Origin of the sequence: Pseudobacteroides sp. (assembly GCF_036567765.1) — a bacterium.
Classification (GTDB): Bacteria; Bacillota; Clostridia; order Acetivibrionales; family DSM-2933; genus Pseudobacteroides.
This window is the reverse complement of record NZ_DATCTU010000081.1, coordinates 1-206,359: the sequence shown is the minus strand read 5'-3', so window position 1 is coordinate 206,359 and position 206,359 is coordinate 1. Positions and strand designations below refer to the sequence as shown.

Annotated in this window: 166 protein-coding genes and 1 other annotated feature; of the genes, 141 read left to right on the top strand and 25 right to left on the bottom strand. The window is 36.9% G+C overall.

The features are described 5' to 3' along the window. Positions 1-1,910 (top strand): S-layer homology domain-containing protein (locus VIO64_RS12590; protein ID WP_331918692.1); only part of this gene is annotated, 1,910 nt, incomplete at its 5' end. 239 nt (positions 1,911-2,149) lie between these two features. Next, positions 2,150-3,157, top strand: coding sequence for a sodium:calcium antiporter (locus VIO64_RS12585; RefSeq protein WP_331918690.1), 1,008 nt, complete (start codon positions 2,150-2,152; stop codon positions 3,155-3,157). 124 nt (positions 3,158-3,281) lie between these two features. Here VIO64_RS12585 and VIO64_RS12580 read toward each other — a convergent pair whose 3' ends face one another. After that, the gene (locus tag VIO64_RS12580; protein ID WP_331918688.1) at positions 3,282-3,671 is read right to left on the bottom strand and encodes a DUF4363 family protein; all 390 of its coding nucleotides are present in this window, start codon (positions 3,669-3,671) and stop codon (positions 3,282-3,284) included. Positions 3,672-3,685: 14 nt separating this feature from the next. Next, positions 3,686-4,363 (bottom strand): DUF421 domain-containing protein, encoded by a 678-nt coding sequence (locus VIO64_RS12575; RefSeq protein ID WP_331918686.1) that lies wholly within the window; start codon positions 4,361-4,363, stop codon positions 3,686-3,688. Positions 4,364-4,635: 272 nt separating this feature from the next. Between VIO64_RS12575 and VIO64_RS12570 the strand changes: the two genes are divergently transcribed. Then, positions 4,636-4,833 carry a hypothetical protein gene (locus VIO64_RS12570; protein WP_331918684.1) on the top strand — a complete coding sequence of 66 codons (198 nt, stop codon included), beginning with the start codon at positions 4,636-4,638 and terminating at the stop codon, positions 4,831-4,833. Positions 4,834-4,845: 12 nt separating this feature from the next. Beyond that, positions 4,846-5,106 (top strand): spore coat protein, encoded by a 261-nt coding sequence (locus VIO64_RS12565; protein ID WP_331918682.1) that lies wholly within the window; start codon positions 4,846-4,848, stop codon positions 5,104-5,106. A 382-nt stretch (positions 5,107-5,488) separates the two neighbouring features. Here VIO64_RS12565 and VIO64_RS12560 read toward each other — a convergent pair whose 3' ends face one another. Beyond that, a complete protein-coding gene (locus VIO64_RS12560) occupies positions 5,489-5,701 on the bottom strand; it encodes an alpha/beta-type small acid-soluble spore protein (RefSeq protein ID WP_036946950.1) in 213 nt (70 codons plus the stop codon). 309 nt (positions 5,702-6,010) lie between these two features. Here VIO64_RS12560 and VIO64_RS12555 point away from each other — a divergent pair, with 309 nt between their 5' ends. From VIO64_RS12555 to spo0A, 20 genes are all read left to right on the top strand, one after another. Next, a complete protein-coding gene (locus VIO64_RS12555; protein WP_331918677.1) occupies positions 6,011-7,231 on the top strand; it encodes a D-alanyl-D-alanine carboxypeptidase family protein in 1,221 nt (406 codons plus the stop codon). Positions 7,232-7,369: 138 nt separating this feature from the next. Further along, on the top strand, positions 7,370-8,599 hold the full coding sequence (gene spoIIIAE / locus VIO64_RS12550) for a stage III sporulation protein AE (RefSeq protein WP_331918675.1): 1,230 nt from the start codon (positions 7,370-7,372) through the stop codon (positions 8,597-8,599). Between the two features lie 15 nt (positions 8,600-8,614). Beyond that, positions 8,615-9,343 carry a stage III sporulation protein AF gene (gene spoIIIAF, locus VIO64_RS12545; RefSeq protein WP_331918673.1) on the top strand — a complete coding sequence of 243 codons (729 nt, stop codon included), beginning with the start codon at positions 8,615-8,617 and terminating at the stop codon, positions 9,341-9,343. Between the two features lie 28 nt (positions 9,344-9,371). Then, on the top strand, positions 9,372-9,986 hold the full coding sequence (locus VIO64_RS12540; protein WP_331918671.1) for a stage III sporulation protein AG: 615 nt from the start codon (positions 9,372-9,374) through the stop codon (positions 9,984-9,986). Between the two features lie 128 nt (positions 9,987-10,114). Next, a complete protein-coding gene (locus VIO64_RS12535; protein WP_331918669.1) occupies positions 10,115-10,795 on the top strand; it encodes a SpoIIIAH-like family protein in 681 nt (226 codons plus the stop codon). A gap of 103 nt (positions 10,796-10,898) precedes the next feature. Then, positions 10,899-11,294, top strand: coding sequence for an Asp23/Gls24 family envelope stress response protein (locus VIO64_RS12530; RefSeq protein WP_331918667.1), 396 nt, complete (start codon positions 10,899-10,901; stop codon positions 11,292-11,294). 117 nt (positions 11,295-11,411) lie between these two features. Further along, positions 11,412-11,966: an alkaline shock response membrane anchor protein AmaP gene (gene amaP, locus VIO64_RS12525; RefSeq protein WP_331918665.1), complete on the top strand. Its 555-nt coding sequence runs from the start codon at positions 11,412-11,414 to the stop codon at positions 11,964-11,966. A gap of 17 nt (positions 11,967-11,983) precedes the next feature. Next, the gene (locus VIO64_RS12520; RefSeq protein ID WP_331918663.1) at positions 11,984-12,214 is read left to right on the top strand and encodes a DUF2273 domain-containing protein; all 231 of its coding nucleotides are present in this window, start codon (positions 11,984-11,986) and stop codon (positions 12,212-12,214) included. Positions 12,215-12,311: 97 nt separating this feature from the next. After that, positions 12,312-12,737 (top strand): transcription antitermination factor NusB, encoded by a 426-nt coding sequence (gene nusB / locus VIO64_RS12515; protein ID WP_331918661.1) that lies wholly within the window; start codon positions 12,312-12,314, stop codon positions 12,735-12,737. A 71-nt stretch (positions 12,738-12,808) separates the two neighbouring features. After that, complete coding sequence (gene xseA, locus VIO64_RS12510; RefSeq protein WP_331918659.1) at positions 12,809-13,999, top strand: exodeoxyribonuclease VII large subunit; 1,191 nt, start codon at positions 12,809-12,811, stop codon at positions 13,997-13,999. Positions 14,000-14,064: 65 nt separating this feature from the next. Continuing rightward, positions 14,065-14,289 carry an exodeoxyribonuclease VII small subunit gene (gene xseB / locus VIO64_RS12505; RefSeq protein ID WP_331918657.1) on the top strand — a complete coding sequence of 75 codons (225 nt, stop codon included), beginning with the start codon at positions 14,065-14,067 and terminating at the stop codon, positions 14,287-14,289. 19 nt (positions 14,290-14,308) lie between these two features. Beyond that, positions 14,309-15,199, top strand: coding sequence for a farnesyl diphosphate synthase (locus VIO64_RS12500; protein WP_331918655.1), 891 nt, complete (start codon positions 14,309-14,311; stop codon positions 15,197-15,199). Positions 15,200-15,331: 132 nt separating this feature from the next. Beyond that, entirely contained in the window at positions 15,332-17,200 is a 1,869-nt protein-coding gene (dxs, locus tag VIO64_RS12495; RefSeq protein ID WP_331918653.1) for a 1-deoxy-D-xylulose-5-phosphate synthase, read from the top strand. Between the two features lie 45 nt (positions 17,201-17,245). Beyond that, entirely contained in the window at positions 17,246-17,914 is a 669-nt protein-coding gene (locus VIO64_RS12490; protein WP_331918651.1) for a PilZ domain-containing protein, read from the top strand. A gap of 19 nt (positions 17,915-17,933) precedes the next feature. Then, positions 17,934-18,734, top strand: coding sequence for a TlyA family RNA methyltransferase (locus VIO64_RS12485; protein WP_331918649.1), 801 nt, complete (start codon positions 17,934-17,936; stop codon positions 18,732-18,734). A gap of 162 nt (positions 18,735-18,896) precedes the next feature. Next, positions 18,897-19,778 carry an NAD(+)/NADH kinase gene (locus VIO64_RS12480; RefSeq protein WP_331918647.1) on the top strand — a complete coding sequence of 294 codons (882 nt, stop codon included), beginning with the start codon at positions 18,897-18,899 and terminating at the stop codon, positions 19,776-19,778. Further along, positions 19,765-20,223, top strand: coding sequence for an arginine repressor (locus VIO64_RS12475; RefSeq protein WP_331918645.1), 459 nt, complete (start codon positions 19,765-19,767; stop codon positions 20,221-20,223). Before VIO64_RS12480 ends, VIO64_RS12475 begins: the two co-directional genes overlap by 14 nt. A 22-nt stretch (positions 20,224-20,245) precedes the next feature. Beyond that, complete coding sequence (gene recN / locus VIO64_RS12470) at positions 20,246-21,973, top strand: DNA repair protein RecN (protein WP_331918643.1); 1,728 nt, start codon at positions 20,246-20,248, stop codon at positions 21,971-21,973. A 307-nt stretch (positions 21,974-22,280) separates the two neighbouring features. Continuing rightward, positions 22,281-23,609 (top strand): SpoIVB peptidase, encoded by a 1,329-nt coding sequence (spoIVB, locus tag VIO64_RS12465; RefSeq protein ID WP_331918641.1) that lies wholly within the window; start codon positions 22,281-22,283, stop codon positions 23,607-23,609. 174 nt (positions 23,610-23,783) lie between these two features. Continuing rightward, on the top strand, positions 23,784-24,584 hold the full coding sequence (gene spo0A / locus VIO64_RS12460) for a sporulation transcription factor Spo0A (protein ID WP_331918639.1): 801 nt from the start codon (positions 23,784-23,786) through the stop codon (positions 24,582-24,584). A gap of 142 nt (positions 24,585-24,726) precedes the next feature. Here the strand turns inward: spo0A and VIO64_RS12455 are convergent, their stop codons facing one another. Beyond that, on the bottom strand, positions 24,727-24,912 hold the full coding sequence (locus VIO64_RS12455) for a PspC domain-containing protein (protein ID WP_331918637.1): 186 nt from the start codon (positions 24,910-24,912) through the stop codon (positions 24,727-24,729). Between the two features lie 278 nt (positions 24,913-25,190). Between VIO64_RS12455 and VIO64_RS12450 the strand changes: the two genes are divergently transcribed. The 12 genes from VIO64_RS12450 to VIO64_RS12395 all read left to right on the top strand — a co-directional run bounded on the left by VIO64_RS12450 (position 25,191) and on the right by VIO64_RS12395 (position 42,767). Beyond that, positions 25,191-26,885, top strand: a complete 1,695-nt coding sequence (locus VIO64_RS12450; RefSeq protein ID WP_331918635.1) for a methyl-accepting chemotaxis protein — start codon at positions 25,191-25,193, stop codon at positions 26,883-26,885. 274 nt (positions 26,886-27,159) lie between these two features. Beyond that, positions 27,160-29,235, top strand: a complete 2,076-nt coding sequence (locus VIO64_RS12445) for a methyl-accepting chemotaxis protein (RefSeq protein WP_331918633.1) — start codon at positions 27,160-27,162, stop codon at positions 29,233-29,235. A 176-nt stretch (positions 29,236-29,411) separates the two neighbouring features. Continuing rightward, complete coding sequence (locus tag VIO64_RS12440; protein WP_331918631.1) at positions 29,412-29,900, top strand: DUF6803 family protein; 489 nt, start codon at positions 29,412-29,414, stop codon at positions 29,898-29,900. A 204-nt stretch (positions 29,901-30,104) separates the two neighbouring features. Next, entirely contained in the window at positions 30,105-31,046 is a 942-nt protein-coding gene (gene metA / locus VIO64_RS12435) for a homoserine O-acetyltransferase MetA (protein ID WP_331918629.1), read from the top strand. 62 nt (positions 31,047-31,108) lie between these two features. Then, positions 31,109-31,558, top strand: a complete 450-nt coding sequence (locus tag VIO64_RS12430; RefSeq protein ID WP_331918627.1) for an Rrf2 family transcriptional regulator — start codon at positions 31,109-31,111, stop codon at positions 31,556-31,558. A 75-nt stretch (positions 31,559-31,633) separates the two neighbouring features. Then, positions 31,634-32,917, top strand: coding sequence for a homocysteine synthase (locus VIO64_RS12425; protein ID WP_331918625.1), 1,284 nt, complete (start codon positions 31,634-31,636; stop codon positions 32,915-32,917). Positions 32,918-32,968: 51 nt separating this feature from the next. Then, positions 32,969-34,126, top strand: a complete 1,158-nt coding sequence (locus VIO64_RS12420) for a PLP-dependent aspartate aminotransferase family protein (protein ID WP_331918623.1) — start codon at positions 32,969-32,971, stop codon at positions 34,124-34,126. A gap of 5 nt (positions 34,127-34,131) precedes the next feature. Then, a complete protein-coding gene (locus VIO64_RS12415) occupies positions 34,132-35,268 on the top strand; it encodes a trans-sulfuration enzyme family protein (RefSeq protein ID WP_331918704.1) in 1,137 nt (378 codons plus the stop codon). Positions 35,269-35,391: 123 nt separating this feature from the next. Beyond that, a complete protein-coding gene (gene pdxS, locus VIO64_RS12410) occupies positions 35,392-36,270 on the top strand; it encodes a pyridoxal 5'-phosphate synthase lyase subunit PdxS (RefSeq protein WP_331918621.1) in 879 nt (292 codons plus the stop codon). Continuing rightward, the gene (gene pdxT / locus VIO64_RS12405; protein WP_414705276.1) at positions 36,267-36,839 is read left to right on the top strand and encodes a pyridoxal 5'-phosphate synthase glutaminase subunit PdxT; all 573 of its coding nucleotides are present in this window, start codon (positions 36,267-36,269) and stop codon (positions 36,837-36,839) included. The genes pdxS and pdxT overlap by 4 nt, the downstream gene beginning before the upstream one ends. 5 nt (positions 36,840-36,844) lie before the next feature. Then, complete coding sequence (locus VIO64_RS12400; RefSeq protein ID WP_331918702.1) at positions 36,845-37,537, top strand: HAD family hydrolase; 693 nt, start codon at positions 36,845-36,847, stop codon at positions 37,535-37,537. A 355-nt stretch (positions 37,538-37,892) separates the two neighbouring features. Further along, positions 37,893-42,767, top strand: coding sequence for an S-layer homology domain-containing protein (locus VIO64_RS12395; protein WP_331918617.1), 4,875 nt, complete (start codon positions 37,893-37,895; stop codon positions 42,765-42,767). Here VIO64_RS12395 and VIO64_RS12390 read toward each other — a convergent pair. After that, entirely contained in the window at positions 42,692-43,234 is a 543-nt protein-coding gene (locus tag VIO64_RS12390) for an FMN-dependent NADH-azoreductase (protein ID WP_333783863.1), read from the bottom strand. The genes VIO64_RS12395 and VIO64_RS12390 overlap by 76 nt on opposite strands. A 181-nt stretch (positions 43,235-43,415) precedes the next feature. On the opposite strand from VIO64_RS12390, the gene VIO64_RS12385 reads away from it, so the two are divergent. The 4 genes from VIO64_RS12385 (at position 43,416) to VIO64_RS12370 (ending at position 51,025) form a co-directional block, all read left to right on the top strand. Next, on the top strand, positions 43,416-45,239 hold the full coding sequence (locus VIO64_RS12385) for a glycerophosphodiester phosphodiesterase (protein ID WP_331918615.1): 1,824 nt from the start codon (positions 43,416-43,418) through the stop codon (positions 45,237-45,239). Positions 45,240-45,382: 143 nt separating this feature from the next. Further along, complete coding sequence (locus tag VIO64_RS12380) at positions 45,383-47,515, top strand: substrate-binding domain-containing protein (protein ID WP_331918613.1); 2,133 nt, start codon at positions 45,383-45,385, stop codon at positions 47,513-47,515. A gap of 33 nt (positions 47,516-47,548) precedes the next feature. Beyond that, positions 47,549-49,366, top strand: coding sequence for an HD-GYP domain-containing protein (locus VIO64_RS12375; RefSeq protein ID WP_331918611.1), 1,818 nt, complete (start codon positions 47,549-47,551; stop codon positions 49,364-49,366). A gap of 84 nt (positions 49,367-49,450) precedes the next feature. Then, positions 49,451-51,025: a dockerin type I domain-containing protein gene (locus VIO64_RS12370; RefSeq protein ID WP_331918609.1), complete on the top strand. Its 1,575-nt coding sequence runs from the start codon at positions 49,451-49,453 to the stop codon at positions 51,023-51,025. Between the two features lie 182 nt (positions 51,026-51,207). Here VIO64_RS12370 and VIO64_RS12365 read toward each other — a convergent pair whose 3' ends face one another. Continuing rightward, positions 51,208-52,680, bottom strand: coding sequence for a cellulase family glycosylhydrolase (locus VIO64_RS12365; protein ID WP_331918607.1), 1,473 nt, complete (start codon positions 52,678-52,680; stop codon positions 51,208-51,210). Positions 52,681-52,961: 281 nt separating this feature from the next. On the opposite strand from VIO64_RS12365, the gene VIO64_RS12360 reads away from it, so the two are divergent. Then, a complete protein-coding gene (locus VIO64_RS12360) occupies positions 52,962-53,753 on the top strand; it encodes an SEC-C metal-binding domain-containing protein (RefSeq protein WP_331918605.1) in 792 nt (263 codons plus the stop codon). A 359-nt stretch (positions 53,754-54,112) separates the two neighbouring features. Then, the gene (gene cysK / locus VIO64_RS12355; RefSeq protein WP_331918603.1) at positions 54,113-55,048 is read left to right on the top strand and encodes a cysteine synthase A; all 936 of its coding nucleotides are present in this window, start codon (positions 54,113-54,115) and stop codon (positions 55,046-55,048) included. A gap of 118 nt (positions 55,049-55,166) precedes the next feature. On the opposite strand, the gene VIO64_RS12350 is transcribed toward cysK, so the two are convergent. Then, positions 55,167-57,932, bottom strand: a complete 2,766-nt coding sequence (locus VIO64_RS12350; RefSeq protein ID WP_331918601.1) for a family 10 glycosylhydrolase — start codon at positions 57,930-57,932, stop codon at positions 55,167-55,169. On the opposite strand from VIO64_RS12350, the gene VIO64_RS12345 reads away from it, so the two are divergent. The 9 genes from VIO64_RS12345 to VIO64_RS12305 all read left to right on the top strand — a co-directional run bounded on the left by VIO64_RS12345 (position 57,925) and on the right by VIO64_RS12305 (position 69,567). Then, positions 57,925-58,113, top strand: a complete 189-nt coding sequence (locus VIO64_RS12345; protein WP_331918599.1) for a hypothetical protein — start codon at positions 57,925-57,927, stop codon at positions 58,111-58,113. The genes VIO64_RS12350 and VIO64_RS12345 overlap by 8 nt on opposite strands. A gap of 296 nt (positions 58,114-58,409) precedes the next feature. Further along, positions 58,410-59,171 carry a ClpP family protease gene (locus tag VIO64_RS12340; RefSeq protein WP_331918597.1) on the top strand — a complete coding sequence of 254 codons (762 nt, stop codon included), beginning with the start codon at positions 58,410-58,412 and terminating at the stop codon, positions 59,169-59,171. Further along, the gene (locus VIO64_RS12335; RefSeq protein ID WP_331918595.1) at positions 59,168-59,407 is read left to right on the top strand and encodes a YlzJ-like family protein; all 240 of its coding nucleotides are present in this window, start codon (positions 59,168-59,170) and stop codon (positions 59,405-59,407) included. The genes VIO64_RS12340 and VIO64_RS12335 overlap by 4 nt, the downstream gene beginning before the upstream one ends. Positions 59,408-59,653: 246 nt before the next feature. Continuing rightward, a complete protein-coding gene (locus VIO64_RS12330; protein ID WP_331918593.1) occupies positions 59,654-62,062 on the top strand; it encodes a DNA translocase FtsK in 2,409 nt (802 codons plus the stop codon). A gap of 464 nt (positions 62,063-62,526) precedes the next feature. Then, a complete protein-coding gene (locus VIO64_RS12325; RefSeq protein ID WP_331918591.1) occupies positions 62,527-63,906 on the top strand; it encodes an ABC transporter substrate-binding protein in 1,380 nt (459 codons plus the stop codon). 62 nt (positions 63,907-63,968) lie between these two features. Further along, a complete protein-coding gene (locus VIO64_RS12320; RefSeq protein WP_331918589.1) occupies positions 63,969-64,880 on the top strand; it encodes a sugar ABC transporter permease in 912 nt (303 codons plus the stop codon). A 12-nt stretch (positions 64,881-64,892) separates the two neighbouring features. Further along, complete coding sequence (locus VIO64_RS12315) at positions 64,893-65,789, top strand: carbohydrate ABC transporter permease (protein ID WP_331918587.1); 897 nt, start codon at positions 64,893-64,895, stop codon at positions 65,787-65,789. A gap of 228 nt (positions 65,790-66,017) precedes the next feature. Continuing rightward, on the top strand, positions 66,018-68,453 hold the full coding sequence (locus VIO64_RS12310; protein WP_331918585.1) for a GH36-type glycosyl hydrolase domain-containing protein: 2,436 nt from the start codon (positions 66,018-66,020) through the stop codon (positions 68,451-68,453). A 205-nt stretch (positions 68,454-68,658) separates the two neighbouring features. Continuing rightward, entirely contained in the window at positions 68,659-69,567 is a 909-nt protein-coding gene (locus VIO64_RS12305) for a hypothetical protein (protein ID WP_331918583.1), read from the top strand. Positions 69,568-69,636: 69 nt separating this feature from the next. Here VIO64_RS12305 and VIO64_RS12300 read toward each other — a convergent pair whose 3' ends face one another. Next, complete coding sequence (locus VIO64_RS12300) at positions 69,637-69,843, bottom strand: PspC domain-containing protein (protein WP_331918581.1); 207 nt, start codon at positions 69,841-69,843, stop codon at positions 69,637-69,639. 327 nt (positions 69,844-70,170) lie between these two features. Between VIO64_RS12300 and VIO64_RS12295 the strand changes: the two genes are divergently transcribed. Genes VIO64_RS12295 through VIO64_RS12285 form a run of 3 tightly spaced genes read left to right on the top strand, consistent with a single transcriptional unit; the run spans position 70,171 to position 74,850 of the window. Further along, a complete protein-coding gene (locus VIO64_RS12295; RefSeq protein ID WP_414705275.1) occupies positions 70,171-72,096 on the top strand; it encodes a glycoside hydrolase family 9 protein in 1,926 nt (641 codons plus the stop codon). Positions 72,097-72,132: 36 nt separating this feature from the next. Beyond that, positions 72,133-72,549 carry a hypothetical protein gene (locus VIO64_RS12290; protein WP_331918579.1) on the top strand — a complete coding sequence of 139 codons (417 nt, stop codon included), beginning with the start codon at positions 72,133-72,135 and terminating at the stop codon, positions 72,547-72,549. Between the two features lie 54 nt (positions 72,550-72,603). Continuing rightward, positions 72,604-74,850, top strand: coding sequence for a tetratricopeptide repeat protein (locus tag VIO64_RS12285; protein ID WP_331918577.1), 2,247 nt, complete (start codon positions 72,604-72,606; stop codon positions 74,848-74,850). A gap of 10 nt (positions 74,851-74,860) precedes the next feature. On the opposite strand, the gene VIO64_RS12280 is transcribed toward VIO64_RS12285, so the two are convergent. Further along, positions 74,861-75,799: a hypothetical protein gene (locus VIO64_RS12280; protein ID WP_331918575.1), complete on the bottom strand. Its 939-nt coding sequence runs from the start codon at positions 75,797-75,799 to the stop codon at positions 74,861-74,863. Between the two features lie 422 nt (positions 75,800-76,221). Between VIO64_RS12280 and VIO64_RS12275 the strand changes: the two genes are divergently transcribed. The 16 genes from VIO64_RS12275 (at position 76,222) to VIO64_RS12200 (ending at position 103,991) form a co-directional block, all read left to right on the top strand. Then, a complete protein-coding gene (locus tag VIO64_RS12275) occupies positions 76,222-77,883 on the top strand; it encodes a serine/threonine-protein kinase (protein ID WP_331918573.1) in 1,662 nt (553 codons plus the stop codon). A 178-nt stretch (positions 77,884-78,061) separates the two neighbouring features. Next, on the top strand, positions 78,062-78,949 hold the full coding sequence (locus tag VIO64_RS12270; RefSeq protein ID WP_331918571.1) for a hypothetical protein: 888 nt from the start codon (positions 78,062-78,064) through the stop codon (positions 78,947-78,949). A 12-nt stretch (positions 78,950-78,961) separates the two neighbouring features. Next, complete coding sequence (locus VIO64_RS12265; RefSeq protein WP_331918569.1) at positions 78,962-79,765, top strand: hypothetical protein; 804 nt, start codon at positions 78,962-78,964, stop codon at positions 79,763-79,765. 128 nt (positions 79,766-79,893) lie between these two features. After that, positions 79,894-81,534 carry an ATPase, T2SS/T4P/T4SS family gene (locus tag VIO64_RS12260; protein WP_331918567.1) on the top strand — a complete coding sequence of 547 codons (1,641 nt, stop codon included), beginning with the start codon at positions 79,894-79,896 and terminating at the stop codon, positions 81,532-81,534. A 74-nt stretch (positions 81,535-81,608) separates the two neighbouring features. Then, entirely contained in the window at positions 81,609-82,628 is a 1,020-nt protein-coding gene (locus VIO64_RS12255) for a hypothetical protein (protein WP_331918565.1), read from the top strand. 11 nt (positions 82,629-82,639) lie between these two features. After that, entirely contained in the window at positions 82,640-83,788 is a 1,149-nt protein-coding gene (locus tag VIO64_RS12250; protein WP_331918563.1) for a hypothetical protein, read from the top strand. A 46-nt stretch (positions 83,789-83,834) separates the two neighbouring features. Beyond that, positions 83,835-84,221 carry a hypothetical protein gene (locus tag VIO64_RS12245; protein WP_331918561.1) on the top strand — a complete coding sequence of 129 codons (387 nt, stop codon included), beginning with the start codon at positions 83,835-83,837 and terminating at the stop codon, positions 84,219-84,221. Between the two features lie 30 nt (positions 84,222-84,251). Further along, positions 84,252-84,617, top strand: a complete 366-nt coding sequence (locus tag VIO64_RS12240) for a hypothetical protein (RefSeq protein WP_331918559.1) — start codon at positions 84,252-84,254, stop codon at positions 84,615-84,617. A 15-nt stretch (positions 84,618-84,632) separates the two neighbouring features. Next, on the top strand, positions 84,633-85,394 hold the full coding sequence (locus tag VIO64_RS12235) for a hypothetical protein (protein ID WP_331918557.1): 762 nt from the start codon (positions 84,633-84,635) through the stop codon (positions 85,392-85,394). Positions 85,395-85,433: 39 nt separating this feature from the next. Next, complete coding sequence (locus tag VIO64_RS12230) at positions 85,434-86,249, top strand: hypothetical protein (protein ID WP_331918555.1); 816 nt, start codon at positions 85,434-85,436, stop codon at positions 86,247-86,249. A gap of 105 nt (positions 86,250-86,354) precedes the next feature. Beyond that, complete coding sequence (locus VIO64_RS12225) at positions 86,355-87,413, top strand: metallophosphatase (protein ID WP_331918553.1); 1,059 nt, start codon at positions 86,355-86,357, stop codon at positions 87,411-87,413. A gap of 579 nt (positions 87,414-87,992) precedes the next feature. Continuing rightward, positions 87,993-101,402: an S-layer homology domain-containing protein gene (locus tag VIO64_RS12220; protein WP_331918551.1), complete on the top strand. Its 13,410-nt coding sequence runs from the start codon at positions 87,993-87,995 to the stop codon at positions 101,400-101,402. Between the two features lie 180 nt (positions 101,403-101,582). Beyond that, positions 101,583-101,882, top strand: a complete 300-nt coding sequence (locus VIO64_RS12215) for a hypothetical protein (RefSeq protein WP_331918549.1) — start codon at positions 101,583-101,585, stop codon at positions 101,880-101,882. Beyond that, positions 101,883-102,095, top strand: coding sequence for a hypothetical protein (locus tag VIO64_RS12210; protein ID WP_331918547.1), 213 nt, complete (start codon positions 101,883-101,885; stop codon positions 102,093-102,095). Positions 102,096-102,186: 91 nt separating this feature from the next. Beyond that, a complete protein-coding gene (locus VIO64_RS12205; RefSeq protein ID WP_331918698.1) occupies positions 102,187-103,089 on the top strand; it encodes a hypothetical protein in 903 nt (300 codons plus the stop codon). Between the two features lie 155 nt (positions 103,090-103,244). Then, a complete protein-coding gene (locus VIO64_RS12200; RefSeq protein ID WP_331918545.1) occupies positions 103,245-103,991 on the top strand; it encodes a PilZ domain-containing protein in 747 nt (248 codons plus the stop codon). A 112-nt stretch (positions 103,992-104,103) separates the two neighbouring features. Here the strand turns inward: VIO64_RS12200 and VIO64_RS12195 are convergent, their stop codons facing one another. Continuing rightward, a complete protein-coding gene (locus tag VIO64_RS12195) occupies positions 104,104-105,174 on the bottom strand; it encodes a branched-chain amino acid aminotransferase (protein WP_331918543.1) in 1,071 nt (356 codons plus the stop codon). A gap of 320 nt (positions 105,175-105,494) precedes the next feature. Between VIO64_RS12195 and VIO64_RS12190 the strand changes: the two genes are divergently transcribed. The 23 genes from VIO64_RS12190 to VIO64_RS12080 all read left to right on the top strand — a co-directional run bounded on the left by VIO64_RS12190 (position 105,495) and on the right by VIO64_RS12080 (position 127,812). After that, complete coding sequence (locus VIO64_RS12190) at positions 105,495-106,082, top strand: YqeG family HAD IIIA-type phosphatase (RefSeq protein WP_331918541.1); 588 nt, start codon at positions 105,495-105,497, stop codon at positions 106,080-106,082. Positions 106,083-106,141: 59 nt separating this feature from the next. After that, positions 106,142-107,020, top strand: a complete 879-nt coding sequence (aroE, locus tag VIO64_RS12185; protein ID WP_331918539.1) for a shikimate dehydrogenase — start codon at positions 106,142-106,144, stop codon at positions 107,018-107,020. 250 nt (positions 107,021-107,270) lie between these two features. Continuing rightward, positions 107,271-108,962 carry a GspE/PulE family protein gene (locus VIO64_RS12180; RefSeq protein ID WP_331918537.1) on the top strand — a complete coding sequence of 564 codons (1,692 nt, stop codon included), beginning with the start codon at positions 107,271-107,273 and terminating at the stop codon, positions 108,960-108,962. A gap of 64 nt (positions 108,963-109,026) precedes the next feature. Beyond that, the gene (locus tag VIO64_RS12175) at positions 109,027-110,085 is read left to right on the top strand and encodes a type IV pilus twitching motility protein PilT (protein ID WP_331918696.1); all 1,059 of its coding nucleotides are present in this window, start codon (positions 109,027-109,029) and stop codon (positions 110,083-110,085) included. Between the two features lie 202 nt (positions 110,086-110,287). Next, positions 110,288-111,502 (top strand): type II secretion system F family protein, encoded by a 1,215-nt coding sequence (locus VIO64_RS12170; protein WP_331918535.1) that lies wholly within the window; start codon positions 110,288-110,290, stop codon positions 111,500-111,502. Between the two features lie 84 nt (positions 111,503-111,586). After that, positions 111,587-111,982: a type II secretion system protein gene (locus VIO64_RS12165; RefSeq protein ID WP_331918533.1), complete on the top strand. Its 396-nt coding sequence runs from the start codon at positions 111,587-111,589 to the stop codon at positions 111,980-111,982. Positions 111,983-112,052: 70 nt separating this feature from the next. Beyond that, complete coding sequence (locus VIO64_RS12160; RefSeq protein WP_331918531.1) at positions 112,053-112,844, top strand: prepilin peptidase; 792 nt, start codon at positions 112,053-112,055, stop codon at positions 112,842-112,844. Positions 112,845-112,876: 32 nt separating this feature from the next. Next, positions 112,877-113,962 (top strand): type IV pilus assembly protein PilM, encoded by a 1,086-nt coding sequence (gene pilM, locus VIO64_RS12155; RefSeq protein ID WP_331918529.1) that lies wholly within the window; start codon positions 112,877-112,879, stop codon positions 113,960-113,962. 28 nt (positions 113,963-113,990) lie between these two features. Further along, positions 113,991-114,482 (top strand): PilW family protein, encoded by a 492-nt coding sequence (locus VIO64_RS12150; RefSeq protein WP_331918527.1) that lies wholly within the window; start codon positions 113,991-113,993, stop codon positions 114,480-114,482. 15 nt (positions 114,483-114,497) lie between these two features. Continuing rightward, positions 114,498-115,181, top strand: coding sequence for a PilN domain-containing protein (locus VIO64_RS12145; protein ID WP_331918525.1), 684 nt, complete (start codon positions 114,498-114,500; stop codon positions 115,179-115,181). Between the two features lie 71 nt (positions 115,182-115,252). Further along, positions 115,253-116,584: a hypothetical protein gene (locus tag VIO64_RS12140; RefSeq protein ID WP_331918523.1), complete on the top strand. Its 1,332-nt coding sequence runs from the start codon at positions 115,253-115,255 to the stop codon at positions 116,582-116,584. A gap of 12 nt (positions 116,585-116,596) precedes the next feature. Continuing rightward, positions 116,597-117,421 carry a prepilin-type N-terminal cleavage/methylation domain-containing protein gene (locus VIO64_RS12135; protein WP_331918521.1) on the top strand — a complete coding sequence of 275 codons (825 nt, stop codon included), beginning with the start codon at positions 116,597-116,599 and terminating at the stop codon, positions 117,419-117,421. A gap of 9 nt (positions 117,422-117,430) precedes the next feature. After that, positions 117,431-119,782: a pilus assembly PilX N-terminal domain-containing protein gene (locus VIO64_RS12130; protein WP_331918519.1), complete on the top strand. Its 2,352-nt coding sequence runs from the start codon at positions 117,431-117,433 to the stop codon at positions 119,780-119,782. Positions 119,783-119,871: 89 nt separating this feature from the next. Next, the gene (locus VIO64_RS12125) at positions 119,872-120,726 is read left to right on the top strand and encodes a TIM barrel protein (RefSeq protein ID WP_331918517.1); all 855 of its coding nucleotides are present in this window, start codon (positions 119,872-119,874) and stop codon (positions 120,724-120,726) included. Between the two features lie 3 nt (positions 120,727-120,729). Then, positions 120,730-121,164 (top strand): type II 3-dehydroquinate dehydratase, encoded by a 435-nt coding sequence (gene aroQ, locus VIO64_RS12120; RefSeq protein WP_331918515.1) that lies wholly within the window; start codon positions 120,730-120,732, stop codon positions 121,162-121,164. Positions 121,165-121,216: 52 nt separating this feature from the next. Next, positions 121,217-122,305, top strand: coding sequence for an aminopeptidase P family protein (locus VIO64_RS12115; protein ID WP_331918513.1), 1,089 nt, complete (start codon positions 121,217-121,219; stop codon positions 122,303-122,305). A gap of 174 nt (positions 122,306-122,479) precedes the next feature. After that, positions 122,480-123,037 carry an elongation factor P gene (gene efp / locus VIO64_RS12110; RefSeq protein WP_331918511.1) on the top strand — a complete coding sequence of 186 codons (558 nt, stop codon included), beginning with the start codon at positions 122,480-122,482 and terminating at the stop codon, positions 123,035-123,037. 37 nt (positions 123,038-123,074) lie between these two features. Continuing rightward, positions 123,075-123,488 carry a CD1247 N-terminal domain-containing protein gene (locus tag VIO64_RS12105; protein WP_331918509.1) on the top strand — a complete coding sequence of 138 codons (414 nt, stop codon included), beginning with the start codon at positions 123,075-123,077 and terminating at the stop codon, positions 123,486-123,488. Positions 123,489-123,752: 264 nt separating this feature from the next. Beyond that, positions 123,753-124,772 (top strand): stage III sporulation protein AA, encoded by a 1,020-nt coding sequence (spoIIIAA, locus tag VIO64_RS12100; RefSeq protein WP_331918507.1) that lies wholly within the window; start codon positions 123,753-123,755, stop codon positions 124,770-124,772. A 20-nt stretch (positions 124,773-124,792) separates the two neighbouring features. Continuing rightward, complete coding sequence (spoIIIAB, locus tag VIO64_RS12095; protein WP_331918505.1) at positions 124,793-125,314, top strand: stage III sporulation protein SpoIIIAB; 522 nt, start codon at positions 124,793-124,795, stop codon at positions 125,312-125,314. Positions 125,315-125,329: 15 nt separating this feature from the next. Further along, the gene (gene spoIIIAC, locus VIO64_RS12090; RefSeq protein ID WP_036938202.1) at positions 125,330-125,524 is read left to right on the top strand and encodes a stage III sporulation protein AC; all 195 of its coding nucleotides are present in this window, start codon (positions 125,330-125,332) and stop codon (positions 125,522-125,524) included. An 85-nt stretch (positions 125,525-125,609) separates the two neighbouring features. Beyond that, entirely contained in the window at positions 125,610-125,996 is a 387-nt protein-coding gene (spoIIIAD, locus tag VIO64_RS12085) for a stage III sporulation protein AD (protein ID WP_331918500.1), read from the top strand. A 55-nt stretch (positions 125,997-126,051) separates the two neighbouring features. Further along, positions 126,052-127,812 carry a B12-binding domain-containing radical SAM protein gene (locus tag VIO64_RS12080; protein WP_331918498.1) on the top strand — a complete coding sequence of 587 codons (1,761 nt, stop codon included), beginning with the start codon at positions 126,052-126,054 and terminating at the stop codon, positions 127,810-127,812. Here VIO64_RS12080 and VIO64_RS12075 read toward each other — a convergent pair. The 4 genes from VIO64_RS12075 to VIO64_RS12060 form a co-directional block, all read right to left on the bottom strand. After that, positions 127,809-128,063, bottom strand: coding sequence for a hypothetical protein (locus tag VIO64_RS12075; RefSeq protein ID WP_331918496.1), 255 nt, complete (start codon positions 128,061-128,063; stop codon positions 127,809-127,811). The genes VIO64_RS12080 and VIO64_RS12075 overlap by 4 nt on opposite strands. Before the next feature lie 48 nt (positions 128,064-128,111). Next, positions 128,112-128,492, bottom strand: a complete 381-nt coding sequence (locus tag VIO64_RS12070) for a hypothetical protein (protein WP_331918494.1) — start codon at positions 128,490-128,492, stop codon at positions 128,112-128,114. 107 nt (positions 128,493-128,599) lie between these two features. Beyond that, positions 128,600-129,388 (bottom strand): nucleotidyltransferase domain-containing protein, encoded by a 789-nt coding sequence (locus VIO64_RS12065; RefSeq protein ID WP_331918492.1) that lies wholly within the window; start codon positions 129,386-129,388, stop codon positions 128,600-128,602. A 233-nt stretch (positions 129,389-129,621) separates the two neighbouring features. After that, the gene (locus tag VIO64_RS12060; RefSeq protein WP_331918490.1) at positions 129,622-132,162 is read right to left on the bottom strand and encodes a glycoside hydrolase family 9 protein; all 2,541 of its coding nucleotides are present in this window, start codon (positions 132,160-132,162) and stop codon (positions 129,622-129,624) included. A 216-nt stretch (positions 132,163-132,378) separates the two neighbouring features. Here VIO64_RS12060 and VIO64_RS12055 point away from each other — a divergent pair, with 216 nt between their 5' ends. Next, the gene (locus tag VIO64_RS12055) at positions 132,379-133,209 is read left to right on the top strand and encodes an HAD family hydrolase (protein WP_331918488.1); all 831 of its coding nucleotides are present in this window, start codon (positions 132,379-132,381) and stop codon (positions 133,207-133,209) included. 37 nt (positions 133,210-133,246) lie between these two features. On the opposite strand, the gene VIO64_RS12050 is transcribed toward VIO64_RS12055, so the two are convergent. Continuing rightward, positions 133,247-134,002: a protein-glutamine gamma-glutamyltransferase gene (locus VIO64_RS12050; RefSeq protein WP_331918486.1), complete on the bottom strand. Its 756-nt coding sequence runs from the start codon at positions 134,000-134,002 to the stop codon at positions 133,247-133,249. 56 nt (positions 134,003-134,058) lie between these two features. Then, positions 134,059-135,063 carry a hypothetical protein gene (locus VIO64_RS12045; protein WP_331918484.1) on the bottom strand — a complete coding sequence of 335 codons (1,005 nt, stop codon included), beginning with the start codon at positions 135,061-135,063 and terminating at the stop codon, positions 134,059-134,061. A 290-nt stretch (positions 135,064-135,353) separates the two neighbouring features. On the opposite strand from VIO64_RS12045, the gene VIO64_RS12040 reads away from it, so the two are divergent. The 8 genes from VIO64_RS12040 (at position 135,354) to VIO64_RS12005 (ending at position 147,973) form a co-directional block, all read left to right on the top strand. Then, positions 135,354-136,553, top strand: coding sequence for a saccharopine dehydrogenase family protein (locus VIO64_RS12040; protein ID WP_331918482.1), 1,200 nt, complete (start codon positions 135,354-135,356; stop codon positions 136,551-136,553). 9 nt (positions 136,554-136,562) lie between these two features. After that, positions 136,563-137,705: a carboxynorspermidine decarboxylase gene (gene nspC / locus VIO64_RS12035; RefSeq protein WP_331918480.1), complete on the top strand. Its 1,143-nt coding sequence runs from the start codon at positions 136,563-136,565 to the stop codon at positions 137,703-137,705. A 240-nt stretch (positions 137,706-137,945) separates the two neighbouring features. Beyond that, entirely contained in the window at positions 137,946-138,524 is a 579-nt protein-coding gene (locus tag VIO64_RS12030; protein WP_331918478.1) for an aminodeoxychorismate/anthranilate synthase component II, read from the top strand. 37 nt (positions 138,525-138,561) lie between these two features. Continuing rightward, the gene (gene pabB / locus VIO64_RS12025) at positions 138,562-139,947 is read left to right on the top strand and encodes an aminodeoxychorismate synthase component I (protein ID WP_331918476.1); all 1,386 of its coding nucleotides are present in this window, start codon (positions 138,562-138,564) and stop codon (positions 139,945-139,947) included. Positions 139,948-140,095: 148 nt separating this feature from the next. After that, positions 140,096-141,463 (top strand): TrpB-like pyridoxal phosphate-dependent enzyme, encoded by a 1,368-nt coding sequence (locus VIO64_RS12020; protein ID WP_331918474.1) that lies wholly within the window; start codon positions 140,096-140,098, stop codon positions 141,461-141,463. 387 nt (positions 141,464-141,850) lie between these two features. Next, positions 141,851-144,805: a CotH kinase family protein gene (locus tag VIO64_RS12015; RefSeq protein WP_331918472.1), complete on the top strand. Its 2,955-nt coding sequence runs from the start codon at positions 141,851-141,853 to the stop codon at positions 144,803-144,805. A gap of 81 nt (positions 144,806-144,886) precedes the next feature. Then, positions 144,887-145,570, top strand: a complete 684-nt coding sequence (locus VIO64_RS12010) for a DUF4956 domain-containing protein (protein WP_331918470.1) — start codon at positions 144,887-144,889, stop codon at positions 145,568-145,570. 249 nt (positions 145,571-145,819) lie between these two features. Next, positions 145,820-147,973, top strand: a complete 2,154-nt coding sequence (locus tag VIO64_RS12005) for a copper amine oxidase N-terminal domain-containing protein (protein WP_331918468.1) — start codon at positions 145,820-145,822, stop codon at positions 147,971-147,973. A 96-nt stretch (positions 147,974-148,069) separates the two neighbouring features. Here VIO64_RS12005 and VIO64_RS12000 read toward each other — a convergent pair whose 3' ends face one another. Then, entirely contained in the window at positions 148,070-148,651 is a 582-nt protein-coding gene (locus VIO64_RS12000; RefSeq protein WP_331918466.1) for a MerR family transcriptional regulator, read from the bottom strand. 214 nt (positions 148,652-148,865) lie between these two features. Then, positions 148,866-149,759, bottom strand: a complete 894-nt coding sequence (locus VIO64_RS11995) for an RluA family pseudouridine synthase (protein ID WP_331918464.1) — start codon at positions 149,757-149,759, stop codon at positions 148,866-148,868. Positions 149,760-149,973: 214 nt separating this feature from the next. Between VIO64_RS11995 and VIO64_RS11990 the strand changes: the two genes are divergently transcribed. From VIO64_RS11990 to VIO64_RS11945, 10 genes are all read left to right on the top strand, one after another. After that, complete coding sequence (locus VIO64_RS11990) at positions 149,974-151,266, top strand: aminotransferase class I/II-fold pyridoxal phosphate-dependent enzyme (RefSeq protein WP_331918462.1); 1,293 nt, start codon at positions 149,974-149,976, stop codon at positions 151,264-151,266. Between the two features lie 39 nt (positions 151,267-151,305). Next, a complete protein-coding gene (locus VIO64_RS11985) occupies positions 151,306-152,568 on the top strand; it encodes an HlyD family efflux transporter periplasmic adaptor subunit (protein ID WP_331918460.1) in 1,263 nt (420 codons plus the stop codon). Further along, positions 152,565-153,263, top strand: a complete 699-nt coding sequence (locus tag VIO64_RS11980; RefSeq protein ID WP_331918458.1) for a YggS family pyridoxal phosphate-dependent enzyme — start codon at positions 152,565-152,567, stop codon at positions 153,261-153,263. The genes VIO64_RS11985 and VIO64_RS11980 overlap by 4 nt, the downstream gene beginning before the upstream one ends. A 56-nt stretch (positions 153,264-153,319) precedes the next feature. Further along, on the top strand, positions 153,320-153,778 hold the full coding sequence (locus VIO64_RS11975) for a cell division protein SepF (RefSeq protein WP_331918456.1): 459 nt from the start codon (positions 153,320-153,322) through the stop codon (positions 153,776-153,778). A 12-nt stretch (positions 153,779-153,790) separates the two neighbouring features. Further along, entirely contained in the window at positions 153,791-154,093 is a 303-nt protein-coding gene (locus VIO64_RS11970) for a YggT family protein (RefSeq protein ID WP_331918454.1), read from the top strand. Between the two features lie 3 nt (positions 154,094-154,096). After that, positions 154,097-154,891 carry an RNA-binding protein gene (locus tag VIO64_RS11965; protein ID WP_331918452.1) on the top strand — a complete coding sequence of 265 codons (795 nt, stop codon included), beginning with the start codon at positions 154,097-154,099 and terminating at the stop codon, positions 154,889-154,891. A 14-nt stretch (positions 154,892-154,905) separates the two neighbouring features. Next, complete coding sequence (locus VIO64_RS11960; protein WP_331918450.1) at positions 154,906-155,373, top strand: DivIVA domain-containing protein; 468 nt, start codon at positions 154,906-154,908, stop codon at positions 155,371-155,373. A gap of 41 nt (positions 155,374-155,414) precedes the next feature. Continuing rightward, positions 155,415-155,713: a binding site (T-box leader), on the top strand. 71 nt (positions 155,714-155,784) lie between these two features. Next, the gene (gene ileS / locus VIO64_RS11955; RefSeq protein WP_331918448.1) at positions 155,785-158,574 is read left to right on the top strand and encodes an isoleucine--tRNA ligase; all 2,790 of its coding nucleotides are present in this window, start codon (positions 155,785-155,787) and stop codon (positions 158,572-158,574) included. A 28-nt stretch (positions 158,575-158,602) separates the two neighbouring features. Beyond that, on the top strand, positions 158,603-159,682 hold the full coding sequence (gene aroB, locus VIO64_RS11950) for a 3-dehydroquinate synthase (RefSeq protein ID WP_331918446.1): 1,080 nt from the start codon (positions 158,603-158,605) through the stop codon (positions 159,680-159,682). 209 nt (positions 159,683-159,891) lie between these two features. After that, complete coding sequence (locus tag VIO64_RS11945) at positions 159,892-162,468, top strand: leucine-rich repeat domain-containing protein (RefSeq protein WP_331918444.1); 2,577 nt, start codon at positions 159,892-159,894, stop codon at positions 162,466-162,468. Here the strand turns inward: VIO64_RS11945 and mtnA are convergent. Next, a complete protein-coding gene (mtnA, locus tag VIO64_RS11940; RefSeq protein ID WP_331918442.1) occupies positions 162,465-163,505 on the bottom strand; it encodes an S-methyl-5-thioribose-1-phosphate isomerase in 1,041 nt (346 codons plus the stop codon). The two genes, VIO64_RS11945 and mtnA, sit on opposite strands and share 4 nt — an antisense overlap. A 73-nt stretch (positions 163,506-163,578) precedes the next feature. After that, a complete protein-coding gene (locus tag VIO64_RS11935) occupies positions 163,579-164,364 on the bottom strand; it encodes an S-methyl-5'-thioadenosine phosphorylase (protein ID WP_331918440.1) in 786 nt (261 codons plus the stop codon). 201 nt (positions 164,365-164,565) lie between these two features. On the opposite strand from VIO64_RS11935, the gene VIO64_RS11930 reads away from it, so the two are divergent. From VIO64_RS11930 to VIO64_RS11905, 6 genes are all read left to right on the top strand, one after another. Beyond that, entirely contained in the window at positions 164,566-164,832 is a 267-nt protein-coding gene (locus VIO64_RS11930; RefSeq protein WP_331918438.1) for a hypothetical protein, read from the top strand. Then, positions 164,816-165,133, top strand: a complete 318-nt coding sequence (locus VIO64_RS11925; protein ID WP_331918436.1) for a DUF5665 domain-containing protein — start codon at positions 164,816-164,818, stop codon at positions 165,131-165,133. The genes VIO64_RS11930 and VIO64_RS11925 overlap by 17 nt, the downstream gene beginning before the upstream one ends. Next, positions 165,126-165,767, top strand: a complete 642-nt coding sequence (locus VIO64_RS11920; protein ID WP_331918434.1) for a TraR/DksA C4-type zinc finger protein — start codon at positions 165,126-165,128, stop codon at positions 165,765-165,767. Before VIO64_RS11925 ends, VIO64_RS11920 begins: the two co-directional genes overlap by 8 nt. A 221-nt stretch (positions 165,768-165,988) precedes the next feature. Continuing rightward, a complete protein-coding gene (locus VIO64_RS11915) occupies positions 165,989-166,930 on the top strand; it encodes a stalk domain-containing protein (protein ID WP_331918432.1) in 942 nt (313 codons plus the stop codon). A gap of 206 nt (positions 166,931-167,136) precedes the next feature. After that, the gene (locus VIO64_RS11910) at positions 167,137-167,838 is read left to right on the top strand and encodes a response regulator transcription factor (RefSeq protein ID WP_331918430.1); all 702 of its coding nucleotides are present in this window, start codon (positions 167,137-167,139) and stop codon (positions 167,836-167,838) included. 16 nt (positions 167,839-167,854) lie between these two features. Then, complete coding sequence (locus tag VIO64_RS11905) at positions 167,855-169,579, top strand: sensor histidine kinase (RefSeq protein ID WP_331918428.1); 1,725 nt, start codon at positions 167,855-167,857, stop codon at positions 169,577-169,579. A gap of 46 nt (positions 169,580-169,625) precedes the next feature. Here VIO64_RS11905 and VIO64_RS11900 read toward each other — a convergent pair whose 3' ends face one another. Next, positions 169,626-169,820 (bottom strand): putative motility protein, encoded by a 195-nt coding sequence (locus tag VIO64_RS11900; protein WP_331918426.1) that lies wholly within the window; start codon positions 169,818-169,820, stop codon positions 169,626-169,628. A 493-nt stretch (positions 169,821-170,313) separates the two neighbouring features. Between VIO64_RS11900 and VIO64_RS11895 the strand changes: the two genes are divergently transcribed. From VIO64_RS11895 to VIO64_RS11835, 13 genes are all read left to right on the top strand, one after another. Then, on the top strand, positions 170,314-172,920 hold the full coding sequence (locus VIO64_RS11895; protein WP_331918424.1) for a sugar-binding protein: 2,607 nt from the start codon (positions 170,314-170,316) through the stop codon (positions 172,918-172,920). Between the two features lie 310 nt (positions 172,921-173,230). Then, positions 173,231-174,493, top strand: coding sequence for a hypothetical protein (locus VIO64_RS11890; protein WP_331918422.1), 1,263 nt, complete (start codon positions 173,231-173,233; stop codon positions 174,491-174,493). Then, positions 174,462-175,097 carry a YdcF family protein gene (locus tag VIO64_RS11885; RefSeq protein WP_331918420.1) on the top strand — a complete coding sequence of 212 codons (636 nt, stop codon included), beginning with the start codon at positions 174,462-174,464 and terminating at the stop codon, positions 175,095-175,097. Before VIO64_RS11890 ends, VIO64_RS11885 begins: the two co-directional genes overlap by 32 nt. An 8-nt stretch (positions 175,098-175,105) precedes the next feature. After that, positions 175,106-175,843 (top strand): L,D-transpeptidase, encoded by a 738-nt coding sequence (locus tag VIO64_RS11880; protein ID WP_331918418.1) that lies wholly within the window; start codon positions 175,106-175,108, stop codon positions 175,841-175,843. 96 nt (positions 175,844-175,939) lie between these two features. After that, positions 175,940-176,623, top strand: a complete 684-nt coding sequence (locus tag VIO64_RS11875; RefSeq protein ID WP_331918416.1) for an ABC transporter ATP-binding protein — start codon at positions 175,940-175,942, stop codon at positions 176,621-176,623. Further along, positions 176,620-179,115, top strand: coding sequence for an ABC transporter permease (locus tag VIO64_RS11870; protein WP_331918414.1), 2,496 nt, complete (start codon positions 176,620-176,622; stop codon positions 179,113-179,115). The genes VIO64_RS11875 and VIO64_RS11870 overlap by 4 nt, the downstream gene beginning before the upstream one ends. Positions 179,116-179,140: 25 nt before the next feature. After that, positions 179,141-179,821, top strand: coding sequence for a response regulator transcription factor (locus tag VIO64_RS11865; protein ID WP_331918412.1), 681 nt, complete (start codon positions 179,141-179,143; stop codon positions 179,819-179,821). A gap of 9 nt (positions 179,822-179,830) precedes the next feature. Next, positions 179,831-181,078, top strand: a complete 1,248-nt coding sequence (locus VIO64_RS11860; RefSeq protein ID WP_331918694.1) for a HAMP domain-containing sensor histidine kinase — start codon at positions 179,831-179,833, stop codon at positions 181,076-181,078. An 81-nt stretch (positions 181,079-181,159) separates the two neighbouring features. Continuing rightward, on the top strand, positions 181,160-183,511 hold the full coding sequence (locus tag VIO64_RS11855) for a S9 family peptidase (protein WP_331918410.1): 2,352 nt from the start codon (positions 181,160-181,162) through the stop codon (positions 183,509-183,511). Positions 183,512-183,742: 231 nt separating this feature from the next. After that, the gene (locus VIO64_RS11850) at positions 183,743-185,998 is read left to right on the top strand and encodes an ATP-dependent helicase (protein ID WP_331918408.1); all 2,256 of its coding nucleotides are present in this window, start codon (positions 183,743-183,745) and stop codon (positions 185,996-185,998) included. After that, on the top strand, positions 185,995-186,816 hold the full coding sequence (locus VIO64_RS11845; RefSeq protein WP_331918406.1) for a PD-(D/E)XK nuclease family protein: 822 nt from the start codon (positions 185,995-185,997) through the stop codon (positions 186,814-186,816). The genes VIO64_RS11850 and VIO64_RS11845 overlap by 4 nt, the downstream gene beginning before the upstream one ends. Positions 186,817-186,823: 7 nt before the next feature. After that, positions 186,824-189,115 carry a single-stranded-DNA-specific exonuclease RecJ gene (gene recJ / locus VIO64_RS11840; protein ID WP_331918404.1) on the top strand — a complete coding sequence of 764 codons (2,292 nt, stop codon included), beginning with the start codon at positions 186,824-186,826 and terminating at the stop codon, positions 189,113-189,115. 98 nt (positions 189,116-189,213) lie between these two features. Then, positions 189,214-190,098: a YegS/Rv2252/BmrU family lipid kinase gene (locus tag VIO64_RS11835; RefSeq protein WP_331918402.1), complete on the top strand. Its 885-nt coding sequence runs from the start codon at positions 189,214-189,216 to the stop codon at positions 190,096-190,098. 62 nt (positions 190,099-190,160) lie between these two features. Here the strand turns inward: VIO64_RS11835 and VIO64_RS11830 are convergent, their stop codons facing one another. Further along, the gene (locus tag VIO64_RS11830) at positions 190,161-190,466 is read right to left on the bottom strand and encodes a hypothetical protein (RefSeq protein ID WP_331918400.1); all 306 of its coding nucleotides are present in this window, start codon (positions 190,464-190,466) and stop codon (positions 190,161-190,163) included. Positions 190,467-190,529: 63 nt separating this feature from the next. Next, the gene (mgrA, locus tag VIO64_RS11825) at positions 190,530-191,519 is read right to left on the bottom strand and encodes an L-glyceraldehyde 3-phosphate reductase (RefSeq protein WP_331918398.1); all 990 of its coding nucleotides are present in this window, start codon (positions 191,517-191,519) and stop codon (positions 190,530-190,532) included. A 208-nt stretch (positions 191,520-191,727) separates the two neighbouring features. Between mgrA and VIO64_RS11820 the strand changes: the two genes are divergently transcribed. Both VIO64_RS11820 and VIO64_RS11815 read left to right on the top strand, forming a co-directional pair. Continuing rightward, on the top strand, positions 191,728-192,267 hold the full coding sequence (locus tag VIO64_RS11820) for an ECF transporter S component (protein WP_331918396.1): 540 nt from the start codon (positions 191,728-191,730) through the stop codon (positions 192,265-192,267). Between the two features lie 255 nt (positions 192,268-192,522). Next, the gene (locus VIO64_RS11815) at positions 192,523-194,145 is read left to right on the top strand and encodes a glycoside hydrolase family 9 protein (RefSeq protein WP_331918394.1); all 1,623 of its coding nucleotides are present in this window, start codon (positions 192,523-192,525) and stop codon (positions 194,143-194,145) included. A 112-nt stretch (positions 194,146-194,257) separates the two neighbouring features. Here the strand turns inward: VIO64_RS11815 and VIO64_RS11810 are convergent, their stop codons facing one another. Further along, complete coding sequence (locus VIO64_RS11810; protein ID WP_331918392.1) at positions 194,258-195,517, bottom strand: methyl-accepting chemotaxis protein; 1,260 nt, start codon at positions 195,515-195,517, stop codon at positions 194,258-194,260. A gap of 454 nt (positions 195,518-195,971) precedes the next feature. Here VIO64_RS11810 and VIO64_RS11805 point away from each other — a divergent pair, with 454 nt between their 5' ends. Together VIO64_RS11805 and VIO64_RS11800 are read left to right on the top strand one after the other, a co-directional pair. Continuing rightward, complete coding sequence (locus VIO64_RS11805; protein ID WP_331918390.1) at positions 195,972-197,351, top strand: 2-isopropylmalate synthase; 1,380 nt, start codon at positions 195,972-195,974, stop codon at positions 197,349-197,351. A 111-nt stretch (positions 197,352-197,462) separates the two neighbouring features. Then, positions 197,463-198,146 carry a GntR family transcriptional regulator gene (locus VIO64_RS11800; RefSeq protein WP_331918388.1) on the top strand — a complete coding sequence of 228 codons (684 nt, stop codon included), beginning with the start codon at positions 197,463-197,465 and terminating at the stop codon, positions 198,144-198,146. 87 nt (positions 198,147-198,233) lie between these two features. On the opposite strand, the gene VIO64_RS11795 is transcribed toward VIO64_RS11800, so the two are convergent. Then, entirely contained in the window at positions 198,234-198,863 is a 630-nt protein-coding gene (locus VIO64_RS11795) for a copper amine oxidase N-terminal domain-containing protein (protein ID WP_331918386.1), read from the bottom strand. A gap of 223 nt (positions 198,864-199,086) precedes the next feature. Between VIO64_RS11795 and VIO64_RS11790 the strand changes: the two genes are divergently transcribed. The 6 genes from VIO64_RS11790 to VIO64_RS11765 all read left to right on the top strand — a co-directional run bounded on the left by VIO64_RS11790 (position 199,087) and on the right by VIO64_RS11765 (position 205,924). After that, positions 199,087-200,475 carry an RsmB/NOP family class I SAM-dependent RNA methyltransferase gene (locus VIO64_RS11790; RefSeq protein WP_331918384.1) on the top strand — a complete coding sequence of 463 codons (1,389 nt, stop codon included), beginning with the start codon at positions 199,087-199,089 and terminating at the stop codon, positions 200,473-200,475. A gap of 55 nt (positions 200,476-200,530) precedes the next feature. Beyond that, positions 200,531-201,274: a pseudouridine synthase gene (locus tag VIO64_RS11785; RefSeq protein WP_331918382.1), complete on the top strand. Its 744-nt coding sequence runs from the start codon at positions 200,531-200,533 to the stop codon at positions 201,272-201,274. Positions 201,275-201,295: 21 nt separating this feature from the next. Beyond that, positions 201,296-202,486, top strand: a complete 1,191-nt coding sequence (locus VIO64_RS11780; protein ID WP_331918380.1) for an SAM-dependent methyltransferase — start codon at positions 201,296-201,298, stop codon at positions 202,484-202,486. A gap of 328 nt (positions 202,487-202,814) precedes the next feature. Then, positions 202,815-203,375, top strand: coding sequence for a carbohydrate-binding protein (locus tag VIO64_RS11775; protein WP_331918378.1), 561 nt, complete (start codon positions 202,815-202,817; stop codon positions 203,373-203,375). Positions 203,376-203,684: 309 nt separating this feature from the next. Next, complete coding sequence (locus VIO64_RS11770) at positions 203,685-204,974, top strand: glycoside hydrolase family 18 protein (RefSeq protein WP_331918376.1); 1,290 nt, start codon at positions 203,685-203,687, stop codon at positions 204,972-204,974. Between the two features lie 155 nt (positions 204,975-205,129). Further along, complete coding sequence (locus VIO64_RS11765) at positions 205,130-205,924, top strand: cysteine peptidase family C39 domain-containing protein (protein ID WP_331918374.1); 795 nt, start codon at positions 205,130-205,132, stop codon at positions 205,922-205,924. Positions 205,925-206,359: the final 435 nt, after the last annotated feature.

The following is a 206,359-nucleotide window of genomic DNA, read 5'->3' as shown; positions in this document are numbered from 1 at the left end:
GAATAAACAACTGCAACTTTATAGTTGGATATGATGCCAATGTATTGGAATATAAGAGTGTAGCAGCAGGAGATATAGTACCACTTGCAGTAGCTAACTTTGTAAGCAATAAATCATCAGAAGGCAAGATAAACTTCCTGTTTAATGATGCAACACAAAAAGATATGCAAATAGTAAACAGCGGAGTGTTTGCAAGTATAACATTTAAAGTAAAGAGTACTGCAGCAAATGGTATATACAGTGTAAGCAAGGATTCAGTAGGATCATTCTCAGGATTGATAGATGGAATAATGACACCCATTGGAGCGAGTTTTACAGATGGTAGTGTGACAATAGAAACTGTGCCATCTTCAACAGTAACATCAACACCTGCAACAACACCAGCTACAGCTACAGTAACCCCAACTGCAACATCGGCAACACCAACAACAGCGACTGTAACTCCAACTGCAACACCGGAAACAACACCAACAACAGCGACAGTAACTCCAACTGCAACACCGGAAGCAACACCAACAACAGCCACAGTAACTTCAACTGCAACACCGGAAACAACACCAACAACAGCCACAGTAACTTCAACTGCAACACCGGAAACAACACCAACAACAGCGACTGTAACTCCAACTGCAACACCGGAAACAACACCAACAACAGCAACAGTAACTCCAACATCAACATCGGTAACAACACCAACAACAGCAACACCGTCCGCGACACAAGCACCTGTAACTCAGCAACCACCTGTATCACAAATACCAGGGGGGAATCCAAGTGTTGCTGCAAGTGCAACACCGACTACAACAACACCGACACAGACATCACTGGCTACTCCTACACCTACTGCGACTCCTATTATTGTTGTGGAGCCAACTACAGTAAAACCTGGTTACAATAAGGATGCAGACATAGCTGTATTTATAAGTTCAGACAAGAGTAGATACGAAGAGTCAAGTGAAATAACTTACTCAATTGAATACAAGAACATAGGTAAAGTTGATGTTACAAATGTTAAGTTAACAGCACAGATACCTAAGTTTACCGAAGTTCTTGATACAGCAAAGGGCACAGTTAACGGAAGCCAGATTGAATGGAATATAGGCAACCTTGCTGTTGGTGAATCATACATAAAAGAATATAAGGTTAAAGTTAATTTGTTGACAAAAGCTGAGGAGTATACAGATAATACAGCTGTGATTAGCAGCAATCAAACTATTAACATACCTGAAAACAATACTTCTGGAAATGATGACAAATCAACAATCAGAGTAATGTTATATTCTAACAGGTTTGCCCCAGGCAGCCACAGTGCTTACATTTTAGGTTATAAGGATAAAACGTTCAAGCCTAAACAAAATGTAACAAGAGCTGAAGTAGCTGCAATGTTTGCTCGTATTATGGGCCTTGATGTAAAGAGTGGTGTAAAGAGCAGCTATGTGGATGTTTCTAGCAAGCACTGGGCAGTAGGTTATATCGAAGCAGTGACAAAGAGCGGTATATTTAAGGGTTATATGGATTCAACATTCCATCCTAATGCACCTATAACAAGAGCAGAGTTGGCGACAGTAATATTCAATTATCTGCATCTTAAGAATATTGCTCCATCAAAGTTACATTTCACTGATCTGAAAAAGCACTGGGCGGTAAACTATATTGAAGAAATTTACAGGTTTAAGTTGATTCAGGGCTACAGTGATGGAACATTTAGACCAAACAACAACATAATACGTGCAGAAGTTGTTACAATGATCAATAGAACGCTTTATAGGGGACCTCTTAAAGTAACAAAAGCTTCATTCCCGGACGTAGCATCAAACTATTGGGCTTTTGGAGATATCGAGGAAGCTTCTAGAGACCATAAATACATTAGAGATGAAAAAGATGGAAGTGAATTACTGCTTGAAAAATAAGATTTACAATTAATTGATGGGCATTTTTAATTAAGTTCACCGCATAAATCGCAGGGAGAGTTGTAATACTGCTTAGGACAGCAGAATTCAACCTCCCTTTTTGCATGCATGGGTAATAATTGAGATGCTGAAATAGTAATATTTGCATTTTTTTAGAATATATTAAAAGTGATTTATTATCTTACATCTTGAATATTTGTTGAGATATAACAGGTATAACAAAAAAGGATGGCAGTTAAATGCAAATATATATAATGTTATTAGTTTTAGGGCTTGTAATAATTCTTTTGAGCTGTGAGCTATTTACTAACGCAATTGAATGGTTTGGAAAGAAGCTTAAAATGGGAGATGGAGTCATTGGGAGCATTTTTTCGGCAGTGGGTACTTGCCTGCCTGAAACATTGATACCTATAATAGCAATAATAAAATCGACGGGTGAAGGGGAAGCTGGTTCTAGTGATGTAGGGATAGGTGCAATACTAGGTGCACCGTTTATGCTAAGTACACTGGCATTCTTTATCACTGGATTAAGTGTCATAATATTTAGTAAAAAACGAAAAAGCGAAACTAACATTAAGATAAACAAAAAGATTTTAAGCAGAGATATATCATTCTTTTTGATAATGTACCTAATTGCAATAGTAATGTCTATTACGGATAATTTTAGAACCAAAACTATTGTTTCTGCCGTGTTAATTTTAATGTATGTATACTATATTATTCTAACTGTAAAATCTGATAAAACATCAGTTGACAGGCTTGAAAAACTATATTTACTGAAGTTTTTTGATGTTAAAGTAAGTTTGACTGCTATTTTGTTTCAACTTGTAATAGCTTTAACAGGAATTATTGCCGGTTCATACATTTTTGTATCTAATATAGAAGGAATAGCTGAATTTTTGAATGTTTCCCCTATGATCCTCGCTTTAATAATCACTCCTATTGCTACTGAACTGCCTGAGAAATTTAACAGTATTATATGGATACGGAAAGGGAAAGATTCTCTTGCACTTGGGAATATCAGCGGTGCCATGGTGTTTCAAAGCTGCATACCTGTTGCTATTGGTATTATGTTTACTTCGTGGAAGCTTAATCATACTGCATTAGTAAGTTGTTTGCTATCTCTAGTGGCAGCATCTATTGTATTATTATGGATAAAGCTAAAAAAAGTGTTGACACCTACACCTTTTATATTGTGCGGAATAGAATATATCATATTTATTTTGTATCTTTTAACAAAAAATTAAACAGGAACAGAGTAAACTAAAATATAACATATAGTTTAACAAAGAAAATCTATAAATACAAATGATCTGAATATAAAAACTGACCTTTTATTGACAAGGTCAGTTTAACAATCAGTTTATCAATTTAAAAGATATTATTAAAGTTAAAAGATTCCTTTTGCGGAATGTGGTTTACATACTGCTTTAAGTTTGCAAGCTCTCCTAGAGATAAGACACTATTTTTTGCTTTGATATATTCTTTCATACGGGTAAGTGAGTTGTCTATATTATCAATTTCTACATGATCAATTAGTAAAGCCCAAGTTCTTGATGACTTTTCCCACTCTTTTTCCAGGTTGGTAAGTTCATTATTTGCGTTTGTCCAATTATCAGCTCTTGAATTTGCCTCTACGTTTCTTATGTGGGTATCTATTTTGCTGGCTGAATGGCTTAAATAGTATGAACTGGCAATACTGAAAGCCAGCATGGCAGATACTAAAAGGATAGTTCCAACAATTACTTTCGTATAATGCAATTTAATATCCCTCCTTAGTTCTGGGCTTTTTTCTGAAAGTAGACTTTTCCGCTAGAGTCCAAGCTGACAAATAAAGCATCTTTTGTATTGTTGATACCGCAATTATTTAATTCATTCATCAGCCACTTTTCATCGAGCTTAGCCTTTTTAAGATTATTATAGTTAACATCACCGTCAATTACCAAGTCTAGTGGTATGCCTTCATAGTTAGTTTCTATTTTTATGTCTTCAGGGGTAAGGGGCCTCTTTTGAGATTTTGGAATAATGCTAAGCTGGCCATTTGTCTCGAGAATAGCATACTCAACGTCTGAAATATTGCTTGTGCCCTTAATTCTAAGCTGTTCTAGCAGGTCGTTCATTGTGTATAGCTCCTTTCTTAAATTAACTTCATTAATCTTGCCGTTTTCTATAAGAATATTGGGTCTTCCACATATGATACTGCGTGCTTTGATACTTTTTAGGGATATTAGCGATAAGGTAATCTGTGCAACCAGCAAGGTAATAATTGGAATAATACCATTTACTAGAGGGATTCCGGTGTTTTGCATTGGGACGGCTGCCAATTCGGATATCATAATGGCAACTGCCAGTTCAAACGGCTGCAGCTGACCGATTTGACGTTTTCCCATTGCACGCATGACAATAACGACTATTAAAAAGAGTATGAGAGTTCTTATGAAAACTACTAACACAAAATCATCCTTTCAATTCATATTTAAATTAAACCTATAAAGCCCTTAAGGAACAAAATCCCAAAGGAATTTTGCAACCTTGGTTGTTATCGTGAGAAAATGTACTGTAGAATAAATCTATTGCTATTATTTATATTTTTACCTTGATTACCTCGGTTATGTATTAAAAATGATTTTTACATAATCAAATATATAAATGAATATATCAGGAAAAAATGCAAATCATATTTACTGATATGATAAAACTATTAATAATTTAAGGAGGGTAGCATATGTCACTTACTTCAAAAGAGCTTATGTTGGTGCAGGATAACATTGAGATGACACAAAACAGTATTAAAATTATGGAAAGCTGTGCAGAACTCTGTAACGATGCACAAATAAAAACTTTATGCCAGCAAATGGTGAAAGATCACAGAAATGATTTACAAACCCTTATAAAACATATTAACTCAGCCACTATACAGTAAGGAGGATAAGAAATGAGAAGTATATCTGATCAGGAAGTTATGTCCATTTTATTAAATGAACACAAGCTTGCAGCATCTTCTTTGACAAATCTTGTGCTTGAAAGCACAAATCAGTTTTTAAGAAATGATGCAACTGTTATTCTTACAAGTACATTCAATCATCAAAAGCAAATCTTTGATATGATGAACCAAAAAGGATGGTATAAAACTTCACTTGCAAGTCAGCAGGATATAAGTAAGGCTCAGCAGGAAGTAGCAAGAATTAACGTATAAAACTGTACATGAATCAATAAAAGTATAGAAAGATCAGGTAGACAGCAGTAGATGTCTGCCTGATTCTTTTTTTGTATGGGAAATTATTGTATGTTTCCACCATAATTCCTCATGACAGTAACCAAGCTCATTAAATAAATAATTAAAACAAAATAAAACGTTGAAAAAGCCCTCAAATATTTTATCTGAGGGCCCTCTAAATGCTAAACTACGAAGTGAAATTTAGCAATGAAGATTTAACTCTATTCACAGAATTTATTAATTATAAATCTTATGAATTATTATTAGTATTCAATTATGTGCTTTTTAACATTATGGAATAACTATTTTAGAGTTGTAATGTTAAAAAGCACCAGATACTATGCCAGAGTATTAATTACAATTATCTGGAAGTGTCGTTTAATTTTTCAGTAGGATAGCTGTTACCAGTGTATGACTGGAAAACCTTCTTAACTATATTACCGCCAACCTTTCCTGCTTCTCTTGCAGTCAAGTCGCCGTTATATCCCTGCTTTAAGTTTACACCGATTTCTTTAGCTATTTCATACTTCATGTTATCAAACTGAGTTTTGCTGTTGTTATTGTTGTTTGCCATTTCGTATCACCTCCCTTGTATACTCTTATTGTGTCTAAAAAACATTAGATTATAAGTAGTAAGTTTTGGTCGAGATTAAAAACAATTCCTTAACGTATTATGGTAATAATTTGATACAAAAGTTCGATAATTAATAACTTTATATATTAAAAGTGTGAATAATCTTACATTTGGTTTTTAATTATAGTATTATTTTTTGATTATTTTTATAGAGCATACTCTCTAAATAATAATTAAGCAAATTTATTATATTAGGCTGATTCAATTCATATATTTTGATATAAATATTTTAAATTTGAGGTGGATTGAGTGATTGGTCTAAAATGCAAAGCTTGTGTAATGATAATTTTCATAATGATTGTAAATATATGTGCTTATTCCTATTCAGATGATTTGAATGAAGGACAGCCGGTTATAAATGCATTTGTGTCCAAGCAGAAGGACCCTGATGCCACCGTTCCGGTAATTAATGCTCATGCAGCTATTGTAATGGATGCTAACAGCGGACGAATTTTATATTCTAAAAATGCCGATCAAAGGAAATACATTGCCAGCACTACAAAGATAATGACAGCTATAGTGACTTTAGAAAATGGAAATGTTGATGATGTTGTCACAATAAGCAAAAGGGCGGCAAGCATTCAAGGCTCAAGTATCAATTTAAGAGAGGGAGAAAAGCTGAAACTAAAGGAGCTTTTGTACGGATTAATGCTCAACTCGGGTAATGACGCTGCTATAGCAATTGCAGAGCATATTGGTGGAGATGTAGAAACATTTGTAGGCATGATGAATGAAAAAGCAAAGGAACTTAATCTTACAAATACTTCCTTTAAAACGCCCCATGGACTGGATCGTGACGGCCATTATTCCACAGCTAACGAGCTTGCTCAAATGACAAGATATGCACTGCGTAATCCCGAGTTTGCTAAGATATGCAAAACTGTTTCAGCAAGTATTACTGGCAGGAGCTTGTATAATACTAATGAAATGCTGGGCTTTTATCCGGGAGCAGATGGAGTAAAGACAGGATACACTGGTCAGGCAGGAAGGTGCCTTGTATGTTCGGCTACCAGAGATGGTTGGAAGCTGATATCTGTTGTTCTTGGATGTCCAACAAGGACTATCAGGGCTGACAGCAGCAGAAAAATACTGGATTATTCTTTTAAAAATTACAAACAGCAGACAATATTGAAGGCAGATGAAGAGCTTAAAAAAATATCCGTCATTAAAGGAAAAAAGAAGTTTGTTTCATTAACGGTCAATGAGGAAATTAAGTACCCCTTGAAGGATGAGGAGTTAAATAAGCTAAAACGGGTGGAGGATATACCGGATTCACTTGAAGCACCTATTGGTCAAGGAGTAGGGATTGGAAATATAAGCTTTTCTTTAAATGGAAATATTATCGCAAAGGTGCAGGTAAAAACAAAGCATGAAGTACCTCGCAAGGGGTTTTGGGATTATATGATTGATATGATAGCAAGCTGGTTCTCATATATGAATCCTTCTGCAGATAGTCAGCTTGCTATATGAAAAGTGATTAATCTTTCTAAGATACTCTTTAAAATACAAGGGGATAAAATTTATTATTATTGTAATAAAATGGGACATAGCTAAATATTTATATATATATAATATTAAAATTATGGAAGATACCAAAGAGGACTAATTATGAAGAGAACATTATGCGTTTATCCGAAAAAACTTAGGAAATTATTAATTCTGATTTATATCATCATTATTAGCATATCTATGGTGCAATCATTCTTTACATTTAATTCATATGCGGAGAGTGGAGGCACAGAAGAAGACAAACTTATTGAAGAGCAGGCAAAGTCGGAGGAAGCCAACCTTATTGAGGATCAGATGCAAACGCATTCAAACAGCGACATAAGGGAGCTATTTCCGGAATATGATCCTGAAGGATTTATAAGCAATGCGGCAAAAGGCAAATTTGACCTCAATATTAAAAGCCTTTTAAATGCCATACTGCGTTATTTTTTTAAAGAAATATACGTTAATGTTGATATTTTAATAAAGCTAGTTGTACTCATAGTTTTGTGTGCTATTCTTAAAAACCTTCAATCATCATTTTTAAGCGAGAGTGTCGGGGAGTTAGCCTTTTTTATATGCTATATAGTTATTGTTTCGGTATTGATTGTTAGCTTAAATTCGGTATTAACTATGGGAAGAGATATAATAGATGACATGGTTGATTTTATGCAGGCAACAATACCGATTCTTATTACATTGCTTGTCTCAAGCGGAAATATTACATCCGGAGGCATATTTCAGCCCCTTCTTGTTATGATAGTTGAAATTGCTGCAGCAATCATGAAGAATGTCTTTATACCGCTTGTTTTAATTTCTACTATATTATCATTAGTAAACAATGTTTCAGATAAGGTTCAGATTTCAAAGCTGGCCGCATTTTTAAAGCAAACAGGGACTGTTATTTTAGGGTTAATACTCACTGTTTTTATAGCAATTATCAGCATACAGGGATCCGTTGGTGCTGTGGTAGATGGTGTCTCAAGCAAAACGGCCAAGTTTGCAATTGGTGCATTTATACCAGTCGCCGGAAAATACCTTGCAGATGCTGCGGATACTGTCTTAGGCTGTACCCTGCTTATAAAAAACGCTTCAGGTATAGCTGTAATGATAGGAATAATAGCGATATGCCTTGTGCCATTGATAAAAATCTTTGCTTTAATTTCATTATATAAAATAACTGCTGTTTTGGTTGAACCTATAGCAGAGAAAAGAATTGTCAAATGTATCAATGATATTGCAGGATCTCTTACTTTTGTTTTGGGTGTTGTAGCTTGTGTGGCATTTATGTTTTTGATAGCAGTGACTGCAATAATTGCATCGAGCAGTATTTCAACAGCAATAAGATGAGTTTTGGAGGAGTATATGATTGAATTTTTAAGAGGATGGACTATTAATATAGTAACTTTGGTTATATTTATTGTTCTATTGGAGATACTCGTTCCTTCAGGCAAAATGAAGAAGTACATAAATCTCATTTCGGGTTTTCTTATCATGATCACCCTTATAACTCCTTTTTTGAAGTTTATCCAAAAGGAACAAGACTTAAAAGGTCTGGAGTTTTCGGAGACTGTAAACATTAACAAGATAGATATTGATCAAAAGAGTAAATTACTTAGTAAAAATCAATCAAAGCAAATAATTGAGGTGTATAGACAAAAAATTATAACCCAGTTGGAGAGTTATATAAAACAAAATGAAGAGATAGAATCTGTCAAGGCAGATGTGACAGTTGATGAAGACTCGAGCTCGGAAAAATATGGAGAGATTAAAAGAGTATACATGAGTCTCAATTTAAAAAAAAGCCGAGAGGAAAGCAATACTGAAATAAAGATGATACCAAAGGTAGAAAAAATCCAAGTTGGCCCTGGAAGTGGGATTTGGATAAGCAATGCCCATCAGATTAGCAAGAGCAAAACAGAATATGAAAACAATGTGGAAAGCCAGAGTGTAGACAGCAAGAATATTGAAGGCAGTAAAATAGACAATAGGCTTAATGCCCAATTGAAAAAGAAAATAAATGAGCTTTTGGGGGTGGAAGAAGAAAACATTATAATAACATGTGGCAGCGAAGGAACAAAAGCCCAAAGATAATTTACAAAAGGATGAATGGGAGAAGAGTATGATAGGGATTAAAGAATTATTGGAAAAGCTGTTTCAAAATAAAAACAAAAAGAAAATAATAGAAAACTCAGTAATAGTTATTATAATAGGAATAATTGCCATAGTGGCAGGAGGATCACTGTTCAAAAAGAGTGAAACTAAAAAAGAATCGCTAAATGAGACCACTATTAAAACCCAGGCGGCATCTGCAAAGGTAGAGCCATCAGAAAATGACTTTAATGAAAAGAAGCTTGAAGAGCTGCTAATGAAGGTAAAGGGAGCAGGAAAGGTGCATGTGATGGTGACATATGTATCAGGAAAAGAGATCGTACCAGCATATGACAAAAAGAGGAATGAAAGTGACACCCAGGAAAAAGATTCAGGTGGAGGGGTAAGAAGCATAAAGCAAAACGACAATGAAGACAAATTGGCTTATGAAGAAAGCCAGGGTAACAGTAAAAAACCTATAGTTTTAAAGGAATTGCTTCCTGAAGTCAAAGGTGTAGTGGTGATTGCAGATGGTGCCTCAGACCCGGAGGTTAAGGAAAGACTTGTAAGAGCAGTACAGGTTCTTTTGGATGTTCCTGTTCACAGGGTTGAGGTGCTAGAAAGCGGAGCTGGTTATGCTAAGTAATGATTGAAAAAAATAATGATTAAATAATTTTTTATTATAAATTTGTTCGTATATGAATATAAATTAGATGACAAGTATAAATGAGACATGAATATGTTAATTAAAAATATTTAAAAGGGGGATTTAGTATGATGGTATTTAAAAGAAAACAAATTGTTGTACTATCTTTAGTTTTAATGTTGGTGGTTGCAGGATATCTTCAGTACAGTTATAAAAAAGGCAGTACCTCGGTAAATAACGATAATTCAAGACTTGGCGAAGCTGTTTACGTCGATAGCGATTATACTGTTTCAGCTGATGATAAAGAAGCAGATAACAATAAGGATAAAAAAGAAGACAGCAAGGATGTAAAAAACAAAGATGAGAGCAAAGATAAATTAAACGATAAGGATAAAACAAAAGGTAGTGATACATCTGACAGAAAGACAAGTGAAAATTTGGATGCTTCAAAAGAGGCAAATGACTTTTTTGCACAGGCAAAGCTTGATAAGGAAGTGAGCAGGGGCAAAAGTGATGAAACATTAAAAGCTATAGCGCAAGATCCTGCATCATCAAAAGATGTTAGAAATAAAGCTTTAGAGAAAGCAACCAGGATGGCGGAAAATTCCGATAGAGAAATGAGAATTGAAAATCTGATAAAGAAAAATGGAATTAGTGATGCAATAGCTTTCTTTGCAGATGACGGCAGTGTAGACATTGTGGTCAAAGCACCAAACCTTTCATCAGCTCAGACAGCACAGATATATGATGTTGTGTCAAGACAAGCAAACTTGGAAATAGATAAAATAAGAATAAAAAATATATTTTAGGCATTGATCCTCCTAATATTGCTAATACTTATATATAATGATATAATTAACTCCTGACAAAGAGTGTTTAAGTGTTACATTCTCCGGACGGGGAGGGTTTTTAATGGAGGAAATCAATCATGAGCTTTTAAGTGATCTAGGTACAGTCAAGGTCACTGATGAGGTTGTTGCCATAATTGCAGGGATTGCAGCTATGGAAGTACCGGGTGTTGCGGGGATGAGCGGCGGCATTGCGGGAGAAATTGTTGAAATGTTAGGAAGAAAGAGCCTCTCGAAGGGTGTCAAGGTTGAAGTTGGAGAAAAACAGGCAGCAATAGATCTATATATAATTATTGACTACGGCTGCAGGATACCTGATGTGTCATGGGATATACAAGAAAGAGTAAAGAAAACAGTAGAGACAATGACAGGGTTAAATGTAGTTGAAGTTAATATTCATATACAGGGTGTCAATTTTGATACCGAAAATAAAAATGGCACCATAAATGAAACAAAATAACTCAGATGTAATAATAACCCCATTTAGGGTTTATTTTTTTAAAGATTTAAACTATAATGAAATATATATAAAAACTACCATTGTCATAATACCCATAACAAAAGAGGAGGCAAAAGTATGAACAGTACATTAAAACGGGCTATATTAGGTGTGTATTTTGTATTTATTATTATTTTTACAATGGCAATTATGCTATTAATAGTTATGCCTGACTCCTTTGAAAGCATTTCAACATATATATCCTCCAACCTTCTTGGTAATAATATATTCCAGTTTGTTGTGTTTTTCGGAGGGTTGGCCATCCTTGCAATAACCGTTATACTGTTGTTATCAGGCACAAGCGATGATACAGATAAAAGAACTGTTAGCAAGAAAACCGAAATAGGGGAGATTAAGGTTTCATTAAATTCTATCGAAAGTATTGCACTTGCTGCCACAAAAAGGCTTTCCGGTATCAAGGAAGCTAAGGCTCATGTATATAAAGGCGTGGAAGGTGTTACTGTCATAATAAAAGCTATTGTATTGGCTGATGTTAACATACCCATCCTCTCTGAGGATATACAGGTCAAGGTTAAAAAAACCATAGAAGACACATCCGGCATAAGGGTACTTGAGGTAAAGGTGGTAGTTGACAATATATTTGTTGGATATAATAAAAATAGGGTGGAATAACCTTGGAGGCTGACTATATGAATAAGGACACAATATACAGTTTTTATAAATCTCACAAAGGTGAAGTAAATGGGGCAATAATAGGGCTTTTAATTGCAATTTCTGTTCTTATGATTGGGTTGTTAAAGTTTATTTTTATTGTAATTTGTATGGCAGTGGGGTATTATATTGGTAAGGTTATTAGTGTTGACAAAGATTATTTGAGAAAGCTCCTGGACAAGATTTTTCCACCAGGGACTATAAGATGATGATTTGGCTAAACTATTTAACGAATTTAAATAAAAAGCTTATCTACTTAAGGTTAATAATTTGGCATACGTAAAGCTTGTTTGGAGGTAATATTTAATGGGACGTAGAGCAGCCCGCGAAACTGCAATGAAGCTCTTATACCAGTTGGAAATACAGAGGGATGATAAAGAGCAGCAGATACAGTACGTTTTGGAAGAAGAGAAATTAACTGATAATGACAAGGTATATGTTAACCAAGTCCTAGATGGTGTCCATAGTAAGATTCAGGAGATTGACGAGCTTATAGAAAAGCATGCTAAGGGCTGGAAAATTAATAGAATTTCAAAGGTTGACTTATCAATATTAAGGCTAAGTATTTACGAAGTATGCTTTAGGGAAGATATACCCTTTAATGTTTCCATAAATGAAGCTGTAGAATTGGCAAAGAAATACAGCACAGAGGATGCAGGCTCATTTGTTAACGGTATCCTAGGCAAAGTATCCAAGACATTTCCTGTACCCGTAGATGGATCTAATGAATAGTATATTTTAAAGTATATTAACACACATACCATATTCTTAGGTAGTGTGTTAATTTGCAGTATGGAGGTTTTATGCGTCAGATTCTCACGGTTTCTGAGATTAATAGGTATTTAAAAAATATAATAACTAAAGACATATTACTCTCCGGATTTTTGGTCAGGGGGGAGATTTCCAACTATAAGAACCACTATTCAGGGCATATGTATTTCACATTAAAGGATGAAACCAGCCTTATAAAGTGTGTTATGTTCAGAACCTACAACAGTGAATTGAAATTTAATCCCGAAAATGGTATGAGGGTAATCATAGGAGGCTATATTTCGGTTTTTGAAAGAGATGGGCAGTACCAGCTCTATGTTGAGTCCATGCAGCCTGATGGAATCGGAGCCCTTCATCTTGCCTTTGAACAGCTAAAGCAAAAGCTTGAGAGGGAAGGCCTTTTTGATCACATATATAAAAAGCCGCTGCCGCTTTTGCCGAGGGCTGTTGGGGTTGTTACATCATCAACAGGTGCAGTGCTGCGGGATATAATAAACATAATAGGCAGAAGATACCCGAATATTAATATAAAGGTATGCCCTGTTGCGGTCCAGGGGGAAGGTGCGGCAAAACAAATTTCCAGGGCAATTGACAGGTTTAATAAGCTTTGCTGTGTGGATGTTTTAATATTGGCCCGCGGCGGCGGATCTCTAGAGGAATTATGGGCATTTAACGAGGAAATTGTTGCAAGAAGCATATTCAAATCTGAAATACCTGTTGTTTCCGCTATTGGGCACGAAACAGATTATACCATATCGGACTTTGTTGCAGATTTGAGGGCCCCTACACCTTCAGCTGCTGCAGAAATAGTAGTTCCTGAAAAGGTTGCACTGAAAAACGGTTTGAATAATCTGATATACAGGTTGGCAAGCTCATTAAACAAGAATCTTGTTGTTCAAAAAAGCAGGCTTCTGCGTCTTACTGAAAGTGCTGCATTTAAGCAGCCATTTGACAGGGTATATCAGGAAAGAATGAGATTGGATATTCTTCAAAAGAGTCTTATAAGAGCCTTACAAATGAACTTCTCAACATATAAAACCAGATTTGCGGTATTAGCTGGAAAGCTTGATGCATTAAGTCCACTTACAATTATGGCAAGAGGCTACAGCATTGTTAAGGACAAAGAAAGTGGAAAAGTAATACAGTCGGTAAATGATGTTTACAATGGGACAGAATTGGAAATAAACTTAAGAGATGGTACAGTGGGTTGTATTGTAAAATAAGGGATTGATCAAGATTATAGGAAGTTATTTTCTAGTCATTATTGAGGAAGGGGATTAATCGGAGTATGGAAGGTAAGAGCTATGAAGAAGCCATATTAGAGCTGGAGGCAATAGTAAGAATGCTTGAAAGGGGAGAGCTTTCTCTTGAAGAATCCCTTGAAGCTTTTCAGAATGGTATAGAGTTAACCAAACATTGTAATAAAAAGCTGGATGAGATGGAAAAGAAGATAACTATTCTTTTGGAGAATGAAAAGGGCGAAATAACAGAAAAAGACTTTTTGGTTGAATAAATTTTGGAGGAGCAGGACAATGGAGTTTAATAAAAGGTATGAGCTTTATCTTGATTATATAAATGAAGCACTAGAGAAGGTTTTAGTAGTAATGAATACACCGGAAAAAACGTGTTATGAAGCTATGAGGTACAGCTTAATGGCTGGGGGAAAAAGAATTAGGCCAGTACTGTCATTAGCAGTGTGCGATCTCTTCAAAAAAGACTTCAGTGAAGTAATTTCATTTGCCTGTGCCATTGAAATGATTCATACATACTCACTTATTCATGATGATCTTCCTTCCATGGATAACGACGATTACAGAAGGGGAATGCTTACAAACCATAAGGTATATGGCGAAGGTTTGGCAATTCTTGCAGGAGATGCCCTTCTTAATTATGCCTTTGAGGTGATGATAGAAGATATCTTAAAAAGTACTCATAACATGCTTATGAGGGTAAAGGCCATGGGGTTTATTGCAAAATCATCAGGTGTTAAAGGAATGATCGGTGGACAGGTAGTGGATCTCCAGTCTGAAGGTAAAAAGGTTCCGCTGGAAACCCTTTCTTATATGCATAAATGCAAGACCGGTGCCATGATAAAGGCTCCTGTTGTTTCATCTGCAATTATTTGCGGAGCTGACGATTCTCAAATATCAAGCCTTTCAACCTTTGCAGAAAAAATTGGTATGGCTTTCCAGATCAAGGATGATATCCTTGATGTTGAAGGTGATCTGTCTACTTTAGGTAAAAACAGCGGTAGTGATGTTTCCAATGACAAAACTACCTATACTACTGCATATGGTTTGGACGGTGCAAAGAAAATTCTGGAAGATGTAACAAATGAAGCTGTAGGTGCGATTGATTGTTTCGGTACAGAGGCTGAATTCCTCAAGGACATTGCTCTTTACATTGCAAAAAGGATTAATTAAACCTAATAGTTTTCTTAATCATTAATGAGCATAATGCCGATAATTTATTGAGCGATGAATACTTTTGTGCTATAATTTTTACTTAATGGTAATTTATATAGAAAAGATAAACCGAAAGAGAGATGAAGGTTTTTGGGTGGTATTTTAAATGATATATGCTCACCGGATGACATAAAGAAGCTTTCAATAAATGAGCTTGAAGAACTTGCCGCAGAAATCAGGGCGTTTCTAATAGATAATGTGTCAAAAACAGGAGGACATCTGGCTTCAAACCTTGGGGTTGTAGAGTTGACACTAGCTCTCCACAGTGTGTTTAACACTCCTGATGACAAAATAATATGGGACGTAGGTCACCAATCATACGTACATAAGATTATTACGGGCAGAAAGGACAAGTTTGGCACATTAAGACAGTTGGACGGCATATCGGGCTTTCCTAAAGTCGATGAATCCGAACATGACAGCTTTAATACAGGACACAGCAGTACCTCTATTTCAGCAGCTTTAGGCATAGCAAAGGCCAGGGACATCAAGAAGGAGAAGTATTCGGTTATAGCAGTTATCGGTGATGGTGCATTGACCGGAGGGATGGCATTTGAAGCATTAAATGATGCCGGAAGGTCTCCCAATAATCTTATTGTTATACTCAATGACAATGAGATGTCCATATCAAAGAATGTAGGAGGACTTTCAAAGTATTTAAGTAAAATTAGAACAGAACCCTTTTATTTTAAGGTAAAAGAGGATTTGGATATCATATTAAGCAAAATCCCTGCTATAGGCAAAAGTGCTGCCAAGGCTTTAGGCCGGGTTAAGGGATCTGTAAAATACATGATTATGCCGGGCATATTCTTTGAGGAGCTAGGCTTTAAGTATTTTGGCCCTATAGATGGCCATGACCTTGCGGAGCTTAATAAGGTACTGTCACGGGCTAAAACTATGAAAGGTCCTATTTTGCTCCATGTGTGCACCCAGAAAGGAAAGGGTTATACCTTTGCAGAAGAAAGTCCGCATCTTTATCATGGAATATCACCATTTGAAATTGAAACAGGAGAAGTGCTTTCAACCGGAGGTCCTTCATATTCTAATATATTCGGAAATGAGCTTATAAACCTTGCTCAAAATGATGAGAAGATTGTCGCCATAACTGCAGCCATGCCTAACGGTACCGGACTTGAACAGTTCTCTAAGAAATTCAATGACAGGTTCTTTGATGTGGGAATAGCTGAGCAGCATGCGGTTACTTTTGCAGCAGGTCTGGCAAGGAACGGCCTCAAACCTGTTTTTGCGGTGTATTCTTCTTTTTTACAGCGTTCATATGATCAGTTGCTTCATGATGTTGCCCTGCAGAATCTTCATGTTGTTTTTGGAGTAGACAGGGCAGGAATTGTAGGCGACGACGGAGAAACTCACCAGGGATTGTATGATCTGTCATTTTTAAGCCATATCCCCAATTTTACGGTGATGGCACCATGTGATTATGAAGAAATGAGAAAAATGCTTAAGTTTGCATTTTGTGAGCATAATGGCCCTGTTGCCATAAGGTATCCAAGGGGTAAAGGACAGGAGTGTCTCTTGGAGGGTGATGAAGTCAAGCTAGGCCAAGGCCTTCTCTGTAAGGAAGGAAATGATCTGACCTTCCTATCCATAGGGACAATGTTTGAAACAGCACTAAAAGTTACAGAGGAGCTTACAAAGCTTGGAGTTTCTGTTGAGCTTATTAATGCCAGGTTTGTGAAGCCTTTGGATGTTAAGCTTATTGTCAATTCAGTCATGAAAACAAAAAGAATGATTACATTAGAAGACAACACAATAACCGGAGGGTTTGGCAGCAGCGTCCTGGAGATGATAAATCAAAGAGGAATCAATGTCAAATCAAGGCTCTTTGGTTTTCCGGATCAACCTATCATCCATGGCTCTAAAAACGAGCTTTTTAAAAAATACAAACTTGATGCAGACTCCTTGGTTGGAGAAGTTCTTAAAATGTTTAAAAAGAAGTAAATTCACCACAATATAAGGATAACAGTATAAAAAGGAGGAGCTATCTTGGATGTATCACAGGTAATGGCTTTATTACGACCAGGACTTTTTGTAAGGGTGCAGACAAGCCAGAACAATTCCTGGTCTATGAATACATTTTTAAGAGTGAATAGGGATTCTCTTATCATGCCCGTTACTCAAGATTTGCTGGCTTCCTCGGTTTTGATAAATGATTTTGTAAAATGCAAATTTAATATGGGTAAGAGTATAATAACCCTGACTTGCATGGTGGAAGATATATCCTTAGCTCTTCCTCAAACAATAAAATTAAAGGCAATAAAGATAGATGTGTTTCAGGATATGAGAGAATCGGCCAGATACGATGCAAGTTATTTTTGCAAGATTATAGGAATTGATGAGAATTTTGAATATATCGGAATAATAAATGATTTAAGCGAGTCCGGGACTGCTATAATATGCAAGGATCAAATAAATATGAATGCCAACATAAGACTTGTGTTTACAGCTTTTGGTTCCATGAATTTCAGTGGTTTCGCACAAATAGCAAGAAATAAAAAAACTTTGGACTACAAAATAGAATATGGGCTAAAGTTTTTTAACCTTACTGAGGATGAAAAACAGCAGATTCTTGTAATAATAAAGCAAGAAAAAATAAAGATGGAGAGCAACTTTGCAAGGTTTTGCTCAAATTATGGGTTGAGTGCCATCTACTAGGATGTTTGGAGGAAGTAGTTTGGAAAAGGAAAGACTTGATATACTATTAGTTAAAAAAGGATTCTTTGAAAGTAGAGAAAAAGCACGAAGCACTATTATGGCAGGTCTTGTTTTTGTAAATAAAAATAAGGAAGATAAGCCAGGCTCAAAATTTGATATAGAGTCACAAATTGAAATAAAAAATAATGCTGTGCCTTATGTAAGCAGGGGAGGCCTTAAGCTTGAGAAAGCATTGAAATTTTTCAATGTCAGCCTTGTCGGTGCCAAAGCTATTGATATCGGTGCTTCTACCGGTGGATTTACAGACTGTATGCTAAAGAATGGAGCAATTGAAGTTACTGCTGTTGATGTAGGTTATGGGCAGCTTGCCTGGGAGCTTAGAAATGACAAAAGAGTAATAAATATGGAAAGAACCAATATCAGATATGTCAAACCTGAAGAAATGGGAGATCTCAAGAATTTTGCCTCAATTGACGTTTCCTTTATATCCCTCAAAAAAGTTTTGCCTGTGGTTAAAACACTTCTTAATCCTAATGGTGAAGTGGTGTGCCTTATAAAGCCCCAGTTCGAGGCAGGAAGAGAAAAGGTGGGGAAGAAGGGCGTGGTAAGAGACCCAAAGGTCCATGAAGAAGTTATAAAAAGTATTGCAGAGTTTTCTTCAAGTCTGGGATTTTCCATAAAAGGCTTGTCATACTCGCCCATAAAAGGCCCTGAAGGTAATATTGAATACCTCCTGTACCTGTCAAATTTGGATGGGAGTGATATTTCTTTAGATGAGGATATTTCCAAAATTGTTGCTATGGCCCATACCGATCTGTGAGTTTAACAAAATCATAAAATGATTTTGTTAAACTTTTCACCAAAAATTATTTTCACAATTGCATTTAGTGTGTTATTATAAAATAAAACTACATTAAAAGTGATTGATCAAAACATTTGTCTATTGATTGGTGACGCTTTTAATATACATTAAGGGGAAATAATGAAAGCAATCGGTATAATAACAAATTCCGATAAAGATATGAATTTTAGATTTACAAAGCTGGTAGCTGATAAGATAATAGAGCTGGGTGGAAGAGTTTTGATGCCTCATGCGTCTGCAGTTCATATGGAACACAATATAGAAGCACTTGATGAACGGGAAATTTACTTAAAGGCTGAAGGGGTTTTATGCTTAGGCGGAGACGGGACATATTTAAAGGTGGCCAGAAATGCGTATTCTGCCAATGTTCCCATATTGGGGATAAATTTAGGTACCCTTGGTTTTCTGACTGAAATTGAAAAGTCGGATATAAATACGGCAATTGAAAGTATTTTAAATGACAGGTATACTATTGAAGAGCGAATGATGCTTGAGACTGTTATTTACAGCAAGTCAGGAGTAATAGCAAAGGACATAGCATTAAATGATGTAGTGATATCCAGAGGAGAATTGTCAAGGATACTTCATCTCAAAACTTATATCAATAACGTATATGCCGAGTCCTACCCTGGAGACGGCATTATAGTATCAAGTCCTACGGGGTCAACTGCATATTCATTATCTGCGGGAGGTCCCATTGTGGAACCTGACCTGGAGATAATAGTTATTACACCTATTTGTCCTCATATATTGTATTCAAGGTCTTTCATCACTACAGCCGAGAGAGTGGTTAGGGTAGTGGTGGATGAAAGCTATGAGCATAGTGCAATGGTTACTGTTGACGGACAGAATGGATACGAGGTAAAGGGTGGATATTCCATAGAGGTTAAAAAGGCTCCCTGTTCGGTGAAAATGATAAAGGTTGCAAATAAGAATTTTTTTAAAATATTAAGGTCGAAATTTTACATGAGGGGAGAAACATTCAAGGATGAAATACAGTAGACATTCAAAAATTCTTGAATTGATAGAAAAGGAAAAAATTGAAACTCAGGAGGAAATTGCTGAGAAGCTTAAAGAGCTGGGCTTTGATGTGACACAGGCTACAGTTTCAAGGGATATAAAAGAGCTCCGCCTCATTAAGGTTATGATGGAAGACGGAAGGTATAAATATGCCCCGTTTACACCAGCGGAGAGTGTTATTTCAAACAGGCTTCTTACCATATTCGCAGAGTCATATGTTTCAAGTGACTATGCAAACAATATCGTGGTAGTTAAGACTCTTCCAGGTATGGCACAAGCCTGTGCTTCGGCAATAGACTCAATGAAGTGGACTGAAGTGCTTGGAACCATAGCTGGTGATGATACAATAATGATAATTTGCAGAGCTGAAAAAATAGCGGAAGAAATGGTCAATAGATTTAACAAGTTGGCTAATAAAAATATATAGAACCATTACTGGAGGTGGCGGCTTGCTTCAACAGCTTGAAATACAGAATATTGCCTTAATTGAGAAGATTTGTATCGAGGTTGGTAAAGGCTTAAATGTATTAACCGGTGAAACTGGGGCAGGTAAATCTATAATAATCGATTCAATAAACGCAATTCTTGGAGAGAGGCTTTCAAAGGAACTTATAAGGACCGGAAAGGATAAAGCCTCTGTTGAAGCAGTTTTTCAGATTGAAAATAAGAATATAGAGGCCTTTCTAGAAGAAATAGGGGTTGAGCCTGAGGAGGACGGAACTTTGATTATTTCAAGGGAGTTTACCTTATCAGGAAAAAACAGCTGCAGAATAAATGGGAAAATGGTTACTGTTTCTATGCTTAAAGAGCTTGGAAGCAGGCTTGTTGATGTTCACGGGCAGCATGACAATCAGTCCCTTCTCCGCACCGAAAGCCATATAGAGCTGTTGGATTCTTTCGGGTCAAATCAAATAGATGATCTTAAGGACAAGTATACAAACCTTCTTGTTGAGTATAAAAATATAAAAAGCAAAGTTAGGGCCCTTGCAGGTGACAAAAATGACAGGGAGAAGAAAATTGACTTTTTAAGCTTTCAGATAGATGAAATAAAAAAGGCAAAGCTTAAGATAGGCGAGGACGAAGAGCTCAACAGGCAGAGAAATGTTCTTTCCAATGCAGAAAGGATTATTGAAGCATTATCCGGAGTATATGAAAATATTTTTTCGGGAAATAATATAAAAAGCTCTGTTTACGACAGCTTGAGCGATGCAATATCGCAGCTCAGCTCAATTTCAAAGCTGGATGAGAAATACGGAAAGCTGGCAGTAAAACTTGAGGAGATATCCTATCAGTTGGACGATGTAGTTGAACAGATAAGAAAGGAAAGGGACAATACCGAGTATAGCCCTGACTTATTGGAGCAGGTTGAGGAAAGGATTGACCTCATAGTAAGGCTAAAGAAAAAATACGGAGCAACGATAGAAGATGTTTTGGAATACCTTAAAAAGGCTGAATCTGAGTACGATGAAATAATTAAAAGCGACGAGATAGTAAATGAACTTAATAAAAAGCTTGTAAATATAGCAGTTGAGCTTTACGATACAGCTGCAATGCTCAATGATGAAAGAAACAAGGCAGCCCGGATATTAGAAGAGCAGATTGGAAAAGAGCTTGAAGATCTGGAAATGAAAAAAGCACAATTCAAAGTTAATATTGACTTCAATTCTGAAAAAGACGAAAACGATGAGTATAAATTTTGGGGTAATGGACTTAATAAAGTAGAGTTTCTGATTTCCCCCAATGCGGGGGAACCGCTAAAGCCCCTTTCCAAAATAGTATCAGGAGGCGAAATGTCCAGAATAATGCTGGCCATAAAGACCATACTGGCAAATGTTGATGACATTCCAACCCTGATATTTGATGAGATAGATATAGGTATAAGCGGAAAGGCTGCACAAAAGGTTGCTGAAAAGCTTTCCATAATATCGGGAAGCCATCAGGTCTTATGCGTAACTCATCTTGCACAGATAGCGTGCATGGCAGATGGGCATTTTCAGATAGAGAAGCAATCGATTGACAATCTGACAAAGACCAGTGTGCGAAGGATTAGTGACAAAGAAATAAAAAATGAAATAGCAAGAATATTAGGAGGGTCTAATATTTCAGATATTACATTGAAGCATGCTGAGGAAATACTGGGGAATGCCAAAAAGTTTAAAATTAATTCCAGAAGTTGATGGGAAATAATAAAAATAGAAATTCAATTTATTAATTATTACGAAGCAGTCGGGCTTTACAGCGTGACTGTTTTTTTATTACCTTCAATGCATTAATTTGTTTGAATAATAAAAGTTATAAAGGGTTAACTTATCATTAACTCAAAGTAAAGATTATTAATTTGAAATCATGAATTTTAAGCATAGGGCAGAACAAAACCCAAAGGGATTTTGTATGATTGAAAACTTGTCATGTGAAATTATGTATGGGATACATCATAATTTCCCAGACATTAAAATTTGACATTGGTACCGGGAGATATAAACGATGAATTCTAACAATAAAAGAAAAAATATTATTATTTTCATTATAATAAGTGTTTTGGTAGTCTTATTAAGTTATTCTCAAATCCTCACTGTAATACCGGGGCAACTGACTCTAGCTGAAGGGGATGATTTTGCATATGACTTTAAAAGTCCTTTTTTGGTCAGTATAAAGACTGATAGGGAAGGAATTATAAGCCTTATTAAAGAAAGGATGGGGCATAAAACTGCAAGTACTCTCAATGTAGGATTTTCAAATCCTTTTTCCCTAAAGTCTTTAAAGCAGGGTTGCGTGAACCTTAGAATGAACTTGTTCGGAATTATCCCTGTAAAGACCATGGAAATTAATGTGGTTCCTAATAGGGAAATTGTAGCTTGCGGAAATACTATCGGTGTCAAAATAAGGACAAAAGGGTTGCTTGTAATAGGCATATCGGATGTTGAAGATGTATCGGGCAGCAAAAACTATCCTGCCAAGCAGAGTGGTATAAAGCCTGGAGACTTAATATTACAAGCTAACGGCAATGATTTGGTTAGCATAAATGACCTTGTTGACCAGATTGATAACAGCGAAGGGAAAAATATACATTTAAGTATTAAACATGGTGATGAAATAATTAGCAGGGACATTAAGCCTGTCAAGTCATCGGACGATAACAAATATCATTTGGGATTGTGGGTAAGGGACAGTACTGCAGGTATAGGGACTCTTACATTTTACGACCACTCCACAGGAAGTTTCGGGGCATTAGGTCATGGAATAACAGATCTTGATACAGGAAAGATAATGCCTGTAAAACAAGGTGAAATATTAGAATCCACTATTTTATCCGTTAAGAAGGGAAAGCAAGGTGCACCTGGTGAGCTGAAAGGCGTTTTTATGGAGGAAAGGAAAAGACTTGGGGTAATAAATAAAAATTCGGAATTTGGTATATATGGAAGTCTTGAGGGTAATGCATCGGAAAGGATTGAAGGAAAGGTATATCCTGTTGCATTGAAAAGTCAGCTGAGGGAAGGTCCTGCCAAGATACTATCCAATATTGACGGTACAGATGTCAGGGAATATAGTGTGGAAATTCAAAAGGTCTCAAGACAGAAACTTGACAGTGCAAAGGGGATGGTATTAAAGGTTACAGATCCCAGGCTGCTAAACATATCCGGAGGAATAGTACAAGGTATGTCGGGAAGCCCTATAATACAAGATGGAAGGATAGTTGGTGCTGTAACTCATGTGTTGGTAAATGATCCCACCCGTGGATACGGGATTTTTATTGAAAAGATGCTTAAAAACGCTTTGCAAGATAGCAAACAGGTTATGGTAAAAGCCGGGTAATTTTGCAGAGGAATTGAGTAAATTATTTTATATTTTGGGAAATAAAACGTTTGATTCTGGTACAAACAAGCAGCTATTGCTAAATTTTAGCAATTTGTACTTGAAATTTTGTCGAAACACAAATATAATATCTATTGAATTGATTATTTTTACAAAAGCTGAGGGGGAGTTAAATTGTTAGCTAAAAAAATACAGGTGGTAATTGCTGATGATAATCGTGAGTTTGGTGATATATTGGCAGAATATCTGAACAACCAGAGTGATATTGAAGTAGTAGGAGTAGCAAGGGATGGCCTGGAGGCTTTTGATTTGATTGTAAACACTGCACCCGATATTGCCATACTTGATATAATTATGCCTCATCTTGATGGACTGGGAGTCCTTGAAAAGGTAAATGGCATTCAGATGGGTAGAAAACCCATGTTTATAATTTTATCAGCAGTAGGTCAGGACAAGATAACACAGCGTGCTTTATCTTTAGGGGCGGAATACTACGTAGTTAAGCCCTTTGATATGGATATACTTGTTTCAAGGATCAGACAACTAAAGGATGTAAACCAGTCATCCATATTGATATCCGACCATACAAGCGAAAGACCGACTATTTTTTCTCCGTCGCCTAGAAACCTTGAAGCTGAGGTAACAAGCATAATGCACGAAATTGGGGTGCCGGCACATATAAAAGGGTATCAGTATTTAAGGGATGCAATAATTATGGTAGTAAAAGACCTTGATGTTATAAATTCAATAACCAAGCAGCTTTACCCATCAATAGCAAGGGAGTATAACACTACGCCGAGCAGAGTGGAAAGGGCAATACGCCATGCTATTGAAGTTGCATGGAGTAGAGGGCAGGTTGATACTATTGACTCTCTCTTTGGCTATACTGTGAACTTGGGAAAAGGCAAACCTACAAACTCCGAGTTTATAGCAATGGTAGCTGACAAACTAAGGTTAGAGCTTAAAGTAAGCTAAAATATTAAAGAATTAAGCACTTAAACCCAGCACTTTAGATCTTTAAATAGCCAACTGCCGCACCGGGATGTCAGTCCTTCAAGCAGTTAGCTATTAAGGGTTTAAAGTGTTTTTGATTTAATTAAAAACCCATTTAAATTGCTTAGAATTCTTCGCTTGGGAATATAAACCAGCATGCTATATATACAATAACTGAGCTAAAGCCCAGTAATGCCAATATAACAAAGGCAAGTCTCACTAAAGTTGAATCAAGGCCAAAATATTCTGCAATACCCCCACAGACACCAGCTATTTTCTTATCAGTGCGTGACAAAAATATTTTTCTCATGGCAGACACCTCTTAAATTTTCTTTCTTGATATATAATACGAGTGTATTATATTATTTGTCTGATAAATTTAATTAAACCTTTCGACCATTGGTTTCCCTTTATCTTTGCAGCAATTAAATAAAATTATGAAAGAATAAAAGTAATTTTGTATACAAAAGGATCTAAATGAAAAGGGGTAAAATATAAATGCTGCAATAGGATAATGTTTTAAGTAAAAGTATTCAAGACATTTACAGATAAATATGTTAACTAAACAAATGACTGGAGTCGATGATGATGAAAATAAAATTCAAATTTGCATTAATCTTTAGCGTTATATTAATTGTATTTTCGGCAGTTATCATTATCACTACATATTTTACATCTGAAAATATTCTTAATAATAAAATACATGATCAATTAGGCACTGCTTCAGCATTAGGCTATATGGCACTTAATGAAAAATATCCTGGTGAATGGAAAATATCCGATAATAAGTTATACAAAGGGACAACTCTTATTAATGATAATTTTGATTTGGTTGATGAAATTAGCATAGATACAGGCATCCTATCTACTATATTTTTAAAGGATACAAGAGTTTCTACAAATGTAAAGGGAGAGGATGGAAAAAGGAAGGTTGATACAAAAGCATCAAAAGAAGTTATTGATAAAACCCTTACAAAAGGTGAAAACTTTCTTGGCGAAACTCTTGTTGCCGGAATTCCAGTAATGACACATTATACAGCAATAAAAGATAGTACAGGTGATATAATAGGAATGTGGTTTGTAGGGATCCCAATATCTGAAGTAAATAGAGAGCTGGCTAATAATACAAGGATTATTTTTGGAGTTCTCGTTTTAATGCTGGTTATAGGAATTCTGATATCATTTGCAACTGGATATCAGATCGCAAAGAGAATTGAAGAGTTGGAAAAAGGTATATCGGAAATTTCCCTAGGTAATTTAACACATGAACTAAAGTCATTTTTGACTAATTCTAAAGACGAAATAGGAGTTATTGCAAGGGCTACTAATAAAATGAAAGAAGCGATTTACAAAACAATTTCAGGCATTATTAATGAATCTGCTGTGATTGAAAAAGGTTCGTTAATTACTGTAGAAGAAATGAATAAACTTCAGGCAGATATTGAGGAAGTTTCTTCAACAACTGAGCAGCTTTCTGCTCAGATGCAGGAAACAGCAGCTGCGACAGAAGAAATCAATGCAACTGCTAATGAGGTTGTTCATTCCATGGAAAATGTAGCTCAAATATCCCTAAATGGATTAATGCAGGTTAAGGAAATTAAGAAAAGGTCAATTGAATTAAAAAGTAGTGTCACAGAATCCCAAAAATCAGCAGTGGCTATATATGAAATGACTCAATTAAGACTTAAAGAATCAATTGATAAGTCCAGGGTTATTGAGGAAATCAATGTTCTTACACAAGCTATTCTAGGGATATCGGAGCAAACAAACCTTTTAGCTTTGAATGCTTCAATAGAAGCAGCTAGGGCAGGTGAAGCAGGAAAAGGTTTTGCAGTTGTGGCAGATGAAATACGTAAGCTTGCAGAAGACTCAAAGAATACTGTTTCACAAATACAAAGTGTAGTAGAAGGGGTAACTAGTTCTGTTATGGAACTAATCCAAGATTCCAAGGGTCTACTTACTTTTGTCGATAGCAAAGTTATAAATGATTATAACACCTTGGTAAAAACAGGAGAACATTATAGTCAAGATGCTGATTTTGTTGAAAGATTAGTTACAAGTTTCTCAACAACTTGCGAGCAATTGGAATCATCAATGAAAAATATAATAAAAGCAATAGATGAAATTTCAAAAGCGGCTAACGAAGGTGCAGAAGGTTCAGTAAACATAGCTCAAAGAACTTCTTCAATAATGTATAAAGCACACGAAGTGTTAAGTCAAGCTAAGATAACTAATGATAGTGTTGAAAATCTTGTAAACATGACAGGTACATTTAAAATATAACGCAAAATGCCTATTTTCATGGAAGCACTTTCTACTGGCTTGCTTCATATATCTGCACAATGTGCTTTTTCTCGCCATCAATATTCATTTCTATTTTAGAGGCATTTATAAGTTGGGTTGCGAAATTTAGCAGAGAATACATATGTGTATTAAGTTCGTTAGCTTTCATTCCGATAAATGTATTATTCAAGTGAGCTATTTTATTTATGAAATTGCGAAAATGCAGTTGAATGTAGCTTAAATACCAGTATATTAATTATAGGGAGGCATCATAATGATTTTTAGTATCAGGAATAAAATTCTTTTAGGGTTTATCACTGTTCTGCTAGTATGTTCAATATCAATTATAATATCCTACATTTCAATTAAAGATGAAATAACTACATTTAATAATTTTGTAGATAAGGATATATATGCTTTTAATCTTGCTCAGGATATACGATTTATAGACTTAACTTTAGCAGATTGTATAAGGGGAATTATTATAGATCCTGAAGATTCTACTGAAAGGAGCAAATACGATTTAAACGCCAAAGCAATAGATGAAAAAATAGAAGAATCCTTAAAATATGCCGTAAATAGCGAAGAAAAAAACATATTCAATGAAAATGATCAGTATAACCAACAACTGATAGAACTTGAAAAGAAAATGATGGACCCGAAAGCAAATAGGACAGAGGTTTTAAATATTTTTCACGGTGACTATGCTAAGTTAAGAACGCTGTTTGCAGATAATCTTGACAAATACGAAAAGTTGAAAAATGACGGAATGAAACAGAATGCTGAAAATCTAAGTAAGTCAATGAATACCAAGGCTACGCTTGTTCTGGTATTCTTTGTAATGGCGTTTTTACTTGGAATAGGAGTAAGTCTTTTTATTGCAAGGATTATAAACACCCCCATTAAAAAGATAGTTAAAGCAGCTGAAGATGTGTCAGACGGTAATCTTGACATAGTTATAAATATTACTTCAAAGGATGAAATAGGCAGTCTTGGTCATGCCTTTAGTAAAATAATACATACTCTTAAAAGTCTTATAACAGAAGCCCAATTACTAACCAGCTCTGCAACAGAAGGCAAGCTCAATGCCCGTGGAGATTCAAACAAGTTTAGTGGAGGGTATGCAGAAATTGTACATGGAATGAATGATATCCTTGATGCTGTAATATTACCTATCCAGGAAAGTTCAAATGTATTGGAGGAAATTTCAAAAGGTAATCTTCAATGCAAGGTCACTGGTGAATATAAAGGAGATCATGCTAAAATAAAAAATTCACTTAATAAGACCATTTCAACACTCTATTCGTACATAAATGAAATATCGGAAATATTAAACCAGATGGCTAATGGAAATCTAAACCTACATGTTGATAGTGAGTTTAATGGTGATTTTATAGAAATTAAGAGTTCTCTTAATAAGATTATCTCTTCATTCAACGAAGTTTTAGGAGGTATTAACTCTGCTGCAGAACAAGTTTTTGCTGGTGCAAGCCAGGTTGCAGCTTCCAGTCAGGCTTTGTCGCAAGGCTCGACAGAGCAGGCATCTGTTGCGGAGGAGCTTTCAGCCTCAATGGAGGAAATTGCAGCACAGACAAAGCAAAATGCTGCTAATGCAAACCAAGCCAATGAATTAGCAATATCTGCAAAGGATAATGCAATCCATGGTAACTGCCAAATGGGTGACATGCTAAAGGCTATGGATGAAATAAATATAGCTTCAAGCAGTATTTCCAAGATAATCAAGGTAATTGATGAGATAGCTTTTCAGACCAATATCCTTGCTTTGAATGCAGCAGTTGAAGCTGCTAGAGCAGGTCAGCACGGTAAGGGTTTTGCAGTAGTTGCTGAGGAAGTGAGAAGTCTAGCCGCAAGAAGTGCAAATGCAGCAAAGGAAACAACAGGTCTTATTGAGGGTTCCATTAAAAAAGTTGATGACGGAACCAAAATCGCAAATTCTACAGCTGAGGCTCTTAACAGAATCGTAACAGGTGTCTCCAAGGTCGCGGACCTTATCAACGAGATTGCTTCAGCCTCCGATTATCAGGCAACTGCAATTTTGCAAGTAAATCAAGGCATCATGCAAGTCTCACAAGTAACACAGACAAACTCTGCAACATCAGAAGAAAGTGCAGCCGCAAGCCAGGAATTATCAGGGCAGGCAGAATTATTAAAAGAAAAAGTCAGCCAATTTGTATTGAAGAGGAATACTGTTAATAATGAATATAATAAGTTGAAAAATACGTCAAAACACAATTTAAAAAGTCAAATGAAAAGTAGCAAAAGAAATTTAGTTAATACTCCACCTCAACTTAATATTGATCTAGAGCAGAACAATTTCGGCAAGTATTAAAAATATTATTTCTGTACTGTTCTCAGGTCTAGTTGCAGTGAGTTTGCAATTTTGGCAAGAAGTTTGTTAATGATATATTGAATTAGCGGAAATATATTTTTAATCTCCATAAAATCTTCACAAACAGTTGGTATATTGTATATGCCGAATAAACTAAATCAAACAGGAGGGATTTTATGGGTAATATGACTCACTATATGGAGTTGCTTGCATCAAATCAGCCTTGGAATCTTCTAATATTCATGGCTATACCTGTCATTTTGGCTGAAACCATTGCAATAACCGAACTGGTTATACTCTTTAGCCGCAAGCTGAATGGGCCGATAAGGACAGTTAATAAAATTGCAGGAATTATCTCAGGAGTTTATTTTACCGGCATTTTCATTTATTTAATGTATACAGCGGTTATTCCTTTGACCCAAAACGGAGAATGGAGGGGGCCGGCTGATGTAATTGCCGTAGGTTTTTATTTGTCAGGAATAATTCCGCTTTTGGGAATGGCACTGCTGGAAATGGGCCTAATAGGAAGGAAGAAAGATGAGATGGAAAAGCTTAAGCTCCATTCCATTTTTGTAGGAATATTCCTTGTGGTTGCACATGTAGCCATGATATTCGGAATGTTGAGCCCGGACGTATTTCATATGGATATGAATATGAAAATGTAATTTTGGCTGTATTGGAACTTGATAAACTATATTAACAGGGTAAAAGACTGAAGCTAAATATGTCATACTTGGCATTTTGGCTTCGTATTTTTTTGTATTGAAAAAAGATAAAAAAAGTTATAATATAAATATATTATTCATATAAATTAACTTGGAATTATACTGCTATGAAATGTCTCAATAAATACTTAAGAGGTGTCATATATGCCAATAAAAATTCCTGATAATCTGCCTGCGGCAGAAATTCTTTCAAATGAAAATATATTTGTTATGACTGAAGAAAGGGCAATGCATCAAGATATAAGGCCCCTTAGGATAGCTATCTTAAATCTGATGCCCACAAAAATAGTTACAGAGACACAGCTGCTGAGACTTATAGGCAATACCCCCATTCAGGTTGATGTAGTACTGCTGCATCCTCAGACCTATACATCAAAGAACACACCTGAAGAGCATCTTTCCAACTTCTATAAGACTTTTGAAGATGTGAAGGGTGAAAGGTTTGACGGCCTTATAATAACTGGAGCACCTATTGAAACAATGCCCTTTGAGGAGGTTACATACTGGAATGAGTTAAAGACAATAATGGATTGGAGTCTTAGCAACGTATACTCCACATTTCATATATGTTGGGCTGCTCAAGCAGGACTCTATCATCATTATGGAATACCCAAATATCCTTTGCCGGAAAAAATGTTCGGTATATTTAAGCATAGGATAAACAAGAAAAATGTAATGCTTTTTAGAGGCTTCGATGACGAATTTTTTGTGCCTCACTCAAGACATACCGGAATTAAGAGGGAAGATATTGAAAAAGTAAGTGATCTGGAGATACTTTCAGAATCTGATGAATCAGGTGTGTACATTGTCAAGACTAAAGGCGGCAGGCAAATATTCGTAACAGGCCATTCCGAGTATGACCCCCTTACTTTGAAGGCAGAGTATGACAGGGATATTTCAAAGGGCCTTGACATTGAAGTGCCTAAAAACTATTTTCGTGATGACGATCCTTCAAAAGAGCCCATTGTCAAATGGAGAGGACATGCCAACCTGCTTTTTTCAAATTGGCTCAATTACTACGTATACCAGCAGACTCCATTTGATTTGAACCAGTTGAAAAATGGAGAAAACAAGAAAAATGATTGACATACTGGAAAATAAAATGTATCATAAAACATATAGGATTAGTAGGAGAAGGTAGGGATACTATGAAACTTTCTACAAAAGGAAGGTATGGATTAAGAGCAATGGTTGACTTGGCCGTGAACTCCGCAGGAGATCACGTTTCATTATGCAACATAGCTGAGAGACAAGACATATCTGAAAATTACCTTGAGCAGGTTTTTTCAATTCTTAGAAAATCAGGCCTAGTAAAAAGTGTTAAAGGGGCACAAGGTGGGTATATATTAGCTGATGACCCCGCTAACATAAAGGTAGGCAGTATATTAAGGGCTCTAGAAGGTGAGCTCTCTGTTGTTGATGAAAACTTAGAGGAAAATATTTCACACCAAAGCATTATACAGAATTGTATAAAGCTAAATGTGTGGGATAAAATTAATGAAAGCATAAACAGCATTGTGGACTCACTTACATTGGAAGACCTTGTCAATGAATACAAGAGAATAAGCGGTAATTCATCGGATATGTACTTTATATAATTGCTATTTATTTTTAATTCAAAACCAAGTAATAATATAGGAAAAATAAACTTAATTGAAAAGGAGAATGATAATATGAGTGAAAGAAAACTAAAATTCGATACTCTTCAGGTACATGCAGGGCAAAAGCCTGATCCTACAACGGGTTCAAGAGCCGTGCCCATATACCAGACCACATCATATGTTTTTGAAAATGTTGAACATGCTGCAAATTTGTTTGCACTTAAAGAATCGGGAAATATTTATACAAGGATAATGAACCCAACAAATGATGTGCTGGAGCAGAGAATTGCGGCACTAGAAGGGGGAAAAGCAGCTTTGGCTGTAGCATCAGGATCTGCTGCAATAACATATGCCATTTTAAATATTGCCGGCAGCGGGGATGAAATAGTTTCGGCAAGTACTTTGTATGGAGGTACATACAATCTTTTTGCGGCAACACTTCCAAGGCTTGGCATTAAAACAGTCTTTGTAGACCCCGATGATCCAGAAAACTTCAGGAAAGCAATAAATGAAAAAACTAAGGCAGTTTTTATTGAAACTATAGGGAATCCGGGTATTAACATAATTGACATTGAGGCTGTAGCCAAAATTGCCCATGATAATAAAATTCCCCTTATTATTGATAATACCTTCGGAACACCTTATCTCATAAGGCCGATTGAGTTTGGAGCAGATATTGTTGTACACTCTGCCACCAAGTTTATTGGCGGACATGGAACATCAATAGGCGGTGTAATTGTTGATTCAGGAAATTTTGACTGGGCGGGAAGCGGAAAATTCCCAGGCCTTACAGAGCCGGATCCAAGCTATCACGGAGTAAAATATGTTGAAGCTGTGGGTGACGTAGCATATATTGTGAAGGCAAGGGTACAGCTCTTAAGGGATACAGGAGCTGCTATAAGCCCTTTTAATTCATTTTTACTTCTCCAAGGTCTTGAGACGCTTTCATTGAGGGTTGAAAGACATGTATCAAACGCTAAAAAGATCGCTGCATTTTTAGAGAAGCATCCCAATGTTTCATGGGTTAATTATCCAACCCTGAGTGGAAATAAATACTATGAGTTGGCACAGAAGTATTTGCCTAAGGGAGCGGGATCAATATTTACATTTGGTATAAAAGGAGGAGTAGAGGCTGGTAAGAAGTTTATTGACAGTCTTGAAATATTCTCACTTCTTGCAAATGTGGCGGATGCCAAATCTCTTGTTATACATCCTGCCAGCACGACACATGCACAGCTGTCGGAAGAGGACCAGAAGGCGGCAGGAGTATCTCCTGATATGATAAGGATATCCATAGGAATAGAAGACGCTGATGACCTTATATATGATCTTGATCAGGCACTTAGGAATGGCTAAGAAATAATATTAAAGCTTTTTAAATACAATTCAATAAATTTATTAGGAGTGATGATTAATGGGGATGTTAGAGATTTGAAAATTCAAACAAAGGTGGTTCACGGATTTAAAGGATATGATGAGCACACGGGAGCCATAAGCTATCCCATATATCAGAGTGCCACATTCAGGCACCCAGGTCTTAATCAGACGACAGGCTATGACTATTCAAGGCTTCAAAATCCTACCAGAGAGGAGCTTGAAAATACTATTGCTCTGCTGGAAAACGGTAAATACGGCTTTGCATTTTCAAGTGGTATGGCTGCAGTATCAACTGTTCTTAAGCTGTTTGATCCGGGGGATCATATTGTTGTATCGGATGACTTGTATGGCGGGACCTACAGGATTTTTGGGGAGGTCTTCAGCAAGTACGGCATACAGTTTTCCTACGTTGATACAAGTGAGACAGGTCAAATTCAAAATTCCATAAAGCCTAATACAAAGGCTGTTTTCATTGAAACACCGACAAACCCCATGATGAAGGTAGCGGATATAAGGGCTGCAGCACAAATCACAAGGAGCAAAGGAATTCAGCTGATAGTAGATAATACATTCCTTACACCCTTATATCAAAGGCCGTTAGAGCTTGGAGCGGATATTGTACTCCACAGCGGAACAAAGTATCTTGGAGGCCACAACGATACACTGGCAGGGCTTGTTGTGGTAAATGACCAACAAACAGCAGAAAAAATAAAGCTTATTCAAAAGTCGGAGGGAGCTGTCCTTTCACCATTTGATTCATGGCTTATACTAAGGGGCATCAAGACTCTGGGCATAAGGCTGGAGAAGCAGCAGAAAAACGCTATGGAAATAGCATATTGGCTTCGAACTCAAAATAAGATAGATAAAGTCTATTATGCAGGACTTCCCGATCATAAGGGATATGAGATTTCCAAAGCACAGGCTGATGGATTTGGTGCAATGATTTCCTTTACTGTTAAGGATAAGAATTTGGTTGAACAAATCCTGGGAAGGGTGAAGCTCATAATATTTGCGGAGAGTCTTGGCGGTGTTGAGAGCCTCATTACATATCCCCTTGTGCAGACCCACGCTGCCATTCCTCAAGAGATAAGGGAAAGAATCGGTGTTAACGACAGGCTTTTAAGGCTTTCTGTCGGCATCGAAGCAGCTGATGATTTAATAAATGATCTTAAGCAGGCATTGGAGTGATTAAAATGAAATTCGGTACAAAGCTTATCCATAATGGAAATGAAATAGATAAATATACGGGTGCCTTAAGTATACCTATTTACCAGGCATCCACATACCACCAGAAAGATTTGGATAATCCTGGTGAGTATGAGTATTCAAGGGTAGGTAATCCTACAAGAAATGCCCTTGAATACTCAATTGCCATACTGGAAAACGGTAAAAAGGGCTTTGCTTTTTCATCAGGAATGGCAGCAACCTCATCAGTTCTCTCAATATTTTCTGCAGGTGATCATATTGTTCTCTGCGAGGATGTTTATGGCGGCACCTATAGAATAAGTACCACATTTTTTAAAAGATTCAAGCTGGAAGTAACTCTGGTTGATGCAGCAGACCTTGATGCCATAAAAAACAGCATCAAGGACAATACAAAGGCAATATTTCTTGAAACCCCATCAAACCCTCTTCTTAAGATAACCGACTTAAGGGCTGTGGTGAGTATTGCGAAGGAGCATAATCTTCTGACCATTATTGATAATACCTTTATGTCTCCATATCTGCAAAGGCCCATTGACCTTGGCATAGATATTGTAGTTCATAGTGCAACCAAGTTTATCGGTGGGCACAGTGATGTACTTGCAGGTTTGGTGGTAGTTAATGATGAAGAATTGGCACAAAAGATTTATTCGGTGCAGCTTAGTTTTGGAGCAGTCTTGGGGCCGCTGGACAGCTGGCTTCTATTGAGGGGACTTAAAACTCTTAAGGTCCGAATGGATTACCAGCAAAAAGGGGCAGAAGCCCTTGCAAAATGGCTGGCAGGCAATAAGAATGTAGAGAAGGTCTATTATCCCGGACTTCCCGATCATCCCGGAAGCAATATACACTTGTCACAGGCGGATGGCTCTGGAGCAGTCCTTTCATTTAAGGCAAAAAGTGTAGAAACGGCACGCAAGTTTATGAGCGGCATTAAAACTGCAGCAGTTGCTGTAAGCCTTGGAGGAGTTGAGACAATAGTGTCCTACCCTGTGAAGATGTCTCATGTGTCAATGCCGAAGGAGGAAAGGGATAGGCTTGGTATTAGCGACAGCCTAATCCGTGTATCTGTTGGGCTTGAGGATGTAGAAGACCTTATTGAGGACTTTGAAAGGGCATTAGGAAGCTGATCGTAATTTTTTTTGTATAAAGTTTTAAATTTGTAATATTGTAATTTAAATGGAAGCATGTTATAATCTATAAAATTTACCGATACACATTCGAAGTGTATCGGTACGGTTGGAGGAGATAGCATGTCACAAAGATATGAACTTAACAAAAATCTTGCCCAAATGTTAAAGGGCGGCGTCATAATGGATGTTACCAATGTTGAGGAAGCAAAAATAGCTCAAGAGGCTGGAGCGGTTGCCGTAATGGCACTTGAGAGGGTACCTTCAGATATTAGGAAACAGGGCGGGGTTGCAAGAATGTCCGACCCTAAAATGGTAAAGGAAATTAAGAAGGCAGTATCAATTCCTGTTATGGCAAAGTGCAGGATTGGCCATATTGTTGAAGCAAGAGTTTTAGAAGCATTAGGGATTGACTATATTGATGAGAGTGAAGTGCTTACACCTGCGGACGAATGCTTTCATATAGATAAACACGGGTTTAGGATTCCGTTTGTATGCGGAGCAAAAAACCTTGGCGAGGCTTTAAGAAGAATAGGTGAAGGAGCTTCAATGATAAGAACAAAAGGCGAGGCTGGAACTGGTAATGTGGTTGAGGCTGTTAGACATATGAGAACCATAATGGGAGAGATAAGGAAGCTTATGAATCTCCCGCCGGAAGAGCTTATGACATTTGCAAAGGAAATTGCCGCTCCATATGAGCTTGTTGTCAGTGTTGCGAAGGAAGGCAAGCTGCCTGTTGTAAATTTTGCTGCAGGTGGAGTAGCAACCCCTTCGGATGCGGCATTGATGATGCATTTAGGAAGTGAAGGGGTGTTTGTAGGCTCGGGAATATTCAAATCCTCAAACCCTGAAAAAATGGCAAAGGCAATTGTAAAGGCTACTACCTACTATAACAATCCCGAGATTGTAGCAGAGGTTTCTGAGGGGTTGGGCGAAGCCATGCGTGGGCTGGAAATTTCAGAAATCAAGCCTGAAAACATATTGTCCGACAGGGGTTGGTGAGTTTGAAGACAATAGGAGTATTGGCTTTGCAGGGATCTTATAGGGAGCATACGGCTAGTCTAAAAAGACTTCATAATGTTTTGCCATTGGAAGTAAAATCCCAAGAAGACATCGAAAGGATTGACAGCTTGATCATTCCTGGTGGTGAAAGTACTACTATAGGAAAACTTTTAAAGGACTTTAACCTTTCTTCAATTATTTGTGATAAAATACATAAGGGCATGCCTGTATGGGGAACCTGTGCAGGAATGATACTACTAGCCGAAAAGATTATTGATGAAGACTGTGTACATCTTGGGGTTATGGATATTGGGGTGCGGAGGAATGCCTACGGCAGTCAGTTGGATAGCTTTACCTGCAGTGCTGTGTTGAATGGGGTATCGGATGAGCCCATGAAGCTTGTTTTCATAAGGGCACCATGGATAGAGAACATTGGCAGAGATGTTGAAATTCTTGGGATACATGAAGGAAAAATTGTAGCTGCAAGGCAAAACAACATGCTGGCAACATCCTTTCATCCCGAGTTGACGGATGACATGACCTTTCACAGATATTTTGCGGCGTTTTGAATGGAGTGATAACCATAGAGTTTGTATTGTTTGATTGCATGGAGACTATCGTGGATATGACGCAGCTGCCCATCCGTAGAGATTATGCTTTTTGGGCCTACAGCGGGTCTGGGGCAGAATATTTATGGAATGATTTTGAAGAGTTTTTCGATGAATACAGGTTAGCAGCTGAATCAATTGACAGTAAGTCACCCCAGTATAAAGAACATTCAATGACACTGCGTTTTAAGTTAATGCTGGATAGAAGGAATACAAAGGAAGATAGGAAGAAGCTTTTAGAACGCATACATCAAAACTACTGGAAAAACTATTCTGGAAGGTGCTATGTTGAAGACGAAACCGCTGAGATTCTGAAATACTTATCAAACAGATATAAATTAGGTGTGGTTTCAAATTTTATGGTAGAGGACGGTATAGAGGACCTCCTCAATAAGACGGGCATTACTGATTATTTTCAGTTTGTTGTAACTTCTGTGAAAAACGGGTGGAGAAAGCCCCATAGGAATATTTATGACGAAGCTGTTAAAAAAGCAGGCGTCGGGCCTCAAGACATTTGTTTTGTGGGTGATGACTATATATGTGATTATGAAGGGCCAGTAAAAATGGGGATAAGGGCATTTTTGTATGATAGAAAAGTTAAGTATCCTGGTCTTTCTGATAGGATCACGCACCTTACAGAACTAAAGCAATTTTTATAATTGGGTTTGGGAAAATCTTAAGGTATTAAAGATATGAAAAAGCCAATGCAGCTAATGTGCATTGGCTTTTTGGAGTATAAATAAAAAAAACAAAAAATAAGTCAAATACCGAAAAATAAGTCATTCTAAAAAAATAAATTTGGTGTTATTCTAAAGATATAAATATATATAAAATAATGGAATTTATTGAAGGGCGTCAAAAAGACTCGTCTGTTACTTATAACCTTTAGATTTTATGTCAAGAATGTTTATATCACGATTCTTTAAAAATATTCATTAAAACTAAGGGGTAATTATGGTAAAAGCATACATTATTTTATATTTCATACTGATTTGATGTCATGGAGGTTTTGGAATGAAAAAAGTCTTTTCCATTTTACTGGTACTTATGATTACAGTACAAAGTATTTGTTCACCTTATGTAAACGCAATGGATTTTGCTGTAAGGAAATCACTAGAGATAAGTAAAACATCAGTCCCGCCAATGATTGACGGGAGGATTGATGAAAGTGTTTGGAAGAGAAAAGTTAATGTTCCGGTTGATTCCCGCTATTTAGGCAGCGGCTTTAACGGAACCGAAGCTAAATTCGGCATGCTTTGGGATAATACATATCTCTATGTTGCTGTAGATATCAAAGAGAAAGATGCAGACTTTGTATATAACTCAAATGGTAATTGGGCTCAGCAGGATAACATTTCAATGTTCTTTGACCCAACAACACATCGGTCGTCACCATATGTATCCGGTGATATGGAATTAGGCTTCGCGTATCGGCCGGGCAATAATCCGGAAGTTAATTTCGGATCAGCTCTAAACTCCCATTCTGGAAAGGATGAAAAGATCCTACGGGCAATTAATACATATGGGAATGGATGGATATGTGAAGTTGCTATTCCGTGGGACATGCTCTCCTTTGATCCATATTTAAAAAAATCGTTGGGATTTGAATTAAATATTACTGACAAGGACTCCAATGGCTCTAAAATGTCCCAGGCATGGTGTGCATATGGTTCAGATTCGTTCTCAGGTGATACCAGCGGGTATGGGACTATTTTTTTATCCGATAAAGTTATAGATGATAATTCTCCTGACAATGTTATGCTTAAGGAGGATTTTGAAGGATATAATATAGGAGATATCCCAATAGGGTGGATATCGGATTCGAATACAAGAAGCCATTCTATGGTTGTCGGCAAGCCTTTCAGGAATGGGAGCGGGAAAAGAGCATTGGTTTTCGACGGCTCAGATTCGGGAAAACAAGCTAGAATTATTTCTCCTGTCCAGTGGGATAATTACATAGTAGAAGCTGATGTTTGTTTTGAATCGGTAGTAGATAATAATAGGTGGGCATCTATAATGTTCAGGGTACCTGCAGATGGCAAAAACCCATACAACGAAATGGCTATAAGAAGGTCAGGCGTTTGGGAAATATCCTACAGAGATGCAAATAGCAATTGGTCAATACCTTATTTGGGAAGTTGGAATAAGGGAAGCCTCAAGTTAAACAGGCAGTATACAATGAAATTACGTGTTTTTGATCAAAATATCAAGGAGTATATTAAGGATAAAGGAGTTGCTGATTTTGATTTGTTAATAGATCAAACCCTCGCATATAATATTTCCCAAAGAGGTAAAGTTGGTTTCCAGGCTGATCAATGCAAGGTAGCTTTTGATAATATCAAGGTTACCAGGCTTTCTGTAAGGGATATAAATTCCAACATAGCTTCTTCTGTGGAAATATCCTCAGACCCTTTAATTCCAACGTTTACCGCGGATTTTTCCGATGGAGTAACCAATGAGCCCATATCAAATGAAAAAGTCAAACTATATTCTTCTGATGAAAATGTTTTAAAGGTTGTTGATGGAAAATTATATCCTGTAAGTGTTGGCAAATCCAATATAAAGATTGTCTATTATAATATTGAGAAAGATGTAGAGGTAAATGTGTTCAGTTCTACTAATGAAATAAAGCCTGTTTCCATTTCCCATGATAAAGGATATATTTTTGGTACAAAGAATGAAATAAATATGTCAAATATTAAATTCATCGAAGAAATGAGTGATGGTACTTCCAGACAAATAACAGGGGATCAATGTCAGTGGTCCTTCGACAAGCCAGAAATAGCACAATGGATGGATGGTCAAATTCAAATTCTTGAAACGGGGACAACGACAGCAACATTGACAAAAGATGGCCTTTTTGCAAAGGTGTTATTATTGGCCAGAAAAAGTGCTGCAGAAAAATTTATACTGTATGAAGAAAACTTCGACAGGCTGGCTGATGGGACGATACCTGACGGATGGATGAGGAGCGAAGGTGCTCAGGCGTCAAAAATTGGTGTAAAAAGCGGAGCGTTTGAAATGGACGCAACATACCAGGATGATCCTGCAAGGGTGGAATTGCCCTCCTATTTAGCTGACTTTGGAAATTATTCCATTGAGGCGGACATAACAAGTCTTGCTTTAAAGAGTAAGGAAAGCTGGAATTCTCTTATGTACCGCATCCAGGATCTGGATTATTCTTATTACCAAATGACCGTAAGAAAGGATGCAACTGCCCAAAATGGGATCGAGTTTGCTGAACGTACTGGAGCCAAGGGATGGAATGTTATAAAAACAGCCTTTTTTACAGAAGATATAAATGAAAGCAAAGCGTATCATTATACTGTAAAAGCTTTTTCAAATAGAATACAGCAATGCTTAAATAATATGCAGCTAATTAATGCAAATTCAGAAGACAGATATATTAAAGGCGGAATAGGTTTTCAGGCAAGCATGAGCAAAATGAGAATAGATAACGTAAAGATTACTCTATTGGAAGAACCAATGTCTACTATGGTGAGTAATGAAGATAAATATGCAAGAGTTGTTGAGGCGGATACCAAAATTGCCATGGCACCGACAGTAGTTAGTGAGATTAACAGTCAGGAGGACTTGGACAGGATAGTATCCAATGGATTTGCAGCGACAGCTATCCTTACTGTTAATAAAAATCTAGAAGTTTTAGGAAATAGCTCCAACAATGTTATAGGTACTGTAAGCTTGATGTATGAAGCTATGAAATCCAGAGTAATACCTGCATTCAGGGTAAATGATGCAGACTCAGCCAATGCAATTGCACAATATTTGAAAAACAATACAATAGAAGATGCCTTTGTAATATCAAAGACTCCTGAACTTGTTAAGCAGGCAAGAGAAATTTACGTATTTACAAGAGGAATTATTGAGTTTGATAATCTTTCTTCCAACTCCGACACTAACGAGCTCATGAAGATAAGGAACACTGTAAACAGTAACCTTTCAAGGATAGCAATTATTCCTGCAGATGGTGCAACGAGATATAATGTTAAGTATCTTCAACAAAGATTAATTACAGTATGGCCAAAGGAAAAAATATCATATTCGTTATCGGACGTAAAGCTTGCAGAGCTTCACAGTATTATTACAGCAGGGTCCAACGGTATAGTGACTGATTCCCCGGAGACGGCAAGACAGGCATTGTCTCTTTACAATCATGACACAACTATTATAAGAAAGCCATTTCTAATAGGGCATAGAGGAGTTCCGAGCCTTGCACCGGAAAATACTATAGAAGGCTGTGAACTTGCTTTTCAATTAGGGGCAGACGCTGTTGAAAATGATATCTATCCTACCAAGGTTGGTGAAGATGGATATCAGCATTTAGTGGTTATGCATGACGATATGATTGACCGTACAACAACTGGATCAGGCAGTATTTCCGATAAAACATTAGAAGAAGTTTCAGCTTATTTTGCAAATAAAAAGTTTCGTATACAATACCCCAATGCAAAAATTCCAACACTTAATCAGTATTTTGAAAAATTTTCAGGCAAGGATCAGATGATTTTTGTTGAAATAAAAAGCAAAGATCCCATTACGGTTGACAAATATGCTGAGCTTATCAGGAAAACAGGATATGATTCACATTTGACAACAATTTCTTTCAGCAAGGATCAGTTAATAAGGACGAAAGATATTATGCCTGAAATGTCACTTGGGTTTCTTTACATAGGTGCCCCAAATAGTTTGAATGGTTACGAGGCACTAAGATCTGCATTGTTTAGAGTTCAGACATTAAATGCAAATTTTATGCCGGTTTATTCTGCTGTAGATAAAGAATTTTTAGAAATAAGCAAACATAGAGGTATGACAATATATCCATGGACCTTTAAAGATAAAGCATCCATTATAAAATATTTCAAAATGGGTGTTTACAGCATGACAACAAATTGTGTTCAGGTTTTTTCAGACTGGGCGGCAGAAATAACATCCAAACAAAGCCAGTTGGCTATTAGAAGTGGTGAGTCAATATCGCTCACAGCAGATGTGAAAACTTATAAGGGAGAAATAAAAGAAGTTGCTCCCGAGGTTGTAGTATTGACTGGTAGGGAGAAGCTTGAGGTGGACGGCAACAGCATTACAGCCTTAAAAGAGGGGGATGCATATGTTACACTTCGCTATAATGCAAAGCTTTCAGAAAAGAATGGGGATACTTATGATATTTATACACAGCCTGTAAAAATCCAGATTCAAAAAGGTGCTATGATCTCAGATCAAAGGGCAACACCCACAGCTACGCCTACTGCAACACCAGAAGCAACTCCTACAGCGGAGACCGCGGCAGCATTTACACCTGCACCAAATGCTAATGAACCTACACATAAGATTCCTTCTGCAAATAGTTTTAAGGATATAAAAGGTCACTGGTCAGAAGAATATGTTACCGATCTAATAAATGAGGGAGTAGTATCAGGTTATAAAGATGGTACCATTAAGCCCAACAAATTAATTACAAGAGAAGAATTTATAAAGCTGCTACTAACAGCTTCAGGCTACGCACCAAGCGAAAAGAAATATTCGTCTTTTGATGATAATGATAAAATTTCAAAGTGGGCTTTGGGTTATATTATTAAAGCTTCAGAAATTGGAATAATTGAAGGCTACAAAAATAAAGTCATGCCGTCCAAGCATGTTACAAGGGCAGAGGCGGTAGTTATGACAATGAGAGCTTTTGGCTATGACAAATCGGCAAATAAGAAGCCAAAACTTAAAGATGCTAAAGAAATACCGGAATGGGCTGCAGATTATATGTATGGGGCTTACGAGATGGACATAATAAAGGGCTATAACAGCTATGAAATCAGGCCTAATAGAAAGTTATCAAGAGCAGAAGCATTAACAGTTATTGAAAGATGTATGGAAATGTAAAATAAATTTTTAAAAATCGCACTTGTTAGTTGTAATAAACAAGTGCGATTTTGTATTTTTCTCTGTAGATTAAAAGGTTTTTTGTTTTGCAAGAGCCCAACTGCACCATTTTCAGTATATTTGAATGTTATACCTGTTACGGTTATATAGTCAATATAAGACTTAAGTATTGCGGGAATACTCAGATTCCACATAGGTTCTGCAATAACATATTTATCTGCTTCTGCAAATTGATAGGCGTATTTTAAAATAGGATTATTCCTGCTGTCCTCGTTTTTAGGTCCAAAGACAGTGTTGATGTCACCTTCAGATAAGAATCGTATATTCTCTTTATAAAGATTCAGGGTTATGATTTTATCGTTAGGATGACTGTCCCTATAGGTTTCCATAAATTTATCGGAAATTATAAAAGTCCTTGATGCACCTTCCGGTTTTGCATTTGCCTTTATATACAGCACTGTGCTCATGTTATCATCTCCTTATAAATACATTAAAGTGTAATAATTCTATATTTATCACCTTTATTATATTATTAAACCAAGTTAATAGAATTATTTGCATGGAATGCAGTAGGATATTTATTATTTTATTTCTTACACTATAAATACAGCTCGACATCTAGAATTTTAATAGCTTGGAGGTAATTGAATGAAAAAACTTGTTTTCATCTTCTTGTTGGTTTTAATGACAGCAGCTCATACGGCCTCTGCACTTTATACTGAAGAATTCAATTGGTCAGCTGTTCCTGAGATGATAAAACCTGAGGAAAAATACTCAAGGGTTGTTGAAGCCGATACAAAGATATCTATGGCACCTACTGTTATTACTGAGATTGAAAGTAGATCGGATTTTGAAAGAGTAATTTCCGGAGGACTTGCGGCTACTGCCGTTCTTAATGTAAATAAAAAACTTGAAGTTCTTGACCGTGGTTTTAAAGTAATAGGAACCGCAAGTTCAATGTATGAATACATGAAATCCAAGGTTATACCTGCGTTTAGGGTCAATGACACTGATACAGCTAAGGCCGTTTCGGAATACTTAAAGAATAGTATGATTGAGGATGCCTTTGTAATATCAAACAATCCGGAATTAGTCAAACTGGCAAGGGAAGGCTACACCTTTATAAGGGGAATTGTTGAATTTGAAAATCTGTGCTCTGATGTAAGTACAGATGAGCTTATGAGTATAAGGGATACTGTAAACAGCAATCTTTCGAGAATAGCTGTTATTTCGGCTGAAGCTGCAACCAAAAATAATGTTCAGTTTTTACAACATAGGCTTGTTACAGTATGGGTTAGGGAAAAAGTAACCAATGATGACAAAGACAAAAAGCTTGTCGTACTTCATAGGATTATCACATCAGGGGCCAATGGAATTGTAACAGGCTCTCCGGAAAAGGCAAAACAGGCATTAGCCATTTACAACCATGATACGACCATTGTGAGGAAGCCTTTTTTGATAGGGCATAGAGGGGTTCCGGCTCTAGCACCTGAAAACACAATAGAAGGTTGTGAGCTTGCATTCACTCTTGGGGCAGATTCTGTAGAAGCAGATGTTTATTTGTCGAAGGCAGGTAAAGATGAAAAGCGGTACTTGGTTGTTATGCATGATGAAGATATAAGCCGAACAACCAATGGTTCAGGCAAAATATGGGAAATGACAATTGAGGAACTTGGAAACTATTTGGCAAATAAACAATTTACTTCTAAATACCCAACGGCAAAAATTCCTACACTTAATCAGTATTTTGAAAAGTTTACAGGGAGAAATCAGATAATTTTTGTTGAAATAAAAAGTTCCGATCCCGAAACTATAGAGGAGTATACAGATCTTATTAAGAAAGTGGGATATAATTCCCATATTGCAACAATCTCATTTAGTGAGGAACAGTTAAAAAGGACGAAAAACAAAATGCCTGATATGTCATTAGGATATTTGTGCACTGGTGTTTCAAATAGAGGGGATATCTATCAAGCACTAAGGAATGCATTACGAAAGTCTCAGACACTAAATTCCAGCTTGATGCCGGACTATACCAGCCTTGACAAAGATTTTATGGAAATAAGCAAGCATAGAGGAATGACTTTATGGCCCTGGACCTTTACCGACAAGGCAGAAATAATAAAATATTTTAAAATGGGTGTTCATGGTATGAGCACAAACTGCTCACAATATTTTTCCGATTGGGCAGCAGATATAGTACCCGAACAAGATGAGTTTAGCATAAAGCTTGGTGAATCACTATCACTTACTGCATATGTTAAAACTTACAAGGGTGATATAAAAGAAGTTGTTCCAGATATTGTAGTATTAACAGGTGGTGACAAACTTAAGGTAAGGGGGAATAGTATTACAGGAGCAAAAATAGGAGAGGTATACGCAACACTTTGTTATAACTGCAAGCTTTCGGATAATAGGGGAGATACTTTTGATATATATACCCGACCTGTAAAAATACAGATTCAGGAATAAGACCATGCATTATTTTAAAGTCTCACGGAAACGATTAAAGTTGTAAAATCACTTTATTATTTTGTTATATAAAAATACTATCTCAGTTCAATGTATTTGCCGATAAATTAATTAAAAGTTTTAAACTTGAAGGGGCTTTTAAAATGTCTAAGCAATTGAATATAGGTGTAGTAACAAAGTATTCAGGAAACTTTTACCATGGTGCATTGGTTCATGCTATAAACAAATCACTCATAAAGTTGGGTGCAAAGATGTTTGTTATCAATACTTTTATGGTTTATAGGTTCCTGCAAAATCAGGAAAATGATTCTTTTTACAGCAAGTTGGCTTTAAACCATATCGACGGATGGCTTATACTTTCAGAAGGTGCCAGCATCCGGTTCGCAGAAATGCTTTGCAAAACCGGTAAACCGGTAATAACAGTTGGATGCAAGTTTGAAGGGGTTAATTGCACGTCCATTTTAGAAGACAGCAGGCACTGTGCTGAATCTGTGGTCCAACATTTATTGGACCACGGACACAAAAAAATTGTTTATATAGGCTGCAATGATGTACATGATATGCGTGAAAGGTTTGAGGGATATAAGACTGCTCTTTGCAAAAATTCGGTGCCCTATGATCCCGATTTATGTGTCATGGCTGATTTGAGTGATGTTAATCTAAATCCATTAGGGAAAAGTGCTATAAAACAGCTCCTTGGAGAAAAACGCCAATTTACTGCTGTTTTTGCTGCCAATGATCTTATAGCCTTAGGAGCGATAGATACTTTGAAGGAAGCTGGTATAAGGGTGCCGGAAGATGTGGCTGTCATAGGATATGACGATACCATATATGCAAAAAGCGATAATCTTAGTCTTTCAAGTGTACGGCAAGACTTGAACGGGATTGGAACTGCAGCTGCGGAGGCTATAATTAGATCATTGAAAGAGAAAAGCATATCTTGTGAAACTATTCTCGTTAGCTCAAATATTATAAGAAGAAACTCATGCGGATGCAAGGAAAGCTCCAATAATGAGGATGAAATCTATACTTCTGATGCCAGATTTAAAAATACGGTTATAAATTACCTCCAAAAGGAAATAGGTAAGAGTTATGGTACGGCATCGGATTTGCTTATAACAAATATTAGTGAAATAAAGAAAGTAATACCTAAGATTGCAAATAATTATTCCATTCAATGTATTGGTTTCTGGAATGAAAAAAAAGAGCTATATGTTGATGAGATTATTGATGAAAAAAACAAATCGGTTTTAAACCTTGACAGGCCGTGTCCCATCGAAAATTTTCCTCCTGAAGAATTTATGAAATATGTATTGGATGCTGATATAGAGGATATTGTATGGCTAATACCCGTGTCTACAACCAGCAGAGATTGGTGTATTATCGCATATATAGGTCCCTATAATAAGGCAAATCTCATACTTATGTATGACAGCTCGGTAGTTTTGTTTAATTTAATCGGTATTCTTCTAGACCATGATGTAGCAAACCAAAAGCTTAAGAATACTTTGGAAACATTGCAACAAACTCAGGAGCAGCTAATTCAGTCTGAGAAAATGGTTTCACTCGGAAGCCTTGTTGCGGGAGTGGCACATGAAATTAATACTCCCATTGGAGTCAGTGTCACTGCAGCGTCTTACATAAAGGATAGTTCATATAAATTCATGAAATTAACGGAGTCAGGAAAGCTTACACGCTCCCAATTGGAAAAGTTTGTTGCTACTAATACTGAAACCGCAGATATTTTACTTCTCAATCTAAGTAAAGCTTCTTACCTGGTTAATAGTTTTAAGCAGGTTGCCGTTGATCAATCCTGTGAGGAGAAGCGGTCCTTTAATGTAAAGGACTATGTAAATGAAGTGTTGTTAAGTCTAACACCTAATCTAAAAAAGACAAAGATTGCTATTGATATTGATTGTCCTGATGACCTTGAGATTTATAATTATCCTGGAGGTCTATCCCAGATATTGACCAATCTAGTTGTTAATTCTGTTATGCATGCCTTTGATGAAGATAAAAAAGGCATCATATCAATTAGGATATATAAATTTGAAAATGTAATGAATTTTATATACTCTGATAATGGGCATGGAATAGAAAAAGATAATATCAGTAAAATATTTGATCCGTTTTACACAACTAAAAGAGGCTCCGGAGGGACAGGCCTGGGGCTCAACATCGTTTACAACATAGTTACGCAGCAATATGGGGGAAGCATAAGATGTGAGAGTGTATCAGGAATCGGAACTACATTTACTATAAAGATTCCATTATAGGCTTTAAGTTTCAATTGAAAAGGAGGAATATAAGTGGACGATTTGGAAAAAAGGTTAAGACAACTAGAGGAAGAGAACAGGGTATTTCGAATGATACTTGATGCTATACCTATCAACCTGTTTGTTAAGGATGTAAACTGTAAGTATCAGGTTACAAGCAGGTTTTGTGATATGATTAATGGAGTTGAGCGAGGCGGTCTTATAGGCAAATCTGATTTTGATCTCCAAAACTCAAAAGAGATAGCACAGAGCTTTTATGATGATGATCAGAGAATTATGAATACAAAGCAGGGAAGCAGAATGATTTCACCTACATTATGCGGAGAAACGGTGAAATACTATGATATCTATAAAGAACCGTTAATTAATGAGAATGGCAATGTAGAAGGAATTCTCGGGCTGGTTATTGCACCCGCTGAGATGGATATGGATGAAAAAAATGCTGAACTCGACGAGATGGTAGAAAACTATTACGGATCTAAATGTCTTATGTTTGATTATGATATTAAGACTGGAAATGCTATTATATTAAAAAAATTAGATGATTTTGAAATGGACTTCGGAACCCATGAATGCTTTGAAGAGTATCTCATAAATAGCGGAAGGATAAAAGAGGAGTCAAAAGATGCTATTTCAAAAATGTTTAAAAAGATTGTGAATGATGAAACAGAAGCGGTACTTCTACTTGATCTAATGGACAACAGGGGAAATTGGCACCCATCGGTTCTGAACCTGACAAGGATTAGAAACAGTAAGTTGAATCAAAACCGTGCCATTGGGGTTCTATCTTATTTAAACAGCGGGGAAGAAAAAACAGAAGAGTTGATGATTACAATTAATGCAATGAAGAGAAGAATGTACCAAATAATGGCGGAAAAATACGATGCTGTACTTTACATAAGCAGAAAAAACAGAATGTATTTCTGTATAGGAAATATTTTAGGAAAAATAGGACAGCAAGGCAGCATAGATGACTTAAAAAGTTTTGTGGAACAATATGTTCATGAAGACGACGGACAGATTTATCTGGAAGCGTTGACTTCAAAAAGTGAAGTGAGCCGGGATGGTCATCACCTGTCATTTGAAATGAGGATTGGAAATGAACAGGACAAGTACAGATGGTATGAGGCAAATGTATATTTTGTTGAAGGCACCGACGGACTGAGTGAGGATATTGTACTTACCTTTTATGATATGGATGAAATTGTTAGGATAAAGAAGCAGCAGGAGGCACGCAATACTAATAATCGGTTGATAGAAGTATTGAGCTCAGTTGTAGAGTCTAGAGACGTGGAATCCGGAAACCATATCCAAAGGATTAAGGGCATGACTAAAGTTCTTTTGACATCCATAATGGAAAACTATCCTGAGTACGGTTTGAGTCAAGAACAAATAGAAATAATGTCTTCAGCGGCAACAATGCATGATATTGGTAAGATAGCAATACCCGACAATATTTTATTAAAGCCGGGCAGGCTAACCGTAGAGGAATTTGAGGTTATGAAGGAGCATACTATAAGAGGCTGCAAAATTATAAATAGTGCATCGGTAATTCAGGATGAAGAATACTATAAATATTGCTATGATATATGCAGGCACCATCACGAGAGGTATGACGGGAAAGGATATCCGGATGGTCTTAAGGGTGATGACATCTCTATTGTAGCCCAGGTTGTTTCTGTTGTAGATGTATATGATGCACTTATCAGCAGACGCTGCTATAAAGAAGCATATGAAGAAGGCAAGGTGTTTGATATGATTCTCAATGGTGAGTGCGGTGTGTTTAACCCCAAATTGATTGAATGTCTTCTAAAGGTTCGAACCCAATTAAGAAAACTATATTGGGAATAGTTGGACTATGACAACCCAAATTTGCAAAGGGTATTGTAGTATATAAATAGATAAAAGTCCAAGCATATTTAGGAGGAGAAGTTTATGAGTGTATCCAAAATCAAAAAAGTTGTTACTATTATCGTAAGTGCGGCGGTACTATTAGGTGGTATATTGCTGCCGACAGGAAGCGCAGAGGCAGCAATGGCAAAGGGTGATTTGAACAATGACGGCGTTATAAATATGGCAGATGTAATACTTTTGGCAAAAGCATTTAATTCGGTAATCGGTGAACCTAAGTATATTTCATCTTATGATTTAAACAATGACAGTGCTATAAATATGACTGATGTAATTTTTATTGCATCCAAATTTAATTCAATTGTAAGCCCTACTGTGATTGGCAATCCCACACCTACACCTACAATGGCTGTTCCGACAAACACTATAAATAGACCTTGGGATTGGGATGGGATTATTGGCACAGGACAGAGTCTTTCTGTCGGAACCAATCCCATTTCCACAAAAACACAGCCCTACAACAATCTAATGTTGTCCCTGGGTACTAGTAATAAAGCACAGCCATTTAATCCTAATGACCAACAGCTAAAAATGGTACCCCTTATAGAACCGTTACGTGCTCTTCAAACAGGCTATCCAGCTCCGTATCCTGGCAACCTTTGGGGAGAAACGCCTCATTCAACCATGGCTAATCAGATAACCTCTATGGTTAAATCAACCGGAGGTACTGACTATATCACAGCCCACACAGTTGTAGGAGAGTCCGGCCAAGGGATGGTTGCACTTAAAAAAGGTGCAGTAGAATCAGGTAATATCGGCCGTGCCTATGCTGCGTCAATGTTTGAAGTTCAAGCTATCAACCGTTTAGCTAAAGTAGTAGGAAAGACTTACGGTGTTGGAGCAGTTACCCTTATACATGGTGAAACGGATTGCGGAAATACAAACTATAAAAACGAGATATATAAACTGTGGTCCGATTACAATCAGGATATAAAGGCTATAACAGGGCAAACTCAAAACGTAACTATGTTTGTTGTTCAGCAGCATGGATATCCGAAGGAAGTGGGGTCAACATCAGTGGGAACACTGGCACAATGGAAAGTGGGAGTAGACTATCCGGGAAATATTGTGTGCATCGGGCCTAATTATCAGAGGCCTTATATAACGGATGGTACTCATTTGCCTGTAAACGGTTATCAGCAGGTAGGGGAGAAATTTGCACAGGTTTATTATGAAAAAGTAGTTTTAGGAAAGGATTGGAAGCCTCTTCAGCCAACAAGTGCCGCAATGAGCGGTAAAGTAATAACTGTAGATTTTCATGTTCCGATGGGCCCTCTTGTATGGGACACTACACTTCCGGCTCCAAACCAAAGCGTGACGGAGTGGAAAAACGGAAAGGGTTTTGAAGTTACTGCTTCCGGTACAAAAGTTACAATAAGTTCTGTTGAAATTTCCGGAAATTCGGTAAAAATAACTTGTGCAAGTGATCTTCCGGCCTCAGGTGTAAAAGTTTCTTATGCGTATACGGCAGTAAGGACAGCAAGATCAAATGGAACAATACGCTGGGGACTTTTGCGTGATTCAGATCCATTTAAAGGAGATGTAACTAAAGTTGCTCAACCAAACTTCTGTGTTGCGTTTGAAATGGATGTACGGTAATTAAGTCCAACGTATAGAAAATGATTTGAAATAAAAGTGCTGATTATTGTACCTTTTAAGATGCAACAATCAGCACTTTTATGATTTTTCATATCTATGAAATTATAGTGATTTTTAAATAGTGAAATCTACTTATATCAAGAAATATTGGCATCATAATTATAGACATTGCTTTATAAATATTACTGAATTGTACAGGGTATTCCATTGAGGGTAAAACTTCCAGGTTTGCTGTTGGTGCCGGAATAAGAGATATTGAACCCGAAATTCACGCTACCGTTTGCAGGGATGTTTGAAGTATGTCCTGAACCGGTTATTGTAACAGCTGTTCCGCTTTGAGTGCTGATAGCGTTCCAGCTGTTTGTGATTTTTTGATTACCTGTAAATGCAAATTTTAAGCTCCAGTTATTGATAGCAGATGAACTGTTGTTTTTAACTGTAATATTTATCGTTGCTCCGCTGCCCCAGCTATTCTGGATTGTATATGTTACTGACGGTGAGCTGTTAGTGGGAGTTGCAGCAGGTGTACTTGTAGGAGTTGCTGTAGGTCTCACTGAAGAAGATGGCCTTAATGTAGGAGTCGCTGTAGTCGAGGGCCGTAGTGTAGGAGTTGCTGTTGGCCTTAATGTAGGTGTCGGAGTAGGTGCGATTGTACTTGGAATGATTCCGCCGCTCATATTTAATTTAACAAACTTTCCTGAAGCAGTAAGGTTTGCGTCGGTCCACCCGCCAAGAGTACTGGCACCGGCAGCTAATGCAGCTGACGATTCATTTTTATCACAAAGTGACCAGTTGCACCAGCTTATCTTTTTGCTTGCAAAGAAGTCAAGCCATGTTTTTGCTTCTGTCAAGTATGGTCCGCCATTACCAGAAGCATCACTTGTACCCCATTCAGTAACAAAAACAGCTATACCCTTATTCATTGCGTATGTTATTTTATCTCTTAGAAATTGGCCGTGAGTACCTGCATAAAAATGACATGCATACATTACATTACTGTATGAAAGCGGGCTGTTGGCTGCAATGTCAACATCCTGACTCCAGTTGCTTGTTCCCACTATTACTATTCCGTCGGGGTCTGCTGCCCTTATAACAGGAATAACCTCCTGTGCATATGGCTTGATTTGACCCGTCCAAGACGCATTACCATTGGGTTCATTACATATTTCATATATTACATTGGGATAGCTTCCATAGGTAGTAGCCATTTCCTTGAAAAACTCTTTTGCCTGGGTTTTATATGTATTAGGATCTCCATCGGACAGTATATGCCAGTCAATTATGACATAGATTCCTAAATCTATAGCAGCCTGCACAATTTCCTTAACCTTGGACTTCATAGCAGCCGGATTACTTATATAACCGTTTTCGGCAGTATACATAGCAGCACGAACTACCGTTGCTCCCCAGCTATCCTTTAAAGTTTTAATGCTGCTTGTATTCATAAAGTTTCCATACCATTGAAGACCATGTGAGCTCATTCCCTTTAGCACAACGGGTTGTCCGCTTTGGTTGCAAAGCTGGGACCCAACCACTTTCAGCTGGCCATAAGGTGTACTTGCGGCATAAGAGTTGTTGAAAGACATGCTGAAAATCATTGATATTAAAATAGTTAACATCAGAAACACAGATAATTTTCTCTTTGATAAAAACATGCACACTTACCTCCTAATTTTATATCTTTTTTTATAACTGGATACATTAAAATAATTCTTTACCCTCCTTTTTTCACTATTTTTCTGCATTGAGGTCTGCAGATAATTTAATTTTAGCATTAAAAAAATGCATTTACAATTATTGATTTTATTATTCAGATAGGTTTTGTAGTAATTATCAAGGAGTGTAAATAGTTGTAAACCTTAGCGTAAAATTAACTGTTTGCCGAGAATTTTAAAGTATTATATAATAGGGTATAAGTGTATAGGAGGAATATAAAATGGGATTACTTATCGGAAAAAATGATCTATGCCCATGCGGCAGCGGCATTAAGTATAAGAAATGCTGTGATGGTGAGTTGGAGTACCTTGGGACAGAGAACTACGAAGGTAAACAGATAATTTACAATAAAATTAAGATTGACTCCTGTAGAAAAAAGGTAATGGATTTACGGGAAAAACTTTTGGACAGTGAAACAAAAAAGCCTTTAAGCACTAGTATGGAAGAAGGGTTGGCTCTGTTAAGGGATTCATATTTGATTTTTGATGATGGAGCTAGCGAATTTAAAAAATATAGTCCGTGTGACAAAGGGTGCTGGCACTGCTGTTGTTCGATTGTTGAAACAGCCATTATTGAAGCTGAGAACATAAGAAGTTATATACTGGAAAACTTTAATGAAAGCAGGAAAGAGCAATTATCAAAAAAGATTAATGATGTTTCGAGGTTTCAGCCAAGTCCTATCCAAATGTCAAATGAGCAGGTAAAAATGAATTATTTAAAGCAATCAATACCTTGCCCTTTCTTAGATGATAATTATTCATGTTCGATATATCCTGTAAGACCTATTACATGCAGAAAACATATGGTGTTTTCTGCTAAGAATTTGTGTGTTAGCGGCGGCAGGGTATGTATGTATGAGAGCAGCATAATAAATGATACAATGATAAATATTGTTCAAATATCCGGTAATGTATATCGTGATATATTCTTGAAAGGCGGGAGGGTGCCTGTAGCAAAACCTCTTCCATCCTGGTTTGCCGATGGTTTTTCAGACTTGAAAATATCTGTATAATTATATATTTTACACCTATATGATGTTAATTTAAATAATAGAGCAGAGGTATAATGCCTCTGCCTTATTATATATCCAGAAAATTATGCCTGATACTATATGACAACTGTCAATTCATATAAAATAAATATTGGGGAATGGTTGAAAATTTCTTGAATAAATAATACTTCATAATATTAAAATTAATAATGACAGGCATAATTACAAGAGTTTATAGATAAAATAAAACCAACAAAACAAATCGGAATAATAAAAATAATTCGTCAAACATATTGACAATTTTTACACAAAGCATTAGAATTAATATAACAAATAAAACATATTTGAATAGTAGGAATAATTTTTGTGGAGGCGATTTTATGTCAAAAATAGCTAAAAACTTGACTGATCTTATTGGGAATACACCCCTATTAGAGCTTACCAGCTATAATAAGGAAAACAATCTTGAGGCAAGTGTTATAGCAAAGCTTGAATACTTTAACCCCGCATCAAGTGTTAAGGATAGAATTGGTTTTGCACTGATAAAGGATGCTGAAGACAAAGGTCTTATAAATAAAGATACTGTTATTATAGAGCCTACAAGCGGAAATACCGGCATTGCACTTGCGTTTGTATCGGCAGCAAGGGGATACAGGCTTATACTTACAATGCCGGATACAATGAGTGTTGAAAGAAGAAATCTTTTAAAGGCCTTAGGAGCTGAACTGGTACTTACACCGGGGTCTGAGGGAATGGGCGGTGCAATAAAAAAAGCAGAAGAGCTTGCAAAGGAGACGCCTAATTCATATATCCCACAGCAGTTCAAAAACCCTGCAAACCCTGAAATTCACAGAAAGACAACAGCAGAAGAAATTTGGAGAGATACGGATGGAGAAGTTGATATTTTTGTTGCAGGCGTAGGAACCGGGGGAACAATTTCAGGTGTAGGTGAAGTTTTGAAGCAGAGAAAACCTGATGTAAAGGTAGTTGCAGTTGAGCCTTTTGATTCTCCTGTCTTATCTGGAGGGAACAAGGGACCACATAAAATACAGGGAATTGGAGCAGGTTTTGTACCTGATGTTTTGAATCTAAAGATTGTTGATGAGATTATCAAGGTTAAGAATGAGGAGGCTTTTGAAACAGCAAGAAAACTTTCAAAAGCAGAGGGCTTGTTGGTTGGAATATCGTCAGGTGCAGCTGTTTATGCTGCCACTGAGCTGGCAAAAAGGCCTGAAAATAAAGGCAAAAAAATTGTTGTAGTGCTTCCTGATACAGGTGAAAGGTATTTATCCACTACACTTTTTCAGGAAGGCTGATTAAAAAACAATAAAAGCTTTCAGTAATAAAGGCTTGCAGCAAATACGCTGCAAGCCTTTATTACTGAAGTATTATTTAATATCTAAAGAATTATCGTATACGTTACCCCGTAATTTATCATCTTGAAAAATATTGAACAATGGATTCTGCTATTGATTTTGCAAGTACGGTTTGTGCATCTTCATCTATTAGCCAACCAAACTCATATGGGTTAGGCATGAACCCACTTTCTATAAGTATAGAAGGAGTCCATGTTCCTCTTGTGACATAAAAGTTGTTTTTGTGCAATCCTTTGTCAGTACGTCCCAATTTATAAATGGTGCTTTTTAAAACTGTATCGGCCAGAGGCTTTGCCAGATCTTCACGGTAGAAGACAGAGAAACCTTCTATTTTAGAAATATCCACGTTATCACCCATGCTGTTGGCATGTACCGATATGAACATATCAGGTCTTGCATTTCTTGATGCTGTGAGCCGATCGTCCAGGGAAAGGGTCTTGTCGATGGTTCTAGTCATGAGAATCTTTGCACCCAGGTTTTCAAGCTCAGTTTTGATTTTGAGTGATGTCTTAAGATTTATGGTTTTTTCGGGGTATTTAAGTCCTAGTGGACCTATGGCTCCAGTTTCAGTACCTCCATGGCCAGGATCAATCATTATAGTAAGACCTGCTAGCGGTTTGCTTCCTGAAGCAGCCTTCACAGGCTTTTTAACATAAAGTACAACGGAGTTTGGCTTCTTTTCTATATAGTATCCTTCTATTTGCTTCCCACGGCTAAGCCTGAGAGTGTATTTGGTGCTCATATCCTTTGGTGCAGCCTCAATTGACGAAAATGGAGAACTTTGGGGAAGCACAGGTAAAGAGGCTAGCGATGAAGTTGATATGTTTATTGTCATGTTGGAGTCTTCAAAGTTTGCAAAAGCGGCAGCATGTGATGTTGTTTCAAATTCTATGAAGTCCCACCCGGAACCTTCGTTATAAACTACTTTCTTTACAGCAGGAAGGGATGGAGAGCCAGACATGTATGTGGTTACAGTGCTGCTTTTTACCCATTGGCCTGATGAAAGCTTTACAAAATCGTCTTTCATGGCTGTGATACGGTCAACCATTCCCTTGTAAAGCTCGAAGGCCGCACCATCTGAAGTTGAAGTTGTCTTGTAGGTGTTGGCCACATCGCTGGTGACCTTTGCAAAAAAAGGCGAACCTTTCATTATGACTCCTATCTTTGCAGTTGCTGTTTGAGTTTTAGTTACCTTTTTGTATGTCATAGTATAAACAGGAAAGCCGAGGTCGATATTTCTAGGAGTTCCACTGTAGCTTGGTGCTGTATATTCATAAGTAAATGTTGTAGCATATATGCCGCTGCTGCTTAGTGATGTTTGCTTTGCTTTCATGGAGTATTTTTTTCCGCCCAATGTTACAGAGACGCTGGATCCTACCGGTGCCTGGCATGAAAGTGTTACCTTTTCACCAGGTGATAAGAGAACCTTTGACTGAGGCATCACCGATGAGGCCGGTATACTTGCCGAACTCATCTTTTGGGGCTGCTGTGAATTGCTTTGTCTGTATATTATTCTTGTTGTATATGACCCTTCCTGGGAAAAAGTCAATACATTAGGACCTGCAGCAAGAGGTACAAGGGCTCCGAAATAACCTTCATTTGAATGGGATTCTACTCTCTTCCCGTTTATATAAAGAGGCTTACTTGGATCTGACGTACCATGAATGTAAAACTTATCTAAAGTTGTAGTGATATTGGATGCCGGGTTTGCTACAGTCACAGGAGCAGTAGTTATGAGTTTGTCCCTCTTTTCATGGATTGCTTTAATTACAGATGAAAGGGAAGGATTTTTAGCCATGGTACTATAATTAAAGAAAATGCTGCCACCAACTTCAGGTGTCTTTTCATTTAATTTAAGCTGTTTTTCGATTTCACCTGTGCCATACCAGGGACTTGATTGGCTGGAATTATTGGATAAATAGGCAGCCTGGCCTATATACAAGTCTACGCCTGTTCCTTTAACGGTATTCTTCCACCATGTAAGGAGTTTGTTGTAGTCAGCAAGGTTAAAGCCTATATACCAGTATAACTGAGGAACTATATAGTCTATCATGTTTTCCTTTACCCATTTACGGGTGTCGGCGTAATGGCTGTTATAAGATTCACCTCCGTTGGTGTCGCTGCCGAGAGGATTGCTTTTTTTATTTGCCCAAATTCCAAATGGACTGATACCGAAGCGTATATCCTTATTTTTGGATTTAATGGATTTTGATAGGTCTCCTATAAGCTCGTCCACATTGGATCTGCGCCAATCATCAATATTTTTGAAGGCTGCACCGTATTTTTTATAAGTAGCCGTATCGTTGAAATCCTTTCCGGGATAAAAATAGTCATCAAAATGAATACCATCTACCTCGTAATTATCAATAATTTCAGTAACTCCGTCTATTATTAGTCTGCGTACTTCGGGTATTCCAGGATCATAATAGTAGTTACCGTCTTTGTGTTTTACCACCCAGTTAGGATGCATCCGTGCCGGGTTTGTAGGAGCTAGGGCATTAAGGTCATCCTTGGCATCGGAAGAGGATTTCTTTGTAATCCTGTAAGGATTTATCCATGCATGCAGCGTAAGGCCACGCTTGTGTGATTCTTCAACCCAAAACTTCAAAGGGTCAAAGGAGCCGCCAGGCTCTAATCCCTGGGTACCTGTCAGATATTTTGACCAGGGAAAGAGTTTTGACTGGTACAATGAATCGGAAGTAGGTCTAACTTGTAGAAAAATGGCATTAAGCCTCAGGTCTTTGGCATAATCCAATGCCTTTAAGGCTTCATTCTTAAGAGTTTCAGGGTTGGTGGTGGGTTTTGCTGGATAGTCGATGTTCACTACTGAAGCAACCCATAAGCCTCTTAAATCTTCTGAAACTGCAGCGTCTGAAATGAGCGGCGAAGTCGATGAAGCCGGAGCAACAATTATAGGAGACAACGAGGCAGAAGCAGGTAAGGATGTTGATAATATAGTAGCTATTAATAGAAGTTTGATAAAATTTCGCATAAGCATCTCCTAACTTTGTTAATTAATAATAGAATAACTTTTCTACATTATATATTAAAAAACCTCTGGAAAAGCAATATTTAATATGTTTGTAACATTAGATAATGAAAAAATATAAAAAATTTTAAAAAATAATGTTAAGTTACTGGGAATAATGTCGATAATTATTGTGAGTAAGATAAAAATTTACTCCCCTAATCGCCCTTATAGGGCATTTTTTTTGCCCTTTTTTATACAATATTTACTAAGTTTTTTTTATAGAAATCATCCAATAATAATATTTAAGACGAATAATAAGGAAGTGTAAAGATGAATGAAGAAAGCAAGGTGACCTTTAGTAAACCGTTTAAATCCTTGGAAGCTACTGAGGAGCAAAGTACAAAAGCTGAAAACCTGGAAACCTTAAAGGAATTGGGTACTACACCTCTTGTAACAAGCAAAGGGAATATTCATTGCCTTACTGTAATCGGGCAAATTGAAGGACACATGGTCCTGCCGCCGCAGAACAAGACTACCAAGTATGAACATGTAATTCCTCAGTTGGTTGCAATTGAGGAAAATCCCGATATAGACGGACTGTTGTTGATTTTAAACACAGTAGGCGGAGATGTGGAAGCAGGGCTGGCCATTGCTGAAATGATTGCAAGTATGTCAAAGCCAACGGTATCCCTGGTATTAGGAGGAGGACACAGCATTGGAGTACCTATGGCTGTTTCTACTACTCATTCCTTTATTGCACCGTCCGCCACAATGACCATTCATCCCATAAGGTTAAACGGAATGATAATAGGTGTTCCGCAGGCGTATGAATATTTCGATAAAATGCAGGAGCGGGTTGTACAGTTTGTGTCCAAGAACTCAAAAATATCAAGGGAAAAGTTTAAGGATTTAATGCTTAAGACTGGTGAACTGGCAAATGATGTAGGGACTGTTCTGTTTGGGGAAGAGGCTGTAAAAAATGGAATTATTGATGAATTAGGAGGACTCTCGGAAGCTTTAGGTAAGCTTTATGAGCTTATCGCAGTAAAAAAGGAGGCTTCCAACAACAGTGATAGAGGAACCCTTCAATGATTTTATACACCATAATACCCGATGGATCAATTTTTAATTATCACAGTTCCCCAAACAACTTAAACCAGGTTTCAAGCAATCAAGCCACTATGGAGATCAGCTATTTGGGTGAGAAGGTGGAGGTATATAAAAATAGTAACGACAAATATGTTGTAGGGAGGGTTTTAAGTACTTCCTTGTCAGCATATTTGAATCCAAAACTTCAGCCGGGCACTGAAATAGAAGGTATATTTTAATAGGTGGCAATTAAGTAAAACCAATATTTTACTATTACTTATTAACTATAGAAAAGATAATAAAAATGTGTTATATTAAAAAAGATAATAAAAATGTGTTATATTAAAATCGAAGTTAGTAATTATATTACTAACTTTTTCGATGTCTGGGGAATTATAGTATATTCTATACCACAATTTCTCACGACAACATCAAGGTTTCAAAATCACTTAGTGATTTTGTTTATGTTTTTCGGGGGTGCAAAAGTGAAGGTTAGAAGAATACAAAAGAAAAAATATAAAAGCAATGAGAAGGGAATTTTAAAGTACAATCATGAAATAGTAGGTCTCATCTTACTTACTTTGGGTGTTCTTGCATTTATCGGTATGATAAACCCTGATCTTATAGGGGTGTTTGGTAATGCATCAAAAAGTGTGCTTCTAGGTTTAATGGGAATATCTGCATATGTGATTCCTCCAATGCTTGTTGTATATTCAGCATTTATGATATTCAAAAAAAATGACAGCCTTAATCAAAAATATTTACATATTATAATTGTGCTTTTAATGTTGTCGGCAATTATTAGCACGGGGTTTCATAATTCCAATTCTCAAAAGTTTATAAATCAGGGATTCATAGGCTCATTGTCGGTATTCTATAATCTTGGAAATGAATACATCGGAGGAGGAATACTGGGCGGTATCATAAGTATGCCCTTTATCTCTATTTTTCGCCCTCTAGGGACCTTGATAATACTTACATGCTTTTCCATAATAATGCTTATTCGTCTTACCAACATATCGCTGGCAGGCTTTTTAAGGGATGTAAAAAATAAAGGTACCAAACTTAAAGTTATTAAGGGAGCAGGTAATGCAGTAAGAAATACTTTTAAAGGCAGTGTTCCGGATGAGGATGGTCTGGTTCCAAAGAGAAAGTTCAAACTTATTAATTTTAATACTGACAGGGATGAGGATGATTCGCTCCATAACAATTCTAATGAGAGAAAGACTGTTAAGGAAAGTAAAAATGATGTAAGTAATGAATTTGATATATCAATAAAAGATGAAATTCAACCTAAAATAGCAGAAAACAGTCTTGAGGTCCTAATGGATGACGATGTTGAATTCATAATGAAGGATGTCAAAAAGAAAAAGAAAATTGATGTGGAAAGCTATAAAAATGATGTTGACAAGGAAATTGCTTTGCGGGAAATGATTGAGGCCAGTTACAACTATCCTCCCCTTGAGCTTCTAAATGATAACAATCAGGAAATCAGTGACATAAAATCCCTTAAAAACTCGGCAATGGAAGTTGCCAAAAAGCTTGAGGATACACTAAAAAGCTTCGGAGTTGAGGTTAAGGTAATAAATATAAGCAGAGGTCCGGCGGTTACCAGGTACGAGCTGCAGCCAAGTCCCGGTGTTAAAGTAAGCAAGATTGTTAACCTGGCGGATGACATCTCGTTAAACCTGGCGGCTTCAGGAGTGAGGATAGAAGCACCAATACCGGGAAAAGCAGCGATTGGGATAGAAGTACCCAATAAAGAAGTAATTCCTGTGTTTTTGAAGGAAGTTATAGAATCGGGAGAGTTTCAGGATTTTCCTTCAAAGCTTGCCTTTTCAATAGGAAAAGATATATCGGGAAATACCATTGTCGGTGATATTGGTAAAATGCCCCATATGCTTATTGCCGGTTCTACAGGTTCAGGTAAGAGCGTATGTATAAACAGCATAATAGTAAGTATATTATATAAATCTTCCCCCGACGACGTGAAGCTTCTGATGGTTGACCCCAAGGTTGTTGAGCTTGGAATATATAATGGAATTCCTCATCTTTTGATTCCTGTTGTTACAGACGCTAAGAAGGCTGCTGGTGCACTCAACTGGGCTGTTCAGGAAATGGTAAACAGGTACAAGCTCTTTGCAGAGAAGGGTGTAAGAGACATAAAGGGATATAACTCGGTAATAGAGCAGGAGGGTCAGCAAAAGAAACTGCCTCAGGTGGTTATAATAATCGATGAGTTGGCAGACCTTATGATGGTTGCACCAAATGAGGTTGAGGACGCCATATGCAGGCTTGCACAAATGGCCAGAGCAGCGGGAATGCACCTTGTTATTGCCACCCAAAGGCCATCTGTAGATGTTATTACCGGGGTAATAAAGGCTAATATACCTTCAAGAATTGCTTTTGCAGTAAGTTCCCAGGTGGACTCAAGAACCATACTTGATATGGCGGGAGCTGAAAAGCTTTTAGGAAGAGGGGACATGTTGTTTTACCCGGTTGGAGAACCTAAACCCATAAGGGTAAAAGGTGCCTTTGTTTCAGACAAAGAGGTTGAAAGAGTTGTAGAGTTCATAAAGACCCAGGGTGAAGTTGAGTACGATAATAATCTAATAGACGAAATAAGTAACCTTAATTCTAATAGTGAAGAGGAAAGCGATCCGGGGGACAACGACAGCCTGCTGCCTCAGGCAACAGAGCTTGTTGTGGAAGCAGGAATGGCATCTGTGTCACTTATACAAAGGAAATTTAAGGTAGGCTATGCCAGAGCCGCTAGGATAATTGATCAGATGGAAGCCAGAGGTATTGTAGGCAAATTTGAGGGAAGTAAACCAAGGCAGGTACTTATATCCAGGCAACAGTGGCAGGAGCTTCAAATGAGTGAAAACAAGTAGTATACAAGACCCTTTAAATGAATATATTTATTATGAAAACATTTATTAATTATTAATTTTTAAAATAAAAAGCTTTATAGTTATATTAATTTGTTGTATAATTTAAAAGGCGTTGTTGCAACATAAAAATTAATTGATTTTTATGATAGAGAAAGCATTATTTAATTTGATTTTACTTTATTTTATTTGGACGGTTTAAGTCAAATCCATTTTATAATTGTGTATAATATTGCATAAAAATTGACTAAATTATCGGCTGTTTTTATGGCGGTATGCACAAAATTATTCACTTGACATATTAGTTATCCAGAATTAATATATAATTTAGGAACAGCTAATAAAGAAGACTCCTTTAACATACGGCCACTTGGCTTGGATATTATTTCATGGAGGGTTGGTACTGAGCCTTGTCTCCATGAGCTGATATAAATATATAGAATACATAGAAGGAGGACAATTATTTAATGAAAAAGTTCAAAAAGCTTTTGGCAGTTGTGGCTTGCGTATCATTGATGGCAACAACCTTTGCAGCATGCGGCGATAATTCAGAACCTGCTGCTTCGGAAGAACCATCTGCATCGACAGAAGCGTCAACAGCTCCTTCTGCAGAAGCTAGTGCCCCTGCATCAGAGGCACCCGTTGGTAGGACGGCGTTAAAAGGTGAAATATCATTTTGGCACTTCAATAAAGATGAAGGTCCAAACATTGTAAAAGCCTTCAATGCTGCTTATCCAAACGTTAAAATTAACATTTCAATTGTACCTGACAAAGACCAACAGTATCAAAACAAAATTACTTCGGCTGTAAGAGCGGGTTCAGGCGTGCCTGACGTGTTCCCAGCGGAGTCGGCATTTGTCAAGAGGTTTGTTGAAATGCCTGATGCGTATGCGGAGTTGAATGAAAAAGCTAAGGATATCGTCGGAAACATGATACCTTATACAGTTGCAGTCGGTACTGACGACAAGGGTTCTTTGAAGGCTTTGTCCCACCAAGCGGCAGCGGGAGCTGTAGCTTATAAAAAAGGTCCGGCTAAACAATTTCTTGGTACAGATGATCCGACAGCTATAGCTGATATGCTTTCAACACCTGAAAAGATGCTTCAGACAGCTAAGACTTTAAAAGAAAAGAGTGCTGGAAAAGTATCTTTGTTTCCAACTTTTGAGGAGCCACAGAAAATGTATCTCGGTGGCCGTAATCAGGGTTGGGTTGTTGATAACAGGCTTGTTATCGATCAGAAAATGTTAGACTTCATTGATTTTGCGAAACAGTTAAGAGACAACAAGTATGAGGCTTCTTTGGATCAGTGGTCGCCGGCATGGTCAGCTGCTATAGCTGCCGATGATAAAGCTTTAACATGGTCCTGTCCTACATGGGGCGTACCGTGGATAGTCGGATCAAACGACAAAAAAGCAGCAGAAGGCAGCAGGTGGGGTATAGCCAAGCCGCCATTCCCGTTCTTCTGGGGGGGAACATGGTTTGGTATTTACAGCAAGTCTGACAAAAAAGACCTTGCATGGGAATTTTTAAAATTCTTTACAGCAGACAACGATGCAATGAAAAAGTGGGCAGTAGAAAATCAGGATTTCCCGAATAATCTTTTGGTAATATCACAAGGGGCTGGAGAAACCAGCAAGATTATGGGTGTTGACCTTTTCAAATTCTATGAACCATTTATAAAAGACATCAATGGCAACATACTTACTAGGTATGATGATACTATTGAAAACGCATTTGTTGATACTATGAGGTCATATCTTGCAGGTAAGATAAAGACCAAAGAAGATATGCTAAAGACATTCAAGGATAAGGTAAAAACTAACTTGAAAGACATTACTGTTGAGTAATTTCGCAATCTCGGTCTATTAAAATTAGGCCAACTCAATTAATTATTCTAGGAGGGGGAACTTTGTTAAATAAATTAAGAGCAGGAGATAAATACGGTCAATACGGCTATATTTTTATTGCCCCTTTTTTCGTGGTACTAGCTATTTTCACGTTGTTTCCAATGATCTATACTCTATGGTTAAGCTTTATGCAATGGGATGGAAGTACTGTACCCGCTTCATTTGTGGGCTTTGACAACTTTGCGGAGTTGATTAAGGACAATACTTTCTGGCAGGCATTAAGAAATACCGTGGTTATATGGTTAGGTAACGTTGTGCCACAGATGATTTTCGCGATAGGGCTTGCTGCAATATTGACAGACAAAAGTGCAGAAATAAAGGCTGCAGGTTTTTACAGAGCTATTTTTTACTTACCGAATCTTGTAACAATGGCATCCGTTGGTTTGCTATTCTATTACATTCTCGATTGGCAAGCAGGTTCGTTAAACATGCTTCTTATGAAGCTAAATGTATTGTCTGAGCCATTTTACTGGCTTCAGGATGTAACTGCAACAAGAGGAGCTATCTCTTTTACACTATGGTGGATGTGGTTCGGATACAGTATGATCATATTCATGGCCGGAATTAAAGCTATTCCTGATGATTTGTATGAAGCTGCACATGTTGACGGAGCTAACAGATGGCAGACATTCAGGCATATCACAATACCAGGGATAAAGGGAAGTATCATGTACAATATTGTTACATCAGTTATAGGTGGTTTGACAATATTCGATATTCCTTACGTTTTGACAAACGGTGTTGGAGCACCGCTTGATAAAGCCTTGACTTTGGTTATGTATATGTATAATATGACTATCAAGAACAGTAACTATGGGTATGGTGCAACAATATACGCTGGTATGTTCGTAATAGTAGTTGTCTGTGTTGCAATTACCTTTAAGCTTTTAGACAAAAATTTAGCTGATAATTAAGGGGTGGATATAATGAGCTATAGTGCAAACTATAGTGGTGCGACTGCAAAAAACTTGAACAGTAATTTTTATACTGTTAAGAAAAAGGGTAGATTCAGCATAGGTAGAGCAATATTATATGTGTTTATGACAGCTTTGGCTGTAATATGCTTTCTTCCTTTTTACTTCATGATCATAAACTGTACTCATTCCAGTCAAGATATTGCACAGAAACTCTTGATATTTCCTGGATTGGAGTTTCTTGAGAACTATAAGAGAATGACATTACTTGTTCCTATTTGGAAGGGTATGGCAAACAGTTTGATGATTGCAGTAAGTGCTACTATTTTATCGGGTTATTTCGGAGCATTGACTTCGTTTGGTTTTGCCAAGTACAAATTTAAAGGAAAAGAGTTTTTATTTGCTATCGTATTGGGATCGTTGATTGTTCCTCAGCAGATAGCCTTAGCCGGTATCAGTAAGGTTATTTACACATTAGGTCTTGTTGATAACAGGCTCGCGTTAATAATACCTGCAATGGCAAATCCTGCAATGGTATTCTTTACACGTTATTATATCCAATCTGCGGTTTCTGATTCAGTATTAGAATCTGCCAGAATGGACGGATGTTCTGAGTTCAGAATATTTAACAGCATTGTAATGCCTATGATAGTACCTTCATTGGCTACTATGTCCATATTTACTTTTATAGGTTCATGGAACAGTTACTTGCTGCCGTTGTTCATTTTGAATACACAGGATAAGTACACTATGCCTCTTATGACGGCTCTTGCTAAAGGTGTTTACCAAAACGACTTTGGTGCAGTTTATTCCTGTATTGCAATGTCAATGCTACCTATTATAGTAGTATTCTCATTCTGTTCAAAATATATAATAAGCGGATTAACTGCTGGAGCTGTTAAAGAATAATAATTATAGAATATTTATTTATTTTATGTTGTTTCAAAACTAAATAAATTTGAAATATAAGGCTGTTATAAGGTTTTAACATAAAATTACACCCTATAATGGTCTTTTTGTAGGTACAAGTTTGTAGACATAATTTAAATTAAAATATTACCCAAAATAAAATTAATAACACATTTGAATCATGAAGGTTTTGGATGTGATGTTAAATATTTGAAAGGAGCTTATAAAATGAAGTTTGGTTACTTTGATGATAAGAGCAGGGAATATGTAATAAATACGCCCAAAACTCCATATCCCTGGATAAATTACCTTGGAAGCGATGACATGTTCGGACTTATTTCAAACACAGCGGGCGGTTACTGCTTTTATAAGGATGCAAGGCTTAGAAGAATAACAAGATATAGATATAACAATATTCCTCTTGATAACGGGGGAAGATATTTCTATATTAAGGATGGCAGTGAATATTATTCACCAAGCTGGATGCCTGTAAAAAAGGATCTTGACAGCTATGAATGCAGACATGGTCTGGGTTATACAAAGATTAAAGGTGTTAAAAACAACCTCGAGACTGAGATTACTTACACTATACCGCTGGAAGATAATGTAGAAATACATAGAGTATCCTTAAAGAATACAGGCAGCAGTGCAAAAGAAGTTTCACTTTTTTCATTCATTGAGTTCTGTTTATTTAATGCATACGATGATATGACAAACTATCAGAGGACATACAGCATCGGTGCGGTTGATGTAGACGGAAGTGTAATTTATCATAAAACAGACTACAGAGAAAGACGTAATCATTTTGCTTTCTATAGTGTGAATACACCAATAGACGGTTTTGATACTGATAGAGATACTTTCTTAGGTCAGTTCAACGGTTTACATGAGCCTGAAGTAGTTGCTGAAGGAAAATCAAGAAATTCAGTAGCTACAGGATGGAACCCTATTGCATCCCATGGGCTTAATGTTAAACTTGCTCCAAACGAAGAGAAGGTTTTTGTATTCGTTTTAGGATATGTTGAAAACAAGCCGGAAGAAAAATGGGCAGCCAAGGGAGTTATAAACAAGACTAAAGCTTTGGCTATGATTGAAAAGTATAAGGACAACAATGCGGTTGAAAAGGCATTAGCTGATTTGGCTAAGCATTGGGAAGAATTGCTTTCAAAATACTCAGTAGAAAGCAATGATGAAAAGTTAAACAGAATGGTTAATATATGGAATCCATACCAGTGTATGACTACATTTAACATGTCAAGAAGTGCTTCATTCTTTGAAACCGGTATAGGCAGAGGTATGGGCTTTAGAGATTCCAACCAGGACCTTCTCGGTTTTGTTCACCAGATACCGCATAAAGCAAAACAGAGAATACTTGACATTGCTGCTACACAGTTCGAGGATGGAAGTGCATATCACCAGTACCAGCCTCTTACTAAAAAAGGTAACAATGAAATCGGTTCAGGATTTAATGATGATCCACTGTGGCTGATTTTGGCTACTACAGCGTATATTAAGGAAACCGGCGACATGTCAATTCTAGATGAGCAGGTTCCATACGACTGTAACCCAAATAACACCGGTACATTACTTGAGCATCTTGAAAAATCATTCACTTACACATTAAATAACTTGGGACCTCACGGACTGCCGCTTATAGGTAGAGCAGACTGGAATGACTGCCTGAACCTCAATTGCTTCTCAACAAACCCTGACGAGTCCTTCCAGACTTGCCAGAACAAACAGGGAAGAACTGCAGAGTCAGTGTTTATTGGCGGTATGTTCGTTTATATAGGGAAAGAATATGCACAGCTCTTTGAAAAATTGGGAAATAAGGAAAAGAGCCAGAGCATAACTAAAGAAGTTGAAAAGATGAAGGAATGCGTAGAAACTCATGGTTATGACAAGGATTGGTTCCTGCGTGCTTATGACTTCTATGGCAACAAAGTCGGAAGCGATGAAAACGAAGAGGGCAAAATCTTTATTGAGCCGCAGGGTTTCTGCGTAATGGCAGGAATAGGTGTTGAAAGCGGAAAGGCTTTAAGAGCTATGGAATCCGTTGACAAGTACCTCAACACAAAATATGGTTGTGTATTGCAGAATCCGGCATACAGCGAATACCATGTAAACCTTGGAGAAATTTCTTCATATCCTCCAGGTTATAAGGAAAATGCAGGTATATTCTGTCATAACAATCCGTGGATAATGATTGCTGAAACGGTTTTAGGCAGAGGAGAAAAGGCTTTTGAATATTATTCAAAAATTGCTCCTGCATACATTGAAGATATCAGTGAAATTCACAAGATGGAGCCATATGTTTACGCACAGATGATTGCCGGTAAGGATGCTGTTAAGCCTGGTGAAGCAAAGAATTCATGGCTCACAGGTACAGCTGCATGGAACTATGAAGCAATCACAAAATGGATATTGGGCGTAAGGCCTGATTACGATGGACTCGTTATCGATCCATGCGTGCCTAAGGATTGGGATAACATCAAGATAAAGAGGGTATTTAGGGATACAGTATATAATATCACTATAAAGAACCCAAGTCATGTTAATAAGGGCGTTAAGAAGGTTATAATCGATGGAGTTGAGAAAGAGGGTAACTTTGTTCCTGCTGTGACAGATAAAGGAGCTCATAATATTGAAGTTATAATGGGATAAGATCAACTTTCATTATTAAGTAATTTATAAAAGTAATTTAAACTAAAACACTTTAAACCTTGAATAGCGGCAAAGTGCTGATAATAGCATGGCAGCCGGCAAAAAGGTGTAAAGTGTTTTAGTTATACAATAATCTATATTAAAAGTATTACATTTATCTCTTTTAATTAATTTAATTTATAAAATTTTTTAAAGAAGGTGTAAAATGAGCAAAGTAAAAATTAGCGAGATAGAATACGCCGGTTTTGGCAAATGTATTGAAATATCCAATAGTGAAGTGGATATTGTCATAACTTTAGATTGTGGTCCCAGAATTATAAGGTTCGGTTTTATCGGCGGGGAGAATCAATTTTATGAAAAATGCGAAATAAGTGTAGATTCAAAGTATGGCAAGTGGAATATCATGGGTGGGCATAGGTTGTGGCATGGCCCTGAAAATGTTCCTAGGACATATATTGCAGATAATAATCCGATAAAATATGAGACTATTGAAGACGGAGTGAAGGTTACACAAGATATAGAGCCATGGACACAAATACAAAAAGAAATGTGTGTGACCCTTGATCCTATGGAAAATAAGGTTAAAATCGTACATAAGCTGACAAACTTTAATGCCTGGCCTGTTGAGTTGGCACCTTGGAGTGTAACCGTAATGGCACCGGGAGGAAAGGAGATCATACCCCTTTCAAAAAGCAGTACAGGCAGCTTGCCAAACAGATCAATTGTTTTATGGCCATATACTCGTTTTAATGATGAACGTGTTTCATGGCTTGACCAATATGTGGTGTTAGATATAAAACCAGCAAAGGATGAATCCTTTAAGATAGGTACAAATAATGAAGAGGGATGGGCTGCATATGTTAGAAACGACAACCTCTTTGTTATAAGATCAGATTATGCTCACAATATGAGTTATCCGGATTCCGGGTCTTCCTACGAAACATACACTAATGGCAACCTTGTAGAGATGGAAATATTAGGACCTTTGGAAAAAATGGAAGTGGAAGGGTCATCTACCCTGGCAGAAACATGGGAATTAAAAAGAAATGTTTCAATAAATGAATTTAGTGATGAGAGCATAAACGATATGGTTAAAAAGCATATCGTGAAATAAAGGGTTGTTTCTAGGCGTTTTAAAAACTACTTTCAATATAAGTTGTTTTTAAAACGCCTTTTGAGGTTGCTACCATGTTTTGTCAGATGAAAAGTACTTTCTAGGTATAATGACCCAGGCTGCCAAATAGAATAGTATCGAGAGTCCGGCAAATACTGTGAGTATTACCCAAATAAGCCTTACGAGCGTTGAGTCTATTCCAAGGTATTCAGCTATTCCGCCGCACACTCCTACTAATTTTTTATCAGTATCCGAAAGATATAATTTTTTATTCATAATAATCGAGCCTCCAAAATTTTAATATTGTTTTATAGATGCTGAAATTTAAAGTTATATATTATTAGCGTCTATATATTAAAGGATACGAAGTTTATAATGTTATGTCTGAAAAATTAATAGAAAAATTAAAATAATTAAGGTTAGACTTTAAATAATTAAGGTTGAGCTGTGGATTATTTTGCTCATTTGCAGTGTAAAAATAATTTTATACTGTCAGCAGTGTATAATTATTTGCTCGATTGTGTAATATCTTGCTATTAAAAATGTAAAATAATTATTTTAAAACATATAGTTGTGATAAAATAAAATTAGGAGGAGATAAGTATGAAAAAATCAGGCAAGTATTCTGGAAAGGTTGGCATATTTTTTATTATGCTGGCTTTAATCACATCTATTTTGCCTAGTAATGCGGAGGTGTTTGCAGCAAGCTATGACTATTCCACTGCACTTAGGTATGCCATCGAATTTTATGATGCAAACAAGTGCGGTAAAGATGCTGTGGTTGATAACATCTTTGATTGGAGGACAGGCCCCTGTCATATCACTGACGGTGTAGATGTTGGACTGGATCTGACAGGCGGTTATCATGATGCAGGTGACCATGTAAAGTTCGGCTTGCCGCAAGGGTATGCGGCTTCAGTTATGGGATGGTCAATTTATGAGTTTAGGGATGTGTTTGATGCTACTGGAAATACTGAAAAAATGCTTTCACAGCTAAAATACTTTACAGACTATTTTTTAAGATGTCACCCAAACCCTACAACCTTTTATTATCAGTTTGGGGACGGTATAATAGACCACCAGTATTGGGGAGCACCAGAGCTTCAGGTAGGTGACAGGCCAACCCTTTATGTTGCCAATCCCAGCAACCCTGCAACTGATGTTGTTGGAGAAGCTGTTGCGGCATTAGCCCTCATGTACTTAAACTATAAAAGCACAGATTCTGCATATGCCGATAAATGCTTGAAGGCAGCAAAGGAGCTTTACCAGCTTTGTAAGGCGTCACCCAAAATAGGGGACTATCAATTCTTTTACCAGTCAACAAGCATGTATGATGATTTGGCATGGGGGGCAATCTGGCTCTATGTAGCAGAAAAGGACCAACAGTACATGACTGAAGCAAAGGAATACGCCCTAAAGAAAAATATAAACCAAGAAGACCCGTTGAAAAACAAATGGACCATGTGCTGGGACAATATGTATCTACCAGTACATTTAAAAATTGCAGAATTAACAGGTGACCCTGTATTTAAGACATCAGTGGAGTTCAATCTGGATTATTGGCTAAATACAGTAGACAAGACTCCTGCAGGCTTAAGGGTTCTACATTATTGGGGAGTTTTGAGGTATGCAGCAGCAGAATCCATGATTGCATTCTTATACAACAGGGTATCTCCAAATCAGAAGTACTTGGATTTTGCACAATCCCAGATGGATTATATACTTGGCAAAAATCCGGCCAACATGTCTTATGAAATAGGTTTTGGAAACAGATGGTCATCATTTGTACACCACAGGGCAGCACAAGGGGGACAGGGATATGAAAATAATGCAGATAAGACACCTGCAAAATATGTATTAAGGGGTGCGTTAATAGGAGGACCTGATAAAACAGATACCTTTAAAGAAAGTGTAGATGAGTATCAATATACTGAGGTTGCAATAGACTACAACGCAGCATTTGTGGGAGCATTAGCCGGAATGGCTAAGCATTTCGGAGCACAGACAAGTATTAAGCCTTCACCCACACAGACAGTATCTCCAAAGCCATCGGGAGAAAATAAATATACAATTACAGGATATATATCCCTTGATTTCCAGGTTTCCAGCCAATCTTCACAATTTATAAAGGAAGGATTCAGGGTTGAGATACCAAATGTAGGTATTTATGCACAAACCAATTCAAACGGCTACTTTGAGCTTTCCGGTGTTCCTGTAAGTACAATCGGACATACCATAGCGATAAGTAAGAAAAACTTTTTAAAGAGAGAAATTGGAAAGGTCGTAGTAACAGGTAATGTGCAGATATCAAACAGCACTTCTCCAATATTGATGTGGATTGGGGATACTAATGGAGATGGAGCAATCAATATGTCGGATATTATGGCCTATGCCATGGTTTTTAACAGTACATCAGGGGATGGAAAATATAAGCAGGATTTGGATGTGAACCAGGACGGGGCAATAAATATGAGTGATATAATAACAGTAGCAAAGCACTTTAGTGCATCAACTTCCAGCTATAATTAAATATTCAGTATAATTGAAGGAGAGGACATAGTAACAATGGGAAGATATGATGATGTTTTGTATCAGCTAATAAGGAAAGGTGCCAGGAGCTCATTCGAAAGGATGTCCAAAGATGAAATAAATGAGATTATAAAAAAACATCCGGGTGTTCCGGCTGACTATATTGAATATCTTGAAGAGATAGGATATGGTGATATGGGAGATAATTACTTTATGCTCTATGGAGGATTGGTAGAGGCTTCCGAAATATATGGAGAAGAGAAAGCTCAGAAATTAAGAGACATTGTTTTTCTGGGAGATTATTATAACGGGCACAGCATAGGATTTTCCAAGATAGGGGAATGGGAAATGGTAGACGTTGATAGCCTGCAAAATGTAAAATTCCTTAACACATCCTTTGAGAATTTTATAAAAAATAAGTTGGATGAGTATTTAGGAATGTTGAGTTTGTAGCATAGGACACTTTTATTTATTAAGTTCTCCATTTAGTATTGTGAGGTATTTTTGATGAAGAAAAGTATTATATTGTTGTGTATTCTGTTAATTCCCATGTTTCTTCAAGGTTGTACAGATAGTATAAGGGCCAATTCTTACAAGGCACAAGCTGATAAATACTTTGAACAGGGGGATCATAAAAATGCCCTTGCTTACTACGACAAGGCACTAGATGAAAGCTCAAAAAAGATAGGAGCATTGGGTGGAAAGGCAAAGGCCCTTGAAGCCTTGGGAAAGTATGATGAAGCCTTAAAGGTATGTGATAATGCAATTAAGGTTGACCCCAAAGCGGCAGACATATACAACACCAAAGGAAATATATTGTCGGATAAATCAGAGTTTGAAGAGGCGTTGGAAAACTATAAGTCTGCCAATAAAATTGAGCCTGATAATGCGGTTTACATTAATAATATTTCTTATGCCTTAAATATGCTTGAAAGATACCAGGATTCTATAGAGTATAGTGATAAGGCAATAGAGAAAGATCCCAGGCTTTCCATGGCATTTATAAATAAGGGCTATGCTTTGGAGGGCCTTGATAAGCCGTCAGAAGCTTTAGAACTGTATGATAAGGCAATTAAGTACGACCCGAAAAATATTAGAGCTTATATATACAAAGGGGATATACTCAATAACGAATCAAGGTATAATGAAGCCATTGAAATGTACGATAAAGCTATTAATATTAGCAAGGACAAGGGAGATATTGATGCACTTACGGGTAAGGGAGACGCCCTTTGCAATATGGGGAAATATGAAGACTCCATTAAATGTTTTGACAAGGCGATTGATGCAGCACCGGACAATCATGAAATCTACATATTTAAAGGTCGTTCTTTATACTATTTGGGGAAATACAAGGAGTCTGTTGAATGTCTGGACAAGGCATTGGCTATTAATGAAAAATCGTCCTATGCCAAGCTTTGGAAGGCAAAAAATTTTACAATGAACGAAGAATATGAAAAAGCGGAGAAATTGTGCAAGCAGGTTTTAAATGACGACAGCAGCAATTCATTTGCATATGATGTCAAAGGATGCATTTATTTAAATCAGAGCAGGTTTAAAGAAGCCATAGCAATGTTTGAAAAGGCGATATCAATAGAGCCGGACTATATTGATGCAATAGTAGATAGAATAAGTGCCAGTTTCTATATGAAGAACTATGATGAGTGCATAGCTCTTTCAAAGAAGGAGCTAAAAAGGTTCCCTGAAAATATTGATATTTTGTGGTACTTAGGAGATAGTTACTCATATATAAACCTTCATAAAGAAGCAATTGACTGTTATAAGAAAATCCTCAATATTAATCCTGATTATGAACAGATTTTGGCGTTGACAGCTTGTGAATATTATATTTTACAGGACTATAAAAGTTCTGAAGGGTACAATGATAAAGCCTTGAAGATAAATAAAAGCAATAAAACAGCAATAAAGCTTAAAGAAGAGTTAGAAAAAAGGAAGCTGCCTGAAAGCAGACAGATTTGGGATTTTATTAAAGAGAACTATCTTTATTTGGACAAGGCTAAGGATTACGAAAAAAAATCAAAGAATTTTACGGCCAAAAAGGAAATAACTATTAAGGATATTGAGGCGTTTATTAAATCAATTAGGGCTCGAGATGATACTTTTACGTTTGTTGTTTCAGGGAAGGATTATGATGAGATTATGAGTATGGATAATTCCAACCATATCATAACTAAATCTACGGCAAAAGATATATTTTATGTAGGAATAAATTCATTTACCTCCAATACTTCGAGAGAGTTTAAAAAGGCTATTGGCAAGATAGATAAGCCGGAGCAAAAGAATCTAATTATAGACCTTAGGGATAATAGCGGCGGGTTAACCAAGGCGGCCAATGAAATCCTCGATATGCTGCTCCCTAAATGTGCTACAAGCTACCTCATATATCGCGATGGCTATATGGATTCCTATTACTCGGATGATAACCTTGTGAAATTTAAAAAAATTTTTGTTTTTACAAATGAGAGATCAGCCAGCAGTTCAGAGCTTCTTGCATTAGGCCTTAAGAAATATTTACCGAATGTAACCATCGTAGGAAGGCCTACTTTTGGAAAAGGTGTGGGCCAGACAGTATATGAAAATAAATCAAAGAAATACTTGATATATCTTGTCTCATTCTACTGGAATGTCAAAGAGAAAAATATTATGGGTCAGAAAATTACGCCTGATGTGAGGGTTAGAGGAAATAATACCGATACTTTTATAAGAGTGGTTGAAAAGCAAATTAAGAAATGAAAAAGAACAACTATGAGGCTATCTTATCAATAGCCTCATAGTATGCCTTAAACTCTTCTAAATACTTATAAGTTTCCTTTCCATAGGTCTCCTTGTATTGCACAAGTCCTATTTCAGGCAATCTGATATCAAGCCCGATTTTTACTGCAAGCTCTGAAACAAAGGGAATTTGGCCTTCATAACCATTGTATTCTGCCAAAATTTCTTCCACTTCAAACTGATTCTTTGTTTGTATATCCAAATCCATTAAATAAGCTCTGGATTTTAAGGCTTCAGCTGCAAACTCTACGTTTTGCAAATCATCAGTTAGCATAGCGGCCACCTCTTCATCCGTGCAGTTGGAAAACTTTGGAGGAATATTTTCCTTCTTGGATATAATCTGATCGTTAATCCTTGCACCATTAACACTTATCTGAGATATTCCCAAGGTTTTAGCCCATTTCCCGTCTCCATATTTGTCAAATACATCATAACAAATTATTTCTCTAAAAAGAACTGAGGCAATCATTTCCTTTGGAACACCGCAATTAGAATTATTTAACTCGCTGTCAAGCTCACTTACCAGCAAATCAACCGCTTCTTCGACTGAATATGTATTTGTTATGCCGCTGCCAATACCCTGACTTAAAGAAATCTCAAAAAGTCTTTTACATAGTTTTTTCTTAAGCTCCAGTTTATGTACAAAATCCATTGCCTCTTTAGGTAATGTGGTTTTTAAATTTATGCTTTCTTGTACGGATTCTAGAGTATCTCGCCTCTCCTCTTTTGTTGTATCCGTTTCTCTCATGCTAATACCACTTATTGTTGTTGTTGTTTTATAATTATTTGAAATCACTTTAATTTCTTTATTAGTCATGTTTTCTTTTGCTTTTACCTCGTCAGAACACTGGAGCTGAAATAATATGGAAACTATTAAAACCGTCGATATAAGCTTTATCTTACCTTTCATAACTTGATTTTACCCCTTAAAACACTAAACAAATCTATTTATGAATTAATTATTGTGCTTTGAACTTATTACTCACTTTGTTTGTATTAGTATTAATATTTTTATTACCCAATTAATGTATTTTTTGTCTATACAATTTTACTTTTATTCTGAGTATTTTTCAATATAATTTTTCAAATATTAATAAATTTTTCACAAATGTAATAGATTAATTGATATTAAATTAAAATTTCATTAATCTTGTATTTGGCAGAATAAATAACGAACGGTTAACGTTATTTGCGATAGACAAATGTAATAGGTTTATTGATTTTAATAGATTGAATTATGGAAAAATTTCTGATATAATTAATACATACAATATTTTTCAAATCCAGTCAATTCTTTAATCAATACAAAATTCCACATTAACGGTGATAAATATGAATTATAATGGGCTTTTTGATGGAAAATACCGTATTCTAAGGCCCCTTGGACAAGGCGGCATGAGTACTGTCTATCTTGCTGAGAATGTTAAGCTCGGGACTCTGTGGGCTATTAAGGAAATAAACAAAAACTCCAGAATAGATATTCTGATTGAGCCTAACATACTTAAGAGGCTAAATCATCCTGCACTCCCAAGAATCTTTGACATAATTGAGGATGATGAAAACATTTATATAATCGTAGATTATATTGATGGAACTTCCCTTGATGTGGACCTTGGCAGGGCTGGGAAATATCCAGAAGAAAAGGTCATTGAGTTTGCACTTGACATTTGTGATGTCCTCAGCTATCTGCATAATCAAAAGCCCAACCCGATAATCTACAGGGACATGAAGCCGGGAAATATAATTTTGACAAATGATGGATCCATAAAACTCATTGACTTCGGTATTGCCAGGGAGTATAAAGAGGAATCCAACTTTGATACCGTCTACATCGGAACAAGAGGATACGCCGCACCAGAGCAGTATGGCAGCGGTCAAACCAATGAAAGGACTGATATTTACAGCCTTGGAGTGACATTGTATCACCTTGTGACAGGGAAAAGCCCAAATGATCCTCCATATGAGATAAAATCCATAAGGCTTTATGACAGCAGCTTATCGGAGAAGCTGGACAGCGTCATTAACAGGTGCACAAGGCAGGACCCGAATGAAAGATACGGGAGCATTGCCGAGCTCGTAATTGATCTTAAAAAAGCTGGTAAAAGAAGCAGTAACCATAGTATCGACAATATAATTGGCAGAAAAGAAGTTGCTAGACAAACGCATATTAGCTTTAAGAAGTTAGTGCTAAGTGTTCTGGGAAATTCGGAGTTTGCTGCTGAAGCGGCTTATGTAATAACAAATCTGACGGACTTAAAGGTAATATTAATTAATTTAGATTTCATATCATCCAATCTCGACTTAAATCTTAATCTTGTACCTAAACTTGATAAATATGTTTCTTCCAGAGATGAAAATTACGGATTTAATATGATTAAGGAAGCGATGGAACGAAATTTTTTCAGTCAGGATGTCTTGGAAAAAGCCTGCATAAATATTGAGAATTCAAGTAATCTATATGTCCTTACAGACCCTTATGACATATACAATTATGAAAAGTATAAGGATTTAGATGTTGAGAAGCTTGTTGAATACTCATACAGAACCTTTGATGTTACAATTTTATGTCTGAACAGTTCAATACATGATCTGTACAGCAAATCAGCACTAATAAAGAGTGATTATAATCTCATTGCTTCTGGAGCAAACATAGATGAGTTAAGGGGTTTTGAGGGGTATTTTCAGTATATGAAGGATAGGAATGACATTTCTCTAGACAAGATCAGGCTTATTGCATTTGACTACAAGAAGGATGTTAACCTTCCGCAAAATGTGCTCAGCGGCTTCTTTGGAGGAAATAAGCATATAGGTACTATCAATTACCATATGGATAGAGAGAGGTATAGAAACGTCAACTCATTCTATGCTAAAATCGCTTTGGAAAAACAGTCTCAGGAATATCTTAATATATTATCACATCTTAATATAATTCCTAAAAGGACTTTAGGCAATAAAATAGGCGGCCTCATAGGATCAATTTTCGGGAAGGGCTAGGTTCGTATTGAATTCATTTTTATAATTTGAATGTTTATGCAGTTTTAGGTACGATCAAAAAGTAACTTCCGCTATAAATTTCGCTTATGTGTTGACTTAGCTCGTCAACACCCGCTCAAAAGCGGAAGTAACTTTTTAATCATACCTTAATTTACATATCAGAAAGGAATGGATTTTAATGCTCAAAACTCAAAAATTTATTTTGCTTGTTGCAGTATTTCTATTGGTGATGGCAGGAACTATATACTACTTTAATAACATTAGGATACCTGGACTTACTAGCAGCCTGGAAAAGGAAATAAGGGCCAAAATTGATGTAGCTGCTATGCCTAAGATGAAAATAGCTGTGATAGCAGATAAGGAAGGAATTCCTAAGTACACCCAACTTACAGATGAAATAATTAAGAGAAAGGTGAAGGTTATAGACATACCAAATGATTTTGTTGCTTCAAATGCAGCCTTTGATATTGATATGTTAAAAAATAAAATAACAAAAGAGGATCTCAGGTTTGGAGAGCAGATAATACTAGACAGCCTATCTACAGAGCAAAAATGGTTTGGAGACTATGACAGGCTAAAGGAATTTGCTGTAAGAAGTATTGTTGCAGAAGAAGTTAAACCCGGTAATATAGTTGACTTGATTGTCAATTATAGAAACGGAACTTATGACATTTTGGTTGCAAAGACTAAAGTCAGGAAAATATACAAGTCGGAGGGAAAGGACGGAACAATAAGCTCCTATACCTTGATATTCGCCCTTGATGAAACAAGCTACAGGGATGTTTTGTTGGCGAGCAAGCTGGGGTATCTTGAAACCAGATTGTATATTGATGAAAGCCAAAAAGCATCTGCCAAGACATTCAACTATGCAGTACAGTCAAAGAAGATCCCAATGATAAAAGTAGATGAAAAGGATTCTGCATTAGCCGGTATTATCCCCATAGGAAGTACAGGAGATGCAGGTGTAAAAGAAGGAGATGTAAATCAAAGCCTAAAACAGGGAACAGTATCAGATTCCTCAAAAGAGAATAATTCCCAGAAACCAGAGGTAAAGGTGGAAAGATAAAGGAGACGGCTTATGGTGATTTCGGTAACAGCTCCAAAAAAGGGAATGGGTCAGACCCAGAGTGCTATTAACCTTTCCGCTATGCTTACAAAGCTCATAAAGGGGAAGGTGCTGCTTGGAGATATCAATAAATTCAGTAAGGATATTGAATATTATTTTAGTGATACCCATGCATTAAAAGGATTAGATAGTCTTATAAGCCTTATCGAGGCAGGGCTTTTGAAAGAGGATAATTTTGATACCTGTGTAAAATCTATAAACTCGGAAATGGACATTCTTATAGCCAATGAGTGCTTTGAATTAAGTAATAACAGTATAGACAAACTGATAAGCTTTTCAGAAAAACTTTATGATGTCGTAGTTGTTGACACCATATCTGGAAGCAGCATCCTTACAAGAAGATTCTTCGAAAGGTCCCATGTCATTCTGGTGGTTTTGAATCAATATAAAAATGTTGTGGATTTAGCGTTGGGAAACCAGCTATATAAGGAGTTTTCCGATAAGGTGGTATATGTAGTTAACAGATACAGGGATAACATAAATCTTAAGACTTCCGATATCAAGGGAATGCTAAAAGCAAAGGGCTTTGAAGGTGAAGTATTTACTATAAACTACGATGTTTCAATGATTAATGAATGTAATGACCACTCGGTTCTTAATTTTATACTGAGTAAAAGCATTAGGACAGTATCGGTACATGAAGAAATGCTTTTGCTGACAGAATTTTTATTAAAAAGATATGGTGCTGATATACAGTTAAAGGATATAGGCATCAAGCAGGGAAAATTATTTTCCTTCTTTATGTCTAAGAAATAATGATGCATGCCGCATCATTATTTCACACGACAACATTAAGGATGCAAAATTACTTCGTAATTTTGTTATGTCTAAGAAATAGCGGTGCAAAGTTACTTTGTAATGTCTAAGAAATAGGGGTGGGAGATTTGAAGGTTAATAATGTTGAAGAATTTAAAAAGATATCAAAGGAAATGGATGAGATATTAAATGATATAGATAAATATCAGAGACTTTATAACGTTGACAGGCGAGAGGCAGAGAAAGAGATTCAACGCTATACCGGCTATAAGGACAAAGCGGCATTAGGAAGAAAAGAGGTAAGGGCACATATTATAAATCAGTATGTAATCATTTTAAAGCAGCTTTATAAGCTCGATGATGATGGCATTAACAGGTTTATAGACTTCAGGGAACTTAAGAATAATAGTGCTCAGGTAATATTCGAAATGCTTATTGAGCTGTATGACATATCTGAAATAATCAATAAATATCACCTTTATATAAGAGTTCTGGAAAAGGATATATGGAAAATCGCAGTTTCAGAAGAGGCATATATCAAGTACAGCTTTGACCTTACAAAGAAGCTGAAGCTCCTTGCAACATTTATTTATGCAGATGTTTACGGGCAGGATGTAATTGATTCGCTGCAGCATCATAAAATCAGTGAAATAGGCATAATAGACAAGGATTATGTTTATATAGTTTATAAGGGGAACAAGCTGCATTTGGAGTTTTTGAGGTTTGAAGATGAAAACGTCATTCTAAACATTCAAAAGAAGACAACGAGAAATGCAGTACTAAACTATGATAAGAGCAATCCCACCCTCGTTACATCAAAGGATAACAGCAGCCGTATTACTGTAGCCGGATTTAACGCTACAGCAGAAGGCGACCTTTATTACAACGAAAGAATATTCAATCTTTCAAAAATTACTTTGGAGGAAATGAGGGACTCATACAACACCATAAATGAGCTTGTGTTCAGATTCCTTTCCATGAACCAAAAGGGCAGGGGTTCTCATTTTGTGACAGGCTCTGATATGGGTGTTGGAAAATCTACATTCCTATTGGCTATGATGGAAAAGATACCTGATATGTGGGGGATCGGAATACTTGATACCCAGAATGAGCTTCAGGCTAGGAAAAAGTATCCATGGAAGAATGTCCTGACCCTTATTGAAAACCCCGACAGAACTATTGCCCAGCTCTTTGAAATAATGCTGAAAATGGCCAGGGATGTAATATACGTAGGTGAGATAACAAAACCGGCGGAGGTAGCAGAGCTTGTGAACTCTAGCTTGAGGCTTAATGCAGGTGTCGGAGCTACTCTTCACTCAAAGACCCCCTTTGAGGTGGTTACAAACCTTAGAAACCTCATGATGCGAACTGAGATGTACAACAACAGCGATGTGGCAGAGGCCGATATTGCAAGAGGTCTTGATCTGGTAGTGCACCTTGCGAAGCTTGAAAACGGACGGATTATAGTTGATAGTATTGTAGAAATAGAGTATGTTGAGCAGGAGACATTTATTTCCCCAGTTGTGGAGGGCAGATTTAAGGATCTTTTGTACAACCTAGCAAAGATGGCACAATATGCCGTACTGAAGTATATATACAGGAAGAGCTACAGGTACAATGTAATAATTCAGTACGACAGGAATAAGAACGATTGGATTGCATTAAATCCTCCTTCAAAAGATTATTTCTCAAAAATAGGCAGGTATGTAAGTGAAGAGGAGATTAATGAATTCATGAATTACTTTTCAAGATGCAAAGATGGACAATAAAACTTGTCAAAACACACTCAAAAAATGTAAGCAATATTTAATCATGCCTTAACATAAAAAGTAGGTGAGGGATTATGTCCATAATTTCAAGAATAATTGAAGGCTGGAAAAGGATATCAGCATATATAGTTCAAATGGATTTATTTACTGCTGTATGTGTTTTGCTTACTATAACAGCTATAGTCCTGTTGATAAGGCTGATAATTCAAATGCTGAATGCATACAAAATCAAGCAGTTTTACAGTGTCAATAAGGACAAACGCTATGCACTTCGTGAAATTACAAAAAAGCTGAAAAAGAACAGGTATTTTCTTAGCTTGGCTGAAAATATTGCTTTTAAAATAGGCATGTTCAACAACTATTCGTATGAGAGAAACCTTGAATTTGCCACCATGACCTGCTTTGCGTTTTTAGGGCTTGCAGCCTTAAGCATTATAATATTCATTCCATTAGTGTCGGTTATATGGTATATTCTCCTTTTCTATATTTTTATGGCTGTTATATTTGCAATATTGCTGTTTTATATTTTTACAATGATTGCCAGATCAAGGTTTAATAATCAGCTGCCTGAGACATTTAAAATTATAAATAGCAGATACATAACCCATGGCAACATATTAAAGGCTATTAACGTTTCGCTAAACGATTTTGATAAAGCTGTCAAGCGTGAAATGATAAAGATTTACGATGTTTTAAAAAAGAATGATATGTATGATATCAATAATACCTTCAGGATGATAGACAGGGCATACAGGAACGAATATGTTTCACTGTTATTAAATCTTATCAAACAGGCACACTATAAGGGTGGCAATAAAGTAATAAAAGAGCAGATAGAAAGCACTACCGAAGAGATACTTATAGATATTGCAAATCAAAAGGACCTAAGTGCATCCACCAGGACATATGTTTTTTTAAGCGTTTTTCTTCTTCCTGCCATATGGTTTGTAGAACGCTTTAATTATAAGGCCTTGGGGGAAAAGTCCGTAGAATTCTATTCAAGCCCCTATGGAATCGGTGTTAAGCTTGGATTTTTAATAGCTCTTATGTTTTATATCGGAATGATGCTGTTTTTAGAAAGAACTTCAGATTGAGAGGTTTACTTATGGATATATCTGCTAACCTTTTTCTGGTTCCGGCTTTCTTGGCTTTTTTATTGATATTCATTTCTGTGATCAAAAAAACAGTCATGGATGTCAAGCAGTATAAAATAGGAGAAAAAAAGCAAAGTCCTCTTGAAATTATTATTGAAGTGATGGACAGGATTAATGTTTTTACCCCTAAAAAGGGATCAAAGGTTTATAAAGGTTACAAATCCTTTTTAAAATACTCCAGGCTTTCTGTCAAAAAACTTTTCAGGATAAAATTCATACTGTTTATTATTGCATTAGTATTTTTGCTCCTAAAGTATTATACAGACATAGGCATATATACCAGGGATATCTATACCAGGTTTGATTATTACTCCGATCTGTTGTTCCAGTATAAAGGAGAGGTTCAAAATAAAGAACTGGCTTTAAAATACGAAGTTGACTGCCTTAATAATGCCCTGTCGGAAATTTCAAAAAACGAGATTATCAGCTCATCCAAAGAAGAAATTCAACTAAGGATAAAGTCATATATTAGGGCTGCAGATAGAGAGCTGGAACTTCCAAAGGACACCATAGCAAACAAGGTTTATTACAGGCTCTATGACTATTACAAGTACAGAAATATTAACTTGTTTGCGATATTCTTGATTGGTCTGCTTGTAAGCTTTGTACCTGAAGTCATGGTGTATCTTAGAAGCTTCTTTGCCAAGGCGGATGCAAGAAAGGAGCTAAGGTTTTTAAAAAAGCTTATAATAGTCAACGGCTCCATAAAGCCTGTGGATTTCATGGAGCTTTTGGAAATGCTGATTGAAAGGTCCAAATACTACAAAGAGATGCTTCAGGAAATACAGGATGCAAATAAGAGAAACAATATCGACAACAAGACCATATATATGAATCTTATAGGCAGTACAAGAGACCTTGATTTAAAACTGTTTTATGAAAAGCTTGACCAGGCAAACAATTACGATTTTGACCAGGCAATCCTTAATATTCACAATGAGTTCAAAATGGAAAAAAGAGAGGTAGCAAGGAAAATAAAGAAGAGAATTGACCTTATAAATATTCTGGGAATTCTGTTTTTTATGGTTCTTATTGTAATTTTGATCATGTACCTTATGATACCATGGATGAAGTCATACAACATGAGCCAACTGATGTGATCTGCTGGTTAATCTAAACACTTCTAGTATAGGAAGGGGTGAGGCTATGAAAGAGGTGGTTTTTGAAGTTGTTATAGGTGTGATAATAATAGGGCTCCTGGTAGTGGTTATAAACCTTTTTAGGGGCAATCTTGAAATAATTGGATCTACTGCGGATAAAGCGGATAGGATGGATAAGGTGCAGGCGGAAACATTAGGTGTTGATATAAATAAAAGCAGTGTCAAGGGGAGCGATGTTGTTTCTGCTATAAGGTATTATGCCGACAAACCTGAGGTTAGCGTATATGTAGACAGTCAAGACTGTAGTGGAAAATCAGACCTCAGCGGAATTGATTACGAAGCGGTTTATAATGCAGAGTACAAGTTTGAAAAAGAAAAGAAAAGCTTGGAGAAAATATATTATTGGCTGGCTTCAGGGTCAAATGCAAACTAGGTATCTCGACATGAAAAAGGAGGAGTTTTTATGGATAAGATTATTGCAACAGTGATTGTTTTGATTATTGTATTAGGGCTAATAGCCTTTGCAATTTTGCCACAGCAGGAAGGCGTAAAGCAAATGGGGGAAAAGGGAACAACTGAGCAGCAGAAGCTCATCCAGATGGTTAATGATCCAAACAGGGTAATGGGGAGTGCAATCAGATCTTATTTGAACCAACCGGGTGTAAAGGTGACCATTGGAGGAAGTGCAAGCTTTGATGTAAATACCATAATGGATTCGCAGGTTTATACAATGAAAAAGACCTATAAAACCGATGGTTCGATTGATACCGTTGATTTTACAATTGTTAACATGGGATCAACTGCTGGAACATCACAGGGCAGTAATTAGGTCCGGGAGGTCTTTATGGCTGGAAAGCTTTTTGGTACTTTTCTTATAATTATGTTCCTTACGTATATGGTTTTGTTATCCAGCTTTTATTTTATGCATCAGTCTGTTTCAATTAATGTAAACAGCATTAATTATAATGTTTGTGAAAGTCTATCTACATCAGGCATTCTGACACCCCAGCTCTTTACCTACTTATCCGACTCTTTGGCCAGATATGGTAATTTTCAGATAAAAGTCAAGCTGGAGAGGCAGCTCAAGGCTGGGGTTTATGACACTTACTTTTTTAGTGGCGAGGACATAATAAAAGAAATAGGCAGCAACGGAATAAAAGGCCGGATGAACATCATAAACAGCAAGCTTGGTGTAGGTGACAGGGTTACCATATATGTGGAAGATAACGATCTTACATTGTTTGGACGACTCATAAATGCTACATTCTTTGGAAGTAGTTCCGGCAAGTTCGCTGATACAAAAATTAAGTCGCTGAAATCCTGTATAATCTCCAATGAGCCAAGAGACTTGGTCAGGGGGTATGATGTGATTGCAGAGATAAAAGGAAGGACCGATCCTGTGGCTATAAGTGTCACAACTAAGCTTGGAAGCGGTAATTACAGCTATGATAATGGAAACCCTGTTTATGGTGACAGTGATAATGAAAAAATCGCCTCAGGGGTTCCGGGAAGTGACTACATATTGGAAACAGGTGAGTTTAAAAGGGAGTACTTATATGAAAATGACGGTTCAACAATAAAGGAGATTGTATTTATTCAGCAGTGAGATAAATATAAATCAATAAGGATTCATAGGAGTGTGTATATGGGAGAAGTGATGGCTGTCATTATTATTCTGCTTCTAATTGTTATGGTTTTTGTCCCATTAGCGTATTTGAACTACACATCTGCAAGTAATGAAGAGGTAAAGCAAACATTAAACCTTTCTTGTAAAGTTATTGTCAATAACATAGAAAACCGGGCAGCAAACCTTGAAGGTATATCAAAGGGCTATTACATGGATGACATCTCTCAAGTAAATATCGATATGAACAAGCTTTTGGGGGATTTTGACGAGTTGATACGATACAATTCAGGTGACGGTGAAAGTTTTGATAAGATAAAAAGGAGCATTTTATTAAAGGCACTTGTATTAAAGGACAAGTTTTTTATGACTAAAAAGGTGGAAACCCTTCCGGGGGTCTTTGAAGACCAGTGGGGGCCGCCTTACTTCTTTACCACAGCTATATATGAAGGTGGAAAGGAAAATCTTATATATTTAAACACAAAGGATGACAGGGTTGTGTATTTTGAGGGGGGGACTGAGAAAAGAGACAAGGTGTTGTCTGATTTTCAGGGCGGCATTACAAGGAAAGAAAAGAGCCAATTAATAATAGATAAAATAAACCTGGAAATGGAAAAGGCCACCAGGGAAATTGGTGTGCGGAAGGGTATCGGGGTTAAAATAAGAAATCCGTATGACACAGGAATAGATAACGCCATAAATTATGCCAATGTAAACGTGCTAGATGGAGGAATAACTTTTTTCGTATTATACGGGGATAACACGTTACTAAATGCCAATGGCAAGGACTTTAATTTCAAGAACTACAATGTAGCCGGCTATTCCATGTCGTATTAAGGAATGGCAAATTTTATAGAAACCTCTTGTTTGGAATTTCCAACATGATAAAATATAAGAAAAAGCTGCTAAAGAAAAACGTCAAAAGAGATACGGAGGAGATCCATGCTTAAAAGGTTTAAGCTATTTAATTGCGGTTTTATACTTGTACTATTCGTTCTATCGCTAGCCTTGACTTCATGTAATTCCGGTACTTCGGAAAAAACATTGAGAACTCCAACTATAGGTAAAGCAACTATTGATACAGCAACTGAACCGACGGGCCACAGTGCAAGTAAGCCGGCTGTTATACCAAGCACGTATTCGCTTACGATCTTGAGTACCAATGACATCCATGGGCATATTGAAACATTGCCTGAATATGCAACAATTGTAAAGCAGGTACGCAGTGAGCGGAAAAATGTTCTGCTGTTGGATGCAGGAGATGTTTTCAAGCGTGGAAAATACGAGAACTACCAAGGGAAGATTGAAATGGATATATACAATGAAATGGGCTATGATGCAATGGTTCTTGGAAATAATGAATTCAAAGTTCCAGGAAGCAAGAAATCCAAGAAAAACAGCGGCACCCTGGAGGATAGCGACAAACAGATTTCAAGCCTCATTAAATGGGCACAATTTCCAATACTATGCGGAAACGTAAAGTTAAAAGACACAAATAAGTATATTGATGGAACAAAGCCATATACTGTTATAGATGTGAATGAGGTAAAAGTAGGTATTATCGGCGTCACATCAACCGCTCCAAAAGAGGAAAAGCTTGATATGACGGTTAACAAAGACTTCATATCTCCGCAGAAGGCAGTTAAGCAGCTTCTGCCTGAGGTGAAGCGTGTATCCGACATTCAGATTGTTCTATCCCATGCAGGAATGAGTAATGATAAGAAGGTGAAGGATGTGTCGGCCATAATAGGTGGGCATGACCATATAAGGACTTTAAAGCCGGTTGTCTCCAATGGTATTCCCATTATGCAGGCTGGCGGCGAGGAGTTGCATTATCTAGGCAGAGTTGATTTGGAGTTCAAGCAAAAAGACAACAATTGGGTTTTGGATAGTTTTAGCACCAATCTTTATCCTGCTGACGGAATTGTAAAGGATGAAAGGATAAAAAGGATAATTGACGATTATCGCAAAAGACCAATTCCAACGTTGAACGTGAAATAGGAAGTAAATTTTAAAAATAGATTCCATTCTATGGACAACACGTTTAATAATATTGTATAATATTTCTATGTGTTATATAAAATATGCATAAAGATTTGCAAATTTTGTAGCGAATATATGTAAGATAGAAATAGTACAGATTTACACGAGCTCAATAAATATGGATAATTAGCTGAGTTAAATTATATAAATGTATATATGATGTGTAAAATTAATATTAGAGATCTGTAATCTTATTTTAATGAGTTTAGTTTTATATTGGATACTTATAAAATACACTCGTTATGTGGGCACCATGAGTGTATTTGGGGGATTGATTTGAGAATTCTAATTTATTTTGTCATTCCATAGTAAGTGGTGCAACCGGCCAATATTGGGGGACTATTTCTTCCCTTTTATTGGCTTTTTCTATATGCATCGTTGTTGTAATCTTTTTTTCTATTCAAATGCCAAATCATTAATTTTTGCAAGCTTGAATAATTATTTTATCAAGATATAAATATTGTAAAAATAGATTTTGCTTTGGATTTACAAATAAAAACTATAAGTAATATTTAATTATTCTTAGGGGGGAATTGAATGAAACGGCAGTTTAAATCAGTGATATCGGTTTTATTGTGTTTTGTTTTGATATTCGGACAGCTTACACCGATGACTGTATCGACAGCAAGCATTAATCCTGGGGAGGCACTTAAAACTTGTGTAACGGATGGTGTTTACCAAGATACTGCAGACACACAGCAGGTTAATTTTGCTCCAGAAAGCATTACCAATCCTGTTATTTTTGGTGAAATTAGTTTGCCTGATGGATATACTGCACCTGCAGGTGGGGTAAGTATCAGCATCTTCGCTTCAAACAACACATCATCCCACAGCACTGCAGTCAGCATTGCGGCTGGGGAGACTAAAGCAAGCTATAGCCTTAATGTAAAGGCTCAGGCAGGGTATGCATTATCCTATCAGACTGCACATGTCAACTATGTGAACCAGATGTATTTAGGTGCAAATTCTATGGTAAGAAGCAAATCATCAGCTGATTTGTTTGATTTGTCTGAAGGGGACAAAAATCTAAACCTTACACTTATTCCCATGCGGAAAATCAGCGGAAAGCTTATTCTTCCAGGCAACTCATATCCGCTAAATTTCAAGGTTTGGGCGGAAAGCAGTTTAGACAGCAAGTCTTCTGATGTAATCACTATGAATGAAAGTGAAGCTGAATATTCTATTATGGTTCCGCCCAATACTATTGGATCTGGATACATTGTGAGATATGAGGCAATAAATAATAACGCTATTCTTTCGCCAGGTTATTTGGGTACATCGGGGATTGTAGGGGACAAAAAGCTTGCTGCCACTGTTGACGTAAGCGGTAAAGATAAAACTGATTTAAACCTTCAAATAGTAAAGAAAAAGATTATAAGCGGAACCTTGGCCATACCTGAGGGTGCCGTACTTCCAGATACAAATCTCAATGTCATTGTAAAAGCGTCATTTGGGACGGATTCCGCAAATACAACTGTTGTCTTATCTAGGGATAACCCAGTTCAGGAGTATAAGTTGTATGTTCCGGAAGGTACTGGCTACAAAGTTGAGTATCAGCTAAGCAATTTTGAGCAATTCGTACAAAAAGGGTATTACAATAAAAACGGAACTGTATCTGATATTGCAAAAGCAGAACCCATCAATGTCATGGAAGGTGACAGGACTGATGTTAATTTTAAGTTGATAGCTAAAAGTTCCATAAAAGGTATAATAAAGCTTCCTGATGGGTTAAAGGCATCGGCAGAAGGTGTTGATGTTACCATTAGGGCTTATAACTCAGCAAATAACGGCCTTACTAATGTAAAGATAAAGCAGGGATCGGACTTTGAATATTTTACTTTATATGTTCCGGAGGGAATGGGATACAAGCTTTATTACGACACAAAGAATACCAATTATGCACCGAAAGGCTACTATAATATTGCCGGAATGGTGTCCACAGATGGTTCTGCATCAACATTTGACTTGGTAAATGGTGAAAGTAAAACAATAAACTTATCGATGATTTCCAAAAAGGCTATAAGCGGAAAAATACAACTCCCAAAGGGTGTTTCCAATGATGAGGAGGTTGTATTTAAAGTTACTGCTACCAGCGGATCTGAGACAGGTACTACAGAGGTAAAGATGCTCCAGAATGAAAGCAGTGTTAATTATTCTCTGCTTGTTTCACCCGGTACTGATTATGTGGTGAAGTGTGAAATCACAAAAGGAGCCATAACATATATAAAGACAACCTACTATAGTGCTGCTAGAACAGTTTATGAAAGTAAATTTGCAGAGAAGATTAATACAACCGCAGGTAACCAGTCCAACATAGATTTTGTGCTGCTTGAGAAAAGGAAAATTTCCGGTACCCTGTCATTTCCTAAGGATATCAATGATGAGAGATTCAAAAACGGAATGCCCTATGATACTACATTTTATTACACTGATGAAGATGAAAGGGTATACTCAGTAGTGTTTAAGAAAGGCACATTCAGTACAGAGTACACCTTCTATATGAATCCGGGTGTTCGTGAGTTTTTCTATAGGTTGGGACCAAATGATACATTTGTTGAAGAGGGATACTACAGTGATACAGGAACAGTTATGGATGAAAAAGCAGCTTCGCCAATAGATGTAACAATCGGAGATGCTGCAGGTAAAAACTTTACTTTTATACTTAAAAAAGTAATATCTGGTAAAATTAAATTTGAAAAGGATATAATAGCTGTTGGAAATGTAAGTGCAGTCGTGAAGGTGCAAGGTGCACGGGGAGAAGATTCTCAGCAAGTAACTATTCCAAATGGAAGTAACTATGCTGAGTACAGACTTACAGTTCCACCAGGATCTGACTATATATTATGGTATGAAAATGTTTCAGGCTCAGCAAATTCCATATCAAAAATGTATTATAATTCAGGCTATATGGTGAGAAATAAAGATGATGCAGGAAAGATAGATGTTTCGCAGATTAGCAGAGACAATGTTGATCTTATGCTTTCAGAAATAAAGCTGGTTAGCGGCGAACTAAGAGTGCCTGAAGGAGATAGGCTGATAGCCAATACAGCAGCGAGAATATATGCTGAGAACAAAGAAAATCCGAATGATTTTATTTATACGGATGTTGTCATACCTGCAAATAGTCCTTCCGTACCATATAATATCTATGTTCCAAACGGAAATAGCTATTATATAAGATATACCTTAAATAGTGAAAACAATGTCTTCGCGAAAGACGGCTATCTTGGAAACGGAGAAATGGCAGTAAATAGAAGCTATGCCAGAGAACTTCAAATAATTGGTGGAAATACTAACACCTACAATCAGATTAATCTTACGTTGATTAAAAAAAGAATAATAAAAGGTACAATATCTTTGCCCGAAGGAGTATCAATTGCCTCGAATATTAGTTTGAATATTTTTGCAGGCAGCTATTCCACTCCAGTTACGCTGCGTACCGATGGCAATCCTGTTGAATATACATTAAGAGTTCCTCCGAATGCACCGGATTCAGGGTACATTGTATATTACAAGATAGGCAGCACAACAACATTATTTAATGAAACCGGTTATTACAGCAGTTCAGGTATGGTGTCTGATCCTAGTAATGGAGATTTAATCGATGTCAGCACTAAAGACAGGGATGACTTAAATTTATCACTGATACCAAAGAGCAGCATTAGTGGGGCTGTAAAGCTGCCGGCGGAAAACTTTGCTTCAAAAGAAACTCCTGTCAGAGTTTATGTTTCAAATAGTACTTATACAAGGTATCAGGATGTGCTTATAAAAGAGGGAACCAATTCTGCTCCCTATATTATTTACATTCCGGCAGGTACTGGATATACAGTCAGGTATGAGATTAACAACAGTGCCTATGCAAAAAACGGGTATTACAGTGACGCTGGCACTGTCAAGGATCAGGCATCAGCTACTAAAATTAACCTGGGGAATGAAAACAGATCAGGGGTCAACCTTACCCTTATCGGCAACTCCAAAATAGAAGGTACTCTTACACTACCCGGAAACAGGGTTGCTCCCGCGAATGGATTAAAGGTAAAGGTTATAGCAACTCTCGGCACTACTACTACCTATGTAAATGTAACAATGCCCCAGAATTCAAAGTCAGCAGCTTATTCAATATATGTCAGTCCTGCCAGCAACTATAAAGTAAGCTATCAGATAACTGAAGACAAAAGCTATATGTCTGAGGGATTTTACAATAAGGAAGCAACGACTTTAGATATCAATAATGCATCTTTAGTTGATGCTTCAAAAAGTGTGTCGGATATTAACATGACACTTTTATCTAAAATTGCAATTAGCGGGGTTGTATCGATACCTGCTTCATCTGATCCCAAAGCTGATTTGATGTTAAGAATATATGCCGTAAGCGGAAGTAACAGCGGCGATACTGAAGTACTGATACCTAATAATACAAAGCAAGTTCCATACACTGTTTATGTGCCTGCTATAGGAAGCTATGAGGTAAGGTATGAAATATCAAGCAATAATATGTATGTTACGCCAGGGTACTATAACAATCAGGCAACAACAAGCGACAAGGCGGCTGCGTTTTTGGTAAAAGTATCAGGTGATGTATCATATATTGATATGACCATAATACCAAAGCGTATTATAAGCGGTACTGTATTTTTAAAGAATGAATTTGCACCTTTAAGAGGTTTGCCTGTTGAAGTCAGTGTGTCCTACAAGAAAATCACAGATACTACAAAAACACTGACAAGCACTGTAAAGGTAGTGATTCCTGAGGGAAGCAGCTCCGTGCCATATACCATCTATGTCATAGATGGAATAGACTATGTAGTAAACTATATTATAAGTGATGTAAAATATATTGATAAAGGATACTATACTTCCAAAGAGACAATAAGGAACGCTGAAAAAGCTGAAAAGATTGATTTGACAAGCGGAAGCAGTGTTGGAGTGAATCTTACGCTCATAAGGAAAAAGGAAATAAGCGGTACAATATCTCTTACTAAAGGTACTGCACCTTATGGAGGATTGGATGTTATAGTATTTGCTGACAATGATAATAAGGATAGTGGAAATACGAAAATAATAATTCCGGAAGGAATAAGCTCAGTTCCGTATACGGTTTATGTCCCGGAAGGTGCTAATTATAAAATTGGGTATAAACTTGATGAAAATAAAAATAATGCAAGTTATGTAAATAATGAAAAATTTCTGTATCCTGCTTATTACAAGGCTGGAGGTTCTGTCAGATATATTGGGGATAGTGAATTTTTAAACCTGACAGCTGAAAATAAAACAGGAGTTAACATAAACATAATACCTAAGTACTTTATAAGCGGAACTGTAAATCTACCTAAGGGGACTGTGGTTCCTACAGGCGGTATCAGGGTCGATATAAGTGCTTACAACGGCAGTGAAACAATAGCAAAAGCATTTACTATTTTAGAGGGTAGTGAGGGAGTCAATTATAAGATATTTGTACCTCCAGGTTATTTTTACAAGGTAAAATACGACATCTCCAATACCGATTACCTGCCAGGCTATTACAATGTGAGTGGAACTGTAGACAGTGATTCGGACGCAAGCTATCTGCCCAGAATGGAAGACGATATATCCGACATTAATATGGAAATCATAGAGAAGAAAACAATTAGCGGTAAGATATCTTTACCTGACGATGTTGCTCCATCAGGCCCTGTTACTGTGAAGATTTATGCTGGAAAAACCAGTGTGACTGTTAGCATACCTAAAGGTAATAGAGATGCAACATACTCTATCAAAGTTCCGCCCAATAAACCTCAATCAGGGTATCTTGTATATTATGAGCTTACTACATCAAATGAAGAGTTTATCAAGAAAGGATACTATGCATTAAACGGTGGGTTCAAAAATACTGTTCCTTTTGAAAGCAATGCTGATTTGGTTGATGTGAGTTCTGAAAGTAATTTACATGTTGATGTGATGATCCTAAAAAGGATAAAAATAAGCGGAAATATAAAGACTCCGGTATCATTACCGGCACCTAATGGTGGCATAAGCGTAGATGTATCTGTGGAAGGAACCAGCATTGTAAAGAATTTTACAATACCGGAAAATTCCTCGTATGTACCCTTCGCACTTTATGTTGATCCTATTTTATCTAATTCAGGTTATAAGATAAAATATACCGTTAAAACAGCAAATACAGGCTATGCACTAAATGCATACTTTAACTATGACAGGCCTGTACTGAATGTAAATGATGCTTCCTATGTGAAAGTGGGAACAGGGGATCAAGTGATTGATCTTATACTGATAGGAAATAGTGAAATATCAGGAACCGTTGAATTGCTTGAAAAAGCACCGGTAAACGGTATAAATGTTACTGTCTATGCTTCTAACAATACATATTCTGCTGCTGCTAAGGTATTTATAGCTCCAGGAGAGACAAAGGTACCATATTTCCTTGGTGTTCCTCCTGCTCCAGGCTATAAGGTATATTATACAATTGAAGGCATCAACAAGTATGCACCTAAAGGGTATTACAGTACAACAGGTACAGTTGTTTTGGAGTCCTCAGCAAACCTATTAAGTACACTGAATGGTGATAAAACAGCTATCAAGTTAGTTCCCATATTAAATAGAAAGATATCAGGTACTATTTCACTTCCAGTAGGATACTCTCCTTCGGGAACAGTATCGGTTAAGCTGGCAGCAGGTACTACCGTAGGAAACGATACATACTTAAATGCAGTGATGAAAAACCTGACAGCAAGTTCTTCATCAGCATCATATGAGATCTACCTGCCTCCTGTTGCAAACTACAAGCTGTACTATGAAGTAAATAATGCTGACCTCGTAGGTAAAGGCTACTTTAGTACTACAGGAACAATACTGGACTCAAATAAGGCATATGGTATTGACTTAAGTAAAGCGGATTATACGGCCAACCTTTCCCTTATAAGCAACAGGGAAGTAAAGGGTGTTATAAGCATTGCAGGAACTGCACCGGCAGGTGGTATGGATGTAAAGTTATTTGCTTCAAACAGGACTTACACAAATTCAGTAACCGTTAAAATAGCAGAGGGAAATAGTCATGCGGATTACTCCATAAAAATACCTCCTGCATCAGGGTATGTTGTATGGTATGAAGTACCTGCAACTGGTGATTATTTTCCAAAGGGATATTATAAGAAGGGAGGTCTTGATGCTGTAAAGGCAGAAGGTGATGCATATAGGCTTGATTTAACAAGCATAAATGCGGATAATACCAACTTCAGATTGTTAAACTATTACTCCATAAGTGGTAGGGTTATTCTTTCATCAGGAGCAGCTCCTTTTGGTGGTGTTCAGTTTACACTTACGGCAAAAAACAGTAAGAATACAAGGACACTAAATTTAACTATACCTGAAGGAAGTAACGAAACTAAATTTACTTTATATGTTCCTGATGGCAATGGCTATAAATTATTCTACTCCATGCCGGTAAATGATAATTATGCAGAGAAGGCTTATTATGGTCAGAGTACTGTACTTGATGAATCTGACGCAATACCTTTTGATGTTTATGAAAACAAGACCAAAGATATAAATATCATAGTAAAAAGAGTTATAAGCGGTACTATAAAGCTGCCCAAAGATGAAGCAGCATCAAGAGATATGTATATCGATTTAATTGCTTCAATGGGAAGATATGAGTTTAAGAAGACAGTTAAGATCAATAAGGGTGAGAATTCAGCCTCATATTCTATGAAAGTGCTGCCAAATCAAAGGGATATATACAAGCTGAGATTTGAAACCTCTTTTGATTACGGCTATGTCAGATCTGGATATTTCAATGAAAGTGGTTTTGTAAGAAATATCATTAACGCTAAAGCAATAGATGTAAACTCCGGTGATTTTAATAGAGCCGATTTCGACCTAAGACACCTTGTTTCTGTAAGTGGTAAAGTCAGGCTAAAAAGCGGTGCAGCTCCGGCACAAGGTTTAAAAGTTGATGTTTTAGCCAGAAATAAAGCAGATAGTGCGTCTACCACTGTAATAATACCTGGTGGAAGTACGGAGGGGGATTATATTTTATTCTTACCTTCGAATGATAAGGGTGACGATTATTCATTACGTTATGAAAACTGGGAAAATGACAGCTACCTTTCAACAGGCTTTTACAGCAATTTGGGTACTGTAAGGTATGAAAATCTGGAAGACAAACTCGATATAAGTGATAAAACTTCTGGTGTTGATCTGGAAATTGAAAAGAAAAAGATTGTATCGGGAAAAATTAGCCTTCCGATTGGAGAAACAGCACCTGAGGGGGGCTTAAAAATTACAATTATTGCTAGGAATGCTTTTGACTCAGGCAGGACAGTTGTGTTTATACCTGCTGGTTCCGATAAAGCAGATTATTCTCTCAACATTCCTTCAGGAAGAGAGTATCAGCTTTATTATGAGCTGCCAATAATAAACGACTATGTAATGAATGGTTATTATAGGGAAGGTTCCATGGTATATAAGCCTCTTGATGCTGACAAGATGGACTTTAGTACCATTGTGGATGAATATAATAACAAACATCTTACTCTCATAAAGAAAAAGGTTATAAGCGGTAAAATATCATTACCACTTTCTGAAACAGCAAGTGAGGAAATTGTAGTAAAAATAACTGCCGAAAATGCGGGCAACACACTGGTTAGAATACCTGCAGGCAGTAATTCAGTATCATACATAATTAAAGCTGCACCAAGTATTGAAGGAAAAGGCTGTAAGGTAGGATATGAAGTTTCTTCTATTTATGGGTTTGTTGTATCGGAGTATTACAGTAAGAACGGAATGGTAAGAAACAGCAAGCTGGCTTATGATGTCAATGCAAATGATAAAGATGAGCCGGGCATTGATTTAGAACTAGTCAGACCAAGGAAGATAAACGGTAAAGTATCTTTGCCTAACGGGGTTGAGGCTGAAGGCAAAGATATTAAAATCAAAATAACAGGTTCAAATGGAATTGATAGCATATCTGCAAATGTAGTAATACCGGCAGGTGAGAGCTCAGCAGATTATAGCCTGGAGCTTCCTCCAAACGACAGGGGTTATGGGTATATAGTGAAATATGAAAACTGGGGAGAATATAAGTATACCCTTTATGGCTATTACAGCAGCAAGGGAACCACTGCCATTCTTTCAGAAGCGGAAAGTGTAGATATAAACACAAATGATGCAGCAAACAAAGATATGACTTTAGTAGTAAGAAGAACTATTAAAGGTAATATAATTGTTCCTGAAGGAGCTGTAATTCCTGCGGAAGGATTGCGGTTAAATATAATAGCTGAAAGAGGTCTGGAAATCTATACTACAAATGTGGTTTTATCACAAGATACAAGGACTTGCCCATTTGTTTTATATGTAGAGCAAGGTTCAGGATACAAGCTCAGATACGAATTGGGTGGGGAAAGTATCTTTATTGAAAAAGGATTCTACAGTTCTGAAGGGACAACAACCATTATAGATAATGCAGAATCCTTGAGAGTATCGGACAGTGAATTGACCAATAAGGATATAACACTTTTGATAAAGCGTGTTATATCAGGAACCATAACTCTGCCTGATAGTGCAGATCATGCAAGCGGTATATCTGTTATTGCATCTGACGGCAGAGGGACTTATTCTACGGTTGTCAGTATAGCAAAAGGTAACCGTTCAGTCGAGTACCTTCTTAATGTACCTGCAGGAAATAATTATACTGTTAGATATGAAGTTGTATCAAATCCTGAAATTGCACCTGTAGGTTACTATTCAAGCTTACCAAATAAGGAAGAGGCAGTGAGGGATATAAAGGATGCTAAGGTTTTTGACCTGTCGCTTTCAGGAGCAGATGGTATAAACTTTAAAATGCTTCAGAACAGGACTATAAGTGGCAAGATAAAGCTCCAGGAAGGAATTGCAGGACCTGATGGAGTGAAAGTATTTATAACAGCTACAGATATAAGCGGCAGATTGTACTTAAAAGAATTCTATATACCTGCAGGTAAAAGATCGATAGATTATACTTTAAGCGTAATGCCTGTAAAAGGATATAAGGTTAAGTACAATGTTGAACTGCCGGATTATTACTCGTTTGGATACTATAATTCACAAGGGATGGTAATGCTGGCTGAGCTTGCGAAAGAAATTGATGTTTCTTCGCAGGTAGCAGAGGATATAGACATAACATTGATATGCAAAAAAGAGATCAAAGGTACATTATCACTGCCTGTAGGCACTATATTATCATCAGGTGATTTGGATGTAAAGGTTAAAGCGGTAAATGTAAAGACCGGTTTTGTTGATACAGCTGATGCTAAGATAGTAAAAGGGTCATCGATGGCAGAGTATTCAATAAAGGTTACACCTGATGTCAGCAACAGTCAATACAAAGTATATTATGAAACAGACTCATATACAGGTGTTTTTGAAAAAGGGTACTATAATTCTGCAGTAACTGTTCCGGATGAAAAACTTGCTTCAACATTGGATCTCACCAATGGAAGTTTTGTCGATGTTAATCTTGGAATGATTAAGAGCAGGACAATTTCCGGTAAGCTAAAACTTCCAGAGGAAGTGAATGCAGGGACAGAGGATATAAAGGTAAATGTTTATGCTGAAAAAGTTAAGTATACAGGGTATAGGGTTGTTAAAACCATAACAATACCAAGAGGACAGAAATATGCAGAATTTGAACTATCTGTTCCTGAATCAACCACAACTGCTGGAAGAATAAATGTTCAGACAAGAACAAACGGCATGAGCAGTTCTGCAAAGGTTTTCAGTGCAGAAACAAAAACCTTTATACTATTGGCAAACAATAATAACTCTGATTATGTTGTGGGCTTTGAGCACAACAGCAGCAGCCTAATGATCGACGGATTATATCAGAGCGGATTTTACACAGTTGGAGGTACTACTGCTGATTTTACCAAAGCTGGAGCATTAAATGTTGCAAACGGTGACATAAATGGCATTGATTTGGTTGTCAAGAAAAAGGAAAGAAAAATTACCGGTATATTTAAACTCCCTGTAAATGCAGCGATACCTAGAAACGGATTTAATGTAAAGATTATGGCTCTTAACAGCAGCCTTGGATATACCCCGGAAACCAGTTTTACAGTATATCCTGGTCAAAACAATGTTGAATTTGAGCTTTCAGCTCCGGCTATGGATAAGTATCATGTAAAATATTCTACCAGCTTGGACGGTTACATGGAATCAGGGTTCTACAGCAGCAAATCAACAAAGGGCAAAGAGATTTTTGCTGACGATGTAAACACATTAAATGCAAATGTAAACAATATAGTACTTGAGCTTATATCCGGCATCGAAGTTAGCGGTACAATTAAGCTTCCTAACAATATGAAGGTAGAATATGACTCTTTTGGAGTGTTGGTAAAAGCAGAAAATGAAAGCAACGAGTATTCTGTATATGTACCTATGGCACGAAACAGCCAGACTGCAGGATATAAGCTGTACCTGCCTACAGGAAGAGATTATTTGATCAGTTACTCAATACTTCCATTGTTTGGTGAATATTTAAGCAAGAGCTATTACAGGTATGACGGTGCAACTACTGAGATTAACATAGCTTCAAGGCTGGAAGTAAAATCGGCAACTGTTATAGATGATATAGCACTCATCCCGTCAAATAGAGTGATATCAGGTTCTGTATCATTGCCTGACGGTACAGGGGACACGGCATTTTCACTAAATGTGCCTGCAAATGAAATGAATAGTGGTTACAATGTAAGTTACAGTTTAGAAAGAAGAGATGACTATCCTAATAATTTTTCCAACGGATATTATTCCAAAGGAGGAACTGTTAATTATATCGGAGATGCTTATGCTGTAGATGTTAACAGTAAAAATGCCAATAATATTAAAATGCCGCTTCTGGCTGAAGGCACAATAGCTGTTGAAGCCATTGTGATGAATAAGCATCAGGTAAGTATGACAGAGGGAAGCATCGTGAACCTGGGAGTACAGTTCTACCCTCAGTATGCTACTAATAAATCAATTACCTGGTCATCAGATAATACAAACGTAGCAAAAGTATCATCTGATGGAACGGTGAAGGCATTATCTCCGGGAGAAGCAGTTATAAAAGCGAAAAGTGGTAATGATATTGAGGTATCATGCAGGATTGCAGTCACAGAAGAGAAAAGTACCGGGTTTAATCTTGATAAGAATGAGGTTTATATAGTACCTGGTGATAAGCTTCAATTAAATGCAATCTTTGGGGCAGATGTGGAAGTAAGCTCAGTAATATGGAGTTCCGATGACAGCAGCATTGCTTATGTTTCAGATGGTGAGGTTAAAGGAATGCATCCAGGTGAAGCCACTATTACAGCAACCTATGAAGATAACCCTATATTAAATGCATCTTGTATTGTACATGTAATAAACCCTGTTTCCAGGATTCAAATTAGGGAAGCTCCTAAAGTGAGCATTAATGCAGGCAGCACAAAACAGCTTACTGCCGTAATTGAACCTGATGATGAAATGACAAAGGGTGTCACCTGGTCCTCCAGTGACACAAAGGTTGCGGATATCGATCAAAATGGAGTTGTAACGGGAGTCAAGAAGGGTACGGCATTAATAACAGTCAAGAGCAAGTATAATGTCTCAATAAAAGCTACATGTACTGTTGAAGTTCGACCTGTTCCTGTAAGAGATATAAGATTTAATGTAAGCTCAATTGAGATGCTTCACAAAAGCACTTTTACATTCTATGCTACTATGCTTCCTTATGAAGCTGAAGATAAAACTGTAAGTGTTGAAGTTAGCAATTCAAGTGCTCTTAAAGTAATAGAAAATGTTCTGGCACAAGGGAGTGGGGAAAATAAAATAACAATCGAGGCAATTGGAAACACTGTGCCTGTAAACCCTGTAACGGTTACGGTTAGAAGCAAAGAGAATAATTCAATCAGCAAAGCAATAGAGGTAACAATTAAGAAAATTCCTGTGACTTCTCTTAGTTGGGCTACAAAGCCTGCAACAGAGGTGAAGGTTGGAAAGAGTTTTGACCTTGAGGTAAATGCATCACCTAATAACGCAACCAACAGGAATAATATTACCTGGTCTACATCAGATGCCAGCAATAAGTACATTGAACTCAACCCAACTAATAACAAATGTACTATTAAGGGTAAAGCAGTGACTTCATCACCTGTTACTGTTATGGCTTCAGTTGATGGATACAGCCTTTCATGCCAGGTAAAGGTTTTAGCTGCAGATGTTGATGCACCAGGGCCGGGTGGAAGTCTGCCAGGTGGTGCAAGCCCTACGCCTACAATAAGGCCAACGCCTACACCTACATTGAGGCCAACGGCAACACCAACTGCAAGACCTACAGTTACACCAACACCGACTAAAAAGCCATCACCTACACCTATAGTTATAGCACCGACAAAAAATGTTCCTGGTGTTCCTGGCATAAATGATTACAAAGATATAGCTAAGCATTGGGCAAAAGATAGCTTTTCATTGTTATTAAGCAAAGGCATCATAAGCGGATATCCAGACAAGACATTAAGACCTAATGCCGAGATAACAAGAGAAGAAATATCCAAGATAATAATAATTGCAGCAGGATATACGCCGGCTAACAATTCGAGTCTTCCGTATAAAGACAGTTCTTCCATTTCTGCGTGGGCTAAACCTTTTATAAAATCGGCCATGGAGTCTGGAATTATAAAGGGATATGAAAACAATACATTCAGACCTAAGAACAAGCTTACAAGGAAGGAAATGGCGGTACTTATTATAAATGCATTTGGATATGACATATCACAGAATCCGAAAATCAACATGAAGGATGCAAATAAGATACCTGCCTGGGCTAAGGGATATGTGGCCAAGGCAATCGAGCTTGGTATTATCAAAGGGTATAACGATAATACATTCAGGCCTGACAAGACCATAACAAGAGCTGAAGTTGCAGCAATGATTGCACGCTGTATCAGCCAATAAAATGACTAAGTATAAGGTAATTTAATAAAAAGGCTGCTTACATATATTCGTTGTAAGCAGCCTTTTTGATAAGTTTGACCTAAGTATAAACATTTGGTAAAATATGCTATAGCATTTTTGTATTTAATTGTATCATATTATAACGACTCAATTAACCAGGCAAAATTTAGGGGGATACAAATGAGACTATTTGAGATGCTTCAGATTATAGTAAATATGGTTCTTATAATAATTATTTCAAAAAAGACAAAGATATCAATCCAATATGCATTAGTAGGACTAAATATTATTTTCCTCATTCTTCATCTCTGCTTTGAAGGAATCCGTTATCAGATGACATTTACTTATATACTTTTATTTGCTTTCGTTCTATTAGCGGCACTAAAACTGTATAACAAGAAAGATACAATGAGAGTTCCTAAAGTTGGAAGAATTATCATTAAAAGCACTGCTATGATTATATTAAAAGTAACAGGATAATTGGCATATATTTTGCCTGTTTTCAAGCTTCCAAAGCCTACTGGAGATTTTCCTATCGGAACAATGACAATGCATTTTGTTGGTAATAACAGAGTAGATCCTTTATCAAATGATAAAACTGAGAAACGTGAGCTTATGGTGAAGGTCTTTTATCCTAGCGAAAAAGATGACACAAAAGAATATGAAAAATATATACGGATATTAATATTCTAGGTCCTGAAATGGTCAAGCAAATTAGTTTCCCCTCTTTCAGCTTTAGTCATTTATCACTTGTTAAAAGTCATTCAAAGGGAAATATTGCTGTATTGCTGTTTCTACCAGGCAGGAAAAATATCCATTGGTAATATTTTCGCATGGGATGAGTGCCTCAAAGAAAATTTACAATTCATTCCTTGAGAACCTAGCCAGTCAGGGATATATCGTTGCTGCCATTGATCATACGTATTTCACTTTTGCGACTGTATTTCCAGACCGCCATGTTACCTTATTCAAACTAGGATATAAATATTTTAATACTTCAGCTATGATAGATTATTGTAATATTGTGTCCGAAGATATGCGGTTTATAATCAACAAATTTGAGCAAATAGGTCTTGGCAAAAAAGATAACATCTTTAAGGACAGAATCGACACGAATAAAATCGGAGTGTTCGGTCACTCTTTTGGAGGGTCTGCATCATACAATCTATGTTTTACGGATAAACGTGTTAAAGCTGGCATTGATATTGACGGCACTACCGCTTTTTTACCCGGCAGTTCAAAAGTAAATGCACCATTTTTGATGATAGTAACACCCGAACATACAGATACAATAAAGGATAGCAAGCTTCCTTTATACAAGGATATTGACTTAAGCTATAAAAAATACCTTGAAAAAGAAAAGGTAAGCGAAGAAGTTTTCAATGAAGATACAATATTGAAAAGAAAGCTCTACGTAGACCTAAAGAATACAATTGCTAGAAATGGACTTTTAATTACTATAAAAGGTACAAAGCATATGAATTTTTCAGATACCGGACTATACTTTCCACTTGTTGCAAAGATATTAGGATTAACGGGAGATATAGATCCTGAGAAAGCTATAGAAATAACTAATTCCTGTACACTAGATTTTTTTGATAAATATCTAAAAAACAAGTCCGGTGCTGCACTTGAAAGTAGCAGAAACAAATATAAGGAAACTGTCTTAGAAAGGTTATCTAATTAGTTTGAAGCAGACAAATGCAATATATTTATCGCTTTAATATAGTGTAAGAAAAAGGGTCACACTTTTAATTACACTTAGCTTAAATTCCCCTTGAAGATTTATAGAAAACCTGCCGATATAATATGTAACGTCTATCAATTATGGAGGTTAACGCTATGACTGTGGAATCTTTAGCAAAGACACAAATTCTCAATGAAATCGAGGAATTATATAATAAAAACGGTGGTATATCAGTGGATAAAGCTAGAATTGTCAATGTAATGAAGAGAGGGGCCTTTATTAAAACCCAATTCCATGGTTCAAACAAATGGAATGTTAGTTTGGTTCTGGATAATTCCAATGGTATTCTGAAAGTCCCATTTATTGAGGATGACGGGATACCTGCTTTGCTTCCTGGGGACAATATAAGGTGCAGATTTGCCGTTGAAACCTACGACATAAACTTGCTTTGCACGATAGAGTCTATGAAATGTGACTTTCTATCAACCAAATCATTAAAAATAATAAAAGCGGACATATGGAAGAATAAAAGAGGGTCCTCAAGGCATAATGCAGGTTTTTTATGTATGGGTACATCAGAGCTTGACGAGAAGTTTTCATGCTATCTTATTAACCTTAGTGAGTCAGGTACAGGTCTAATATGCAGGGAAAACCTGAGGGTAGGAAGCAATGTTAAATTATCTTTTTTTATTAGCGAGTCTAGGAGAATTGACTTCTATACTTTGATTGTAAGAAGTAAGAGACACCATGATCAAAAATTTGAATATGGGACAAGATTTATCAATCTGACACCACAGTTTAATGAAATAATTAATAAATTTACCAAGGAAGAGAAAAATAAGGAAAACAAAATTTATCAGGATTTATGCAGTCTGTATGGAGTTGCACCTCATGACGTATAGGAAAATAATCCATTTCTTAGCAGTAATTCTTTCTTACAATAATTTAGCGGATGATCTATATGACATCCGCTAAAAATGTTTATAAAAACATATTGATCTGTTCAAGGATTTCTTATTTTACTTCTGTGGTCCAGCCTAAAGTATCTTCTAACTCTCCCTTTTGAATGCCTGTTATGGTTGTATATATTCTTGAAGAAAGATCACCGATTTTACCTTCATTCACAGTTATTATCTTCTCATTCCAGTTAAATTCACCAATAGGAGATATAACTGCAGCCGTACCTGTACCAAAAGCTTCTTCAAGAGAGCCGTTGGCGTGTGCATCGTATAACTCCTGGATAGATATTTTCCTTTCAGTTACTTTAATTCCCCATGACTTAAGAAGCTCAATTGTAGAGTCCCTCGTTATACCTGCCAAAATGCTGCCTTCTAATGCAGGAGTTATAACCTCACCGTTTATCTTGAAGAATACATTCATTGTGCCAACTTCTTCGATGTATTTCTTTTCAACACCATCCAACCATAGAACCTGTGTAAATCCTTTCTTTTTAGCTTCCATTTGTGCTTTAAGGCTTGATGCGTAGTTGCCGGGAGTCTTGGCATAACCGATACCACCTTTTACGGCTCTTACATAGTTGCTCTCTACATATATTTTAACTGGATTTATTCCTTCAGGATAGTAAGCTCCAACAGGAGACAGGATTACTATATATTTATAAGTCAAGGAAGGTCTCACACCGAGGAATGGATCTGTAGAAATTATAAAGGGCCTTATATAGAGCGAAGTGCCATCTTCAGAAGGTATCCAGTCCTTTTCCAAATTTATAAGCACTTTGAGTGCTTCAACGCAAAAATCGATATCAATTGGAGGAATACATAGCCTGTCGTTGGATATGTTAACCCTTTCCATGTTTTTATGAGGCCTGAAGAGTAATATTCTTCCGTCTTCTGCTTTATATGCCTTTAAGCCTTCGAAGATTGCTTGTCCATAATGAAGAACCATGGTTGCAGGATCAAGCTCCAAAGGTCCATATGGTAAAATCCGAGGGTCATGCCAGCCTTTTCCTTCAGTATAGTCCATTATAAACATATGATCTGTAAAGTGGTTTCCGAACCCGAGGTTGTTTTGAGCGGGTTTATTTTTTGGAGAATTGCTTTTTTCAATTTTAATCTGGTCAATCATAATTTTAACTCCCTTCCCACATACTCTAAAATAAGATTATTAAAGTGGTTATTATATTTAAAAATCTGATCTTTCGGTTTGATCTCACTAGTGTAATAGATTTATCACTTTTAAAATAGAAATAATATGGTCAAACACATAAATTATTATGACACTTTTTATTTGAAAAATCCAGACCTTTTAAGATATTAATGATTTTATTATTTATATTATTGGCCAAACTGCAAAAAATATTGATATAGTTAAATTTGTTTGTTATTATTTAGAAATAGTATTATTTGATATTGCACTTACTTTAATTCTTAATTTTGGAGGATAAAATGCTGGAGAAATTTTTCCCTGATGTAATAGTAGACAGGGTGCAGGATATTGATTTGGAGGACTTAAAGAAAAGGGGCATTAAAGGGATTGCACTTGATATTGACAATACATTGGTTGCAATGTTTACCAAGAATGCAAGCGTGGAAATAAAGAAATGGATTCAGGAAGTAAAAGATAAGGGATTTTTCCCATGCATCGTATCTAATGCATCTAGAGAAAGGGTATCGGTGTTTATTTCAGGGTTGGATATACCGGCTATTCACAGGGCTTATAAACCATCTCCCAGGTCATTTATGAGAGCCGCAACACTATTAGGCATAGAATCCAACAAGATAGCAGCCGTGGGAGACCAGATCTTTACCGATATTTACGGAGGTAACAGGATAAATATGTATACGATTCTTGTTAAGCCCATAGATAAAAGGGAGATACTTTTTGTAAGATTAAAAAGGCATGTGGAAAGATTTGTTTTGTCAAGACATAGCAAACTGGTTTCAAATGACAAAAGCAAACAGAGAAGAAACAGGTGGAAGGAAAGAAGTGCAATAAGACATTCGGCAGTAGGAGCAAAGAAACATGTTAAATGACAAATGTAAAAGATTACTTTTCATGTAGTCGCGATAAAAAAACAGGGGGGTAAACTATTATGGAATTAACAATAGATGGGTACACAAAAATATTAGGCATAATCGGAGATCCTGTAGAACATTCAAAATCTCCTGTTCTACATAATTATATAAGTACCTGCAAGAACATAAATGCTGTATATGTGCCTTTTAAGGTTTCGCCTGATAATTTGTCCCATGCAGTTAATGGCCTTAGGTCCCTTGATGTTGTTGGATTTAATGTTACCGTACCCCATAAAAATAATGTGATGCAGTATTTGGATGGTGTTTCAGAGGAAGCAGCACTTATTGGTGCTGTAAACGCAGTAAAAAATATTGGTGGTAAATTGTGGGGATATAACACAGACGGAGACGGATTTTTGAGGTCTTTTAGAGAGGAAACGGGAAATTCATTTTTAAACAAGAGTGCTGTTATAATAGGTGCAGGGGGTGCTGCAAAAGCCATAGCAGTCAAAGCTGCTATAGAAGGCGTAAGAAGCATGATAATACTTAATAGGACCGTTGACAGAGCAAAGGAACTTTCTTGTTATATTAATGAAAAAATAGCAAACTGCTGTGCCTTCGCAGGTATGGAACATATAGACGTTGAAAATGCTGTTATGGGCTGTGAGATAGTTATTAATACTACATCGGTAGGAATGTACCCGAAGACTGATAAAAGCCCTATTGAGGCTTACAGCTTGTTAAATGATAAACATACGGTTTATGATATAATTTATAATCCTGAAAAAACCGAGCTTTTGAAGTCTGCAGAGGAGAAAGGGAGCAAGGCTGTCAATGGGCTTGGAATGCTCTTCTATCAAGGCATATACGCCTATGAAAAGTGGATGGATATTAAATTGTCAGAAGATGAAATTGCCAAGTTTTACACTAAGTTTAAGGAAATAATTCAAAAGTGAGTAATGTAAGTTCTTTTTGCATCATATTTGTTTGGCTTCATTTCAAAAATCACATTTTGTGCTCTTATGTTTTTTCTGTTACAATCCGATAAAAATAGAGTGATATATAAAATTCTCTTAAAGTATAAACCCGAGATCGTGAGAAATTACGGTGTATTCACACCACAATTTCTCACGACAACGACTAAGGTTGCAAAATTACTTCGTAATTTTGTATAAAAGCGGGGGATATGTTTGGTTGGAGGGGCCTATGAACAAGCAGAATAGAAAAAGGCTTGGAGATTTACTTCTTGAGGTTGGATTAATTTCAAAGGAACAACTCGATAAGGCACTTGAGATCCAGAAACGCAGTGGCGAGAAGCTGGGGCAGGTTCTTTTGAACCAGAATTTTGTCACCCAACAGGATATAATTCAAGTTTTGGAGTTCCAGCTTGGGATTCCCCATGTAGACCTTGAAAAGTATAACATCGACTCTTCGGCTTGTTTGCTAATTTCTGAAAATCTTGCTAGGAGATATGGGCTTATTCCTATTCAAAAAACAAACGGGGTTCTGACTGTTGCGATGAGTGACCCCCTAAACGTTTTTGCAATTGACGATATCAAAATATTTTCCGGTATGGATGTACAGCCTGTTATAGCAACGCTAAAAGATATAAATAATGCGATTGAGAAATATTATTCAGCTCAAAAAGCCATGCAAGCGGTTGAAGAGTTCAGAAAAGAGCATGGAACAGTTAAAATAGGAAATGAATCGGATGATCAGGCTTCAGATGAAATAAACAATTCTCCTGCGGTTAAACTATTAAACTCAATTATTGAGCAGGCTATAAACAATAATGCCAGTGATATACATATAGAGCCCTTCGAACGTTACATAAAAATAAGATTCAGGGTTGACGGGCAGCTCCAGGAAGCAATGCGGCCAGAGATAGAAATAATGCCCTCTGTAGTTACCCGCATGAAAATTATTTCGGGAATGAATATTGCAGAAAAGAGACTGCCTCAGGACGGAAGATTTTCCGTTATGGTAAATGGTAGTGAATATGACCTCAGAGTATCGGTACTGCCAACGGTTTATGGTGAAAAAATTGTTATCAGGGTAGCTAACAAAAAAGCCTTCGTAGTTACAAAAGAAGCTTTAGGATTTAGCAGTGAGGACCTTAAGAAGTTCGATAATATATTGAGGAATCCTCATGGTATTATTCTGGTTGCAGGACCTACAGGCAGCGGAAAAACTACAACACTTTACAGTGCCATAAGTGCAATCAATAAGCCAACATTGAATATTGTAACGGTAGAAGACCCGGTAGAATGTATAATTGACGGGGTGAATCACGTACAGGTTAATCCCAAATCAGGGTTTACCTTTGCTGTCGGACTAAGGTCCATATTAAGACAGGACCCTAATATCATTATGATAGGAGAAATAAGGGACGGTGAAACCGCTGAAATAGCCGTAAGAGCGGCCATAACAGGACATCTTGTGTTAAGTACCATTCATACAAATGATGCACCTGGAACTGTTTTAAGACTCATAGACATGGGAATAGAACCCTTCATGGTCGCGTCTTCAATTGTTGGTGTTATAGCACAACGTTTGGTTAAAAAGATATGTCCCAACTGTTCCCATAGCTTCCCCGCAAAGGAGGAGGAACTGGAAATATTGGGAATGAAACCTTCTCAGGAAGTTCTCTTATATGAAGGCAGGGGATGTACCGTTTGTAATAAAACCGGATATAAGGGAAGAATAGGGGTCTATGAAATTATGACTCTCAATAAAAACCACAGAGAGCTTATAAATAGAGGATGTTCGGAAGATGAACTGCGAAGTGAATTAGTAAAGACAGGCATGGTAACCCTGAGGGAAAACGTAAAAAGGTATGTTCTTGAAGGTTCAACGACAATAAGTGAAATGATCAGGATTGCCCATTCAAATGATTAGGAATGTTGAAAAGTTTTGATTCTAATAAAAATTTTAATTCAAAAAATCTATGATCAGGAGGACTATTATGGAACTTGATGAGTTATTGTACAGGGCTATTGAACAAGGTGCTTCGGATATTCATATTACTGTGGGGATTCCCCCGACAATAAGAAAAAACGGACACTTGGTAAGGCTGGGTGATATCCCGGTAACCTCCGACCACACAGAGGCCTATACAAAGAAGATGCTAAATGGAGATAAAATGGCTGAATTCGAGACCAAGGGTGAGATAGATCTATCCTATTCACTGCAGAGCGTTGGTCGGTTCAGGGTGAACATATTTAAACAGAGAGGAGCCTGCTGCATTGCCATAAGACCTGTAAACATAAAGATTCCTACATTTGAAGAGTTGGGCCTGCCTGATGTCGTAAAGGAATTTTCCAAAAAAACCAAAGGGCTGGTATTGGTGACAGGTCCTACGGGAAGCGGTAAATCAACAACCTTGGCAGCCATCATTAATAAAATTAATGAGGAACGGGATTGTCACATATTGACACTTGAGGATCCTATTGAATATTTACATAAGCATAAAATGTCCATTGTCAACCAAAGAGAAATAGGGCATGACTCAAATTCGTATGCCAATGCATTAAGAGCTGCATTAAGAGAAGACCCTGATGTAATACTGGTAGGGGAGATGAGGGACATGGAAACCATCTCTATTGCCATAACAGCAGCTGAAACAGGCCACCTTGTATTTTCAACGCTACATACCATAGGAGCAGCAAATACCATTGATAGAATAATTGACGTGTTTCCTCCTTACCAGCAGCAGCAGATAAAGGTGCAGCTTTCTACCATTTTGCAGGGTGTAGTGTCACAGCAGCTATTAGCCAGAAGGGACAAGAATGGAAGAGTAGCTGCACTGGAAATAATGATACCAAACCCGGCTATAAGGAATCTCATTAGAGAAGGCAAGACCCATCAGATAAATTCAATAATCCAGACCGGTGCCAAGTTTGGTATGCAGACTATGGACAATAGCCTTATAAGCTTGCAGAAGAGAAATATTATAAGCTACGACGATGCAATGGCATATGCTGCTGATCAGGAAAATATATTAAGGCTAGCTAGCTTTTAACAAATCTATTGATAAATTAAGGATGATGTGATAAAATGGATATGAAGAAGTACTTTGCTTCTTTCTATTCTTTAATCAAAATATCTCAAACACAGCTCTTGTTAGTTTTCATAAATTTTTATTGTTTTATTTCTTATATAAAAATATAATATATTTGTTATTTGAGTGATTCAAATACGCCAGACAACAGGGAGGGAGTAAATTGGCTTCATTTGCTTATACGGCCAAAACATCGGCAGGTGCCATTGTAACAGGCAAATTTGATGCAAATGATGTTGATAATGTAGCCACTTTTTTAAGAAATAAGGGATTGTTTCCAATGGACATAAAAGAGGTCAGTTCAGTCAAAAAGGGAAACACTCTTAAATCCAGGAAAAAGATAGCGTCCAATGATTTTGCTATTTTCTGCAGGCAGTTTTATACAATGATTAATGCAGGTGTTTCGGTAGTGGGATCGTTGGATCTTTTGAGACGGCAAACAGAAAATCCCAGGTTGGCACAACTCATAAACGATGTTTATGATGATGTTCAAAAAGGCAATTCATTGTCTGAAGCTCTGAATTTACACTCTGATACATTACCAATCATTCTTATAAGCATGATTGAAGTGGGTGAGGTAAGCGGTACCCTTGATCTGGTTTTGGACAGGCTTGCACTACACTTTGTAAAGGAAAACAGAATCAGACAAAAAATAAAAACAGCCATGATGTATCCCATGATTATAGGGTGTATTGCAGTAGCAGTTGTTATTTTCATGTTGGCATTTGTGGTTCCCAAGTTTATGAGCATGTTCTCGTCTATGGGAACAGGGCTTCCGCTGCCCACAAAAATTTTGCTAGGTATAAGCCATACAGTTACAAATATATGGTTTTTAATAGGTGCAGCATCATTTATTGCGGTATCGATTTATTTATTCTCAAAGTTTAGAAAGTCAATAAAAGGGAGGTTGATAATCAGTACAATAATTCTCAAAACACCCAAGGTCGGAAAGAACTACAGAAAGATACTTGCATCAAGGTTTGCCAGAGCATTGAGCCTTCTCCTTGAAACTGGCGTCCCGCTGATACAGGCACTGGAAGTAGTTGATAAGGTAGTTAACAATCAGATTGTATCTGATGGATTAGTCAAAGTTAGAGAAGAGATAAAAAGAGGATCAAACCTGGCAAGTCCACTTGAAGGTATTGGAATATTTCCGGTAATGGTAACCCAGATGATCAGCATTGGTGAAGAAGCCGGTTCTTTGGACGATATCGTAGGAAAAGTTGCAGATTTTTACGATGAAGAGTTGGATACATCCATAAGCCAGTTAATTTCCTTGATTGAACCAGTTATGATACTGGTACTTGCGTTAGTAGTGGGGTTTATTGTAATCTCAATGATCATGCCTGTTTTTGGGATGTACAAAAATCTAGGGTAAGCAGGTGGAACTTAACTACATGAAAAGTGTTGCTGGAATTTCATTTCTCAATACTTTTCATATAAATTCAAGGAGGATGTTAATATGATTAAAAAACTCATTAGAAACAGAAAAGGCTTTACATTAACGGAATTAATAGTAGTTGTGGCTATTTTGGGCGTACTGGCAGCGGTAGTTACACCTTCAATAATGGGATACCTTTCAGATGCACAGACTAAAGCAGATTCTGCAAATTTAGCAACTATAGATAGTTGCGTAAAAAGACTTGCTGCAAGCGGAAAGATTAACCTAACCGGTGCTTTAAATACAAACAAAACAGATATATTGAATGCTATCAAGGTTGAAATTCAAACAATTCCTACACCTAATCACACAACTAATACAAAATGGATTTTAAATAAGAGTTCGGATGGTAAATCGATTTGGGTGACGCAAGGAGCAAGTATCACAGAAAGTGCTGATCAAATTATGTTAAATTAACAAATTTAAGTATATCATCGGTTGAATTTACCATCGATAAGACTCAATAGAGAGGACGTATGACAAAATTATGACAGTATATTATTACATTCTTGTGTTTACTTACGGTTTAATTATAGGCTCGTTCTTAAATGTGTGCATTTATCGGATGCCATTAGGGGAGTCTGTAGTAAAACCACCGTCACATTGCCCAAAATGCGGTACAAGGTTGACTGTGTTCGACCTTGTACCCCTGTTTAGCTATTTGTTTCTAAGAGGAAAGTGCAGGTACTGCAAGGTTAAGATACCTATTAAGTATCTGATGATGGAACTCCTCACAGCAATCATTTATTTACCTTTGTTTTATAAGTATGGTCAGAGCGGGCAATATATAGAATTTTTTGCAGCAGCTTTCCTGATGTCCATACTTATTGTTGTATTCTTTATAGATTTAAAACACAGGAAGATACCCAACAGCTTGGTTATAATAGGGTTTTTGGGGAGTGTAGCGGTTATAGTATATAACTTCTTCAGGCCTTTGGATATTTATGGAGATGGTAATTGGTGGAATCCTATCGTTGGTATGGTATCAGGGTCAGGGTTTTTGCTGATTGTATCATTGATATGCATGGGACTATTGAAGAAGGAAGCGTTTGGATTCGGTGATATAAAGCTTTTTGCCGTCATAGGCGGTTATATCGGTTGGAAAATGGGCATTGTTGCACTTCTCATATCTTTTGTAATAAGTGCCCTTGCAGTTTTGATTGGTGCAGTACTTAAAAGAGAAGATAAAAAAGGGAATATTGCTTTTGGAAGCTTTATTTCTGTTGGGACTTATATTACTTTGCTGTTCGGAGGGGAAATTATTAAGCTGTTTTATTGAAAATAATCATAGGCCAAAGGTCGTGTGAGATTATGTTAAAGAAAACTTTTCTTGCAGTTGATATAGGTAATAAAAACATTAAAGCTGTATGGGGCTGTTATGGTAAGCAGGCCATAACCGTTCTGGAGTATGATATTGTCAAATCTCCTGATAACATGATTAATGATGGGAAAATAACCGATATAGAAGCAGTTGCATCAACCATTAAGGAAATAATCAAAAGGAACCGGATTAAAGCCGGTAAACTTATTATGAATATTTCAGGAACAGGTGTTATAACAAGGGAGGTGCAGTTGCCTAAGTCAACGGACGAGGAAATAGATAACATACTAAAATACGATGCACAGCAATACTTTCCTGTAGACTTGGACAACTATGTCATGGATTTCCGTGTGCTTGATGAAAGTTCTGCAAACAGTGATAATATGTGCAGGGTATTACTGGTTGCAGTTCCTTTAAAGCAGGCTGATGAGTATATGAAAATAGCCGAAAAATTAAACATGGATATGGAAGCTATTGATATTCCTGCAAATTCCATAACAAAGCTGTTGTTTGGAATTGATAATACAAAAGCAGCTTGTTTTACTGATAAAGGAATAGAGGAGTTTGTTGTTTTAGATATTGGGGCGGATACAACAGGCGTGTATATTTATCATAAAGGCAAGCTTATGTTTAACAGAATTTTGCTTATGGGCAGCAGAGAGATAGATAGATATATTTCAAACAACATGGAAGTCGATTCTGAAAATGCTGAGAAGATTAAGCTCGAAAGGGGCAGAATTTTCAATGAAGATGAAGAGTTAAATGAACCCTTTGAAAGCGTAAGTCTCTGTAATTCGATGAAGCCTGCTGTTAACAGCCTTATAATTGATATAAACAGACTTGTTGATTTTTATATTTCAAGATCATCCTTCGGAAGAATAGAAAAGATTTACATATGCGGTGGAGGTAGTCAGCTCCAAGGATTAGACAAATATATAGGAAGCTATTTTAATGTTCCGGTGGAGTTTTTACATAAGTTTTTAAGTTTGGAATACAAAGGGAAGAAAAGCAAGGACAAACTTGTTGCCGAATTTGTTTATTTAGCAAATGTGACAGGTGCCTTGGTTAGGGAATAACAGGCTTGCCTTTAAAGGGTGATGATATATGCTTCATTTAAGAAAAGGTGCAACTCTAGTTGAATTGCTTATTTCTATAGCCATATTAGGGGTAATTATGGTGCCCATCTCCACGGTTCTGTATTCAGGATTCAGTAACTACTATGTGGAAAGCGATATCCTTATTGCAACACAAAAGGCAAGGGAAGTTATGGATAGGATAGTTGAGGATATCAGGATGAATGACAATCCTGATATTAGTATTGGGGACAGCGGGAAAACTCTTAACATTGTTAAGGATGACCCTATAAAGGAAGATCTTGTTTACAAATTGGCTAATATTTCTGGAAATCAAACATTATTAAGAAATGCCGAGCCTGTCTTTAAACCTGAGGACAACATTATTCTTCTGGACTTTAGCGTTCAAAGCGAAAAGCCATTGGGTTATGACAGCCATATAATAAAAATAGCCATTGGAATTAAGGTTGGTAAAAGCTACCCTATAATGCTGCAAAGCAGCTACCGCAGAAAGACTGGATAAAAGGTGGGAAGAAGATTGAAGGATCTAAATCTTATACCGAAAAGTTACTATCTGAATAAAAGAAAAAAGGAAAAGAAAAAGCTGATATTTCTTTCTGCATTTTTATTGGGCTTTGCAATAATTGCAGCTGTAGCATATCCGGTGTATACCAAGCTAAAGCTTAAAGCCCAATTGGAAGACATTCAAAAGGGGGTAGAAACCACTACCGGATATAAGGTTAATCAGGATAAACTGGCAGATGCCAATATGAGGTTTTTAAACCTTAAAACAGAGTCTGAGAAATTGTCAATGTATTCTTTCAGCAGTATAAAAGTTATTGAAAAAATCAGGCAGTCCATGCCAAAGAAGCTTTTTATATCGGATTTCAGTATTACAAATAAGAATGATGGCAATGTTAATATACTTTTAATAGGAAACAGTGCATCTGAAGATGACATAGTGTCATTTTTGTATAGCCTTAGAAAAGATAATTTCTTTGACAATATTTATATATCTTCAATTCAAAAGACTCAAACAACACAGAATATCAAATCAGTAATTGCAACTCCTTTGCCGGGGGCGGCTAAAAATAAAAAAAACAGTACAGCCAAGGCCAAGAATACCGGCAGTCAAGCAAATGACCAGGCTTTAAGCACTGAGGCTAATGAGACCATAGTAAGCTATAACTTCGATATGACTCTAAATTATTTAATAAAATAGGATTTGTGAAGGTTGACTAAATAATTTCATGATTCTGTTCTTTAAATAGTAACGAAATAGGATGTGGTAAAATGAATTTTACGGCAAAAGATAAAAAAATACTGACTTTTGTAGGTGTGTTTTTATTGGTGTTTTTCTCTTGGAAATTTTTCTTCAGTCCGCAGTTCAAATCTATTTCGAGTATCAAAAAGGAAATTAACGAGAAGAAGGATATTTATTCCTACAACCTCATTTATAAGGAAAAGAGCAACAACATTGAAAGTGAATTAAAATTTTTGAATCAAAGATTGCAGGATCTGAAATCTAAGTATCCTACCAATTTAAATTATGATGAAGTTTTTGTGATATTGAAAAAACTTGCCTCTTCATCGGGAGTAAATATCAGCAGTATCAAATTTGATGAAAAGTCAGGAACTTCTGCTATAAAAAATGCTGGAGGGGATATACCGCAGGTTACCAACGCAGCCAGTGCAGACCAGGGAATATTGCCTACTCCCCAGGATACTGCAGCAGCTATTCCCCTAGATGCCTACGGTAAGAAAATCCAGGATTTCATAAATGAATTAGGGCTTTCACCTCAATTGGATTTGAACGGTAAATCAACGATAAAAAACGGAGAAGGCTATAAGATTGGAATAAAGCTGATGGGAACAGGTAAAATAAATCAGATAGAAGGATTTTTAAAAAACATTGAGGAGATGAAGAACAAAACATTGTACAGTCAACTCCAAATAAATAAGGTTAAGGATGATGAATTGAATTTTAGCCTTAATTTAAGCTTTCTAGGCATATCAAGCAGTAAAGCTGGAGAGAAAATTATAGATGATAAGGATATACCTGTTTCAGAGAAAGATATAAGGCAGGATATTTTTAATCCCTATGAGGGCTATGTTGAACAGGATATAGTTAAAAACAGCAACATTGGCGATAATACTAAAAATTTAACTTTAGGTGAGATTAAAAAGTACGATTTTACAATGAGGGTAATGCCATACGGAGATAATATTGCTCCCCCTACGGTTTCCCTGACTGCAAAAAAAGCAGTGCAGACAGGGACAAACTGGAACACTCCCGTCGTTTATGGAGATAGCAGCAAAGAGGTGAATACAGAGCTTTTTGTTGAAGGAGTAAAAGGTAAATATTATTTTAAGTTTAAAACCAACCAGGAAGCTTTTCCCGATCAGTATATTAATACACATGAATTCATTCCTGAGGGCAATGAAATAACCCTCTTGGTTGACTCAACACCTAGAAAGTTCCTGAGCGACAAATCATCTGCTGTTATAAATATTATAAATAAGACCAGTATGAATGTTAAGGTTAATGTAATTAATGAGGATAAGAATAATCCCAGGGTGAAGTTTGAGAATATTCAGCCCAATATTATTATATCTTACAGATAGGTGGGGAGAGCAGTGAAAATCCCATTTAAAAGCATGCGAATAAAGAGATTTGGAAGAGCCGGAGGAGTCACCCTCCCCGAAGTGCTCGTTGCTGTAAGTATATTTTCCGTTATTGTTGTTCCTTTCTTAGGAACCTTTTTATCTGCTACAAATAACAATATAGCATCAAAAGACAAGCTGTATTCATCTGCTATGTCTCAAAGGGCAATGGATGATATCAAGGCAAGGCCTTTACTTCTGGAGGATCGAGCGGGTAAAGGTGAGGCCCTGTACCAAGATGAGGACATGTACCGGATTTATTACAGAATAGATGAGATAAACCGACATGATCTTCCTGAAAGTTCGGATCAGTATGATTTAAATCTTAATAATATTTTAATGTGCCAGGAATTTATAGTGGACAGCACATCGGTAAGTCTTGACGGCTCTGCATACAGCCTTGCAAGTGGTGGAGTGCCGGAAAAATACAATCTTGTTATAAAAAAAAACGTGACTAATTATAATTACGAACTTTACAAAGGAAATATCATTCAAAGAACGGGAGGGATTTTTCCTGACGCAGAAATCAACATAAAAATAAGCTTTACCGAGGAAGGTACCCACAAGCTTGAGCTTTATGTGAATATAGATCCTTCAGTAGATAAAAACGTTAATTTTTATATTGTAGATGATAATGATGAAAGGCTTGTTTTGATAAACAACGGAGACAAAAGCTTTACCCGTAACGATGCTATAAGCGGGCAGGTTCAATATTCGGATGTTTTATATAAAGTTGAAATAACCGTCTATAAAGGAGAGGATGCTGTAAATAGGCTTGTATCATTTGTTAATAAGTAGAGGTGTATTATGGCTTATAGATTGTTAAGATCGATGAAAAAAAATAAAAATAGGGGCTCTGCGTTGGTATTGGTATTGCTGATGTTTATTATAATGTCATTACTTGGTGTATCACTGGTGATGGCCACTATGAACGGATTTAAAATGAGCATCTTTCACAGTGATGTTAACAGGGCGTTTTACACATCGGAATCCGCAGTTGAGCAAGTGGCAAGTGTGTTAAATTCCAAGGTTGCGTTGCTTCAGGAGCAAGCAAGAGCGGAGGCCTCTTCATATATTCAGGACCTGCTTCAGACTGATCCTGAAAAGCTAAGGACAATAGATGGCAATATTAAAAGGCCTGATACTGAAAATGAATTCAGGACAAAGTACTTAAGTGAGTTTTATTATAACTTGGACAGCGAATTTGGCAGTATTGATACCGAGTATATGAAAACGCTTTTAAATACGGCAACCACCGACCCACAAGGAAAAGCCTACAAGGATTTGGGACCTGAACACGGCAGTATGTATCTGGAATCAGTGTTTTATGATAACAGCAGCCATACAATAAAAGTAATTACAAAAGGAGTATTTAATGACTATGTAAAGAGACTTCAGGTTGTTTTTAATTTGCTTCCCGACCCAAGCAGTATACCATACCAGGGAGTGGGTAAGGTGTCCATAAATAAGGAAAGGATAAGGCCGGGGATATTTAACAAGGCACTTGTAGCTGAAAAAAATATTTTTACAGTTTCAGGAAATGTCAATGTAACAGGAAATGTTTTAAGCTTCGGCTCAATACCGGTTGATGCAGGAGGAGAAGAGGATGTGGCAGCCGATGGAAACCGGTACGGAGGAATAATTGCCGGCATGAGTACTGATGTGGCCCAGTATGACAATGAACTGGGGTTTGATGCTGCAAAGACAGGAGCGGTATCTAAAGGATCAATTACAATAAATGGAAGTGCGGCAACGCTTGGGTACATTCAATCTATATACGGGGATGATACCACAGCACAATCATCGGATATTACAATTAACGGAGAAACATTTGCAAGATCAGTAAGATTGGATGAGAAATCAAATTATTCAAGGATAAATTTAAATGGAAACGTTTATATAACAGATAACCTTCAAATAGACTCAAATGAATCTGAGGTCAATATTTCAGGTGAGTATTATGGCTTTGTTGATGCGGCGTATATGGTAGATGGCAGCGGTGATGTTTCGGAATCATTTGCTTATGGATCAAAATATAAGCGTTCGAGTAGTATAACGGTAAACGGTGATTCAATTTTAAATATAAAAAACAAGTTGTTTTTAGGCGGGAGCACTTTTTTCAAAAACGCTTTGGACACAAACGGCAATCCCTTCATGACAGGTATATCTGCGTTAAAATCAGGAAGAAGAATAGGGAATGCATTTATGGAAAATGATGAGGAAACAGGTCAGGCAAATCCTTTATACTGGTTCGAGAATGGAATATATTCTACTGGTACACCATACTTTTCATCGTATAACATGGGAGGTACAAGTGTAAAGCTTATGGCAGGAAGATCATTGAATGGGGAGCAAATCCCCTTTTCCTCTATTACTTCCAGGGGGATGCATTTTAAGGGTATTTGGGATAATCTTTGGAAAAACGATGAAGTGCGATCGAGCTATATAGATACTCAAAATATTAATATTACCGATAACGGAATAAACGGCAGCAGCCTTATAGGATACTCAAATGGTGCTATTGTCGCAAACGGACAGGTATATGGCATTAATGATTATATTGGAGGACATGACCCTACGGAATTTCATGTTATTCAAGAACAGTGCATAACCAAATTTCATAATGCTGTCAAGGATTTTATTGCAGGAGACTTATCATTGGATGCACCAAAGCTTGATTATGTCAGTCCGACCAGAAACCTGGAGAGTTATAAGGGTGATACAGGCAAATATACAGGTCTTCACAAGATAATGGCAAATGAGCCTTATATAATAAAAGACTCCAATGGAATTGATAAAGGGATGTTTTACTATGGTGACAGGGATACCGATTTAAGTACTAGCGGCTCTAACTGCATCATTGGAGGCAAGGAAACCGTTCCGAAGGGTATTATATATGTAGACGGTAACATTTATATAGAGGATGGGTTTGCATTCCAAGGATCAATAATAGCATCAGGTAATATAATTTTTCTTGGCAATTCAAATATAAGCTATAATGCTTCCCTCATAAATGAACTTTTTAATAACGATTTAAACCTGAACGGGTTTTTTAATCTTCTTGAGTATGAGGTTCCTGATGAAACGATACTTAGTCAGAGAGTAGAAAAGCGTAACATATCTATAATAGACTGGCAGGAAAAAAATGAAGGGAGGTAAATCTTCCCTTTATTTTTTTTGTCTTCAAGTATATAATAACTTTATATTAATTTTAAAGGGATTTCAGCATCAATATAGAGGAGATAGTAATGGTTAGATTCGGACCGTCAGGTAATTCAGAAAGCTTTTATGATGAAGGATACAAATCGTCTTTGCAAATGCCTGGGTGGCTAAGGCAAAAGGGCTTGAGTGCTTATGAGTACCAATGCAGCAAAGGGGTCAAGATTGGGAAGGATATGGCAGTTAAGCTTGGAGAAGAGGCATTAAAGAATGACATTTTCTTAAGTATTCATGCACCTTATTATATTAATTTAGCAAGCCAGGAAGAAGAAAAGCGGACTAACTCAATCAGGTACATAATTGAAACTCTGGAAGCTGCAAAATGGATGAGTGCATCAAGAATAGTAGTCCATACCGGGTCTTGCAGTAAAATATCAAGAGAACTTGCACTTAGTACTGCCGTAGAAACCCTTAAGAGAGCAATATGCGAGGCTGATGCATCAGGCCTAGGCCATATTTCCATTTGCCCGGAGGTTTTAGGAAAGATTAACCAATTGGGGGACTTGGATGAGATATTAACCATGTGTAGGCTTGACGAGCGTCTTATTCCGACTGTTGACTTCGGGCACATCCATGCAAGAGGTATGGGGGCTTTAAACTCCAAATCGGATTTTGAAAATATTATAGACAGGATTGAAAATGAAATTGGAAATGAAAGAATGAGAAAAATACATATACACTTTAGCAGGATTGAATACACAAAAGGAGGGGAAAAAAGGCACTGGTCCTTGGATGATACGCAGTTTGGACCAGAGTTTCATCCCTTAGCTCAGTTGATATATGAACGGGTCATGGAGCCTGTTATTATATGTGAGTCAAGAGAAAAGATGGCAGAGGATGCCATTAAGATTCAAGATATTTACAAGGCTACAATAGGAGGTTAAGAAATGAAGAAAGTTTTAATTCTAAACGGTCCTAATTTGAATATGTTAGGGATAAGGGAAAAGTCGGTTTATGGGTCTGAGACACTTCAAGACATTGCACAGAAGGTGAGTGAAGAGTCACAAGTATTAGGGCTTGATTTTGACTTTATGCAGTCAAACCACGAGGGTGAGATTATAGATAGGATTCACGACGCCAGGGGCAAATATGATGTTATTATTATAAATCCTGGGGCATACACACATTACAGCTATGCAATCAGAGATGCAATAAAAGCTGTTGAGCTTCCTGCAATTGAAATACACCTTTCAAATATCCATGGCCGCGAAGAATTCAGGAGCAAATCGGTAATTGCACCGGTATGCATTGGACAGATATGCGGATTCGGAAGTAAAAGCTACATACTTGCAATGCATGCAGCAAAAATGATTGCAGAGTAAAATTGGTTAATCTAAATAATACACCTAATGTATATGAAAGGATGGCACCTTAATGGATAATTCATCAAGTGTTATTGAGACCCGATTAAAAAGATTAAGGGAAAAGCTTAAACTAAAGGATATTGAAGCAGTTCTTATAAATAAAAGAGAAAATTATTTTTACTTATCGGGATTTACAGGGACCTCCGCATACTTGTTAATTTCTATGGAGGAAGCCTATCTCATAACAGATTTCAGATATGTGGAGCAGGCTAATGAGCAGGCTCAAAAGTATAAGGTTGTTGAATACAAGGGAAATATAATTGAGGCGTTAAATGAAATAATTAATAAGCATAGTATAAAAAGGCTTGGTTTTGAGGAAAATTATCTTACTTACCAAATTTTTAACGAATATAAAAACAGCCTCATGGCAAGTGATTTATTACCATTTGGAAAAGAAATAGATGAGCTGAGGTTTGTAAAAGATCAGGTTGAGCTCAATGTAATAAAAAAAGCCGTAAAGATAGCAGATGAAGCTTTTAGCCATGTTGCAAAGCTTATCAAGCCAGGCATCAGGGAAATTGAAGTTGCAGCTGAGATTGAGTATTATATGAAGAAGCTAGGGGCATCAGGTCCGTCATTTGATACCATTGTGGCATCAGGAAAAAGAGCTGCACTGCCCCATGGAGTGGCCTCGGAAAAGCCCATTGAAATGGGTGACATAATAACCCTTGATTACGGATGTGTTTATAATAATTACTGTTCGGATATGACCAGAACTGTTTTTTTAGGAGAGCCCAATAAAGATTTGGTGAAAATATATGAAATTGTATTGAAGGCACAATTAGAAGCATCAGCTTCGGCGTTTAGGGGAATGAAAGCTAAGGATATTGATAAAATAGCAAGGAGTATAATAGCTGAAAATGGGTATGGGCCTAATTTCGGACACTCCTTAGGGCATGGCGTCGGAATTGAAATTCATGAGGAACCGAGGCTTTCTGTAAAGGGAGAAGTGGTTATGGAAAACGGAATGATTGTGACTATAGAGCCCGGAATATATGTTGAAGGATTAGGCGGAGTTCGCATTGAAGATATTATAGTAATAAATGATCTTAAACCCGAGGTTTTAACTTCATCTTCAAAGGAAATAATAATTTTGTAAATAAGAAAATTTTTCTTGAAATAAGTATGATTTTATTTTAATATTAACTATGTGAAATTCTTTATTTTTCTAGTTGATTATGTTGGAAAAAAGTTCAAAATTCAGGCTTAAGTATTATAATCCGAATAAGGGATTTAAAGTCAAGACTTATATAAAATGTGGAGGGAATAATAAATGATAACAGCAGGAGATTTTAGAAACGGTGCAACCTTTGAGTTGGACGGGAATATATTTCAGGTGGTTGAATTCCAGCATGTAAAGCCCGGAAAAGGAGCAGCGTTCGTAAGGACTAGATTGAAAAATATAATTACCGGTGCTACTGTTGAGAGAACATTTAATCCGACAGATAAAATGCCAAAAGCTCATATAGAGAGGAAGGACATGCAGTACCTATATAATGATGGGGATCTGTATTATTTTATGGATGTTGAGACTTTTGAGCAAATGCCGTTAAATGAGGGTTCCATAGGAGATTCTCTCAAATTTGTTAAAGAAAATGAGGTAGTTAAAATCCTTTCACATAAAGGAAACGTTTTTGGTATTGAGCCTCCGACATTTGTTGAGCTTGAAATCATTGAAACCGAGCCTGGGTTTAAGGGTGATACTGCAACAGGAGCTTCAAAGCCTGCTACAGTTGAAACAGGTGCTGTAATAAAGGTTCCGCTTTTTGTTAACCAGGGAGACAGAATCAGAATAGATACAAGAACCGGCGAGTATATGGAAAGAGCATAAGTGGAATAATAAAATAAAATATTTTGAGGTGCTTTGTATGAGTTATTTAAATGAAAGGGTTGCTTACTTGAGAGGACTTGCAGAAGGTCTCAATATAAGTGAAACCACTAACGAAGGAAAACTGTTAAAGGCAATGCTTGAAGTTATGGATGATATGGCAGTTTCCATTGAAGAATTGGAAGAGTCCTTTGATGACATTTCCGAGCAGGTTGATGAAATGGATGAAGATCTCGCATGCATTTCTAAAGAATTATTCGATGATGAGGATTCATGCGATGGACATGTTCATGAAGTTGAGTGTCCATATTGTAATGAAGTATTTGAATTGGATCCATATGAATTGGACGAAGACAGTGATGAAATTGAGTGCCCCAATTGCAATAAAAAAATTGAGATTGATTGGGCATGCGAGTGTGAATGTGAAGATTGCAGCGAGGACGAACAGCACTAGGCACGATCAAAAAATAACTTCCGCTATAAATTTTGCTCATGTGTTGACATAGCTCGTCAACACCCGCTCAAAAGCGGAAGTAATTTTTTAATCATACCTTAATTAAATTAAAAGTACTTAGGGAAAGGTTCTATTTTTTAAGATAGAATCTTTCTTTTTTTGTCATAAAGTTGGACAAATACTAATATTTATAAGTATAAACAATTTAAAAATTGATAATGAATGTTTACTTACCGGAAATGGGTACAAAGGAGGAATTCTATTTTGGCTACTGAAGAAGAGGCAATGAGGAAAGAAAAAGATTTTTATAATGTACTTAGAGAAGAGATATTTAACTTTTTGCCCTTGGATATTAGAAATCTTTTACTGAAAATTCATCCTAAAGAATTGAGCACTATAGAAGAGATAAGGCTGAGGGCAGGTAAACCATTGATGCTGGAAAGCTATAGCGGCGATTGGTTCGTAAATAAAAACGGCGGGCTTGAAAAACGTTATACAAATGAGAGAATGGTTTTCCAGCATGAAATCATAAAAGCATTGGAGCTTATGAGTCAGAATTCCATTTATGCGTTCTTGGAAGATATTAAAAACGGATATATAACCTTAAGAGGGGGACATAGGGTTGGTATAAGTGGCAGGACTGTGGTTGAAGGGGGAACAATAAAGAATATAAAGGATATATCCGGACTTAATATCAGGGTTTCGAAGGAGGTAAGAGGGTGTTCTCAAAACCTTATGAAATATATAGTAAAAAATGAGAAAGATATATACAGCACCCTTCTCGTATCTCCCCCCCAATGTGGTAAAACCACAATGCTTCGTGATATAGCCAGAAATTTAAGTGATGGATTTAAGAGCAGTGGATTTTATGGGATTAAGGTAGGGGTTGTGGATGAACGATCTGAAATAGCCTCATGCCATAAGGGTATAGCTCAGAACGATATTGGAGTAAGGACGGATGTTTTAGATGGATGCCCTAAAGCTGTAGGTATGGCCATGATGCTCAGATCAATGTCACCTAAGGTAATTATAACTGATGAAATTGGTAATACAGGAGACTTCGAGGCGGTTATGCAGGTTATTAATGCAGGTACCAGAATTATTGCCTCTGCACATGGGTATAACATTTCAGAATTGAAAACAAGGAAAGAGGTTCTAGGATTGATCGAGCAGAAGGCCTTTGAAAGGTATATAGTGCTTGATAATTCTGAGGGGCCCGGTACTATAAAAGAGGTTATAGATGGGACTACTATGAAAGGAGTACTGCTAAAACACATAAGCTAAGTAGCTTGGCAGGTGATAATATGCTGTTTAAATTGATAGGAAGTATATTGATTATGGTAGCATCAAGCTTTTTAGGTTTCTATTTTTCAAAAGAATGTACAAAAAGACCAAGAGAGCTAAGGGAGCTACAGGCTTTATTGCAAATGTTTGAAAACGAAATAAGCTTTCTTTCCAGTACAGTAACAGAAGCATTCTCAAAATTGTCAAAATGTTTTGAAAGCAGTACCAGGTTTTTCTTTTCAGATACGGCAGAGCTTTTAAGGGATAACGGGAGCATGAATGCTTCGGATGCTTGGGAGAGGGCTGTTAGCGAAAATATAAAAAAGACAGCCCTTAAAAAAGAGGATGAAACTATCCTTATATCATTTGGAAAAATATTGGGGGCCTCAGATCTGGAAGGACAAATAAGCAACATTAGGCTAACACTGACACAGCTTAAGATGCAGGAACAAAAAGCAGAGGAATTAAAAGAAAAAAACAGGACTATGTACAGGAATCTAGGGGTACTTGGAGGACTCGCAGTAGTAATAATCTTGTTTTAATAAGAGGGAGCAGATATGGGAATTGATTTGATTTTTAGAATAGCTGCAATTGGTATTTTAGTTTCGGTATTAAATGCGGTATTAAATAAATCAGGAAGAGAAGAACAGGCAATGATGACAACCTTAGCAGGGCTTATTGTGGTACTGCTAATGATTGTAAAGGAAATAGCGGGTCTCTTTGACACTGTTAAGACTATATTTAACTTTTAGAGATCATAGGTATATAGATGCCCAACTGTAAACTTATAATCAGTTTGGTTTCTATAAATACAAATGTAAAAGGTTGATGATACAGGTGGAAATAATACAAATAGTTGGGCTGGGGATAATCGCTACTGTATTTATCGTATTGCTCAAATCCCTAAGACCGGAGATTGCCATGCTTGTAAGCATAATCACAGGTGTTGCCATTTTTATAATTGTAGCAGGGAAGCTTTCAAGTATAGTAGGGGTATTAAACGGCATCGCAGACAGAGCAGGGGTAGATATGGCTTATTTATCTACATTGCTTAAAATTATAGGTATTGCCTATATTGTGGAGTTCGGTGCCGAAATCTGCAAGGATGCAGGTGAAAGTGCCATTGCATCTAAAATAGAACTGGCGGGCAAAGTGGCAATTATATTTCTTGCTGTGCCCATTATCACTGCATTATTAGATCTTATTATTAAAGTTATGCCTTGAAAAGACAATCCAATACTGCTATAATTACCTGGCAAAATATTTTTTGAGGTATTTTATGAAAACTTTAATTGTAGCGGTTAATTCAAAATTTATTCATTCCTCCCTTGCTGCATACTATCTTAAATACGTATGCATTGAGGATGTTGGTGAAGTGAAGGTGCTTGAGTACACTATAAATGATCATAAGGACCAGGTTTTAGCTTCTATTTATGGTGAAAAAGCTGAGGTTGTGGCCTTCTCCTGCTACATATGGAATTATGAGTACATTAAAGATATAGTTACCGACTTAAAGGCACTTTTGCCTCACACTAAAATAATACTTGGAGGCCCGGAAGTATCCTACAACCCGGAAGAGGTAATGTATGAAAATAGTGGTGTAGACTACATAATAATCGGTGAGGGTGAAGTTGTATTTCCTCACCTACTAAAGAATATATTCGGATGCAAAGAAAACAGGAAACAAGAAATATCCATTGATTTAATTAAGGGACTTGCCTATAGGAAGGATGGAAAGGTTTATTGCGATAACCATTACAATATGGTAAGTGAACTTACTGCAATACCTTCTCCGTATACCGAAGATATGTTACAAAACCTGGGACCTAACAGGATTTTGTATTATGAGTCTTCAAGGGGGTGTCCTTTTTCATGTTCCTATTGTATTTCCTCAACTTTTGAGGGAGTTCGCTATTTTTCCATGGATAAGGTAAAAAGGGATATACTTTGGTTTATAAATAAAAAGATCAGACTGGTAAAGTTTGTAGACAGGACCTTTAACTGTAATAGGGAAAGGGCTAATGAAATTCTTGAGTTTATAGTTGAAAATGCCGGCGATACCAACTTTCATTTTGAGGTTGCCGGTGACTTATTTGATGAAAAGATGTTTAGAATACTTGAAAAATCCCCAAAGGGCATAATTCAGTTTGAAATAGGTATTCAGACAGTTAATCTTGAAAGTCTTGAGGCAATTTGCCGAAAAACCAACCTGGACCAACTTTTTAATAATGTCAGAAGGCTTTTGGCATCAGGCAATATCCATATACATGTTGATCTTATAGCGGGACTTCCAAAGGAAGATTTTGAGTCTTTTGAAGATTCCTTCAATAAAGTATATGATCTTAAGCCCCATCAGCTTCAACTGGGATTTCTCAAGCTTTTAAAAGGCTCCAGGATAAGAAGGGAAGCGGAAGAATTTCAGTATGTCTATAAAAGAAAGGCACCTTACGAGATTTTAGGAAGCATGTTTTTAAGCTATGATGAAATAGTAAGACTAAAAGAAATTGAAGAGCTTGTAGAAAGGTATTACAACTCAGGCAGATTTCAAAAATCCCTTGGATATTTGATAGAGGGCACAGGAAAGACTCCGTTCCGGTTCTTTGATGACCTCTCCCGATACTGGAAGTCAAACGGCTTTTTTGACAGATCAATCTCTGGAAGAGAGCTTTACACAATACTCATAAGCTATTTAAGACATATGGCATATTTTGATGTCGCAAGGGCAAATGAGCTATTAAAGCTTGATTTTTTATCTGCCGAGAATACAAATAACCTGCCAAAGGAAATTACTCGCAGCAGTGATCCAATAAGCAATGAAGAAATATTTGCGTTTTTAAAAAAGGATGAAAACATAAAGAAATATTTACCCCATTTAGAAGATGTGCAGCCTAAAAATATTTTTAAACAAATCCATGTTGAGTCTTTTTCCATTGATGTAATAGAAAAAGAGCTTCCAAATCATAAAACTGTAATTCTTTTCGACTACACCCAAAGAGATAAGGTTACAAATCTTTTTACATACCATAAAATTCTCATTTAGGTTGTTGAAAATTGTCTCATTCCATTGTATCCTTCCGTACTTGGGTGAACATTATCTGAACTTAACAGACTGGGATTACTCTGAAAATAAGTCCACAGGTCAGGCCCTTTTATAATTGCAGGATAGGCCTTGTAAAGAGCTTCAATCTGATCATTGTAAGACGGTGCATGACTTGATACATCCTGAAGTTTGGAATAAGGTATTTTAGGTATTACAGGGATTTTTCCCGCTGCAATAACAGTCTTAACCATGGTCTCCATATTTTTGTAAAATGTTGAGGTGCCGGATTGATTTCTCCATCAATCGTTGGTTCCGTAGGCAAGACCTACATATTTCCCAGGAAACACGCTAAGCCATGTGGAAATATTTGCAGCACCATGTGAGCTTAACAGGCTCCCTATGCCTCCGCCCTCAGCAATTGGGAAATTACCTGGCTTTTCCTTATTTATCGTTTGAGCGAAGGTGCCGTTACCATTACTGTTTAAAGCCATACCGCCTGCACCGGTGTTTGCTTCAATAGTATAGGCTGCCTTTGAAAGATCATAGGCCAGCCAGGGGGGATTTCCTTTCCAGCTTGTACCATAGTTTGAGTCGTTTGCATCTGATGCAGTTCCGACAGAGGCAAAAGCAGGGGCTTCTTTGCTGATTAAGGGTGCCGAAACAGGTGCGGCTTTTGTCACAGCAGCGGGAGGTTTATACCAAAAGTATTATATCATACTAGGAATTATATATGTTGCAAAAAAGATCTATGTTAACAAATGCAGTTGAAGCGATTCTACATAGAAAACTAAGCAAGATGGAATCTATCATTGCAGGTAGTTATGATATAGTTTACAAATTGTCTTGCCACTTTTTTTCTTTCTGTTTTTGTCTTAAAAAGCGATTTCTTTGATGTATTATACTGGATTCTAAGTGCCTCTCTAATTAACACCAGATATTTTTCATCAATGCTCTGCATTATAAATTCTGCACTTTCCATTTTTGATGCAACGGTTTCTCTTTCAAGCACATAGTATATACGGCATAAGGTGAGAACAATTAATGATATCCAGCCGTCAAACATCAATAGCAGAGGATTTTTGCCTTTTTTGACCCAGTATTCATTGAGTCTTTTACCAAGGTCATTTTTGATATCGTTCCAGTTAATCTCGTCAATAATTGTATTAAAATCCTCACCGTATATCTTAAGGCCTTTTTCCTTTACTTGAAAGAGTGAGAAAGATTTAATCCCCACAACGCCATGGTATTTTCCAAAAGCAAAATAGGGATATTCTTTGGAATAGTTTCGGTTTTGTATATCCGAAACATTTATATATTCTCCCTCAAGTCTATCTGCATAAGGGCTAAAGGAATGGAGCTTCTCATGGATACCCTTTATAGCTTTCAGTTCGCCCTCAGATATATCTCTCTTTAAAAAAGTCATAAAATCGATGTCGCTTTTTTCACTGTTGAAGTGGCCAAGTGCCACCGAGCCATAAATATAAACTCCATGGACCAAATCACCAAGCTCACACGATATCATTTGGACATAAGAGTGGAGCAACTGTTGTAATTCCATAGGTATTGAATTATGCATCAAATTCCCTCCTTCTCAGGTTTGTAAATAAGACATTTAAGCCCCATAATTTCCTAGACATAAATAAAACGCGGTCAATGAACTTGACACGCGTTGTCAATTAGCTTTGCAATCAAATTTTTTTATATTATAGCACAACAGCATCATAATATCAAGTGTGCATCAGATAAATCAATAAAACCAAGTAAGATCAAGTAGTATCAAATAAGATCAAATAAATGATTCAGCTGGGGCTAAGGCTGGTTAATTTCAGGATAGTCGGATGATATGGCGTTAAAGTGTTTTGCAATTATTATAACATCATTCATATTAACTGAATTATCCTGATTAAAGTCATATTCCAAGGAGTACTTCAAATCTCCTTTAACTGACCCAAAGCCTTTTGCCAGTTCGATTATATCCGACATGTTTATAGCACCGTCCTGATTACCGTTCCTTGTTATATCACCCGCCCACATAAGTAAAGGCGATGTTTCGGAGGACAGTTTTTTGTCGGAAGCTATGGTAATTGTTTTTTCCATTGAAAGGAAACCGGGTTTGATGATCTTTATAGATGTACCCGTTGGAAATGCAGGTACATTATCTATTTCAAAGTAACCGGCTGAATCGGTTTTTACATCAAGTCCTCCGATTTTAACTGTGAAGCCTGACTTAACAATACTTAGAGCAGGCTGTACTGCTGTAAAATCCGGTGCTATATATCCTGAAACTTTATGTCCTGTGGAAGACTTGGTTGGGGTAACTGAAGGTATAGGTGTATTCGAAGGGCCACCTGAAGGCTCGTTACCTTGCAGTTTCGTGTTGACTTCATACATAGGTATGTTGGGTGCGAATTTTCTATCACCGCTTATGTATGCTGCATCCCAATTCTGGAAGGACCAGTCATTGGAAGAAAGCCAATTGTTTGATTTGGAATTTATATTGAGTATCACTTCAGGGCCTCCGAAGCTCCACATATAGCCTGGGTAAATCATCTCACCGGTTAAGTCCACGGTCACATAATAAACCTTTTTTGAGGCATCCCAAAGGGTTGGACCGGAAATTTTAGGTGTTATCTTGGGGCCCATTGTGCTCGAACCAAGCGAAGTAGTAATATCACCAGGGTCTGCAGCATCTAAAGTAAAGAAATATTTAATCCTTAATTTATCACTTGGGCGGGAAGGCCAGCAGGAACGGTTTTCCACAGTGAATGAAAGCTGCATGCCTCCCTGGCCCTGCCAGTAGGTTTTTACGAAGACGGGCCATTCATCTTTAGGTTCATGAACCTTGTCAGGGAGGGGAAAGCTGCTGTCAGGCATAGGCGTACCTCCAAACTCCTGATACATTCTTGCAAGTGCACCTGTAATACCTGCGTTGTAATCTACCGCCACCTCATTAGCAACGTAGTCTGTTATGGAATCGTTAAACTTGTCATCGGAAGTTGGGCTTCCCACTAAAGCACCATAAAGTATATGGCGGTGATCTGAAGGAGTATCGTCCTTACGCCCCCATGCACCATGAGCACTTCTGTGATGGGGATGCTGGGGAGAATTTGTGCCGAACCCGACTATATAGCTGGCGTTTCTGGGATTTTGGCCAAGGATATAATTGATTTGTTCCACAGCAAAGTCGTGGTAGCGTGCTTTTTTTGCGGTGTCGGAAAGTTTATCCGAGTAAATAAAGGCCAACAGGGAGGTGTTTGCAGCATAACGGAATGATCCCCACTCATCAAGCCTAGCATGGCCTCCCGGTGTATATTTTACCTTTGTCCCATCTGCACCATATTCTGAACCACCAATTGTCCACCAATTGAGCCACCTTTCAACATCGGCCTTATAATCGGCATTTCCTGGTTTAAGCTGAGACATGAGGACATAACATCCAAAGGTTGCATCGTCATAGTTATGGGTCCATTTATATTTATGAACCTTCTGATCCTTTTCATTGCCAAGTCCTGAATAATTGGCTTCAGCTTTAGCAAGATATGATGAACCGCTTCCGGTTTCCTTAGCCTCCTTAGCCTTGTATATCCATGCTGGTCCCCAAACAAGCTCATCACTTATACCGCTCCAGGATTGGTACGGTGTAGCTGCATCAATTTTTTTAATTGTATCAAAATATGTACCTCTGTACTTATCACCAAATGCAAAAAGCTGTTCTGCATGGGTAAGCAATGTATTAGCGTATGTTGGGTCTGTGGGACGGAAAACCATTGAAGATGCAGCCATTGCTGCAGCTACCTCCAATACCAAATCAGTAGCAGGGTTTTCCGGGTCCAGCCTGATAGCTTTTCGGTCAGTCACAAATTGACTTGACTCTATAGGTATCCAATTATCGTGATCGGATTTGGTCATTCCGATCTGCCCATAGAAAACATTGGGCTCAGGATGGCATTTAATAAAGAAATCGTTGATCCATTTAAGCTGGTTTATAAGCCATTTGAGCTGTCCGCTTTTTTCGTATGCCTGTCTGTATTCTATTGCACCCCATGCCAGAAAGGTCGCAGCCGCTGCATTGGTGATATTGTACTTCATGTTGTCACCGGCATCTACCCATCCTCCTGTAAGATCAAGACCAACATCCTGTCCATCGGCTGTCTGGGCGTCGCCTCTCCACAGAACCCTGGTAGGAATATCCGACTTGGAAAGAAAGCCTGAACGCTGCTGCTCATAAAACAGTATGGACTTTTGCAGGGCTTCGCCATAGTTAAATGTGGCCGCCGCAGATGCAGGTATGGCTGGGAACGTTGTGAAAACTAAGATGAATACCATAATAGAATAAAAAAATCTTTTCATAAAAACCTCCTAAGTTTAAATAATTTTATGTATGAATTAAAGTGATTCATCAGGATATATTTATATATTATATTTTATCAAAAATGGCATGTAACCGCTATACAGTTAATGGTAAACAATCCTTGGCGTTGTAAGTCAGTAACAAGTCTGATATAATACTTATAATTTTTATCAAGGTTGCAAAATCACTTCGTGATTTTGTTATAGAGGTGAAGAATGAAGCTTTATATTTCTGATATGGATGGAACTTTATTAAACAAGGATAAGGAAATAAGCAGTTTTTCAAAAGATGTTATAAATGCTCTTATTTCAAAGGGGGGGTACTTTTCTATTGCATCTGCAAGGACTGCTGCTACTGCACTGAAGATATTGGAAGGAATAAATCTCAATGTTCCCATTTCATTAATGAATGGTGTTGTCATATATAACACTTCAAAGGCTGAGTATGAAAAAGTTGAGGAGTTAGGCCATGAAACATCTAAAAAAATCATAAGTATTCTCACAAACTGCAGAGTAAACGGCCTCATGTATACAATATCGGAGAACAGGTTGAATACCTATTATGAGTGCTTGTCCTCTAAAATTTTGCGGGATTTTGTTGATGAGAGGATAAAAAAATACAATAAATCATTCGAAAGGGTCCAAAGTCTTTTAGATAAAATCAATAAAATCAATAAGATCATTTACTTTACACTTTTAGATGAGTATGAACCGCTTGTAAAAGTTCAGGACCAACTACAAGACTTAGCCGGTATCGAGACTTCACTCTATCATGACGTGTATTCAGAAAAAACATATTTACTTGAAATCTATAGCAGTAATGCCTCGAAGTATAATGCGGTAAAGTACCTAAGAGAAAAATATTATTTTGACCAGGTTATCGGCTTTGGTGACAATTATAACGACATTCCGATGCTTAAAGCCTGCAGCCAGTTTTATGCAGTGGACAATGCGGTTGGAGAACTTAAGGAACTGGCTACAGGAGTTATTGGCGATAATAATTCCGATGGAGTTGCAAGGTTTATCAAATTAAATGAGGACAAATAAAGTTGATTGTAAGTGATAAAACTGTTTTGGTATGGACTCATAGTTGCTCTGACACACTTGCCAGGTGCTTGAAATTAGGCCTTTTTGCTGATTCAAGTAAATAGGCGGACTTTGTTGAGCCTGGAATTCTGTTGGCGTTAAGACCTGAAATGAATTTATGTGCACTTCCTATTCCAATTCCATGGCCATAGTACATGCCTTCACTAAGATCAAAAACGTTTTCACCCTGCCACTCAGGCGTTAAAGGGTTTACATCAGGGTTTTTGAAGTATCTGCCATCACCAGGAAGATAATCATTTACATAGGGAAAGTCTACTATTCCTATATCTCTGTCAAGATGCTGCCAGTTCATCAGGTAAATTTCGGAAAAAGTTCTGTTAAAAATCCCTTCCGGCATAACATCCACAAGAGCTTTATAATAAACTATCACCATCGCTGTTGCACACTCTGTTCCATATAGGGAGCTATTTAAATAAATATCATTTATTGCATCGGAGGGCTTAACGTTGTCCAGCAATAAAAAACCGCCATTGTCTGTTCTAAGCCAATAGTCGGTATTACATACTGATTTTCTGAACACCTTAAAGGAAAAATTGCTGTTATGCAGTGCTATAGCAGCATTTACAATACTGTTCCGTAAGTCCAGCTCAAATTTCAGTTGGCTTTCTGAAGCGTACCTGTATGTATGCTCGCTGGCTGACAATATTCTGATTGTTTTTTTTCCTATAGGGGGCAAATCGTAATTATTAATAAAAATATTTGGGTCAATAATCTGGGAATCTACTTTTATCATTCAAATCACTTACCTTCATTATAATCTCAAGTGTTCCAAAATGCCACACAATATAATTACATGTTGTTATCTATGGATAGTGAACCTTTAAATCTACTGGATTTTGCTATTTCCAATTGCTCGTATATGCTTTTTCCTATCCATTTGTTCCACTTTTTCCTGCTTTGCTTATACAAATAATTTGAATAATCCGAAAGAAGCTTCTGGTAACCGGATTCCAGTTTCCTAAAGCTATCAATGATTGAAATCTCAGTATCAGTATATGTTCTTTTGTTTTCTATGGACCCTAAATGTGTTGTATTTTGGAGGTATTTGTTTTCCAAGGACAGTCGGAATATTGATGGTGTTGGGGTCTGGTGAAAATGCTCACCCTGGTAGTAAATAAAGTTGTAGTTTTCTCTGATCCATCGGCTGGCTTTAGTGTACAGCATATATCTGTCATGATTTTCTTCTTTATTCATGGAAGGTATAAATCCTAAAAGCTTTCTTGAAAGCAAAACATCTTGACTATTGGATGAGAGCAATCTCTTAAGCGTCATATTAATGCACTGAGGGCTCTTTGATTCCAGAAATGCCCAAACCAGATCATATATATAAGAGCCTTTTCTATGTCTGTTGTATATTAAATTTTCAACGGCACTCAGACAATCATTGTCTTTATGGACTTTTAGCAGAAGTATTGCAGTCTTGTCAAGAAGCTCATCATAGTGTGGGCTTATACCATCCGCAAGATAGCCTGTATTTATTATCCAGCTTAATGTATTATGGTTTTCTTTGTTGTTGATAAGATCAAGGCTGTTATTTGAAATTTTATCCGTTACATCAAGTGCAGACTTGTTTCGCGAGCTTAAAGCGTTGAAAATATCAAGTTTTTTGATCTCACCCCTCAAGGCATAAAGGCTGGGATACTGGAGATTTGTTGAATTTAGCAGGCTTAATGCTTCATCCTTGTTTTTATAAAACATATCTTTGAAATAAGTTTTTAGTTTGTTAACCCCATTATTTAATCTGTACCTATCAAGGTAATTGAGATTAAAGGATTTTGAAGTGTGTTTGCTCATGACCTAACTTCATCCCCTTTTACAAGTTTCTAGATTCTAGATAATATCATTATTAGTTTTTATATACTATTAATATGAGATTTCAAAGAAAGTGTTACTCAATAAAAAATTGATTAATCTTTTACAAATCAGCAATCTAATATGCATCAAAGCCGGGATTTTAGAAATTGATGATTGACAAGCAATGTTTATGGTAATACTAAAGGTGATTTTTTGTCATTTTTCTTGATTACTTGAAAGTTTTTATGTATAATCATTCTATTAATTTAATTGAAGTTGGAGGGCTTATAATGGGAAAAGCTTTAATTATCGGTGCTGGAGGGGTTTCCAACGTTGTAGTACACAAATGCTGTCAACACCCGGAGGTTTTTGAAGAAATTTGCTTGGCAAGCAGAACAATTGAAAAATGCGAAGCAATAAAAAATAAATTGGCAGGAAGCAAAACCAAAATTCATACGGCCAGGGTAAATGCAGACGATTCGAGTAAGGTTATTGATCTCATTAAGAGTTTTAACCCTGATATTGTTATAAATGTAGCTTTGCCATATCAGGATTTGGCAATCATGGATGCTTGTCTTGCAACAGGCGTTCATTATTTAGATACAGCTAACTACGAACCACCCGATACGCCGAAGTTTGAATATAAATGGCAGTGGGCATACAGGGAAAAGTTTAAGGAAGCAGGCATTATGGCCCTTTTGGGAAGTGGTTTTGATCCAGGTGTTACAGGTGTTTTCTGTGCATATGCCCAAAAGCATTATTTTGATCAGATAGATTATATAGATATAGTTGATGCTAATGCAGGCGACCACGGTTATCCATTTGCTACCAACTTTAATCCAGAAATAAACATACGTGAGATAACGGCAAAGGGAAGATTCTATGAAAACGGAGAGTGGAAAGAAACAGAGCCCCTAGAGTATAAGCACGTATACGATCTTCCGGAAATAGGGCCTAAAAATATATACCTCTTGTATCATGAAGAACTGGAATCATTGGCTGTCAATATTAAGGGTGTAAAAAGAATTAGATTCTGGATGACTTTTTCAGACAATTATATAAACCACTTAACAGTTCTTCAAAATGTGGGAATGACATCTATTGAACCGATAAATTATGAAGGCAAAGAAATTATTCCATTGCAGTTTTTAAAGGCGGTTCTTCCAGATCCGGGGTCCCTTGGACCAAGGACAAAAGGAAAGACAAATATAGGATGTATTATCCAAGGTACAAAAGACGGCAAACCAAGAACATACTACGTGTACAATGTTTGTGACCATCAGGAGTGTTACAATGAGGTAGGATCACAGGCAATATCATATACAACCGGAGTACCTGCCATGATAGGTGCCAAATTGATGATGCAAGGCATTTGGAAAAAGCCTGGTGTTTACAATGTTGAAGAGTTTGATCCTGATCCTTTTATGGATGAGCTCAATAAATGCGGGTTGCCATGGAAGGAAGATTTTTCACCTACACTACTGGATTGAGGATGATATATGAATATAGATATAGATATTAAGGCACTTCCGACGCCTTGTTATATAGTTGATGAAAGACTTTTAATAAAAAACCTTGAAACATTAAATAAAGTTCAGGAACGTACAGGCTGCAGTATTTTGCTTGCTTTAAAAGGTTTTTCCATGTTTTCTGTATTTCCTTTGGTGGGCAAATACCTTAAGGGAATTACTTCAAGCTCATTGTTTGAAGCAAGGCTGGGCTATGAAAGAATGGGAAAAGAAGTGCACATTTATGCTCCTGCCTATATTGATGAAGAATTTGACGACATCATAAAGTATTGTGACCACATAGTTTTTAATTCATTTGATCAATGGAGAAGGTTTAAGGATAAAGTAAAGGGTGCAAGTAAGAAAATTGAGTGCGGTATTCGCGTAAACCCTGAATACTCTGAAATAGAAACGCCTATTTATAATCCATGCTACAAGTATTCAAGGCTTGGAGTAACCTTGTCCAATTTCAAGCCCGACGAACTTGACGGTATTGACGGGCTGCACTTTCATACCATGTGCGAGCAGAACTCAGATACATTGGAGCGTACCATAAAGGTAGTTGATGAGAAGTTCGGTGAGTATATCAAAAAAATGAAGTGGATAAACTTAGGTGGAGGCCACCATATTACAAGGCCGGACTATGATATCGAAACCCTTGTTAAGTCAATTATGTTTTTTAGGGACAAGTATGGTGTGGATGTTTACTTGGAACCAGGGGAGGCTATTGCATTAAACACCGGATACCTTGTGGCCAAGGTTCTTGATATAGTCAATAACGGTATGAATATAGCAATTTTGGATACATCTGCTGCGTGTCATATGCCGGACGTTATTGAAATGCCATACAGGCCTAATATTATAGGTGCAGGCAAACCGGAGGAGTACCCTCATACCTACAGACTTGGCGGGCTCACCTGTCTTGCCGGGGATATTATAGGGGATTATTCCTTCAAAAAGCCTTTAGAGCCCGGTGACAGGCTTGTGTTTTGCGATATGGCACATTATACAATGGTTAAAAACAACACTTTTAATGGTGTTAACCTGCCTTCAATAGCACTTTACAGTGAAAAAGAGGGCATTAAAATAGTTAAGAAGTTTGGATATGAAGATTTTGAGGGCCGTTTGTCATAAATTATTTTGGTCAATCAATATTATAAATAGTATAAATAAAAAACCTCATTACCCACTGTTAATATAATCGGGTAATGAGGTTTTTATATGTACAGAAGTTTCAGCTTTCATCATGGTTTTTTGTGCAACTGTAAGCCTTTTTTACAGAGAAAATTCTGATAATCGATAAGTTGCTTTGATAATATTTATTATTTATGATAACATAATATAAATATTTTATTGGCAGGAAAATAAATTTGTATGCGTAGATTGCTTGTAATAGACAATTATGACTCTTTTACATATAATTTGGTTCAAATGTTTAAAAGCTATGAGCTTCAGATTATGGTATATAGAAGCGATAAAATTGCATTGGAGCAGGTTTGTGAAATTAATCCACAGTACATACTCATTAGTCCAGGACCTAAAGATCCGAAGAGTGCAGGAATATCCACACAATTAGTTCGGGAGTTTTATAAAAAAGTACCTATATTAGGTGTATGCTTAGGCATGCAGTGCATCAACGAAGCCTTTGGAGGAGAGACGGTCAGGGCTCCAAAACCGGTGCACGGCAAGGCGTATAACATAATACACAATAATCAGGGTATATTTAAGGGAATTCCTACTCCATTTAAAGTAGCACGATATCACTCACTAATGGTAAGACCTCCATCAAATGGATATGATCTTAAAACATTGGCGTATTCCGAGGATGATAGTGTGATAATGGGAATAATGCATGAAAGCCATCCATTAACAGGTGTGCAGTTTCATCCTGAAAGCTTTATGACGGAGAATGGAGTGGGACTCATAGAAAATTTTCTGAAGGTGCAAATATAAAGGGCAGGATAGTTAATTTTTATAGATAAAGGTAATCATGGAAAAATTAAAAAGGATTAAAAGTATATACAAAGAAAAATTTAATATTGAAGGTGATATAACTGATTTTGCCGGTAAGTTTTCCAAGGTTCCAGGTACGGTGATTTTACTGAGCGGAGGCGATCTGGATTCCTCCAGATATCATATAATAGCCGCAAAGCCTATTTTTGAAGTATGGAGCTATGGAAGTAACATAAAATTAATAGAGAATACATTAATTCGAGAATTTGAATCATATCCGCTGGATTTTTTAAATGACCTGATTGAATTTTTCAGAGTGCCATTTGATGAGGATATTCCAGTTGCTGCGGGGCTTTTTGGATATCTCTCCTATGATATAAAGGACTTTATTGAAGTTTTGCCAAAGACCGGTTTTGATAAATGGAACTTACCCCAAATGTATTTCATACTTCCGTCCATTGTTATCGTACATGATAAAATAACTAGCGAAACTGTACTATACATACCTGTTTTGGAAGATATGGTGCAGAATGAACAGGTTTTAAATATAAAGGCCTTTATTGACGGGCTGAGTGAAAATAAAGAGAGCATAAGTTTAAGTAATGGAACAGGGTTTAAATCAAGTTTTAAGAAGGATGAATATATAAAGGCTGTTGAAAGAATAAAAGACTATATATTATCGGGAGATATATATCAGGCTAATTTATCCCAAAGGTTTGAATCTGACTTTACCGGATGTCCATATCAGTTGTTTTCAAAGCTGTATTACAAAAATCCTGCACCATTTTTTGCATTTATCAATGCGGAGAGTCACTTTATAATATCTACTTCTCCAGAGAGATTTATAAAGCAAAAAGGCAGATACGTAGAATCCAGGCCAATCAAGGGAACACGAAGAAGATCCCAAGACCCTTATGAGGATGAGGGGTTAAGGGCTGACCTTATCTCAAGTGAAAAAGATGATGCAGAATTATCTATGATTGTTGACCTTATGAGAAATGATATAGGTAGGGTATGCGGGGCAAATTCAGTGAGGGTTAAAGAGCATAAAAGGGTTGAGGCTTATAAAAACGTATATCACATGGTTTCAGTGATTACCGGTGATCTGGAAGACAATGTAAACTCTATTGATTTGATCAAAGCCACATTTCCAGGAGGATCAATTACAGGCTGCCCAAAAATCAGGTCTATGGAAATTATAGGAGAATTGGAAAAATATAAAAGGCATGTTTATACCGGATCAATCGGATATATAAGCTTTCATGATACAATGGATTTTTCCGTTGCTATAAGGACTGCTACGGTTTTCAACAATAGAATAGCATTCAGTGTTGGAGGAGGGATTGTTTTCGATTCTATACCTGAGGATGAATTTGCTGAAACACTTCATAAAGGAAAATCATTTTTTGATGTATTTATTTAGGGGTTTTAGATGAGGGATGTGAAAAATTCATTGAATTAGGCACATAATTTGTATATAATATCATTAAGTTTCGGGCCAATAAATAAGATATGGCGTAGTATACACCATGGTTTCCTAGAAATAAATAAAAATAAGGAGAGATAAGTAGATGAAGAGAGATAATGTGACAAAAATTCTACTTGATGAAAGCGAAATTCCCAGGCAGTGGTATAATATTATAGCTGATATGAAAAATAAGCCAAGTCCTCTTTTTAACCCTATGACAGGGAAAATTGCACAGCCGGATGACTTGCTTCCGATTTTTCCAATGGAGCTTATAAATCAGGAGTTTTCCACTGACAGATGGATTGATATACCTGATGAAGTCCGGAACATGTACAAGCAGTGGAGACCAGCACCACTATACAGGGCTAGAGAGCTTGAGAAGAAATTGGACACACCGGCAAGGATTTATTATAAGTATGAGGGAACTAATGCAACTGGCAGCCATAAGCTAAATACTGCACTTCCTCAGGCGTATTACAATAAAGCCGCAGGAATCAAGCGTTTGGCTACAGAGACAGGGGCAGGTCAATGGGGTAGTGCAATCAGTCTTGCGTCCAACTATTTCGACCTAGAGTGCTCAGTGTATATGGTTAAGGTAAGCTATATGCAAAAGCCTTACAGAAGATCATTTATGAAAACCTTCGGGGCAGATGTAATAGCTAGTCCTAGTAATGCTACTAACAGTGGCAGGGGCATCTTGGAAAAGGATCCTGACTGTTCAGGAAGCCTTGGAATAGCCATAAGTGAAGCGGTTGAAGATGCGGCTACCCATAATGATACAAACTACACGTTAGGAAGCGTGCTCAATTATGTTTGTTTGCATCAGACGGTTATCGGACTTGAAGCAAAGAAGCAGTTAGAAAGCATAGATGAATATCCTGATGTGGTATTTGCATGCTGTGGAGGAGGAAGTAATTTTGCCGGCATATCTTTCCCATTCCTGATGGACAAGCTAAATGGAAAAAATGTAAGGGCTGTAGCTGTTGAGCCGACAGCATGTCCTACATTGACTAAGGGTGTATTTGCATATGATTATGGAGATGTGGCAAAGGTTGCACCAATTACAAAGATGTATACATTAGGGCATGATTTCATACCTTCAGGAATTCACGCAGGTGGATTAAGATATCATGGTGATTCACCGATAGTCAGTCAGCTTTACCATGATGGATTGATTGAAGCTGTAGCATATGGTCAAAAGGCTGTATTTGATGCAGGTGTGTTGTTTGCCAGGTCAGAAGGAATTGTCCCTGCTCCGGAATCTTCACATGCTATAAAGGCTGCAATAGATGAAGCATTAAAAGCAAAGGAAGAAGGTAAGGAAAAGGTTATTCTGTTCTGCTTGAGCGGACATGGGTATTTTGATTTTACTGCATATGACAACTATTTTAGCGGTAAGATTGATGACATTGAATACTCTGATGACTTGATAAAGGAAAGCATTAAAAACCTGCCTAATGTACAGGAATAAAAAACTCATTCATAGATAAGAGGAGCCCGCTGCAAAGCTGTATAATAAGTTTTGTAGAGGGCTCTTTTTGGATTTCTATAAATTATTGTGTATTAACACTTTAATAGTAAAATAAATAATGAATTTCTAAAAAAATGTTTTCATATGTCGATTTTTAATTTATTATTATATTAGAGGAAGCACGTTAATATAAATGAATATCCTATGATCACTTATTCTACACTATTTATACTACATCTCGATTTATCTGTAAATATTTTACTAAATCTATTAAATATTTTGTAAGGTAGCCTAAAGTATTATAAGATAATTGTATATTATAATATAGAAAACGCCTGAAAATAAATAGTGCTTTCAATAAATAATACTATTTAAAGGGGAGTTTATATGAAAAGAGGTTTATCGCTTTCATTAACTGCTGCAATTATAACAACAGCAGTTACTTCAGGCATTGGTCTTGAAACTTCTGCAGATTCAGGACAGGCACTATTTATTAATGAAGTTATGGCGTCAAACACAGCTACTATAAGGGATGGTGATGCAGACGATGCCAAATATGGTGCCCAAGGTGGTGCCTATTCAGACTGGATTGAGATCTATAACAAAAGCTCAGAGCCCATTGATCTAACAAACTATACAATATCTGATGATGGTGCATCTTGGTCATTTCCTCAAGGGGTTGTTCCGGCAAATGGTTATCTGATAGTATGGGCTTCGGACAAGAACAAAGTAGCAAAAGATGGACAACTACATACGAATTTTAAGATCAGTTCAACAGGTGAGACAATTACCTTAAAAAAGCCGGATGGAACAGTGGTTGACTTAGTTACGACCTTAAGTGTTTCAGATGATCAATCATATCAACGAAAGGCAGATGGTGTCGCGGAAATGGTTGTTTCTGCAAAAGCAACCCCTAAATCAGCCAATGTTTTTGTTGAACCTGTAGCAGTTATTGAAGAGCCAGCATTTTCACAAAACGGTGGGTTTTATACCGGGGCTTTCAATTTGAGTTTAACCACTACGGAAACTAATTCAAAGATTTACTATACTAAAAACGGGTCAGATCCTGTACCGGGTGCAGAAGGAACCTTTGAATACACAACAAGCATCAATATAAAAAGCAGAGCTGGGGAAGCCAATGTACTTTCAATGATACAAAATATATCCGGTGACAAAGATACTCCTTGGATTGCACCTGTAGGAGAAGTCTTTAAATGTACAACCATAAAAGCAACTGTTGTAAAATCTGATGGTAAAAAGAGCAAGGTTATAACCCATTCATATTTTGTTGATCCAAATATTAAAACCAGGTATAGTCTGCCAGTAATATCATTGGTAACTGACAAGGCAAATTTATTTGATAACTCAAAGGGTATCTATGTTAATGGTAATTTTCTAAATGAAGGGCAGGAATGGGAACGTCCCATACATATGGAGTTTTTTGAAAAGGACGGAACATTGGGCTTCTCTCATGACAGCGGTGTTAGGATTCATGGAGGTTGGTCAAGAAAATATCCACAAAAGACTTTCAGGATGTATGCAGAAGGCTATGGGGATACCGATAGTTTTAAATATGATATATTTCCAGGCCTTACAAAGGAAGCTAACGGAAAGAAGCTCAACAGCTTCAAGACTATACTCTTAAGGAATGCAGGTAACGACTGGTCTAGTGCCATGATGAGAGATGAGATTATGCATAAAATTGTATCTCACCTGGATGTTGAAACAATGGCGTACAGACCATCAGTTGTGTTCTTGAATGGGGAATATTGGGGGATATATAATATCCGTGAAAGGTATGATAAGCATTATCTTGCATCCCACTTCAATTTGGATAAGGATAAGGTGGCTATACTGGATTATGTATCTGGTAGTGTTGAAAAGCTTGATGTACAGGAAGGTACGCCAGATGATGCTACTGCATTCATGACAGACATAACCAACTACCTTAAATCAAATTCCATCACCCAGAAGGCCACATATGAACAAATAAAGACAAAGATGGATGTAAGTAATTTTATTGACTACAACATATCGGAAATATTCTTTGGAAATACGGATTGGCCCAATAATAATGTGAGTATGTGGCGATACAAAACAGATGATGGAAAGTACCACCCTGAAGCACCTATCGGACAAGATGGAAGGTGGAGATGGTTTGTAAAAGACATGGATTTTGGTTTAGGGTTATACAACAAGAGTGTTACCCACAATACATTAAATTATGCAACTGTAGAATTCTCTGAAGGTGGGAGAAGCAATTATCCATGGTCAGTATTTCTCCTTAAGACATTATTGCAAAATACTGAATTTAGAAATGAATTTATTAATAGATTCGCAGACCACATAAACACAACTTTTGATCCGGTTAGAGTAAACCAAATAGTTGATGAGGCTAAATCAGCCATTGAAGCTGCGATGCCCGAGCACAGCAATCGCTGGAATATCATTAAAATGACAGCAACAAGGCCTACAGATGCAACATGGACTAAGAATGTAGAAGCTATAAAGGAATATGCATCAAGCAGGCCCGCAAATGTAAGGCAGCATATTATAAGTAAGTTCGGCACAAATGGTGTAACAGGAACAGTATCAATCAAATTAAATTCCACTGCACAACAGGGATATGTAAGGATAAATTCCCTGGATATAAAATCCGACACACCGGGAGTTACAAATCCTGAGGCGTGGACAGGCACCTATTTTAAGGGTGTTCCCGTCACAATCAAGGCAGTAGCACAGGGTGGTTACAAGTTTGACCATTGGGAGGGTGTAACCGGTTTGGATGCATCGTCTGAAATCATAACAATAACACCTTCAGAAAATTGTAATTTAACAGCAGTGTTTAAGGTGGATAATGTTGTTGTAACACCTACACCTGTTTCTTCATATAAAATATCGGGTTATATTAGTACCGAAATTGAGTCGGATGCTAATATGAAATCAGGATTTTTGGTAGAAGCTGCAGGCAGCAATATATCTGCTGTTACCAATTCAAATGGATACTTTGAGCTTGTAAATGTTCCTAAAAGCTCTGCTTTAACCATAAAGATAAGTAAAAGAGGATTCTTGACACGAGAAATAAAAAATATTGATTTGTCAAAAGATATACAGATTTCTGCTAATGAAGGGCCTTTGGTTATGTGGGCAGGTGATATACCTGTTAACGGTATTGGGGACAACAGTATAAATATGGCTGATGTTATACAAATAGCAAAATCTTTTAACTCAGTACCGGGTGATGCAAATTATAACTCAGATACGGATATAAATAAGGATAATGCAATAAATATTAAAGATGTCATAATTTTGGCAAAGCATTTTAATGCATTCGGATATTAGTTGCTTAGACCAGTTTTTCCAAGCATGGTACCGAATACAAAAAATGATCAGTAAAAACAATTTGGGAGGCGAACAAAGTCAATGTTTGAATCAATATTCAATACACCAGATAACGTAAGTTTAACACTAAAGAGTGCTTTGTTAACAATAATCATGGCATTCATATTAGGCCTCATAATAAGCATTACTTATATGAAGACCAATAAAAAAAAGTCACACAGCCAGAATTTTGTGATGACACTTATTATGATAGCACCTATTATATCAATAATTATTCTGCTTATAGGTAATAACGTTGCACGTGCATTTGGATTGGCAGGAGCTTTTTCCATTATACGTTTCAGGAGTGCAGCCGGTGATCCAAAGGATATAGCCTATGTGTTTTTTACCATGGCAGCAGGCTTAGCCTGTGGAGTGGGTATGTTCGGTTATGCAGCACTATTTACCGTGTTTTTATGTATTTTGATGGCGGGCCTTTCCTTATCTAATTTTGGGGCTAATAAAAGTCATGAAAAAACACTTAAGATAGTGATTCCTGAAGACCTAGATTATCAAGGCGTGTTTGATGACGTTTTGGATAAATATACAGTATCTCATGAGTTAAGAAGAGTAAAAACCACTGACTTAGGATCATTGTTTGAGCTTGTTTATCTGGTTAATATGAGATTCGAAGCTAATGAAAAGGATTTTATCGATGAATTGAGATGCAGGAACGGAAATTTGAACATAATTCTTATAATGAATGCAGAAAAAGTTGATTACTAATTAGATAAGGGTAATATTTTGGGTTTTTTAATTTTTAGAATAACCATTTGCGTGTGGACTAAGGAATAGGTCATACGCAAATGGTTTTGTTCTTTTTAATGACTATATGTGGTATTAGCTGTAAATCATTGAAATACGAGGTTTTCAATTGACTTTGAATTTTTTATATGTTAACTTAAAGGATGAAATATTTATACGATGTATATAAAGTTGACTAGCCGACTACATATGCCAGGGGGTAGTTTTTTTATGAACTATGAAATAAATAAAAAGTATTTTTATTTATTTAAAATAATTGCTTTTACATATGTTTTACTATTACTTTTTACTTACAATAATAATAAAAGTTATGCAAATGCATCCTTTATAGATTTATTTTTCAAAGTAGGTTCTATAGAATATACTTCTCAAAATGAAAGCAAAACTCTTGACTTAGCTCCATTTGTTTATTATGGTACAAGCCTTGTGCCGTTCAGGGCTATTCTAGAAGAATTGGGATACAGTGTGCAATGGGATAATAAAACTAAAACTATATCTGCTTTAAACGAAAACAATACGATTATACTTAGAATAAACAGCATTTATGCTGAAGTAAACGGTGAGGACAGAATATTATCTGTTGCACCTAAGATAGTATCCGGAAGGACGGTAGTACCTCTAAGGTTTGTGGCGGAATGCTCAGGGGCTTCGGTTTCGTGGGATCAGGATAACAAAACAATACATATAACTCAATATGGCAAGTTTGATACCGGTAAGGTAGTTTATTATGAGAAAACCAACAGTAAAAATACGATATATGCTTACGATGGAGATAAGATTAGTACTATAACTCTGGAAAATAAAGATATACAAAATTGGTATACATATAAGGGGCAGGTGTTTTTAACTGTATCGGAAGAGAGCAGGGAAAGTAAAGGCCTATACTTACTAAAAGACAATGATTTGCAACTTTTACTTGAAAATTTTGAAATGAAGGACTCTTTTGAGTATAATGATAATCTGGTTATACTTGGATATGACAGGGTTAAGCAGTACGATATGCTTTGCAGGTTTGACGGAAAAGCATTTTATATTGTGAAAGATAATTTTTTTGTAGGAAAGCGTTTTATATTCAAAGATAAACTGGTAATAAGCAAATATGATAATAACAGGAAGTATGCTGTTGTTGTAATTGACAAGACATCATGGGAGCCAATTGTATTAAGGGATGCCTTTATAATAAACAATTATATTGTGGACAAAAACTATGTGTATATAACCGGTAACGGACAGGAAGGAACAAAAAACTTCATTGTGGTTTACGATGGAAATAGCATTTCTGCATCCAGTTTTAAGGTGGTTATGGAGAATGCAAGTGTAAATGTAGACATAAACAATATTGTAATGTTTGAAGGAAAGCTATTTATTAATATAGATGGTATTCTTTACGTTGTGGAAAATAATAATCCTATGAGGGTAGTTTTTCAGGATATAGGAGCAAAAGTGCAATATACTGTAAAATTTATGAAGGTATTTAAAAATAAGCTATATGTAGGGGTAACCTTTAATACATCCTATTATGATGATGATTATTCTTCAATCAGCAAGCCTAATTTTATGATAGAGAATAAAGGTGGAGTTATTGAAGTATTGAATAATTTGGAAACTTCAGATTTGGCAGTAGTGAAGGCAAATAAGTATGTCACTGTAAATTTGGGGAAATATAGAAAGTTTATACAAAAACTTGAACCTGTAGAAATGAAGGTTGAAGGCAATAATCTTTTAGTGTGGGGTCAGGACTCAGATTCATTAGATCAGGTTTTATATACCTACAATGGAGCAACAATCAATAAGATGTTGGATATAGTGAGAGTTAACAATACTCTATCTTTTGGAGACAATACTTTTATTGATGTAAGGGATAGAGATCGATTGAGTGCCACTTTAAGAAATACAATTATAATGCAGAAAGGCTCGGCTATTTCCAACCTGATTGTGGGTTTTGAAACCGAGAAATGGGCTGATTTGGATGGAAGCTTAATTTTTACAGGCTACCAGAGCTCAGGTCAAAGAAACAAGGTTTACTCTTTCAAATCCGAACTTTTAGAACAACTGGGCAACTATGATGTAGACTATTGGCAGAAGCTTGATGACAGTCTCTTTATAGGCGGCTTAAATAAAGAAAGTCGATCATACCAGTTGTATAAGTTCAAGGATGGTAATAAATCGTTTTTGAAGGACAATATTATAATTAATACCATTATTAAAGTTAAGAATCCATATTATATAATTGACGCATTTGACAAAAACTCTGATTCAAGCTCACCAAGTAGCAGAGTACTCCTTATTTACGATGATGAGTTGGGGGAATTTTACAAAATGAAATCAGGTGTGCAGGTTTGGGATATGTTGTATGTACAATAAATCAGTAGATTATACTGCAATAATGGATTTTAGCATATTAAATAGTTATTGCAGTATAATCAATATAATTAATTAATATAAAGGGGTTGTGTCAATCTAAAAAATATTTTTTTGAAATGCTTTGCCAATAAGCTTTTTAAATAAACCTGGCTGGTTTCTTTTTCTCCATTTTGTCAAGCAATCGTCAACATCCTGAAAATGCTTTTCCATTTTTGTTTCCAGCTTTCTCATATTGTTTTCAATGCATGCACCAAGCTCCAATTTATTTTTTGTCAATTCCTTTGATATATGCTCCTTGGTCAAAGCAAATTCATTGGTGACAGTACATGAAATTTCATCCTTAAGCGTTAGAAAAATACTTTTAAACTCGGCATATGCGGTTTCGTTGATTTGATAGGGAACAGTCAGAGAAACTTCAGGGGTAATTACCTCCGGTTCCTGTATTATGTTATCCCTTTGCAAAATCTTCCTTATAGCTTTAATTTCAAGGCCTTCATCCCTCATTGTTTTTATTTGATACATAACATTTGCAAGATCAGTATTGTAATACCTTCTTCCGCGGTCATCCTTGGGAACTTTTATTAAAAATTCCTTTTCGTAATACCTAAGAGTATGATCTGTTACATTTAAATATTGGCTTAATTCAGTTATTGAGTATCGCTCTTTCAGTACATCCATTTTGTGCCTCCGACCTGTATAGTACTAAATGCTTTGTAATAATCATATACATTTACAAATTTATTTTATTAAAATTTAAGTTTAATAACTCTTTAATATTTTTATGGTTGATTGGTACGTTTATATAATAGCATTAGTGCTAAAATATGTAAATAATTGCAATTCATTTCCCGACACAAGGATACTCTATGAAGGACTGGAAATCGAATAAAGTCTAAGGCGTTTTGGAAATGATAAGTTTATTAATATCCTGGGGAATATTTGCCTTCAGATGAACCGGATGATTATGAATCGGATGATTAAAGGTGGTTTCATGGGAATGGAGTGCTTGCCTATCTATAAATGGGCTGATGAGGTCAGAGTATAAGGTATCTCCAATTAAGGGATGTCCTATAGCCTGGCAATGGACTCTAATCTGATGGGTACGGCCTGTTTCCAGGTTAAATTTAAGAAGGGTTGCATCGGTAAGGTGTTTTAAAACGGCATAATGTGTTACCGATTTTACGCCGTCCTCAGATATATGCCTTAACATTATGCTGCCTGGTTTCCTTGCTATTGGAAGATCGATTGTGCCTGAAGTGCTTTCTACTATACCTGAAACAATGCCTATATATTCCTTGATATAGCTATTATGGTGCATTTGTTTTATGAGAGCTTCCTGTATGAACTCATTTTTTGCAAAAACTATGACACCTGAGGTATCTCTGTCTAGCCTGCTCACAGGACGAATCTTCTTATATTGGTTGTTTTTTAGAAAATGAAGCATTACACCATTGGCTATAGTTCCTGTGGGATGACTGCATGTGGGGTGTACTACAATACCCGGCTGCTTATTTATTGCAATAAGGTACTCATCTTCATAAATTATATCCAAGGGTATATCTTCAGGGATAATATCCTCTGCGGTCTCCTCAAAGTCGATGTGAACTTCCACCGTTTCACCTTCAGATACTATGTGGTTCACAAACTTTAAAGAACAGTCAACATATATTTTGCTGGCATTTTTAAGCCTTTTAATCAACCTTTCGGACAGACTCATTTTACTCTTTAATATAACCTTAAGCTTTTTGCCGGCATCATCAGATGCAGCTGTGTATTTTAAAATCAAATCAGATCACCTTTCAATTGAATTATTGATAAACGCTTAATTTTCTAAGTATTAATATTTTTAATCATTTCTAATTATAAGGTTAAGCAGCTCATTAAGGCAAGCAATATGCAGTGAAAGTTTATTTTATGGTTGAAATTGGCCTTTCTCTTGTATAAAATGAATAGGGCATTATGAAAAATATCTTTGCAAAAACTGAAAGTGAGTGGAAAAGATGAGTTTTAAATCTGAAGCATTTTTGAAGAATGAATTTGGTATTGATGATAGTGTACTTAGAATATCAAATATGGCTGAGAAGGAAATTGAAAGAACATTTAAATCAATAGAATCCATCAGAGAATATAATCAGCTAAAAGTAATTAAAGCCATGCAGTCAAACAATGTGAGTGACTCTCATTTTGGGGGAACAACAGGCTATGGCTATGACGATAGAGGCAGGGATGTTCTGGACAGTGTTTATGCAGAAGTTTTCAAGGCTGAGGATGCTCTTGTAAGGCACAATATTGTATCCGGAACCCAGGCTCTTGCAATTTGCATGTTTGGGAACCTAAGACCTGGTGATGAGCTTATATGTGTTACCGGAAAACCCTACGATACCCTGGAAGAGGTAATAGGTATCAGAGGTGAAGGTGGAGGCTCGCTAAAGGAGTTCGGTATATTTTATAAGCAGGTTGATTTGCTGCCGGAGGGAGATATAGATAGAGAGGGAATCAGAGAAGCCGTTTCCCATAAGACAAAGATGATCCTTATTCAGAGATCAAGGGGATACAGTTGGAGAAACTCAATAAAGCTTGACCAGATGGAAAGGGTAATCAGCTTTATTAAGGAATTGAAGAGTGATATAATAGTAATGGTTGATAACTGTTACGGTGAATTTGTAGAAGAAAAAGAACCAACCGAAGTAGGTGCAGATTTGATTGCAGGCTCCTTAATAAAAAATCCCGGGGGTGGATTGGCACCGACAGGAGGGTATATTGCAGGTAAAGAAGAATACGTTGCAAAAGCCGCATACCGGTTGACAAGTCCCGGCCTTGGGAAAAAGGTAGGATCTACCTTAGGACATAACAGGCTTCTTTTTCAAGGGCTTTTTATGGCACCCCATGTCGTTGCCGAGAGCCTAAAAGGGGCAGTATTTTGTGCCGAAGTCATGAGAAGGCTGGGCATTTTGTCATCCCCAAGTCCTGAAGAAAAAAGGGGAGATATAATCCAGGCTATCAGATTTAACAATGCAGAAAGCTTAATAGCTTTTTGCCAGGGGATCCAGAAAGGGTCACCGGTTGATGCCTATGTTACGCCCCAGCCATGGGACATGCCGGGATATGATTCTCCTGTCATCATGGCAGCTGGGACTTTTATACAGGGTGCATCCATTGAATTAAGTGCGGATGCTCCCATTAAAGAGCCTTACATAGCTTATATGCAGGGCGGATTGGTTTATGAACACGTTAAGCTCGGGGTTATAATAGCGGTACAAAAGCTTTTTGAGCAGGGAATTGTTAAGATATAGGAATTTGATTAATATATATAAACCGGATGGAGGAGAGTTATGCAGGAAGGGAATAAAAATAAAGGTATTAAACTTGGTGCTCTTATGGTTGTTTTATTCTTGCTGATGTATATTCCATCATTGTTTCACTGGATTTATGGGAAGGATATTGCCACCGATATTATAAGATCAGGTACGATTGAAGATTCATTTAACCTGGATGGTTTGATTATCCGGGATGAAGAACCTATAGACTCTCCCTTTGAAGGGAAGTATATATCGGAGGTGGGTGAGGGGGAGAAGATTCCTCTTAAATATAAAATTGCTACTGTTTTAAAGGATACATCTGCTAAAGAGTTGGAGGATCTTTCTAAACTTGACTCAGAGATTCTTAAGTTGAGGAAGGAAAAAAGTGAAAAACAGGGTTTGTTTTCTCAGGATATCATTAAACTCGATAATAATATTGCAGAGAAGGTTTCTGCCATATCTACAGCTTGTAATGAAAACAATTTTGAGAAATTAGTTGATGTCAAGAAAGAAATAGACATCATTATCCATAAAAAAGCGGAGATATTAAGTAGTCTTGGGACTCCTGACAGTCAGATTGGTGCTTTAAGTCTTAAGAGAAATAATCTTCAAGCGGTTATAAATGCCGGAACCCGTCAAATTTATGCCAATTCACCGGGTATAATCTCATATTATGTTGATGGATACGAGAGGGTTCTAAATCCAAATACTATAGACACTATAAAAGTTGATGAAATTACTGAGCTCCTAAAAAAAGAGATAAGACCTGAAGTAAATCTTGGAACAGTCCAGGTAAATAAGCCTTTTGCAAAAATTATAAAGGGTATTTATATTTATATAGCAGTGATTATGGACAAAAAACAATCAGATATGTTAAAATTAGGTAAAAATGTTAATGTTAGAATAAATGATATAAATAAGATTGTAAATGCTGTTCCTGTAAGTATTTCGGATACAAACGGAAATAAAAGTACTGTTGTATTTAAGACGGACAAAGGTCTAAGCGAGACCACATTCTTACGTAAAGTTAATATAGACATAATCAAAAACTCCTATGACGGCCTTGAGGTATCATACAAAAGTCTTTTTGATATTAACCCTGATGGTAAAATGGGCAAAATTGTTCTCGTAAAAGCAAACGACGCAAAAATTAGAAATGTTGAGATTGTTGGAAGAAGCGGTGAATTTGCAATTATTAAGAGTATTGATAAGAAGGTGGATGGACAGGTCAGCCTTTATGATACTTATGTCATAAACCCAAGTAATATTAAAGAAGGGCAGCTGATTATAAAATGACAGGTGAATTTGACTATATCAAAAGAAATATTGAAGAGGTTAGTAAAAGGGTTGCTGCAGCAGCACATCGCTCAGGCAGGAAACTTGAAGACATACAAATAATTGCAGTGACTAAAACAGTTGGTATAGAAAAAATAAATTGTGCAATAGATCAAGGATTAAATGTTTTAGGTGAAAATAGGGTTCAGGAATTGTGTGAAAAGTACGATATTTTAAATAGAGATTGTAGGTGGGATTTAATCGGACATTTACAGACGAATAAAGTAAAGTATATAATTGACAAGGTAAATCTTATTCATTCCGTGGATCGTATGGAGCTGGTACAGGAGATACAAAAAAAGGCTGAAAAAGCCGGAAGGGTTATTGATGTTCTTGTCCAGGTTAATGTTGCCGGAGAACAAAGCAAGTTTGGGCTGTCTCATCATGAGGTAAAAGACTTTATTAAAAAGATCAATCCATTTGATGCAGTTAAGGTAAAGGGACTCATGACAATTGCTCCATACCTTCAAGATATTGAGGCTGTAAGACCTGTTTTCAAGGAATTATATAAAATATTTATTGACATACGAGAGGAAAATATTGATAATATAGATATGAAGCTTTTATCAATGGGAATGAGTAACGATTTCGAAGCGGCTATAGAAGAAGGTGCAAATATAGTTCGGATCGGTACGGCCATTTTTGGTAAAAGGTAATTTTGTTTATAAAACAAATTAAATACATACTAATGATAAAACAGGAGGAAAAAACCATGGCTAAATTGATAAACAAAGTTCTCAACTTTGTTGGTTGGGAAGCTGAAGAAGAGGACGAGCTGGTTGACGAGAAGGAAGTCGAAAGGGAAAGGGACGATATCGCACAGCCTCAGTTTTTTAATTCCAACAAAAAATCTCAGCAAAACAAGGTTGTAAACATTCATACTGCATCACAGTACAAATTAGTTGTTATGCAGCCGGAGAACTTTGAAGACGCTCAGAATATCGGCGATCATCTTAAAAACAAAAAGCCTATCGTTGTTAATTTGGAAGGCCTTGAGAAGGAAAGTGCCCGCAGGGTTGTTGACTTCTTAAGCGGTGCTGTATATGCTTTGGATGGAAGTATACAGAGGGTGTCTGCAAACATATTTATTATTGCACCAAATAACGTAGATATTATGGCTGATTTTAAGGAAGAGCTTAGAAATAAAGGTGTGTTTCCCTGGGCAAAATAATGGAGGCTTCTAATGCAGGTATTTAGTATTTTTGGCTTGGCAATTGTGATAGTTCTGCAGATCGTTAAATATGCAGTTATATTGAGAGCTTTGCTTTCGTTTTTGCCTATTCAGAAGGACAACCAGTTTATTAATATACTATATCAGGTTACCGAACCGGTTTTGGTACCGATAAAGACATTTTTAGGAAGGACTGAATGGGGGAAAAATTCAATGATTGATGTATCCCCTATCATTGCTATTTTCTTAATATGGATATTATCATCATTGATATCATCCATATTTGGTGTACCGCAAATTTTTTCAGTATTTTAACCTATGATTAACAGAGATGCGATTTTAAAAAGAATATCAGGAATTGATGACAAGATATTCCTTTCAAAAGTCATTGATAAAGCCTTAAAGGCTCAAAATTCACATTGTATAACAAGTACGGATTTCCTAGATCCATACCAATCTAATATTATAAAAAAATCAATTGGAGACAACTCAGGCGTCAATTGTGTCTTTTATGGTGGATACACTGGGGCAGAACGGGAGATTGCCATTTTCTGCCCACAAGGCATGTCTATTTCCGATTTTCACACTTATGAATACCCTTTAAAAGTAATTGAGGTTAAATGGAAAAGCAGGATATCTCTTACCCATCGTGATTTTTTAGGTTCATTGATGGGATTAGGTATTAAAAGAGAAAAAATTGGAGATATTTTATTGGAAGATGATATTTGCAGGATAATTGTTATCAGCGAAATAGCAGAATACTTAGAATACAATCTTTTAAAAGTTGGCAATGCCAATGTTGAAGTGACTTTGACGGATGTTGGAGAAATTCAGCCCCAGGACCGAAACTTTAAAGAAATCAAGGTTTCGGTAGCATCCTTAAGGCTTGACTGTATTGCAAGCAGCGGCTTTGGTATTTCAAGGAGTAAAATCGGAGAATTTATCAAGGGTGATAAGGTTTCTTTAAATTGGGAGAAGATTTCCAGTCTAACAAAACAGGTTAGTGAAGGAGATACTATATCCATAAGAGGTAAGGGAAGAGTGATTGTTGATAAGATTGGTGCTATGACAAAAAAAGGAAGGATAAGCATTACCCTGCTAAAGTATTTATAAGGAGGTTATTGCGGATGAATTATACTCCAAATGAACTAAAGAATATTTCCTTTAGTAAAAGCTTGGTGAGGGGATATAATGAACTGGAAGTTGATGAGACATTTGACAAAATTATTGAGGACTACAGCAGTTTGATACATGAAAACATGGAGCTCAAAGACAAGCTTAATGTTTTAAATGAAGGTATGGCACATTATAAAAGAATTGAGGAGTCATTGCAAAGCACCCTTCTTATAGCACAGCAGACAGCTGAGGAAATAAAGAGAAATGCATATCAAAAGGCTGAAAACATTTACAAGGAAGCCGAGCTTAAGGCTCAAAAGCTTATAGAGGGTGCCAACGAACAGGTTATTCGCATAAGATATGAATATGAGGAAACAAGGAAAAAACTCCAGCTTTATAAAAGCAAAGCTGAGGCTATGCTCCAATCTCAAATGGAAATGCTGAAGCACTCCGTTGAGCTTGAAGATGAAATTTCTTGACATATGTTAATGATAGGATGTATAATACAAAAAAATACTGTTTAAAGACTGTGATTGGAAAGAGTAGGGAGCCACACCTTCAAAGCGAGCAGAGTTTGGTGGAAGTCTGCAGGGTTAACTTTTGAAAATCATCCATGAGTTGTATCCTGAAAAGTATAATTAAATTAAAAGTGTTATGCAACAGATTTATCATTTTTAATTTTGAAAACGATTATAGAAGAGTAAGGAGTACCGGTTAAAGCCGTTATTTAACAAGTGATTACTATATATTAATCTATTATTTTGGTATAGTAATAATTTGGGTGGAACCGCGTGAGTAAATTACCCTCTCGTCCCTTATAAGGATTGAGAGGGTTTTTATAATTGATAAATTTTATGTCATCATTTTACAATATATGGAGGAGAGTTAGTATGTCAGTTGACTATGGAAAAACACTTAATCTACCGCAAACAGAGTTTCCTATGAGGGCAAATCTTCCCCAAAAAGAACCTGATATGTTAAAAAAGTGGGAAGAGATGGATATTTATAATAAGCAGTTGAAAAAAAATGCAGGAAAGCCAAAGTTTATTCTTCATGACGGGCCTCCTTATGCAAATGGTGGAATACATCTAGGTACATCATTAAACAAGATACTAAAAGATATAGTTGTAAAGTACTATAGCATGGCAGGCTACGAGACACCATTTGTTCCAGGTTGGGATACACATGGACTTCCTATAGAGCAGAGAGCCATTAAGGAACTTGGTCTTAAGAGGCATGAGGTTGGACCGGTTAAATTCAGGCAGGCTTGCAAGGGATTTGCCTTAAAGTATCTGGATTTACAGAGAAATGCATTTAAAAGACTTGGAGTAAGAGCAGATTGGGAAAACCCTTATGTTACATTAAATCCTGAGTTTGAAGCCAAACAGATAGAGGTTTTTGGTGAAATGGCCAAGAAGGGATATATTTATAAGGGATTAAGACCGGTTTATTGGTGCCCTGACTGTGAAACTGCATTGGCTGAAGCTGAAATCGAGTATGCAGAGGATACAACTGTTTCAATATATGTTAAATTTCCTGTGAAGGATGATAAAGGTGTTATAAAAAATGCCATAGGAACCACTGAAAATGTATACTTTGTTATATGGACAACTACAACATGGACCCTGCCGGGCAACCTTGCCATCTGCTTAAACGCGGACTTTGAATATGGCCTTGTTAAGGTGGGTAACGAGTATTATGTGGTGGCTGTAGAGCTGACTGAAAGTGTAATGAAGGCAGCGGGCATAGAAAATTATGAAATAACTGCAAGACTAAGCGGAAGCGACCTGGAAGGGATATTGTGTGCACATCCTTTCCTAGACAGGAACTCAATTGTTATATTGGGGGATCATGTTACCCTCGAAGCCGGTACAGGCTGCGTTCATACGGCACCTGGACATGGTGCAGAAGACTTCCAGGTATGTCAGAAGTATAAGATACCTGTTATAGTACCTGTTGATGACAAGGGCCATCTGACAGCAGAGGCAGGTAAGTTTAAAGGCCTCTACTATGCAAAAGCCAACGGAGCAATCATTGAAGAGCTTAAAAGCACCGACCTTCTTCTTGCATCAGAGAAAATTGACCATCAGTATCCGCACTGCTGGAGATGTAAGGACCCTATAATATTCAGGGCAACAGAGCAGTGGTTTGCTTCAGTGGAAGGCTTCAGAAATGAAGCATTGGAAAAGATAAAGGGAGTAAGATGGATTCCTGAATGGGGCGAAGAGAGAATAACCAACATGGTCAGGGATAGAGGTGACTGGTGTATTTCCAGACAGAGGATCTGGGGTGTTCCCATACCGATCTTCTACTGTAAGGAATGTGGATTGGAGCTTATAAACGATGCTTCAATCGCTGCAGTTGCTTCACTTTTTAGAGAAAAGGGATCGGACTCTTGGTACGAAGTGGATCCGAAAGATATTCTTCCTGGAGGAACCAAATGTACATGCGGTTGTTCTGAATTTGAAAAAGAAAACGATATAATGGATGTGTGGTTTGATTCCGGTTCAAGCCATGCAGCGGTCCTTGAAACAAGAGATGATTTAAGATGGCCTGCAGATATGTATCTTGAGGGAAGCGATCAACACAGAGGCTGGTTCCAGTCATCACTTCTGACATCTGTTGCTACAAGGGGAGAAGCACCATTTAAGACAGTTCTTACCCATGGCTATGTTGTTGACGGACAGGGAAGGAAAATGTCCAAATCATTAGGAAACGGTATAGATCCTGAGGATGTTATAAAGGAATATGGAGCGGATATCTTAAGGCTCTGGGTTGCGTCTTCAGATTATAAGACCGACATAAGGATTTCAAAAGAGCTACTAAAACAGCTTTCTGAGGTTTATAGAAAAATAAGAAATACCAGCAGGTATATACTTGGAAACATAAATGACTTCAACCCTGATAAAGACATGGTGAAGTATGAAGAATTGGAAGAGTTGGACAGATGGGCACTTATGAAGCTTTCGCAGCTTATAAAGAAAGTTGATGAGGCTTATGGTTCCTATGAGTTCCATATGATGTTCCATGCTATCCATAACTTCTGTGTTGTTGATATGAGTAATTTCTACCTTGATATAATAAAAGACAGACTTTATACATCCAAAGCAGATAGCAAGGAAAGAAAAGCTGCTCAAAGTGTAATGTATGAGATATTGGATTCTTTGGTAAGAATGCTTGCTCCTGTGTTGGCATTTACATCAGAGGAAATATGGCATTACCTTCCGCATAAAGCCACCGATGATGCAGAAAGTATACAGTTAAACAGTTGGCCTGTGCTCAATGAGAAGTATCTTGACAGCAAGCTTGAAGAAAAGTGGAGTAGAATACTAGATCTTAGATCCGATGTATCTAAAGCTCTTGAGATTGCCAGGGCGGATAAAACCATCGGGCTTTCACTAAATGCAAAGATTGTAGTATATGCAGATGAAAAAGCCTACGGATTTATAAAAGAGATTGATGATCAGCTAGCCACCATATTTATTACATCAGGGTTTGAGCTTAATAAAGCAAATGATGTTCCAGCCAATGCACTAAAGGGAGAGTATATGGATGGAATATGGGTAATGGTTGTTCCGGCAGAAGGTGAAAAATGTGAAAGATGCTGGATGCAAAGTGTAAGCGTCGGTAAAGACGAGAATCACCCGACCCTTTGCGAAAGATGTTGTTCAGTGCTTTAATACCTAAACATAAAAGAAGGTGACAGGATTGATTAAAGTTAATATTGACCTAGGGGATAGAAGCTATCCTATTTATATAACAACTGATTACAGCAGTCTGGCAAAAAGCATTGCCTTGACAAAAGTAAACGGAAAGCTGGCACTTATAACAGACAACAATGTTGACAAAGCTCAAGGGAACGAGTGTATAGAGGCATTGGAATCCAGCGGGCTTAAGGTATACAAGTATATTATCGAAGCCGGTGAGAAGAGTAAAAATCTTGATACTATCAGGGATATCTATAAGTTCCTGATAGACAATAAGTTTGACAGAAATTCAGTACTCTTGGCTCTTGGCGGCGGTGTGGTGGGAGATATTACAGGTTTTGTCGCAGCTACATTTCTAAGAGGAGTCAGCTTTGTACAGATCCCAACATCGCTGCTGGCACAAGCTGACAGCAGTGTAGGAGGAAAAGTAGGAGTTGATTTTGAAGGAAAGAAAAACATAATAGGTGCTTTTTATCAACCCAAGTTTGTGTACTTAAATGTCAATACCCTAAAGACGCTCCCTGCCCGTGAAATGCAGGCAGGAATGGCTGAGATAGTAAAGCACGGCGTTATTAGAGACTCGGATTATTTTGATTTTATAGACTATAATGTTAGCAAAATTTTTAACTTTGATGAAGATGTTCTTCAATATCTGGCTAAAGTTAATTGCACAATAAAAGGTGCTGTAGTTGAACAGGATGAAACGGAAAGCGGACTGCGAGCAATACTCAATTTCGGCCATACTATAGGCCATGCCATTGAAAGTGTATACGAGTTTAAGTATTTACATGGTGAGTGTGTGTCTTTAGGTATGGTTGCAGCTTTAAATATGGCTTGCGATATGGAACTGATTGAGAGAAATGAAGTCCAAAGAGTTGTTGATACTCTGAAGAAAATAGGCTTGCCTGTGAAACTTGATCAAATAGATGTTGATGAGGTTTATGAGAGAATGTTTTTTGACAAAAAGGTAAAGGACAACAAGATAACCTTTGTATTGGCTAAAGCCATTGGCGAGGTAATTCAGTGTGTTGTTGAGGATGAGGCTCTTATTAAAAAGGCAATCAGCTCTTTACAATATTGATTTGATAATTAAAACAGTTAAAAGATACTTCACTTTTCGGATATATGTTTTATTGATAAATCCGGGATTATGTGAAGTATTTTTTTATGTCTAGGGGATTATTACCTATCTTGTATAAATTTAAATTTTAATGTATTATTGAAATATGTAAACTATATAAAAATTATTATTATTTTACATTTTAAATTATTTTATGTGGGGAATTGGATATGGCTGGATTTAAGAAGGTTATTTGTGGGATTTTAGTCTTTCTAATTATTTCAAATTTCGGATCGGTTAATTTTAATGGGACCAATTTTGATTCGAGCAATACTTCCTATGCTGAATCGACAGAAATCGAGGATTTTAGGTTTGAGGACGATAACCTTGATAAAGTTGTCAGAGAGGCTTTAAATAAAGGCCCTAAAGATAAAGTTAATATCGATGAGCTTAAGGAAATTAAAGAATTATGTGCTGACGGAATGAATATAGCCAATTTAAATGGTATAGAGAATTTATCAGAGCTTAAATCCCTTTTTTTGAACGGAAACAGAATTGAGGATGTATCTAAAATAAAGTACCTTAATAAACTTGTTTATCTTCAAATGTCCAACAATGAAATCTCAGACATTTCGGGGTTTGAAGATCTTACCCAGTTGGAGTTTCTTGAGTTAAGCAATAACAGGTTGCAAGATGCAGCTTCTTTGGCAAATATTACGACATTAAAGCATTTAAACCTTAGCTATAATGAAATAGAGGATATATCGTTTGTTGAAAAATTGGTTAATTTAGAAGGCCTGGTGTTAAATGATAATAAAGTATCATTAGTTACTAGTGTTTCTAATTGTAAAAGGCTTCAAACTTTAATTATAAATAGTAATGATATATATTATTTGGCACCTTTAACATCTTTGTCTAACAGTTTGATTACGCTATATGTTGAGGATAATAAGTCGTTCTTTCCTTTAAACAGAGACTATTTTCCGAATTTAAAGGATACAGATATTCAAATGGTAACTCCAACGCCAATGGTCACTCCAACGCCAAAGGCAACATCAACGCCGTTTCCATCAACCCAGGCTACACCAACTCCTACTCCAATATGCGTAACATCCACAACATTGCCATCAACACCTACACCTACCATACCATATGCAACACCTACGAGGCCGGGCATAACACCAATTATTACACCTACCCCGACGCCCATATCCGCAACACATACACCCTATAATACTCCAACAAATACTCCAACCCCAACTCCCATATCTGCAACATATACACCAAATAATACTGCAACAAATACTCCAACCCCAACTCCAACTGCAATAATTATTCCATCGAACACTACTAATCCCACTTGTACACCCATACCGTCTAGGAAACCCATATTTTTTCCTGATGAGAATCTGGCCAAGATAATCAGAGAGGCTGTACTTGAAAAAGAACCTGGAACTGTTATTTACCTTGATGAAATAAAATCAGTAAAAAGAATAGATATATGTGAGATAAATAAATTATGTGAAATAAATAACACTAATAAATTTGGTATGATTGAAAGTCTTCAAGGAATCCAGAACTTCTATGAGCTTACAGAGCTTAAATTGGAAGAACAAAGGATTGAAGATATAACGCCTATTGGATATATGACTAAATTGAAGGAGTTATACTTAAATAAAAATATGATAAAAAATATATATCCTTTGAGAAACCTGACTGAATTAGAGAAACTTGATCTTCGTTTCAATAAAATAGGTGATGCTAATCCGCTGTGGTTTTTAAGAACTTTTGGCAAACTAAGGGAATTATATTTGAGTAATAACCAAATAACAGATGTACAGAGCTTAACGGAAATGGCAAGTATTGAAGTTTTATGGCTTGACAACAATGAAATCAGTGATTTTAGCTTCTTGAACAATATGACAAGCTTGAAATATTTATACCTTAAAGGAAACAAATCGCAGGATTTTAATGTAATTGACGCCAAAATAATTGATAATCTAATTGAAATGGACTTTACCAAAAGTCCGCCGACGGTTACGCCCAGGCCAAGCCAGACAAGTCCTTCCAAGGAAACGCCACAACCACAGCAAACAGCAAAAATAGCAAACCCTGTTATAATTGCCGATAGCAGATCGAGGGATGATACCACAGGTACACCAAGTGTTACGGTTACACCTTTACCCAATACCCCAGTGCCCACTCCGAAACCGACTATGGTTGAAAGCAAGGAGGAAACCAAGCCCGCTGTGTCGAATTTCAAGGATATTTCCGGACATTGGGCAGAGAATAGCCTGCTGAGGCTCTGTAAGATGGGAATTTTGTCAGGCTATCCGGACAATACTATGAGACCCCAGATGGAAATGACCAGGGCCGAGGTTACTGTTATATTGGTGAAGGCACTTAGCCTAAAGCCTTTAAGCGAAACAAAGTACAGGTTTAAGGATGACAGTAAATTGCCTTCATGGGCATATGGATATATTCAAAGAGCAGTTGAAAAAGGTATAATAAAAGGGTACAGTGATAACTCGTTCAGACCTATGCAGAAGGTATCAAGAAATGAAATTGTGACAATGGTTGTAAGGGCATTTGGTTTCCAATATAAGCAAGGCTCAGATATAACATTTATTGATTCGGGTACAATTCCACAATGGTCCAAAAGTAGCATCATTACAGCTGTTTCATTAGGAATAGTCAAAGGATATCAGAATAATTCGTTTATGCCGTACAGGAATGTTACAAGGGCTGAGGCAGCTGCAATACTAGAGGGCTCCCTTGGTATAATGGAAAAGAGCAAAACCCATTAGCGGTTTTGCTCTTTTAATGCATTTAAATTATCTATAAATGGTGGATAAATGATTCCTTTTTCAGTTATTATAGCACTTATATACTTATTTGGAGTCACATCGAATGATGGATTTGCAACCTTAATATTGGCAGGAGCTATTTGAATGCCCATAATCTCGGTAACTTCCTTGGATGATCTCTCTTCTATAGGGATACTATTACCCGACTCTATTGAAAAGTCTATTGTTGATACTGGAGCTGCTACATAAAACGGTATATTGTTTTCATGTGCTAATACTGCTACCGAATAAGTACCGATTTTATTGGCAGTATCGCCGTTTAATGCGATTCTGTCTGCACCAACAATAACGCAGTCTATAATGCCCGATTTCATGAAATGACCTGCCATGTTATCGCATATCAGTGTTAGAGGTATACCTTCCTGAGAAAGCTCCCATGCGGTTAGCCTGGCCCCCTGAAGGTAGGGTCTTGTTTCGTCGGCATATACATTTATCTTTTTGCCACCTTCATGGGCTGCTCGGATAACTCCAAGAGCAGTACCGTAGTCGCATGTTGCCAGAGCACCCGCATTACAGTGGGTAAGTATTGTAAAATTATCCTTTATAAGGCTAAGGCCGTTCTTTCCTATAGCTTTATTGGCTTGGACATCTTCAGAGTCCATCATTAAAGCCTCATTAAGCAAGAATTTCTTAACCTCATCCAAAGGCTTGTCCATATTGGAAAGTGCGGTTTTATAAACTCTGTCTACGGCCCAAAAAAGGTTTACTGCTGTAGGGCGGGTATTACGCATTATATTGCAGATTTCTTCAAGCCTATGTATGAATTCATCCTTTGAAGATGCATTTATTGACAGGGCTCCAATAACAATGCCATAAGCAGCAGTAACACCTATGGCTGGTGCACCCCTCACTATCATATTTTTTATGGCTTCAGCAACTTCTATGTAAGTTGTGCATTCTACATAAACTTTTTGATGAGGAAGCTTTGTTTGATCAATAAGTTTTAAAACCCCGTCTTTAAATTCTAATGGCCTCATATAAAGCTCCTTTTATTAAATATTGTGTAAAGCAATTCTCAAAATAACTCCGAGATTTTGTTCATGATAGATATCATGTTTTGCAAGAGCAGCCTTTATTACGGTCTAAATCTATTCTTCTTATTATTTCAAAAAGCATTTTCTTAACTTTTTCGTTGTTTTCTTCAAAAACCCTCAAAACCTCTTCTTCAGTAACAGCCTTAATGTCATCATTTCCCTCAAGGCCTGCATCAAAATCCGTAATAAGGGCTATATTTGCATAACAAATACCAAGTTCCCTTGCCAAGTAACACTCAGGATATTGGGTCATATTAATAACTTCCCAGCCCATCTTACTAAACCATCGGCTTTCAGCTACAGTTGAAAATCTGGGGCCTTGAATAACAACAACTGTTCCTCTCTCGTGAACGGTAATATCCATGCTTTTGCCTGAATCTATGGCAATTTTCCGAAGCTCCGGGCAGTACGGCATAGCAGCACTGATATGCTTGGTTTCAGGACCGTCATAGTATGTATCCTTACGTCCCCATGTCCTATCTACAAACTGATCACAGATTACAAATTCGCCTGGTTTTATGTGAGATTGCAGACTGCCGGAAGCAGTAGGTGCAATTATATTTTTTACGCCAAGCTGGTGCATCGCATGCAAATTGGCTCTATAGGGTATCATATGTGGAGGATACTGATGATTCTTACCATGTCTAGGAAGAAAAGCGATTTTTTTGCCTTCAAATTCTGCAATGGCAATTTTGTCGCTTGGTTTACCGTATGGTGTATCCACGTCGATTTCTTTTATGTTTTCTAAAAATGAATAAAAACCTGAACCGCCAAAAACTCCTATCTGAGCATTATATTCCATATTAAACCTCCACTCGTAGTAAATATTAATTTGAAATCTAGGTATATTATATTATAAAAACGGAAAGTTTCAATACTCTTAGTGATTTTTATTATATTTGGAAAATTATAGTGTATTCTGTGCTATAATTTTTCATGGCACAACCAAGAATACAAAATTACAAGGGATTTTTATAATGTCTAGGAAATGGAAGGAGAAAGGATGTCAATAATTGTCAGTACGGAACTAAAAAGTGATCTTGAGGACATGTACAGAATGACAGGAGAAATTTTAACACAAATAGATTTGGATGACGCAGGACTTGTCGATACTGAAATTATTAAACAAATAAGACTTAAGGTTTCGGATATGGAGGCTATACTTCAGAAGGATATATTTACCTGCGATTATCTGATTTCCAAGGAGAAAATTACAGGCAGCCTTTTATGTGACTTTAGCTATGGTGATTATTATGAACGAAAAAAATAGGTTGATTCATATTATAAACAAAAAACTGGATAAGATTTCTTTAAATATGGAAAAGTTTAAGCTGGTTGATTATGTGTATTACCTGGAAAACCCAAGAAAAATGCTCTGGGCAAATTTTCTTGGAGGGCTGTCAAGGGGATTTGGTATTGCAATAGGATTTACCCTTCTAGGAGCTCTTTTGATATATGTACTTCAAATGGTTGTAAGATGGAAATTACCGCTTATAGGAGAGTTTGTTACTGATATAGTCAATATTGTACAGGAAAACATGAAAAGGGCAGGAGGAAAAATAAATGGATAAGCAATTAATAAATTCTCTAAAAAATACGCTAGCAAAAAGGCAGAGTGAGATACAGCATACCATTGAAATTATGAAAGAGAATAAAACAGCAGAGCAGGATAAGTATTCACCTACTGAGCTTTCAAATTATGATAACCATCCTGCAGATATGGCTACCGAGCTTTTTCAGGTCCAGTTCAATAATGCTTTAAGGGTCCATGAGGAGCATGAGCTAAAAGATATAGACGATGCACTAAAAAGGATTGAGGACGGATCATTCGGAAAGTGTGAGTTTTGCGGAAAAGATATTACCGAAGAAAGATTAGAGGCACTTCCGTCAGCAAGGCTTTGTATAGATTGCGAAGAGAGTAAGCCGGTAACTCTTGGAATATTGAAAATGGAAAGGCCTAATGAGGAGCTGGTATGGGATGCACCGTTTGGAAGGAAATATCTTAATAAAAGAGAAGATGATGAGAATGAAGGTCTGGATTATTTAAATGATCTGGTCAAATATGGAACATCCGATGGTCCACAGGACATGGGAGGGTATTACGATTACGAGGAATTTTATACAAACGAGGTGGATACCCAAGGCATTGTCGATAAGATGGATCGTATATCAAATGAGCAATATAAAAGACAGCTGCCTGATTAAGTTGTGGAATTTGTAAATGTCCTGAGAAATTGTGGTATATTCGGTATCACAATTTCTCAGGACAACAATTAGGGGTGCAAAATCCCAAGAGATTTTGTTTTATTGAGCTATTACGGGCTAATTTAGGCTTTTACTCAGCTTACATAAATTGTGTAACTATGGTATAATTTTTATCGTTGGTAAGTTAAGTTTACATAATAATTTATGAAGGAGATAAAAGTATGAGAAAACTAAAAAAAGTATCCCTTGTCACACTTGTTGTATTGATTACAAGTGTAATTGCAGCCGGTATGGTCTGGAGCGTAAGCACAACAAGAAAAGTTGATGCAACGGCAAATGACAGTATTAAGGTTTATTATGACGGGCAGCTGAAAACATTTACAGAGAATGACGGTTCAAAGATATCGCCTGTAATAATTAACGGCAGAACATATTTGCCTCTTAGGGCAATTGCGGATTTGGTAGGGCTTGGAGTCAATTGGGAAGATGCTACTCAGTCAATAAAGCTGACATCCGGCAATTCAGGTATACCTGATAAGGATAACACACCTGTTCAAATTCAGCCAGGTGCCACCAAAGCACCTGAAACAACACCGGTTTTAGGTACACCGGCTCCTGCAAGTACTTCTAAAAATGCAGGAACTCTATCAGATCCTATCAAGTTGGGAGAAACCTATTCATGGTCAGCAACGGAGAAATATATAAATAGTACAATATCGGCAAACTATTCATATACAGTTAAAAAGGTTGAGCCTGTTACACTCGAGGAGATTACAAAGCTTGGAGTTAAGCCTGATGCAAAATTTGATTATGCTATGGTAACAGTTGAACAGAAAGTGTCAAACGCAAAAATCAATTCTGGTGATGCATATATTAGTTCGGCATTCAGGAGAAGTATATGGGGCTCAAAAACACCTTCAGGGGATGGCGTTATAGGGGGCATTGACTTCGGTTTTGACGGAAGTCTTGATGAAGTGTCTGATAATGTTACCAAGGACAGTCAAGGCCTTTTGGGAAAAATTAAAGCTGGTGAAGCAAAAAGCTTTACTTGCGAGGGTAAGATTATTTTACCTTTGACAAAAGGGAAGGAAAGCTATCTGGTTATAACTAAAGACAGTAGTTTGGAGTATTCAGTAAGACATTTGTACTTCCGTTTGAAATAGCTCATAACATAGGTGTAGATACATAATTAAGTAATACTTAGGGAGCAAATCCAGTAGCTGAAGGTCGCATAACGGCCTATGGCTACTGGATTTTTATGTCCAGGAAATTGTGGTGTAGGAAGGGTGTCAAAAACATTTGGTTTTATATTATTTCTCATTCTGGTATAATTTCATATATACCAAACTAAAATTACGGCAGGTGCGTCATGAAACCTAAAATTCTTGTAGTTGATGATGAGGCTTCCATCTGTGATCTTGTGAAAATTAACCTTGAGCTTGAAGGTTATGAGGTCAGTACTGCTGGAGATGGCGAGGCAGCATTAAAAAGTATTGAATTGTTAAATCCGGACCTTTTGATTCTCGACATTATGCTCCCTAAAATTAATGGATATGATATATGTAAAAAAGTTACATATGAGAGAGCCATACCTGTGATTATGCTGACCGCAAAGACAGACCTTATTGATAAGGTTTTAGGTCTTGAACTCGGTGCAGATGACTACATAACGAAGCCTTTCCATGCACGGGAGCTAACAGCCAGGGTTAAGGCACTTTTGAGAAGGGTTTCAAAAGAAATGAAGAATAATGAAGATATGGGGAAACATATAACTAACGGCCCTTTAACGGTGTTTGCAGACTTGAGAAAGGTTATGCTTTCAGGGACGGAAGTAGAACTGTCTGCTAAGGAATATGAGTTGGCTTATTTTCTCATAAATCATCTTGAGCAGGTTTTTACAAGGGATATGCTTCTGGAAAAGGTATGGGGGTATGATTACTGCGGCGATACCAGGACGGTTGATGTACATATTCAAAGACTCAGAAAAAAATTAAGCATTGAAGGTACAGGCAGCAGCTCAAGCATAATTCAAACTGTTTTCGGGGTAGGCTATAAAATGGTAAGACAATAGTAAAAGTGGTGATTAAATGAGGTTGGGACTTAGATATAAAATTTTATTTACGAATGTTATTGTCCTTTTTTTGACTTTTCTAATAGTAGCTTTGGTTCTAATAGAGGGGGTGGACAGAGTTAACAGAGAAATGCTTATAAACAGCCTTATAAATCAATCGGAGATATCTGTCAGGACAGTCAAGCAGAGCCTATTAATGGACTCTGGCACCGATAATGCAGAAAGAGAATTCAATTTAAGGGCAGGTGACTTTGCATCAAGGCTGTCAAAGGAATCAGGTATTAGAGTAATGATCTATTCATCTCAGAAAAAGCTTTTAGCTGATTCGGATAATTCAGATAAAAAAGTAACATATCTGCAGGAATTGGAAGAAGCATATAGAAATGGCGGCAACAGGGCATACAACCAGAGAGAAATTGATGGGGAGACTAAGCTGTTTTTTGCATTTCCTGTAATGCATTCAGGTAAAATAATCGGCGGCTTAGTGTTTATAAATTCTCTTTCCGATATAGAAAAGAACAAGAGGAATATATCCATATTAGTTTTGATAGCCTTTTTGGCGGGTACAGTCATCATACTAGTTGTCAGCATCTTTCTTTCCGGTACAATAACAAAGCCACTTAAGGTTTTAAACCGTTCTGCCCTTAAGATTTCCAAGGGGGATTATTCCAGTAAAATTAATACACAAGCAAGGGATGAGCTGGGAGTTTTGGCCAACACCTTTAACCTCATGATGGATGAGGTGGCAAATAAAATAAATTCCATTGATTTTGAAAAAGCCAAGCTTGGTGCTGTGTTGGAAAGCATGGGTGAGGGTGTAGTGGCTTATAACGGCACTAACGAAATAATTGCAGACAATGCAATTGCCAGAAGTTTAATTGCCGAAGAAGGAAATTATTGGGTAGAGGGTATTGTAGAGAAGATCAGGAAAAGCTTACAAAGGCAGGTAGTTGAGATAAATACCGAAAGCAGAAACCTCCTTGTCTGTGCTACACTTTTGAATCATGATGAACTAAAGAATGGAGTTGTCCTAATTATAAATGATATAACTGAGCTTAGAAGTTTACAGGAGAAGCAGAAAAATTTTATTACCAACGTTTCTCATGAGCTTAAAACACCTTTGACAACCATATTGGGATATGTAGATTTATTAAAGGAGAAGGGAGAAGATAAGAGGATATTTGAGACATCGGTAGGGTATTTGGAGAGCTCTGCTGAAAGGCTTAAAAGGTTGGTAGATGATCTTATAGATTTATCGAGCCTTAAAAAGTTTGAATTTGAAATAGAAAAACGGAGCATAGATATAACAGGGCTTGTTAAAGATACTGTCGGTCAGATGGCTCTAAAGGCCAAGAAGTTTGGTATTGGAATTAAAACAGATCTGCCGCATTTGGGTGAAATTATGGCAGATCCCGTAAGAATTAAGCAAGCCATTGTGAATGTTCTGGACAATGCTATAAAATATTCTCAAAAGAGTGAAATAAATGTTAGGCTGCTTGAATGTGGTTCAAATGTCCGGTTGGATATAGAGGACAATGGGTGTGGGATACCAAAAGACTTAATGGAAAAAATATTTGAACCCTTTTACAGGGTAGATAAGGCCAGAACCAGAGAAATAGGAGGAAACGGCCTGGGACTTTCAATAACTAAAGAAATTGTTGAAAAGCATGATGGAAAAATAGTTGTCAACAGCATTGAAGGAGTAGGAACTAAAGTAAGTATAATACTACCAAAGAAGTAACAGTATTGAAAGAGTTGTGCTTGAAGGATTATGATTCTGTCAAAGATTAAATCCGTACATCAATTTTACTTCCGAGATGTGGTGCAGCAGATTTTTCTATAGTTTTATTGTTTGCTGCAGTCATGCCTTCTATCAGATTTTTTGACGTAGATAAATCATTTATCAGGGCTTTTCTAAGCATCAGAGTGTTTATGGCATCATAGGGACCATTCATGACTTTACCTGCCATTGATATTGACATATAATCACTCCTTAATAATTTGTGCTATATATGAAATAAAGCATATATAATAATTATACTCCCATCCATTAAATTTTGACATAGTGCTATTGTACTATATTATAAGTATTATATACCTTGTGTGGAACATGGTTTGGGCGAGTAAAATATGTTATGTTGAAAAAATATATATTCCTGATATAATTAATTCATAAGGTTAAAAATGGATATATATGTAGAAGTTGTTTTCAGATATTATCATTCCAGATATGTTTTGTTATATTCTAGTCAGAAACATTACAAAACTTTTTGCTGATTCATTATTGCACTGTATTCTATCGATTCTATATTAAAGTTATTAGTCTATATTAAAAGTGATTAATCTATTACATTTGTCTATCGCAAATCCCGTTGAACCGTTCGTTATTTGCTCCGCCAAATGTAAGATTATTAACGCTTTTAATATATAATAAACTTAATAAAACTTTACAAAATTTAATTAGGGGGAGAAAAAATGTCAAAACATTTTAAAGAAGAAGCAAATGAAATGACTTGTGCTTGTAAAAATGCTAAGAAAAAGAAGTTTAGCTTTAAGAAGTATCTATTTCCTTTTATGGGACTAATAGCTCTTATTTGGTTTTTTATACGTGTAATACCAAAACCAAGCAGAGCGACTTATCCTTGTCAGAGGGCTGCTTTTCCTATAGCATCTTCCTTTGTTATATGGTTTACAGGCATTTTGGGCGGCATCTTTGTGTTTAAGAAACTGAATAAAAAGTTTGAATCATCACGGTATATAGTCATGGGAACTGGTGCAATTGCTTTTATAGCGGCTATTTTATGGAATTTTCAAATAATACCGGTAAGCAATACAACTGCGGCTTTTACTCCCGTAAAGCTGTCTAAGAGTGATGTAGCGTTAGTGCAATCAGCTAAGGCAGATGTTAAACAAATAGATTATACTGAAATAAAACAGATGGTTACAGATGCAGTTTCAGCAGTTGGAGGAATAGGAAGTGTTGTTAAGAATGGGGACACAGTTGTATTAAAACCCAATCTTATAGTAACTAACGGCCTCGCTACCGAAGCAAATGGTGTAACAACCGACTGGCGTGTAACAAAAGCTGCAGTGGAGCTTGTACGAAGCGTAAACCCCAGCGGCAAGGTTTATGTCATGGAAGGGGCCATTACGGATACCGCCTCTATCTTTAACTATTATAAATATACAACAGCTAATATTCCTGGAGTTGATGGATTTTTACCTATAGAAAAAGACAGTGGTACATGGCAGGATAAGACTACAGGAGTATCACTTGTAAATCTGCCTGATGGACTTTTATATAACCAGTATTATCTTAACCGCAAGTACAAGGAAGCTGATGTTGTTATTAGCCTTCCTACAATGAAAACCCATTGGAATGCCGGCTTCACAGGTGGTATTAAGAATATAGGAATTGGTGCAACACCGGGAAATATATACGGAAAATCCGCAAATGACCCTGCTAGAAATAATATGGTGGATCATAATACAGATGACCTCCATAAATGGATTCATGATTTTTATAAATGCCGCCCGGTTAACCTTGTTATCATGGATGGCCTCCAGGGGTACCAAAATGGACCTTTCCCATTTAATGCATCAGGTGCAAACGGAAATCAGATGAACATGAGACTTATACTAGCAGGTAAAGATGCAGTGGCTGTTGATAGCATTGCAACTCTTACAGTAGGTTATGATCCTGAGTCTATCGGTTATCTCAGGTACCTTAACACAAGCAAATTGGGTAATATTGATCCTACATGCATTAATGTTGTAGGTAAGAAGATAGATGAGGTCAGAAAATATCTGGCAGGAACTACAACCATGGGGGTAACTAAGATTACCGACAAAACAGCACCCCAGTTAAACATTGGCTCTATCCAAGCGGATAACAACAATCTTAAGATTTCGGTGACTACAGATAGTGAAACAGTCAAAGAACTGGTATATATTGACGGAAAACCATACGAGCCTACTTCAACAACTGGTATGAATGCTATTAATGTAGATATAACAGGTTTATCGGGAAGCCATCAATTGACGGTTGAAGCATATGACCGTTTCCTAAACCGCACAGCAAAAACAGCCCAGTTTACAGCAAACGGCACATCAAACCCTTCGACTACTCCATCAGCCGCTCCTACTCCTACAAATGATCCGAGTGTAGGTTACAGTGCACCAAAAGCCTCCCAGGCTCCGGTTATTGATGGTATAGGAAATGAAAGCTGCTGGCAGCAGGCACAATGGAAAGATATTAAGTATGTATGGCTTGGAGCTACTCCATCACCCAGTGATTTCAGCGGGCGTTTCAAACTTGTATGGACTCCGCAAAGGCTGTACTATTTGGTTGAAATAACTGATGACAAGCTTTCTGCTCCTAATACTACCCAGTTTAAAAATTACTATGACAATGACTGTGTAGAATTATTCATTGATGAAAACCGTTCGGGAGGAAACCATCAAAACAATTATAATGCGTTCGCATACCATATTGAGCTGGACTATGATGTTATAGATAATAATACCTCAGGAACTCAAAGTCTCTACAATGATCATATTAAGGTTTTGAGAACAAAGAATGGAGACGTTTATACCTGGGAGATAGAAATGAAGATATTTGATGACACATACAATGAGAAAAGTACAACGAATGTACCTGTTACACTTACCAAAGACAAAATCATGGGTTTTGGAGCTGCGTATATTGACAATGACAACCAAATGACCCGTGAAAGCTTTATAGGGTCCTTTGACATACCTGGAACAGATAAGAATGTTGCATGGATAAATGCCAGTGTGTTTGACACAATCAAACTAATAGATAATGCAGCTCCAACATCAACACCTACACCTACACCTTCATTAAAACCGACACCAACTACTGCACCTGGTTCAAAAACAGCGGATTTGAACGGAGATAAGGCAATTAATATGGCGGATGTTATACTTTTGGCACAAGTATTTGGTTCAGTATCGGGAGATGGCAAATATAAAGCAGCTTATGACCTTAACAGCGATGGAGCTATAAACATGACCGACGTAATTGTCATAGCCTCCAAATTTAATTCGATAATGGTCTAAGGTATGATTGAAAATTTAAGCGGAATTTATTTTTTGATCATGACTATCATGACTAAAAATAACTGGAAAAATTTAATAATGAGATTTTTATAAAACTTATGAGATTATATTGTATAATAAAAGGCCGGGGATTTTCGGCCTTTTATTATGTCTAGAAATTATGGGGTAAATTTCAATATCAATTATTTACAAATTTGTTACATCCGCTTTACCCTATTATTATAATTATCATGTATTATTTATCTCATAAGTATTGAAGTGGTTGCAGGGAATGAAAAAAATCAGATACATGGATAGGGAGGATGAATATTTGAAAATTAAATTACTGTCATTTGTAGTAAGTTTTCTGCTTTTTATAACAGCAGGATGCAGTTCCGATAATAAGGTGACTGTCATAAAAGGGGCAGGAACTTCGAATAACAGCCTTTTGGTAGGTTTAAGCGAAATATGTCCGGGAGATGTTGAAGGCTTTACAGGAGAAAGACTTATTGTGCGAACTGCTAAAAACAGCAGGGAGATAGAGTTTTACAGTATTGATATTAAAACAAAGGAGAAAAAGTTGGTTTTCGCTTCTATATATGATGATAGCAGCAAATTATGTTTTTCAAAAGATTTTAAATATGCTCTTTATGGCAAAAATCTTATAAGCCTGGAAGAAAGTGGAGTATCAATGCTTGCTTCCATAAATCCGCAGAAGGGCAAAAACTCTCTTGCGATTTCAAGGACTCCTGATTATTCATTTTATGGGGAACACGAGGTTTTGGTTTCAAATCCAATAATATATCTAAACAGGTATCTAGGTTCAAAGGTATATGGTCTTATGAGCCATGCCGGCAAATCAAGGAGCAGGATTATGAAAATCGGAGATATAAGACAGAGGGATATGAAAAAGCAAGAAGATTTGAAATTTGAGAATATAAATATTCCCAAAATCAGCTCTATAGAGGATGCTGTAATTGATTTTGATAGAGGAAGGTATTTGTTTTTGGGAAGGTCTGTTGATGAAGGCAAAAAGGATCTCTATGTACTTGATCTTATTAATAAAGAATTCGTTTTAATAGATAAGGATGTAAGTTTATTTGCATTATCACCGACAGGAAGCAGTATAGCTTATGTTAAGAATTCAAGAGACAGGGTTAGTGCACAAAAATTACTTACGTATAACTTTTTGGATAGTGAAAAAAAGGAATTGGATGAACAGGTTGATATAGCAGGAGTTTCATGGTCTGCCAATGGAGGGTGGATTGCATTCTCAGGCGGGAAAACCAATAGGAATGATATATTTATCATGAAAAGCGATGGGACAAATAAAGAGCAGCTTACACAGGGAATGAATTCAGAAGGGAGCATAGCATGGGCCCAAAGCGGTAACAAGCTGGTTTTTACAACAAACGGAAGTGAGGAATATAAGGATAGCAGGGTTTATTTAATAAGCCTAAATATGACTTCAATAAAAGAGACGGGCGATATAATAAATCAGGAACCGGAAAGACAAACAGCAACATCCGGGATTATTAGCTTTTTTAGGGAGGTAACACAGGATGTTATTAAGGGCAGTGCGGAAAAAACATGAAGATGGCTTTAAATCAAGGATGTATTCAGTCATCCGATTGATGAGAAAAGTTGTCATAATTATTGTCGCTACTATTATAATCCCATCATTAATACTATTTTTATTTATTTTTAATGGTGCAAAAAATACCAAGCCTCAAAACGCTGATGTTATGATAGTATTAGGATGCCAGATATGGGGTGAAGGTCCTAGCGAAATGCTGGAATACAGGCTCCAAAATGCTTTGGAGCTATATAAAAACGGAATAGCAAAGAATATTATTGTAAGCGGTGGTCAGGGACCTGATGAGATAATTACTGAAGCTAAAGCTATGAAGAAATGGTTCATAAGAAAGGGTGTTGCCGAAAATGTGATTTTCGAAGAGGACAAGTCCACCAGTACCTATGAAAACCTTAAGTTCTCCAAGGTTGTAATGGAGAGACAAGGATTTAGGGATGCGGTTGTTGTAACAAGCGATTTTCATGTGTTCAGATCCCTGTGGTTGTCCAAAAGGCTAGGTATTGAGGCTAAGGGTTCACCATCTGTGACTGTGGATTATTTAAAGCCTTACTATTATTTAAGAGAAATTGTATCAAATATAAAAAGTTTTTTATTGGATAGGTAGGTGAAATGATGAAAAAATATTTTATTGGTTTGTTGGTTTTAATACCTTTGATAACTATCACAGCAGTTAATTTTAAGTTTATGTCTACGAAGCTGGAGGATGCAACTGTTTATGCCAAGAATAAGGTTACTTCGGCTTTCCAGGCTCCCGATCGTGAATGGAAAAACAACGAGGTTGCATCGGATAAAGTACACTTAAGAAGTGTCAAGCCAGATATGCAGTTGGATGAGATATTGAGGTCTAAGAATATTGATGACAAGGGAAACTTTAGTATACTGATTGATTTAGATAGCAGGACACTATACTTAAAATACAAGGAAGAAGTCATCAAGCAATATGCTGTTTCCGCAGGAAAGAGGTCAAAAGACGGTAAGAAGGAAAAGGAAGGGGATTACAAAACTCCTATAGGGGTTTTCTATATATGTCAAAAGGAAGTATATGACCCACCTAAGACCTATCTTGGAAGCAGATGGATGATGCTTAGCTACCCGGGCTTAGAAGCAGCAGAAGAAGGACTTGAGAAGAAAATGATTTCAAAAGATGATTATAATAAAATTAAAGAAAGTTATTCAGATAAGGTAATGCCTCCTCAGACGACAAAACTTGGCAGTTATATCGGAATTCATGGAGGTGCAACACCTGATTATCCAAGGGATTGGACAGCCGGATGCATAGGAATGTACAATCAGGATGTTGAGGAAATATATAAATATGTGAAAAATGGGACGACGGTTATAATAAGGTAAAATTACAAAAATGTAATCTTAATTTTAATCGATATGTAATATTCAGAGGCTACAATTAGACTATAAAATCAATACAAAATAAAGGAGTAGCCGAAGATGGAAATATTAAAAGTCGAAAATCTTACAAAAACATATGGAAAAGGCGATAATGAGGTTGTTGCTATAGAAAACATTAGCTTTGCAGTAGAGAAAGGAGAATTTGTAGCAATAGTTGGTCCAAGTGGATCGGGAAAGAGTACATTACTGCACCTTATAGGAGGGGTGGATAAACCGACAAAAGGAAAGGTGTTTATAGAAGGTGTAGACATATACGGCCTTAGGGAAAAACAGCTTTCTATTTTAAGGAGAAGGAAGGTAGGCTTTGTTTTTCAGTCATATAACCTTATACCAGTTCTGACAACTGAGGAGAATATTCTGATGCCTCTGCTTTTGGACAACAGAAAGCAGGATAAAAGTTATATTGATGAGCTTTTGGGGATCCTAAACCTAACAGACAGGAGAAATCACCTTCCTTCTCAACTTTCCGGAGGACAGCAGCAGAGGGTTTCCATTGGCAGGGCACTATCAAACAAGCCTGCGATAATATTGGCAGATGAGCCTACCGGGAACCTTGACTCCAAAAACTCCAAGGAAGTCTTGGAACTTATGAAATATTCCGCACAAAAGTATAATCAGACACTTATATTAATAACTCATGACATGAACATCGCCTCCCAGGCAAATAGAGTAATAAGCATAATAGACGGGAAAATTTTTGCGGATGAGGTGATGAGAAAATGAACAGCTATAAGGGACTGACTATAAAGTATCTTAAAGAGCACAAGGCAAGAACAATTCTGACCCTCACTGGCATCATTATTGCCATATCCATGTTTACTGTCATAGGGGGGATCTATTTCAGCGGTAAGGAAAATGAAATCGAAGATGTAAAAGAGAGTGTAGGTAACTACGAGATAGCTTTTTTGGACGTATCCGGTGATAAACTTAAGCAAATAATTAACAATTCAGAAATAAAAAACGGCGGAACTGTAAAAGAGATTGGGGATATTAACCTGGACACCAAGCTGCTTACTGGATCCCTACGGAAAGTACATGTGAAGGCATATGATACTGATGCATACAAGGATATTTTCAAAGTCAAAATGGCAGTTGGCAGATTGCCCGGGAAAAGCAATGAAGTCATAGTGGATAGAAAATACTATAATGTATTAAAAGAAAAGGGAATTGCAGATACCTTAGAGGGTACAATCAGTATAAGCAATAATAAGAGCCATGTCGTTTATAAAATAGTTGGAGCTTATGAAAGCAATATGATTAACAATACAGCTCTAGGCCTTATAGATAACAATATAAATGCTGGGGACAAATATATTTATTATGCAAACCTAAAAGATAAAAATGACAAAATGAAAGCTGCTGAGAGCATTGCTAAAGTTACCAATACAAAGATTGATCCAAACTCAAGCATGTTATATCTAATAGGGCAAGGCCCGGATAAAAAGAAAAATGATGCTGTTGGAACCATATTCTTTTTCATTTTCGCATTGGTTGTAGTATGTACAGTGGTGGTTATATATAATGCATTCAGCATATCGGTAATGGAGAGAATAAAGCATTTTGGAATTTTAAGAAGTATAGGTGCAACCAAGGGGCAGATAAGCAGCCTGGTTATAAAAGAAGCAATAATCATGAGCGGAATTGCCGTGCCCGCAGGTATAACAATAGGTTATCTTGGTGCTTTTATTGTATTTGGTGTTATGATGTCAGGGTTTTTGGGAGCTTTCAAAATAGGTTTCTATCCTAAGGTAGTTTTGGTAGCAGCAGCTTTAGGTATAGCTACTGTTTTTATCTCGGTACTCCTTCCTGCATTTTCTGCGTCAAGGGTTTCACCGGTGGATGCCATAAAAGGAACCAATGTACTAAAGGGGGAAAAGATAAAACGCAGAAGGGGCAGATTGGCTAAGCTGTTTTTCGGGTTTGAGGGGCAGGTTGCTTACAAAAATATCAAGAGAAACAGAAAGCGGTTTTATGTTACTTGCATATCTTTGTCTCTATCATTAATTATGTTTATTTTCTTTTCTAATCTGATAGATATTATTTTAGAGTCAAATAAAATAATAACAGTCAATGTGAAGGTTCAGGCAATTTATATGTCGCAAAATTTCAGTATGGGTGATGATTTTGGGGATAAGCTTGCAAAAATTAATGGGATTAAAGATGTATACAAACTAAACTATGTAGAGCTTCCCATGTTAGTTGAAAAAAGCTCAGTGAATAAAAAATTTGTAGAGTCTTTAGTAAAAAAGGGCGGTATTGAGGAATATAGGGACTATTATATTCCAAATGTTCAAATCATCAGCTACGATAAAAAAGCCCTTGAGTTTTTTAATAAGGACAATAAAAAGCATGTTGATTATGATAAGTTTAGAAGAGGTGAAGAGGTTATTATAGTCAATAAAGCAATGGGAAATGAGGACAAGAGCCTGTTTTATGATGGATTTACCTCTTATAAAAAAGGCCAGAGCATTAAACTTCCAAAGCTTAGCCGTGAATATATAAATAAAAAAGACAAAGGGCTGATAAAAAAGTTTTTGGCGAAGAATGATATGGTTGATTTTAAGATTTCAGAGGTTGTTGACTACGAAACACTAAATGGCTCGCCAATATTAAACGGATTTGGTATAATAATGTCGGATGAAAGCTTTAAAAGGTTAACAGGAGTAATGAACTACAATACGCTAGGTATTATGTTTGATTCACAGGAAAGCAGAGATGGGATTTTTGAAAAACTCAATGTTATTGCTGATGAGAATTCAGTGACATACTATGATATTTATGAGCAGGAAAAGAAGTCAAATGATCTTATAAATCAATTGATGATACTGGTATATGGTTTTATATCCCTTATTGTCCTTATATCAGGTGTAAACATAATTAATACTGTAACGATAAATCTTTTGGTCAAGAAAAGGGAATATGCCGTTTTTAAGGCAATAGGCATGACAAAGTGGCAATTTATAAAGCTTGTTTTATTGGAAGGAACCTTATTTGGAGTATTTGCATGCATTGCAGGTATCCCGGCGGCTTTCCTGCTGACCAAATACGGAGTTATTGTAAAAAACCCTCTAGGGTTTATTGGCTACACAATGCCGGTTTGGCCTTACATAGCAGGTTCTGCCGGTGTTATAGCAATAACGTTTTTAGCTGTTCTTATTCCTCTAAGGAAGCTGAATGAAATGAATATTGTTGAAGCATTAAGGGTAGAGGATTGATTATTAATAAGAAAAGGTGAAAAATATGAATGTCATGCTTGTGGAAGACGACAAGGCCTTGGCCCTTGGAATGGAATACGCATTAAAAAAAGAAGGTTTCAATGTTAGTATTGCAGGAACAATAAAAGAAGCACAAAGGCTTTTGGACAATTCTACAGAGCTTGTACTTTTGGATGTTTCACTGCCTGATGGAAGCGGCTATGATTTTTGTATGGAACTTAGAGCAAAGAGCAATGTTCCGGTCATTTTTATAACGGCTTTAGACAGCGAGGCAAATGTTGTTTTCGGACTTGATATAGGAGGGGATGACTACATTACAAAGCCTGTCAGGATTAGTGAGATGCTCTCAAGGATAAAGGCTGTCATGAGGAGACGGTCCGATCAACACAAGAATGAACTGACAAACATAATAGTAAGCGGCAATATAAGTATAGAGCCGTTAAAGTGCAAGGTCATGATGGATGGTGCCGAAGTAAACCTTACAGCAGCAGAATACAAGCTTTTGCTGCTGTTGGTTGAAAATAAGGAAAGGGTACTTGAAAGGAATCAGATTATAGAGAAGCTTTGGGATATTGATGGCAGCTTCATTGACCATAATACGTTAAATGTATATGTTAAAAGGCTTAGAGAAAAGATTGAGTCAGAGAGTAAAAAGCATATAGAAACACTAAGGGGTATTGGATATATGTGGAAGGATGAGGTGTGACGAGTCTTGATGCTTTTTAAGAATTATGAGGTGCGAAAGTCATTCATATTGCTGATGTTAGTGCTTTTGGCTTTTGCGGGTGCAATCCTTGGATTTCTAAATAATTTTATCAATACCATGAATAAAATTCAGATAAGACAAAATACAGCACTTGCCGGAAGTCTTGTAAAAAAATACCCTGAGATGGAAGAGGATATTGTTAGAACTATAATTTCTGGTGATGACAAAGACTATGCCCGTGGAAAGGAAATGTTTAATAAATACTCGTACAATGATTCCCAAGCAGCGTACAAAAATGAATTAATGAATAAAGGCTACAAAAGCCTTTTTTACAGAGTAATTGCTATAATAATTGTTTTTTCAGCAGTTATTTTATTTATTATCATATGGGGCTATAACAAATTATTCAGAAGGATCAGGACGGTTGCATCAGAAGCTGAGGTTCTGGTTGAAGGCAGATTTGGAACAATTGAAGGGGAAAATGAGGACGGAGATTTCGGCGTTTTGGTTTACCAGTTCAACACCATGGCACAAAGAATGACTGAGACATTAGAAGCATTACAGAAGGAGAAGCTGTTTCTAAAAAGGCTGATAACCGATATATCCCATCAATTAAAAACCCCATTGGCGTCTCTTATAATGTTTAATGAAATACTTTTGGATTATGATAAGCTTTCAAAGGAAGATGCCATAAAGTTTATCAGAGAAAGTAAAAATCAGTTGGAAAGAATGGAGTGGCTTGTAAAGAACCTTCTTAAAATGGCAAAACTTGAAGGAAGAATGGTGATTTTTGAAAAGCAGGAGCTCTTGATTGAAAAGACAGTTATAAAAAGCATTGAAGGGCTTAAAACAATGGCCGAGTCTAAAGGCATAAAGATTTTCTTGGAAGGTTCTTCCGATATTGTTGTAAGTCATGATGTTAACTGGACTGCAGAGGCCGTATCCAATATTTTTAAAAATTCAATAGAGCATGTAAAGCCTGGTGGTAACATAAAAATAAGCTGGGAGGAAAACAATGTTTTTGTTGAAATCAGGATTGAAGATGATGGAGAGGGAATAAGTAAAAGCGAGCTTCCATTAATATTTGACAGATTTTATAAAGGGCCTAACAGTAACAGTCCTACAAATATCGGCATAGGCCTTTTTATAGCAAAGAATGCTATAGAGGGACAGGGTGGGACTGTTTATGCATTCAGTGAAGAAAAGAAAGGCTGTAAATTTGTCATTAGAATTATGAAAAAAGTATGGAATGGTTGAATTTTTTTAAAAAATGTGGTTAAATTAATAAAATAATTAATGTATTAATTAATAAAATTAAGCTTGAGGAGGGAATGAAGCATGGTTAAAAGAAATGGATTTACAAAACTATTTGCAGCAGTAACACTATCTATTACTATTCTAGGCAGTACCATGCCTATGAATTCGTTTGCAGCAAAAAAGCCATGGTATGAAGACAGCGTAAATCAATTGGTAAAGTCGGGCGTAATGAATACAACAAGAACAACGCCTCTAGACAAAGTCAAAGCAGGAGATTTTCTTAAAGCAGCGGTTTTATGGTTTACATACAATCATGGGGAGGATTTCAGCAAAGTTGTAAATGATCTTCAATGGGTAAAGATAGGAGAAATAAAATCAAATAATGAACCGCTTAAAAGAGGTGAAGCGGTAAGGATAATAATTAGGGCAATGGGGTTGGACAACAAGGAAAGTAAGAGCCTAAAAGACTATATGGAGCAAGGGGTAAAGCTCGGTCTCGTTAAAGGGTATGGAAGAGGATCGTTAGGTGAAAATGATAGAGTTGATTATGCCCAGTTGGCAACTATTTTTATCAATGCCAGGAAGATTCAGAATGCAAGTACTGACAATAAAGGTGTAGAGAAAGTATCAATGGAGAACTTTTTCAAAACTCCTTCAACATTAGGCTACAGCCTGTCTCCCGATGGGAAATATCTTGCATATGTTGCACCGTGGGAAAGCAGAAGAAATGTATTTATAGTACCTGCGGATGGGGGCGAAGCTAAGAGAATTACAAGTTCAAAGGACAGGGATATAGCAGATTATGCATGGAAGGATGACAAGATTATATACCTGAAAGACAATGGCGGTGATGAAAATTATCATATTTACTTGGCCGGTATGGATGGAGTAACTGAAGATAAAGACCTTACACCATACCCGGGTGTTTTGTCCTACTATGTGGATATGCTAAAGGGAAATAAGAATGAAATTCTTATTACAACGAATAAGAAAGACCCTAGGGTATTTGATATATATAAGCTTAATATTTTAACCGGTGAGACAACAATGGTTGCACAGAACCCAGGCAACATAACAGGGTGGCTTACAGATGGAGATGGTAAACTCAGGATTGCGGGATCAAACGATGGAATTGAGTGTAAGATTCTGTACAGGGAGAAAGAAGATGATGAATTTGAACCGCTCCTTGAAACAAAGGCTGGGGAATCCTTTACTCCCATAATGTTTTCAAGTGATAACAAAAGCATATATGCTACATCAAACGTAGGCAAGGATACAGCTGCAATTGTAAAGCTTGATTTGGATACTAAGAAGCAAGCGGTTATATATGAGAGAAAAGATGTTGATGTATCAAGCATAATAATTAATCCCACAACAAGAGAGGTATTAGGTGCTGTTTATAACACTGATAAGGTAAGGGCTGAAATTTTCAATAAGGATCTCAAGGAGATTTTTAATAGGGTTTCTTCCAAGTTTGGTAATGATAAAGAAGTAGGAATAAAGGATTTGTCCAAGGACATGAACAAGTTTATACTTTCAGTTGGCAGTGACAGAGATCCGGGAGCATATTATTTCTACGACTCAACAACTGATAAACTAAAAAAGCTGGGTGACATTTTACCTTCAATAAATCCTGAAAAGATGGCAAAAATAATACCTGTTTCATATAAGAGCCGTGACGGCCTGACAATCTACGGCTATCTTACATTACCGGTAAATAAGATACCACAAAAACTGCCTGTAATAGTAAATCCTCATGGAGGCCCTTGGGCTAGAGACAGCTGGGGATATAACCCTGAAGTACAGTTTCTTGCAAACAGAGGTTATGCAGTTTTGCAGGTTAATTTCAGAGGTTCCACAGGTTATGGTAAAAAATTTGTTGAAGCTGGAAACAAGCAATGGGGTTTAAAAATGCAGGATGATATTACAGATGGTGTTCAATGGCTTATCAAACAAGGTATTGCTGACCCGAAAAGGGTTGGTATTTATGGGGCATCATATGGCGGATATGCAACACTGGCAGGAATAACATTTACACCTGACTTATACGCAGCTGCAGTTGACTATTGCGGAGTTTCAAATATATTTACCCTTTTAAATACAATCCCACCATATTGGGAAAGCCAACGCAAGATGTTTTATGAAAGGGTTGGAGATCCGGCCAAGGATAAAGAGCTTCTTACAAAGGTTTCGCCTGTGTTCCACGCAGACAAAATTAAGACACCTCTATTCGTAGCACAGGGTGCCAATGACCCGAGAGTAAACAAAGCAGAATCCGACCAGATAGTGGATGCATTAAAGAAAAGAAACATCAATGTGGAATACATGGTAAAGGAAAATGAAGGGCACGGCTTTGCAAATGAAGAAAACAGATTTGATTTTTACAAAGCCATGGAAAGCTTTTTTGCAAAGCATTTGATAAGGCATGAATAAAAAATATGGGCGAAAAAATTATAGAAGCATAGAGCCTTATATATAAAAAATAACAAAGTGATTCAGCTTCAAAGCAAATTTGTTTGGAGGCAGAATCACTTTTTCTATAGCTAGGTTTCCTACAACAACAATCAATGTTGCAAAATCCCAAGCGATTTTGTTGTACTTACAAAATTACAAAACCTTGAAGCATATCTCCCATATGTTATAATATACAGTGGGTGATCAGGCATGGGGCTTAGAAAAGGCCAGAAAGAACTTGTTGAGGATTATAGAGGCGGATATTGTGCAGTGCCGGCAATACCAGGCGGCGGGAAGACCTACTGCCTGTCTGTTTGGGCTGCTCGTATGATTGCAATGGGCATTCCAAAGCCCGGGAAAATATTGATTGTTACATACATGAACAGTGCGGTGAATAATTTCAAGCAAAGAATAAGTGCGGAGCTTCAAAGGCTTGGGATCCAAGGCAATAAGGGTTATTTTGTTTCTACAATTCATGGATTATGCCTTCAGATCATCAAGGAAAAACCTGACCACATCATCGCAAATGAAGAGTTTGGAATTGTTGATGAGGTAACAAAGGTTCAGATTATAAACAGTGCGGTTGATGAATGGAAAAGGGGTAATGAAAGAAGGCTTGCGTTTTTTATTGATGAACAGAATTTCAGTTCCAATAAATTAAATGATATATATAAGACATGGCATGATAAATTTTGCGGGTTGGTCTTAGGGGCAATAGGAGATTTCAAATGCCGCGGCATAGGCCCCCAGGAAGCACTTGAAAGGTGTAAAAGCCTTCCTAACAACTCTTTTTTGAGATGTGCATCTGAGGTTTACGGGCTATATGATAGAAAGCTTAAGATTTCAGGGTTTCTTGATTTTGACGATATGCTGTACAGCTCTAAAAAAATACTTATGGAAGACAGTAGTTTACTGGAAAAATATCAGAAAAAGTACACTTTTGTATGCGAGGATGAAGCCCAGGACTCCAACCTTATACAGAGTGAAATCCTTACAATGCTGGCAAATGGAAATCTTTTGAGGGTAGGGGACAGCAACCAGGCAATTTGCGGAAGTTTTTCAAACAGCGACTTTACGCTTTTTAAGAGCTTTTGCGAGGATCCTGCAACTACTGTTTACAATATTACCCAGTCCAGCAGAAATACAAAAGACATTATTAACCTGGCAAATCATTTTGTTAAGTATATTAGGGAGAGGCATCCGATTTTAGAGTGCAGAGACAGCCTTTTGCCCCAATATATAGAACCGGTTAGTGACGATGATGAGAGAAAAAATCCTGAGATACCTGAGTACGGAATAAAGGCTGGAATATTTCCCTCCTGGCAGGATGAAGCCAGGAGGATAGTCAAAAAGGCACAGGAATTCTTAAACTTATTCCCTGACAAAACAGCTGCAATTTTGGCACCAAGTGCATGGAAGATCAAGGAGATAGTCAAAATTCTGGGATCTTGGGATTTACCATATGAGCAGCTTGATAATTCATCTCCTGAAAAAAACAAAACAGTTAGAATGTTAGGCAGGGTCATAGATTATATTGCATATCCTGAGGATGGTGAGAAGCTTGCGGCCATGATGCTGGAATGCTTCCTTACCGAAAGGTATGATGCGGACCATAAAACTCAGGTTGAAACGGAAAATGATATTGAAAATGAGGGGCAAAAAAGGATCGGACAGAAGGATATGCTTACAAGCTTTTTAAAGAGGTGTCCTACTGAAAACCTTTTATATCCTCAAGGTGGAGAAATAAACATAAGGGATATACCCAGGGAGCTTTCTAAAAGCACGATTTGGTCTGATTTTTTAAGTTACTTGGATCTTGTAAGGGAGCTTTTGGAGTTTCCTGATACCATAGTGGAAAAGCTTATTCTCTACATATCTGAGAAGCTTAAGTTTGGCAGGGAAGAGAGAGCTATAGCTCAAAAGGTTGCCGGAGATGTAAGATACCTTATGAGCCGCAGTCCGGTATGGCGTATGGGAGATTTGGCATTGGAGCTATTGAGTCCAAAAAACATGTTTAATTATTTTGCAGGGGTCGTGTACGAGCTTAAGGGATATGAACCCAAGCCAGGAGTTATTACGGTAGCGACTTACCATAAATCAAAAGGGCTTGAGTGGGATGTGGTTTTCCTTACAGGGCTTAATTATGCTGATTTTCCGGTGACATTGAAAGACAAGTTTATTGGAGAGTATTGGTTTTTAAGGGAGGAGTATAAAAATCCCCAGGCGGTTATAAAAGCGGAGATGCAGAAAAAGATAGAGGGAAGCTTTATGGGTGATCCCCTTGTGAAAGCCAAGATTGAGACCATATCGGAAAAGGCAAGGCTTCTCTATGTAGGAATAACCAGAGCAAAGCAGTACCTTTTCCTGTCCGGCGAGCATTCAAACCAGGGGAAAAGGAATGAAGTACTTCCATGCCAATATCTTGTGGAAATAAAAAAGTTTATTGATGAAGAAGGGAGTAAATGACTTATATGGGATCAACAGCTGACAAAAATAAGAATATTATCCCTGAAGGATTCCTCTTCACGCAGCAATCCCTGACCACCTTCGCCAACTGCCCTTTGAAGTTCAGAAAAAGGTACATTGAAAACCTTAAATGGAACAGCTATCCCGATGGAGATGTAAAGAAAAGGCTGGATATGGGTAATGACTTTCACCTCATTGCCCATAGATACTTTTTAGGTATTATGGATGAGCACATAGAGGATGCAGAGCTTAAAAGGTGGGTTGAAAATTTGAAAAACAGTTTTCCCATTAATAAAGATTATGTTTACCTGCCGGAATATAAGATAAGAATGGCAGACAATATTATGAGACTTGAGGCAAACTATGACCTGTTATTGGTTAAAAACGGGAAAATTGAAATATGGGACTGGAAAACCCATTCACTAAGGCCTGACCCTGATAAGGTCCAAAGGAATACAAGTTTTTTAAAAAAGCTTCAGACAATAGTATATGTGTTTGTTTTAAAAGAGCAGTCTAAGCTTATAAGTGGGGAAGATGCTCAGAGTCATTTGATATCAATGAATTATTGGCAGCCTGATCCTCCCGGCACAATTGAAAAGATTGTCTACAGTGATGAAAGGCACAGACTTTTTAAGGAAGAAATCCAGAGCAGGGTAGTTAGAATTATGGATTTTGACTACGGGGAGTTTGATAAGGAAAATTATATAGAACACTGCAAAATATGTGAATTCAACTGGTTTTGCAATAATAAAAAAGTTGATTTTAAGGCCATGGAAGATGATGAAGATTTTCTTGACAGCTTAAGATGGGAGGATTAGCACTTATATGAATGTAAGAATATCTATAAAAAATAATGGTGTAAAAATTCCCCAGGAATTAAAAAATGCTGCCGACGGTGACGAACTTATAGGATTGTTATTCTACAATAGAGGATATAAAGACCCTATTACAGTAAAGCAGATGCTTCATGAGGAACTGTATGTTCCTACGGATATATGGGAATTCCCTCAAATGAGAGATGCGGTGCATATAATAAAACAAGCAATCGGTAACAAAGAAAAGATTGCTATATATGGTGATTATGACGTAGACGGTGTTACCAGCACTGCTTTATTGATGCAGTGTCTGGGATTTTTTACGCCCAGTGTTATGTACCACGTTCCGGATAGATTTACCGAAGGATATGGAATGAATGCAGGAGTTATTGAAGGGCTTAAGGAAAAAGGGGTTTCACTCATTATCACATGTGACTGCGGAGTGTCTAATGTGAATGAAGTAACACTGGCAAAAGACCTGGGCATGAATGTTGTGGTGACAGACCATCACAGCATACCCGAAGTGCTTCCTCCTGCGGATGCAATATTAAATCCCAAGCTTCTAAAGGAAGGCCATAAGGCTAGAAATCTATCAGGCTGTGCCATGGCGTATTTTTTATGCAGGGCACTTTTACAAAGCTATGGTATGGAAGAAAAAGCACAACTTTTTATGGACCTTGTTGCTCTGTCTCTTATTGCAGATGTGGTGAGCCTGAATGGTGAGAATAGATATCTATTGAAAAATGGGCTCCCTATGCTGTTTAATACAAGCCGAACCGGACTAAAGTCGCTTTTTAACATCATCCAGCAAAATAGTAGTATTCAGTCTGAGGAGGATGTGGCATTCCAGATTGCACCCCGTATTAATGCAGCAGGAAGAATGGATTCTGCAAGGCTTCCGGTTGATTTGCTGCTTATTAGAGAAGCAAAAGCAGCAGATGAATTGGCAAGGAGAATTAATTCTCTCAACGAGGAAAGAAAAAGGGTACAAGAGCAAATAATTAAAGAGGCTGTAGAGCTTGTTGAAAACTATAAAAAACTGAAGAGTATTATGGTTTTATACAATGAGTATTGGCATCATGGTATTATCGGCATCGCGGCAGGCAAAGTCTGTGAAACATACAGAAAGCCGACTATTATGCTATCTCTTAAGGAAGATGGGGAAACCATAGTAGGATCAGGGAGATCAACAGATGATGTAAATATATATGAGATTTTAAAGGAGACTTCAGGAAAGCTTCTAAAGTTCGGGGGTCACTCAAAGGCAGCAGGGCTTTCATTAAAGAAGGAAGACATTGAGGCATTTACCGATGAAATTGAAGCAGCTGCCGAAAGATTTAATTTTGCAGACAATAACATTGAGATTAAGGTAGACAGGGAGCTTTCCTTTGATGATATAGATGAGATCTTCTATGAGAGACTTAAAAAAGCGGGACCATACGGTGAAGGTTTTGAAGCACCATTATTCATAACACGCAACGTATCAATCCTAAATGACAGAGTTACAGCCAAAAATCATCATATAATGGTGGTGTCGGATATCGATGATATAAGGCTCACCGCTGTTAAATGGTTTGGAGGAAGCGACAGCTTTAAGGGTAAAGTGTGTGATATTGTCTATAAGGTGGGACTTAATTCTTACAAGAACAATACAAGCCTCCAGCTTACAATAGAACACATTGTTGAAACCGATGGAAGGATTAGAAAAGCATTTGAAGGTATGATTGAAGACGCCAGGGACCTTGAACCACGAGAAGCAGCAGAAATTTATGAGAATTCAATAGTATTTTATGAAGGTGCTGTTGATAAATGCCCCATAGAAGGAAGCAGAAACAGGATGCAGCTTAAAAAGGCGGATAATTTGGTGTTTTTATCAATTCCTGTTAACTCCAATGTGTTTAGGGAAGCCGTATACCTGGTAAACCCTAAAAGAGTGATACTCAATTTTTCTATTTTGTCCGACTATTCCTTGAAAGGTTTTGTTTTGGAGCTGTTTGGGATATTGAAACGATCAACAGCAGCAGGTGAAGGGCTGTTTGAACTATATGACCTGGCTTTGCTTCTTGGTGTTGAGGAGGAGATTGTAATAGCTGCCCTTAAGTACCTGAGAGCTGCAGGTAAAATTGATTTTATTCATGAGGTTGATGAAAGCACGGTGACCGTCTGGCGAAAGAACTTTGTACCAAGCCCTGATATCACCGTCTGCGAAAAAAGGCTCACAAATGCACTCTTAGAGAAAAATGCATACCAAAGCTTTATAAAAAATCTTGAGTGCAATATGTTTAAGGAATACTTAAAATAAAAATATTATTTTTGTATTCCAAAAAACCAATAAAAATGTATAATATACTTAAGAATAACAATAGAGATTTGTTTAATATATAATATGGGAGGATCCCAATGAAAAAAGCACTATTTATATACAATCCAATGTCAGGTGATAGGACCATTCCGACAAAACTTGATCTTATCCTTGAGCGATTCCAGGAAAAGAATATAATGTTAATGCCATACAGATTGCATAGTGTTAAGGATAAAAACCTGACCAACCTGTTTCAGGAAGGGGATTTTGACCAGCTAATCATATCAGGTGGGGACGGAACCTTAAACAGCATTGTTAATAAAATGTTTAAGAATAAATTAAATGTACCCGTGGGAATTATTCCGTCAGGCACTTGTAATGACTTTGCAAGATGTCTTAACATTCCCCACTATTTAAATGATTGTCTTGACGTGATTCTGTCAGATAACATTATAGAGGTTGATGTAGGGCTCATAAACAATTCAAAATACTTTCTAAGCACATGTGCGGGGGGGTTATTTGTCAACGTTTCATTCAGTACCCATAACGAGCTCAAAAAGAACTTTGGGCCCTTTGCTTATTATCTAAAAGCACTTAATGAAGTTACCAACATTAAATCCTTTACTCTTCGAATAGAAACAGAGGATGATATTATTGAAGAAGAGAGCCTACTATTTCTGATACTCAACGGTAAACATGCAGCAGGTTTTTCCAATATAATAAAGGAAGCTGATTATTCAGACGGTTTAATGGATATAGTCCTCATCAAAAGCTGTTCCCATATTGATTTGGCATCATTGTTCTTTAAGGTTTTAAGCAATGACTCATTAAATGACAAACATGTATTAAAGCTCACTGCCAAAAAGTGCACCGTAACAAGTAGCAGCGAGGTTGGCATAAGCGTTGATGGAGAAAAAGCTCAAGGACTTCCACTAAAGGTGGAGTTTATAAATAAAGGGCTTAGAGTTTTTGCGAAAGTATAATTTCATAGACATTAAAAACAACCGCTGTCAGATGGTTTAATCCGTCTGATAGCGGTGTTAATTTATAAAACAATTCTATCTATTAAGGATATTTTGTTGTCTCTTGCAAATTTTGAAAGTTCCTGTTTGTATTCTTCGAAGTACTTTTCATGGTTGTGCTTGATAAACTCAATTGGTGTGCTGGATGTGTTCGTAAAAATCTGAATCTTTTCAGTTCTAATTTTCCTGAAAAGTTTGTTTATCAGTATTTCGTCAAACTCAATCCTGTTAATATCATTGTAGTTAAGGTAGAGTGTCTTTTTTTCATCAAAGTTCGCTATTGACAAAGTTGTCCAGTCCTTGCTACAGGATAAACGACGCTTTTCCAATTTACCCTCACCTCCAATATTCAGTTATTAACATTATACTATAATTTGCCAATAAAATAAATATCAATTCAGAATATCATCTATTATTTTTAACTCTTCATTACTGAATTTTAGATTTTTTACAGCGAGGACAGTGTCTTCAATCTGACTCTGGGAGCTTGCTCCAACAATGGCTGAGGTTACAGTATCATTCCTCAGTACCCACGAAATTGCCATCTGCGACAGCTTTTGCCCCCTTTTTATAGCCAATTCATTTAAAAGGTTGAGTTTTCTAAGTTTGTCTTCACTGATATCTTCCGGCTTCAAGAAAATGCTTGAGCCTGCAGCCCTTGAATCTGAAGGTATTCCTTTTAAGTATCTATCTGTTAGTAGTCCCTGTGCAAGTGGTGAAAAAACAATACATCCTACTCCTTCATTTTCTAAAACCTCTAATAGCTCCGGCTCAATCCATCTGTTAAACATTGAATAAGAAGGCTGGTGTATCAGGCAGGGAGTTCCTAAAGATTTTAGAATCTCAAGAGCCTTTTTGGTTTGCTCGGGATTATAATTTGATATGCCTGCATAAAGAGCTTTACCGCTTCTAACAATATGATCAAGGGCACCCATGGTTTCCTCAAGCGGAGTTTCAGGGTCGGGTCTGTGTGAATAGAAAATATCCACGTACTGAAGCCCCATTCTTTTAAGGCTTTGGTCTATACTGGCTATAAGGTATTTCCTTGATCCCCATTCTCCATAAGGACCAGGCCACATATCATATCCGGCTTTGGTTGAAACAATCAGCTCATCTCTGTAACACTGCAAGTCGGATTTCATTATCCTTCCGAAATTTTCCTCGGCTGATCCCGGAGGCGGACCATAATTGTTTGCCAGATCGAAATGTGTTATGCCAAGGTCAAATGCCTTTCTTATGATACCTTTACTTGTCTCAAGACTGTTTATACCGCCGAAATTGTGCCAGAGACCTAGCGAAACTGCAGGCAGCTTCAGTCCACTCTTACCGCATCTGCGGTAAATCATTTTTTCATATCTTTTTGAATCTGCAGAATACTCCATAATCCGATATCCTTTCAAGTAAGTAATGACTGTATAAATCATTATCTGTTTAACCATATAATGAGATTATAAGGTTATCAATACAATTTTTCAAGACAGAGGAGATAAAATAATATTGACATGGAACGTCAATGCTATTAATATATTTATGATTTTTATGTATTGGTTAAATGTGTATCGGTACAGTTTGTGAAATGGGGGAGAACTGATGAAAGTAATAAGTACAAAAAAAATAGCATTGGGCGGACTCTTTATGGCCTTGATTTGTGTAACAACTATTGTTACGCAGATTAAGTTATACACCGGGTATTTTAATCTTGGAGATATCTTTGTAATGACAGCTGCTGTACTTCTAGGAAGGTATTATGGATTTGCAGTGGGTGGGATTGGAGCTGCAATTGCTGATTTATATCTAGGAAGTCCTATTTATGCACCAATAACACTAATTGTTAAAGGTATGGAGGCATTTGTGATTGCTAGCATAATAGGTAATAGCAAAAGGGCTGAAATTAACATTAAGACTGTTATAGCGTTTGGAACTGGTGCTTTTATTATGGTTGTTGGTTATTTTATAGCAGAAGGATATTTATTAAGGCTAATTGATAAAACGTTCGGTTTAACTGCTGCGTTTGCAAACCTTCCCTTTAATGCTATACAGGGAGTCGTATGCAGCATATGTGCATTTATACTAATAAAGGTCCTGGCAAGGATTAACTTGATTCCCCAAGATCCAAGACGTATATCGTAAAGGGTTTAGTCATGATGGAAAATTTAATCTGTTAACTAAAAAAAGACAATTCATGCAATTGTCTTTTTTTATTAATTATATTATTATAAGCTTATATAACTATACTCATAAACAGGTTGAGTTATTTGGAATAGATAAGCTGAATTTAATTAAGGGGGGAAAAGTGTATAAGTGTACAGGCATATTTATTCCATTTAGTCATGATCATTTTCATTCATGACTTAATAAATTAATAATAATAAGGGGTGTCAGACAATGAAAAAAATACTTGCGGCTGTACTGACTTCAGCAACTATAATCTCCAGTACAGTAGTACCATCCGTAAACGTATCAGCTGCTACCATTTCCAGCTCCGATTATGCTGTAGCATTTAAGGATTCCTTATGGTTTTATGATGCAAACAAATGCGGTCCTGATGTGGCTAAAGATAATGTTTTCAGTTGGAGAGCAGCATGTCATACCAATGACGGCAAATTTGTAGGAGCTGATTTGACAGGGGGATACCATGACTGTGGAGACCATATCAAATTCGGTATTACAAATGGTTATGCATCATCAATTTTGGGTTGGTCTTTATATGAGTTTAAGGATGCATATGATGGAGCAGGCCTTACCAATAAGGCTATATCGACTTTGAAATACTTTACCGATTACATAATGAAATCCAGGGTTAGTGCTACAAAGTACTACTATCATGTGGGAGCACCAACAGACCATGATTATTGGGGACCTCCGGAAAAACAGCCTGGGGATAGGGATAAGGTTTATTATGTAGATTCATCAAGCCCTGCTTCTGATGTGTGCGGCTTGTATTCAGGTGCATTAAGCCTCATGTACTTAAACTATAAAGACATAGATTCAACTTATGCAAACAAGTGTCTCGAAATGTCCAAAGAGTTATATGCTCTAGGCAAAAACCGAGGAACATGTAAAGCAGACGGCTTCTATACATCTTCATCAGGTGACGATGATATGGCTTGGGCTGCAATATGGCTGTATGTCATAGAAAAGAAAGACTCTTACCTTTCAGATATAAACAGCCTTTTAAGTTCACCTGGTACCAACTGGGCGATATGCTGGAACGATATGAAGCTTGCAGCTGCTTATGTTATAGGTAGTGCTACAGGCCAGACAAAGTATAAAGATGCCGTTACCTCAAACCTCAACTACTGGCAGACAAGTGTTCCTAAAACTCCTGGAGGAGTAAGATTCCTGACTGAGTGGGGAATGCTGCGTTACAGTGCATCTGCATCAATGCTGGCATTATTGCAATATAAGCTGACAAAGGATGAAAATCTTAAAACCTTTGCAAAAGGACAGATAGATTATATATTAGGAAACAATCCGGCTAACATGTCGTATATGGTAGGATTTGGAAGTAAGTGGCCTCAGCACCCTCACCATAGAGCTGCTCAAGGGTCAATGGGATGGGGAGATTGGAAGTCAACTGCAAAGAATACATTGACAGGAGCATTGGTTGGCGGTCCTAACATGTCGGACCAATATACTGATGAAGTAGATAAGTTCCAGGCTACTGAGGTTGGTATAGACTACAATGCAGGCTTGGTTGCTGCATTAGCGGGTTTAACCAAATATTACGGAAATATTCCTTCTACTCAGCCTACAAGCACTAAAGCACCAACTCCTACTCCAACTAACACACCAACTTTTACTCCAACTAACGGTTTTAACTATATACCGGAAGATGTCAATAAGGACAGGGTAGTAAATATGGCGGATGTTATATCCATTGCTTCAGGTTTCGGTACTACAACAGTTGATTCAAAATATAAGCAAGAACTTGATGTTAATAGAGATGGGGCAATTAACATGAGTGATGTTATGAAGATTGCAGTTAAATTCGGCTATACATACTAAATCAAAATAATTAATATTAACAAAAACACTTTAGGCCTTCAAAATCAGGGCCTAAAGTGTTTTATTCATGTTTAGGAGATTGTTGACAAAATCAGTTCGCGATTTTGTTCAATCAGGATCTTACTTTATATTTTTTTAGGTGCGTATCCAGTTGTTGAACTAGCTTCTCCATAGTACATGATGCATCTTTCATCTCTTCGATAGCCTTCAACTGATGTTCCGTAGTGGCTGCAACCTCCTGGCTTGATGCTGCTGTTTCTTCAGAGACTGAAGATATATTTTCGATTGCATTTATAACTTCATCCTTATCTGTTTGCATTTTCGTTACTGAATTATTTACCTCGTTAATTTTTTGCACTATACCGGTAATAGCCTCTGCAATGTTTGTAAATGCATTATCAGTCTTGTTAACAGCATTATTCTGTTCCTGGGATATTTTTTTCATTGCGTCCATAGATTTAAGGGCTAGCTGGGATTCTTCCTTGATGTTCTGCATGAGGCCGATAATTTCTTCAGTAGATTTTCTGCTTTGATCTGCAAGCTTTCTAACCTCTTCAGCTACAACTGCAAAACCCATACCTGCATCTCCAGCCCTTGCTGCCTCTATTGCTGCATTGAGAGCTAAGAGGTTTGTCTGCTCTGCAATATTTTCAATCGATTCAACAAATAGGCCTATATCCTGAGTTGTAGTTGTTAACTTCTCTATAACAGAGAATATCTTTTGGGAAGACTCAAAATTCTGTGATGATTTGTCACGAAGAGTGCTTACGGCATCCAAACCAATTGAATTCAATTCGTTTATTTTGTTGGTTTCATTTATAATTCCGGTATAGCTTTCATAAACAAAGCTTATTTGTTCCGATAGCTTTTCTACCATTGAAACACCTTGTTGTGCGTCTGCAGCTTGATCTGATGCACCTTTGGCAATTTCATCCACGGTTTTTGCTATCTCTTCCATTGCAGCTGCTGCTTCCTGTGCAGTTTTGCTAACTCTTCCGGATGCATCTATAATGGAGGTGGACAATGAGAAAAAGCTTTCAATCAGCAAACGGATATCAGAAAAAACAGAGTTTACTGATGTAGCAACACCCTTCAAATTCTCAAAGCTATGTGACTCAATTATGTGGGAAATATCACCTTTTTTTATTATTTCCAGCTCATGAGAAAATGTTTGGATCATTTTCTTAAGATTTATTCGAATGGCAAGCTCTGCAATAATTGATGAGCTGATGGAGGCTAAAATAAATATTGCTAGTGTAACAACGGTATTGTTCTTAAAGACAAAATTACTTATAAGGAATGCACCTACGCCTACAAAAAGGGAAAATAAGTACCCTAAGTGCAATAGTTTAAAAAATTTGGTTCTTGACATAATAATACCTCCGCACATATTAATTTAAAAAAGAAACTTAAATACTAAATACAAACTTAAATACTAAGTACAATCTTAAATGCTAAATACAACCTATTAGCTAAGATAGAAAAAACAAAATCCCTTGAGGTTTTGAAACTTTGATCGTTGTCGCGAGAAAGTGTGGTGTAGAATACACCATAATTTTCTAGACATTAAGAAGTTGCCAGTGAACAGCTTGATGTGAGTTGTGAGTATTGGGGTTTTATGGTTAGATTAACAACTATTATATAAAACTTAGTGACGGATTAAATATGGTAATCCTAATATATATTTAATTCGATAAAAAAACAAAAAATCCTCCTTCCCATAAAAATACTCAAGTGTACTTATAGAAAATTATATAAAATTATTGTATTGACATGAGTTGTATAATTGTATACAATTATACAAAGGATAAAAAGGGGGTTTTTATATGATTGAATTCAATAAAAAAACTAATACATTAGAACAAACTCAATACAAGTATAGCCTTCAAGATATTTCAGAACCAAATCTTTACAGGGAAATATTCAGTTATGATGAGATACCCAAATGTGCTTTCAATCATAGAAGGGTTCCGATGTTTCCTGCAGATGAGATATGGATAACTGATACAACCTTCAGAGACGGACAGCAATCAAGAGCCCCTTATACTGTAGATCAGATTGTTACCCTTTTTGATATGCTGCATAAATTAGGTGGACCAAATGGTATAATAAGGCAAAGTGAGTTTTTCCTGTATAGCGACAGAGACAAGCAAGCAGTATATAAATGTATGGAAAGAGGATACAAGTATCCTGAAGTAACCAGTTGGATAAGGGCAACAAAGAGCGATTTTATGCTTGCTAAAGATATGGGAATGAAAGAAAGCGGTATATTGGTAAGTTGCTCTGACTATCACATATTTAAAAAGCTTAATATGACTAGAAAGCAGGCACTTGAACACTATATGAGCATAATAAAAAGTGCTATAGATGTAGGAATAAAGCCTCGCTGCCATTTTGAAGATATTACCCGTGCTGATTTTTACGGCTTTGTAGTTCCCTTTGCATTGGAACTTAAAAAACTGATGGATGAAAGCGGCATTCCTATTAAAATACGTGCATGTGATACATTAGGATATGGTGTTTCATACTCAGGAGCTGCACTTCCTAGAAGTGTACCAGGCATTATATATGGCTTAAGGCATCACGCAGGTTTTCCAAGTGAGCTCATAGAATGGCATGGACACAATGATTTCTACAAAGCTGTTTCCAATTCTGCCATTGCATGGATGTACGGAGCTTCAAGCGTTAACTGTTCACTTCTGGGAATAGGGGAAAGAACAGGAAATACACCTTTAGAAGCAATGGTTATTGAATATGCACAGCTTAGGGGAACTACTGACGGGATGGACACAACCGTGATTACTGAGATAGCAGAATACTACGAAAAGGAAATCGGCTATTCAATTCCATCGCGTACTCCTTTTGTAGGAAAACATTTTAATGTTACTCAGGCAGGAATTCATGCTGATGGTCTTTTGAAGGATGAAGAGATTTATAACATATTTGATACAAACAAATTCTTAAAAAGACCTGTTGGAGTTGCAATAAATTCCCATTCGGGTCTGGCCGGAATAGCACATTGGGTTAATAGTTATTTCGGGCTTGATGGTGTCAAAAAGATAGATAAAAAGGATGATAGAGTAGCAAAACTGAAAAATTGGATTGATGACCAATACAAAGATGGACGTGTGACTGCAATAGGTGATGATGAGCTTTTAGAAGCAATCGGTGAGCTTACACCCGAAATATTGGATCTTGCACTCTAAAGAAAAGAATTGCATCTTACAAAACAAGGGAGTTAACTATATTAAAAGTGAAATAACACTTCCACTTTTAATGTATTTTGGTTAATGGCTCTTCAAAGAGGGAGGGCACAAATGTCAAAAATAGAGCACAATGAAAGCGATAGTGCTTTACATTCATTAAGAGGTAAGGTTTTCATACAGATTCAAAATGATATTTTAAACGGTAAATATCAACCTGGGGACAGCCTGATTGAGACAAGACTATCGGAGGATCTGGGAGTCAGCAGGACTCCTATAAGAGAAGCACTTAGGCAGCTTGAGCTTGAAGGGCTTGTTCAGTCCATACCGAATAAGGGTGCAGTTGTGACTGGAGTTTCAACAAAGGACATTAAGGACATATACACCATAAGGATGATGATTGAAGGGCTAGCTGCAAGATGGGCGGCTGAAAATATAACTCATGATGAGCTTAACGAGTTAAAAGAATGTCTTGAGTTGGAGGAGTTTTATACCATAAAAAACGATACGGAACATGTACTCAAACTGGATTCCAAGTTTCATGAGATTATATTCAAGGCCAGTAAGAGTAAGCCCTTGTTGTTTATGCTAGGTACATTTCATCTTTACATACGCAGGGCAAGAAATATATCCATAAGTTCGCCGGGAAGAGCAGAAAAGGCTCTTTTAGAGCACAAGGCCATATTCAAGGCCATCAGTGAAGGAAATTCAGAAATGGCGGAGAATCTTACAACTGAGCATGTAAGGAATGCAAGCACCAACTTGATTAAACAAACTAGCGAGACACAGGAAATTTAATTTCAAATAACAGGCAATATAAGAGGGGCGTTACAAAACTAATGTTAGTTTTGTAACGCCCTATTTTTATAGAAAAACAGCAAAATATTATTTCAGTTCCATTGAGTAAGAGGCGATAGGTTTGAAATTACCTTCATCGTCTTTTAAATTCACCATAAAGTAATAAGTTCCGGCTTCCTTTATGTTTGCCTTATCCCAAGCAAGTGCAAACATTGCAGGGGTGTATGGGCCTGTTGAGTTTATAGTTTGCTCTGTTTTTGTGTCTACAGGTTTGTTAAAGTCAATATTGTTGTTTTTATCAGTTTTGAAAATTCCGCAGTACAATGTATGATTACCGGCCGAAAGACCGCTTATGCTAATGTAGGACAAATACCTGTCATATTCCGTCCAAAATGGTATTATCTCAGATGGTTCTCCGGATATGGAGGAACCGTCTTTTGATTCGGCAAAAATTATGTTTACATGGGGCTTTAAAATACTGGCGGTTTTGGTGTTGCCATCCCAGGTAACTATACCGTTTACCGCTTCAGCAACTTTTCTTATAGGTAGGAGGGTTCTTCCGTTCATTACTATAGCTGGAACATCCAAGCTAAGCTCGGTGTTGTTGACATTTACTTTGACTATATCATAACCGTTATATTTATTATTGCTTTCAGCGGATACCACAACAGTTACTAAAAGGGATAAAACCACAATAAAAGGTATGATTCTTTTCATAAAAATACTCCTTCCTGAAAAGTTTATATTAAATTTCTACAAATGCAATTAAAAACCCTTCTTTTTATGTTTAATAAATTATGGCAGCATAACCCCTATGATCTATTAAAATATTATTGGAGTGTAAAAGCTGATGTTTTATGTGTTATAATATATTAAAAATTTGTATAAGGCAATTTATAAATACCTTAGAAATTACGGTAGAATATTACAGGAGTTTTTTATGAAATTACCATTAGAATTTTTGGAAAAGATGAGAAACCTTTTAGGTGAAGAGGAATACAAGCAGTTTATGGATTCCTTTAACAAGCCAAGGTTTTATGGATTAAGAATAAACACCCTTAAAATAAAAGTTGAGGACTTTATAAAGATTTCTCCGTTTAAGCTTGTACCTATACCTTGGACAAGGGATGGTTTTTATTACAGCGGAGATAATTCTCCAGGGAAGCACCCTTATTATCATGCCGGACTTTATTACATTCAGGAACCAAGTGCCATGTATCCAGGATTTGTCGCCAATGCAAAGCCGGGTGAACGTATACTTGACTTATGTGCAGCTCCTGGAGGAAAATCTGTACAGCTGGCGGCAGGGCTTGAGGGAAAAGGAATTTTGGTTTCCAATGATATAAATGCGGACAGGGTAAAAGCTTTGGTTAAGAATATTGAACTGTGCGGTATCAGGAATGCCATAGTCACAAATGAAACCCCCGATAATCTGGCTTCACGGTTTGGTGCCTTTTTTGACAAGGTTTTGGTGGATGCTCCCTGTTCCGGAGAAGGCATGTTTAGAAAGGATGAAGAAGCACAGAGAAGCTGGAGCAATTTTAAATCTGACAAATGTGTTTTGATGCAAAGAGATATTTTAGAAAGTGCGGATAAACTTCTAAAGCCCGGTGGGTATATGATTTATTCCACATGCACATTTTCTCCTGAAGAAGATGAAATGATGATTTCCCAGTTTTTACAAAAGCACCGAGACTACACAATATGTGGAATTCCTAAGTGTGGGGGCATAGATGACGGTAGACCCAATTGGTCTGATGAGAATGGGGAACTTATAAAAACTTCAAGGCTATGGCCCCATAAGCTTGATGGAGAAGGACATTTTACCGCAATGCTGAAAAAGGGTGAAAAAGATACCCTTGCTCATGAAAAACTTGGGTTTACAGGCAAAAATACTTCATCTAAGGTGGATATAAACTTACTAAACGAATTTTTCAAATTTACAAAGGAGAACTTTAACTGTGAAATAGATGGAAGGTTTGAACTTATGGGAAACCACTTGTACTGTCTCCCCCATGAAACCCCGTCTCTTGATGGGCTTAAAATTGCCAAATTCGGTTGGTATTTAGGGGAGTTTGGTAAAGGTAAGTTTAATCCTTCTCATTCTATGGTTATTTCTCTGAAAAAAGAAGATATTAATAATGTGATGGACTTAAGTTCAAATTCCAATGAGGTGTTAAGTTATTTAAAGGGTGAAACCCTTATTATAGAGGGGCAGGATAACGGTTTAACCTGTGTATGTGTTGACGGCTACACTCTAGGATGGGCAAAATCCAACGGGGGGATTGTAAAAAACCTGTATCCCAAGGGCTGGCGAAGAATGTGCTAGGACATGTTAAAAAATGCTAAATAAACTAAAGAATTAGACAGAAAGCAGGATAAAAATGAGAAATACTCAGCGATTGGATAAGGTCGTTTCAAATTTCGGATATGGGACGAGAAAAGAAATAAAGGCAATGGTTAAAAATGGCTCTATAAAAGTTGATGGACAGGTTGTAAAGGATAGTGGAATTCATATAGATCCCAATTCAAGTACAATTGAGATAAATGGGGAGGTTTTAAATTATAAAGAGTTTATATACCTAATGTTAAACAAGCCTCAGGGTGTGATAAGTGCTACCTTTGATCAAAGGCACAAAACAGTTGTTGAGCTTATGCCAGAAGAGGTTTTTCACTATAAGCTGTTTCCTGTCGGAAGGCTTGATATTGATACGGAAGGGCTATTAATCATGACTAATGATGGTGACTTGGCTCATGAAGTTCTATCGCCTAAAAAGCATGTTCGAAAGAAGTACTATGCCCTTATAAACGGGGAGGTTATAGAGTCGGACAAGAAAGCATTTGCTGAAGGTATAACAATAGATGACGGGTATAAGACCATGCCTGCCCTTTTAGACATAATAAGATCAGGTATCACTTCGGAAATTGAGCTGACCATAGTTGAAGGAAAATTTCACCAGGTTAAGAGAATGTTTGAAGCTATTGGCAAGGAAGTAAGGTTTTTAAAGAGGATTGAAATGGGAGGAGTACTCCTTGATGAAAGCTTAAAGCCTGGTGAGTGCAGAGAGCTGACAAAGGAAGAATTGGAAACATTAAGGAATTCTGCAGGGAAAGGACTTTTTATATAGAAGACAGGGAGAAGCAAAAGTATGAATAAGCAAAATATAAGTAAGATGTCGCTTTTTCTAATGGGTTTAGAACAAAGGATTAAGGACAGGATTGATTTTTTTAAGGGAATATCTGCTGTTTATAAGTCGGGGACAAGGGAATATAAAGCCAATATTTCAATAGAAGACGGTAAACTTAAGATTAATTTTAATGGAAAAACTGAAACTGCCGAGATAGAATGGCTTTCTGCAAGGCTATCCAAGTTTGGGGAAAACTATGATTCGGCACTGGTTACATATGAAGAAAGAGGCACTACTATTTATATTGAGGCAGACAACAAAAATGTAAAAATGAGCGTCAAGGAAACAGGAACTAAAGAAAATGCTCCTGATATCAAAAACGGGTATCATAGTGAAACCTCCCAAATTGCCAATCGTGACTATCTTATAAAAATCGGTCAGGCTGATGACGTTCTTAAAGAGATTGGAATTCTTAGTGAAAATGGCAAAATCAAAAATGATATGATCCGTAAATACAACCAGATCGATCATTTCGTTGAAATACTTAACGGGCTGTTAAAAAGGCTGGCAGATAAAAATGATTGTATTACAGTTCTTGACTCTGGCTGCGGAAAGTCGTATCTTTTGTTTGTATTAAACTACTATATAACTGAAGTTCTTAAGAAAAAGTCATATTTCATTGGTGTTGACTATTCTGAAACTGTCATTCAGGCATCAAGAAAAATGGCTTCAAGGCTTGGGTATAACAATATGGAGTTTAAAATAATGGATATCAGGAATTATAGACCGGACAGAAAGATACATCTTGCCATAAGCCTCCATGCATGCGATACTGCAACCGATTATGCACTGGGCGTTGCATTAAACAACAATGTTGAGGCTGTGGTAATGGTGCCGTGCTGCCAGAAGGAAATTCTGAATCAATACTCATATGATCCATTCTCTCAGATATTAAAACATGGCATACTTAAGGCGAGAATGGCAGATGTGTTAACCGACGGTATCAGGGCTATGTTGTTGGAAGGTATGGGATATAAAGTGTCCCTTCTCGAATATATTTCACCTCTTGAAACGCCTAAAAATCTTATGCTTATTGCAGAGAAAGTTCACAGTGAAAACAAAAAAGCCATGGATGAGTATAATAAGTTAAAAGATTTACTAAATATAACACCGACTCTTGAAAGGGTCATTTGTAGAGGCATTGAGACTTAATAGACAGCTGATATGCACATATCTATTTATTCCATATGCAAAAATGTTTTGTTTTTTATAAGATTTATGGTATAATAATAGAGGTCAGTGCACATAATTTGTAAGTGTATTTTGAAAACTTTATAATGTTAACACTAAAGCTTGGTTTTACCAGTGTTTAACAAGGCAGTAAGGAATGGATGAAATGCTTTGCAATTAACTATATTAAAAGTGCTAATAATCTTGCATTTGCCGGAGCAAATAACGAACGGTTTAGCGGGATTTGCGACAGACAAATGTAATAGATTTATCACTTTTAATATACAATACTAATGTTGAGGTGATCTTAATGAGTTTGAGTTCTCAACCATATGCAGAAAACGGTGTTTTTATTTCCGACTATTCCTTGGGTGTTGGAGATGAGGTAACAATAACTTACGAAGGAATATTGGCAAAAAGCGGTGCGGATCAGATTTTCCTGCATATTGGGTATGGTAAAGAGTGGTTGGATAAAGCCTTTATACCAATGGAAAATGAAAACGGTGTTTTTAAAGGGTCGTTCAAAATTACACTACAAGATGAGCTGAATATTTCGTTTAAAGACAGTGCAGATAACTGGGATAATAACTCATTTATGAATTACTCAGTTAAATTTACTGGAAAGGCAAAAGCTGTAAAGAAGTCAACTGCCAAAACAGCTGACCAAAAAGAAGATGGAGCTGAATCAAAAGAAGTAAAAAAGACAGCTAAAGCTTCCACCGAAAAGAAAAGTTCCACCAAATCCAAGAGTAAGTCTTCTGAAGATATAAAGGATAAGGAACCTAAAGCATCTACAACAAAGAAAGCTTCAAAATCGGCATCTGCAGCAAAAACATCTACAAAAACCTCAAAAGCATCAAAAGATAAGTAAAACCGGATTATGCAATTTGAAATAGCTATTTTAAAGAATAAATGATAAACACTTTATACTAAAGAACAGTTATCGAATGACTATATTTTGGACATTGGAGCAGCTGGAAATTTAGTATAAAGTGTTTTGCTTATGTCTAGGAAATTATGGTGTATTCACACCATAATTTCTCACGACAACAATCAAAGTTGCAAAATCGCAAGCGATTTTGTTTTTATAATTAAAAATCTAATATACCTCTTTATTAATGTCAATTTTTCCTTTTTTGAATATCATGATATGGGAATAATTAATTAGGAAGTGGAAAATTTGACGATATATGTTGTCCAACCCGGAGATTCCTTATGGTCCATATCGAGAAGATTTGGGGTCAGTATGGATACAATCAGTTCCGTTAATAAATTATATGAAATTCCTGCTCTTGTTATTGGTCAGGCTTTGGTTATTCCAACCACAGAAACGTCATATACAGTAAGGCCAGGTGACAGCCTCTGGTCCATTTCGAACAGATTTGGAATAAGATATGAAACATTGGCACAATACAACGGAATATCATATCCCTATATCCTTCAAGTTGGAATGACTTTAAGAATTCCGGAGCAAAGAAAAAATTATGGGTACTTGGAAGTTAATGCTTATATAGAGCCTTCTACTGCCCAGAATGAAACACAAATAGTAAATGAGGTAGGTAAATATTTAACTTATATTACTCCTTTTAGTTATATGGTAAATAATGACGGTACACTTAAAGATATTGATGATTCTGCCATAAGGAGCACAGCAGCTAATTATAATGTTGCATCCCTTATGGCTATAACCAATTTCAGTGATGGTAATTTCAGCAGTGAAATTGCTCATTCCATATTGTCAGATAATGCTGTTTCCCAAAAGTTGTTGGATAATGTAATAGATATTATGAAGAGGAAACGTTTCTATGGGTTAAATGTTGATTTCGAGAGAATTTTTCCTGAAGACAGGGAATTATACAACAGTTTTTTAAGAAAAGCAGCAGATATTATGCACAGAAATAATTTTGTTCTGTCAACTGCTCTAGCTCCAAAGACTTCAGCAGAACAGGCCGGGGAATGGTATGAAGCTCATGATTATCCTGCTCATGGAGAAATTGCAGATTTTGTAATACTTATGACCTATGAATGGGGATGGTCAGGAGGACCTCCTCTACCTGTAGCACCAATAAATTCAGTAAGAAAGGTTTTGGATTATGCGGTTTCTGTAATACCTCCAAAGAAAATAATGATGGGAATGCCGTTGTATGGTTATGACTGGAAGCTTCCATATGTGGCAGGAGGGCCATTTGCACCCCGTATAAGTCCGCAGGACGCACTAAGCATTGCTGCTGAGTATGGCTCCATAGTAAAATATGATACAGAGGCACAATCGCCATACTTTAATTATTATGACAGGGACAGAAAACAGCACATCGTATGGTTCGAGGATGCTAGAAGTGTCAGGGCCAAATTCTTAACTGTAGTTGAGTATGGTCTTAGAGGGGTAAGTTATTGGGTATTAGGCGAATCCTTCCCTCAGAACTGGCAGGTACTAGACAGTATGTTCAATATAGTTAAGGTGCTGAGATAATACATTGACAAATGCTAGTGAAGCATAAAATATAATTTGAAAAATGTTTTGATATAAAGAGATGTTTTAGACTATATGTTTTGCAATATCTATTGCAAAACATATAGCTATTACTGTTAATGAAATACAACTTATGAAGGGTAAAGGAATGTAGAATGGGGATACAACTTTTAATAAACATTGTCTTGTCTATAGCAATGCTTATAGCAGGCCACAGAATTTCGCAAAAAACAAAGGATAAAAGAATAAAAGTTCTATTGGGCGTTATATTTTTCCTTTTGAGTTTGCCTTCCTTGATTGTTCTTATTATACCGGTTTTTATAACGCCGGCTTGGATTATTGAATTTAAAGCTGTTAGGTGGATAGAATTAGTAACGGTTTTTGTAGGGCTGTTTACAGGCTTTATCATTAATGTAGTAAGGCTGAAAAGCAGCGGAATCTTGGACAAGTATAAAAAGTATTTCTACATGATATCCTTACTGATATTAATCCCACAATACATTAACTATTTCCCTATAATGATAAATTATGAAGACTTCAAAGATGAGTGGAAAAATGGTGTTTGCATGCAATCGAAAGGTTTTACTTGTGCACCGTCATGTATGGCAACGGTATATAATTATTTTGGTCAAAAGCGGACGGAAGCTGAGATGACAAAAGCTTTATATACAAGTCGTTCTGGTACCGGTCTTTCTCAGGTTCTCAGGTATGCCAGAGAACAGGGAATGAAGGTGACATGTAAAGTATCCAAAGAACTGAAGGATGTCAGTGCTCCAGCCATACTTGAAGTTGAGGTCATAGGAATTGGGCATGTTGTTGTTTATCTTGGAATGAATGGTGATAAATATATTATTGGAGATCCTCTTGAGGGTAGAATTGAGATATCAAAAAATCAGTTATTGGACAAATACAAATTTAAGGGATTATTGCTGGAGTTTGCTCAAATTTAAGGATTGTAGGCTTTGTAATTTGTTAGTGTTACATAAAAATCAAATAGTAAATATAACTAAATTGTATGATTGAAAAAACTATTATTTAGTGGTATAATAAATATATAGTGGTAATCATTTTCTCGATTTAATTATCATTTCAATAAACTGATTAATTACATATCCAAGAGAGCATTTAGATCAAATAATCTATTTGATACAATTTAATATTTCTAATTTATGATTTAAGGATGTTTTGTACTTAAGTTGTTGTTGTTTTGTTTTTTAGCAGTAATCAATGGATTGGTTTTGTTGTGAGCTTGTCCTAGCTTCCGTAGAATTTCGGTAGCTTAGTTTTACGTGGTTTTTCTCATCCTACAGATTGTTTGCTATAATCTTCCACCTTTGAAATATTATTAATAAGGATTGGAAGTAGTTTATATCCTTTAATACGAT

Coding starts and splice junctions, on each gene's coding strand:
- VIO64_RS12585 (WP_331918690.1), top strand. CDS start 2,150: ATGCAAATATATATAATGTTATTAGTTTTAGGGCTTGTAATAATTCTT.
- VIO64_RS12570 (WP_331918684.1), top strand. CDS start 4,636: ATGTCACTTACTTCAAAAGAGCTTATGTTGGTGCAGGATAACATTGAG.
- VIO64_RS12565 (WP_331918682.1), top strand. CDS start 4,846: ATGAGAAGTATATCTGATCAGGAAGTTATGTCCATTTTATTAAATGAA.
- VIO64_RS12560 (WP_036946950.1), bottom strand. CDS start 5,701: ATGGCAAACAACAATAACAACAGCAAAACTCAGTTTGATAACATGAAG.
- spoIIIAE (WP_331918675.1), top strand. CDS start 7,370: ATGAAGAGAACATTATGCGTTTATCCGAAAAAACTTAGGAAATTATTA.
- spoIIIAF (WP_331918673.1), top strand. CDS start 8,615: ATGATTGAATTTTTAAGAGGATGGACTATTAATATAGTAACTTTGGTT.
- VIO64_RS12540 (WP_331918671.1), top strand. CDS start 9,372: ATGATAGGGATTAAAGAATTATTGGAAAAGCTGTTTCAAAATAAAAAC.
- VIO64_RS12535 (WP_331918669.1), top strand. CDS start 10,115: ATGATGGTATTTAAAAGAAAACAAATTGTTGTACTATCTTTAGTTTTA.
- VIO64_RS12530 (WP_331918667.1), top strand. CDS start 10,899: ATGGAGGAAATCAATCATGAGCTTTTAAGTGATCTAGGTACAGTCAAG.
- amaP (WP_331918665.1), top strand. CDS start 11,412: ATGAACAGTACATTAAAACGGGCTATATTAGGTGTGTATTTTGTATTT.
- VIO64_RS12520 (WP_331918663.1), top strand. CDS start 11,984: ATGAATAAGGACACAATATACAGTTTTTATAAATCTCACAAAGGTGAA.
- nusB (WP_331918661.1), top strand. CDS start 12,312: ATGGGACGTAGAGCAGCCCGCGAAACTGCAATGAAGCTCTTATACCAG.
- xseA (WP_331918659.1), top strand. CDS start 12,809: ATGCGTCAGATTCTCACGGTTTCTGAGATTAATAGGTATTTAAAAAAT.
- xseB (WP_331918657.1), top strand. CDS start 14,065: ATGGAAGGTAAGAGCTATGAAGAAGCCATATTAGAGCTGGAGGCAATA.
- VIO64_RS12500 (WP_331918655.1), top strand. CDS start 14,309: ATGGAGTTTAATAAAAGGTATGAGCTTTATCTTGATTATATAAATGAA.
- VIO64_RS12480 (WP_331918647.1), top strand. CDS start 18,897: ATGAAAGCAATCGGTATAATAACAAATTCCGATAAAGATATGAATTTT.
- VIO64_RS12475 (WP_331918645.1), top strand. CDS start 19,765: ATGAAATACAGTAGACATTCAAAAATTCTTGAATTGATAGAAAAGGAA.
- spoIVB (WP_331918641.1), top strand. CDS start 22,281: ATGAATTCTAACAATAAAAGAAAAAATATTATTATTTTCATTATAATA.
- VIO64_RS12455 (WP_331918637.1), bottom strand. CDS start 24,912: ATGAGAAAAATATTTTTGTCACGCACTGATAAGAAAATAGCTGGTGTC.
- VIO64_RS12450 (WP_331918635.1), top strand. CDS start 25,191: ATGAAAATAAAATTCAAATTTGCATTAATCTTTAGCGTTATATTAATT.
- VIO64_RS12445 (WP_331918633.1), top strand. CDS start 27,160: ATGATTTTTAGTATCAGGAATAAAATTCTTTTAGGGTTTATCACTGTT.
- VIO64_RS12440 (WP_331918631.1), top strand. CDS start 29,412: ATGGGTAATATGACTCACTATATGGAGTTGCTTGCATCAAATCAGCCT.
- metA (WP_331918629.1), top strand. CDS start 30,105: ATGCCAATAAAAATTCCTGATAATCTGCCTGCGGCAGAAATTCTTTCA.
- VIO64_RS12430 (WP_331918627.1), top strand. CDS start 31,109: ATGAAACTTTCTACAAAAGGAAGGTATGGATTAAGAGCAATGGTTGAC.
- VIO64_RS12425 (WP_331918625.1), top strand. CDS start 31,634: ATGAGTGAAAGAAAACTAAAATTCGATACTCTTCAGGTACATGCAGGG.
- VIO64_RS12420 (WP_331918623.1), top strand. CDS start 32,969: ATGATTAATGGGGATGTTAGAGATTTGAAAATTCAAACAAAGGTGGTT.
- VIO64_RS12415 (WP_331918704.1), top strand. CDS start 34,132: ATGAAATTCGGTACAAAGCTTATCCATAATGGAAATGAAATAGATAAA.
- pdxS (WP_331918621.1), top strand. CDS start 35,392: ATGTCACAAAGATATGAACTTAACAAAAATCTTGCCCAAATGTTAAAG.
- VIO64_RS12395 (WP_331918617.1), top strand. CDS start 37,893: ATGAAAAAAGTCTTTTCCATTTTACTGGTACTTATGATTACAGTACAA.
- VIO64_RS12390 (WP_333783863.1), bottom strand. CDS start 43,234: ATGAGCACAGTGCTGTATATAAAGGCAAATGCAAAACCGGAAGGTGCA.
- VIO64_RS12385 (WP_331918615.1), top strand. CDS start 43,416: ATGAAAAAACTTGTTTTCATCTTCTTGTTGGTTTTAATGACAGCAGCT.
- VIO64_RS12380 (WP_331918613.1), top strand. CDS start 45,383: ATGTCTAAGCAATTGAATATAGGTGTAGTAACAAAGTATTCAGGAAAC.
- VIO64_RS12370 (WP_331918609.1), top strand. CDS start 49,451: ATGAGTGTATCCAAAATCAAAAAAGTTGTTACTATTATCGTAAGTGCG.
- VIO64_RS12365 (WP_331918607.1), bottom strand. CDS start 52,680: ATGTTTTTATCAAAGAGAAAATTATCTGTGTTTCTGATGTTAACTATT.
- VIO64_RS12360 (WP_331918605.1), top strand. CDS start 52,962: ATGGGATTACTTATCGGAAAAAATGATCTATGCCCATGCGGCAGCGGC.
- cysK (WP_331918603.1), top strand. CDS start 54,113: ATGTCAAAAATAGCTAAAAACTTGACTGATCTTATTGGGAATACACCC.
- VIO64_RS12345 (WP_331918599.1), top strand. CDS start 57,925: ATGTTCACTACTGAAGCAACCCATAAGCCTCTTAAATCTTCTGAAACT.
- VIO64_RS12340 (WP_331918597.1), top strand. CDS start 58,410: ATGAATGAAGAAAGCAAGGTGACCTTTAGTAAACCGTTTAAATCCTTG.
- VIO64_RS12335 (WP_331918595.1), top strand. CDS start 59,168: ATGATTTTATACACCATAATACCCGATGGATCAATTTTTAATTATCAC.
- VIO64_RS12325 (WP_331918591.1), top strand. CDS start 62,527: ATGAAAAAGTTCAAAAAGCTTTTGGCAGTTGTGGCTTGCGTATCATTG.
- VIO64_RS12315 (WP_331918587.1), top strand. CDS start 64,893: ATGAGCTATAGTGCAAACTATAGTGGTGCGACTGCAAAAAACTTGAAC.
- VIO64_RS12310 (WP_331918585.1), top strand. CDS start 66,018: ATGAAGTTTGGTTACTTTGATGATAAGAGCAGGGAATATGTAATAAAT.
- VIO64_RS12305 (WP_331918583.1), top strand. CDS start 68,659: ATGAGCAAAGTAAAAATTAGCGAGATAGAATACGCCGGTTTTGGCAAA.
- VIO64_RS12300 (WP_331918581.1), bottom strand. CDS start 69,843: ATGAATAAAAAATTATATCTTTCGGATACTGATAAAAAATTAGTAGGA.
- VIO64_RS12295 (WP_414705275.1), top strand. CDS start 70,171: ATGAAAAAATCAGGCAAGTATTCTGGAAAGGTTGGCATATTTTTTATT.
- VIO64_RS12290 (WP_331918579.1), top strand. CDS start 72,133: ATGGGAAGATATGATGATGTTTTGTATCAGCTAATAAGGAAAGGTGCC.
- VIO64_RS12285 (WP_331918577.1), top strand. CDS start 72,604: ATGAAGAAAAGTATTATATTGTTGTGTATTCTGTTAATTCCCATGTTT.
- VIO64_RS12280 (WP_331918575.1), bottom strand. CDS start 75,799: ATGAAAGGTAAGATAAAGCTTATATCGACGGTTTTAATAGTTTCCATA.
- VIO64_RS12275 (WP_331918573.1), top strand. CDS start 76,222: ATGAATTATAATGGGCTTTTTGATGGAAAATACCGTATTCTAAGGCCC.
- VIO64_RS12270 (WP_331918571.1), top strand. CDS start 78,062: ATGCTCAAAACTCAAAAATTTATTTTGCTTGTTGCAGTATTTCTATTG.
- VIO64_RS12265 (WP_331918569.1), top strand. CDS start 78,962: ATGGTGATTTCGGTAACAGCTCCAAAAAAGGGAATGGGTCAGACCCAG.
- VIO64_RS12255 (WP_331918565.1), top strand. CDS start 81,609: ATGTCCATAATTTCAAGAATAATTGAAGGCTGGAAAAGGATATCAGCA.
- VIO64_RS12250 (WP_331918563.1), top strand. CDS start 82,640: ATGGATATATCTGCTAACCTTTTTCTGGTTCCGGCTTTCTTGGCTTTT.
- VIO64_RS12245 (WP_331918561.1), top strand. CDS start 83,835: ATGAAAGAGGTGGTTTTTGAAGTTGTTATAGGTGTGATAATAATAGGG.
- VIO64_RS12240 (WP_331918559.1), top strand. CDS start 84,252: ATGGATAAGATTATTGCAACAGTGATTGTTTTGATTATTGTATTAGGG.
- VIO64_RS12235 (WP_331918557.1), top strand. CDS start 84,633: ATGGCTGGAAAGCTTTTTGGTACTTTTCTTATAATTATGTTCCTTACG.
- VIO64_RS12230 (WP_331918555.1), top strand. CDS start 85,434: ATGGGAGAAGTGATGGCTGTCATTATTATTCTGCTTCTAATTGTTATG.
- VIO64_RS12225 (WP_331918553.1), top strand. CDS start 86,355: ATGCTTAAAAGGTTTAAGCTATTTAATTGCGGTTTTATACTTGTACTA.
- VIO64_RS12220 (WP_331918551.1), top strand. CDS start 87,993: ATGAAACGGCAGTTTAAATCAGTGATATCGGTTTTATTGTGTTTTGTT.
- VIO64_RS12215 (WP_331918549.1), top strand. CDS start 101,583: ATGAGACTATTTGAGATGCTTCAGATTATAGTAAATATGGTTCTTATA.
- VIO64_RS12200 (WP_331918545.1), top strand. CDS start 103,245: ATGACTGTGGAATCTTTAGCAAAGACACAAATTCTCAATGAAATCGAG.
- VIO64_RS12195 (WP_331918543.1), bottom strand. CDS start 105,174: ATGATTGACCAGATTAAAATTGAAAAAAGCAATTCTCCAAAAAATAAA.
- VIO64_RS12190 (WP_331918541.1), top strand. CDS start 105,495: ATGCTGGAGAAATTTTTCCCTGATGTAATAGTAGACAGGGTGCAGGAT.
- aroE (WP_331918539.1), top strand. CDS start 106,142: ATGGAATTAACAATAGATGGGTACACAAAAATATTAGGCATAATCGGA.
- VIO64_RS12180 (WP_331918537.1), top strand. CDS start 107,271: ATGAACAAGCAGAATAGAAAAAGGCTTGGAGATTTACTTCTTGAGGTT.
- VIO64_RS12165 (WP_331918533.1), top strand. CDS start 111,587: ATGATTAAAAAACTCATTAGAAACAGAAAAGGCTTTACATTAACGGAA.
- VIO64_RS12160 (WP_331918531.1), top strand. CDS start 112,053: ATGACAGTATATTATTACATTCTTGTGTTTACTTACGGTTTAATTATA.
- pilM (WP_331918529.1), top strand. CDS start 112,877: ATGTTAAAGAAAACTTTTCTTGCAGTTGATATAGGTAATAAAAACATT.
- VIO64_RS12150 (WP_331918527.1), top strand. CDS start 113,991: ATGCTTCATTTAAGAAAAGGTGCAACTCTAGTTGAATTGCTTATTTCT.
- VIO64_RS12140 (WP_331918523.1), top strand. CDS start 115,253: ATGAATTTTACGGCAAAAGATAAAAAAATACTGACTTTTGTAGGTGTG.
- VIO64_RS12130 (WP_331918519.1), top strand. CDS start 117,431: ATGGCTTATAGATTGTTAAGATCGATGAAAAAAAATAAAAATAGGGGC.
- VIO64_RS12125 (WP_331918517.1), top strand. CDS start 119,872: ATGGTTAGATTCGGACCGTCAGGTAATTCAGAAAGCTTTTATGATGAA.
- aroQ (WP_331918515.1), top strand. CDS start 120,730: ATGAAGAAAGTTTTAATTCTAAACGGTCCTAATTTGAATATGTTAGGG.
- VIO64_RS12115 (WP_331918513.1), top strand. CDS start 121,217: ATGGATAATTCATCAAGTGTTATTGAGACCCGATTAAAAAGATTAAGG.
- efp (WP_331918511.1), top strand. CDS start 122,480: ATGATAACAGCAGGAGATTTTAGAAACGGTGCAACCTTTGAGTTGGAC.
- VIO64_RS12105 (WP_331918509.1), top strand. CDS start 123,075: ATGAGTTATTTAAATGAAAGGGTTGCTTACTTGAGAGGACTTGCAGAA.
- spoIIIAB (WP_331918505.1), top strand. CDS start 124,793: ATGCTGTTTAAATTGATAGGAAGTATATTGATTATGGTAGCATCAAGC.
- spoIIIAC (WP_036938202.1), top strand. CDS start 125,330: ATGGGAATTGATTTGATTTTTAGAATAGCTGCAATTGGTATTTTAGTT.
- VIO64_RS12080 (WP_331918498.1), top strand. CDS start 126,052: ATGAAAACTTTAATTGTAGCGGTTAATTCAAAATTTATTCATTCCTCC.
- VIO64_RS12075 (WP_331918496.1), bottom strand. CDS start 128,063: ATGGTTAAGACTGTTATTGCAGCGGGAAAAATCCCTGTAATACCTAAA.
- VIO64_RS12065 (WP_331918492.1), bottom strand. CDS start 129,388: ATGCATAATTCAATACCTATGGAATTACAACAGTTGCTCCACTCTTAT.
- VIO64_RS12060 (WP_331918490.1), bottom strand. CDS start 132,162: ATGAAAAGATTTTTTTATTCTATTATGGTATTCATCTTAGTTTTCACA.
- VIO64_RS12055 (WP_331918488.1), top strand. CDS start 132,379: ATGAAGCTTTATATTTCTGATATGGATGGAACTTTATTAAACAAGGAT.
- VIO64_RS12050 (WP_331918486.1), bottom strand. CDS start 134,002: ATGATAAAAGTAGATTCCCAGATTATTGACCCAAATATTTTTATTAAT.
- VIO64_RS12045 (WP_331918484.1), bottom strand. CDS start 135,063: ATGAGCAAACACACTTCAAAATCCTTTAATCTCAATTACCTTGATAGG.
- VIO64_RS12040 (WP_331918482.1), top strand. CDS start 135,354: ATGGGAAAAGCTTTAATTATCGGTGCTGGAGGGGTTTCCAACGTTGTA.
- nspC (WP_331918480.1), top strand. CDS start 136,563: ATGAATATAGATATAGATATTAAGGCACTTCCGACGCCTTGTTATATA.
- VIO64_RS12030 (WP_331918478.1), top strand. CDS start 137,946: ATGCGTAGATTGCTTGTAATAGACAATTATGACTCTTTTACATATAAT.
- pabB (WP_331918476.1), top strand. CDS start 138,562: ATGGAAAAATTAAAAAGGATTAAAAGTATATACAAAGAAAAATTTAAT.
- VIO64_RS12020 (WP_331918474.1), top strand. CDS start 140,096: ATGAAGAGAGATAATGTGACAAAAATTCTACTTGATGAAAGCGAAATT.
- VIO64_RS12015 (WP_331918472.1), top strand. CDS start 141,851: ATGAAAAGAGGTTTATCGCTTTCATTAACTGCTGCAATTATAACAACA.
- VIO64_RS12010 (WP_331918470.1), top strand. CDS start 144,887: ATGTTTGAATCAATATTCAATACACCAGATAACGTAAGTTTAACACTA.
- VIO64_RS12005 (WP_331918468.1), top strand. CDS start 145,820: ATGAACTATGAAATAAATAAAAAGTATTTTTATTTATTTAAAATAATT.
- VIO64_RS12000 (WP_331918466.1), bottom strand. CDS start 148,651: ATGGATGTACTGAAAGAGCGATACTCAATAACTGAATTAAGCCAATAT.
- VIO64_RS11990 (WP_331918462.1), top strand. CDS start 149,974: ATGAGTTTTAAATCTGAAGCATTTTTGAAGAATGAATTTGGTATTGAT.
- VIO64_RS11985 (WP_331918460.1), top strand. CDS start 151,306: ATGCAGGAAGGGAATAAAAATAAAGGTATTAAACTTGGTGCTCTTATG.
- VIO64_RS11980 (WP_331918458.1), top strand. CDS start 152,565: ATGACAGGTGAATTTGACTATATCAAAAGAAATATTGAAGAGGTTAGT.
- VIO64_RS11975 (WP_331918456.1), top strand. CDS start 153,320: ATGGCTAAATTGATAAACAAAGTTCTCAACTTTGTTGGTTGGGAAGCT.
- VIO64_RS11970 (WP_331918454.1), top strand. CDS start 153,791: ATGCAGGTATTTAGTATTTTTGGCTTGGCAATTGTGATAGTTCTGCAG.
- VIO64_RS11965 (WP_331918452.1), top strand. CDS start 154,097: ATGATTAACAGAGATGCGATTTTAAAAAGAATATCAGGAATTGATGAC.
- VIO64_RS11960 (WP_331918450.1), top strand. CDS start 154,906: ATGAATTATACTCCAAATGAACTAAAGAATATTTCCTTTAGTAAAAGC.
- ileS (WP_331918448.1), top strand. CDS start 155,785: ATGTCAGTTGACTATGGAAAAACACTTAATCTACCGCAAACAGAGTTT.
- VIO64_RS11945 (WP_331918444.1), top strand. CDS start 159,892: ATGGCTGGATTTAAGAAGGTTATTTGTGGGATTTTAGTCTTTCTAATT.
- mtnA (WP_331918442.1), bottom strand. CDS start 163,505: ATGAGGCCATTAGAATTTAAAGACGGGGTTTTAAAACTTATTGATCAA.
- VIO64_RS11935 (WP_331918440.1), bottom strand. CDS start 164,364: ATGGAATATAATGCTCAGATAGGAGTTTTTGGCGGTTCAGGTTTTTAT.
- VIO64_RS11930 (WP_331918438.1), top strand. CDS start 164,566: ATGTCAATAATTGTCAGTACGGAACTAAAAAGTGATCTTGAGGACATG.
- VIO64_RS11925 (WP_331918436.1), top strand. CDS start 164,816: ATGAACGAAAAAAATAGGTTGATTCATATTATAAACAAAAAACTGGAT.
- VIO64_RS11920 (WP_331918434.1), top strand. CDS start 165,126: ATGGATAAGCAATTAATAAATTCTCTAAAAAATACGCTAGCAAAAAGG.
- VIO64_RS11915 (WP_331918432.1), top strand. CDS start 165,989: ATGAGAAAACTAAAAAAAGTATCCCTTGTCACACTTGTTGTATTGATT.
- VIO64_RS11910 (WP_331918430.1), top strand. CDS start 167,137: ATGAAACCTAAAATTCTTGTAGTTGATGATGAGGCTTCCATCTGTGAT.
- VIO64_RS11905 (WP_331918428.1), top strand. CDS start 167,855: ATGAGGTTGGGACTTAGATATAAAATTTTATTTACGAATGTTATTGTC.
- VIO64_RS11900 (WP_331918426.1), bottom strand. CDS start 169,820: ATGTCAATATCAATGGCAGGTAAAGTCATGAATGGTCCCTATGATGCC.
- VIO64_RS11895 (WP_331918424.1), top strand. CDS start 170,314: ATGTCAAAACATTTTAAAGAAGAAGCAAATGAAATGACTTGTGCTTGT.
- VIO64_RS11885 (WP_331918420.1), top strand. CDS start 174,462: ATGTTATTAAGGGCAGTGCGGAAAAAACATGAAGATGGCTTTAAATCA.
- VIO64_RS11880 (WP_331918418.1), top strand. CDS start 175,106: ATGAAAAAATATTTTATTGGTTTGTTGGTTTTAATACCTTTGATAACT.
- VIO64_RS11875 (WP_331918416.1), top strand. CDS start 175,940: ATGGAAATATTAAAAGTCGAAAATCTTACAAAAACATATGGAAAAGGC.
- VIO64_RS11870 (WP_331918414.1), top strand. CDS start 176,620: ATGAACAGCTATAAGGGACTGACTATAAAGTATCTTAAAGAGCACAAG.
- VIO64_RS11865 (WP_331918412.1), top strand. CDS start 179,141: ATGAATGTCATGCTTGTGGAAGACGACAAGGCCTTGGCCCTTGGAATG.
- VIO64_RS11860 (WP_331918694.1), top strand. CDS start 179,831: ATGCTTTTTAAGAATTATGAGGTGCGAAAGTCATTCATATTGCTGATG.
- VIO64_RS11855 (WP_331918410.1), top strand. CDS start 181,160: ATGGTTAAAAGAAATGGATTTACAAAACTATTTGCAGCAGTAACACTA.
- VIO64_RS11850 (WP_331918408.1), top strand. CDS start 183,743: ATGGGGCTTAGAAAAGGCCAGAAAGAACTTGTTGAGGATTATAGAGGC.
- VIO64_RS11845 (WP_331918406.1), top strand. CDS start 185,995: ATGACTTATATGGGATCAACAGCTGACAAAAATAAGAATATTATCCCT.
- recJ (WP_331918404.1), top strand. CDS start 186,824: ATGAATGTAAGAATATCTATAAAAAATAATGGTGTAAAAATTCCCCAG.
- VIO64_RS11835 (WP_331918402.1), top strand. CDS start 189,214: ATGAAAAAAGCACTATTTATATACAATCCAATGTCAGGTGATAGGACC.
- mgrA (WP_331918398.1), bottom strand. CDS start 191,519: ATGGAGTATTCTGCAGATTCAAAAAGATATGAAAAAATGATTTACCGC.
- VIO64_RS11820 (WP_331918396.1), top strand. CDS start 191,728: ATGAAAGTAATAAGTACAAAAAAAATAGCATTGGGCGGACTCTTTATG.
- VIO64_RS11815 (WP_331918394.1), top strand. CDS start 192,523: ATGAAAAAAATACTTGCGGCTGTACTGACTTCAGCAACTATAATCTCC.
- VIO64_RS11810 (WP_331918392.1), bottom strand. CDS start 195,517: ATGTCAAGAACCAAATTTTTTAAACTATTGCACTTAGGGTACTTATTT.
- VIO64_RS11805 (WP_331918390.1), top strand. CDS start 195,972: ATGATTGAATTCAATAAAAAAACTAATACATTAGAACAAACTCAATAC.
- VIO64_RS11800 (WP_331918388.1), top strand. CDS start 197,463: ATGTCAAAAATAGAGCACAATGAAAGCGATAGTGCTTTACATTCATTA.
- VIO64_RS11795 (WP_331918386.1), bottom strand. CDS start 198,863: ATGAAAAGAATCATACCTTTTATTGTGGTTTTATCCCTTTTAGTAACT.
- VIO64_RS11790 (WP_331918384.1), top strand. CDS start 199,087: ATGAAATTACCATTAGAATTTTTGGAAAAGATGAGAAACCTTTTAGGT.
- VIO64_RS11785 (WP_331918382.1), top strand. CDS start 200,531: ATGAGAAATACTCAGCGATTGGATAAGGTCGTTTCAAATTTCGGATAT.
- VIO64_RS11780 (WP_331918380.1), top strand. CDS start 201,296: ATGAATAAGCAAAATATAAGTAAGATGTCGCTTTTTCTAATGGGTTTA.
- VIO64_RS11775 (WP_331918378.1), top strand. CDS start 202,815: ATGAGTTTGAGTTCTCAACCATATGCAGAAAACGGTGTTTTTATTTCC.
- VIO64_RS11765 (WP_331918374.1), top strand. CDS start 205,130: ATGGGGATACAACTTTTAATAAACATTGTCTTGTCTATAGCAATGCTT.